This is a genomic window from Rhodopseudomonas palustris, assembly GCF_007005445.1.
In the GTDB taxonomy this organism is placed as follows: Bacteria; Pseudomonadota; Alphaproteobacteria; order Rhizobiales; family Xanthobacteraceae; genus Rhodopseudomonas; species Rhodopseudomonas palustris_G.
In genome coordinates this window covers 1,887,033-2,109,537 of sequence record NZ_CP041387.1, presented here as the reverse complement: position 1 = coordinate 2,109,537, position 222,505 = coordinate 1,887,033, and the positions used below count along the sequence as shown (strand labels likewise).

221 protein-coding genes, 2 tRNA genes, 2 pseudogenes and 1 riboswitch (1 of these 226 running past the window's edge) are annotated in these 222,505 nt (G+C 65.7%); of the genes and pseudogenes, 94 read left to right on the top strand and 131 right to left on the bottom strand.

Going from position 1 to position 222,505, the window contains the following annotated elements; translation table 11 throughout:
* Positions 1-67: the start of a cache domain-containing protein gene (locus FLL57_RS09640; protein WP_142882769.1), read on the bottom strand. It extends 947 nt beyond the left edge of the window; 67 of the gene's 1,014 nt are visible here — the first part of the coding sequence; it begins with the start codon at positions 65-67; the stop codon falls past the left edge of the window.
* A gap of 230 nt (positions 68-297) precedes the next feature.
* A complete protein-coding gene (gene erpA / locus FLL57_RS09635) occupies positions 298-630 on the bottom strand; it encodes an iron-sulfur cluster insertion protein ErpA (protein WP_013502356.1) in 333 nt (110 codons plus the stop codon).
* Between the two features lie 107 nt (positions 631-737).
* On the opposite strand from erpA, the gene FLL57_RS09630 reads away from it, so the two are divergent.
* The 14 genes from FLL57_RS09630 (at position 738) to surE (ending at position 18,035) form a co-directional block, all read left to right on the top strand.
* On the top strand, positions 738-1,952 hold the full coding sequence (locus FLL57_RS09630; protein ID WP_041807288.1) for a deoxyguanosinetriphosphate triphosphohydrolase: 1,215 nt from the start codon (positions 738-740) through the stop codon (positions 1,950-1,952).
* Positions 1,953-2,003: 51 nt separating this feature from the next.
* Positions 2,004-3,797, top strand: coding sequence for an arginine--tRNA ligase (gene argS / locus FLL57_RS09625; RefSeq protein ID WP_142882768.1), 1,794 nt, complete (start codon positions 2,004-2,006; stop codon positions 3,795-3,797).
* A 102-nt stretch (positions 3,798-3,899) separates the two neighbouring features.
* Positions 3,900-5,534 (top strand): SPOR domain-containing protein, encoded by a 1,635-nt coding sequence (locus FLL57_RS09620; RefSeq protein ID WP_142882767.1) that lies wholly within the window; start codon positions 3,900-3,902, stop codon positions 5,532-5,534.
* Positions 5,535-5,581: 47 nt separating this feature from the next.
* The gene (gene nagZ / locus FLL57_RS09615; RefSeq protein WP_142882766.1) at positions 5,582-6,607 is read left to right on the top strand and encodes a beta-N-acetylhexosaminidase; all 1,026 of its coding nucleotides are present in this window, start codon (positions 5,582-5,584) and stop codon (positions 6,605-6,607) included.
* Positions 6,604-7,434 (top strand): segregation and condensation protein A, encoded by an 831-nt coding sequence (locus FLL57_RS09610; protein ID WP_047307834.1) that lies wholly within the window; start codon positions 6,604-6,606, stop codon positions 7,432-7,434. The genes nagZ and FLL57_RS09610 overlap by 4 nt, the downstream gene beginning before the upstream one ends.
* 20 nt (positions 7,435-7,454) lie before the next feature.
* Entirely contained in the window at positions 7,455-8,738 is a 1,284-nt protein-coding gene (scpB, locus tag FLL57_RS09605) for an SMC-Scp complex subunit ScpB (RefSeq protein WP_142882765.1), read from the top strand.
* Positions 8,739-8,888: 150 nt separating this feature from the next.
* Positions 8,889-9,125, top strand: coding sequence for a twin-arginine translocase TatA/TatE family subunit (locus FLL57_RS09600; RefSeq protein ID WP_013502363.1), 237 nt, complete (start codon positions 8,889-8,891; stop codon positions 9,123-9,125).
* Between the two features lie 183 nt (positions 9,126-9,308).
* Positions 9,309-9,905, top strand: a complete 597-nt coding sequence (gene tatB, locus FLL57_RS09595; protein WP_142882764.1) for a Sec-independent protein translocase protein TatB — start codon at positions 9,309-9,311, stop codon at positions 9,903-9,905.
* Positions 9,902-10,711 (top strand): twin-arginine translocase subunit TatC, encoded by an 810-nt coding sequence (tatC, locus tag FLL57_RS09590; RefSeq protein ID WP_142882763.1) that lies wholly within the window; start codon positions 9,902-9,904, stop codon positions 10,709-10,711. The genes tatB and tatC overlap by 4 nt, the downstream gene beginning before the upstream one ends.
* 143 nt (positions 10,712-10,854) lie before the next feature.
* A complete protein-coding gene (locus FLL57_RS09585; RefSeq protein WP_185966204.1) occupies positions 10,855-13,917 on the top strand; it encodes an autotransporter domain-containing protein in 3,063 nt (1,020 codons plus the stop codon).
* A gap of 110 nt (positions 13,918-14,027) precedes the next feature.
* Positions 14,028-15,455 carry a serine--tRNA ligase gene (gene serS / locus FLL57_RS09580; RefSeq protein WP_142882761.1) on the top strand — a complete coding sequence of 476 codons (1,428 nt, stop codon included), beginning with the start codon at positions 14,028-14,030 and terminating at the stop codon, positions 15,453-15,455.
* A gap of 152 nt (positions 15,456-15,607) precedes the next feature.
* Positions 15,608-16,165 carry a CAP domain-containing protein gene (locus FLL57_RS09575; RefSeq protein WP_433962614.1) on the top strand — a complete coding sequence of 186 codons (558 nt, stop codon included), beginning with the start codon at positions 15,608-15,610 and terminating at the stop codon, positions 16,163-16,165.
* 249 nt (positions 16,166-16,414) lie between these two features.
* Positions 16,415-16,981 (top strand): hypothetical protein, encoded by a 567-nt coding sequence (locus FLL57_RS09570; protein WP_142882759.1) that lies wholly within the window; start codon positions 16,415-16,417, stop codon positions 16,979-16,981.
* 286 nt (positions 16,982-17,267) lie between these two features.
* The gene (gene surE, locus FLL57_RS09565; RefSeq protein ID WP_013502370.1) at positions 17,268-18,035 is read left to right on the top strand and encodes a 5'/3'-nucleotidase SurE; all 768 of its coding nucleotides are present in this window, start codon (positions 17,268-17,270) and stop codon (positions 18,033-18,035) included.
* 58 nt (positions 18,036-18,093) lie between these two features.
* On the opposite strand, the gene FLL57_RS09560 is transcribed toward surE, so the two are convergent.
* Positions 18,094-18,468, bottom strand: coding sequence for a response regulator (locus tag FLL57_RS09560; protein WP_013502371.1), 375 nt, complete (start codon positions 18,466-18,468; stop codon positions 18,094-18,096).
* A 226-nt stretch (positions 18,469-18,694) separates the two neighbouring features.
* On the opposite strand from FLL57_RS09560, the gene FLL57_RS09555 reads away from it, so the two are divergent.
* Both FLL57_RS09555 and FLL57_RS09550 read left to right on the top strand, forming a co-directional pair.
* On the top strand, positions 18,695-19,348 hold the full coding sequence (locus tag FLL57_RS09555; RefSeq protein WP_142882758.1) for a protein-L-isoaspartate(D-aspartate) O-methyltransferase: 654 nt from the start codon (positions 18,695-18,697) through the stop codon (positions 19,346-19,348).
* Positions 19,349-19,468: 120 nt separating this feature from the next.
* On the top strand, positions 19,469-20,908 hold the full coding sequence (locus FLL57_RS09550; RefSeq protein ID WP_142882757.1) for a peptidoglycan DD-metalloendopeptidase family protein: 1,440 nt from the start codon (positions 19,469-19,471) through the stop codon (positions 20,906-20,908).
* A 327-nt stretch (positions 20,909-21,235) separates the two neighbouring features.
* Here the strand turns inward: FLL57_RS09550 and FLL57_RS09545 are convergent.
* Positions 21,236-22,916: pseudogene (locus tag FLL57_RS09545) on the bottom strand (outer membrane protein).
* A gap of 184 nt (positions 22,917-23,100) precedes the next feature.
* Entirely contained in the window at positions 23,101-24,090 is a 990-nt protein-coding gene (locus FLL57_RS09540) for an ATP-binding protein (protein WP_142882756.1), read from the bottom strand.
* 190 nt (positions 24,091-24,280) lie between these two features.
* Between FLL57_RS09540 and yajC the strand changes: the two genes are divergently transcribed.
* The 5 genes from yajC to FLL57_RS09515 all read left to right on the top strand — a co-directional run bounded on the left by yajC (position 24,281) and on the right by FLL57_RS09515 (position 28,935).
* A complete protein-coding gene (gene yajC / locus FLL57_RS09535; protein WP_013502376.1) occupies positions 24,281-24,718 on the top strand; it encodes a preprotein translocase subunit YajC in 438 nt (145 codons plus the stop codon).
* Between the two features lie 44 nt (positions 24,719-24,762).
* A complete protein-coding gene (secD, locus tag FLL57_RS09530) occupies positions 24,763-26,364 on the top strand; it encodes a protein translocase subunit SecD (protein WP_013502377.1) in 1,602 nt (533 codons plus the stop codon).
* A 25-nt stretch (positions 26,365-26,389) separates the two neighbouring features.
* Positions 26,390-27,535 carry a protein translocase subunit SecF gene (secF, locus tag FLL57_RS09525; protein ID WP_142882755.1) on the top strand — a complete coding sequence of 382 codons (1,146 nt, stop codon included), beginning with the start codon at positions 26,390-26,392 and terminating at the stop codon, positions 27,533-27,535.
* A gap of 147 nt (positions 27,536-27,682) precedes the next feature.
* Positions 27,683-28,066: an Mth938-like domain-containing protein gene (locus tag FLL57_RS09520; protein ID WP_013502379.1), complete on the top strand. Its 384-nt coding sequence runs from the start codon at positions 27,683-27,685 to the stop codon at positions 28,064-28,066.
* The gene (locus FLL57_RS09515; protein ID WP_142882754.1) at positions 28,063-28,935 is read left to right on the top strand and encodes a phytoene/squalene synthase family protein; all 873 of its coding nucleotides are present in this window, start codon (positions 28,063-28,065) and stop codon (positions 28,933-28,935) included. Before FLL57_RS09520 ends, FLL57_RS09515 begins: the two co-directional genes overlap by 4 nt.
* Before the next feature lie 131 nt (positions 28,936-29,066).
* On the opposite strand, the gene trmFO is transcribed toward FLL57_RS09515, so the two are convergent.
* The 3 genes from trmFO to FLL57_RS09500 all read right to left on the bottom strand — a co-directional run bounded on the left by trmFO (position 29,067) and on the right by FLL57_RS09500 (position 32,209).
* The gene (trmFO, locus tag FLL57_RS09510; protein WP_142882753.1) at positions 29,067-30,503 is read right to left on the bottom strand and encodes a methylenetetrahydrofolate--tRNA-(uracil(54)-C(5))-methyltransferase (FADH(2)-oxidizing) TrmFO; all 1,437 of its coding nucleotides are present in this window, start codon (positions 30,501-30,503) and stop codon (positions 29,067-29,069) included.
* A gap of 157 nt (positions 30,504-30,660) precedes the next feature.
* Positions 30,661-30,813, bottom strand: coding sequence for a DUF1127 domain-containing protein (locus tag FLL57_RS09505; protein WP_012496279.1), 153 nt, complete (start codon positions 30,811-30,813; stop codon positions 30,661-30,663).
* Between the two features lie 499 nt (positions 30,814-31,312).
* On the bottom strand, positions 31,313-32,209 hold the full coding sequence (locus FLL57_RS09500) for a DUF2189 domain-containing protein (RefSeq protein WP_142882752.1): 897 nt from the start codon (positions 32,207-32,209) through the stop codon (positions 31,313-31,315).
* A 363-nt stretch (positions 32,210-32,572) separates the two neighbouring features.
* On the opposite strand from FLL57_RS09500, the gene FLL57_RS09495 reads away from it, so the two are divergent.
* Complete coding sequence (locus tag FLL57_RS09495) at positions 32,573-32,977, top strand: DUF3597 domain-containing protein (protein ID WP_142882751.1); 405 nt, start codon at positions 32,573-32,575, stop codon at positions 32,975-32,977.
* Between the two features lie 70 nt (positions 32,978-33,047).
* Here FLL57_RS09495 and FLL57_RS09490 read toward each other — a convergent pair whose 3' ends face one another.
* The 4 genes from FLL57_RS09490 to FLL57_RS09475 form a co-directional block, all read right to left on the bottom strand.
* Positions 33,048-33,455 carry a PaaI family thioesterase gene (locus FLL57_RS09490; RefSeq protein WP_013502384.1) on the bottom strand — a complete coding sequence of 136 codons (408 nt, stop codon included), beginning with the start codon at positions 33,453-33,455 and terminating at the stop codon, positions 33,048-33,050.
* Positions 33,456-33,586: 131 nt separating this feature from the next.
* Positions 33,587-33,877: a GNAT family N-acetyltransferase gene (locus FLL57_RS09485; protein ID WP_047307821.1), complete on the bottom strand. Its 291-nt coding sequence runs from the start codon at positions 33,875-33,877 to the stop codon at positions 33,587-33,589.
* A 287-nt stretch (positions 33,878-34,164) separates the two neighbouring features.
* Positions 34,165-34,686: a DUF3828 domain-containing protein gene (locus FLL57_RS09480; protein ID WP_142882750.1), complete on the bottom strand. Its 522-nt coding sequence runs from the start codon at positions 34,684-34,686 to the stop codon at positions 34,165-34,167.
* 38 nt (positions 34,687-34,724) lie between these two features.
* A complete protein-coding gene (locus FLL57_RS09475) occupies positions 34,725-35,501 on the bottom strand; it encodes a potassium channel family protein (RefSeq protein ID WP_142882749.1) in 777 nt (258 codons plus the stop codon).
* A gap of 107 nt (positions 35,502-35,608) precedes the next feature.
* Here FLL57_RS09475 and FLL57_RS09470 point away from each other — a divergent pair, with 107 nt between their 5' ends.
* Together FLL57_RS09470 and FLL57_RS09465 are read left to right on the top strand one after the other, a co-directional pair.
* The gene (locus tag FLL57_RS09470; protein WP_234713279.1) at positions 35,609-35,875 is read left to right on the top strand and encodes a DUF433 domain-containing protein; all 267 of its coding nucleotides are present in this window, start codon (positions 35,609-35,611) and stop codon (positions 35,873-35,875) included.
* Positions 35,876-35,877: 2 nt separating this feature from the next.
* Positions 35,878-36,240, top strand: a complete 363-nt coding sequence (locus FLL57_RS09465; protein WP_142882748.1) for a DUF5615 family PIN-like protein — start codon at positions 35,878-35,880, stop codon at positions 36,238-36,240.
* 18 nt (positions 36,241-36,258) lie between these two features.
* Here FLL57_RS09465 and FLL57_RS09460 read toward each other — a convergent pair whose 3' ends face one another.
* Positions 36,259-36,633, bottom strand: a complete 375-nt coding sequence (locus FLL57_RS09460; protein ID WP_142882747.1) for a hypothetical protein — start codon at positions 36,631-36,633, stop codon at positions 36,259-36,261.
* A 196-nt stretch (positions 36,634-36,829) separates the two neighbouring features.
* Between FLL57_RS09460 and FLL57_RS09455 the strand changes: the two genes are divergently transcribed.
* Both FLL57_RS09455 and FLL57_RS09450 read left to right on the top strand, forming a co-directional pair.
* Positions 36,830-37,057, top strand: a complete 228-nt coding sequence (locus FLL57_RS09455) for a DUF433 domain-containing protein (protein ID WP_013502391.1) — start codon at positions 36,830-36,832, stop codon at positions 37,055-37,057.
* Positions 37,058-37,068: 11 nt separating this feature from the next.
* The gene (locus FLL57_RS09450) at positions 37,069-37,398 is read left to right on the top strand and encodes a DUF5615 family PIN-like protein (RefSeq protein ID WP_013502392.1); all 330 of its coding nucleotides are present in this window, start codon (positions 37,069-37,071) and stop codon (positions 37,396-37,398) included.
* On the opposite strand, the gene FLL57_RS09445 is transcribed toward FLL57_RS09450, so the two are convergent.
* The 3 genes from FLL57_RS09445 to FLL57_RS09435 all read right to left on the bottom strand — a co-directional run bounded on the left by FLL57_RS09445 (position 37,399) and on the right by FLL57_RS09435 (position 42,434).
* Entirely contained in the window at positions 37,399-37,617 is a 219-nt protein-coding gene (locus FLL57_RS09445; RefSeq protein WP_235677245.1) for a hypothetical protein, read from the bottom strand.
* A gap of 746 nt (positions 37,618-38,363) precedes the next feature.
* The gene (gene uvrA / locus FLL57_RS09440) at positions 38,364-41,453 is read right to left on the bottom strand and encodes an excinuclease ABC subunit UvrA (protein ID WP_142882746.1); all 3,090 of its coding nucleotides are present in this window, start codon (positions 41,451-41,453) and stop codon (positions 38,364-38,366) included.
* 240 nt (positions 41,454-41,693) lie between these two features.
* Positions 41,694-42,434, bottom strand: a complete 741-nt coding sequence (locus FLL57_RS09435) for an outer membrane protein (RefSeq protein WP_013502396.1) — start codon at positions 42,432-42,434, stop codon at positions 41,694-41,696.
* A gap of 527 nt (positions 42,435-42,961) precedes the next feature.
* Here FLL57_RS09435 and FLL57_RS09430 point away from each other — a divergent pair.
* Entirely contained in the window at positions 42,962-43,465 is a 504-nt protein-coding gene (locus FLL57_RS09430; protein ID WP_013502397.1) for a single-stranded DNA-binding protein, read from the top strand.
* A 132-nt stretch (positions 43,466-43,597) separates the two neighbouring features.
* On the opposite strand, the gene FLL57_RS09425 is transcribed toward FLL57_RS09430, so the two are convergent.
* The 3 genes from FLL57_RS09425 to mazG all read right to left on the bottom strand — a co-directional run bounded on the left by FLL57_RS09425 (position 43,598) and on the right by mazG (position 46,155).
* On the bottom strand, positions 43,598-43,960 hold the full coding sequence (locus FLL57_RS09425; protein ID WP_013502398.1) for a hypothetical protein: 363 nt from the start codon (positions 43,958-43,960) through the stop codon (positions 43,598-43,600).
* The gene (locus tag FLL57_RS09420; protein ID WP_013502399.1) at positions 43,957-45,252 is read right to left on the bottom strand and encodes a hemolysin family protein; all 1,296 of its coding nucleotides are present in this window, start codon (positions 45,250-45,252) and stop codon (positions 43,957-43,959) included. The genes FLL57_RS09425 and FLL57_RS09420 overlap by 4 nt, the downstream gene beginning before the upstream one ends.
* A 78-nt stretch (positions 45,253-45,330) precedes the next feature.
* Positions 45,331-46,155, bottom strand: a complete 825-nt coding sequence (mazG, locus tag FLL57_RS09415) for a nucleoside triphosphate pyrophosphohydrolase (protein WP_013502400.1) — start codon at positions 46,153-46,155, stop codon at positions 45,331-45,333.
* Positions 46,156-46,271: 116 nt separating this feature from the next.
* Between mazG and queC the strand changes: the two genes are divergently transcribed.
* Together queC and FLL57_RS09405 are read left to right on the top strand one after the other, a co-directional pair.
* Positions 46,272-46,985, top strand: a complete 714-nt coding sequence (gene queC, locus FLL57_RS09410) for a 7-cyano-7-deazaguanine synthase QueC (RefSeq protein ID WP_047307817.1) — start codon at positions 46,272-46,274, stop codon at positions 46,983-46,985.
* Positions 46,986-47,079: 94 nt separating this feature from the next.
* Positions 47,080-48,399: a serine hydrolase domain-containing protein gene (locus tag FLL57_RS09405; RefSeq protein WP_142882745.1), complete on the top strand. Its 1,320-nt coding sequence runs from the start codon at positions 47,080-47,082 to the stop codon at positions 48,397-48,399.
* Here FLL57_RS09405 and FLL57_RS09400 read toward each other — a convergent pair.
* The 4 genes from FLL57_RS09400 to nthA all read right to left on the bottom strand — a co-directional run bounded on the left by FLL57_RS09400 (position 48,348) and on the right by nthA (position 51,314).
* Entirely contained in the window at positions 48,348-49,484 is a 1,137-nt protein-coding gene (locus tag FLL57_RS09400) for a GNAT family N-acetyltransferase (RefSeq protein WP_047307816.1), read from the bottom strand. The two genes, FLL57_RS09405 and FLL57_RS09400, sit on opposite strands and share 52 nt — an antisense overlap.
* A gap of 155 nt (positions 49,485-49,639) precedes the next feature.
* Positions 49,640-50,029 carry a nitrile hydratase accessory protein gene (locus FLL57_RS09395; protein ID WP_047307815.1) on the bottom strand — a complete coding sequence of 130 codons (390 nt, stop codon included), beginning with the start codon at positions 50,027-50,029 and terminating at the stop codon, positions 49,640-49,642.
* Positions 50,026-50,685 carry a nitrile hydratase subunit beta gene (nthB, locus tag FLL57_RS09390; protein WP_142882744.1) on the bottom strand — a complete coding sequence of 220 codons (660 nt, stop codon included), beginning with the start codon at positions 50,683-50,685 and terminating at the stop codon, positions 50,026-50,028. The genes FLL57_RS09395 and nthB overlap by 4 nt, the downstream gene beginning before the upstream one ends.
* Positions 50,682-51,314, bottom strand: coding sequence for a nitrile hydratase subunit alpha (nthA, locus tag FLL57_RS09385; protein ID WP_013502406.1), 633 nt, complete (start codon positions 51,312-51,314; stop codon positions 50,682-50,684). The genes nthB and nthA overlap by 4 nt, the downstream gene beginning before the upstream one ends.
* Before the next feature lie 92 nt (positions 51,315-51,406).
* Between nthA and FLL57_RS09380 the strand changes: the two genes are divergently transcribed.
* Together FLL57_RS09380 and FLL57_RS09375 are read left to right on the top strand one after the other, a co-directional pair.
* The gene (locus FLL57_RS09380; RefSeq protein WP_047307813.1) at positions 51,407-52,213 is read left to right on the top strand and encodes an enoyl-CoA hydratase/isomerase family protein; all 807 of its coding nucleotides are present in this window, start codon (positions 51,407-51,409) and stop codon (positions 52,211-52,213) included.
* Between the two features lie 55 nt (positions 52,214-52,268).
* Positions 52,269-52,592 (top strand): YdhR family protein, encoded by a 324-nt coding sequence (locus tag FLL57_RS09375; protein ID WP_047307812.1) that lies wholly within the window; start codon positions 52,269-52,271, stop codon positions 52,590-52,592.
* Between the two features lie 6 nt (positions 52,593-52,598).
* Here the strand turns inward: FLL57_RS09375 and FLL57_RS09370 are convergent, their stop codons facing one another.
* Positions 52,599-54,662 carry an ATP-dependent helicase gene (locus FLL57_RS09370; protein WP_142882743.1) on the bottom strand — a complete coding sequence of 688 codons (2,064 nt, stop codon included), beginning with the start codon at positions 54,660-54,662 and terminating at the stop codon, positions 52,599-52,601.
* Positions 54,663-54,912: 250 nt separating this feature from the next.
* Here FLL57_RS09370 and FLL57_RS23605 point away from each other — a divergent pair, with 250 nt between their 5' ends.
* Both FLL57_RS23605 and FLL57_RS09360 read left to right on the top strand, forming a co-directional pair.
* A complete protein-coding gene (locus tag FLL57_RS23605; protein WP_013502410.1) occupies positions 54,913-55,410 on the top strand; it encodes a collagen-like protein in 498 nt (165 codons plus the stop codon).
* Positions 55,411-55,655: 245 nt separating this feature from the next.
* On the top strand, positions 55,656-56,462 hold the full coding sequence (locus FLL57_RS09360; RefSeq protein ID WP_235677244.1) for a DUF3471 domain-containing protein: 807 nt from the start codon (positions 55,656-55,658) through the stop codon (positions 56,460-56,462).
* Between the two features lie 52 nt (positions 56,463-56,514).
* On the opposite strand, the gene pdxY is transcribed toward FLL57_RS09360, so the two are convergent.
* Together pdxY and FLL57_RS09350 are read right to left on the bottom strand one after the other, a co-directional pair.
* A complete protein-coding gene (gene pdxY / locus FLL57_RS09355; protein WP_142882742.1) occupies positions 56,515-57,381 on the bottom strand; it encodes a pyridoxal kinase in 867 nt (288 codons plus the stop codon).
* The gene (locus FLL57_RS09350; RefSeq protein WP_142882741.1) at positions 57,378-58,610 is read right to left on the bottom strand and encodes a benzoate/H(+) symporter BenE family transporter; all 1,233 of its coding nucleotides are present in this window, start codon (positions 58,608-58,610) and stop codon (positions 57,378-57,380) included. Before FLL57_RS09350 ends, pdxY begins: the two co-directional genes overlap by 4 nt.
* 107 nt (positions 58,611-58,717) lie before the next feature.
* Here FLL57_RS09350 and FLL57_RS09345 point away from each other — a divergent pair, with 107 nt between their 5' ends.
* The 3 genes and pseudogenes from FLL57_RS09345 (at position 58,718) to FLL57_RS09335 (ending at position 62,458) form a co-directional block, all read left to right on the top strand.
* Positions 58,718-60,208, top strand: a complete 1,491-nt coding sequence (locus FLL57_RS09345; RefSeq protein WP_142882740.1) for a PLP-dependent aminotransferase family protein — start codon at positions 58,718-58,720, stop codon at positions 60,206-60,208.
* Between the two features lie 241 nt (positions 60,209-60,449).
* Positions 60,450-61,658, top strand: a pseudogene (locus FLL57_RS09340) (serine hydroxymethyltransferase); the annotation flags it as partial.
* 20 nt (positions 61,659-61,678) lie between these two features.
* On the top strand, positions 61,679-62,458 hold the full coding sequence (locus FLL57_RS09335; protein WP_142882738.1) for a YggS family pyridoxal phosphate-dependent enzyme: 780 nt from the start codon (positions 61,679-61,681) through the stop codon (positions 62,456-62,458).
* Between the two features lie 18 nt (positions 62,459-62,476).
* Here the strand turns inward: FLL57_RS09335 and mnhG are convergent, their stop codons facing one another.
* From mnhG to FLL57_RS09295, 8 genes are all read right to left on the bottom strand, one after another.
* Complete coding sequence (mnhG, locus tag FLL57_RS09330) at positions 62,477-62,854, bottom strand: monovalent cation/H(+) antiporter subunit G (protein WP_142882737.1); 378 nt, start codon at positions 62,852-62,854, stop codon at positions 62,477-62,479.
* Entirely contained in the window at positions 62,851-63,132 is a 282-nt protein-coding gene (locus tag FLL57_RS09325; RefSeq protein WP_047307805.1) for a K+/H+ antiporter subunit F, read from the bottom strand. The genes mnhG and FLL57_RS09325 overlap by 4 nt, the downstream gene beginning before the upstream one ends.
* A complete protein-coding gene (locus FLL57_RS09320) occupies positions 63,129-63,617 on the bottom strand; it encodes a Na+/H+ antiporter subunit E (protein WP_013502419.1) in 489 nt (162 codons plus the stop codon). The genes FLL57_RS09325 and FLL57_RS09320 overlap by 4 nt, the downstream gene beginning before the upstream one ends.
* A complete protein-coding gene (locus FLL57_RS09315) occupies positions 63,614-65,248 on the bottom strand; it encodes a monovalent cation/H+ antiporter subunit D (RefSeq protein WP_142882736.1) in 1,635 nt (544 codons plus the stop codon). The genes FLL57_RS09320 and FLL57_RS09315 overlap by 4 nt, the downstream gene beginning before the upstream one ends.
* Complete coding sequence (locus FLL57_RS09310) at positions 65,245-65,586, bottom strand: Na+/H+ antiporter subunit C (RefSeq protein WP_142882735.1); 342 nt, start codon at positions 65,584-65,586, stop codon at positions 65,245-65,247. Before FLL57_RS09310 ends, FLL57_RS09315 begins: the two co-directional genes overlap by 4 nt.
* Positions 65,577-68,504 carry a monovalent cation/H+ antiporter subunit A gene (locus FLL57_RS09305; protein ID WP_142882734.1) on the bottom strand — a complete coding sequence of 976 codons (2,928 nt, stop codon included), beginning with the start codon at positions 68,502-68,504 and terminating at the stop codon, positions 65,577-65,579. The genes FLL57_RS09310 and FLL57_RS09305 overlap by 10 nt, the downstream gene beginning before the upstream one ends.
* Before the next feature lie 228 nt (positions 68,505-68,732).
* Positions 68,733-72,185, bottom strand: a complete 3,453-nt coding sequence (locus FLL57_RS09300) for a YhaN family protein (RefSeq protein WP_142882733.1) — start codon at positions 72,183-72,185, stop codon at positions 68,733-68,735.
* A complete protein-coding gene (locus tag FLL57_RS09295; RefSeq protein WP_142882732.1) occupies positions 72,182-73,405 on the bottom strand; it encodes a metallophosphoesterase family protein in 1,224 nt (407 codons plus the stop codon). Before FLL57_RS09295 ends, FLL57_RS09300 begins: the two co-directional genes overlap by 4 nt.
* Before the next feature lie 185 nt (positions 73,406-73,590).
* Here FLL57_RS09295 and FLL57_RS09290 point away from each other — a divergent pair, with 185 nt between their 5' ends.
* Positions 73,591-74,454 carry an SAM-dependent methyltransferase gene (locus tag FLL57_RS09290; RefSeq protein ID WP_235677271.1) on the top strand — a complete coding sequence of 288 codons (864 nt, stop codon included), beginning with the start codon at positions 73,591-73,593 and terminating at the stop codon, positions 74,452-74,454.
* Between the two features lie 41 nt (positions 74,455-74,495).
* Here the strand turns inward: FLL57_RS09290 and FLL57_RS09285 are convergent, their stop codons facing one another.
* Positions 74,496-75,092 carry an NAD(P)H-dependent oxidoreductase gene (locus FLL57_RS09285; RefSeq protein WP_142882731.1) on the bottom strand — a complete coding sequence of 199 codons (597 nt, stop codon included), beginning with the start codon at positions 75,090-75,092 and terminating at the stop codon, positions 74,496-74,498.
* A 575-nt stretch (positions 75,093-75,667) separates the two neighbouring features.
* Between FLL57_RS09285 and FLL57_RS09280 the strand changes: the two genes are divergently transcribed.
* Genes FLL57_RS09280 through FLL57_RS09270 form a run of 3 tightly spaced genes read left to right on the top strand, consistent with a single transcriptional unit; the run spans position 75,668 to position 80,287 of the window.
* Positions 75,668-76,687: a TRAP transporter substrate-binding protein gene (locus FLL57_RS09280; protein ID WP_013502426.1), complete on the top strand. Its 1,020-nt coding sequence runs from the start codon at positions 75,668-75,670 to the stop codon at positions 76,685-76,687.
* Positions 76,688-76,699: 12 nt separating this feature from the next.
* Positions 76,700-78,583 (top strand): TRAP transporter large permease, encoded by a 1,884-nt coding sequence (locus FLL57_RS09275; RefSeq protein ID WP_142882730.1) that lies wholly within the window; start codon positions 76,700-76,702, stop codon positions 78,581-78,583.
* 54 nt (positions 78,584-78,637) lie between these two features.
* Positions 78,638-80,287, top strand: coding sequence for an acyl-CoA synthetase (locus tag FLL57_RS09270; RefSeq protein ID WP_142882729.1), 1,650 nt, complete (start codon positions 78,638-78,640; stop codon positions 80,285-80,287).
* Positions 80,288-80,463: 176 nt separating this feature from the next.
* Here the strand turns inward: FLL57_RS09270 and FLL57_RS09265 are convergent, their stop codons facing one another.
* From FLL57_RS09265 to FLL57_RS09240, 6 genes are all read right to left on the bottom strand, one after another.
* Positions 80,464-81,267, bottom strand: a complete 804-nt coding sequence (locus tag FLL57_RS09265) for an MBL fold metallo-hydrolase (RefSeq protein ID WP_142882728.1) — start codon at positions 81,265-81,267, stop codon at positions 80,464-80,466.
* Positions 81,268-81,292: 25 nt separating this feature from the next.
* Positions 81,293-82,081, bottom strand: a complete 789-nt coding sequence (locus tag FLL57_RS09260) for a TatD family hydrolase (RefSeq protein WP_041807855.1) — start codon at positions 82,079-82,081, stop codon at positions 81,293-81,295.
* 5 nt (positions 82,082-82,086) lie between these two features.
* Entirely contained in the window at positions 82,087-83,631 is a 1,545-nt protein-coding gene (gene metG, locus FLL57_RS09255; protein WP_013502431.1) for a methionine--tRNA ligase, read from the bottom strand.
* An 80-nt stretch (positions 83,632-83,711) separates the two neighbouring features.
* Positions 83,712-84,767 carry a DNA polymerase III subunit delta' gene (locus tag FLL57_RS09250; protein ID WP_013502432.1) on the bottom strand — a complete coding sequence of 352 codons (1,056 nt, stop codon included), beginning with the start codon at positions 84,765-84,767 and terminating at the stop codon, positions 83,712-83,714.
* The gene (tmk, locus tag FLL57_RS09245; RefSeq protein WP_013502433.1) at positions 84,764-85,456 is read right to left on the bottom strand and encodes a dTMP kinase; all 693 of its coding nucleotides are present in this window, start codon (positions 85,454-85,456) and stop codon (positions 84,764-84,766) included. The genes FLL57_RS09250 and tmk overlap by 4 nt, the downstream gene beginning before the upstream one ends.
* Before the next feature lie 2 nt (positions 85,457-85,458).
* On the bottom strand, positions 85,459-86,700 hold the full coding sequence (locus FLL57_RS09240) for a D-alanyl-D-alanine carboxypeptidase family protein (RefSeq protein WP_013502434.1): 1,242 nt from the start codon (positions 86,698-86,700) through the stop codon (positions 85,459-85,461).
* 146 nt (positions 86,701-86,846) lie between these two features.
* Between FLL57_RS09240 and FLL57_RS09235 the strand changes: the two genes are divergently transcribed.
* Positions 86,847-87,794, top strand: coding sequence for an alpha/beta fold hydrolase (locus FLL57_RS09235; RefSeq protein ID WP_013502435.1), 948 nt, complete (start codon positions 86,847-86,849; stop codon positions 87,792-87,794).
* 44 nt (positions 87,795-87,838) lie between these two features.
* Here FLL57_RS09235 and FLL57_RS09230 read toward each other — a convergent pair whose 3' ends face one another.
* Complete coding sequence (locus FLL57_RS09230; RefSeq protein ID WP_142882727.1) at positions 87,839-88,786, bottom strand: septal ring lytic transglycosylase RlpA family protein; 948 nt, start codon at positions 88,784-88,786, stop codon at positions 87,839-87,841.
* Between the two features lie 259 nt (positions 88,787-89,045).
* On the opposite strand from FLL57_RS09230, the gene FLL57_RS09225 reads away from it, so the two are divergent.
* A complete protein-coding gene (locus tag FLL57_RS09225; RefSeq protein WP_013502437.1) occupies positions 89,046-90,194 on the top strand; it encodes an AI-2E family transporter in 1,149 nt (382 codons plus the stop codon).
* On the opposite strand, the gene FLL57_RS09220 is transcribed toward FLL57_RS09225, so the two are convergent.
* The 5 genes from FLL57_RS09220 to FLL57_RS09200 all read right to left on the bottom strand — a co-directional run bounded on the left by FLL57_RS09220 (position 90,178) and on the right by FLL57_RS09200 (position 93,575).
* Positions 90,178-90,480: an antibiotic biosynthesis monooxygenase family protein gene (locus FLL57_RS09220; protein WP_013502438.1), complete on the bottom strand. Its 303-nt coding sequence runs from the start codon at positions 90,478-90,480 to the stop codon at positions 90,178-90,180. The two genes, FLL57_RS09225 and FLL57_RS09220, sit on opposite strands and share 17 nt — an antisense overlap.
* Positions 90,481-90,556: 76 nt before the next feature.
* Positions 90,557-91,792: a GGDEF domain-containing protein gene (locus tag FLL57_RS09215; protein ID WP_142882726.1), complete on the bottom strand. Its 1,236-nt coding sequence runs from the start codon at positions 91,790-91,792 to the stop codon at positions 90,557-90,559.
* 250 nt (positions 91,793-92,042) lie between these two features.
* Positions 92,043-92,525, bottom strand: a complete 483-nt coding sequence (gene rpsI, locus FLL57_RS09210) for a 30S ribosomal protein S9 (RefSeq protein WP_107344691.1) — start codon at positions 92,523-92,525, stop codon at positions 92,043-92,045.
* A 1-nt stretch (position 92,526) separates the two neighbouring features.
* Complete coding sequence (rplM, locus tag FLL57_RS09205; RefSeq protein WP_011158318.1) at positions 92,527-92,991, bottom strand: 50S ribosomal protein L13; 465 nt, start codon at positions 92,989-92,991, stop codon at positions 92,527-92,529.
* 155 nt (positions 92,992-93,146) lie between these two features.
* Complete coding sequence (locus tag FLL57_RS09200) at positions 93,147-93,575, bottom strand: PaaI family thioesterase (RefSeq protein ID WP_142882725.1); 429 nt, start codon at positions 93,573-93,575, stop codon at positions 93,147-93,149.
* A 90-nt stretch (positions 93,576-93,665) separates the two neighbouring features.
* Here FLL57_RS09200 and FLL57_RS09195 point away from each other — a divergent pair, with 90 nt between their 5' ends.
* From FLL57_RS09195 to FLL57_RS09180, 4 genes are all read left to right on the top strand, one after another.
* The gene (locus tag FLL57_RS09195) at positions 93,666-94,493 is read left to right on the top strand and encodes an enoyl-CoA hydratase (RefSeq protein ID WP_013502442.1); all 828 of its coding nucleotides are present in this window, start codon (positions 93,666-93,668) and stop codon (positions 94,491-94,493) included.
* Positions 94,494-94,627: 134 nt separating this feature from the next.
* Positions 94,628-95,212 (top strand): CoA-binding protein, encoded by a 585-nt coding sequence (locus FLL57_RS09190; protein ID WP_142882724.1) that lies wholly within the window; start codon positions 94,628-94,630, stop codon positions 95,210-95,212.
* A gap of 93 nt (positions 95,213-95,305) precedes the next feature.
* Positions 95,306-96,586 carry an O-acetylhomoserine aminocarboxypropyltransferase gene (locus tag FLL57_RS09185; protein WP_142882723.1) on the top strand — a complete coding sequence of 427 codons (1,281 nt, stop codon included), beginning with the start codon at positions 95,306-95,308 and terminating at the stop codon, positions 96,584-96,586.
* 39 nt (positions 96,587-96,625) lie between these two features.
* Entirely contained in the window at positions 96,626-97,201 is a 576-nt protein-coding gene (locus FLL57_RS09180) for a TMEM175 family protein (RefSeq protein WP_013502445.1), read from the top strand.
* Positions 97,202-97,534: 333 nt separating this feature from the next.
* Here FLL57_RS09180 and FLL57_RS09175 read toward each other — a convergent pair whose 3' ends face one another.
* Entirely contained in the window at positions 97,535-98,614 is a 1,080-nt protein-coding gene (locus FLL57_RS09175; RefSeq protein ID WP_142882722.1) for a zinc-binding dehydrogenase, read from the bottom strand.
* Entirely contained in the window at positions 98,611-99,408 is a 798-nt protein-coding gene (locus tag FLL57_RS09170) for an SDR family NAD(P)-dependent oxidoreductase (protein ID WP_142882721.1), read from the bottom strand. Before FLL57_RS09170 ends, FLL57_RS09175 begins: the two co-directional genes overlap by 4 nt.
* A gap of 83 nt (positions 99,409-99,491) precedes the next feature.
* Between FLL57_RS09170 and FLL57_RS09165 the strand changes: the two genes are divergently transcribed.
* Together FLL57_RS09165 and FLL57_RS09160 are read left to right on the top strand one after the other, a co-directional pair.
* Entirely contained in the window at positions 99,492-101,231 is a 1,740-nt protein-coding gene (locus tag FLL57_RS09165; protein ID WP_142882720.1) for a thiamine pyrophosphate-binding protein, read from the top strand.
* Between the two features lies 1 nt (position 101,232).
* On the top strand, positions 101,233-101,910 hold the full coding sequence (locus FLL57_RS09160) for a TetR/AcrR family transcriptional regulator (protein WP_142882719.1): 678 nt from the start codon (positions 101,233-101,235) through the stop codon (positions 101,908-101,910).
* Positions 101,911-101,923: 13 nt separating this feature from the next.
* On the opposite strand, the gene FLL57_RS09155 is transcribed toward FLL57_RS09160, so the two are convergent.
* Positions 101,924-103,036, bottom strand: a complete 1,113-nt coding sequence (locus FLL57_RS09155) for a COX15/CtaA family protein (protein WP_142882718.1) — start codon at positions 103,034-103,036, stop codon at positions 101,924-101,926.
* A gap of 96 nt (positions 103,037-103,132) precedes the next feature.
* On the opposite strand from FLL57_RS09155, the gene FLL57_RS09150 reads away from it, so the two are divergent.
* Entirely contained in the window at positions 103,133-103,345 is a 213-nt protein-coding gene (locus FLL57_RS09150) for a DUF2842 domain-containing protein (RefSeq protein WP_047308111.1), read from the top strand.
* A gap of 78 nt (positions 103,346-103,423) precedes the next feature.
* Here FLL57_RS09150 and FLL57_RS09145 read toward each other — a convergent pair whose 3' ends face one another.
* A complete protein-coding gene (locus FLL57_RS09145) occupies positions 103,424-104,311 on the bottom strand; it encodes a hypothetical protein (RefSeq protein WP_142882717.1) in 888 nt (295 codons plus the stop codon).
* Positions 104,312-104,705: 394 nt separating this feature from the next.
* Here FLL57_RS09145 and FLL57_RS09140 point away from each other — a divergent pair, with 394 nt between their 5' ends.
* The 3 genes from FLL57_RS09140 to FLL57_RS09130 all read left to right on the top strand — a co-directional run bounded on the left by FLL57_RS09140 (position 104,706) and on the right by FLL57_RS09130 (position 107,711).
* A complete protein-coding gene (locus FLL57_RS09140) occupies positions 104,706-105,188 on the top strand; it encodes a Dps family protein (RefSeq protein WP_013502453.1) in 483 nt (160 codons plus the stop codon).
* A 290-nt stretch (positions 105,189-105,478) separates the two neighbouring features.
* Positions 105,479-106,480 carry a cytochrome-c peroxidase gene (locus tag FLL57_RS09135; protein WP_142882716.1) on the top strand — a complete coding sequence of 334 codons (1,002 nt, stop codon included), beginning with the start codon at positions 105,479-105,481 and terminating at the stop codon, positions 106,478-106,480.
* An 85-nt stretch (positions 106,481-106,565) separates the two neighbouring features.
* Positions 106,566-107,711 (top strand): NapC/NirT family cytochrome c, encoded by a 1,146-nt coding sequence (locus FLL57_RS09130; RefSeq protein WP_142882715.1) that lies wholly within the window; start codon positions 106,566-106,568, stop codon positions 107,709-107,711.
* A 14-nt stretch (positions 107,712-107,725) separates the two neighbouring features.
* Here the strand turns inward: FLL57_RS09130 and FLL57_RS09125 are convergent, their stop codons facing one another.
* Positions 107,726-108,769 (bottom strand): polysaccharide deacetylase family protein, encoded by a 1,044-nt coding sequence (locus FLL57_RS09125; protein ID WP_142882714.1) that lies wholly within the window; start codon positions 108,767-108,769, stop codon positions 107,726-107,728.
* A gap of 127 nt (positions 108,770-108,896) precedes the next feature.
* On the opposite strand from FLL57_RS09125, the gene FLL57_RS09120 reads away from it, so the two are divergent.
* On the top strand, positions 108,897-110,090 hold the full coding sequence (locus FLL57_RS09120; protein WP_142882713.1) for a GNAT family N-acetyltransferase: 1,194 nt from the start codon (positions 108,897-108,899) through the stop codon (positions 110,088-110,090).
* Between the two features lie 79 nt (positions 110,091-110,169).
* Here FLL57_RS09120 and FLL57_RS09115 read toward each other — a convergent pair whose 3' ends face one another.
* Positions 110,170-112,533: a GumC family protein gene (locus FLL57_RS09115; protein WP_142882712.1), complete on the bottom strand. Its 2,364-nt coding sequence runs from the start codon at positions 112,531-112,533 to the stop codon at positions 110,170-110,172.
* A 268-nt stretch (positions 112,534-112,801) separates the two neighbouring features.
* Between FLL57_RS09115 and FLL57_RS09110 the strand changes: the two genes are divergently transcribed.
* Both FLL57_RS09110 and FLL57_RS09105 read left to right on the top strand, forming a co-directional pair.
* Positions 112,802-113,941: a glycosyltransferase family 4 protein gene (locus FLL57_RS09110; RefSeq protein WP_013502459.1), complete on the top strand. Its 1,140-nt coding sequence runs from the start codon at positions 112,802-112,804 to the stop codon at positions 113,939-113,941.
* A gap of 113 nt (positions 113,942-114,054) precedes the next feature.
* On the top strand, positions 114,055-115,614 hold the full coding sequence (locus FLL57_RS09105; RefSeq protein ID WP_047308119.1) for an undecaprenyl-phosphate glucose phosphotransferase: 1,560 nt from the start codon (positions 114,055-114,057) through the stop codon (positions 115,612-115,614).
* A 159-nt stretch (positions 115,615-115,773) separates the two neighbouring features.
* On the opposite strand, the gene FLL57_RS09100 is transcribed toward FLL57_RS09105, so the two are convergent.
* Positions 115,774-116,556: a DUF169 domain-containing protein gene (locus FLL57_RS09100; RefSeq protein ID WP_142882711.1), complete on the bottom strand. Its 783-nt coding sequence runs from the start codon at positions 116,554-116,556 to the stop codon at positions 115,774-115,776.
* A gap of 219 nt (positions 116,557-116,775) precedes the next feature.
* Between FLL57_RS09100 and FLL57_RS09095 the strand changes: the two genes are divergently transcribed.
* Positions 116,776-117,093, top strand: a complete 318-nt coding sequence (locus tag FLL57_RS09095) for a hypothetical protein (RefSeq protein WP_013502462.1) — start codon at positions 116,776-116,778, stop codon at positions 117,091-117,093.
* Positions 117,094-117,207: 114 nt separating this feature from the next.
* On the opposite strand, the gene FLL57_RS09090 is transcribed toward FLL57_RS09095, so the two are convergent.
* From FLL57_RS09090 to FLL57_RS09055, 8 genes are all read right to left on the bottom strand, one after another.
* Complete coding sequence (locus FLL57_RS09090; protein WP_142882710.1) at positions 117,208-117,645, bottom strand: hypothetical protein; 438 nt, start codon at positions 117,643-117,645, stop codon at positions 117,208-117,210.
* Between the two features lie 200 nt (positions 117,646-117,845).
* Positions 117,846-117,923: transfer RNA gene (locus FLL57_RS09085), tRNA-Pro, on the bottom strand.
* Positions 117,924-118,239: 316 nt separating this feature from the next.
* On the bottom strand, positions 118,240-118,980 hold the full coding sequence (locus tag FLL57_RS09080) for a MerR family transcriptional regulator (RefSeq protein ID WP_142882709.1): 741 nt from the start codon (positions 118,978-118,980) through the stop codon (positions 118,240-118,242).
* 14 nt (positions 118,981-118,994) lie between these two features.
* Positions 118,995-119,351 carry an integration host factor subunit alpha gene (locus tag FLL57_RS09075; protein WP_013502465.1) on the bottom strand — a complete coding sequence of 119 codons (357 nt, stop codon included), beginning with the start codon at positions 119,349-119,351 and terminating at the stop codon, positions 118,995-118,997.
* A 142-nt stretch (positions 119,352-119,493) separates the two neighbouring features.
* Positions 119,494-120,471, bottom strand: coding sequence for a beta-ketoacyl-ACP synthase III (locus FLL57_RS09070; RefSeq protein WP_013502466.1), 978 nt, complete (start codon positions 120,469-120,471; stop codon positions 119,494-119,496).
* Entirely contained in the window at positions 120,468-121,529 is a 1,062-nt protein-coding gene (plsX, locus tag FLL57_RS09065; protein ID WP_013502467.1) for a phosphate acyltransferase PlsX, read from the bottom strand. The genes FLL57_RS09070 and plsX overlap by 4 nt, the downstream gene beginning before the upstream one ends.
* 246 nt (positions 121,530-121,775) lie before the next feature.
* Positions 121,776-122,339, bottom strand: coding sequence for a YceD family protein (locus tag FLL57_RS09060; protein ID WP_142882708.1), 564 nt, complete (start codon positions 122,337-122,339; stop codon positions 121,776-121,778).
* A gap of 18 nt (positions 122,340-122,357) precedes the next feature.
* Positions 122,358-122,894, bottom strand: coding sequence for a ubiquinol-cytochrome C chaperone family protein (locus FLL57_RS09055; RefSeq protein WP_142882707.1), 537 nt, complete (start codon positions 122,892-122,894; stop codon positions 122,358-122,360).
* Between the two features lie 108 nt (positions 122,895-123,002).
* Between FLL57_RS09055 and FLL57_RS09050 the strand changes: the two genes are divergently transcribed.
* Positions 123,003-123,488 carry an outer membrane protein assembly factor BamE gene (locus FLL57_RS09050; protein WP_013502470.1) on the top strand — a complete coding sequence of 162 codons (486 nt, stop codon included), beginning with the start codon at positions 123,003-123,005 and terminating at the stop codon, positions 123,486-123,488.
* Between the two features lie 70 nt (positions 123,489-123,558).
* Here FLL57_RS09050 and FLL57_RS09045 read toward each other — a convergent pair whose 3' ends face one another.
* The 10 genes from FLL57_RS09045 to glyA form a co-directional block, all read right to left on the bottom strand.
* The gene (locus tag FLL57_RS09045; protein WP_047308273.1) at positions 123,559-124,422 is read right to left on the bottom strand and encodes an alpha/beta fold hydrolase; all 864 of its coding nucleotides are present in this window, start codon (positions 124,420-124,422) and stop codon (positions 123,559-123,561) included.
* A gap of 37 nt (positions 124,423-124,459) precedes the next feature.
* Complete coding sequence (locus tag FLL57_RS23310; RefSeq protein ID WP_011158284.1) at positions 124,460-124,618, bottom strand: hypothetical protein; 159 nt, start codon at positions 124,616-124,618, stop codon at positions 124,460-124,462.
* A 160-nt stretch (positions 124,619-124,778) separates the two neighbouring features.
* The gene (locus tag FLL57_RS09040; RefSeq protein WP_047308274.1) at positions 124,779-126,899 is read right to left on the bottom strand and encodes a sodium-translocating pyrophosphatase; all 2,121 of its coding nucleotides are present in this window, start codon (positions 126,897-126,899) and stop codon (positions 124,779-124,781) included.
* A 230-nt stretch (positions 126,900-127,129) separates the two neighbouring features.
* Positions 127,130-128,101: a thiamine-phosphate kinase gene (gene thiL / locus FLL57_RS09035; RefSeq protein ID WP_142882706.1), complete on the bottom strand. Its 972-nt coding sequence runs from the start codon at positions 128,099-128,101 to the stop codon at positions 127,130-127,132.
* Between the two features lie 218 nt (positions 128,102-128,319).
* Positions 128,320-128,841 (bottom strand): transcription antitermination factor NusB, encoded by a 522-nt coding sequence (gene nusB, locus FLL57_RS09030; RefSeq protein ID WP_142882705.1) that lies wholly within the window; start codon positions 128,839-128,841, stop codon positions 128,320-128,322.
* 5 nt (positions 128,842-128,846) lie between these two features.
* Positions 128,847-129,338, bottom strand: coding sequence for a 6,7-dimethyl-8-ribityllumazine synthase (ribH, locus tag FLL57_RS09025; RefSeq protein ID WP_013502476.1), 492 nt, complete (start codon positions 129,336-129,338; stop codon positions 128,847-128,849).
* Between the two features lie 215 nt (positions 129,339-129,553).
* A complete protein-coding gene (locus tag FLL57_RS09020) occupies positions 129,554-130,162 on the bottom strand; it encodes a riboflavin synthase (protein ID WP_142882704.1) in 609 nt (202 codons plus the stop codon).
* Positions 130,163-130,172: 10 nt separating this feature from the next.
* Positions 130,173-131,342, bottom strand: a complete 1,170-nt coding sequence (gene ribD / locus FLL57_RS09015; RefSeq protein WP_142882703.1) for a bifunctional diaminohydroxyphosphoribosylaminopyrimidine deaminase/5-amino-6-(5-phosphoribosylamino)uracil reductase RibD — start codon at positions 131,340-131,342, stop codon at positions 130,173-130,175.
* Positions 131,339-131,821: a transcriptional regulator NrdR gene (gene nrdR, locus FLL57_RS09010; protein ID WP_013502479.1), complete on the bottom strand. Its 483-nt coding sequence runs from the start codon at positions 131,819-131,821 to the stop codon at positions 131,339-131,341. Before nrdR ends, ribD begins: the two co-directional genes overlap by 4 nt.
* A 145-nt stretch (positions 131,822-131,966) precedes the next feature.
* A complete protein-coding gene (gene glyA / locus FLL57_RS09005) occupies positions 131,967-133,265 on the bottom strand; it encodes a serine hydroxymethyltransferase (RefSeq protein ID WP_142882702.1) in 1,299 nt (432 codons plus the stop codon).
* A 249-nt stretch (positions 133,266-133,514) separates the two neighbouring features.
* Between glyA and FLL57_RS09000 the strand changes: the two genes are divergently transcribed.
* The 3 genes from FLL57_RS09000 (at position 133,515) to FLL57_RS08990 (ending at position 134,697) form a co-directional block, all read left to right on the top strand.
* Positions 133,515-133,769 (top strand): type II toxin-antitoxin system VapB family antitoxin, encoded by a 255-nt coding sequence (locus FLL57_RS09000; RefSeq protein WP_013502481.1) that lies wholly within the window; start codon positions 133,515-133,517, stop codon positions 133,767-133,769.
* On the top strand, positions 133,769-134,149 hold the full coding sequence (locus FLL57_RS08995) for a type II toxin-antitoxin system VapC family toxin (protein ID WP_013502482.1): 381 nt from the start codon (positions 133,769-133,771) through the stop codon (positions 134,147-134,149). Before FLL57_RS09000 ends, FLL57_RS08995 begins: the two co-directional genes overlap by 1 nt.
* Positions 134,150-134,331: 182 nt before the next feature.
* Entirely contained in the window at positions 134,332-134,697 is a 366-nt protein-coding gene (locus tag FLL57_RS08990) for a cupin domain-containing protein (protein ID WP_013502483.1), read from the top strand.
* Positions 134,698-134,882: 185 nt separating this feature from the next.
* On the opposite strand, the gene FLL57_RS08985 is transcribed toward FLL57_RS08990, so the two are convergent.
* The gene (locus tag FLL57_RS08985; protein ID WP_013502484.1) at positions 134,883-135,089 is read right to left on the bottom strand and encodes a hypothetical protein; all 207 of its coding nucleotides are present in this window, start codon (positions 135,087-135,089) and stop codon (positions 134,883-134,885) included.
* A 273-nt stretch (positions 135,090-135,362) separates the two neighbouring features.
* Here FLL57_RS08985 and yghU point away from each other — a divergent pair, with 273 nt between their 5' ends.
* A complete protein-coding gene (gene yghU / locus FLL57_RS08980) occupies positions 135,363-136,241 on the top strand; it encodes a glutathione-dependent disulfide-bond oxidoreductase (RefSeq protein ID WP_013502485.1) in 879 nt (292 codons plus the stop codon).
* A gap of 191 nt (positions 136,242-136,432) precedes the next feature.
* Here the strand turns inward: yghU and FLL57_RS08975 are convergent, their stop codons facing one another.
* From FLL57_RS08975 to FLL57_RS08945, 7 genes are all read right to left on the bottom strand, one after another.
* Positions 136,433-136,834, bottom strand: coding sequence for a group III truncated hemoglobin (locus FLL57_RS08975; RefSeq protein ID WP_047307936.1), 402 nt, complete (start codon positions 136,832-136,834; stop codon positions 136,433-136,435).
* Between the two features lie 81 nt (positions 136,835-136,915).
* A complete protein-coding gene (locus tag FLL57_RS08970; RefSeq protein WP_013502487.1) occupies positions 136,916-137,488 on the bottom strand; it encodes a DUF4142 domain-containing protein in 573 nt (190 codons plus the stop codon).
* Positions 137,489-137,503: 15 nt separating this feature from the next.
* Positions 137,504-137,719, bottom strand: coding sequence for a hypothetical protein (locus FLL57_RS08965; protein ID WP_013502488.1), 216 nt, complete (start codon positions 137,717-137,719; stop codon positions 137,504-137,506).
* Positions 137,720-137,735: 16 nt separating this feature from the next.
* Positions 137,736-137,963, bottom strand: coding sequence for a hypothetical protein (locus tag FLL57_RS08960; RefSeq protein WP_013502489.1), 228 nt, complete (start codon positions 137,961-137,963; stop codon positions 137,736-137,738).
* A gap of 215 nt (positions 137,964-138,178) precedes the next feature.
* Complete coding sequence (gene ldtR / locus FLL57_RS08955; RefSeq protein WP_013502490.1) at positions 138,179-138,697, bottom strand: transcriptional regulator LdtR; 519 nt, start codon at positions 138,695-138,697, stop codon at positions 138,179-138,181.
* A gap of 353 nt (positions 138,698-139,050) precedes the next feature.
* Positions 139,051-140,616 (bottom strand): AMP-binding protein, encoded by a 1,566-nt coding sequence (locus FLL57_RS08950; protein ID WP_142882701.1) that lies wholly within the window; start codon positions 140,614-140,616, stop codon positions 139,051-139,053.
* Positions 140,617-140,686: 70 nt separating this feature from the next.
* Positions 140,687-141,151, bottom strand: coding sequence for a DUF6163 family protein (locus FLL57_RS08945; RefSeq protein ID WP_013502492.1), 465 nt, complete (start codon positions 141,149-141,151; stop codon positions 140,687-140,689).
* Positions 141,152-141,336: 185 nt separating this feature from the next.
* Here FLL57_RS08945 and hemB point away from each other — a divergent pair, with 185 nt between their 5' ends.
* From hemB to FLL57_RS08930, 3 genes are all read left to right on the top strand, one after another.
* The gene (gene hemB / locus FLL57_RS08940) at positions 141,337-142,389 is read left to right on the top strand and encodes a porphobilinogen synthase (RefSeq protein ID WP_142882700.1); all 1,053 of its coding nucleotides are present in this window, start codon (positions 141,337-141,339) and stop codon (positions 142,387-142,389) included.
* Positions 142,390-142,553: 164 nt separating this feature from the next.
* Positions 142,554-143,084 (top strand): RDD family protein, encoded by a 531-nt coding sequence (locus FLL57_RS08935; protein ID WP_013502494.1) that lies wholly within the window; start codon positions 142,554-142,556, stop codon positions 143,082-143,084.
* A gap of 68 nt (positions 143,085-143,152) precedes the next feature.
* Positions 143,153-143,929 carry an arginyltransferase gene (locus tag FLL57_RS08930; protein WP_013502495.1) on the top strand — a complete coding sequence of 259 codons (777 nt, stop codon included), beginning with the start codon at positions 143,153-143,155 and terminating at the stop codon, positions 143,927-143,929.
* Between the two features lie 91 nt (positions 143,930-144,020).
* Here FLL57_RS08930 and FLL57_RS08925 read toward each other — a convergent pair whose 3' ends face one another.
* From FLL57_RS08925 to FLL57_RS08915, 3 genes are read right to left on the bottom strand one after another with little or no spacing between them, the layout of a single operon-like run.
* Positions 144,021-144,917, bottom strand: coding sequence for an efflux RND transporter periplasmic adaptor subunit (locus tag FLL57_RS08925; protein ID WP_013502496.1), 897 nt, complete (start codon positions 144,915-144,917; stop codon positions 144,021-144,023).
* Complete coding sequence (locus tag FLL57_RS08920) at positions 144,914-145,129, bottom strand: DUF1656 domain-containing protein (RefSeq protein ID WP_047307310.1); 216 nt, start codon at positions 145,127-145,129, stop codon at positions 144,914-144,916. Before FLL57_RS08920 ends, FLL57_RS08925 begins: the two co-directional genes overlap by 4 nt.
* Positions 145,119-147,239 (bottom strand): FUSC family protein, encoded by a 2,121-nt coding sequence (locus tag FLL57_RS08915; RefSeq protein ID WP_235677243.1) that lies wholly within the window; start codon positions 147,237-147,239, stop codon positions 145,119-145,121. The genes FLL57_RS08920 and FLL57_RS08915 overlap by 11 nt, the downstream gene beginning before the upstream one ends.
* A 77-nt stretch (positions 147,240-147,316) precedes the next feature.
* Here FLL57_RS08915 and FLL57_RS08910 point away from each other — a divergent pair, with 77 nt between their 5' ends.
* Positions 147,317-148,141, top strand: coding sequence for an AraC family transcriptional regulator (locus tag FLL57_RS08910; protein ID WP_142882699.1), 825 nt, complete (start codon positions 147,317-147,319; stop codon positions 148,139-148,141).
* Positions 148,142-148,198: 57 nt separating this feature from the next.
* Here FLL57_RS08910 and FLL57_RS08905 read toward each other — a convergent pair whose 3' ends face one another.
* The 4 genes from FLL57_RS08905 to FLL57_RS08885 form a co-directional block, all read right to left on the bottom strand.
* Positions 148,199-149,572, bottom strand: coding sequence for an Nramp family divalent metal transporter (locus FLL57_RS08905; RefSeq protein ID WP_047307308.1), 1,374 nt, complete (start codon positions 149,570-149,572; stop codon positions 148,199-148,201).
* Between the two features lie 516 nt (positions 149,573-150,088).
* Positions 150,089-151,516, bottom strand: a complete 1,428-nt coding sequence (locus FLL57_RS08895; RefSeq protein ID WP_047307317.1) for a sodium:proton antiporter — start codon at positions 151,514-151,516, stop codon at positions 150,089-150,091.
* 88 nt (positions 151,517-151,604) lie between these two features.
* Positions 151,605-153,866, bottom strand: coding sequence for a DNA topoisomerase IV subunit A (gene parC / locus FLL57_RS08890; RefSeq protein WP_047307307.1), 2,262 nt, complete (start codon positions 153,864-153,866; stop codon positions 151,605-151,607).
* Positions 153,867-153,875: 9 nt separating this feature from the next.
* Positions 153,876-154,388, bottom strand: a complete 513-nt coding sequence (locus FLL57_RS08885; RefSeq protein ID WP_047307306.1) for a winged helix-turn-helix transcriptional regulator — start codon at positions 154,386-154,388, stop codon at positions 153,876-153,878.
* Between the two features lie 83 nt (positions 154,389-154,471).
* Here FLL57_RS08885 and FLL57_RS08880 point away from each other — a divergent pair, with 83 nt between their 5' ends.
* Positions 154,472-155,347 carry an SDR family oxidoreductase gene (locus tag FLL57_RS08880; protein ID WP_047307305.1) on the top strand — a complete coding sequence of 292 codons (876 nt, stop codon included), beginning with the start codon at positions 154,472-154,474 and terminating at the stop codon, positions 155,345-155,347.
* A gap of 32 nt (positions 155,348-155,379) precedes the next feature.
* On the opposite strand, the gene FLL57_RS08875 is transcribed toward FLL57_RS08880, so the two are convergent.
* Complete coding sequence (locus FLL57_RS08875) at positions 155,380-155,928, bottom strand: TetR/AcrR family transcriptional regulator (protein ID WP_234713228.1); 549 nt, start codon at positions 155,926-155,928, stop codon at positions 155,380-155,382.
* Positions 155,929-156,102: 174 nt separating this feature from the next.
* On the opposite strand from FLL57_RS08875, the gene FLL57_RS08870 reads away from it, so the two are divergent.
* Positions 156,103-156,747, top strand: a complete 645-nt coding sequence (locus tag FLL57_RS08870; protein WP_047307303.1) for a glutathione S-transferase family protein — start codon at positions 156,103-156,105, stop codon at positions 156,745-156,747.
* A gap of 14 nt (positions 156,748-156,761) precedes the next feature.
* Here FLL57_RS08870 and recO read toward each other — a convergent pair whose 3' ends face one another.
* From recO to FLL57_RS23305, 10 genes are all read right to left on the bottom strand, one after another.
* Positions 156,762-157,514, bottom strand: a complete 753-nt coding sequence (gene recO, locus FLL57_RS08865) for a DNA repair protein RecO (RefSeq protein ID WP_013502508.1) — start codon at positions 157,512-157,514, stop codon at positions 156,762-156,764.
* A 52-nt stretch (positions 157,515-157,566) separates the two neighbouring features.
* Positions 157,567-157,968, bottom strand: a complete 402-nt coding sequence (locus FLL57_RS08860) for a hypothetical protein (RefSeq protein WP_013502509.1) — start codon at positions 157,966-157,968, stop codon at positions 157,567-157,569.
* Positions 157,965-158,888, bottom strand: a complete 924-nt coding sequence (gene era, locus FLL57_RS08855; protein WP_085977231.1) for a GTPase Era — start codon at positions 158,886-158,888, stop codon at positions 157,965-157,967. The genes FLL57_RS08860 and era overlap by 4 nt, the downstream gene beginning before the upstream one ends.
* On the bottom strand, positions 158,881-159,699 hold the full coding sequence (gene rnc, locus FLL57_RS08850; protein WP_142884190.1) for a ribonuclease III: 819 nt from the start codon (positions 159,697-159,699) through the stop codon (positions 158,881-158,883). Before rnc ends, era begins: the two co-directional genes overlap by 8 nt.
* Positions 159,696-160,454 carry a signal peptidase I gene (gene lepB / locus FLL57_RS08845; RefSeq protein WP_013502512.1) on the bottom strand — a complete coding sequence of 253 codons (759 nt, stop codon included), beginning with the start codon at positions 160,452-160,454 and terminating at the stop codon, positions 159,696-159,698. Before lepB ends, rnc begins: the two co-directional genes overlap by 4 nt.
* A gap of 243 nt (positions 160,455-160,697) precedes the next feature.
* Complete coding sequence (gene acpS, locus FLL57_RS08840; protein WP_142882698.1) at positions 160,698-161,138, bottom strand: holo-ACP synthase; 441 nt, start codon at positions 161,136-161,138, stop codon at positions 160,698-160,700.
* Positions 161,135-161,899, bottom strand: a complete 765-nt coding sequence (locus FLL57_RS08835; protein WP_013502514.1) for a pyridoxine 5'-phosphate synthase — start codon at positions 161,897-161,899, stop codon at positions 161,135-161,137. Before FLL57_RS08835 ends, acpS begins: the two co-directional genes overlap by 4 nt.
* A 147-nt stretch (positions 161,900-162,046) precedes the next feature.
* Positions 162,047-164,329: a RelA/SpoT family protein gene (locus tag FLL57_RS08830; RefSeq protein WP_142882697.1), complete on the bottom strand. Its 2,283-nt coding sequence runs from the start codon at positions 164,327-164,329 to the stop codon at positions 162,047-162,049.
* A gap of 270 nt (positions 164,330-164,599) precedes the next feature.
* Positions 164,600-164,992, bottom strand: coding sequence for a DNA-directed RNA polymerase subunit omega (gene rpoZ / locus FLL57_RS08825; RefSeq protein ID WP_013502516.1), 393 nt, complete (start codon positions 164,990-164,992; stop codon positions 164,600-164,602).
* Between the two features lie 141 nt (positions 164,993-165,133).
* Positions 165,134-165,292, bottom strand: coding sequence for a hypothetical protein (locus tag FLL57_RS23305; protein ID WP_155413257.1), 159 nt, complete (start codon positions 165,290-165,292; stop codon positions 165,134-165,136).
* Positions 165,293-165,337: 45 nt separating this feature from the next.
* On the opposite strand from FLL57_RS23305, the gene FLL57_RS08820 reads away from it, so the two are divergent.
* Positions 165,338-165,979: an NYN domain-containing protein gene (locus tag FLL57_RS08820; RefSeq protein ID WP_013502517.1), complete on the top strand. Its 642-nt coding sequence runs from the start codon at positions 165,338-165,340 to the stop codon at positions 165,977-165,979.
* A 10-nt stretch (positions 165,980-165,989) separates the two neighbouring features.
* Positions 165,990-166,664: a uracil-DNA glycosylase gene (locus tag FLL57_RS08815; RefSeq protein ID WP_142882696.1), complete on the top strand. Its 675-nt coding sequence runs from the start codon at positions 165,990-165,992 to the stop codon at positions 166,662-166,664.
* A gap of 73 nt (positions 166,665-166,737) precedes the next feature.
* Here the strand turns inward: FLL57_RS08815 and FLL57_RS08810 are convergent, their stop codons facing one another.
* From FLL57_RS08810 to FLL57_RS08785, 6 genes are all read right to left on the bottom strand, one after another.
* On the bottom strand, positions 166,738-167,316 hold the full coding sequence (locus tag FLL57_RS08810) for a peroxiredoxin (RefSeq protein ID WP_142882695.1): 579 nt from the start codon (positions 167,314-167,316) through the stop codon (positions 166,738-166,740).
* A 25-nt stretch (positions 167,317-167,341) separates the two neighbouring features.
* Positions 167,342-167,815 (bottom strand): SsrA-binding protein SmpB, encoded by a 474-nt coding sequence (smpB, locus tag FLL57_RS08805; RefSeq protein ID WP_013502520.1) that lies wholly within the window; start codon positions 167,813-167,815, stop codon positions 167,342-167,344.
* Positions 167,816-167,852: 37 nt separating this feature from the next.
* Positions 167,853-168,332 carry a large conductance mechanosensitive channel protein MscL gene (gene mscL, locus FLL57_RS08800; protein WP_013502521.1) on the bottom strand — a complete coding sequence of 160 codons (480 nt, stop codon included), beginning with the start codon at positions 168,330-168,332 and terminating at the stop codon, positions 167,853-167,855.
* 10 nt (positions 168,333-168,342) lie between these two features.
* On the bottom strand, positions 168,343-169,233 hold the full coding sequence (gene dapA, locus FLL57_RS08795) for a 4-hydroxy-tetrahydrodipicolinate synthase (RefSeq protein ID WP_013502522.1): 891 nt from the start codon (positions 169,231-169,233) through the stop codon (positions 168,343-168,345).
* A 131-nt stretch (positions 169,234-169,364) separates the two neighbouring features.
* Entirely contained in the window at positions 169,365-169,772 is a 408-nt protein-coding gene (locus tag FLL57_RS08790) for a (R)-mandelonitrile lyase (protein ID WP_142882694.1), read from the bottom strand.
* 12 nt (positions 169,773-169,784) lie between these two features.
* A complete protein-coding gene (locus tag FLL57_RS08785; RefSeq protein ID WP_142882693.1) occupies positions 169,785-170,498 on the bottom strand; it encodes a ribonuclease activity regulator RraA in 714 nt (237 codons plus the stop codon).
* A 220-nt stretch (positions 170,499-170,718) separates the two neighbouring features.
* Between FLL57_RS08785 and pxpB the strand changes: the two genes are divergently transcribed.
* From pxpB to FLL57_RS08770, 3 genes are read left to right on the top strand one after another with little or no spacing between them, the layout of a single operon-like run.
* Positions 170,719-171,447 carry a 5-oxoprolinase subunit PxpB gene (gene pxpB / locus FLL57_RS08780; protein WP_142882692.1) on the top strand — a complete coding sequence of 243 codons (729 nt, stop codon included), beginning with the start codon at positions 170,719-170,721 and terminating at the stop codon, positions 171,445-171,447.
* The gene (locus FLL57_RS08775; RefSeq protein WP_142882691.1) at positions 171,444-172,454 is read left to right on the top strand and encodes a biotin-dependent carboxyltransferase family protein; all 1,011 of its coding nucleotides are present in this window, start codon (positions 171,444-171,446) and stop codon (positions 172,452-172,454) included. Before pxpB ends, FLL57_RS08775 begins: the two co-directional genes overlap by 4 nt.
* Before the next feature lie 27 nt (positions 172,455-172,481).
* A complete protein-coding gene (locus tag FLL57_RS08770) occupies positions 172,482-173,246 on the top strand; it encodes a LamB/YcsF family protein (protein ID WP_142882690.1) in 765 nt (254 codons plus the stop codon).
* A 15-nt stretch (positions 173,247-173,261) separates the two neighbouring features.
* On the opposite strand, the gene FLL57_RS08765 is transcribed toward FLL57_RS08770, so the two are convergent.
* Genes FLL57_RS08765 through FLL57_RS08750 form a run of 4 tightly spaced genes read right to left on the bottom strand, consistent with a single transcriptional unit; the run spans position 173,262 to position 176,776 of the window.
* Positions 173,262-174,068, bottom strand: a complete 807-nt coding sequence (locus FLL57_RS08765; RefSeq protein ID WP_433962619.1) for an alpha/beta hydrolase — start codon at positions 174,066-174,068, stop codon at positions 173,262-173,264.
* A gap of 45 nt (positions 174,069-174,113) precedes the next feature.
* Positions 174,114-174,932, bottom strand: coding sequence for an ABC transporter ATP-binding protein (locus FLL57_RS08760; protein WP_142882688.1), 819 nt, complete (start codon positions 174,930-174,932; stop codon positions 174,114-174,116).
* Entirely contained in the window at positions 174,925-175,764 is an 840-nt protein-coding gene (locus tag FLL57_RS08755) for an ABC transporter permease (RefSeq protein WP_433962613.1), read from the bottom strand. Before FLL57_RS08755 ends, FLL57_RS08760 begins: the two co-directional genes overlap by 8 nt.
* Before the next feature lie 55 nt (positions 175,765-175,819).
* Positions 175,820-176,776, bottom strand: a complete 957-nt coding sequence (locus FLL57_RS08750; protein WP_142882686.1) for an ABC transporter substrate-binding protein — start codon at positions 176,774-176,776, stop codon at positions 175,820-175,822.
* A gap of 101 nt (positions 176,777-176,877) precedes the next feature.
* Between FLL57_RS08750 and FLL57_RS08745 the strand changes: the two genes are divergently transcribed.
* Positions 176,878-177,792: a LysR substrate-binding domain-containing protein gene (locus FLL57_RS08745; RefSeq protein WP_047307288.1), complete on the top strand. Its 915-nt coding sequence runs from the start codon at positions 176,878-176,880 to the stop codon at positions 177,790-177,792.
* 15 nt (positions 177,793-177,807) lie between these two features.
* Here FLL57_RS08745 and FLL57_RS23300 read toward each other — a convergent pair whose 3' ends face one another.
* Positions 177,808-177,963: a hypothetical protein gene (locus tag FLL57_RS23300; protein WP_185966203.1), complete on the bottom strand. Its 156-nt coding sequence runs from the start codon at positions 177,961-177,963 to the stop codon at positions 177,808-177,810.
* Between the two features lie 228 nt (positions 177,964-178,191).
* On the opposite strand from FLL57_RS23300, the gene rimO reads away from it, so the two are divergent.
* Together rimO and FLL57_RS08735 are read left to right on the top strand one after the other, a co-directional pair.
* Positions 178,192-179,517 (top strand): 30S ribosomal protein S12 methylthiotransferase RimO, encoded by a 1,326-nt coding sequence (gene rimO, locus FLL57_RS08740; protein WP_142882685.1) that lies wholly within the window; start codon positions 178,192-178,194, stop codon positions 179,515-179,517.
* A gap of 132 nt (positions 179,518-179,649) precedes the next feature.
* Positions 179,650-180,819 (top strand): IS481 family transposase, encoded by a 1,170-nt coding sequence (locus FLL57_RS08735; protein ID WP_142884189.1) that lies wholly within the window; start codon positions 179,650-179,652, stop codon positions 180,817-180,819.
* A 119-nt stretch (positions 180,820-180,938) separates the two neighbouring features.
* Here FLL57_RS08735 and FLL57_RS08730 read toward each other — a convergent pair whose 3' ends face one another.
* From FLL57_RS08730 to pcsA, 3 genes are all read right to left on the bottom strand, one after another.
* The gene (locus FLL57_RS08730) at positions 180,939-181,913 is read right to left on the bottom strand and encodes a quinone oxidoreductase family protein (RefSeq protein ID WP_013502534.1); all 975 of its coding nucleotides are present in this window, start codon (positions 181,911-181,913) and stop codon (positions 180,939-180,941) included.
* An 85-nt stretch (positions 181,914-181,998) separates the two neighbouring features.
* Entirely contained in the window at positions 181,999-182,721 is a 723-nt protein-coding gene (locus tag FLL57_RS08725; RefSeq protein ID WP_142882684.1) for a TerC family protein, read from the bottom strand.
* Positions 182,718-183,452, bottom strand: coding sequence for a phosphatidylcholine synthase (gene pcsA, locus FLL57_RS08720; RefSeq protein ID WP_142882683.1), 735 nt, complete (start codon positions 183,450-183,452; stop codon positions 182,718-182,720). Before pcsA ends, FLL57_RS08725 begins: the two co-directional genes overlap by 4 nt.
* Before the next feature lie 133 nt (positions 183,453-183,585).
* On the opposite strand from pcsA, the gene FLL57_RS08715 reads away from it, so the two are divergent.
* Positions 183,586-184,782, top strand: a complete 1,197-nt coding sequence (locus FLL57_RS08715) for a UbiH/UbiF family hydroxylase (RefSeq protein WP_142882682.1) — start codon at positions 183,586-183,588, stop codon at positions 184,780-184,782.
* 5 nt (positions 184,783-184,787) lie between these two features.
* Here the strand turns inward: FLL57_RS08715 and FLL57_RS08710 are convergent, their stop codons facing one another.
* Positions 184,788-185,744 carry an AEC family transporter gene (locus tag FLL57_RS08710; RefSeq protein ID WP_142882681.1) on the bottom strand — a complete coding sequence of 319 codons (957 nt, stop codon included), beginning with the start codon at positions 185,742-185,744 and terminating at the stop codon, positions 184,788-184,790.
* Between the two features lie 120 nt (positions 185,745-185,864).
* Between FLL57_RS08710 and hspQ the strand changes: the two genes are divergently transcribed.
* Positions 185,865-186,197, top strand: coding sequence for a heat shock protein HspQ (gene hspQ, locus FLL57_RS08705; RefSeq protein ID WP_013502539.1), 333 nt, complete (start codon positions 185,865-185,867; stop codon positions 186,195-186,197).
* A 242-nt stretch (positions 186,198-186,439) separates the two neighbouring features.
* On the opposite strand, the gene FLL57_RS08700 is transcribed toward hspQ, so the two are convergent.
* Positions 186,440-187,189, bottom strand: coding sequence for an invasion associated locus B family protein (locus FLL57_RS08700; protein WP_013502540.1), 750 nt, complete (start codon positions 187,187-187,189; stop codon positions 186,440-186,442).
* Between the two features lie 216 nt (positions 187,190-187,405).
* Here FLL57_RS08700 and FLL57_RS08695 point away from each other — a divergent pair, with 216 nt between their 5' ends.
* Genes FLL57_RS08695 through FLL57_RS08685 form a run of 3 tightly spaced genes read left to right on the top strand, consistent with a single transcriptional unit; the run spans position 187,406 to position 192,108 of the window.
* Complete coding sequence (locus FLL57_RS08695; protein WP_142882680.1) at positions 187,406-189,286, top strand: extracellular solute-binding protein; 1,881 nt, start codon at positions 187,406-187,408, stop codon at positions 189,284-189,286.
* Between the two features lie 4 nt (positions 189,287-189,290).
* Positions 189,291-190,826, top strand: coding sequence for a class I adenylate-forming enzyme family protein (locus tag FLL57_RS08690; RefSeq protein WP_013502542.1), 1,536 nt, complete (start codon positions 189,291-189,293; stop codon positions 190,824-190,826).
* A gap of 49 nt (positions 190,827-190,875) precedes the next feature.
* Complete coding sequence (locus tag FLL57_RS08685; RefSeq protein ID WP_142882679.1) at positions 190,876-192,108, top strand: GGDEF domain-containing protein; 1,233 nt, start codon at positions 190,876-190,878, stop codon at positions 192,106-192,108.
* Between the two features lie 352 nt (positions 192,109-192,460).
* Here FLL57_RS08685 and mfd read toward each other — a convergent pair whose 3' ends face one another.
* Positions 192,461-195,979: a transcription-repair coupling factor gene (gene mfd / locus FLL57_RS08680; RefSeq protein ID WP_142882678.1), complete on the bottom strand. Its 3,519-nt coding sequence runs from the start codon at positions 195,977-195,979 to the stop codon at positions 192,461-192,463.
* Positions 195,976-196,266, bottom strand: coding sequence for a succinate dehydrogenase assembly factor 2 (locus tag FLL57_RS08675; protein WP_013502545.1), 291 nt, complete (start codon positions 196,264-196,266; stop codon positions 195,976-195,978). Before FLL57_RS08675 ends, mfd begins: the two co-directional genes overlap by 4 nt.
* A 154-nt stretch (positions 196,267-196,420) precedes the next feature.
* Between FLL57_RS08675 and recG the strand changes: the two genes are divergently transcribed.
* Positions 196,421-198,523, top strand: a complete 2,103-nt coding sequence (recG, locus tag FLL57_RS08670) for an ATP-dependent DNA helicase RecG (protein ID WP_142882677.1) — start codon at positions 196,421-196,423, stop codon at positions 198,521-198,523.
* Between the two features lie 149 nt (positions 198,524-198,672).
* Here recG and FLL57_RS08665 read toward each other — a convergent pair whose 3' ends face one another.
* The 3 genes from FLL57_RS08665 to glmU form a co-directional block, all read right to left on the bottom strand.
* On the bottom strand, positions 198,673-199,476 hold the full coding sequence (locus FLL57_RS08665; protein WP_047309563.1) for a DUF502 domain-containing protein: 804 nt from the start codon (positions 199,474-199,476) through the stop codon (positions 198,673-198,675).
* Positions 199,477-199,686: 210 nt separating this feature from the next.
* Positions 199,687-201,513: a glutamine--fructose-6-phosphate transaminase (isomerizing) gene (glmS, locus tag FLL57_RS08660; RefSeq protein ID WP_013502548.1), complete on the bottom strand. Its 1,827-nt coding sequence runs from the start codon at positions 201,511-201,513 to the stop codon at positions 199,687-199,689.
* Positions 201,514-201,639: 126 nt separating this feature from the next.
* Positions 201,640-202,998, bottom strand: a complete 1,359-nt coding sequence (glmU, locus tag FLL57_RS08655; RefSeq protein WP_047309562.1) for a bifunctional UDP-N-acetylglucosamine diphosphorylase/glucosamine-1-phosphate N-acetyltransferase GlmU — start codon at positions 202,996-202,998, stop codon at positions 201,640-201,642.
* Between the two features lie 167 nt (positions 202,999-203,165).
* Between glmU and FLL57_RS08650 the strand changes: the two genes are divergently transcribed.
* Complete coding sequence (locus FLL57_RS08650) at positions 203,166-204,704, top strand: SPOR domain-containing protein (protein WP_142882676.1); 1,539 nt, start codon at positions 203,166-203,168, stop codon at positions 204,702-204,704.
* Positions 204,705-204,776: 72 nt separating this feature from the next.
* On the top strand, positions 204,777-205,157 hold the full coding sequence (locus FLL57_RS08645) for a hypothetical protein (protein WP_013502551.1): 381 nt from the start codon (positions 204,777-204,779) through the stop codon (positions 205,155-205,157).
* On the opposite strand, the gene FLL57_RS08640 is transcribed toward FLL57_RS08645, so the two are convergent.
* Complete coding sequence (locus FLL57_RS08640; RefSeq protein WP_047309560.1) at positions 205,117-206,727, bottom strand: beta-(1-6) glucans synthase; 1,611 nt, start codon at positions 206,725-206,727, stop codon at positions 205,117-205,119. The two genes, FLL57_RS08645 and FLL57_RS08640, sit on opposite strands and share 41 nt — an antisense overlap.
* Positions 206,728-207,013: 286 nt before the next feature.
* Here FLL57_RS08640 and FLL57_RS08635 point away from each other — a divergent pair, with 286 nt between their 5' ends.
* The 5 genes from FLL57_RS08635 to FLL57_RS08615 all read left to right on the top strand — a co-directional run bounded on the left by FLL57_RS08635 (position 207,014) and on the right by FLL57_RS08615 (position 211,566).
* Positions 207,014-207,601, top strand: a complete 588-nt coding sequence (locus FLL57_RS08635) for a hypothetical protein (RefSeq protein WP_047309565.1) — start codon at positions 207,014-207,016, stop codon at positions 207,599-207,601.
* 187 nt (positions 207,602-207,788) lie between these two features.
* Positions 207,789-210,626, top strand: coding sequence for a glycosyltransferase (locus tag FLL57_RS08630; protein ID WP_142882675.1), 2,838 nt, complete (start codon positions 207,789-207,791; stop codon positions 210,624-210,626).
* 155 nt (positions 210,627-210,781) lie between these two features.
* Positions 210,782-210,857, top strand: a tRNA-Lys gene (locus FLL57_RS08625).
* A gap of 360 nt (positions 210,858-211,217) precedes the next feature.
* Positions 211,218-211,361: a light-harvesting antenna LH1, beta subunit gene (gene pufB, locus FLL57_RS08620; protein WP_013502555.1), complete on the top strand. Its 144-nt coding sequence runs from the start codon at positions 211,218-211,220 to the stop codon at positions 211,359-211,361.
* A gap of 25 nt (positions 211,362-211,386) precedes the next feature.
* Entirely contained in the window at positions 211,387-211,566 is a 180-nt protein-coding gene (locus FLL57_RS08615) for a light-harvesting protein (protein WP_013502556.1), read from the top strand.
* 108 nt (positions 211,567-211,674) lie between these two features.
* Here the strand turns inward: FLL57_RS08615 and FLL57_RS08610 are convergent, their stop codons facing one another.
* Together FLL57_RS08610 and FLL57_RS08605 are read right to left on the bottom strand one after the other, a co-directional pair.
* Positions 211,675-211,878: a hypothetical protein gene (locus tag FLL57_RS08610; protein WP_047308570.1), complete on the bottom strand. Its 204-nt coding sequence runs from the start codon at positions 211,876-211,878 to the stop codon at positions 211,675-211,677.
* A 90-nt stretch (positions 211,879-211,968) separates the two neighbouring features.
* Positions 211,969-212,370, bottom strand: a complete 402-nt coding sequence (locus FLL57_RS08605) for a RidA family protein (RefSeq protein WP_142882674.1) — start codon at positions 212,368-212,370, stop codon at positions 211,969-211,971.
* Positions 212,371-212,558: 188 nt separating this feature from the next.
* On the opposite strand from FLL57_RS08605, the gene FLL57_RS08600 reads away from it, so the two are divergent.
* Entirely contained in the window at positions 212,559-213,449 is an 891-nt protein-coding gene (locus FLL57_RS08600; RefSeq protein ID WP_013502559.1) for a DMT family transporter, read from the top strand.
* Here FLL57_RS08600 and FLL57_RS08595 read toward each other — a convergent pair.
* A complete protein-coding gene (locus FLL57_RS08595) occupies positions 213,446-213,688 on the bottom strand; it encodes a BrnA antitoxin family protein (RefSeq protein ID WP_013502560.1) in 243 nt (80 codons plus the stop codon). The two genes, FLL57_RS08600 and FLL57_RS08595, sit on opposite strands and share 4 nt — an antisense overlap.
* 524 nt (positions 213,689-214,212) lie before the next feature.
* Between FLL57_RS08595 and FLL57_RS08590 the strand changes: the two genes are divergently transcribed.
* Positions 214,213-214,428, top strand: a complete 216-nt coding sequence (locus tag FLL57_RS08590) for a hypothetical protein (protein WP_013502561.1) — start codon at positions 214,213-214,215, stop codon at positions 214,426-214,428.
* Positions 214,429-214,593: 165 nt separating this feature from the next.
* On the opposite strand, the gene FLL57_RS08585 is transcribed toward FLL57_RS08590, so the two are convergent.
* Both FLL57_RS08585 and FLL57_RS08580 read right to left on the bottom strand, forming a co-directional pair.
* Positions 214,594-214,842 (bottom strand): hypothetical protein, encoded by a 249-nt coding sequence (locus tag FLL57_RS08585; protein WP_142882673.1) that lies wholly within the window; start codon positions 214,840-214,842, stop codon positions 214,594-214,596.
* Entirely contained in the window at positions 214,823-215,197 is a 375-nt protein-coding gene (locus tag FLL57_RS08580; protein WP_013502562.1) for a hypothetical protein, read from the bottom strand. Before FLL57_RS08580 ends, FLL57_RS08585 begins: the two co-directional genes overlap by 20 nt.
* Before the next feature lie 493 nt (positions 215,198-215,690).
* Positions 215,691-215,752, bottom strand: a riboswitch (Fluoride riboswitch).
* Positions 215,753-215,878: 126 nt separating this feature from the next.
* On the opposite strand from FLL57_RS08580, the gene FLL57_RS08575 reads away from it, so the two are divergent.
* The 4 genes from FLL57_RS08575 (at position 215,879) to FLL57_RS08560 (ending at position 218,019) form a co-directional block, all read left to right on the top strand.
* Complete coding sequence (locus FLL57_RS08575; protein WP_142882672.1) at positions 215,879-216,181, top strand: hypothetical protein; 303 nt, start codon at positions 215,879-215,881, stop codon at positions 216,179-216,181.
* A gap of 36 nt (positions 216,182-216,217) precedes the next feature.
* Complete coding sequence (gene crcB / locus FLL57_RS08570; RefSeq protein ID WP_142882671.1) at positions 216,218-216,613, top strand: fluoride efflux transporter CrcB; 396 nt, start codon at positions 216,218-216,220, stop codon at positions 216,611-216,613.
* Between the two features lie 36 nt (positions 216,614-216,649).
* Positions 216,650-217,468, top strand: coding sequence for a DUF190 domain-containing protein (locus FLL57_RS23665; protein WP_013502564.1), 819 nt, complete (start codon positions 216,650-216,652; stop codon positions 217,466-217,468).
* Positions 217,469-217,674: 206 nt separating this feature from the next.
* Entirely contained in the window at positions 217,675-218,019 is a 345-nt protein-coding gene (locus tag FLL57_RS08560; protein WP_013502565.1) for a DUF190 domain-containing protein, read from the top strand.
* A 106-nt stretch (positions 218,020-218,125) separates the two neighbouring features.
* Here FLL57_RS08560 and tgt read toward each other — a convergent pair whose 3' ends face one another.
* The 6 genes from tgt to coaD all read right to left on the bottom strand — a co-directional run bounded on the left by tgt (position 218,126) and on the right by coaD (position 222,493).
* Positions 218,126-219,259, bottom strand: a complete 1,134-nt coding sequence (gene tgt / locus FLL57_RS08555) for a tRNA guanosine(34) transglycosylase Tgt (RefSeq protein ID WP_142882670.1) — start codon at positions 219,257-219,259, stop codon at positions 218,126-218,128.
* Positions 219,256-220,338 (bottom strand): tRNA preQ1(34) S-adenosylmethionine ribosyltransferase-isomerase QueA, encoded by a 1,083-nt coding sequence (gene queA / locus FLL57_RS08550; protein ID WP_013502567.1) that lies wholly within the window; start codon positions 220,336-220,338, stop codon positions 219,256-219,258. The genes tgt and queA overlap by 4 nt, the downstream gene beginning before the upstream one ends.
* Before the next feature lie 169 nt (positions 220,339-220,507).
* A complete protein-coding gene (locus tag FLL57_RS08545) occupies positions 220,508-220,975 on the bottom strand; it encodes a peptidylprolyl isomerase (RefSeq protein WP_142882669.1) in 468 nt (155 codons plus the stop codon).
* Positions 220,951-221,394 (bottom strand): TonB C-terminal domain-containing protein, encoded by a 444-nt coding sequence (locus FLL57_RS08540; protein WP_142882668.1) that lies wholly within the window; start codon positions 221,392-221,394, stop codon positions 220,951-220,953. The genes FLL57_RS08545 and FLL57_RS08540 overlap by 25 nt, the downstream gene beginning before the upstream one ends.
* A 9-nt stretch (positions 221,395-221,403) precedes the next feature.
* Positions 221,404-221,967 carry a peptidylprolyl isomerase gene (locus FLL57_RS08535; RefSeq protein ID WP_142882667.1) on the bottom strand — a complete coding sequence of 188 codons (564 nt, stop codon included), beginning with the start codon at positions 221,965-221,967 and terminating at the stop codon, positions 221,404-221,406.
* A gap of 16 nt (positions 221,968-221,983) precedes the next feature.
* Entirely contained in the window at positions 221,984-222,493 is a 510-nt protein-coding gene (coaD, locus tag FLL57_RS08530) for a pantetheine-phosphate adenylyltransferase (RefSeq protein WP_142882666.1), read from the bottom strand.
* Between the last annotated feature and the right edge of the window lie 12 nt (positions 222,494-222,505).

The window sequence follows — 222,505 nt, the reverse complement described above, 5'->3', positions numbered from 1 at the left end:
TGATCAGGCCGGCTTGGACGCTGGAGACGCGCAGAGGCACACGGGGAACGCTGGGAGGCAACGACATCGAGGTTTCCGGGGGCTGTTGACCCATCCTCGACATGGCCGCGCAGCGCGCGGGGCATCGCGCACTGCCAAAAGGTCGTTCGGAGGGTTCTTTGGCCGCGCCTTAGCGGAATTGGGAACCGGAACCAAGAGCAGAAGGTACGGCAGGGTACGTTTGTCTTGACCGAGCGTCTCAAAGTCAACGGCTGCGGGTGGCACCCAGCCGCCGCAACCGTCCTGTCGGCAAGATCGTCAGATCGAAAAGCTGGTGCCGCAGCCGCAGGACGCGGAGGCGTTCGGGTTGTTGACCCGGAATGAGGCGCCGATCAGATCGTCGATGAAGTCGACCTCCGAGCCGGCCAGGAACGGCACCGAGGCCGAATCCACCAATACGACTGCGCCGTCCCGGGCGATCACCAGATCGTCGTCGGTCTTGGTGCGGTCGACGTCGAATTTGTACTGGAAACCCGAGCAGCCGCCGCCCTCGACGCTGATCCGCAGCATCGCTCCCTGGCCTTCGCCCTTGAGGATTTCGCCGATCCGGCGCGCCGCGCGTTCGCTGATGGTGACGCCTGATTCCGTCATCTCGCCGCTCCGTGTCGTTCGGGCAGGAGCCCGTCATTGGATTTCTTTGCCAACAATAGTTAAGTGCGCCGCACCGCAGAATCAAACGGTCAGGACGAGTCGCGCGCGTGTCGGTCGGTATGGCAGCTCCCCGTGCAGCCTTTGGCTGCGATCCGGACCACAGCCGCGGCCGGCAATTCCATGAGCCGCCGAGCCGGACCCGCAGCGCGTTTCGCCGCGATTGCGACCGCGTCATCCACTCCAACGCGTTTCGCCGGCTGAAGCACAAGACCCAGGTCTTCGTGTTTCACGAGGGCGACCACTATCGCACCCGGCTGACGCATAGCCTGGAAGTGGCGCAGATCGCCCGCGCGCTGGCGCGCCAGCTCGGGCTCGACGAAGACCTTACCGAAACGCTGGCGCTCGCCCACGACCTCGGCCATCCGCCGTTCGGCCATGCCGGCGAGCGCGCGCTCGACCTCTGCCTGAAGGACGCCGGCGGCTTCGACCACAACGCCCAGACGCTGCGGGTGCTGACCGCACTCGAACATCGCTACCCCGAGTTCGACGGCCTCAACCTGACCTGGGAGACGCTGGAAGGCGTGGTCAAGCACAACGGGCCGCTGACGGATCGCGCCGGCGTGCCGCTGCCGCGCTATGCCGAGCACGGCGTACCGCGCGGTATCGCCGAGTTCGACCAGCGTTTCGACCTGCAGCTCTGGAGCTTCGCCTCGCTCGAAGCCCAGGTAGCGGCGATCGCCGACGACATTGCCTACGACGCCCACGATATCGACGACGGCCTGCGCGCCGGGCTGTTCCGGATCGAAGATCTGGCCGAAGTACCGCTGATGGCGCGGATCATCGCCGCGATCGACCGGCGCTTTCCGGGGCTCGACGACAGCCGCCGCGGTGCCGAGCTGGTGCGCGAGCTGATCTCATATTTCATCGGCGCGGTCGCCGCCGAGGCCGAGCGTCGGATCGGCGAGGCGAGGCCGGGCTCGGCCGATGAGGTCCGCCGCGCCGAGCGGGCGCTGGTGGCGTTCCCGGCCGAAGCGGCGAAATCCGAGGCCGAGGTCAAGGCTTTCCTCTGGACCCGGATGTACCGCGCCGAGCGGGTGATGAAGGTCATGCGCGACGCCGAGGCGATCGTCGCTGACCTGTTCCGGCGGTATTGCGATCATCCGGAGGATCTGCCGCCGGATTGGCTGCCGGCGAACGGCCCGGTGGCCGAATGCGAGGCCGACCGGCTGCTGCGGATTCGCAATTTCATCGCCGGCATGACCGATCGCTACGCGCTGGCCGAGCATCAGCGGCTTTTTGACTCGACCCCGGATTTGCGTTAGGCGGCGCCTCGACCGGCCCGAAACGGCCGCGTCCATTTTCCCTTTTCAGATATGGCCGAGCTCCCGATGTCCACGCATCTTTTCGCCCGTCTCCTGTCGCGCGTGCACGCGGTGTGCGCGGGGCTGATCGAAGAGGGCGCGCTGCCCGCCGGGATCGACCTGTCGCGTATCGTGGTCGAGCCGCCGAAGGACGCCTCCCACGGCGACATGGCGACCAACGCCGCGATGGTGCTGGCCAAGGACGCCAAGGCCAAGCCGCGCGACCTCGCCGACAAGATCGCCGACAAGCTCCGCGCCGAGGAGCTGATCGACCAGGTCGCGATCGCCGGACCGGGCTTCATCAACCTGACCCTGAAGCCGGCGGTGTGGGCGGAGGCGCTGCGCGCCGTGCTCGATGCCGGCACAGGTTACGGCCGCAGCGCTGTCGGCGGCGGCGAGAAGGTCAACGTCGAATACGTCTCGGCCAATCCGACCGGCCCGATGCATGTCGGCCACTGTCGCGGCGCCGTGTTCGGTGATGCGCTGGCCAATCTGCTCGACACCGCCGGCTTTGCCGTCACCCGCGAGTACTACATCAACGACGCTGGCGCCCAGGTCGACGTGCTGGCGCGTTCCGCGTTCCTGCGCTACCGCGAGGCGCTGGGCGAGGCGATCGGCGAGATTCCGGAAGGGCTGTATCCGGGCGATTACTTGAAGCCTGTCGGCGTGGCGCTGAAGGCCGAGCATGGCGCTGCGCTGAAGGAACTACCGGAAGCGCAGTGGCTGCCGACCGTCCGCGCCAAGGCGATCGCGATGATGATGGAAGCGATCAAGGGCGACCTTGCCGCGCTGAACATCACCCACGAGGTGTTCTTCTCGGAGCGCTCGCTGATCGAGGGCGGCCGCAACCGCGTCGCCGAGACCATCGAGTTTCTGCGTGCCAAGGGCGACGTGTATCAGGGCCGGCTGCCGCCGCCGAAGGGCGCGCCGGTGGAGGACTATGAGGATCGCGAACAGACCTTGTTCCGCGCCACCGCCTATGGCGACGATGTCGACCGGCCGCTGCTGAAATCGGACGGCTCCTACACCTATTTCGCGTCCGACATCGCCTATCACAAGGTCAAGTTCGACGCCGGCTTCGCCAACATGGTCGACGTCTGGGGCGCCGATCACGGCGGCTACATCAAGCGGATGCAGGCGGCGATCCAGGCGGTGACGGCCGGCAAGGGCGCGCTCGATGTCAAGATCGTTCAGCTCGTGCGGCTGCTGCGCAACGGCGAACCGGTGAAGATGTCGAAGCGGGCAGGTGACTTCGTCACGTTGCGTGAAGTGGTGGACGAGGTTGGTTCCGACGCCGTCCGCTTCATGATGCTGTTCCGCAAGAACGATGCGGTGCTCGACTTCGACCTCGCCAAGGTGATCGAGCAGTCGAAGGACAATCCGGTGTTCTACGTCCAGTACGGTCACGCCCGCGGTCATTCGATCTTCCGCAATGCGCGGGAGGTGGTACCGGATCTGCCGGAGGATTCGAAGGCGCGGGCGGCGATGCTGCGGCAGGCGCCGCTGGAGCGGCTGAACGATCCGGCCGAGCTCGAACTAATGAAACGCCTCGCGCTCTATCCGCGTATCGTCGAAGCCGCCGCCCAGGCCCACGAGCCGCACAGAATTGCGTTTTATCTCAATGAGCTCGCGAGCGAATTTCATGCGCTTTGGACGCATGGACGGGATCTGCCTCATTTACGCTTCATTATCAATAATGATGCAGAGATAACCAGGGCGCGCTTGGCGATGGTCCAAGGCGTCGTCTCGGTTTTGGCCTCGGGGCTCGCCATTCTCGGCGTCACTGCGCCGGACGAGATGCGATAGGGGATCGGCCGTCAGATGGGGATCTGGAGCGGCTTGTGAGAGCGGCCGTGACGTCTGCGAAGGCGCCTTTGGCCGCTTTCCCGAATGGGACGCGACATCACGATGACGGATCGATATCAGGACCGACCTTTCCCGGCTTATGAAGACGAGAGCGTGACTTCGCGCTATCCGCAAAAGCCGGAAAACGATCCGCTCGCGGAGCTCGCTCGCTTGATCGGTCAGGCCGATCCGTTCGGCAAGGCCGGGCGCGTCGAGCAAGCGCCTCCAATCGCACCGCAGAGCCGGTCGACCGATTTCAGCGCCAGCCGTGGACCGTCCTCGGTCGCGGCCGAGGATGATCTGTCGGCGCGGCCGATGCCGTCCTGGATGCAGCATCGTCAGCGTGCGCCCGAGCCCGCCCGAGCGCCCGAACCGCCCGAACCGATCCTGCCGGCGGAGCCGGATTTCAGACAGCCGCCGTCCTTCGTCAGCGCTGCGACGCCGCGCCGTGCCGCGGCGACCGGCTACGCACAAGCGCCTCAGGCGCCACAGGCGTCGATCGAGTCGATGCCGATCGAGCCGATGGCGCTCGACACCCGGTTGCCCGATCCGCGATTCGATCCGGCGCCGATCGAGCAGCATCGTCTCGATCTGGTGCAGCCGGATCGGGTCCACTACGAACCGCAATTCGATCCGCTGCCGGCCAGCACCGCTCCGTTGGAGCCGGGCCGCTACGATGACGCGTTGTACGGCCAGCTCCCGGCCGACCCCGCGCCGATCGGAGGCTATCAGGATCCCTCTTACGGTTACGGCGACGGCTACGACGATATGTCCGACGGACAGGCGGTGAAGCCGCGTCGGAACAACATGATGACGGTGGTGGCAATTCTGGCGCTGGCGGTGGTCGGCACTGGCGGGGCCCTGGCGTATCGCACGTTCTCCGGCGCGCCGCGCAGCGGCGAGCCGCCGGTGATCAAGGCCGACACCAGCCCGACCAAGATTCCGGGGCCGTCGAACGATAATGCCGGCAAGCCTATCCAGGACCGGCTCGCCTCCGGAACCGGCGTCGAGGCGCTGGTGTCGCGCGAGGAGCAGCCGGCCGCCGACCCGTCGCGGATGCCTGGCTCCGGTCCGCGGGTGGTGCTGCCGCAGCTCAATCAGAATCCGAATCCGCCGACCGTTGCCAGCGTCACGCCCGGCGGCAAACCGAATCTGACGCCGCCGCCGAACAACGGCACCCTGGCCGGCGACGAGCCGCGCAAGATCAAGACCTACAGCATCCGCCCGGATCAGGCCGACCATGCCGGCCAGCCGGCCGGAGCGGCGCAGCAGGCGTCGCGAACTCCGACGCCCGCCGCCGCGGCGCGGGCGCCCGCGCGCAATGTCGCCGATGCCAACGCGTCAGCCGGGAATGCACCGCTGTCGCTGTCGCCCAATACCACAGCCGACACCCCGGCGCCTCGGCCGCAGCGTGTGGCTTCTCTGCCTGCTGAGCCGGCTGCGACGGCCGGTGGCTATGTGGTGCAGGTATCGTCTCAGCGCAGCGAGGCAGACGCCAAGGCGTCCTATCGCACCCTGCAGAGCAAGTTCCCGTCGCTGCTGGGATCACAGCCCCACATCATCAAGAAGGTCGATCTCGGCAACAAGGGCGTCTACTACCGTGCCATGGTCGGCCCGTTCGCCTCGGCCGAACAGGCGCAGCAGGTCTGCGGCAGCCTGAAAAGTGCCGGCGGACAGTGCTTCGTCCAGAGGAATTAACGGCGGTTTCCTTGACCCTGGAGGCGCGCGCGGGCTAAGCGGCCTGTATGCCACCGCGCGCTTTCATTACCGGCATTGCCGGCCTCAATCTCAGCGACGACGAGCGCGGATTTCTCCGCGATTCCCGTCCGTGGGGCTTCATTCTGTTCAAGCGCAATGTCGACAATCCGGCGCAAGTCAAGGCGCTGGTTGACGATTTGCGCGGAACCATCGGTTCCCCCGACGCGCCGGTCCTGATCGATCAGGAAGGCGGGCGGGTTCAGCGGCTCGCACCGCCGCATTGGCCGGCCTATCCCCCGGGCGCGGTGTTCTCCACGCTTTATGACATCGACCCGGACGCCGGGTTGACCGCGGCGCGTCTGAGCGCCCGGCTGATTGCCGACGATCTTGCAGCGCTCGGCATCACCGTCGACTGCCTGCCGCTCGCCGACGTGCCGGTCGCCGGCGCCGATGCGGTGATCGGCGATCGTGCCTATGGCACCACGCCCAACAAGGTCGCAACGATCGCCCGCGCGGTCAGCGACGGCCTGGCGCAGGGCGGCGTGCTGCCGGTGCTGAAGCACATCCCCGGTCACGGCCGCGCCACCGCCGACAGTCATCATCGGCTGCCGACCGTCGACACCTCGCGCGAAGAGCTGGATCGCACCGATTTCGCCGCGTTCCGGCCGCTCGCCGACCTGCCGATGGCGATGACTGCACATGTTGTGTTTAGCGCGCTCGATCCCGCCCAACCGGCGACCACTTCTGCGACAATCATCGATCGGGTGATTCGTGAGTCGATCGGGTTCCAAGGATTGCTGATGAGCGACGACGTTTCGATGAACGCGCTGGCCGGCAGCATCGCCGAGCGCACCCGCGCGATCGTCGCGGCCGGCTGCGATGTCGTCCTGCACTGCAACGGTAAGCTCGACGAAATGCGCCAGGTCGTTGCCGAAACACCGGAACTGGCGGGCAGGGCGCTGGCCCGTGCCGAGGCGGCGCTGGCGGCGCGCCGCCCCCCGCAGCCGTTCGACCGGGCCGCGGCGCGGGCCGAGCTCGACACCTTGATCGGCCGCTCGAGGGTGAGCGTATGACCGCTGAGATTCTGCAGTTCGAGACTGGCCGGCCTGTCGAGCAGGTCGACCAGGACGAGGCACTCGTCGTCGACGTCGAGGGTTACGAAGGTCCGCTCGACCTGTTGCTGGCGCTGGCGCGGCAGCAGAAGGTCGACCTGCACAAGATCTCGATCCTGGCGCTCGCCGATCAGTACCTGCTGTTCATCGAGGAGGCGCGGAAGATCCGGCTCGAACTCGCCGCCGACTATCTGGTGATGGCGGCGTGGCTCGCCTTCCTCAAATCGCGCCTGCTGCTGCCCGAGCCGCCCGCCCAGGAAGGTCCGAGCGCCGAAGAGATGGCGAACGCTCTGGCCAACAGGCTGCGCCGGCTGGAGGCGATCCGCGAGGCTGCGAACTCGCTGATGACGCGCGCCCAGCTCGGCCGCGACATCTTTCCGCGCGGTCTGGCCGAAGACATCGCGGAGATCAAGCATCCGAAGTTCACCGCGACGCTGTACGACCTGCTCAGCGCCTACGCGTCGCAGCGGCAGTCGCGGGTGCTGACCACGGTGCATTTGGCCAAGCGCACGGTGTGGTCGCTGAGCGAAGCGCGTGCGTCGCTGGAGCGGCTGGTCGGGCTCGCCGAGGACTGGAGCCGGCTCGACGAATATCTGCTGCGCTACATGCCCGACCCGGCGCAGCGCGCCACCGTGCTGGCGTCGAGCTTTGCGGCCGCGCTGGAACTGGTGCGTGAGGGCGAGGTCGAACTGCATCAGTCGGCCCCCTTGGCGCCTTTGTATTTTCGTAAGCGTCCGCCGTCTCCAGCGATGGAAGCGGCAGCCTTGCCGGATACTCCGGTCGGGTAGTGGAAGAAGGAGACCGAGCCATGGCAAGTCTGGCGGAGAAGCGCATCGTGGAGTTCGAACAGCCGGTCGAACATCTGTCCGATGACAGCGCCGAGCAGCAGCCGCAGACCCGGCCCGAGGAGCTGCGCCTGCTCGAAGCCCTGCTGTTCGCGTCGCCCGAGCCGCTCGACCAGGCGGCGCTCGCCAAGCGGATGCCGGAAGGCGTCGACGTCAAGGCGGCGCTGAAGCAGTTGCAGGACGACTATGCCCATCGCGGCGTCAATCTGGTGCGGATTGCCAGCAAATGGACCTTCCGCACCGCCGGCGATCTCGCCTGGCTGATGACCCGCGAGTCCACTGAGACCCGCAAGCTGTCGCGCGCCGCGATCGAGATGCTGGCGATCATCGCCTATCACCAGCCGATCACCCGCGCCGAGATCGAAGAGATTCGCGGCGTGGTGACCTCGAAGGGCACGCTCGACGTGCTGCTCGAGACCGGCTGGATCAAGCCCCGTGGCCGTCGCAAGACGCCAGGCCGTCCGCTGACTTTCGGCACCACCGAGGCGTTCCTGTCGCAGTTCAGCCTGGAATCGCTGACCGACCTGCCGGGGCTCGAAGAACTCAAGGGCACCGGCTTGCTCGACACCCGTCTGCCGACCGGTTTCAGCGTGCCGACGCCGTCGGACGATCCGGCGCTGCGCGAGGACGAGGATCCGCTGGAGCCCGGCGATCTCGATCTGACGCTGGCCCCGCAGCCCGAACTGGAGCTGTCCGGCGAGGCTGCCGAGACCGCCGGCTCGGCCGAAGCGGTCGCGACCGAGACCGGTTTGGCCGAAACGTCCGATACCGTCTCGGAGCCCACCGAAACCGGCTTTGCGGGCGGTGCCGAAGCGGAGTCCGAGTCCGCCGCAACCGGCTTTGCCGATGCCGATCAAACCGGCGCGATCGAGACCGAGCAGGCCGAACAGATCGACGCTGCCGAGGTTGTTGCCGAAGCGTTCGATGCCGGCGGGATCGAGACCGAAGATTTCGAGACGGACGAGTTCGAAGCTGAGGACGTGGCGACCGACGATGCCATCGGGACCGAGGAAGTCGCGGCTGACGAGCCCGAGGCGGACAGCCTCGTGACGGTGGACGAACTCAGCGTCGAGATCGAAGCCGTCGAGGTGGAGGTGATCGAGCCGGAGCAGGCCGTGGGCCAGATCGATGCTGCGTCCGACAGCGAGATCGACGGTTCGACCGCCGCGGAATTGGATACCGCTGAATCGGACGATGCCGACGCGCAGGACGACGACGAGGCGTCCGACCGGCGCGACGAGCCCTGAGCGGTTCGATGATGCTGCCGGCCCGGAACCAGAATGCGGCCGATCAACTCACCGTTGTGTCGGCATAAATCCTTGTTTCGGGCGGTTCTTTCACCTAGCTTCGCGAGTGAATAGGGCTGGCGCGCCGGTCGAGTTTCGGGAGAAGGCAGGATGGGTTCACTCAGTATCTGGCACTGGATCGTCGTTATCGCGGTCGTCCTGCTGCTGTTCGGTCGTGGCAAGATTTCCGACCTGATGGGCGACGTCGCCCAGGGCATCAAGTCCTTCAAGAAGGGCCTGCAGGACGATGACAAGACGGCCGAAAAGTCCGAGCCGGTGAAGTCGATCGACCACGCCTCCACGCCCGGTGCGACCAACCGCACCGACGTCGGCAGCAAGGCGGTCTGAAGCGCGGTCGCACGCGCCTGATCCGTCTTTGAGCCCCGTGTGGCATCGCCGCCGGGCCGCTTGATCCGGCGACGGCACGCGCCGCCGGATCATCAGAGGGTGAGCGCATCGCGGGGGACAGCGGGCGCGCCCGAAAGCGCCCCAGCGGATTCGCGGGCGCATTGAGGCATAGTCGGCCGTTTCATGTTCGACATCGGGTGGAGTGAACTGATGGTGGTCGGGGTGGTCGCGTTGATCGCGATTGGCCCCAAGGAGCTGCCGGGTGTGTTGCGCACGGTGGGCCAATGGGTCGGCAAGGCGCGGCGGCTCGCCACCGAGTTCCAGGGGCAGTTCCAGGAAGCGATGCGCGAGGCCGAGATGGCCGACCTGAAGAAGTCGTTCGACGAGGTCAAGGAAGCCACCACCGGGCTGTCGACCAACAACATGCTCACCAAGCTGTCGAGCGAGGTCACCGACGCGATCGCGCTCGACAAGCCCGCCGCCACCGACACCCCGACAGCAGCCACCTCGACCGCAGACACCCCGCCGACCGAGCCCACCACTCCGGTGCAACCGACAGCCGAGACGCTGATCGAGCCGACCCGGCACGACGCCGCGATCTCGGAGCCGCTGGCGATCGTCCGTGAGACGCTGGCTGCCGAGCCGGCGCATTTGCCGGTCGCGGCCGAGAGCCACGCGCTCGCCACCCCGGACGCGTCGCCGCCGGATCTCGCCCATCCCGACCGCGCCGGTTCCGAACTTGCCGGTTCCGAACTCGCCAAGGACGCCAAAGCGTCATGAGTGCCGAAGACATCGAGGCCTCCAAGGCGCCGCTGATGGACCACCTGATCGAGCTGCGCTCGCGCCTGATCAAGGCGCTGCTCGGCTTCGGCATTGCGTTCATCTTCTGCTTCTTCTTCGCCAAGCAGATCTACAACGTGCTGGTATGGCCGTTCGTCTGGGTCGCGGGGGTGGAGAATTCGAAATTCATCTATACCGCGCTGCTCGAATACTTCCTCACCCAGCTCAAGCTGGCGATGTTCGGCGCCGGCTTCATCTCGTTCCCGATCATCGCCACCCAGATCTACAAGTTCGTCGCGCCCGGCCTGTACAAGCACGAGAAGAACGCCTTCCTGCCGTATCTGATCGCCACCCCGGGCTTCTTCGTGCTCGGCTCGCTGGTGGTATACTTCGTGGTGCTGCCGATGCTGGTGCGGTTCTCGCTCGGCATGCAGCAGGTCGGCGGCGACGAGACCGCGCAGATCCAGCTCCTGCCCAAGGTCGGCGAATATCTGTCGCTGATGATGTCGCTGATTTTCGCGTTCGGGCTGGCGTTCCAGTTGCCGGTGATCCTCACCCTGCTGGGCCGGATCGGCGTGCTCACCTCCAAGCAGCTCAAGGAGAAGCGGCGTTACTTCATCGTCGGCGCGTTCGTCATCGCCGCGGTCCTGACGCCGCCCGACGTGATCAGCCAGGCCTCGCTCGCGCTGCCGCTGATGCTGCTCTACGAAGGCTCTATCGTCGCGGTGTCGATCGTCGAGAAGAAGCGCGCTGCCGCGGACGCCTCGACGTCGACCGACTCGTCGCCGCCGGCCGGGGCGGCCTGACCGCTCTTCATTTGGCCTGCTGTCTGCAACGGCCGAGCGTGCCGCGCTGGTAATCGAGTCAGCATTGTGCGGATCTCCGAATCGACCGCATGTTGGCGGCCGCAGCGAGGTCGCCGTCGGGTGGCCCGTTTGCCCGGGCTCCTATGCGCGTATATCAAGACACGATCCTGCTGACTCTGCCATTGGTCGCATCGATCGTGGCGGCGCCTGCCGCGCGGGCCCAGCAGCAGCCGAGCTGCACGGGAATCTGTGCTCTGCAGGCCGCCGATCAGGAAGCGCTGCTGGCCCCGTTCAACAACCTGCCGGCGACCGCGCAGGGGCGGGCAGTGCTCGATGCCAATCTCAATAAGCAGGTCGAGATCTATCTGAACTCGACTCAGGCCGAGAAGATCGCCGCCGGCACCGTGCTGATCCTGCCCGCAGTGCCGGCCAACGTGCTGCTGCGCGCCTTCCCGGGCAATCCGGCCTACGGCTACAACGCGCAAGGCATTCCGACCGCACCGACGCTGCCGCCCTCCATCTTGAAGATGGAAGCCGCGATCATCAGCAGCAATCAGATCGTGGCGATGAAGCCATACTTCGGCACCACCGACGTCTACGGCAACGCCTACGGCTATCTGCCCGGCCAGACCGACAGCTATGGCAACCCGCCGCCGTATCAGGTCTCCGCGGCGATCCTGAATAACCCGTTCACGCCGCAGAACTCGTCCTATCTGGCGTGGCAGAACCAGCAGACGCCGGGCGCGTACAAGATCAATTGGGTACTCGGCGACTCCACCGTCGGCGACTTCCCCAGCGCCCACACGATGCTGGCGACCTCCAACGCGGTGCCGTTCGCGATCCTGGCGCCGGGCTATTATCAGCAGTTCGTCATGGCGGCGGCGCAGTTCTCCTACGACCTCAACGTCTATGCGGCGCACTATCCGCTTGACGTAATCGGAGGCCGGGTGATGGCGACCTACGTCACCGCCAACATGCTGGCCGGTAATCCGCTGTATGCCTCGGCCGATTTCAACACCACGCTTTTGCCGTCGCTGAGCACCGAGATGCAGACGTACCTGGGCGGCGGCGCGGGCTCGCCCTATGCGTCGGCGTGCGCCAATCTGATCGCCTGCCTGAGCAGCGGGGTGATCCCGACCGCCGCCAGCTATCAGCAGCAGGCGCAGGCCTATCGGCGGTTTCTTACCTACGATTTTCCGTCGGTCGGCCCGACCGATCTTGCGCCCGTAGTGCCCGCGGAAGCGCATTACCTGATCGCGACGCGCTATCCGTATCTGACGACCGCGCAGCTCGATGAGATCCTCGCCACCACCGAGCTTGCGTCGGGCGGGCCGCTCGACAACGGCAGCGGCTGGGCGCGGATCAACCTCTATGCGGCAGCCGGCGGCTACGGCGCGTTCCGCAGCAACGTCACCGTGACGATGGATGCGTCGCAAGGCGGCCTCAACGCGTTCGATGTCTGGAGCAATGATATCTCCGGTCCGGGCGGACTGACGCTGGCAGGCACCGGCACGCTGGTGCTGGCTGGCGCCAACACCTACACCGGCGGCACCCGGGTTCAGAGCGGCAGCACGCTCGGTCTCAGCGGCAGCCTGCTCGGGCCGCTGTGGGTCGCCTCCGGGGCTAGCTTCGTGGTCGGCCGCAGCGGCACGTTCACAGGCGCGCTGAGTAACGACGGCACCGTTTACAACGCCGGCGTGGTCGACGGCAGCTTCAGCGGCGGCGGCTCCTTCACCAACGCCGGCTGGCTCGGCGGCACCGGCACGTTCGGCTCGCTCGATCTGCGCGGCGGCTCGATCGTGTCGCCCGGTCATTCGGTCGGCACCATTCAAGTCTCCGGCAATCTCAGCGTGTCGGCGGGCGCCGCTTACTTCGCCCAGGTCGAGGGAAGCACCGCGGATCTGATCCAGGTCGGCGGCACCGCGAACCTGTCGGGCGGCACCGTTATCGCCGGGCTCATCGGGCACAGCCCGGTCCTCGGCCAAGCCTATCCGATCCTCACCGCGGCCGGCGGCATCACCGGCAGCTTCGCAAGCGCGGTGACCGACGATCTGCCGTTTCTCGCCGCGTCGCTGAACACCTCGGCCAACGCGGTGACGCTGACGCTGACCCGCAACGCCGTTCCGTTCGCCAGCCTGGCGACCAGTGCTAATCAGGCCGCCGTCGCCAATGCGCTCGACGCCGGTCCAGCGGCGAGCGGGCTCGGCCTGCTGATCGCCACGCAGTCGGCTGCCGGGGCGCCGCGCGCGTTCGATGCGCTGTCCGGCGAGGTTCATGCCAGCGCCCAATCCGCGCTGCTCGACGACAGCCTGATGCTGCGCGAGGCGGTGCTCGGGCGGATGTGGCAGAGCGGGGTCACCGACACGGTGCTCGCCACCGGCCCCAGCGTCTGGGCGCAGGGCATCGGCACCTGGGGCCGCAGCGGCAGCGACGGCAACGCCGCGGAGGCGACGAGCTCGGTCGCCGGCTTCGTCAGCGGTGTCGATTACCGGTTTGGCTCCGGCTGGCAGGTCGGCCTCGCCGGCGGCACCACCAACTCCACAATGACGGTCCGCGACCGCGCCAGCTCTGCCGGCATCGATACCGCGCATCTCGCCGGCTACGCGTCCGGCGAGGCCGGCCCGTGGCGGCTGCGCGCGGCGGCCTCAGCCAGCTTCAGCAAGCTTTCGACCAGCCGCTCGGTGAGCTTCCCGGGCGTCACCGACATCGCCGGCGCCCGCTACGATGCCACCACCGCGCAGGCGTTCGGCGAGATCGGCTACCGCGTGGCGGTCGGGCAGGCCGTCGCCGAGCCGTTCGGCGGGCTGGCGCTGGTGCATCTGCATCGCGATGCGTTCACCGAAGGCGGCGGCATCACCGCCTTGGCCGGGACGGGCCACAACGACGATATCGGCTATTCGACGCTGGGCGGCCGGCTGACGACCAGCTTCGCGCTGTCGCCCGGTCTGGTGGCGATGCCGCGGCTGGCGGCGTCGTGGCAGCATGCGTTCGGAACGACGGCACCGATGTCGGATCTGGCGTTCCGCAGCACCGGCGAGCCGTTCGCGGTGGCCGGCGTGCCACTCGACCGCGACACCGCGCTGGTCGAATGCGGCTTCGATCTACAGCTCGGGCCGCAGGCGCGGGCGGGACTAGCGTACGCCGCCCAGCGCGGCGAGCGTGCCCGGCGCGACCAGGTCCGCGGCCTGTTGAGCTGGCAGTTCTGACCGGTCTCGGTTGTCCTGCCCGGCCTTGTGCCGGGCATTGCCGTCTTTTACAGACGGTGCTCCGCAACACGCGGACGGCCGGGACGGGCCCGGCCTGACGAGGCGATTCCATGCACGACATCAAAGCGATCCGCGACAATCCGCAGGCCTTCGACGCAGCGTTCATGAGGCGCGGTCTGGCGCCGATCGCAGGCAGCCTGATCAAGCTCGACGAAGCCCGCCGCGCCGCGGTGCAGGCCGCCGAGCAGGCGCAGGCGCGGCGCAATGCGGCGTCGAAGGAGATCGGCGACGCCAAGAAGGCCAAGGACAACGCCCGCGCCGAGGCGCTGATGGCCGAAGTCGCGGAATTGAAGACCACGATGCCGGCGCTCGACGCCGCCGTGAAGGAGGCCGACGAGGCGCTGAAGAAAGCGCTGTCGGAGATCCCGAACCTGCCGCTGCCTGAGGTGCCGGAAGGCGCCGACGAGCACGGCAATGTCGAACATCATCGCTTCGGCGAGAAGCCAAGCTACACCTTCACGCCGAAGCCGCATTACGATCTCGGCGAAGCGCTCGGCATGATGGATTTCGAAGCCGCGGCCAAACTCTCCGGTGCACGCTTCACGGTGCTGAAGAAGGGGCTTGCCCGGCTTGAGCGCGCGATCGGCCAGTTCTTCCTCGACGTCCACACCGGCGACCATGGCTACACCGAAGTCAACCCGCCGCTGCTGGTGAAGGACGATGCGATGTTCGGTACCGCGCAGTTGCCGAAGTTTGAGGACGATCAGTTCAAGGCACATCGCACGTTGACAGAGGCTGAGCTGAAGTTGGCGGAGGATCATGCGCTATTCGATGATGTCGTGCGATCTGGAGCTGAGTTTGATGGCGAACGGCTCGCGAAGCTCACTCAAGAGCATCTGGCGCGAATTGAACGGGAGCGTACGGCCCTCTGGCTCATCCCCACCGCTGAAGTCTCACTGACCAATCTGGTGCGCGAGTCCATCCTCGACGAGAAAGAGCTGCCGATGCGGCTCACCGCGCTGACGCCGTGCTTCCGCGCCGAGGCGGGTGCCGCTGGCCGCGATACGCGCGGGATGATCCGGCAGCATCAGTTCACCAAGGTCGAGCTGGTGTCGATCACCACGCCCGAGCAGTCCAGGGATGAACACGAGCGGATGCTGGCCTGCGCCGAGGAAGTGCTGCGGCGGCTCGGGCTGCACTACCGCGTGATGACGCTGTGCACCGGCGACATGGGCTTCGCGTCGCAGAAGACCTACGACATCGAGGTCTGGATGCCGGGGCAGGGCGAGGGCGGGGCTTACCGCGAAATCTCGTCGTGCTCGGTGTGCGGCGATTTCCAGGCCCGCCGCATGGACGCGCGCTCGCGCGGTCCGGACGGCAAGCCGCGCTTCGTCCACACGCTGAACGGCTCCGGCACCGCGGTCGGCCGTGCGCTGATCGCGGTGATCGAGAACTATCAGCAGGAAGACGGCTCGATCGCCGTCCCCGAGGTGCTGCAGCCCTACATGGGCGGGCTGAAGGCGATCGCGAAGGCGTAAGGCTGATGACCGTCTCCGTCATTGCGAGCCCAACGGGTCGGTGCTCCGCACCGCCCGATGACAGGCTCCGGCGAAGCAATCCAGAAGCGCCGCGCTCGGCGCTGGATTGCTTCGTCGCTGCGCTCCTTGCAATGACGGTGATACTCGCGGCGATGAGTACACCAGCTCTCGCCGCCGGGCCTGCCGAAATGATCTCCGATTTCCGCGCCCGGAACGGCGAGGGCAGGGTGGTGATGGACGCGACGCTGAATGCGATCGCGCAGCGGCAGGCCACCGCGATGGCGTCGAAGGACCTCCTCAGCCACGAGGCCGGCGGCTCGTTCACCTCGCGCGTGGCGCCGGCGAAGACGTCGCGCGCCGCCGAGAACATCGCTTACGGCTATCCGGATTTTCCGAACACGCTGAAGCAGTGGATCAACTCGCCGGGTCACCGTCGCAACCTGTTGCTGAAGGGCGCTTCGAAGGTCGGCGTCGCCAGCGTCAGGTCGAGCGCGAGCGGGCGGACCTATTGGGCGATGGTGATCGCCGGCGGCGACGAGAAGCCGAAGCCGAAAGCGAAGCCGCCGGCCAAATCCGCGAGCAAGCCCGCGGCGAAATCGGCCTCCAGCTCCAAGGCGGCCGCCGAGCCGGCGGCCACCTGGGGCAAGCTGCTGCCGAAACCTTCCGCCGCGCGGGATTGCACGGTGCGGATGCTCGGCCTGTGCATCTGACATCTGAGAGGATGAGTACGAATCGGTGGACTAAACCAAGAACATCTTGCGCCGTCTGATTCTGGTGGCAGTCTAGAAACACGTCATGATTCGGAGAAAAAACAATGCAGCAGGAATACGACACTCGCCATGTCGGGATTGCTCCGGCGCCTCGACCGTCTAACGGTAACCCCGGTACTCACGTTCCTGTCCGGCCAGCCCCGTCTCCGCCTCCAGCGTCCCCGCCGCCCAAAAAGGAATGATGTGTTGATGGATCATGCACAATTTATTACTGCGGCAAAATTTGATGCGCTTCGAAATGCAATATATCACGTCGCGCGGCGGCAGTATTACGACGGACTGAATCGTTTACTGAATTTTCTCGTCATTATTCTCGGTGCGGGTGTTGCCGGCAAAGCCGCCAGCCTTATCGAAGTTAGAGATCTTTGGCTTGAAATTGGTGTGCTTGTAGCGGCGACGGCACAATTGGCGTTTGATTTCGGTTACCGGGCTAGAACACATGAAATCTTACAGAAGAAGTACTACGAAATGATCGCAGAAATGGAGGTGGATGACGCTTCGGATTTAAAGAAATGGAACGCGAAGCTATACACCATTGCAAGCGATGAACCCATGCCGATGCGGGCACTAGACGCCTTAGCCTACAATGCAGCGCTTGATGCAACGATGAGCGATCCAGTGCTAAAGGCGGAACATCGCATCTATGTTCCTTTTATCCATCGATTGTTCAAGCATCTCATCGCCTTTAATGGGCACGAGTATGTACTTGAATCTGAGCGTTCCTCTCTATGGCGTCGTCGAGCCAAAGAGAACTAACAGTGAAAAAGTCAGTTTCGATCACGAGAGTCAAAAAGGGCTCTTCCAAAAAGAAGGGCAAGGCGGCCGTAAAGAAAGCGGTTGCGAAGCACCCGGGTGTACGACCACCTCCCAAGAAAAAGAAATAAGCCAAGTCGGGCATGTTCGAATCGCGCGGTTTCAGCGCGGGCAGCGCTAATTCGTCTGCTACGGGTTGTAAGATTTCGCAGCCCGAGATTTGCCTCGTGGGTGGTTGCCGGATAAGACCAAAGCGATCATGAACGACCTGAAAAGGCGACCAAACGACATGCGGATTCTGTGCACCAACGACGACGGCATTCACGCGCCCGGCCTCAAGACGGTCGAACAGATCGCCCGCGCGCTTTCCGACGACGTCTGGGTGGTGGCGCCCGAGCTCGACCAGTCCGGGGTGTCGCATTCGTTGTCGCTGAACGATCCGTTGCGCCTGCGCGAAGTCGGCCCGCGGCACTTCGCGGTGCGCGGCACGCCGACCGACTGCGTGATCATGGGCTCGCGCTTCATCCTCAAGGACAAGGCGCCGGATCTGGTGCTGTCCGGTGTCAACCGCGGCCGCAACGTCGCCGAGGACGTGGTCTATTCGGGCACCATCGCCGGTGCGCTCGAAGGCACCATTCTGGGGCTGCCGTCGTTCGCGCTGTCGCAGGAATTCACCATCGAGACCCGCAACGCGCCGCTGTGGGAGACTGCAAGGACGCACGCGCCAGACATCATCCGCAAGGTGATGGCGGCGGGCGTGCCGAAGAACACCGTGGTCAACATCAACTTCCCGGCCTGCACGCCGGACGAGGTCAAGGGCGTGGTGGTGACGCGGCAGGGCAAGCGCAATCCCGGCTTCCTGCGGATCGACGAACGTCACGACGGCCGCGGCAACCCGTATTACTGGATCGGCTTCGAGAAGATCAAAGTCGCCGACATGCCGGCCGAAGGCACTGATCTGGCCGCGCTCGCCGCCAACTTCGTCTCGGTGACGCCGCTGCGCCTCGACCGCACCGACGAGGCATTTTCGGCGGCGCTGACCAAGACGCTGGGATAAGCTCGAAACGAGCGCGTAGCATGGGTTGGGCGCAGCGACCGCAGATGATCCGACGGAACTACGCGGCGCCGCGCAGCGTGGCGTCGAGCGCCTGCTTCAGCGATTCGATCTGGAACGGCTTCTGCAGCGCGGGGCGATCGCGATAGTTTTCCGGCACGCCCTGGGTGCCGTAGCCGGTGGCGAAGATGAACGGCCGGTTGCGCGCCTTGAGCAGGTCGGCGACCGGCGAGATCACCTTGCCGTTGACGTTGACGTCGAGGATCGCGATGTCGAAGTCGGTGGCTTCGGCGAGTTGCAGCGCTTCGTTGATCTCACCGGTCTCGGCGGCGACCGAGAAGCCCAGCTCTTCGAGCATGTCGGCCACCATCATGCGGATCATCGCTTCGTCCTCGACCAGAAAAACGGAGCCGCCGGTCGGGCCAGGTGTCGTCATCGGATGATGTCCTCGAAATGTGCTGTCGCGGGCGCCGATCTGCAGCAAAGGCGCTTCTCCGAACACCGTCGCAAATAAGCGGCGGGATGGCAAATGCAAGCGCGACCTACGTCGTTGCGTGGCGCTCCGCACTTGCCAGGTTTCGTTCCGCACGCCAACACTCTGCCGAGAATCGCGCCATCCGGAACCCGAGTGGGCGGCGCACCGACCGATCGCGAGACCCGAGATGCCGAGCCCCGCGGCGCCGCCGCCCGAAAAGATGATGTTCCAGCTCAGCCTGCGGCGGCGCGGCATCAGCGATCAGGCGGTGCTGCGTACCATGGAGGCGGTGCCGCGCGACCAGTTCGTCGATCCCGGCTATCGCGACGGCGCTTGGCGCGACACCGCGCTGCCGATCGCCTGCGGCCAGACCATCAGTCAGCCGTTCGTGGTCGCCTACATGACCGAGCAGCTTCAGTTGCGTCCGCGCGACCGCGTACTCGAGATCGGCGCCGGTTCCGGCTATCACGCCGCGGTGCTGTCGCGGCTGGCGGGGGACGTGCTGAGCTATGAACGCTTCAAGACGCTGGCCGACCGCGCCCGCAAGCGACTCGCCGAGCTCGGCTGTCACAATGTCGAAGTGGTATTCGGCGACGGGTTCGACCTGCCGGAGACCGCCGGCACCTTCGATCGTATCCTGGTCACCGCCGCGGTGCCAGAGCTGCCGCAGCGTTTGCTCGATCTGCTCGATCCGGGCGGCATTCTAATCGCCCCGGTCGGGCCAGCGAACGGGCGGCAGACGCTGCTGCGGGTGCGCCGCTCCCGGGACGGCGACGAGCACAAGGCACTCGGCGAGGTCCGCTTCGTACCCGCGCTGCGCGGCACCGCGCGCGAGCTCTGAGCGCACTCGGCTTTTCGATTTCTCAGCGTCAACAAGCGGTTTCCGCGCAAGGTTAAACGGTTGTTTACTGGCGCGGTGTTTACTCAATTTACCTGTCGTATTGCGTATGAGTGAGTAACCATGTCCCGCGTTGCCGCGTTGCTTTGCTCGCGCCGCACCCCGCAAGTTGCGGTGCTGGCGTTGATGTCGGTCGGTTTCAGTGCGTGCAGCGCCGACATGCAGACACGCTTCCAGCAGGCCCCGTTCGGGCCGGTCGAATCCACCGGGTCGGTGGCACGTCAGCCGCAGCGGCAGGAGCTGCCGCAATATGCGCGGCCTCAGTATCAGCAGCCGCAATATCAGCAGCCGTACCAGCCGCAATATCAATCGCCGCAGTACCAGTCGCAGGCTCTGCCGCCGATCTCGGCGCCGCCGTCCTATCCGGTCGCGGGGCAGGGTGCCGGCGTCTCCGGCGGCGGTCGCGGTGTCGCGTCCTACGAGCCGCCGCCGCGCGCCCCGATCGAGTCGACCGGGACGGTGCAGGCGCCGCGCTCGGTCGCTGCGGCGCGGCCGATGCAGGCTGCTCCCGCACCGGCCCCGGCTGCAGGCACCACGATCATCGTCGGCACCAGCGATACCCTCGAGATCCTGGCGCAGCGCTATCGCGTCTCGACCGCCGAAATCCTGCGCGCCAACGGCTACAAGGGGCCGCGGCGATTGCAGCCTGGCCAGCAATTGGTGATTCCGAGCCGCGCCACGACCGCCCAGGCGGCTGCGCCGGTTGCCGCACCGGCCGCCGTTCCGCCGGCGCCGCGTCCGGTCGCCACCGCGGCGCCGGCCCCGACAGCGTCCCGGGTCCACTACGTCAATAACGGCGACACGCTGATCAACATCGCGCGGCGCAACAACCTATCGCTCGGCGAGCTGGCGCGGTACAACAATCTCACCACCACGACCAAGCTGAAGCCGGGCATGAAGATCAACGTGCCGACCGCGCAGGTCGCGGCGGCTGCGCCGGCCCAGCCGCAGGCGCCAGCCCCGGCTGCGGCTCCTGCCGCTGCGCCGGTGCGGATGGCCAGTGTCGCTCCGACGCCGGCCGAGCCCGCCCAGAAGGCCCGGATGGTGGCTCCGACCGAGACACCGGAATCCGCGGCCCCGGCCGATGCCTCCCCGGTGAAGGCCGCCGAGGCGACCGGCGCGCTGCCGAGCTTCCGCTGGCCGGCCCGCGGCCGCGTCATCGCCGCCTACGGCGCCAAGACCAACGGCAAGTCGAACGACGGCATCAACCTGTCGGTGCCGGAAGGCACCCCGGTGAAGGCTGCCGAAGACGGCGTCGTCGCCTACGCCGGCAGCGAGCTGAAGGGCTACGGCAATCTGGTGCTGATCCGGCATTCCAACGGCTACGTCTCGGCCTACGCCCATGCCAGCGAACTGATGGTCAAGCGCGGCGAGTCCATCAAGCGCGGCCAAGTGATCGCCAAATCCGGCCAGAGCGGCGACGTGTCGTCCCCGCAACTGCACTTCGAGATCCGCAAGGGATCGACCCCGGTCGATCCGCTCAAGTTCCTCAACGGCGCCTGAGCAACGCTGGTTGAGCGATACCTGGAAGACGAAATGCCCGGCCCGAAAAGCCGGGCATTTTCAGTTCCGCCGGCGGTCGGCGATGGCGATACGGTCGAGCTAACAACGCCTCATTGATCGCAGCGGACTTGCCCCTTTCCGAGCGCATGAAGCCCTCATCTGACGGTCCGACAAACCAGGGCGTCTCGCAGGATGAGGAACCGCATCGCCTGCGGCGCAGAGGTCGAGACGGCGCGTTGCGCCTCCTCACCGGTGAGGTCGTGCCGGTTGCGAAGTCTGCGAAGCGCAACTCTGTTTCGATCAGAAACTGAACTACTCTGGTTGCGGTCAGTGGACGCCGAACTTGTACGACGCCTGCACGAAGCTGCCGTAGCGCTCGACGCGGATCGGCAGCAACTGGGTCGGCACCGGGCTGCCGAAGCCTGCGGTCTCGACATCGGTCGCCCACATCGCCCAATAGCGGCCGCCGACACCGATGTTGAGCGTCGGCGTCACGTCGTAACTCAGGATCGCCTCCAACTGAACACCGCGTCCGGTGCCCCAGGCCGGTGAGTTCTTGTCGGCGACGTCGGTTCTGTTGTGATGGATGTCGAGCGCCGAAATATGAGTGTAGGGCAGGTAGGCGGCGTCGACCTGCAGCCTGGTGTTCGGTGCGACGGTCATGGTGCCGTTGGCGCCGATCCGCAGCGAGTGCCAGTCTTCGTATTGGCTGATCGAGATGCCTTGCGCCGATCCGCAGAATGCCCCGGGATCCTGCAGCGCGATCTGGCGGCAATCGAACGCGTCCTTGCGGTCGCGATAGAAATTGTAGCCGGCGAACACGCCGAGCTTGCCGGACGCGTTGCCGAACAGATCGATACCGGCGTCCAGCGTCGCATAGGCGATGGTGCCTGTGACCTTGCCGTGGTCCGTGTTCGAATACGCCGTGGCGTTTTGCTGGTCGGTGGGGAACCAATCTTCGTCGTTCATCTTCCCCGCCACCAGCGCGCCACCGCCGGCGAAGCCCTTCAGGAACAGCTTCTGCGGGCTGTCGATCCGCCAAAACACTTCGCCGGAGTGTCCTTCGCTCGCGTAGGTGAGGCGCGACACCAGATGCTCCTGGAGGGCGTTGACGGTGTTGAGCGTCAGATCGTTCTGATAGCGGCCGTGGCTGTACCAGTAACGCGCGCCGACATCGAACTGCCAGGACGACCAGGGATTGACGGCGGCTGCCTTCACCGGCAGCAGCGACGCCTGATCGAATGCGCCGTCGCCACGGCCGAACTGATAGTTCAGCCCGAGCTTGATCAGATGCATGTCCTGACGCACCTGCGTCGGCGCGCCGGGCGTGTCGATCAGGGTGTTGGGGTTGAACGGCGTCTGCAGAAATCCGCCGCCGGGTGTGTCCATCCCGCGGCGGCCGAAATTCGCGTAGTCGTATTCGGCCCGTACCGACCAGCGCGGCGTCAGCGCGTGCTCGATGCCGGCGCCGACGGTCCAGCCCCAGCGCGTTGCGTTCAGCTCGGCGCCGGGCTGAGCCAGATAGTCCGATGCGTTGGTCGTCATGGTCAGATTGCCGATCAGGAACGCGCCGCCGCCTTTGACGTACAGCAGCGAACGGCCCTGCGCGCCGAAGGCGTGGCCGAGCCGCCCGGTCAGGGTGCCCAGAACGTGTTCGCGAATCCGACAGTTCGCCGAAACGAACTGGCCGGAATAGGCCAGACAGGTGTCGGTGCCATCGGCGTCGAACGCCGAGCACCCAGGCCGAGCCGGGGGCTTGCCAGGTGTAGCCGGCCTGCAATCCCGCCAGCGCTTTCGGCGTCCGCACGGTGTCGCCGTAGATCGACGCCCCAAAAGGATTGTCGACCTTGGCGGTGCCGAAGCCGGCGCCCAAATGAGCGCCGAGATAGAAGCCGGTCCAGTTCCAGACGGCGACGGCCTTGGCGGCCGGGGGCCGCGGCAGATCCGCAGCGTGCGCGCCGCATGATGCGGCCAGCACGGCGGACACACAGATGATCGAGTTGCTGATCGAGTTGCGCACGGACTTCGCCCCAAAGTCGCCATCGACGCCCTCGCGGACACAGGCCGTCCGCGTGACTGTGCCTGTCCACGAATCGCTGTCGGCACTGTAGGGGCAGGCACCGCCGGTTGCGAACTCGGAAACCTCCGAGTCGCCCCGACTTTCCTTGGCGGCGACGGAAACCGCAGTCCGGTTACCCGGTTCCGAGTCGCACCGCGAGCCGGCCGGCGAGGTCTTGCACGAACTGCCAGGCGACGCGGCCGGAGCGCGACCCCCGGGTGGTCGACCATTCCAGTGCTTCGCGTTCGAGCTGGTCGTCGTCGATCGCGATGTCGTAGTGCGCGCAGTAGCCGCGCACCATCGCCAGGAATTCATCCTGGCTGCATTTGTGGAAGCCGAGCCACAGACCGAATCGATCGGACAGCGACACCTTCTCCTCCACCGCTTCGCCGGGATTGATCGCGGTCGATCGCTCGTTCTCCATCATGTCGCGCGCCAGCAGATGCCGGCGATTCGAGGTTGCGTACAGGATGACGTTGTCGGGCCGGCCTTCGATACCGCCTTCGAGCACCGCCTTGAGCGATTTGTAGGTGGCGTCGTTGCCGTCGAACGACAGATCGTCGCAGAACACGATGAAGCGATAGTCCGAGGCGCGCAGCAGCGCCATCAGCGCCGGCAGGCTTTCGATGTCCTCGCGGTGAATCTCGATCAGCTTCAGCCGGCCGGCGACGTCGGGCCGCGCGTTGACATGCGCGTGAGCGGCTTTGACCAGCGACGATTTGCCCATGCCCCGCGCCCCCCACAGCAGCGCGTTGTTGGCGGGCAGGCCGGTTGCAAACCGTTCGGTGTTTTCGATCAGCGTGTCGCGCATCCGGTCGACGCCCTGCAGCAGCGACAGCTCGACCCGGCTGACCCTGGGAACCGGCGCCAGCCGCCCCTCCGGTTGCCAGACGAACGCCTCGGCCGAACTCAGCGCGGCATCGGCCGGGACCGCGGAAGTGCCCGCCAGGTGGGCGGAAATGCCCTCCAGCGCACGGGCGATCCGCTCCAGCAGGGCGCCCTCAAGGGGCGTGCCGGGGGGAGCGCCCGAAGGGGCGCGCTTGGCCGCGGGCGGGCGGGCTTGCTTGCGGGCGGCTGATTTCGGGGCGGCTTTGGAGCGGCGGGTTTTCGTTGCTTTGGCCATTCTTGAACTTCCTGACGCGGCAGCCATATCGGGCCATGGCACCTCCGGCAACCCACGGAAACGGGAGCGCTCAGAGCGGGGTGGCGGCGTTGCAATTGGGACCGCGGCGGTTATAGTCCGCGCGAATTTGCGCCCCCGGCCGTCGCTTTCCGCGCCGGGTCGGCTCGCTCGTTTTCACGGGGAAATCCGAATGTTCGTTACGCCCGCCTACGCCCAGGCCGCTGCTGCCGGTGGCGACGCCAACAGCATGCTGATGTCGCTGCTGCCGTTCGCGCTGATCTTCGTCATCATGTACTTCCTGATCCTGCGGCCGCAGCAGAGGAAGGTCAAAGAGCACGCCGAGATGGTGAAGAACATTCGCCGCGGCGACACCATCATCACCTCCGGCGGCCTGGTCGGCAAGGTCACCAAAGTGATCGACGACGATACCGTCGAGTTCGAAGTCGCCGACGGCATCCGCGCGCGCCAGATGCGCCAGATGATCACCGGCGTCCGCAGCAAAGGCGAGCCGGTCAAGGATGCTCCCGAAGCCAACGGCAAGGCCAAGGGCAAGAAGGACAAGGACGCTCCGGCCAAGACCGACGGAGACAAGACCGAGCCGACCAAGGACGACACCGCGTCGAGCTGATGCTCCGACGCAGTGGCTGTTTCGGTTTCTGACGGGACAACTCGATGCTGTATATCTCACGGTGGAAGGCGCTGGCGATCATCCTGACGGCGCTGATCGTATGCCTTTGCGCCGTTCCCAATTTCTTCCCCGAGAGCACCGTCAAGAACTGGCCGAAATGGGCGCAGCGCCACCTCGTGCTTGGCCTCGATTTGCAGGGTGGTTCGCACATCCTGCTCGAGGTCGACGCGAATTCGGTCAAGAAAGACAAGCTCGAATCTGTGCGCGACGACGCCCGCCGGGTGCTGCGCGAAGCACGGATTGCCTATACCGGGCTGTCCACCAAGGGAGACTCCGTCGAGGTCCGGATCACCAAGGATACCGATGTCCCGACGGCGCTCACGAAACTGCGTGAGCTGTCGCAGCCGCTCGGGGGCCTGCTCGGATCCAACGGCCAGCGCAACCTGGAAGTCTCCGACGCCGGCGGAGGACTGATCCGGCTAACGGTGCCGCAGGCGGCGATCTCCGACCGCGTCCGGCAGTCGGTCGACCAGTCGATTCAGATCGTCGAACGCCGCGTCAACGAACTCGGTACGGTCGAGCCGCTGATCCAGCGCCAGGGCGCCGACAGAATCCTGGTTCAGGTGCCGGGCCTTCAGGATCCGACCCGCTTGAAGGAACTGCTCGGCAAGACCGCCAAGCTCGACTTCCGCATGGTCGACGCTTCGGTGTCCGGCGATCAGGCAATGGCGGGCAACGTTCCGTCCGACTCTGAGTTGCTGATGAGCGCGTCGTCGCCGAAGCAGCCCTATGTGATCAAGAAGCAGGTGCTGGTTTCGGGCGCCGATCTGACCGACGCGCAGCCCGGCTTCGATCAGCGCAGCGGCGAGCCGATCGTCTCGTTTCGCTTCAACACCAACGGCGCCCGCAAATTCGCGCGTGCGACCACCGAGAACGTCGGGCTGCCATTCGCCATCGTACTCGACAACGAGGTGATCTCGGCCCCGGTTATCCGCGAACCGATCACCGGCGGCTCCGGCCAGATTTCCGGCAGCTTCACCGTGCAGGGCGCCAACGATCTCGCGATCCTGCTCCGGGCCGGCGCGCTGCCGGCGCCTCTGACCATTATCGAAGAGCGCACCGTCGGCCCTGGTCTCGGCCAGGATTCGATCGAAAAGGGTGAGCGCGCCGCCTATGTCGGCTCGATCTTGGTGATCGTGTTCATGCTGCTGACCTACCGGCTGTTCGGCGTGTTCGCCAACATCGCGGTCGCCGTCAACGTCGCGATGATCTTCGGCATCCTGTCGATGCTCAACGCTACGCTGACGCTGCCCGGTATCGCCGGCATCGTGCTTACCGTCGGCATCGCAGTCGACAGCAACGTGCTGATCTACGAACGTATCCGCGAGGAGCTGCGCTCCGGCCGCAATGCGATTTCTGCGATCGACGCAGGCTTCAAGCGCGCGCTATCGACGATTCTCGACAGCAACATCACCACCTTCATCGCCGCCGCGGTGCTGTTCTATATCGGCACCGGACCGGTGCGCGGTTTCGCGGTGACGCTCGGCATCGGGATCATCACCACCGTGTTCACCGCCTTCACCGTGACGCGGCTGATCGTCGCCGCCTGGGTGCGGTGGAAGCGGCCGCAAGTCGTGCCGATCTGACGCACCTTATCCGAGAGAGCTGCAAGTGACATCGACACAGTGGATTTTGATCGGGCTGGGCGGAGTCGTCGTGGTGCTGACGTTCGTCAGCATCATGAACTGGTTGCCGTCGCTGCGGATCGTGCCCGACGAGACGCATTTCGACTTCACCCAATTCCGCCGCATCAGTTTTCCGATCTCGGCGGTGCTGTCGATCCTGGCGATCACGCTGTTCTTCACCCACGGGCTGAACTTCGGTATCGACTTCAAGGGTGGAACGCTGCTCGAAGTTCGCGACAAGTCGGGGACCGCCGATATCGCCGGGATGCGCGCGACGCTCGGCAAGCTGGGGCTCGGCGACGTTCAGTTGCAGCAGTTCGGCGGCCCCTCGGAGGTACTGATCCGGTTGGCGGAGCAGCCGGGCGGTGACCAGGCGCAGCAGGACGCCGTGCAGAAGGTGCGCGCGGCGCTCGGAGAATCCGTCGAGTATCGTCGCGTCGAAGTGGTTGGACCACGGGTTTCGAGCGAACTGCTCGCCTTCGGTATGCTCGGGCTGATCCTCGCCATCCTCGGCATCCTGATCTATCTCTGGTTCCGATTTGAATGGCAGTTCGCGCTCGGCGCGATGATCGCCAACGTCCACGACATCGTGCTGACGATCGGCTTCATGTCGATCAGTCAGGTCGACTTCGACCTGACCTCGATCGCGGCACTGTTGACGATTCTCGGCTACTCGCTGAACGACACCGTGGTGATCTACGATCGTATCCGCGAGATGCTGCGGCGCTACAAGAAGATGCCGATGCCGCAACTCCTCAACGAGTCGATCAACTCGACGCTGTCGCGATCGATCATCACCCATGTGACGGTGACTCTGGCGCTTCTGGCGCTTCTGGTGTTCGGGGGCAACGCGATCCACTCCTTTACCGCGGTGATGATGTTCGGCGTTGTGTTGGTCGGTACCTACACGTCGATCTTCATCGCGGCGCCGATCCTGATCTATCTCGGCGTCGGCAGCCATCGGCTCGACGATCCGGACGAAAAGCCGGCGAAGCCGGAGCCTGCCCCGGTGGCGGCTGCGGCGCCCGCGGCCGACGAGATCCCTGCGCGGTTCGTCGATACCGATGCCAAGGCCGCAGCGCCGGTTGCGACGGCGAAGCCGGCGAAATCGGGTAAGCCGAAGAAGCGATAGGCGCCGAGCCGGCAAGGCTGACTGCCGAAGCCGGAATTTGAACCGTGACCGTGCCACCGGATTGACGCGCTGGCACGGTCCGCTCCGGTGTGCCGCGAACCAAGGTGCCGCCGCATGACGCAACCGCTCGACCCAGGACGCTAGCCCGTGGGACAACGCGCCGAGATTCCGCACTTTCCCCGCAGTGCTGCGGTCGACGCCTATGGCAAGGGCGGGTTCTATTTCGCCGACATGTCGCACCAGGGATCGCTGCTGTTCCTGCCCGACGCGGTGTGGGGCTGGGACGTCACCAGGCCGGAGCAGATCGACCGCTACAGCCTGCAGCGGGTGTTCGACAACGCCAATGCGATCGACACGCTGATCGTCGGCACCGGCGCCGACGTCTGGATCGCGCCGCGGCAGTTGCGGGAGGCGCTGCGCAACGTCAACGTCGTGCTCGACACCATGCAGACCGGCCCGGCGATCCGCACCTACAACATCATGATCGGCGAGCGCCGGCGCGTCGCGGCCGCGCTGATCGCGGTGCCATGAGCGAGCCCGCCGACACCGGCACCGCAGCGTTCTGCGCCGGGCTGGTGCGCGAGGCCGACTTCGACCGTTATGCGGCCACGCTGTTCGTCGCGACCGAGAAACGCCGGCCGCTGCTGGCGCTCGCCGCGTTCAATGCCGAGATCGTCCGCGTCCGCGGCCAGGTCAGCCAGCCGCTCCCCGGCGAAATCCGGTTGCAGTGGTGGACCGATCTGCTGTCCGACGCTGCGCATGGCGGCGCCGAAGGCAACCCGGTCGCGGTCGAACTGACGCGCACCATCGCCGATCACGCACTGCCCGCCGAACCGCTGACGCGGCTGATCGAAGCTCACATCTTCGATCTCTACAACGACCCGATGCCGGACTGGGCCGTACTCGAACCGCATCTGGCCGAGACCGAAGGCGCGCTGCTGGCGCTCGGCGCCCGGGTGCTCGGGCAGGGCGCCGAGCAGGCTCCGGATGCGATCGAGCACGTCGCGCGCCACGCCGGCATCGCGATCGGGATCGGGCGGATCGTGGCGCGGCTGCCTTACGATTCCGCCCGCCGCCAACTCTATCTGCCGAACGACGTGCTGCTGCGACACGGCTGCGACCTGGAGCAAGTCTTCGGCGGCCAATCGACCCCGGCGCTGCGCGCCGCGCTCGCAGAAGTGATCGCCGAGGCGCGCAAGCATCTCGATCAGGCACTGCTCGAGCTGGCCGATCTGCCGACCGCGCTGCGCCCGGCCTTCCTGCCGCTGGCGCTTGCCCGCCGTGATCTCGACCTTCTGGCGTCTCCCGAGCGCGATCCGTTCACGCCGTTCGAGCGATCGCGGCTGGCCACGCTGTGGACGCTGTGGCGGGCAAGCCGGAGCAAAGCGTTTCGTATGTAACTGACCTCTCCGCATCATGAGGAGCGGCCCGACCAAGCAGTCCACGAGCGCAGGTGCGCAGCTTCCGGGTTGCTTCGCTTCGTTCGCGATGACGGGGCGACGCTTCTGCGCCCTTAGACAGCGACGGACGACTACGCCGCCTTCGGCAGCTTCAGATTTGCGGCGATCCAGCCGTCCATGTCGGCAAGGGCGCGGGCGCTGAGCGCCTGCTTCCTGGCGACGGACTTTTCCGGCCCACGCAGCCGCTTGCCATCCGGGCCTTTGGTCGGGGGACTAGCGAGCGGCGGGAACAGGCCGAAATTGATGTTCATCGGCTGGAACGAGCGCGGCCCGGCATCGATGGTTTCGATGTGGCCGCCGGTGATGTGTCCGAGCAGGGAGCCGAGGGCCGTGGTCGGCGGCGGCGGGGCCAGCGATCGGCCGAGAGCATCGGCGGCGGCGCTCAGCCCTGCGAACAGACCGACGCTGGCGGATTCAACGTAGCCCTCGCAGCCGGTCATCTGCCCTGCGAACCGCAGCCGTGGCGATGCGCGCAGCCGAAGGCTTTCGTCGAGCAGCTTCGGCGAGTTGAGAAACGTGTTGCGGTGAAGGCCGCCGAGCCTTGCAAATTCAGCGTTTTCCAGCCCGGGAATGGTCCGGAAAACGCGCTGTTGCGCGCCGTGCTTCAACTTGGTTTGGAAGCCGACCATGTTGTACAGCGTGCCCAGCTTGTTGTCCTGCCGGAGCTGGACGATGGCGTAGGGCTTCACCGTCGGGTTGTGCAGATTGGTCAGGCCGACCGGCTTCATCGGGCCGTGGCGCAACGTCTCGCGGCCGCGCTCGGCCATCACTTCGATCGGCAGGCAGCCGTCGAAATACGGGGTGTCCTTTTCCCAATCCTTGAAGTCGACCTTATCGCCCGCGATCAGTGCATCGACGAAGGCGTCGTACTGTTCGCGGGTCATCGGGCAGTTGAGATAATCCGCGCCGGTACCGCCGGGGCCGACTTTGTCGTAGCGCGATTGAAACCACGCCACCGACATGTCGATCGAGTCGCGGTGTACGATCGGGGCGATGGCGTCGAAGAACGCCAGCGCACTCTCGTCAGTCAGGCCGCGGATCGCCTCGGCGAGCGGAGCAGAGGTGAGCGGGCCGGTCGCAACGATGACGTTGGCCCAATCCTGCGGCGGCAGACCATCAATCTCCTCGCGCCGGATCTCGACCAGCGGATGCTCGGCCAGCGCTTTGCTCACTGCGGCCGAAAAGCCGTCGCGATCGACCGCCAATGCACCGCCGGCTGGCACCTGGTTGGCATCGGCCGCCCGCATGATCAGCGAGCCGAGCTTGCGCATCTCGGCATGCAGCAGCCCGACCGCGTTGTTGGCGGCATCGTCGGAGCGGAACGAATTCGAGCACACCAGCTCGGCAAGACCGTCTGTCTTGTGCGCCTCGGTCGTCCGGGTGGGGCGCATCTCGTGCAGCACGACCGGGACGCCCAGGCGGGCGATCTGCCAGGCGGCTTCCGAGCCGGCGAGGCCGGCGCCGATGACATGAACGACGGGCGAAGAAGAGTGGGGGCTGCTGGTCATCGGCTACAGCTAGCCTGTTTCAGCCGCGGATCAAATCCGATTCAGTCGCTGCGACACGCCGCAGTCCATCGCCACAGCAGCGCAACACCGTCTCGAAACGACAACGCCCGCCAGAAGGCGGGCGTTGGCCGTAGAGGGCAGAAAACAGCAGGTTGGGTCAGCCGTTGTAGTGACCCGAAGCGACGCGCGGGATGTCCGAACGGTCAAGTCCGATGTCGGCCAGTTCGCGATCGCTGAGCTGAGACAACTCAGCGACATTGCGCTGATAGTCCCGGAACGCGCGGATTGCGCGGATGAGCGAAAGCAGCATGGGATGGTCTCCTTGTCCACGATTCAGTTCTTCGGAAGAACCGAAGCGTCGAAAGGAATATAGGCGACGAGTCGGAAAACCAGCAGCGAAAATGTTGCACCGCAGCTAGACCGTGAATGCATACCGACAGGAAGGAATGATTAACCCTTTCGGCCCTGCCGGCTCGCTCGGGGGGCTGTTTGGCCCTTCAGTCGAGAGCCCGTTCAAGCCTCCCTAGAAGCCCTACGAGCTGAATTATAGTGCATTTTCAGTAACGTGTTACGTTGGGCGGCGCCTGCTTGCGTTCCAGAGTTGCATTCTAGTGCCGGAGCTGTCCCTCGTTCGGGTTAAGACCTTCGAACAATTCGATCTCGTCCCATGCAGTATACGCATAAATACGGAGGACGTGAATATCCATTCAGGGGCGAATCGCCGATTTGATCTGTCGCAATGCACAAAACGGCCGCCGACCTCTGAGAACGATCGGCGGCCGAGGTGGGGAGCTTGCCGACGAGTCGGCTCAGGTCCCGTTGCGCTTCCATTGCAGCAGGTTCGCCGGGAAATCGGCAGCCGACCGCCGGGGCGAGCGAATCGGCGGCAGCAGCGGCGGCTTCGGATTGGGTTCGACCGCCTTGCGGTACAGATGCCATGTGGCGTGGCCGAGCAGTGGAATCACGACCGCCAGACCGAGGAATGCCGGCACCGAGCCGACGAGGAGCAGAACTGCCACGATCACGCCCCAGGCGGCGATCGGCAACGGATTGATCGCCACCACCCGCAGCGACGTCGCCATTGCGTCGCCGATGCCGGCGTTGCGGTCCAGCATCATCGGGAATGCGACCACGCTCAGGCACAGTGCCGCCAGCGCGAACAGGAAGCCGACGCCGCAGCCGATCAGGATCAGGCTCCAGCCCTCCGGCGTGGTCAGCACCCGGCGTGCAAAGTCCGGGATTGCAGCGGCCGGAGCGTAGCCGAACAGCGCGACGTAGATCGCCTGCGCGGCGGCGAGCCACACGAGAAACAGCGCCAGCAGGATAGCGCCGAACCCGAGCATCGCGGCGAGCGACGGCGACCGCAGCACCGCCACGGCGTTCGAGGCGGTCGCCGGCTCGCCGCGTTCGCGGCGGCGGCTCAGCTCATACAGCCCGAGCGCGGCGAACGGGCCAAGCAGCGCAAAGCCGGCGGCGAGCGGAAACAGCAACGGCAGCACTGCGTAGCCTTGCACCATCCGCGCCAGCACCAGGCCCAGCACCGGATAGATCAGCACCAGCATCACCGCGTGGCTCGGCACCGCTTTGAAATCCTCCCAGCCTTGCCGAAGCGCGGCGCCGAGATCGGCAAAGCCGATGCGATGGACGGCGGGGACAGCGTCGTCCGCAGCGATTGCGGCACGATCGGAAGAATAGGTCGTGGCCATGCGTAGCGTCCTCCCGTGTTCGACGTTGATCATCACCGGCCGTGCGCCGAAACGGCGGGCCGGGCGCTTGTTGTGCGGACACGAACGATCAGTAAGGAGCCAGACGCGAGAGCAACGAACGAACTGGTCCTGTGACCCGAACTTGCCGCGACCTGTGAAGGTATCCTAACGCCGCTTAGTAGCGGTCGTTGCTCAAGCTTTGGTGATTTTCGATGCTGCGGTGCGAGGCCGACTCGGGTGGACGGGTGAACTGATCTCGCGAGGCACCGCTCCGCGCGCGCAACGATCCGCCGGTGGAACCCAACGGGGCCGGCAATTGTTGGAGTGCACGATGCACGGCATCGCAAACAGGGGGAGGCCAGCATGAGCATTTTCGGCAAGATCATGAGCGCGATTTTCGGCGACAGCGCCGCTGCGGCATCAGGCAGCGCCGAGGCGTCGGCGCCAACCACCACCGCTGCGGCGGGTACGGCACCGGCGCCGACCGCGCCACAGCCCACCGCCGCGCCGTCGGTCGATGTCGCGCCGATCCTCGACAAGGCGGTGAAGGCCAAGGGTGAAAAGCTGGAATGGCGCACTTCGATCGTCGATTTGATGAAGGCGCTCGATATCGATTCCAGCCTGTCGGCCCGCAAGGAGCTCGCCAAGGAGCTCGGCTACAGCGGCGACATGAACGACTCGGCATCGATGAACATCTGGCTACACAAGCAGGTGATGGCCAAATTGGTCGCCAATGGCGGCAAGCTGCCGGCCGACATCAAGCACTGATCTGACACGTCATCCTGGATGGTCCGCCGTGCCGGTCGCTTGCGGCATGGCGTGGCCGCGTGACGATGCGTCAGGACTCGAATATTCTGAACACGGCGCTGGTGGTGACCAGCAGCTTGTCGCCAGCGAGCGCTTCGGCGTCGATGAAGGCGAGGCTGCGCGACAGCTTCTTCATCGTGGTGCGGCCGGTGATCCAGCCGCCCGGCTCGATGGTGGCGAGGAAGCGGCTGTCGAGCGAGACCGTGGCGCAACGCCGCTGTCCCGCCAGCACCACCGAAAATCCCAAGATGGTATCGAGAAAGCCGAGCAGCGCGCCGCCATGCAGCACGCCGTTGGGATTGCCGTGACGCTCGTCGCTGAGGAAGCCAAACTCCGGCTGGCCGTCTGCGCTCTGCCGCCAGTAGTAAGGTCCGTTGGTGCCGATGTAGCCGTCCTGAACGGCGAACGGCTGAAAGCCCGGCGGCGGCGACACGGTCATCTTCACGGCTCCTGCGGAGCGCGACCGCAGGAGACCACAGAACCTGCCGGCGTGCCGCGCGCTGTGGAACCGATGCCACAGCCCGCAGCGGCGGGCAATCACTGGACCGCGCACGCGGTCCGGACGAGACCTCAGGCGGTGAGGTCGGCGTATTCCGGATGGGCGTCGAGATAATCGGCAACGAAGCCGCAGCCGGCGCCGACCTTGGCGCCTTCGGCGCGGATCAGATCGAGCGCGCCGCGCACCAGGCTGGAGGCGATGCCGCGGCCGCGCAGCGGCGGCGGGGTCTCGGTGTGGGTGATGACGACGCGGCCGCCGGTGCGTCGATAGCTCGCAAACGCGATCTCGCCATGGGCGTCGAGTTCGAAGCGGTTCAGCGCCTTGTTGTCGCGCACGTTGGCTGCGGCCGTGGTCCCGCTCATGACGTCTCCTCAAAGTTCAATGTCCGGCCGCGACGGCAATTGCCGGCGTGCCGTTGGCAGTCAGGTGATGCCGGCCCCGGTGAAGTCAAGGGGACGGCGAGGTGGCAAGCGCGGCGTCGTTGCGACGCAGGCCACTGTGGATGCGTACGGAGGGTAAGGCCACACCGCGCTGCGCCGCGCAACCCGGACAATCCCGGAGGCGGGCGGTGCAGAAGCGGTACGTCACCGCACCACCATCGTGGCGCCACGATCGTGATGGCGCGGAGCGGCAACGCCGGGGGCTTCGATTAGTTCTTCAGCGATGCTTCCAGCATCTGCCGCACCGACCACGGCTGACCCTCGACGCTGCCGCGGATGTCGTCGATCCGCCACCGCGCACCGTCGCGCACCAGCTCGTAGCGGATCACGCTGTCGGCGGCGACCTTGCGCGGCTGGCTGCCGATCAGCGCCACCGCCAGCGTGGCGCGGGCATCGTCCTGGGTTTGGGCCTTGATCGCGAACGACTTGATGTCCGGATCCTGCGAATTGCTCACCGGATCGAAATCGATCGGCCCGATCTCGCCGTCCGGCACTTTCGCCTCGGCCCTGGTCCACAGCAAGGCAAGGGATTTCGACAGGTACTTCGCCCGCTCCTTGGCGTTGTTGACGAAGGCGCCGCCGGCATTGTCCTTGGCGGCTGCGGCGTAGAGCCGGGTGAGCAGTGCGGCGGGATCGGTCGCGTTCGTCTTGGCCGGTGCCTGTGCGAGCGCGGCTGCGGGCAGGGCGGAAGCGGCGGCGAGGAGGGCGAGCGCAAAGCGGCGGATGAGCATGGCGGATCCTGTCGGCAGCGAGCGGCGCGGCAACAGGCTCAGTTCCGCCCCTCGTCCGGAATATTCAGCACGGTGCCGCACGCCTTGCAATGCACCGCATCGGCATCGTGGCGCTGCAGTCCGCAGGTCGGGCAGGGGAAGCGCACCTTGTTCGGACTGATCAGCGCCCGCGCCAGATTGAAGAACAGCGTGACGCCGAAGATCATGATCACCACGCTGATCATCCGTCCCAGCGTGCCGGCGAGGGTGATGTCGCCGAACCCGGTGGTGGTCAGCGCGGTGACGGTGAAATACAGCGCGTCGGCGTAGTTGCCGATCTGCGGATTGCGGAAATGCTGGGTTTCGTAAACGATCGCCGTCATCACGAAGATGAACACCGCGAGCCTCGCCACCGCGACCACCACCTCCTCGTGGCGGCGGAAGAAGCTACTGTCGCTGCGCAGCCGGGTCAGCATCTGGTAATCCTGGAACGCACGCAGCGTGCGCAGGATGCGCAGGAAGCCGGCCCCCTCGCCGGGCAGCGGCGCCAGGAACGACGCGATCGCGACCAGATCGGTCCAGGTCGCGAGCCGGCCGAACTCCCGCATCGGCCGCCGGCTGGCATACAGACGCGCCACGAAGTCGATCATGATCAGGACGCCGAACCCGGTATCGAGCATCTCGACGACCGGACTCTGCGGCAGGAACGAGGTGCCGACGATGAACAGGATGGTGACGATATCGAACGCCAACAGGCCATAGCGAAACGCCACCCCGCGCGGAGTGGCGCCGTCATAGAGCCGGCGAACGGCGAGTCGGAAGTCGTGCAGCGTCATGCCAAATTATTGGCCCGGGAGGGGCGGGGGAAGCAATGGGGGCGGTGACGGAGCGGCTTGGGGTCGCTCGGGCCGCAGGCGGGCAACCCCGCACCCTGGCAAGCGCGGTGAACTATGCTATCGTGAACCCTGAGCAAGCTGCGGTCGGTGCCATGCGACATGAGCGGATCGAGATCAATCCCGAGGTGATGGGCGGCAAGCCGGTCGTGCGCGGCACGCGCATCCCGGTGGAAATGATCCTGCGCAAGCTCGGTGCGGGCCTCTCCACGGCCGAGATCATCGCCGATCATCCGCGGCTGACCGCCGATGACATTCTCGCCGTGCAGACCTTCGCCGCAGACTATCTGGCAGACCAAGACGTCATCTTCGGCTGACCATGCGATGGCTGGCCGACGAGTGCGTGCCCGCCTCGTTGGTCGCTGCGTTGCGGGCCGATGGCCATGATGTGCTGTACGTCGCCGAGATGGCTGCGGGACTGAGCGATGCAGAGGTCGTTACTATGGCGGCCAGCGATGGCCGGCTGTTGCTGACGGAAGACAAGGATTTCGGCGAACTGACCGTTCGATTTGGCCTCGCCGTCCCTGGCCTGGTCCTGCTCCGGATCGATCCGGCCAATGCGAAGCTGCAGGCGGCTCGCTTGAAAGAGGCCATCACGCGTCACGGCGCCGAGCTGTTCGGGCGTTATGTCGTGGTCGACGAAACCCGCATGCGCGTGCGGCCGCTGCGGCCCGCGAGCTGAACAAGAGCGCCAACCGGGCTACTTCCCGCAATTCCAGACCGGCCCGATGGGCGTCTGGGTCCAGCACGGCCCGAAGCTGCCGCCGTTGTAACGGCCGCGATAGAAGCCGGCGCGGCCCGGATAGCGCCACTCGCCGCTCCAGGGGCTGTTCCAGCGATAATAGTCCGGCGTCGGATCGATGTACCACGGCCGCTTCGGCCGCAGCATCGCGAGCTGCTCGCGCGTGAGTTTCTGCTTGAACAACGGTACGGCGTTGTTCGGCGGCTGCACATAGCCGGGCAGGAAGCCGTAGCCGTGGGAGCGCTTGGCATGCTTCTTGGTCGAAGCGGCCGAGGCGGCGGCGGGGAGGAGGGCGAGGGTGACGGCGAGGGTGAGGGCGGTGAGGCGGGACATGCGTCGAGTTTAGACGGGCGGGGGCGGGAGGGCGAGACACATTCGGGTGGGGGGGAGCGATGCGCCGTAGCCCGCATGAAGCGAAGCGGAATGCGGAGCTCTATGATCCGCCCGCCCCGGCTTGCGCCTCGCGCAACCGGGCTCCGCTGGCTGACAATGGGCACCGTGAATGCTAGGATTTACGAGGAGATCACCGATGTCAGACCTGCTCGCACGCATCACGATTGATCCGAATGTGCTCCACGGCCGCCCCTGCATTCGCGGCATGCGGATCAGCGTCTCCGACGTATTGGCGCAGCTCTCGTCGGGAGCGTCGCGCGACGATGTCCTGCACGACTATCCGTATCTGGAAGACGCGGATATCGACGCGGTGCTGGCCTTTGCAGCAAAGCAGGCGGATCACCCCATCATCGCGGCGGAATGAGCCCGCGCTTCATGATCGATGCCCAACTTCCGCCGGCGTTGGCGGAGGCGTTCAGGCGTGCCGGTTTCGACGCCGTTCACGTGGCAGATATCGGCTTACTTTCCGCGACCGATCATCAGATTTGGCGAGCGGCAATTGCCAAGTCGGCGGCCCTGGTGACCAAAGACCGGGACTTTCTGATGCTACGTGCTGCTACCGACAGTGGGCCCACGGTGGTCTGGATTAGATCGGGGAATGCAAGCAATCGCGAGCTGCTTGACTTGATTACTGGCGCGCTGCCGGCGATCCTCGCCGCGATCGCACGGGAAGAAGCGGTGATCGAGGTGTCGGCTCGTCGCTGATCAGGTCGAGATCGGCTTGAGTTCGAAAATGCGGCCATACTTTGCCGCCTCGGCGAGGTCGCCGCGTCGCAGTGCCAACCGCACCGCCTCGAGCTTGCGCACGTCGTCCGGCGAAAGGTAAGGCGCCCACGCGCCTTCCTCGCCGCGCGCGACAGCGACTTCGGCTGCATAACGGCCTTCATGGATGAGTTCGAGCCTTATTCGGGTCATCACGATCATCCTCGTGAAGAGCTACTTCAATTTGAGCGCGACCTGTAGCTCGCAGGAACGAAGCGATATGGAGGAGAGGGGTAGCCCGCGTGTCGCTCCGCTCACCCGGGCGACGCTTGCTGCGTACTAGTTTCGTTGGACGTATCCTTGCACTTAAGGATCAGATCGATTTCGTTTTTGCAGTCTCTGCGCATAAAACATGAGACTGGATCGTCTCGCCCAACGGGAAAATAGTTCAATTCCGCGGTAGCCGCATCGATCGCTTCTGTACGGAAATACACAGGCTGAAGAGAGTCTGGCTCACAGTCCATGATCAAAGTGCCGAGGTGCTCTACCGTGGGAACATCTAGGATATGGCCATGAATGATTGTGCCAACCCCAAGCTTCTCAATGTGTCTAACAAAAAATGGAAGCCATCGATCCGTCTCGAAGCGTCCTGGCTTCACTCGAAGTCTTGGTCTGCCCGATCTCGAATATACCGAGTACTTTTTCGATTTATCGGTGCATGCATGCTTGGGCCAAGGAGGGCCAAGTTTATCAAAGAAGGGGCCGCCCCCATGTCGTCCGCGTATAAAATAGACCGGCGCGTGGCATTCCGGGCATTGTGAGGTCGGTCCCTTTAAGGCTCTGCGTGCGATCCTTGGGACCCAGCCATGCCAATCGGGCGGGCGAGAGCGCCGTTGTCCGCCTCTGAAGTCGCATTGACAATTTGTGGGATGGTTAAACCCGTTGCAGGCCATAAGCCCCTCGTCAAATCACTCCGCCGCCTCGTCCGTCTTCCGCTTCACCGCCTTCGTCGGCCCCTTCTTCTCCAGCACCGGCTTCAAGAACTTCCCGGTGTAGCTCCTCGGCGCTTTGACGATGTCCTCCGGCGGGCCCCAGGCGACGATTTCGCCGCCGCCGTCGCCGCCTTCGGGGCCGAGGTCGATGACCCAGTCGGCGGTCTTGATGACTTCGAGATTGTGCTCGATCACCACCACGGTGTTGCCCTGCGCCACCAGCTCGTGCAGCACTTCGAGCAGTTTGGCGACGTCGTGGAAGTGCAGGCCCGTCGTTGGCTCGTCGAGAATATACAGCGTGCGGCCGGTGGCGCGTTTGCTCAGTTCCTTGGCGAGCTTGACGCGCTGGGCTTCGCCGCCGGACAGCGTGGTGGCCTGCTGGCCGACATGGATGTAGTCGAGGCCGACGCGCTGCAGCGTCTTGAAGGTCTCGCGGACGCGCGGCACCGCCTTGAAGAATTCGGCGGCTTCCTCGACCGTCATGTCGAGCACGTCGGCGATCGACTTGCCCTTGAACAGCACGTCGAGCGTTTCGCGGTTGTAGCGTTTGCCCTTGCAGACGTCGCAGGTGACGTAGACGTCGGGCAGGAAGTGCATCTCGATCTTGATGACGCCGTCGCCCTGGCAGGCCTCGCAGCGGCCGCCCTTGACGTTGAACGAGAACCGGCCCGGCTCGTAGCCGCGCGCCTTGGATTCCGGCAGGCCGGCGAACCACTCGCGGATCGGCGTGAACGCGCCGGTGTAGGTCGCGGGGTTACTGCGCGGGGTGCGACCGATCGGCGACTGGTCGATGTCGATGATCTTGTCGATGTGCTCGAGGCCCTCGATCCGGTCATGCGGCGCCGGCGGTTCGCTGGCGTTGTTCAGCTTGCGCGCGATCGCCTTGTAGAAGGTGTCGATCAACAGCGTCGACTTGCCGCCGCCGGAGACACCCGTGACGCAGGTGAACAGGCCGAGCGGAATCTCGGCGGTGACGTTCTTCAGATTGTTGCCGCGGGCGCCCACCAGCTTGAGGGTGCGGCGATGGTTCGGCGGCCGGCGCTCGGGCACCGGCACCGACAATTCGCCGGTCAGATACTTGCCGGTCAGCGACTTCGGATTGCGCATGATCTCGGCGGGCGAGCCTTGGGCGATGATGTGGCCGCCATGGACGCCGGCGCCGGGGCCGATGTCGAGCACATGGTCGGCGAGCAGAATGGCGTCCTCGTCGTGCTCGACCACGATCACGGTGTTGCCGAGATCGCGCAGCCGCTTCAGGGTGTCGAGCAGCCGGGCGTTGTCGCGCTGGTGCAGGCCGATCGACGGCTCGTCGAGCACGTAGAGCACGCCGGTGAGGCCGCTGCCGATCTGCGAGGCGAGGCGGATGCGCTGACTTTCGCCGCCGCTCAATGTGCCGGATGAGCGCGACAGCGTCAGATAGTTGAGGCCGACGTCGAGCAGGAAGCTGAGCCGGTCGCGGATCTCCTTCAGGATACGGACGGCGATCTCGTTCTGTTGGGTGTTGAGCAGCTTCGGCACGGAGGCGAACCAGTCGCCGGCGGCCTTGACCGACAATTCAGAGACTTCGCCGATATGCTTGCCGCCGATCTTGACGCACAGCGCCTCCGGCTTGAGGCGATGGCCGTGGCAGGCGTCGCACGGTACGTCGGAGAAGTACTTGCCGAGCTCCTCGCGCGCCCACTCGCTCTCGGTCTCGCGGAAGCGGCGCTCGATATTGGTGACGACGCCCTCGAACGGCTTCTTGGTGTCGTAGGAGCGCACGCCGTCTTCGTAGGAGAACTTGATCTCGTCGTCGCCGGAGCCGTGCAGCAGGACGTTCTGCACCTTCTTCGGCAAGTCCTTCCACTTGGTGTCGAGCGTGAACTTGTAGTGCTTGGCCAGTGCGGTCAGCGTCTGCAGGTAGTACGGCGACGACGACTTCGCCCACGGCGCGATCGCGCCCTTGCGCAAGCTCAGTTCCTTGTCGGGCACCACGAGATCGGCGTCGATGTGCTGCTCGATGCCGAGGCCGCCGCATTCCGGGCAGGCGCCGTAGGGATTGTTGAACGAGAACAGCCGGGGCTCGATCTCCGGAATGGTGAAGCCGGAGACCGGGCAGGCGAACTTCTCCGAGAACAGGAGGCGCTCGGGGCCGGACTTGTCGTGGATTTTGGCGACTTTCTTGCCCGCGGCTTCACCCTTCGAGACGGCGCTTTGCGCCTCCTCAGGGTGAGGAGCTCCCTTCTTGGGCTTGCCGCGTTTGCCGTCCTCATCCTGAGGAGCGCCCGCAGGGCGCGTCTCGAAGGATGGCGGCGGGGGCGGCGCATCCGCGAACTCGATCACCGCCAGCCCCTCGGCCAGCTTCAGCGCGGTCTCGAAGCTCTCGGCGAGGCGCTGTCCGATGTCGGGACGCACCACGATCCGGTCGACCACGACGTCGATGTCGTGCGGGAACTTCTTGTCGAGCGTCGGTGCTTCGGCGAGCTCGTGGAACGCGCCGTCGATCTTGACGCGCTGGAAGCCCTTCTTCAGCCAGTCGGCGAGTTCTTTCCGGTACTCGCCCTTGCGGCCGCGCACCACCGGCGCCAGCAGATACAGGCGGGTGCCTTCGGGTAGCGCCAGCACCCGGTCGACCATCTGCGACACGGTCTGGCTCTCGATCGGCAGGCCGGTCGCCGGCGAGTAGGGCACGCCGACGCGCGCCCACAGCAGGCGCATGTAGTCGTAGATCTCGGTGACGGTGCCGACGGTCGAGCGCGGGTTCTTCGAGGTGGTCTTCTGTTCGATCGAGATCGCCGGCGACAGGCCGTCGATCTGGTCGACGTCCGGCTTCTGCATCATCTCGAGGAATTGCCGGGCATAGGCCGACAGCGACTCGACATAGCGGCGCTGGCCCTCGGCGTAGATGGTATCGAACGCCAGCGACGACTTGCCGGAGCCGGACAGGCCGGTGAACACCACCAGCTTGTCGCGTGGGATGGTGACGTCGACGTTCTTGAGATTGTGCTCGCGGGCGCCGCGAATGGTGATGGCGGTCCGGCTCGAGGCCGCGGGGGTCTGACGCTTGGCCTTGATCACTTCGTCCATACGGGTGTCCAGACGCGCGGCAGCGCGCCGGTTGGGGCGCGCGCCGGATCGACCGGGGCTGACGCCGGATGAGGCTGAGCTTGGAACATAGGAAGAACGACAGGCGATTGCCAGAGGCTCCGCGCGCCATCAACCGGATTGTTACGGCGGGGCCGGCTGCGGTCGTCGATCGGGCCCAAAACGCAGAAGGCCGGCACGAGGCCGGCCTTCGCAGCGTGGCTGAATTCAGCCGGCGCAGACTCAGTAGCGCGCCACGATCGGGCCGCCCCAGCGATAGTTGATCCGCGCGGTGACCACGTCGACGTCCTGCTTGATGTGGTCGACATTGGTGGTCGGAGCGAAGGTGAGGTCGCGACCGCCCATGAACAGGTGGTCGTATTCGACGGCGAACGACCAGTTCGGCGTGAAGCCGTATTCCAGGCCACCGCCGACCGCGGCGCCCCAGCGGGTTTCGCTGGCATCGTCGATGATCGTTCCAGCCAAGGTCCGGTAGGTGGTGTACTTGTCGCTGGTGACCGCCGCGCCGCCTTTCACGTAAAGCAGCGCGTTGTTCCAGGCATACCCGACGCGGGCGGTGAACAGACCGAACGCATCGACCTTGCTTTCGTTGGTCGTGTCCGTGAACCGCAGGCTTGCGTTCGAGCCCTTGAAATCGGCCCAGTTGCCCTGGGCTTCGACGCCGAACACCCAGGTTCCAACCTGCCAATTGTAGCCGATCTGACCGCCGACGGTCCCGCCGGACGCATCGTGGCAGCCCTCGCCGAACGCGGCGAACGGGGCAGCCGTGGTGCCAAGATAGTCCCAGCAATTGCGGCTGCTGCCCCAGCCGCCGTTCGCGCCGATGTAGAAGCCCGACCAGTCATACATCGCCGGAATGATCGGCGGCGCCTTGGTGTAGGGGCGGGCCGCGAGATCCGCCGCCATCGCCGGCGCGACACCCAACGCAATCAAACCGACAGTCCCCAGCAGAAATTTCTTCATCGCAATTCTCCGGTTGTCTGTGCTTCACCGGTTCTCGGTCGGCAGTGTCCCTCTGCTGAGCGAGAAGCGCGAGCGCCCTTTAATTCCACGCCCTGGACCATAACCCCGCTGCGAGCAAAGCGCCGTCTCCAAAATGCAACAGTCGCGAGTGAAATTCAGTTCCTAAAACCAGGGATAGATTGTCGGAAATTGCAACTTGTTCACAACGGGTTACCGTCGCGGCCTGGTGTTACTTCGGGCGGTGCGGACGCGGAAAAATGGGAGCCAGGCCGGCATGTCGACTTTGCGCTTCACTTCGGAACAAAAATAGAACAGACTGCGTGAATTCGCGCCGGTGGATAAATCCCATGAGGCGGGCGTTTTCGCTCGCGGACGTATGGGCGAGGCGCCGCCCACAGCGTATTCGCTTGGACCGGAACGGGCGTCGCGCCGAGTTTCGGCGTGAGCAGCGGCAGAGCGGGAGGCTGGCGATGGCCGGCCGGGTCGCGGGCGCCGCGCGGTCAGTATGATTTGAAGAGGAGACGTCGATGGCGGGTAGCGTGAACAAGGTGATCCTGGTCGGGAATCTCGGTGCCGATCCGGAGATCAAGCGGACCCAGGACGGGCGTCCGATCGCCAACTTGCGGATTGCGACCTCCGAGACCTGGCGCGACCGCGCGACCGGCGAGCGCAAGGAGAAGACCGAGTGGCATCGCGTGGTGATCTTCAACGAAGGGTTGTGCAAGGTCGCCGAGCAGTATCTGAAAAAGGGCGCGAAGGTTTACATTGAAGGCCAGTTGCAGACGCGCAAATGGACCGATCAGAGCGGCGCCGAGCGCTACAGCACCGAAGTCGTGCTGCAGAATTTCAACTCGACGCTGACCATGCTCGACGGCCGCAGTGGCGGCGGTGGTGGCGGCGGCTATGGCGATGACAATTCCGGCGGCGATTTCGGCTCCAGCGGTCCCTCGGGTGGTGGCGGCGGACGGCGGCCGATGCCGGCCAGCAGCGGCGGCGGCCGCAGCGACATGGACGACGATATTCCGTTCTGACGGCGCTCAGTTCGCACGCTGGTGCAGGCACGTCGCCGCGCCGCGTGATAAGAGAAACCGACGGCCGCCGCGCCCCCGATCGCGGTGGCTGTCGCCGATTCAGGGGACGGCGCTCCGGTCCAGGCGAAGCGATCAGGGGGCCAGCAGTGCCCAGCCGAGCTGGAGTTGGGTGAGGGCGAACAGCGCTCCGAACAGTCGCTGGTTATGGCGCGCAAGCCAACGCGGCAGGCAGATATCGAAATTGTCGGCGCGGTCGTCGGTGTAGCGCGCCGCCAGCGTCGTCAGCGGACAGCGCATCCGGTTCAACAGCAGCACGAACACTTCACCCCAAACGAAGACGCTCAGCCACAGCGCGGCGACGAGCTGCCCGAGCCAGATCGTCACCGGAATCGCCAGGATCGAGGAGGCGAAAAACGCCCAGATCGCGGTGTGAAGCAGCCGCACGGCGGCGAGGGCGCGCGCGTCGCCCCGGCCATGTGCCGCCGGCGGCGTCATGGCGAGGCTTCGTCGTCGGGAAGTCGGCTCGCCAGGATCTTGTCGATCCGCCGGTGGTCGAGGTCGAGAATTTCGAACCGCCAGCCATGGACGTCGAACCTGTCGCCGACATTCGGTAGCGCGCCGAGATGTGACAGCACCAGGCCCGCGACGGTGTGATAGTCACGCGGCGCCGGCACCGGGATTCCGAGCAGATCGCAGAATTCGTCGACCGGCATCCAGCCCGCAACCAGATACGAGCCGTCGTCGCGGCGTACCACCGCCGGTTCGGGCGGCCCCTGTTCCGAGCTGAAGGCGCCGACGATCGATTCCAGAATATCGGCGGTGGTGACCACGCCCTCAAAGCCGCCGAACTCGTCGTACACCAGCCCCATGTGCACCGACGAATTGCGCAGCAGGAACAGCGCGTCGCGGGCATCGGCCGAGGCGGGGATCACCGGCGCGTCACGCACCAGCTTGCGGAAATCCGGAGTTTCACCGCGCAGATACGCCTCCAGAACGTCCTTGGCCTGGATGATGCCGATCGGATCGTCGCTGTCGCCGTCGGTGACGGGCAGCCGTGAGTGCCGGCTTTCGGCGAAGGTCGTGCGGATCGTTTCTTGCGGATCGGTGAGATCGATGATGTCGACCTCGGGACGCGGCGTCATCACCGCGCCGACCGGGCGGTCGCCGAGCCGCATCACGCCGGCGATCATCTGGCGCTCGCCGGGTTCGAGCACGCCGGCGGTCTCCGCCTCCAGCACCAGGCTGTGGATCTCCTCCTCGGAGACCTTGTCAGCCGGCTCGCCGCTCTGGCCGAGCAGTGCCAGCATCGCTTTGCCGGAAACGTCGAGCACGACCACCACCGGCAGCGAGATCTTGGCGAGCAGCGCCATCGCCGGAGCGACCTTCACCGCCACCGCTTCGGGATCGCGCAGCGCGAGCTGTTTCGGCACCAGTTCGCCGACGATCAGCGTCGCGTAAGTGATCAGCGTGACCACCAGGCCGACGCCGACGATGTCGGCGAACGGCACCCCGCCTGCCGACAACCATTCGCTCAGACGCTGCCCCAGGGTCGTGCCCGAAAACGCTCCGGACAGCACGCCGACCAGCGTGATGCCGATCTGCACGGTGGAGAGGAACCGGCCCGGATCTTCGCTCAACTTCTGCGCCTGACGGGCGCCCCGAACGCCGCGCTGCGCCAGGATCGACAGCCGTGCCGGACGCGACGAGACGATCGCTAATTCAGACATTGCCAGCAGGCCGTTGACGACGATCAGGACGACAACGATTGCCAATTCGATCGAAAGCATGATGTTTGGACGCCCCTCCAGCCGTCAATGTGGGAGGTCAGATAGGAAGTCCCGGGCGGTTTCGGAACCGCGCCGCACCTATTTACCAGGCTCCGACTGCTTGGCCTCGTTCCATAGCGCGTCCATCTCGGCGAGTGAGGCTTCGTCGGGCGTCCTGCCCCGGGCCGCCAGCGCCTGTTCGATGTAGGCAAAGCGGCGCTCGAACTTGGCGTTGGCGCCGCGCAGAGCGATCTCCGGATCGGCGCTCGTATGGCGGGCGAGGTTGACCAGCGCGAACAGCAGATCGCCGGTCTCTTCCGTAATGTGCGCCTGATCACCGCGATCGAGTGCGGCTTCGATCTCGTCGGTCTCCTCGCGGATCTTCGCAAGCACGGCGCGCGGGTCGTTCCAGTCGAACCCGACCTTGGCGGCCTTGCGCTGCAAGTCCATCGCCCGCGACAGCGCCGGCTGGCCGGATTTGACGCCGGCCAGCACCGAACTGGACGGCTGTTCGGTGATGCCGCGGCGGGCGGCGCGCTCGGCTTTTTCCTCGGCCTTGATGCGGTCCCAAACGCCTTCGACGTGCGACGGAGTGAGATTGCCCTCGGCATCGGCAAACACGTGCGGATGGCGGCGGATCATCTTGCGTGTGATCGCCTCGACCACGTCGCCGAACGCGAACGCGCCACGCTCTTCGGCGATCCGTGCATGGAACACCACCTGCAGCAGCAGATCGCCGAGCTCTTCGCGGAGATCGTCGAGATCGTGTCGGGCGATCGCCTCGGCCACCTCGAATGCTTCCTCGATGGTGTAGGGCGCGATACTGGCGAAATCCTGCTCGAGATCCCACGGACAGCCGGTCACCGGCGTGCGGAGCGCGGCCATGATTTCGATCAGGCGGGCGATGTCGCGGGAAGGGGTCATAGCACGGGTCCGGGGCAGGAGGAGGTCCGGCTTCCTATGCCGCAACCGGCGCCGCCATCCCAGCGAAAACAGCTACGGATTTGGCGCGGCCGGCCCGCAGTGCTAAAGCCAGCGCCATGACCGAGCATTCTTCCGACAAGACCGCGCTGGTGCTGTTCTCCGGCGGGCAGGACTCCGCGACCTGTCTGGCCTGGGCGCTGGATCGCTTTGCCAGGGTGGAGACCATCGGCTTCGACTACGGCCAGCGGCACCTGATCGAGCTGGCGTGCCGGTCGCGGTTGCTCGACGGCGTTCGCGGCATCAATGCCGACTGGGCGGCAAAGCTCGGCGACAGCCACACCCTGACGATCCCGACACTGGCGGAAATTTCCGACACCGCGCTGACCCGCGACGTCGCGATCGCGATGGGCGCCGATGGTCTGCCGAATACCTTTGTGCCTGGCCGCAATCTGATCTTTCTCACCTTCGCGGCGGCGCTGGCGTATCGCCGCGGCATCACCGACATCGTCGGCGGGATGTGCGAAACCGATTACTCCGGCTATCCGGACTGCCGCAACGACACCATCCAGGCGTTGCAGAGCGCGCTGTCCCTCGGCATGGCGCGCGACCTCACGCTGCACACACCGCTGATGTGGCGCGACAAGGCCGCGACCTGGCAGCTCGCGAAGGATCTCGGCGGCGACGCGCTGGTCGATCTGATCCGCGAAGACTCGCACACCTGCTATCTCGGCGAACGCGGCGCGCGCCACGCGTGGGGCTATGGTTGCGGCGGATGCCCCGCGTGCCGGCTCCGCGCCAAGGGATGGACCGAATACGCCGCGAGAGCCTGACCGATCGCACGCCTTCGGATCAGCGAGTCGGCAACGGCCGTGTGCTAAGGCTGGCGTTCCAGAGACCGTTGAGGACCGTCAAGGATCGCACGCCATGCCGTCTGACCTCGTTTCAATCAGCCGCCGCTGCGTCCTGCAAGGCATCGGCGCAGCGCTGGCGACCTGTCCGCTGATCGGACGGGCGACAGCCGCGCCTTCGGCCCTTGTGCCGGTACCGAGGCCGGACAAGCTCGCACACCTCACCGCGTTCTTCGACCACGAGGTGGCGGCCGGTAAGCTGCCGGGCGCGGTGGTGCTGATCCAGCAGCACGGCAAGCCGGTGTACCAGCGGTGTTTCGGCTGGCGCACCGCCGCGCGCCGGCATCCGATGACGCCGGACACCATTTTTGCGCTGCATTCGATGACCAAGCCGATCACCAGCGTCGCGGCGATGATGCTGGTCGACGAAGGGCGGCTGGCGCTGCATGATCCGCTCGCGAAGTACATCCCGGCGTTCGCGCGCGTGAAGGTGGGGATCGAGACGACCAGACACGGCAAACCGGCATTGAAGCTGGTGACGACACATCGCCCGGTGACGATCGAAGACCTGCTGCGGCACACATCGGGGATTACTTACGAGTATATCGGCGGCGAACTGATCATGGCTGCGTATGAACAGGCGCATCTGTTCGCCGGCCGGTTCGACAACGCCATCTTTGCCGATCGGATCGCCCGCCTGCCGCTGGCGCGCCAGCCCGGTACGCTGTGGCGCTACGGCCATTCCACCGACGTGCTCGGCCGCGTCATCGAGATCGTGTCGGGCGAGCCGCTGTACGACTTTTTGAAACAGCGGCTGCTCGATCCGCTCGGTATGACCAGTACCGGCTTCGTGCTGCGCACCGAGGCCGAGCGGATGCGGTTGGCGGAGCCGTTCCCGGCCGACAAGGTATTGGTCGACTCCGAGCGCCAGCGCCGCGCCCATCCGGAATGGCAATCGGGCGGCGGCGGATTGCTGTCGACGGCCACCGACTACGCGCGGTTCGCGCAAATGCTGCTCGAAGGCGGTGCGCTCGACGGACGGCGCTATCTCAGTCCGGCCGCCTACAGGGCGATGACCACCGACCAGATCGGCCCGGCTTCCGGTGTGGAGCGTGATTATTTCTATTTTCCCGGCGATGGCTTCGGCTACGGCTACGGTCTGGCGGTGCGGGTGGAGCCCGGCGAGGCGAGCCCGCCGGCGCCGGGCTCGATCGGGGAATTGAAGTGGGACAGCGGCAGCGGCACCTACTTCGGCGTCGATCCGTCGCTCGACATGATCTACATCCTGATGCAGCAGACAGAGACCGAACGCGGCCGGGTGGTGCCGGCGTTCAAGACGCTGGTCTACGACGCCTTCGCCGCCAGCGACCGAACCAGCGAGCGGCCGCCCGAATAGGTCGACCACGCCGACAGGGCCATCCGCCCCTTCAGAGTCAGTGCCTTTTCCAGCACCAGCAGCGGCTGCGGCTCGCAGCCGAGTTGCCTTTTGTAGTCATAGCCACCTGCACCGAGGTCGAACTGCTCGACGCGATTGTCGATCAACCAGCGGATGATCTCGCTCGCCAGCACGATCCCGGGCGAACCGCGACTCCACTCCGCTCCGGCGTGGGCGAGGCGAACCGTGGTGCAACTCTGCCTGTGCAGCAGGCTGTAGGCGACCGCGACGACGGAGTCGCCGGATTCCATCACCGACAGCATCGCCTGGCCGCGCGAAAACACCTCGCGGTAGAACTTCGCATAGGCCGGGCGATCGAGTACGTAGCGCATGCCCAGTCCGGCGATCCGGGCTCGCTGAAACTGATCGAGCTTGCCGAACAGCAGCGCGGTGCGATCGTCGGGAGCGGTGATCATCCGAATCCGCACGCCGCCGAGCGCGTCGAGGGCGCGATGATGCTGACGCAGCGCCTTACGGAATTTGCGCGGACGTGACGCCAGATAGTCGTCCCAGGATTGCGGCAGCGCGGTAACATTGCGCACCGTACTGGAGGGTGCCGATGCCAATAGCCCGAGTGGATTGATGCGACCACCCGCCGTCAGCGGCAGGTTGCACAGTCGGATGACGTCGACCTCCGGCATCGCCTCGAGGGCCGCCTCAAACGCTGCTGCGGCGGCCTCGGGCGTCGATGGTGCGGCTGGGCCGAGCAGCGGGACGTTGTAGTCCGACACTGAAAGATCGGCGAACTCGACCAGCGTCACGCCACACACCCGCCGCACCACCAGCGGCAGCAGCATCGCGATCTCGCCGCGAAAGGTATCGCGCACGGTGATCAGAAGCGGCTCGACGGCCGCCGAGGGACCGACAAGCGCCAGCCAGGCGCCGAGCCAGTTCGCGGTTTGAAACGGCGTAATGGCGGCGGACGGGCCGAGCGCTGCGGCACGCTGCAAGAACTGATCGACGTCGGTGTCTGCTTCGGCGACATAGCGGCCGGCGACATTAGCCGTTCGCCGCATCGGCCGTTCAACCAAGTCGATCTGCGCCATTCCCCAACTCGCTGCCGTCGCACGCCGCCATCAGATCGATGGGACGACATCTGGCACCATAGCGCCGATCGTCGCAGTTCCGGTTGATTGGATGCAGTCGTCGGACAAACTTGTCACGACAACGTTAACGCGGCAGCCCGCGACGTCGGCCCGCTTCACGGCGGCGAAAAATCCGTCGGTTGGAGCGCGATCGGCCGGCCGTGCGGCGTGCGATCTGCGGCGCGATCCCATGCATCGCGGTAGCGGTGCTGGGTCTCACGGCTGGCGATGCCCTTCGTGGCGATCAGGCGCTCCAGCGTCGCGAGCCAGTGGCGATAGTAGGTGTCGCCGCAATCGGGATCGCCGGCGGCCTGGGCACAGCGGATTTCGTCGGCCAGCGTGGCCGCCCATTCCTGCCAAGTGAAAAGCCCGCGGCCATGCAGCGTCACCGCCAATGCGAACGCTTGCGCTTCCCACGGCTCGCGGAATACTGGGCCGTCGTCGTCATGCGGCAGGCCGGGAACGCTGCGCGCCGCGATCGCCGTGGCGTCGGACTCGCCGCTCATTGTGCCGGCTCCAGATAGGAATCCCACGCATCGACCGAGACCTTCAAGGTCGGATCGGCATCGTCGCCCCACAAATCGCGTGCTTCGAACGCCACGGTGTAAAGCCACTGCGGCTGTTCGGCGCCGCCGTGCGCGTGACTGTCAGGAAACACGTGGGCGCCGTGCGCCAGTTCGACGGTGCCGACCCGGCCGCGGACGTAGCGCGGCAGCCGGATATGGGTCCGCGGATGCAACTCCCTGGCGCGCACCCGGTCGCCGATCCCGAATCTGGCAGGAACCGATGGCGTGCGCTCCGTTGATGTCCCGCGCGCCAGCATCGGCGCAACATCCGCAGCCGCGAGCACGGGTACATCCTTACGCGGATGCAGAGGCCGCCCCGCGGCGATCTCGTCGGCGGTGACGAGGCCGCGCTCGGCCATCAGGGTCTCGAGGCCGGCAAGCCAGAGTTGATAGTAGCTCATCGACAGATAGTCGATCGGGGCGCGGTTCTCGCGGGCGAACCGCGACATGTCGATGTTCCAGCCGCCGGGCCGCCCCATGGCCAGCGTCAGCGCGAAGGCGCGGCGCTCCCACGCAGCATGAAACAGCGCCTCATTGGGCTCCGGCACCACCGGTCCGAAGCCGTCCATGCCGCCCATGTCGTGAGCACCGTTCATGCCGCGACCTCCGAAGGCTGGCGGGCGAGGCCGGTGCCGATCATGCTGTCGCGGGTGACGAGATCGGCGAGCCGATCTTCGCTAAGGCCGTCGCTGCCATCGGGGCGCATCGGGATCACCAGATAGCGGATCTCGGCGGTAGAATCCCACACCCGGATCGTGATGTCCTGCGGCAGCGTCACGCCGAATTCGGCCAGTACCGCGCGCGGCTCCTTGACCACGCGCGAGCGGTACGGCGCCGATTTGTACCAGACCGGCGGCAGGCCCAGCACGGGCCACGGGTAGCAGGAGCACAGCGTGCACACTACCATGTTGTGGGTCGCGGGCGTGTTCTCGACCGCAACGATATGCTCGCCCTGGCGGCCGGTGTAACCGAGCTCGGCGATCGCCGCGGTGGCGTCGTGCAGCAGCCGCTGCCGATAGGCGGGATCGCTCCACGCTTTGGCGACCACCCGAGCGCCGTTGCGCGGGCCGACCTTGGTCTCGTAGGTCTCGATCAGCGCATCGAGCGCGGCGGGATCGACATACCCCTTTTCGGTCAGAATGGTTTCGAGCGCGCGCACCCGCAGCTCGGTTTCGGACAATTCGGAATGGTCGTGATCGTGGTGGTGGCGATGCTCATTGCTCATGCGTCGCAGGATAGATTGGATTTTGCCGCGCTGTCGAGCCGCGAGGCTGCTAGGCTCGCCGCAACCAAAAGCAACGACCAGGGAGGAACAAGATGAGCGGGTGCGTCAGCATCGAACGAGGGCGGGGGCCGGAAGGACGGGTGGCGATCGTCAGGTTCGATCGTGGTGACGGCCTCAACGCGCTGTCGCCCGACGCGATGCGGCAACTGACCGACGCTGCGCGCAGTTTCGAGGACGATGCGGATACCTCGGTGGTGGTTCTTACCGGCAGTGCGACCGCATTCAGCGCGGGCTTCGACCTGAAGGATCCGGAGGGCCGCAGCCGAGCCGGGATGGACCTTGGCGCGCTGCGCCGACATCTCAAGATCGGGCCGCGGCTGACGCGAGCGTGGCACGAGGTGGAGCAGGTCACGATCGCAGCGATCGAGGGCTTCTGTGTCGGCGGCGGCGTGGCGCTGACGGTCGCGCTGGATTTCCGGGGGATGGCAAACGACGCTCATCTGCGGGTGCCCGAGATCGGCCTCGGCATGAACATGAGCTGGCAGAGCGTGCCGCGGATGCTGCATCTGATCGGGCCGGCGCGCACCAAGCAGGCGGTAATCCTGGCCGATGACCGCATCAGCGCCACCGAGGCGCATGGCTGGGGGCTGGTCGAGGAGATCGCCGAACCGGGGCAGGCACTCACACGGGCACTCGCGCTCGCCGACAAGATTGCGGCGCAACCGCCGATGTCGGTGGCGATGACCAAACTGACGGTCAACCGGCTCACCCATGCGCTCGACGATCTCGCCAGCCACATGGATCTCGACCAGTTCGCGCTCGCCGGCTTCAGCGACGATCACCGCGAAGGCGTCGAGGCCTTTCTGCAGCGCCGCAAACCGCAGTTCCGCGGCCGGTGAGGCGACGCCGGGCCGCGGATGCGCTACATTTGCCAAAACACCGAGGAGGCTTTCGATGATTACCACCGTCGTGCAGTTTCACATGGCGACGCCGATCAGCCTGGACGAGGCGAAGAAGCGGTTCGAGAGCAGCGCGCCGAAATACCAGAAGCTGCCGGGCCTGATCCGCAAATACTACATCCGCTCCGAAGACGGTACCACCGCGGGCGGCATCTATCTGTGGGAGAGCCGAGAGGCCGCCGAAGCTGTCTATGCCGGCGAATGGCGCGCCCGCGTTGCCGCACTGTATGGCGCCGAGCCGGTGATGAGCTGGTTCGACAGCCCGGTGATCGTCGACAATGCCGACGGCGGTACGATTACCACCAGCGCGGCGGCCTGATCGCGCTCAGGTCCACATCCGCCGCATCCGCGAGTTGATATCGATGCGCGGGACGCGATGGGCTGCGGCGGCAGTTTCGGGCGTGACTCGAGGCCAGCTCGTGCGCTCGAACAGCGGCAGCAGCCGGTCGGGGATGAAGCGGGTGCGCGCCGCATAGACGTGACGGTCGCCTTGGGCGTTCTGGCCGTGGGTGAAGAATCGCTGCGGCACCACCAGATGCAGATCGTCCTTCGCCCGGGTCATCGCGACGTAGAGCAGGCGGCGCTCTTCCTCGATCTCGGCCGAGGTGCCGGTGCCGAGGTCGGACGGCATGCAGCCGTCGACGACATTGAGCACGAACACCTGTTTCCATTCCTGGCCCTTGGCGGAATGAATCGTCGACAGGATCAGATAGTCGTCGTCGAGCGTCGGCACGCCGGCCTGATCGGAGGTCGCGTCCGGCGGATCCAGCGTCAATTCGGTGAGGAAGCGCTCGCGCGACGGATAGCCGGAGGCGATCTGCGCGAGCTGCACCAGATCGGCGCGCCGGGTTTCGGCATCCTCATGAATGCGATCGAGATGCGGCGCGTACCAGATCAGCGCGCGCTCGATCTCGGCCGGCCAGCCGGCATCGCCGCTGCGCAGCTCTCCGATCGCCTCGACGAAGCCACGCCAGTCGCTGCCGGCGCGAGGCGGGGCGGACAGCGTCGCGAGTGTGCCGAGCGGATCGGCCGCGGCGGTGATCGCATCGAGCGCTTTCTGCGCCGACGCCGGGCCGACGCCCTGCATCAGCAGCATCACCCGGAATCCGGCGACGCGGTCTCGCGGGTTCTGCACGAAGCGCAGCAGCGCCAGCATGTCCTTGACGTGCGCGGCGTCGAGAAATTTCAGCCCGCCGAATTTGACGAACGGAATATTGCGCCGGGTCAGCTCAAGCTCCAGCGGCGCGGAATGCGACGAGGTGCGGAACAGCACCGCCTGCTGCTTCAGCGTCGCGCCGCCTTCGCGGGCGTCGAGCACCCGCTCGACGATGTAGCGGGCCTGGTCGGCTTCGTCGCGGACTGAGGCCAGCAGCGGCCGCGCCCCTTCGGCGCGGTCGGTCCACAAATTCTTGGTGAAACGCTCTCGCGCCAGATCGATCACGGCGTTGGCGGCCGACAGGATCGCCTGGGTCGAACGATAGTTGCGATCCAGCGTCACGACGCGAGCCGGCGGATTGAACGCCTTCGGGAAGTCGAGAATATTGCGCACCGTGGCGGCGCGAAACGAATAGATCGCCTGGGCGTCGTCGCCGACCACGGTGAGCCCGGCGCCGTCGGGCTTCAGCGCCAGCAACACCCGCGCCTGCAGCGCATTGGTGTCTTGATATTCATCGACCAGCACGTGATCGAACCGGCCGCCGATCTCTTGCGCGAAGGCCGGCTCCTCCATCACCTGCGCCCAGTACAGCAACAGGTCGTCGTAATCGAGCACGTTGTGGCGCTGCTTGGCGTCGACATAGGCGGCGAACAGTTGCTTCAGCTCGGCGGTCCAGCCGGCGCACCATGGGTAGTTGGCGCCGAGTACGACATCGAGCGGCTGGCCGGCATTGACGCAGCGCGAGTAGATCGACAGGCACGTGGCCTTGGCCGGAAACCGCGCTTCGGTCTTGGAGAAACCAAGGTCGTGGCGGACCAGGTTCATCAGGTCGGCGGAGTCTTCGCGGTCGTGGATGGTGAAGCCGGGATCGAGCCCGATCCGCTCGGCATAGTCGCGCAGCAGCCGGGCGCCGATGCCGTGGAAGGTGCCGGCCCAGTGCAGCCCGCCGCTCAGCACCGAGGCGCGGTCGCCCAGCACCTTGCGGGCGATCCGTTCGACCCTGCGGGTCATCTCGGCCGCCGCGCGGCGCGAGAATGTCATCAGCAGGATGCGATAGGGATCGGCGCCGCCCACCACCAGATGCGCGACCCGGTGCGCCAGCGTGTTTGTCTTGCCGCTGCCGGCGCCGGCGATCACCAGGAGCGGCAGACAGCTCGCAGTGGCCGCGCCGTGCTCGACGGCGCAGCGCTGTTCGGGATTGAGTCCGTCGAGAATCGGGGCGGGCAAGGACACGAATCAGCGCCTGTCGGGTGAACGTTGGACGCTTCCAGATTCCTGCTTTGTTCGCAATGGCATTCCGCAGGTTCCGCGCTCTCTGTCCCGGCGTCGCGCGACCATCATCGCACGCGCTGCGGAAAAAATGTCACGGCCAGCCGGCTATCCTGCCGCCGATGTTAGGTTATGATTCACGCGGGCGCGGATGGTCCGCGGCCGTGGTGCCAAGGCGAGCAGGCGACGCCTGTGAGGACAGAGGGGAAGCTGGATGGTGCGAGGATCCATACTTGCGGGGGCGGCGATCGTGGTGATGACGTCGGCGAATGCGCTGGCTCTCGATCTCGATACCGTAGCGATCGAGGGCGGCAAGCTGGTGATCACCGGCAAGACCGCGAAGGCCGGGCAGGAGGTCGAAGTCGTCGCCACCGGTGACAAGGTCAAGAGTTCGTCGTCGCGCCGCTTCAAGATGTCGCTCAGCTACCTGCCCGAGAGCTGCAAGCTCGACCTGAAGGCCGGTGACCAGACCGCAAAGGATCTGATCGTCGCCAATTGCGGCCCCCGCGGGCCGAAGGGCGAGGCGGGCCCCGCCGGTCCAGCCGGACCTGCCGGCCCGAAGGGTGATGCCGGTGTGGCCGGTCCCGCTGGCCCCGCCGGTCCAAAGGGCGACCCCGGTCCTAAGGGTGATGCAGGACCAGCCGGTCCGGCGGGCGCCACTGGCCCGGCCGGTCCCAAGGGTGACGCCGGCGAAGCCGCGCCGAAGAACTGACCGAATGCCCATGCGATCGCGGCCCGTGGCATCCCGCCACGCGGCCGCGATTGTCCGAGGCCGCGCCGGCGTTGACATCGAATCCAACGCGCGCCAGAGTCCCAGCGGGTGGATACGACCCGCCGCTTGCGCCCCGCCAGGGGAATGGTGAACGTATCACAGCGATTCGTGCCCCTTTGCCGAGGCGAACGGTGTCGGTAACGCAAGCATCTGACCTGATCAGTTCGCCCTGCAGAGGGTTCAGGATGCGCGATTTCCGCGATGCAAAAGCCATGGCGCAGACGCTGCGCGAGGCCATCAAACCGAAAGCCGAACTCACTCGAAGTGAGAGTCTTGAGCTGATCGCCAGAGTTCTCGGATGCAAGAACTGGAATGTGCTGTCGGCCGCCGTCCAAGCTGCGGGCGGCACGGCGCAAAACTCCGAGCCGCAGGAGGTTCTGCTCGATGCGGCGGTTCTGGATAGCTACGTCGGCTTCTACGAACTCGCCGAGCACGGCGTCATGACGATCCGCCGCGCGGATGGGCGGCTGGTGTCCCGGCTGACGGGCCAACCCGACGTGCCGCTGTTCGCCGAGAGCAGCAAGCGGTTCTTCGCCAAGATCGTCGACGCTCAGATCAGCTTCGTGACGGACGTTTCAGGCGTGGCGCAGTCGCTGGTGCTGCACCAGAACGGCCTCGATATCCCGATGCCGCGCATCGATGCGGACAGAGCTCGGCGCATCGAACAGCAGCTCACTCAGAAGCTGTCGAGTAATCGGCCGAGCCCCGGCACGGAGGCCGCGCTGCGCCGACTGATCGACGGGCTCCGCACCGGTGAGCCCGGCTACGACGCGATGACCGAGATGGTGGCCAACGCCACCAGACAGCGACTCCCCGCGCTGCACAAAGAGATCAGCGAGGCCGGCGGCGTTCGTTCGATCGAGTTCGTCGGCGTCGGCAATGGCGGTGTCGATGTCTACCTGGTGCAGCACGAGCGGCGGCCGCTGTATTGGCGGATCAGCCTCGATGGCCGCGGCGCGATTTCGACCGCGTGGGTGGCGCCAGGGCTTTAGCTCATCGAGCGCCGACACCTCCGAACACGACCCTATGCCTGATCTTCCGGCGTCATCGAGGAGGCTCGGCCCCGGCGGGGCTCAGTGCATTGATGACGCCGGCAAGCTGCATCTCGCGTTCGCCGGCGGCCATGGTGCGTTTCAGCACCTCGAGCACAATGGCGGCGGCGCGGCGGGCCGCATCGACGAGACTGAGATTGCGGGCGAGGCCGGCGGCCAGAAGGCCGGTGTAGAGATCGCCCGTTCCGGCCGCTGCCAGCTCGAGCCGTAGCGAGGGCAGCCGCGTTGAGGCTGCGTCCTCGAACACGATGTTCTCGAGCGAATCGTTCGGCGTATCCGCCAGCCTGCAGCTTGTGACGACCACCCGGGCATTCCGCCAAGTTTGGATCTTTTGGACCGCCGCCTCGAGCTCTGACCATGTCGTTGGCGGGCTGCCTGCGATCAGTCCGACTTCGAACTGGTTGGGCGTGAGCAGATCAGCGAGCGCGATCAGCTCGTCGCAGATGCACGCGACAATCTGATCGGGCACGAACACGCCGACATGGGCGTCTCCCATCACCGGATCGCAGATGTAGGTGATGGCGGGATTGAGCTGTCTCGCTCTCTTGATGAAGGCCGCCACCATTTCGCCGTTGGCGCGCGAGCCGAGATAGCCGGACACGATATAGCGGCTTGTCTCGATCAGCCCTCGTTCTTCGACCCCGCGCAGCAGATCGCCGACCAACTCGGCGTCGAGCACCCGTCCGCGTGTGGTCTCGAAGCCTGGATGATTGGAGAGCAGTGTGGTCGGCACTGCCGCCACGTTCAGCCCGTGCGCCTGCATCGGCAGCACGGCGGCGCTGTTGCCGACGTGCCCGTGCACCACCTGACTCTGGATCGAGATGATGGAAGTCGTCATCGGCGTCGTCTCGCGGTTCATTTCGCTGCCGCCTCGGTGGCGGGGCGATCGGCGGCCGCGCGATAGGGCACGCGGCCATTGAGGACAAGATAGGCGAGTCCGCCGATCAGCAGGCCCCAGAATGCGCCGCCGATGCCGAGCAGCTTGATGTTCGCGGCGGATGCCAGGAAGGTGATCAATGCCGCCTCGCGCGAGGTCGGATCCGCCATCGCCCCGGCAAGGCTGCCGCCGATCGTGCCGAGCAGAGCGAGACCGGCGAGGGTGGTGATGAAGGTGGCTGGAAACGCCATGAACACGGCGGCGAGCGTGACCCCGAACACGCCCACCAGCACATAGAAACAGCCCGCCGCGATGCCGGCAATCCATCTCTTGGAAGGGTCTTCGTGAGCCTCCCGGCCTGTGGCGATCGCGGCCGTGATCGCCGCGATGTTGAAGGCATGCGAGCCGAACGGCGCCATGATGAGCGACCCAAGACCGGTAATGGTCACGATCGGATTGGCGCTGGTCTTGAACCCGTCGTTCCGCAACACCAGCATCCCCGGCATGTATTGACCGGTGAGCGTGATCAGGAACAGCGGCAACGCGACCGACAACAGTGCGTTCAGCGAAAACTCCGGCATGCTGAATACCGGGGCCGCGAAGACCAGCTCGAGACCCGACAGATCGACCCGGCCTTGCGTCAGCAGGAACGCTAGTCCGAGCAGCAGAATGCCGACCACGGCATAGCGCGCGGAAAAGCGCTTCAACGCGACGTAGCCGGCGATCAGCAAGCCGACAAGCCACGGATCGACGCTGGCGCCGCCGAATGCGCCGATGCCGAACTGCAGCAGAATGCCGGCGAGCAGGCCCGAGGCGATCCCGGGCGGGATCAGACCGATCACCTTCTCGAAATAGCCGGACATGCCGAGCACGACGAACGCTGCCGCCGAGATCATGTAGGCGCCGACCGCCTCCGGGTAGGGAGTCGTCGCCAGAGCGGTGACCAGGAAAGCCGCCGCCGGGGTCGACCACGCCGTGATGATCGGCTCGCGATAACGCAGGCTCAGGAACACGCCGGTCAATCCGACGCCGATCGAGATCGACCACACCCAGGATGCCGTGAGTTCAGGGCTGAGCCCCGCGATCTTGGCGGCCTGAAACACCAGAATGAACGTGCCGCCGTAGTTGACGATCACCGAGATCAGGCCGGCGACGACCGGATCGGTGAGGTCGCCGAGGCGGACCGGGGAAGGCGGAGGGTGGGGCGACATCAGGCTGACAGTCTTTTCTCGGGAGCGCGAGGCGCTCGGGCCAATTGACATTTAGCCATTCGATGGCCTGATTAGCCCGGCCATTATTCGCCATAGGGGCAGACCATTTGTTCAAGCACTCGCAGCTCGAATCCGTCAAAGCCTGGGTCGCCCACCCCGCCCACGCGGCGATGCCGTTGCACGCGCGGGTTCAGCGGGCCATCCGCCAACTGATCGTCGACGGTGCGCTGGGGGCAGGCAAACCGTTGCCCGCCTCGCGTGCGCTGGCTCAGTCACTAGGCGTGTCGCGCGATACGGTCGAAGTGGCCTACGGCCAGCTTCACGCCGAAGGCTTCATCGAGCGGCGGGTGGGCAGCGGCAGCTTCGTCGCGAAGATGACGGAGTTCACGCTCGGCCGCCGTCTGCCGCAGCGGGACCGGCACCTTCGCAACCAGACGCCGAACCTCAGCAAGCGCGGAGCCGCGATGTTCGGCAGCGGCGGCATTCGCGAGCAGCTCTTGCCGACGCCGTTCGTCCATGGCGTTCCGGAAACGCGGACGTTTCCGCTTCAACTCTGGGAGCGACTGGAGCGCCAGGTCCGGAAAGAGCTGGGTGCGCAGACGCTGCTGCATTGCGAACCGCAGGGCAGCGAGCCGCTCCGCCGCGCCATTGCCGATTACGTCAACCTTGAACGCGGCGCACGCGCCTCGGCGGATCGGGTTGTCGTACTCACCAGTTCGCAGCAGGCAATGTCGCTGTGCGCGAATTCGCTGCTCGATCCTGGCGACCGGATCTTCATCGAAGATCCGGTCTATTACGGCGCGCGGAAGGCGTTCGATGCCGCAGGTCTGGAGTGCGTTCCGATTCCGGTCGATCGTCAGGGGCTGGTCGTCGACCAGATTACAGCCCAGCCGCGCCGGGCCAAGGCGGTGTTCCTCACGCCGTCACATCAATTTCCAACCGGCGCGACGCTGGCACTCGATCGCCGCCTCGCGCTGATCGAATGGGCGGCGCGGCATCAGACGTGGATCATCGAAGACGACTACGACAGCGAATTCCACTACGCCGGCAAGCCGACCGCTTGCGTGCAAGGTCTCGATCGGCACGACCGGACTGTCTATATCGGCACCTTCACCAAATCTTTGTTTCCGGGCCTCCGGATCGGCTACGTGGTGCTGCCGCCTCGGCTCGTGAAACCGATGACGGTTGCACGCACGCTGCTCGACGGTCACAGCGCCTCGATGGCGCAATTGACGCTGGCCCGGTTCATGGAGGGCGGACATTTCGGCGCGCATGTTCGCACGATGCGCGGTGTCTATGCCGAACGCCTCGACGTGCTGGCTCGCCTCGTCGGAAAGTATCTGTCCGACTTCGTCGAACCGCGCGTTCCGATCGGCGGCCTGCAACTCCCCTGCGTGCTGACGGGCGATCTTCAGGAACGCATCGCGGTCGACGCCGCCCGCCGTGCCGGGATCGAATTGCTGGGACTGTCGGCGCTGCATCACGCCCGCGCTGGCGAGGCGGGCTTCCTGATGGGCTTTGCGGCGTACACCCCGTTCGAGATCGAAGGCGCCGTGAAGAAGCTGGCGAAAGCGCTTCGGGCGGCGACGAAATCCTGAGCCGGCGTTGCCATCTCAATTGGTCTGGTCTCTATTCAGAAAGTGGCGGGGATAGTCAGACCATCACCATGCTATGCGCTGTTCACCGACGCCGCACGCGCCCTCTGATGCTCGCGACAAGTCGTCGGCATCAAGGAGATCAGCCATGGGTTCATCCGTCGCGCCGCACCTCGTCCAGACCATCGCAAACCCGGGCGTGAGCGCCGCCGGCCTGACCGCGGCCGATCACGCTGTTGCGGCCGCGATCGCCGAGGAGGAAACCCGCCAGCGCGACTCGATCGAGCTGATCGCCTCGGAGAACTTCGTCAGCCGGGCAGTTCTCGACGCGCAAGGATCGGTGCTGACCAACAAATACGCCGAAGGCTATCCGCATCGTCGCTACTACGGCGGTTGCGCGAATGTGGACGCGGTCGAGGATCTGGCGATTGCGCGGGTCAATGAGCTGTTCGGCAGCGCCTACGCCAACGTCCAGCCGCATTCGGGCAGCCAGGCCAATCAGGCGGTGTTTCTCGCGCTGCTGTCACCCGGCGATACCATCCTCGGCCTGGACTTGAAGGCCGGCGGCCATCTGACCCATGGGGCGACGGTCAACATGTCGGGCCGCTGGTTCAGGGCCGTCAGCTATGGCGTCGATCCGGAGTCGCACCGGATCGACATGGATCGGGTCGCCGAGCTAGCTCGCCAGCACCGGCCACGGCTGCTGATCGCCGGCGGGTCGGCGTATCCGCGGATCATGGATTTCGGCCACTTCCGTCAGATCGCCGATGAGGTCGGGGCGATGCTGATGGTCGATATGGCCCACTTCGCCGGGCTCGTGGCCGGCGGCGTCTATCCGTCGCCCGTTCCGTTCGCCGATGTCGTCACCTCGACGACGCACAAGACACTCCGTGGGCCGCGCGGCGGATTCGTTCTGACCAATGATCCGGACATCGCCAAGAAGATCAATTCAGCGACGTTCCCCGGGCTTCAGGGCGGTCCGCTGATGCATGTGATCGCCGGCAAGGCGGTCGCATTCGGCGAGGCGCTGCAACCGGAGTTCAGACTGTATGCGCAGGCCGTAGTCGAGAATTGCCGCGTGTTGGCGCAGGCGCTGGCGGATGGCGGGCTGACGATCACGTCGGGCGGCACCGATTGCCATCTCGCCGTTGTCGATCTGCGGCCCCTCGGCGTGACCGGCAATATCGCCGAGCAGGCCTTGGAGTCGGTGGGGATCACGGTCAATAAGAACGCAATCCCGAACGATCCGGAGAAGCCGATGGTGACGTCGGGGGTCCGCGTAGGGACGGCGGCCGGCACCTCCCGCGGCTTCGGCGCGGATCAGTATCGCCAGATCGCCGGCCTGCTGCTCGACACGCTCCACGCGGTCCGCGCCGGGACGCTGGATGCTGACCGGCAAGCGATCAACATGCGCGTTCGGCAACTCGTCGCACGCTTTCCGCTACCTTACTGACCAGGAGTGCTCGCGTCACAATGCCTGCCAGCCGAGAGCTCTCACCGGACGACATCACGCGTTTCGGCGCCGATCCCGCCACCGCGTTTGCGGTGAACCTGAAGTCGGTTCGGGAGCGCATCGCGGCCGCTTGCCAACGCTGCGGGCGGAGCGACGATGTGCGTCTTCTGCCCGTCACCAAGACGGTGCCGGCCAACGTTCTTCGTCTGGCCTATGCGGCCGGCATTTCCGAGTTCGGCGAAAACAAGCTGCAGGAGGCTCGCGACAAGCGGGCCATGCTCGTGGATCTGCCGATCCGCTGGTCGATCATCGGCCACCTCCAGACCAACAAGGTGAAGTATCTTGTCCGTTTCGCTTCGGAATTCCATGCGCTCGATAGTCTGCGGCTCGCCGAGGAATTGAATCGTCGGCTGGATGCGGAGGGGCATGACCTTGACGTGTTCGTTCAGGTCAACACCTCGGGCGAGGCGAGCAAGTACGGCCTTGCCCCTGACGATCTCGTTCCGTTTGCCCGGCGTCTGTCCGAATATCCACGGCTCAAGCCGCGCGGTCTGATGACGCTGGCGATTTTCAGCGCCGACACGGAACGTGTTCGGCAGTGCTTCCGTCTGCTGCGCGATCTGCGCGACCGCGCCACCAGCGTTCACCCCGATCTGACGCAACTGTCGATGGGGATGTCGGGTGATTTCGAGGCCGCGATCGAACAGGGCGCGACCGTGGTGCGGGTCGGACAGGCGATCTTTGGCGCGAGGCCGACCAGCGATCGGTTCTATTGGCCGCACGCAAGTTTCGACCGGTAGACCTGAATGACCAGTCGGTCAGCGTTCCTCGTCGTCCCCAGGCTTGCGCCTTGCGCGTCGGACGATGTCGTCGATATGCCCTTCCGCGGTGTCGCGAAACAGTGCGGCACGCACCAGCAGCATCAGCGTCACCGGGGTGGTGATGGTGACGAAGCCGAGGATCAGCACCTCGTGCAGCAGCGGTCGCGACTCCAGCAGCGAGAAGCACAGCATCGACGCGCCGACGATGAAGGCGGTGCCAAGCGTGGTGCCGAGGGTCGGGGCGTGCGCTCGCTGGTAAAAGCCGTCGAGCCGCAGCAGCCCGAGCGAGCCGATCAGCGTGATGCCGGCTCCGAGCAGCAGCAACAGTGCCACGCACCACGCCGCCCAGGCCGGAAGCTCCGCCGCATGGGTCATTCGATCACCTCGCCGCGCATCAAGAATTTGGACAGCGCCACGGTACCGACGAAACCGAGCAGGGCGATGATCAGCGCCGCCTCGAAATACACGTCGCTGCCGGTTCGGATTCCGACCGTCAGCATCAGCAGCATGGCGTTGACGTACAGCGTATCGAGTCCCAGCACGCGGTCCTGGGCGCGCGGGCCCACCAGCATCCGATAGGTCGCGCAAGCCATGGCGAGGGCGAGCATCACCTGCGCAATCACGACCGACCAGGTCAGCACCACACTGCTCATTCGAAGATCTCCAACAGTAGGCGTTCGTAGCGGCCCTTGATGCGTTCGACCCACTCGCTCTCGTCGACCAGATCGAGCACGTGAAGTTGCAGAACGCCGGTCTCCCGACTGAAATTCACCCACAGCGTTCCGGGCGTGGAGGTGATGATACAGGCCAGCACCGCGAGCCCTTGCGGGCTGCGCAGATCGAGCGGGATATTGACGAAGCCGGAGGTGATGTTGTTGCGCTGGCCGCCGAGGATGATGCTGCCGACCGCGATGTTGGAGCGCACGACGTCGATCAGCACCAGCCCGGCCAGCCGGATGATGGCCGCCGGGTTTCGTACCCGGTCGGCGTCGGACTGCAACAACCGCAACAGCCAGCCGCCGATCAGCGCAAACAGGCTGCCGAGCAGGATCGGGCCGAGCGCGATGCTCTGGCTGAGCCACAGCCACATCGCCAGCAGACACAGCGAGATCAGCGGAAACGGCAGCAGCCTGCTCATGAGCCGCCTCCTGTTCGCACCCGGGTCTGCACCGGCGCCAGCACGCTGTCGGTATAGGTCGCCGGCGCGTGCAGCGAGCCGGCGGCGCCCTGCATGTAGCTCATTGCGGTCTGTGGCTGCACCGTCATCGCCACGCAGCCGAGCAGCAGCAGCGCGATCGGTACGATCTCCGCCAGACGAACCCGCGGATCGGCACGCTCGGTCGGGGACCACAGCGTGCGGATGCCGGCACGGGTCATTGCGATCAGCATGGTCAGGCCGGACAGCATCAACAGCGCCAGCAGCGTCCAGCTCAGCGGCGAGATACCCGTCGCGGCGTCGCCGCCGAGCAGGGCGCTGAGCATCGCGAATTTGGCAATGAAGCCGGACGCCGGTGGCAACCCGGCGATCACCGCGGCGCAGCCGACGAAGCACCAGCCGAGGATCGCCATCGAGGCCGGGATCACCATCCCGACTTCTTCGGCATCCGGATCGTCGGGAGCGTCCTCGCCATAGGCTTCGCGGGTCACAGCCAGCATGTCGGCGCCCGGATCACGGCCGCGTTCGAGCAGTTCGATCAGCATGAAGAACGCGGCGATCGCCAGCGTCGAACTGACCAGATAGAACAGCGCCGCTGCGGTCACTGCCGGCTGTCCTGCGGCGGCCGCGACCGCCAGCACGGTGCCGGACGATACCAGCACGGCGTAGCCGGCAAGCCGCGAGATCTCCTGCGAGGCGAGCGCGCCGATCAGACCGAACAGGATTGTCGCGATGCCGGCCGCGACCAGCCAGTCGCTGCCGAACAGCGCCGAGGCACCGCTGCCGGCACCGAAGAACAACAGCGACAGCCGGAGCAGGATGTAGATGCCGACCTTGCTCATGATCGCGAAGATCGCAGCGACCGGCGCGGCGGCAGCCGCATAGGTCGTCGGCAGCCAGAAGCACAGCGGCCACATCCCGGCCTTGACCAGGAAGGCGACGCCGAGCACCGCGGCGCCTGCCTCCAGCAGCGCGCGGTCCTGCGCCGGCACCTGCGGAATCCGGACTGCTAGATCCGCCATGTTGAGGGTGCCGGTGACCGCGTAGATCAGGCTCACGCCGATCAAGAACAGCACCGACGCGGTGAGGTTGACGGCGATGTAGTGCAGGCCGGCGCGCACGCGGGCCTGGCCGGAGCCGTGCAGCACGAGGCCATAGGAGGCCGCCAGCAGCAGCTCGAAAAAGACGAACAGGTTGAACAGGTCGCCGGTCAGGAAGGCACCGTTCAGGCCCATCAGCAGGAACTGGAACAGCGAGTGGAAGTGCGCGCCGACCCGCTGCCAGCGCGCCGTTGCGAAGACCGCGGATGCGAATGCCAGGATGCTGGTGAGCACCAGCATCAGCACCGACAGCCGGTCGGCGACCAGCACGATCGCGAACGGAGCCGGCCAGTCGCCGAGCCGGTACACGGCGATCGGCGCGGAGCCGGTCGCGGTCGACGGGTCCACCGCGCGCATCAGCAGCAGCGCAATGCCCCCCATCACCACGATCGAGCCGAGATTGGCGAACGCCTTGATCTGCTGATGGCGCTCGTCGACCAGCAGCAACGCCGCGCCGACGAACAGCGGCAGCAGGATCGGCAGAATGATCAGATGGTCAGCCCAGTTCGTCATTCGGGCTCCCGGCCATCGACGTGGTCGTTCCCGGTGAGGCCGCGCGATGCGAGCAGCACCACCAGAAACAGCGCGGTGGTGGCAAAGCTGATGACAATGGCGGTGAGCACCAGTGCCTGCGGCAGCGGGTCGGCGAAGGCCTGCGGATCGCCGATCTGGCCTTTCTCCAGCACCGCGGCAGCCCCGACCCGCAGCCGGCCCATGCTGAAGATGAACAGGTTGACGGCGTAGGACAGCAGCGCCAGACCGATAATCACCTGGAACGTCCGCGGCCGCAGCAGCAGCCACACTCCGCAGCCGGTCAGCGCAGCGATGGCGATTGCGACGATCAGTTCCATCGGCTGGCCTCGGGCTTTGCGGCTCGGCCGCCGGGCGGGCGGCGATGGCCGCGGATCGATTGATGTGCGAGCGCGATCAGCATCAGTGCGGTGGCGCCGACCACCAGCGAGAACACGCCCAGGTCGAACAGCGCAGCGCTGGCCAGCGGCACATCGCCGATCCACGGGATCTTGGCATAGGCGAAGGCGGAGGTGAGGAACGGGCGCGCCAACGGCAGCGCCGCGGCTCCGGTCAACAATGCCAGCATCAACCCGACGCCGATCCAGCGCAGGGGATGGATGCGCAGCCGCGCCTCGATCCAGCGGGCGCCGCCCGCCATGTATTGCAGGATCAGAGCCGCCGCCATCGCGATGCCGGCAACGAACCCTCCGCCCGGCTGATCATGGCCGCGCAGCAGCAGATACATCGCGGCGATGAAGATGAACGGAAACAACAGTTGCATGATCATCGCCGGCACCGCGAGATAATCGGCAACGGTGTCGCCCTTGCGGCGATCAGCGTCGGCATCGTCGTGCTCGTCCTGCAGTCGTTGCTGCTCCGGGATGTCGATGCTGTCGGCGGCGGGACGAAATCGGCGCAGCAGGGCGAACACCGTCAGTGCCACGACGGCCAGCACCGTGATCTCGCCGAGCGTGTCGAAGCCGCGGAAGTCCACGAGAATGACGTTGACCACATTGGTACCGCCGCCGTCCTGATAGGCGTGCCGCAGGAAGAATTGCGAAATGCTGTCGGGGGCCGTGCGTGTCATCACCGCATAGGCCAATAGCCCCACTCCGGCGCCGGCTGCGGTCGCGACCGCGAGGTCACGGAGCTGCCTGGCGCGTTTGCCGACGCTGCGGGTTGCGGAGATTTGGTCGGTGTCGAGCTGCTTGGGCAGCCAGCGCAGCCCGAGCAGCAACAGGACCGTGGTGACGATCTCGACGCCGATCTGGGTCAGCGCCAAATCCGGGGCCGAGAACCAGACGAAAGTGAGACAGGTCGTCAGCCCCGATCCGCCGATCAGAATCAGTGCCGCCAGGCGATGGAATTTGGCGACTGCCGCGCCGCCGAGCGCGCAGGCGATGCCGACCGTCCATACCAGCGCCAGAGCCGGGTCGATTTCGTCGAACGCGACCGCCGCGACGCTGACACCGCGCGTGAGGGCAGGGACCGCAGCCGCCACCAGCGCCACACAGACCAGCAGCAGCAATTGCGGTTGCAGCCGGCGAGTGCCGAACACCCGTTCGATGCTGCGTGCCCAGCGCCAAGATACCGTCACCAGCACCAGATCGAACAGCCGCTGGGTCTTGAACCGTCCGGCGAACAGCGAGCTTTGCAGCCCATGCTGCAGTGGTTCGCGCAGCAAAAGGTATAGGGCCACCCCGCCGGCCAGCGCGATCACGCTCATCAGCAGCGGCAAGTTGAATCCGTGCCAGACCGCGAGGCTGTAATACGGCGTCTCGGTGCCGAGCACCGCGTGCACGGCAAGCTGGAGAAACGGGCCGATCGTCAGCGACGGCACGATGCCGACCACCAGGCAGGTCAGCACCAGCAGTTCGACCGGAAACCGCATCCAGCGCGGCGGCTCGTGCGGCGTGCGCGGCAGGTCGACCGGCGGCGGGCCGAAGAACACCTCGCGGATGAAGCGAAGCGAATACGCCACGGTGAACATGCTGGCGAGGGTGACGATATAGGGCAGGGCATCGTCGAGCAGCGAGCCGTCATGGGTCTCGATGGTTTCGGCGAAGAACATTTCCTTGGACAGGAAGCCGTTCAGCAGCGGCACGCCGGCCATCGCCGAAGCGGCGACGATCGCCAGCGCGCCGGTCTTCGGCATGAACTTCCACAGCCCGCTGAGACGACGAAGATCGCGCGTACCGGTCTCGTGGTCGATGATGCCCGCCGCCATGAACAGCGACGCCTTGAAGGTCGCGTGATTGAAAACGTGGAAGATCGCGGCGACGAGAGCCAGCGGGCGGTCGAGGCCGATCAGCAACGTGATCAGGCCGAGATGGCTGATGGTGGAGTAGGCCAAAAGACCCTTCAGGTCGCGCTGAAATACCGCCAGGTAGGCGCCGACCACGAAGGTCGCGAGCCCGGTCGTACCGACGATCCACAGCCATTCATTGGTGCCACCCAGCACCGGCCACAGCCGCACCAGCAGGAACACGCCGGCCTTCACCATGGTGGCGGAGTGCAGATACGCCGAGACCGGCGTCGGCGCCGTCATCGCCCGCGGCAGCCAGAAGTGGAACGGAAACTGCGCGCTCTTGGTCAGCGCGCCGAGCACGATCAGGATCAGGGTCGGTACGTACAGCGCGTGGCCGCGGACCTCGGCGCCGGCCGACAGCACGGCATCGAGGTCGTAGCTTCCGACGATGTGGCCGAGCACCACCACGCCGGCAAACAGGCACAGTCCGCCGGTACCGGTGATCGTCAGCGCCACGCGGGCGCCCTCACGGGCCGCGGCGTTGTGGTGCCAGTAGCCGATCAGCAGGAATGAAAACAGACTGGTGAGCTCCCAGAAGAACACCAGTTGAATGAGGTTTCCGGACAGAACGATGCCGAGCATCGCGCCCATGAAGCCCAGCAGGAACGAAAAGAACCTCGGCACCGGGTCGGACGGCGACATGTAGTAGCGCGCGTAAAGAACGACGAGGGCGCCGATCGCGGTGATCAGGCAGGCGAATGCCCAGGCGAATCCGTCCAGCCGCAATGTGAAGCTCAGGCCGGCCTGCGGCAGCCAGTCGAGTTGATAGCGGATCGGCGCCGCACCGGCGCCGGGATAGAGGAAAGCCAGCAGTCCCAGGCAGCCGAGCGCGACGGCGGCGGCCAGCCAGGCCTCGGTGTTACGCGCATTGGCCGGCAACAGCGCCGCAATCAGGCTGCCGGCGAACGGAAGAAGGATGACCGCGAGAAGATAGTCGTTCTGCGGCATTCTTGCTCCTTCCAATCCGGGTCGTCTTTCCGCAGCCCTTTCGGCAACGTTTTCAACTAGGATTCATTTTATGGGGTCTGTAGACGTCGGGAGCAAGACCCATGACGCGCACCGGATCGCACGGCACCGAACCGGCAGCAGCCCAATGCGACGTTTTGGCTCAATCGCGTCAGCACGCCGTGCCAGCAATCGACGCCGCCGGACGCCTGCGCGCATGGCGTCGGCTTACTAGAGCTCGACGAGATCGACCTGATGATCGGGCAGGGACTGCGCGAGCTCAGCGACGTGGCGGTGATGGGTGAACAGGATCATCTGGCGCTGCTGGCCGGCGGCGGCGAGCAGGCGGAGCGTCGCCAGCGTCCGCCGGTCGTCGAAGCTGGCCAGGAGGTCGTCGCCAATGAACGGCAGCGGCTCGGAGACACGGCGTTCGAGCAGCGCCAGCCGCAGCGCCAGAAACAACTGATCGCGGGTGCCCTCGCTCAGTCCGGACAGCGGTACCCGCTCGCCCGAGGCGCGGCGCGCCACCAGGGTCGGCTCGTCCTGGTCGCCGTAGTCGATGCCGAGCCCGGCAAAGGCATCCGCTGTCGCCAGCGCAAACAACTCGCCGGCGCGCGCCACCATCGGGTCCTGCACCTTGGCGCGATACAGCTCAACGGCCCGGCGCGCCAGCAGCGCCGCTGCCGAACGCTGCAGCCAGTCTTCGGAAATCGCCAGGAGTTCGGCGGCAGCCTCGCGGCGGCGGGCGGCGGCGCCGGCGGCGTCGCGGCCTTTGGTGAGCGAGTCCAGTTCGCGCTGCCGCTGATACAGCGTCGCCGATGCGTCCGAGATATCCTTGAGCAATCGGTCCTGCTGCTCGGTCGCGCTGGCGATGTCGGCCTGCAGCCGGTCGAAATCGATCCCCTCGCGCTCCTGACGAAGCGCGGTCTCGTCGTGACCATCGGCGATCTCGAACAGGTGCCGCCGCAGTTCGGCCTGCTCGGTCTGCAATTGCAGGCGGAAGGCGAGCCGCGACAGCAACTCCGGCACTGCGGCGCTATCAGCCCCCAAGGTTTCGCCGGCGCGCTGCAGCGTCTCGGTGCTCGCCGTGAGCTTGGCCAGCAGCGCACCGCGGCTGAGCGCCCGTCTGGCTGCGTTGTCGTGCAGGCGACGGCAGGCTTCGTTGGCGCGGCGGGCCTCGACGAGCCGTTCGGCGACGCGCGAAACGGCGTCCTGGTCCGCAAGGCTGCCGAGATCCGGTGCGACGCGACCGATGAGGTCGGCGACGTCGCGTTCGAACTCCTGCAGATCCGACGTGATGGTATCGACGCTGCGGCCTTCACGTTCGAAATTGGCGCGCGGCACGCCGACCGAGCCCCACACCGACAGCGCGGCATCGCCTTGAGCCGGCGAGGCATCGGCGTCGAGCCCGATCGCGCGCATGGTCTGCGGCCAGTGCTGCCGCAACTCGGCGAGGCGGCGCTCGCACGTTGCGCGCGCGGCATCGGCTTCGGCAAGCTCCCGGGCGATCCGGTCGCGGGTCGCGGCGCGCGCCTTGGCGTCGCTCCAGGCCGCAACCAACTGATCGTACCGCCCCTTGGCTTCACGATACAGCACGCCCGCCGGCGCATTGCGATCGGGCTGGCGGCCGACGTGAGCGAGAAAGCCGATGATCGCGACCTTGCCGTCGCCGAGCGCCATCTCCTGCGCATCGATCTCGGTGCGCTGCAGGTCGCATTTCGCCAGCTTCGCGATGAGTTCGTCGAGCCGGTCGCGCCAGCGCAGCATCTCGGCCGCGCCCGACGGCTGCAGCCCGGACGCCGCCCAGGCCCGTCTCCACCCCTCGTTGATATCAGCCAGTCCCCGCTGCAGGCCGGCGCGCTTTTCGGCTTCGCGCTCGCGCTTACTGCGAGTGTCCGCCAGCCGCCGCTGCGCGTTCTCGTGCAGGGCCGCGCGTTCGGTGTCGATCAGCAACGAGTCAGTGATGCCGTCGATGGTGCGCGACGCTTCGGCGACGCGATCGAAGCGAAGCCGGCGTTCGTCGCGGTCGCCATCGAGGCCGTCGTAGAGCGCGCCGAGGCGGTCGTCGCGAGACCGCCGTGCTGCGATCAGATCAGTCTTGGTCGGTACTGCGCCGGCGTTCGACAGCTTCGCCAGCTCCGCCTCGGCGGCGGCAATCGCCTCGTCGAGCTTGGCGATCTCGTTGTCGAGCCGCTTCAATTCGGTTTCGCTGAGTTCGAAGGCGCTGGCGAACTTGGTGATGGTGGAGCGATCAGGCACCGGCAGGGCGCGCACCCGGTCGAGCGGGCCGGGTGCCGGATCGAGCGCCGCCAGCGCGCTAGTGATCGCCTCGCTTTCGACCGCGAGCGCGGCACGATCTCGGCGCAGACGATCCTCCAGCGCCGGCACGTCGCCGAGCGCCTCGAAGCGCTGACGCAAAGGTTCCAGATCGACCAGGTGAGGGTCGTCGCCGGTCGCAGCGGCGCTGTCGAGTTCGCGCTTCGCCCGTGCGTGCTTGGCTTCGAGTTCGACCAGCTCCTGCGTGGCGCGTCGCATCTTTTCGAGGCGATCGCGCGCTTCTGCGAGCGCCGGCTCGGTCGGCAGCGAAGCCAGTAGTTCGACGTGCGAAGCGAGCCCGAGCCGCCGCGCGCAATCGTCCAGCGCAGCCTCGGCGACGGCGCGGTCGTGGCGGCGTCGCGGCAGATCGGCCGCTGCCTTGCGCACCGCGCCGAGCCGCTCGCGCAGGGCGTCGATCGTGCCGGCTTCGGCCAGCAGCGCTTCGTCGACATCGATCGTCGCAAGCTCGGCGGCATCCGTCGCGGCCGCCGCATCGAGCGCGGCGATCTCGGCTTCGAACGAGATCTTGCGATCGAGCGCGGTGCGCCATTCGGCGAGGGTCGGTTCCGCCACAACCGGCAGGTCGGCCAGCGTGGTCAACTCGGTCTCGATGCAGTCGAGCCTCGCCAGTTGCGAGCGCACCCGTAGCGTTCGCTGCCAGCGCGACAGCTTGCCGCCGCAGGCGGCGTGCTCGGTCTTCAGCCGCTCCAACTCTGCTTCAGCGTCCTGCACGACGGCCTGGAGCTGCCGTAGCGCCTCGCGGGTGACGATGGCGTCGCGCAGTTCCTTGTCGGCGGCGTCGCGGCGGTCGGCCGCGAGATAGAACGGCTTGCTGGCGGATTTCCGCGGGGTGAACAGCTCGTCGGCCTGCTGCTGCAGGCGATCCTTGATCCGCGACAGCTCGGCCATGCCGGCCGAACTCGCGGCCAATGTTTCGGCGAGATCGCCGCCGACGCTGAGCAGCTTGCTGCCGCCTTCGCGCAGCGCCTGCGCGGTCATGCCGAATTCGCGGTCGAAGGTGGCTCGCGAAGCGTCGCCGAGCAGGGCTGCGAAGTGATCGTCAGGCAGGGCGCGATCCTCGCCGTCGAGCAGCGTATTCTTGTTGCCCTTGCGCCGGCGTGCCGCGATCAGGCGGCCATCGGAACGACGAAAGCTGCCGCCTATCCGCAGCAGCTTGCTGTCGTGCTTGAAATCGTAGTCGGTGCGGGGGCCGAAGCCGAACAACAGATCGCCGATCGCCGTCAGCGCAGAAGTCTTGCCGGCCTCGTTTGCGCCAAGCACGACGTGCAGCGACGCCTGCGGCGCGAACGACAGGACGCGGTCGGTGAAGACGCCGTAGCGCTCCAGCGCCAGTTGTTCGATCCTCACGACAGCTCTCCGCTCAGCAGCGCGCGCGCGTCGTCGGTCAGGCTGCGGACGACGTCCGACGCATCGAACTCCTCGTGCAGATCGCGCGGCAACTTCGCCTTGATGGTCTCGGTCAGTTCAGCCAGCGCCGCGGCGAAGCCGGGATCCTGCGCGCCTTCGGCGAGCAGGGCGGCGACGTCGATGTCGTCGCCATTCGACTGGATGATCGCGGCGCGCGCCGGCAGCGAGGTCTTGATTTTGAGCTGCTCGATCCAGCAGTCGGCGGCGAGCTGCAATGCGCCGGCGCGCAGATCGTCCTGCAGCGTCTCGCGGTGCGCCAGCAGTTTGTCGTGCAACGATGTCGCCCCGGTCAGCGTCACCCGGACCGCCAGCGCGCGGCCGTCGCTCTGCGCATGCAGCTCGGTGAGGCGCTCGCTCACCAGCGCGGGAATTTCCGCATCGTCGGTGCAGCCGGACAGGTCGACCGTCAGATGCGCCCAGCGGGCGCCGTCGAGCGCCAGCGGCGTCACCTCGATGATGCGGCCGTCTTCGACGGTGACGCGCATCGCGCCCTTGGGTCCGGTTTCGCGGACGCTGCGGCCCTGCAGATTGCCCGGAAATACCACCCACGGATCGCGGCTGACGATTTCGGCGGCATGGACGTGGCCGAGCGCCCAGTAATCATAGCCGAATCGCTTGAGGTCATCGAGACTGCACGGCGCGTAGCCTTCGTGGCCGCGGGTGCCGTCGAGCGAGGTGTGCAGCACGCCGATATTGAGCCAGCCTTCGCGGCGCGCCGGATAGCCGGCGACGAAATCGGCGTTGACGCGATCGGCGAAGCTGCGGCCGTGCAGCGCCACGCGATAGCGTTCGAGTTCGACCGTCGCCGCCTTGGTCGGAAACACCGTGACGCTGTCCGGGTAGGGCAGGCCTCGCGACATCAGGCTTTCGGCGTCGTGATTGCCCTTGACGATGAACACGGGAATCCCGGCGCGATGCAGCGCGCCGACGGCGCCGACGAAGAACAGCCCGGTGGTGACGTCCTTCCAGTCGCCGTCGAAGATGTCGCCGGCGATAATCAGGAACGCGGCGCCACTGGCGATGGTCTCGTCGACCAGCGCCTGGATCGCCTTGCGTCCGGCCGCGGCGAACCGCTGCGCGACGTCCTCGTTCTTGGTCCGAAGCCCGGCCAGCGGGCTGTCGATGTGAAGGTCGGCGGCGTGAATGAAGGTGAAGCGCATGATGAGATGGTCTGGGAGTCCGATCGTAAGGGCGGGCCGCGCGAGACGATCAAGTCTTAGATGCAATCTGCACTTGCGATCAAGTGCGCCATCGCGTTTCGCTGGCGGCGGCGCAACCATGCTTTGCTGACGGCGCAGAACCCGGGATTGGATACTGCGATCGATCGCATCGAAAGCTGTTGTCGGTGACGCTGCGCAATGACGCACACACGCGATCGCTGCATCTTGGCATTCAGTGTCGTGATGTCGATCGCGGCGAGGGCGCCAGCACCGACCACAGGATGAACGAAGGAGCTTTTCGAGTGGACATTCCGCGTATCTTCACCGTCAGCGAAAGCGCGCATCGCATCCACAATCCATTCTCTGCCGAAAAGCTCGCGACACTCGGCGCAGCGCTGCGGATGGCGCCCGGCACGCGCGTGCTGGATCTCGGCAGCGGGTCGGGCGAGATGCTGTGCACCTGGGCGCGGGACCACGGGATCAGTGGCACCGGGATCGACATGAGTCCCTTGTTCACGGAGCAAGCACAGCTTCGCGCGCGCGAACTCGGCGTCGCCGATCAGGTCACGTTCGTTCACGGCGACGCAGCCGGCTATGTCGCCGACGAGAAGGTCGGCGTGGCGGCCTGCGTGGGGGCCACCTGGATCGGCGGCGGCGTCCGCGGCACGATCGAGCTGCTGACGAGGAGCCTCCAAGACGGAGGCTGCATTCTGATCGGCGAGCCATACTGGCTGCAATTGCCACCGAGCGAGGAGGTCGCCCAAGGGTGTCGCGCCCATGCGATCTCGGATTTCCTGCTGCTTCCGGACCTGGTCGCGTCGTTCGGCGCCTTGAATTACGATGTCGTGGAAATGGTCCTGGCAAGCCAGGACAGTTGGGATCGGTACGAGGCCGCCAAATGGCTCACGATCCGCCAGTGGCTCGACGCCAATCCCGACGACGACTTCGCGGCTGAAGTTCGCGCCGAGCTGACCTCGTCGCCGGAACGTTACGCGCGGTACGGTCGTGACTATCTCGGCTGGGGCGTGTTCGCACTGATGGCGCGGTAATGACTGTCGAGATCGTCTCGGCCCTCGGGCCGTGCTGAGTTTCAGATCGCCGCCAGCGCGCTGGCCACTCGCGTCTGGATCCGCGTCACGGCGGCCGCATCGAGCTGCTCGCAGCCATAGAACGACAGAAAGGTCAGCTTGGCCTGCGGCGCGCAGGTACCGAGGATCGCGGTCTTGAGGATACGCTTGACCGGCTGGCGCAGCACCAGCCGGTCGATCCACCACGGCGATCCCAGCGTGGTGATCGCGACGACACGCCGAAGCGAGCGGAGGCGGGGACGGATCCGTCCCAGATCGGACGCGTGGTCGTAGGCGACGCCAGGCGCCCACACCCTGTCGAACCAACCTTTCATCAGCGCCGGCATGCCGAACCACCAGGTGGGAAACACCAGCACCAGCGTTTCGGCCCACGACAGATCGTCGATTTCGGCTGCCAGTTCCGACTGGTCAAAAGCCGCGTAATAGCTCGACCGCTCGGCCGCGGTCAGCGCCGGCGCAAAGCCGGCAGCGTGAAGATCGAGCAGCCGAACCTCGTGGCCGGCGCGCTTGAGCACTGCCTGGGCATCGCGGCCGAGCTGTCCGCACAGACTGTCTGAGAGCGGATGCGCGACGACGACAAGGCATCTGGTGGGTGTCATGTGGCGCAGACCATAGCGCGAGTCGACAAGCTTCGTCGTGACGTCGATCTGGGATCAAATGCGACCTTAGGGGGGCGGCGCCATCGACATCGATGTTGCTCCATCATGCTGCTTCACCGCATCCACAATTCGCATAAGGTATATTATGGAATATTTATATAGACGCGATTCACCAGAGGCTTGTCTGGCATACGCAAAGTTCTGCCTGCACAGTGCGTCGTGGTTCGGCGTTCTGCTTGGTCGCTGCTTCGAAGCTGCGAGCCTTTCAGATGTGGTCTCCGAATGATGGCCGCCGTCGCGACACCGCGGCCGTCTTGGAAGCGCGCAGTCATGCGCGCGGCCCGGCCAATGCCGCCTTGCGGCAGGTTCAGCCGAGCCTCTGGCGGCTTCCGCGATGTGGTCCAAGCCGTCCGCCGACCAGCCGTCGGCCGGCCGTGACCTTGGCCATGCCGATCGCCCGGCCATCCACCGCGCCTCAAAATCGCTTGACCGGACCGGCCGAAATGATGACCAAGGGCGCGTCGACATTTCGGGTGCGTTCTCACAAAAAGACCACGCGGGCAGGAGGAAGCGAGATGAGTTTTTCACGCAGGAGTTTGTTGAAGGCATCGGCAGCGGCGGCCGCGATCGGCGGCATCGGTGCGCCTTGGGTGGCGCGCGCCGCCGAAGCCGAGTTCAAGTACAAATACGCCAACAACCTGCCCGACACCCATCCGCTCAACGTTCGCGCCCGCGAGATGTCGGCGGCGATCAAGGCCGAGACCGATGGTCGGGTCCAGATCGACGTTTTCCCGAACAACCAGCTCGGCTCCGACACCGACATGCTGAGCCAGATCCGGGCCGGCGGCGTCGAGTTCTTCACGCTGTCGGGCCTGATCCTGTCGACCCTGGTGCCGGCGGCTTCGATCAACGGCATCGGCTTCGCGTTCCCGGACTACGACACGGTCTGGAAGGCCATGGATGGCGAACTCGGCGGCTATGTCCGCGGCGAGATCCAGAAGGCCGGCCTGATGGTCATGGACAAGATCTGGGACAACGGCTTCCGCCAGACCACCTCCTCGACCCGGCCGATCAACGGCCCCGAAGATTTCAAGGGCTTCAAGATCCGCGTTCCGGTGTCGCCGCTGTGGACCTCGATGTTCAAGGCGTTCGATGCGGCGCCCGCCTCGATCAATTTCAGCGAAGTTTATTCGGCGCTGCAGACCAAGGTGGTCGAAGGCCAGGAAAATCCGCTGGTGCTGATCTCCACCGCCAAGCTGTACGAAGTGCAGAAGTACTGCTCGCTGACCAATCACATGTGGGACGGCTTCTGGTTCCTGGCCAACCGCCGCGCCTGGGAGAAGCTGCCGCCGGACGTGCGCACGATCGTCGCCAAGAACATCAATGCGGCCGCGGTGAAGGAACGCGAAGACACCGCCAAGCTCAACGCTACCGTCAAGGAAGAGCTGATCGCCAAGGGCCTGATCTTCAACCAGCCGTCGGTGATGCCGTTCCGCGACAAGCTGCGCAACGCCGGCTTCTATGCCGAGTGGAAAGGCAAATACGGCGATCAGGCGTGGTCGCTGCTCGAGAAGTCCGTCGGCAAGCTGGCGTAACGGCTGGCCCCGATGTCGAGCGCCGACGCTTCGCAGCTCACCGCCGGTGAACGGCTCCACGCGCCGCAGCGCAAGTCGCTGATCGGCGCGCTGGAGGCCGGGCTCGGCCTGATGGTCGAGATCCCGGCCGCCGTCCTGGTGGTGGTCGAAATCGTCGTGCTGTTCGCCGGGGTGGTATCACGTTACGTATTGCACAGCCCGCTGATCTGGTCCGACGAACTGGCCTCGATCTTGTTCCTGTGGCTGGCGATGCTCGGCGCCGCGGTGGCGTTCCGCCGCGGCGAGCACATGCGGATGACCGCGATGGTGGCGGGGGCCTCCCCGCGCCTGCGCGCCTGGCTCGATCTGGTCGGGATCTGCGCGGCGCTGGCGTTCCTGCTGCTGATCGCCGCACCAGCGTTCGAATACGCCTACGAGGAAAGCTACATCACCACCCCGGCGCTGTCGCTGGCCAATAGCTGGCGCGCCGCGGCGCTGCCGGTCGGCATCGCGCTGATGGCGATGTTCGCATTGCTGCGGCTGATCCGGTTCGGCGATCTCAAGCTGGTCGCCGGCGCGGCGCTGACGGTGCTGCTGCTGATCGGGGCGTTCTGGCTGGCGCAGCCGCTGTTCAAGCCGCTCGGCAACCTCAATCTGGTGATCTTCTTCGTCGGCGTGGTGGCAACTTGCGTGTTCGCCGGTGTGCCGATCGCGTTCGGGTTTGGGCTGGCGATCTACGGCTATCTGGCGCTGACCACAACGACGCCGCTGCTGATTCTGGTCGGCCGGATGGACGAGGGCATGAGCCACCTCATCCTGCTATCGGTGCCGCTGTTCGTGTTCCTCGGCCTGCTGATCGAGATGACCGGGATGGCGCGGGCGATGGTGGCGTTTCTCGCCAGCCTGCTCGGCCACGTCCGCGGCGGCCTGCATTACGTACTGGTCGGCGCGATGTATCTGGTGTCCGGCATTTCCGGCTCGAAGGCGGCCGACATGGCGGCGGTCGCGCCGGTGCTGTTTCCGGAGATGAAGGAGCGCGGCGCCAAGCCGGGCGATCTGGTCGCCCTGCTCTCGGCCACCGGTGCTCAGACCGAAACCATTCCGCCTAGCCTGGTGCTGATCACCATCGGCTCGGTCACCGGCGTGTCGATCTCCGCGCTGTTCACCGGCGGCCTGCTGCCCGGCGTGGTGCTGGCGATCATGCTGTGCTTGCTGGTGTGGTGGCGCTACCGCGGCGAGGATCTCAGTCACGTCAAACGCGCGCGCGGCAGCGAGATCGGCAAGGCCTTCATCGTCGCCCTGCCCGCGCTGGCGCTGCCTTTCGTGATCCGCGCCGCCGTGGTCGAAGGCGTCGCCACCGCCACCGAGGTCTCGACCATCGGCATCGTCTATGCCGTGGTGGTCGGTATTTTGGTGTACCGCAAATTCGACTGGCGGCGGCTGCGGCCGATGCTGGTCGAGACCGCGGCGCTGTCGGGTGCGATCCTGCTGATCATCGGCACCGCCACCGGCATGGCCTGGGGCCTGACGCAGTCCGGCTTCTCGCGCTCGCTGGCCGCGGCGATGACCGGCCTGCCCGGCGGGTCGGCCACGTTCCTCGCCGTGTCGATCGTCGCCTTCATCATCCTCGGCAGCGTGCTGGAGGGCATTCCGGCGATCGTGCTGTTCGGGCCGCTGTTGTTTCCGATCGCCCGCGCCGTCGGCATCCACGAGGTGCACTACGCCATGGTGGTGATCCTGGCGATGGGCATCGGATTGTTCGCGCCGCCGTTCGGCGTCGGCTATTATGCGGCCTGCGCGATCGGCCGGGTCGATCCCGCCGAGGGCATGCGCCCGATCTGGGGATATATGCTGGCGCTGCTGATCGGCTTGATCGTGGTCGCGGCGATCCCGTGGATCTCGATCGGTTTCCTGTAGAGGCGCTGCGGGCAGATCACGCCGGCGCCGTCGTGAAGTGAGAGGCAGGTCGTCATGAGCACCCCGCAAGGTCATTACAGCATCGGTCTGGACAAGACCCCGGCCAACTTCGTGCCGCTGTCGCCGCTGAGCTTCCTGGAACGCACCGCCAACGTTTATCCGGAGATGACCTCCGTGGTGTACGAGGGCCGGCACTACACCTGGAAAGAGACCCGCGCCCGCTGCCGCCGTTTCGCGTCCTGGCTGGCGCGCAGCGGCATCGGCCGCGGCGACACCGTGGCGGTGATGCTGCCCAATGTGCCGGCGATGGTCGAAGTGCACTTTGCGGTGCCGATGGCCGGCGCCGTGCTGAACGCGCTCAACATCAGGCTCGATGCGCCAGCGATCGCCTTCCAGCTCGATCATGGCGGCGCCAAGATCATTCTGGTCGATCCGGAGTTCTCGGGTGTTGTCGCCGAGGCGCTGAAGCTGATGACCAAGCCGAAACCGCTGGTGATCGACGTCGACGATAAGATGTATCCCGGCAGCCACCGCATCGGCGAGCTCGAATACGAATACGCGGTGGCGTCGGGCGATCCGACCTTTGTCGGCCATCGCCCCGAGGACGAGTGGGACGCGATCTCGCTCGGCTACACCTCCGGCACCACCGGCAATCCGAAGGGCGTCGTCACGCATCATCGCGGCGCCTATCTCAACGCCGTCAGCAACATCCTCGCCGGCAATCTCGGCCAGCATCCGGTGTATCTGTGGACACTGCCGATGTTCCACTGCAACGGCTGGTGCTTCCCGTGGACGCTCGCGGCCGCGGCCGGCATCAACGTGTGCCTGCGTAAAGTGGATCCGGCCAAGATCTTCGAGCTGATCCCGAAGCACGGCGTGACCCACATGTGCGGCGCGCCGATCGTCTACAACGCACTGATCAACGCCCCGGAAGCACCGAAGGGCGCTGCGGCGAGGTTGGTCATCGGCCTGATTGCGGGCGCGGCGCCGCCGATGGCGGTGCTGGCCGGCGCCGAGACCATCGGCATCAAGCTGACCCACGTGTACGGCCTGACCGAAGTCTACGGCCCCGCCTCGGTCTGCGCCGAGCAGCCCGGCTGGGACGATCTGCCGGTCGCCGAGCGCGCCAAGCTGAAGCGCCGCCAGGGCGTGCCCTACCCGATGCAGGAAGCCGTCACCGTGCTCGATCCGGAGACGATGCAGGAAGTGCCGCGCGACGGCGAGACCATCGGCGAGGTGATGTTCCGCGGCAATATCGTGATGAAGGGCTACCTGAAGAACGAGAAAGCCACCAAGGAAGCGCTCGCCGGCGGCTGGTTCCACACCGGCGATCTCGGCGTGCTCGACGCCGACGGCTACGTCATCATCAAGGACCGCTCCAAGGACATCATCATCTCGGGCGGCGAGAACGTCTCCTCGGTCGAGGTCGAGGACGTACTCTACAAGCACCCGGCGATCCTGTTCGCCGCGGTGGTCGCCAAGCCCGACCCGAAATGGGGCGAAGTGCCCTGCGCCTTCGTCGAGCTGAAAGACGGCGCCAGCGCCACTGAAGCCGAGATCATCGCCTATTGCCGCGAACACCTCCCCGGCTTTAAGACGCCGAAGAGCATCGTGTTCTCGTCGATCCCCAAGACCTCGACCGGCAAGATCCAGAAGTTCATGCTGCGCGATCAGGTGAAATCGGCGAAGGCGATCTTGGAGTAGTTACTTCGCCCCGGTGTCATTGCGGGGGCTACCGCCAAGGACGACCAACTGTCGTTTGTCATTCCGGGGCGCGCAAAGCGCGAACCCGGAATCCCGAGGTGTTGAGCAAGGCCCTGCATGTTCAGATTCCGGGTTCGCTCGCTGTCGCGAGCGCCCCGGAATGACCAGTTGAGCGATCAGCCCGCGATCTCCAGCCGCATCCCGTCGAACCCCGGCACCACGCCCTCCGGCAATTCCTTCCGCAGCGTCTCGTAATCGATGTCGGCGTGCATGTTGGTGATCACGGCGCGCTTCGGCTTGAAGCGCTCGATCCACTTCAGCGCGGTCTCGATGTTGAAGTGGCTGGCGTGGTGCTTGTAGCGCAGCCCATCGATAATCCAGAGGTCGAGGCCTTCGAGGGCGCCGAAGCTCGCTTCCGGAATATCATGGACGTCGGGCGTATAGGCCGCGCCGGCGATGCGATAGCCGAGCGCAGGGATGTCGCCGTGCTGCACCAGGAACGCGGTCAGCGTGAGGTCGCCGCCGGCGCCGGCGATGGTCTTGCTGTCGCCGGCTTCGATCTCGCGCGACTCCAGGATCGCCGGATACGAGCTGCCAGGTGCCTGTTCGAAACAGTAGGCGAAGCGGTACAGCACGTGTTCGCCGGTCGACCGGTTGAGATACACCGGGATGCGCCGCTTCATCGCCATCACCACCGAGCGCAGATCGTCGATGCCGTGGGTTTGGTCGGCGTGCTCGTGGGTCAGGAACACAGCGTCGAGATGATCGACGTCGGCGCTGATCAGTTGCTCGCGCAGGTCCGGCGAAGTGTCGATCAGCACGCGGGTGATGCCGCCCTCCGGTGTGATGCGCTCGGCCAGCAGCGAGCAGCGCAGCCGCCGGTTCTTCGGATTGGACGGATCGGCGGCGCCCCAGCCGAGCGCCGGGCGCGGCACGCCGGCGGAGGAGCCCGAGCCGAGGATGGTGAGCGTCAGCGTCATGCGGCGACCCCAATTGTCAAAGGCGTCATGCGGCGGCGGGCGCCGGCACCTTGCCGAACAGGCGGAAGAAGTTCTCGGTCGTCTGGCGCGCGATCTCGTCGAGCGACACGCCCCGGACCTCGGCCATCACCTTGGCGGTCTCGACCACGTAGGACGGCTCGTTGCGCTTGCCGCGATATTTGCCGGGCGCCAGATACGGCGAGTCGGTCTCGACCATGATCCGGTCGGCCGGCAATTCGGCAGCGAGATCGCGCAGCGCCTGTGACTTCTTGAAGGTGATAATACCGGTGAAGGAGATCGTCAGTCCGAGGTCGATGGCCTGCATCGCGAGGTCGCGACCGCCGGTGTAGCAATGCAACACCGCGCGAAAAGCTCCCTTCCCCATCTCGTCTTCGAGGATCTTGCCGCAATTCTCGTCCGCTTCGCGGGTGTGGATGACGAGCGGCAGCCCGGTTTCGCGCGCCGCTGCGATGTGGGCGCGGAAGCCGCGCGCCTGCGCCTCGCGCGAACCCATCTCGTAGAAGTAGTCGAGCCCGGCCTCGCCGAACGCCACCACCTTCGGGTGCTGCGCCAGCTCCACCAGCTCATCGGTGGTGATGCCGTCTTCCTCGTCGGCGTGATGCGGATGGGTCCCGACCGAGCAGTACACGTTCGGGAACCGCTCGGCGATCGCCAGCAGGTCCGGCAGCTTCCGCACCCGGGTCGAGATCGTCACCATTCGCCCCACCCCGCTCGCCTCGGCGCGGGCGACAATGCCGGCGAGGTCGTCGGCAAAGTCGGGGAAGTCGAGATGGCAGTGGCTGTCGACCAGCATCGGCATCAGGCGGTCGCCGGTTCGACGTATCGCGGGAAAATCGGCGCAGGGGCCGGCAGCGGGGTGCCCGGCACGATCCGGGTTGGCAGCGCCGCGAAATCGCGCGCATCCGCAGCAATGCCGAGGATGTCGAGCAGCTTGGCCGCCGCGGTCGGGATCGCCGGCTGCGCCAGGATCGCGATCTGCCGCAGCACTTCGGCGGTGACGTACAGCACCGTCTTCTGCCGTGCCGGATCGGTCTTGGCCAGCGCCCACGGTGCCTCGCCGGCGAAGTAGCGATTGGCCTCCGCCACCACCGCCCACACCGCGTTGAGCGCCTGATGGATCTGCTGTGTCGCCATCGCGGTCCGCGCCTGCGCGATCATGCCGTCGGCCATCGCCAGGATCGCGCTGTCATTCTCGCTGAACGCGCCGTGCTCGGGCACTTTGCCGTCGCACTGCTTGGCGATCATGGTGAGCGAGCGCTGCGCCAGATTGCCGAGATCGTTGGCGAGATCGGCGTTGATGCGGTTGACGATCGCCTCGTGATTGTAGCTGCCGTCGGAGCCGAACGGCACCTCGCGCAGGAAAAAGTAGCGCACCTGATCGACGCCGTACTGGTCCGCCAGATTGAACGGGTCGACGATGTTGCCGACCGACTTCGACATCTTCTCGCCCTTGTTGAACAGGAAGCCGTGGGCGTAAACGCGCTTCTGGATCGGGATGCCCGCCGACATCAGGAACGCCGGCCAGTACACCGCATGGAAACGGATGATGTCCTTGCCGATGACGTGGACGTCGGCCGGCCAGTAGTGCCAGTTCTTGTCGGATTCATCCGGGAAGCCGACGCCGGTGATGTAGTTAGTCAGCGCGTCGACCCAGACATACATCACGTGCTCGGGATCGCTCGGCACCTTGACGCCCCAGTCGAAGGTGGTGCGCGACACCGACAGATCCTTCAGCCCGCCCTTGACGAAGCTGATCACCTCGTTGCGGCGCGCGTCGGGGCCGATGAAGTCCGGCTGCTCCTCATAGAGCTTCAGCAGTCGGTCCTGATAGGCCGACAGCTTGAAGAAATAGCTCTTCTCTTCGACCCATTCGACCGGCGTGCCCTGCGGACCGCGGCGCACGCCATCCTCGCCGACGACGGTCTCGTCTTCGGCGTAATAGGCTTCGTCGCGAACCGAGTACCAGCCGGAATAACTGTCGAGATAGATGTCGCCGCTCGCCTGCATCCGCTTCCAGACCTCCTGGACGGACGCGTGATGCTGCTCCTCGGAGGTGCGGATGAATCGGTCGTAGGAGATGCCGAAGCGGTCGTCCATGTCGCGGAAGCGGCCGGCGTTGCGGGCGGCGAGCTCGGCGGGCGTCATGCCCTCGCGCTGCGCGGTCTGGATCATCTTCAGGCCGTGCTCGTCGGTGCCGGTCAGGAAGAACACGTCGCGGCCGTCGAGCCGCTGGAAACGCGCCAGCGCGTCGGTCGCGATCGCCTCGTAGGCGTGGCCGATATGCGGCGCGCCGTTCGGATAGGAGATCGCCGTGGTGATGTAGAATGAATTTCGCTGCGCCATCTGCGCGGACGCCTTTCAAATCTGGATCGGTTGAGCGCGGCGGCGCTGACCATGCCGGGCGATCGATCGCCGGATCGGCGTCAGCGCACCGCCTCCGCGAGAAGCCCGAACACCGAAAATACCAGCGGCTTGCGCTCAAGATTGTAGGCTTCGGTGTCGCGTGCGGCGCGGCCGATCTTTTCCCATACCTCCGCCAGCCGTGCAAGGCGCGGCAGTTCCGCGTTCGGATCGGGCGTGCGCAGCTTGCCGGCGACCCAGCGGTCGACGCCGTCGACGAACGCCTGCAGCGTGGCGCGGTCGGTGCCGCCGATCGCATCGCCGAGCGCATGCAGCGCGCGCGGGTCGACGTTGGGCAGGCTGTCGAGCAGCGCCGTCGTGGTCTGCTGCAGCGTCAATGCGCCGCCGCCCATCAACATCAGCGCGCGGGCGACGCTTCCTTCCGACGCTGCGGCGGCCTCGCCGAGCTGCGGATCATCGCGGTCGAGACCGGCCGCATCCGCTGCGGCCGCGATCACGTCGGCGGTGGCAAGCGGCCGCAGCATCAGCTTGCGGCAGCGCGACTGGATGGTCGGCAGCGTGCGCGCCGGCGCGTTCGACAGCAGCAGAAACAGCGAACGCTGCGGCGGCTCCTCGATCACCTTCAGCAGCGCGTTGGCCGAATTGGCGTTGAGGTCATCGACGGTGTCGACGATGCACACCCGCCAGCCGTCGATCGCCGCGGTCGCGCCGAAGAACGAGATCGTCTCGCGGGATTCATCGACGGTGATGACGTTGCGCAGCACGCCCTTGTCGTTGACGGAGCGCTCCAGCGTCAGCAGGCCGCCATGCGCCTCAGCGGCGATGTGGCGCGCCACCGGATGGTCGGGGTCGATCGCCAGCGAGGCGGCGCCCTGCACCGCGTCCGATTGCGGGTCGCGATGCGTCAGCACGAACCGCGCCATCCGGTAGGCGAGCGTCGCCTTGCCGATTCCCTGCGCACCGCCGATCAGCCAGGCATGGGCAATCCGGCCGCCCCGATAGGCACCGAGCAATGCCTGCTCGGCGGCGTGATGGCCATACAGCTCTGTGGTTTCGCGCGGGTGCCGGACTGTGCTTTCCGGCGCCGGCGCTTTGCCGGCGGCCTTGCGTGCGCTCATGCCGTTTTCGCCCCGCGCCGCGCCGGCTCCAGCAGCCGCAGCCGCACCGCCTGCCACACCCGGTCGGCGACCTCCTCCGGTTCGGCGTTGGCGTCGATCAGCACGCAGCGCTCCGGTTCCTGCGCAGCGATCTGGCGGAACACCTCGCGCAGGCCGCGGTGAAAGTCGATCGCCTCGGATTCGAACCGGTCCGGCGTCTCGCTGCCTCGGCGCACTGCCGCGCGCGCCAGTCCGATCTCGACCGGAATATCGAGGATCACGGTGAGATCGGGCTTCATATCACCGATCGTCACCTGCTGAAGCGCTTCGAGCAGCTCAAGCCTGACCGCGCCGAGCTTGCCCTGATAGGCGCGGGTGGAATCGTAGAACCGGTCGCACAGTACCCATTCGCCGCGCGCCAGGGCCGGCTCGATCAGCGTGCGGACATGGTCGTCACGAGCGGCGGCGAACAGCAGCGCTTCGGCGTCGGCGCCGCCGATCAGTTTGCCGATGCCGGCGAGCAGCGCGCTGCGGATCGCCTCGGCACCGGGCGAGCCGCCCGGTTCGCGGGTGACCAGCGTGCGCAGCCGGGCCTTCTCCAGCCGTTTCGCCAGCAACCTGATCTGGGTCGATTTGCCGGCTCCCTCACCACCTTCGAAGGTGATGAAGCGCCCGCGCAACGAAGGGCTTATCGGTTTCTTTTGAACCATGGTCAGAGCTTCGCCATGCTGGCCCGGAGAACTCCGATCATCAGCTCGCTGGCGCCGTCGAGCGCCCGCCGCATGGTCGAGCCGACCGGATTGGCCTCGGCCGCCTTCAGCGGAACCTCGACCGCAACGTTGGGGCCGCGCCATACCCGCACCAAGCCGATGCGCTGGCCGCCTTCCACCGGTGCCGGCACAGGCCCCTGATACACGATCCGCGCCAGCAACTTGTCGCTGCCGTTCCGACGAACCATCACCCTCACCGGTTCGGCCGGGGTCAGCGGGACGTAGCGCTTGTCGCCGCCGAACACCCGCGCGTAGCCGACCGTCGCATCGCTGGCGAACAGCGACCGCGATTCGAAATTGCGGAACCCCCATTCCAGCAGCTTCTTCGCCTCGCTGGCGCGGTCATCGGCGCTTTCGAGGCCGTTCACCACCACGATCAGCCGCATCCCATTCTGCACCGCGGAGCCCACCAGACCGTAGCCGCCCTCCTTGGTGAAGCCGGTCTTGAATCCGTCGGCGCCCGGCAGCGCGTTCAACAACGGGTTTCGGTTGGTCTGGCGGATCTTGTTCCAAGTGAACTCTTTCTCGCCGAACAGCGCATACATGTCGGGATAGGTCAGGATGATGTGCCGGGCGAGCCTGGCGAGTTCGCGCACGCTCATCTTGTTGTCCGGGTTTGGCAGCCCGGTGGAGTTGCCGAAGGTCGATTGCGTCAGGCCGAGCTCGCGGGCGCGCTTGGTCATACGTTCAACGAACGCAGCCTCGCTGCCGGCAATCCCCTCGGCCAGCACCATGCAGGAATCGTTGCCGCTCTGGATGATGGCACCGCGCAGCAGATTGTCGACAGAGATGCTGCTGTGGATCTCGGCGAACATCGTCGAGCCGCCGGCCGGAGCCCCGCCGTAGCGCCAGGAATTCTCGCTGACGCGGTACTCCTGGGCGAGCTGCAGTGCGCCGGTCTTGAGCAGATGGAACACCACCTCGACCGTCATCAGTTTCATCATGCTGGACGGGGCGCGCAACTCGTCGGCGTTCTTCTCGAACAGCACGCTGCCGCTTTCAGCGTCGAGCAGAATCGCGGTCGGGGCCTGCGCCTCGAAGCCGCCCTCCTCCTTCTTGGCGCCCTGCACGCTCTGGTTCGCGGCCGTTGCCGGCCCGGCACCGAGTGCAACGGCGATCAGGCCCGCCAGCAGGCCGCGCATCATGAAGCGGCGCGCATCGAGCAGCGAAGTCAGAACGGCCATCGATGGAATTCCGAAACAGCGTTGCAATCGCCACAGCCAAGCAACTCGCGCGGCCGTTTTCGATTGTGGTGACGAACGATCAATCCTACCGTGAGCGCGCCTTCGCTTCCACATAAACTCCAAGAACAATCAGGGCGGACACAACGATGGCATCGACCCGGACCATTGCAGTCAACGGCATCGACCTCTTCGTGCGCGAGCAGGGCGATGGTCCGCTGGTGATCCTGTGCCACGGCTGGCCGGAACTGTCATATTCGTGGCGGCACCAGATCTGCGCATTGGCCGAGGCCGGCTATCGGGTGGCGGCGCCGGACATGCGTGGCTTCGGCCGCTCCTCGGCGCCGCAGCCGGTCGAAGCCTACAGCATCTTCGATCTGGTCGGCGATATGGTGGCGCTGGTCGCCGAGCTTGGCGAAAGTCGCGCGGCGATCATCGGCCACGATTGGGGGGCGCCGGTCGCATGGCACGCCGCCCAGTTTCGGCCCGACCTGTTCGCCGTGGTGGCTGGGCTGAGCGTACCGCCGCCGTGGCGCGGCAAGGGCCGGCCGCTCGATCTGCTGCGCGCCGCCGGGGTCACCAATTTCTATTGGCAGTATTTCCAGACGCCCGGCGTCGCCGAAGCCGAGCTCGAGCGCGACATCGCCGCGACGATGCGCGGTATCTTGTGCGGCGGCTTCTCCGATCCGGCGCGGTCGCTATTCGTTCCGGAAGGCCGCGGCTTCATCGGCCGATCGGCCCCGACATTGCCGCTGCCGAGCTGGCTGAGCGAGGCCGAACTCGCCTATTTTATCGAGCAGTACAAGAAGAGCGGCTTCCGCGGCGGGCTCAACTGGTACCGGAACATCGACCGCAATTGGGATCTGACCGCGCCCTGGCAGGGCGCGCAGATTCACCAGCCGTCGGCATTCATCGCCGGCAGCAACGACCCGGTGATCTCAGACAAGATGAGCGGCAAGCACCTCGCCGCGATCGAGCGGGTGCTGCCGAACCTGAAGCGAAAGCTGATCATCGACGGCGCCGGCCACTGGATTCAGCAGGAGAAGCCCGCCGAAGTGAATGCGGCCCTGGTCGCGTTTCTGAAAGATAACTACTGAGCTGCAGCGGGGCGCGCAGCACCGTAGTCGACATCAGTGCAGGATCAGTACAGGCCGCGGGCCGAAAACAACTGGCCGATCTGGTCGCCGCCGCGCGACGATGCCGTGCTCGCGGGCCGGTATTCGTCCCGCGCCTCTTCGGAGCCGACATTGTAAGAGACCGCGCGCGGATTCGGCGCCAACGCGTGCCGGTCCGAGCGGCTGCTGCGCGAAGCCGAGATCTCCGAAGTCGCACCGACCGATGCGACATCCGCTGCAGTATTGCCGAGCGAATACGGTCGCCCTTCCGGCAGCGGAACGTCGCCGCGGATCCGGCCGGCACTGCTGCTCGCCCCGAAGTCCGGCACGAACGGCTTGGCCGAAGCGATCCGGATTCCGGTCGGCGCCGGCGCGGGCTCGCCCTGGCGCAGCGTTGCCATCAACTGGCGGTCATCAGACCCTTCCAGCGGCGCCCTGCCGACGTATTCGACACGGACGCGAGCGGTGCCTTTGTGCCTGAATTCAAGAAGTTCTGCGGCTTTGTTGGAAACATCGATCAACCGATTGCCATGATACGGGCCGCGATCGTTGATACGGACGATCAGCGAACGGCCGTTGGCCAGATTGGTGACACGGGCGTAACTCGGGATCGGCAGGGTCGGATGCGCCGCCGACAGCGACGCCATGTCGAACACTTCGCCATTGGCGGTGAGCCGGCCGTGGAAGTCGTTGCCGTACCACGACGCCTGCCCTTCGGCCCGGTAGTTCGGATTGTCCTCGGGAACATAGGTTCGTCCGGCTACCACATATGGTTTGCCGACGCGGAAAGTGCCGCCGCCCTTCGGAACGGGTTCACCGAAAGCAACCACCCGGGGACTCGACGAGACGCCGTATTTCGGATCAACCCGGCTGAACGTGCCGTTCTGGGCGCAATTGGCGAGGGCGAGGCAGGCGCTTGCGGCGACAGCCACCCGCGTGGCGCGGCTCAACGAATCTCGCTGGCGAATCCCCATGTGTCCCCAAATACCATTCCCGCGACAGCAGCCCAAGATGGGCCCTTCCCCAGCCGCGTTTTCGATGCGCGCCCACATCGACATTTAAACTTGACCATATCGCAGAGCGAACAAGGCGAAAATGGGACAGGTGGAGCATGGTGAATGTATGGTTACCAGCGCGTGCCGCTGACCAGCCCCGGCGTGCGATGCTTCACCACCCGCTTGCTCGCCGACCGCGATTCACGGAACACTGGCCGCGACCTCGAAAGGACCGCATGTGACCGTCCCGCTTTCCGACCGTGCCCCGTCCCGCGCCGATCTCGCCTGGGCGATCGCCCTCGGGGGCATCGCCACCGTGACCTTCGCCGCCCTGCTCTATGCCTCCTGGCATTTCGCCGGCACGTTGTTTCTGATCTTCGCCGGCATCTTGTTCGGCGTGTTTCTCAATGCGCTGACCGAACTCGCCGGCAGGGTGGTCGGCGGACCGCACGGCTTGCGGCTGGCGCTGGTGTGCCTAGTGCTGAGCGGCCTGTTTGTCGGCGTCGCGTTTCTCGGCGGCAACACCATCAGCCAGCAGGCCAAGGCACTGTCCGGCACCATCAAGATGCAGATCGTCAACGTGAAGGGTTTCCTCGAGCGCAACGGCGTCGATACCAGCTTTCTCGATCTCGGCAATGTCGGCAGCGCGGCACATCCGGAAACGGCGCCGTCACCCCCGCGCAATCTGCCGACCCCGGGCGAGCTCGCGTCGGGTGGCGGCGCGATCGTCAGTCAGACGCTGAAACTGATCCTCGGCACCATCGGTGCGGTCGGTAATTTCTTCATCGTGATGTTTCTCGGGCTCGCATTCGCGGCCCAGCCCGAGGTGTATCGCAACGGTCTGGTCAGACTGGCGCCGCGGCGCCACCGGGCTCAAGCGGAAATCGTCGTCGGCAAGACCGGCGACATGCTGAAGCGCTGGCTGTTGGCACAGCTCATTACCATGATCGCGGTGTTCGCGGTGACGGCGATCGGGCTGTCGCTGATCGGAATTCCAGGCGCGTTCATCCTCGGCATCCAGGCCGGACTACTCGCCTTCATTCCGACCGTCGGGGCGATCCTCGGCGGACTGGTCATCGTCCTGGCCGCGATCGCGTCGGGCTGGATCGCGGTGCTGAGCGCCTTCCTGCTGTTCCTCGGTGTCCACGCGCTGGAAAGCTATATCCTGACGCCACTGATCCAGCGTCAGGCGATCGACATTCCGCCGGCGACGCTGTTCGCGACGCAGATTTTGCTCGGCATCGTGTTCGGTCTGTGGGGGCTGGCGCTGGCGCTTCCGCTGATGGCGATCGGCCGGGTCGTGCTCGATCACCTGCGCGGCGAGGAGCCCGACGATGGGGACGCTCCGGCCGGCATCGCCCCGCTGGCCGCTATGCCCGAGAGGTGAGCACCGTCTCGGTGTGTTCGACCTCGGGCGGCGTTGCGAAGAAACCGCCGACCAGACCGCGCCATTCGGTGAAATTCTCCGAGCCGCGGAAGTCGACGGTGTGATTTTCCAGCGTCTGCCATTTGACCATCAGGCGGTAACGCTGCGGCTTCTCGATCGATCGATGCAGTTCGAAACCGCAGAACCCGCGAGAGCGCCCAAACACCTCGCGCGCCTTGGCGACGGCAGCCTCGAACTCCACCTCGCTACCGGGTTTGACGTCGATCTGTGCGATTTCGGTGATCATGCGAGCGCCTCGTCCGTTGTGGGACGAGCGTCTTAGCGCACCGGCCGGCGCAATTGAAGCGGACGATAGCGGCCGCTCAAGCCACCGCCTGCCCGACCTCGCCGCCCCTTACAACGACATGCTGCTCGCGCGATTGCGCAGCCTTGCGTCGGCTCTCCTCGAGCGAGACCGGCTGCTCGACCGTCGCCACCACCCGGTTGCGGCCGCCGCGCTTGGCCTGGTACAGCGCCGTGTCGGCCGCAGCGAGCAGCACGTCGAGAACGACACCGGCCGGACCGCCGGCGACGCCGATCGAGACGGTCGTCGCCACAGGCGCATCGTCGACCTCGATGCCGCAATTCTGGAACGCTTCGCGCACCCGCTCCGCCGCGGTGACCGCCTCGTCGATCGGGCATGGCAACAGCGCGGCGAACTCCTCGCCGCCGATGCGGCCGCACAGGTCGGAGATTCGCAGCGAGTTCGAGACGATCGCGGCGAACAATTTGAGCACCTCGTCGCCTGCCGGATGGCCGAAGCGATCGTTGACGGACTTGAAGTGGTCGATGTCGAAGATCAACGCCGACACCGGCCGGCCGGCTTCGGCTTCGCGCTCGATCATCCGCGCGCACGCTTCGGAAAAGCCTCGGCGATTGAGAATCCCGGTCAGTGGGTCGAGGGAAGCCGCAGCCTTGTGCATGCTGACAGCGCGCTCGGATACCAGCATGAAGATCACGAAAACGGTCCCGATTGCATAGAGCACCAGTTCGACCGCAAACAGCATCACCCAGACGTTGCCGGCCGAGCCCGAATTTGGCGTCGGCCAAAGGTCGGCGAGCACCATCGGCAGCATCAATACCGCGCCGTGCAGCAACGGAACCAGCGCCGTCGGCCATCGCCGCTGCAGCGACTTGCGCCGCTCCGCCGAAAGCTGAGCGGCGGTCAGACCGGCATAGGCTGCCACGATCGCTGCGCCGATCGTCATCCGCAGCGCTCCATGCTCGGGCGGCAGACTGACGACGGTGGCGAGCCAGACGAAGGCACCGATGAACAGCCCGGGCCAATTGGGCTTCAGCCCGTGAAACACCCGCGCCGCGTTCCACATCATGCCGCAGGCAATGAAGCCGGCGCTGGTAAGCGCCAGGATGACGGTCTCGCCGAACACCGGGCCGAGAACCGTCCACAGCGCCACGGTGATGGCACCGAGCAGATAGGCATTGCCCCACCAGTTCAGGGCCGGGATTTTCTCCTGGCGACCGAAATGATGCAGCATGACGCCGAGCAACGCGCATATCAGCGTTCCGACGAGAAACAGCGTCGAGATATCCAGCGACATGATGGGGCTACTCAGTGGATTTCCATATGGCCGTTCAACACCACGGGCGCGGTGCTGATCCCCTTGATGCCCGATTTGACTCCTCCCGGATTGAGATCACGTTTGTTCAACGCCTCCGATTTGTTCGATAAGTGAAGGCAAATTGCGCGCAATTTGCCTTCATCGCGGACCGCGCCGGGATCCGCGCATGCCAAACAAAAAGGGCGCCCCGCAGGACGCCCTTTGTCGGTGCCGGTGAAACCGGGAAAGATCAGCGCTTCGAGAACTGGAAGGAGCGGCGGGCCTTGGCCTTGCCGTACTTCTTACGCTCGACGACGCGGCTGTCGCGGGTCAGGAAGCCACCCTTCTTCAGCACGCTGCGCAGCTCCGGCTCGAAATTGGTGAGCGCCTTGGAGATGCCGTGACGAACCGCACCGGCCTGGCCGGACAGACCGCCGCCCGCGACGGTGCAGATCACGTCGTACTGGCCGGCACGGGCCGCGGCGACCAGCGGCTGCTGGATCATCATGCGCAGCACCGGACGGGCGAAATAGGTTTCGACCTCACGGCTGTTGACCGTGATCTTGCCGGCGCCCGGCTTGATCCAGACGCGGGCGACCGCGTCCTTACGCTTGCCGGTCGCGTAGGCGCGACCGAACTTGTCGACCTTCTTGGTGTAGGTCGGAGCGTCCGCGGCAGCGACGGTGGTCTTCAGCGCGGCGAGCTGGTCGAGAGACTGCATGGTCTCGGACATCTTATGCGGCCCTCATGTTCTTGCGGTTCATCGCACCGATGTCGAGCTTCTCGGGCTGCTGAGCTTCGTGCGGGTGTTCGGCGCCGGGATAGACGCGCAGGTTGCCCATCTGCACACGACCGAGCGGACCGCGCGGGATCATGCGCTCGATCGCCTTCTCGACCACGCGCTCCGGGAACCGACCTTCGAGGATCGCCTTCGCAGAGCGCTCCTTGATGCCGCCGATGAAGCCGGTGTGATGGTAGTAAACCTTGTTGTCGCGCTTGCGACCGGTCAGCACCACCTTCGAGGCGTTGATGATGATGACATTGTCGCCGCAGTCGACGTGCGGGGTATAGGTCGGGAGGTGCTTGCCGCGCAGCCGCATCGCGACCAGCGTGGCGAGCCGGCCGACCACGAGACCGGTGGCGTCAATAATGACCCACTTCTTCGTGACTTCGGCGGGCTTGGCCGAAAACGTCTTCATGAGAATGATCCATGACAGGGGGAATTCGGTGCATGAAGCACCGGACTGCGGGCGCTTGTAGAGAAGCGCCGGTTTCGCGTCAATCCCTTGCTGACCGATTTTCTCCCGCAGTTACAGCGAGTTATAAATATGGTGCAATATTACCTTTAAAAACATCATGCTATTGGAATGGAATAGGTGGACGTCACATGGGCGATCGGGTCCGGCGAGGTGCCGGACAGCAGCGTCACCTCCCCGACTGCCAGTCGGCGCCCCAGCTTCAAAAGCCTGGCGACTGCGACAACGTCCTGACCGGGCTGTCCTTTGCGCAGAAAGTTGATGTTGAGGTTGGTGGTGACGGCGAGAGCCACCGGGCCGATCGCCGACAGCAGAACGACGTACATGGCAAAGTCCGCCAGCGCCATCAGGGTGGGGCCGGACACGGTTCCGCCGGGCCGCAGCATCCGGTCGCTGTAGCGCTGCCGTAACAGAGATGTGCGACCATCCGCGGTCTCGATCGAAATGTCACCGTGGCTAAAAGCCTGCGGGAACTCGCGCTGCAGAAAGGTCTCGAGTTCGGCTACGCTCATTCTCGCATGTGTCATGTCGTTCCCGCCCCTGCTCTCGCTTCGCGGGGCTTGTTACAATAAGGTGACGCTCGTTCCCAGCGCTTCATTTTGTTCCCGGACGTCGCCATGACCGTGTTGCCCGCCTTCGCTGCGACCCAGCCTTCACCGATTCTGCTCCGTGAAACCGTCGATGGCGGTGTGGCGGTGCTGACGCTGAACCGACCGGCCGCGCGCAACAGTCTGTCGCTGGAAATGATCGACGATCTGCACGCCGCGCTCGATCTGATCGCGCGCGACGACGGCGTGCGGGTCGTGGTGATCGCCGCCAACGGCCCGGCGTTCTGCGCCGGCCACGACCTCAAGGAGCTGACCGCGCATCGAAACGACGCCGACCGCGGCCGCGCCAGCTTCACCCGGATCATGACGTCCTGCAGCGCGATGATGCAGGCGATCGTCAGGCTGCCGAAGCCGGTGATCGCCGCGGTGCAGGGCATCGCCACTGCGGCCGGCTGCCAACTGGTCGCGAGCTGCGATCTCGCTGTCGCCTCCGAGCAGGCGACATTTGCGACGCCGGGCGTCGACATCGGGCTGTTCTGCTCGACCCCGATGGTGGCGCTGAGCCGCAACGTGCCGCGCAAGCACGCGATGCACATGCTGCTGACCGGCGAGCCGCTGGGCGCCGACGAGGCGCGGCAGATCGGCCTGATCAACCGCGTGGTTGCGCACGGCACCGAACGCGCCGCGGCGGTGACGCTGGCCGAGCAGATCGCCGGCAAGTCGTCGCACACCATCAAGGTCGGCAAGGAGGCGTTCTACCGCCAGGCCGAACTCAACCTCGCCGACGCCTATCACTACGCCTCGCAGGTGATGGCCGAGAACATGATGTCGGCCGACGCCGAAGAGGGCATCGGCGCATTCCTGGAAAAGCGTCAGCCGGAATGGAAAGATAAGTAAGCCACATGCACCGCCTCCTCATCCTGAGGAGCGGCCGCAGGCCGCGTCTCGAAGGATGAGTCTCACGCACTCATGATTCGAGACGGCGCCTATCGGCGCCTCCTCACCATGAGGATCTCGGAAGCAATGAGCAGATGAATCACGACAGCTACTCCGACGACTACATCCGCGCGATCCTGAACGGCGTGAAGACGGTCGCGATGGTCGGGGCTTCGCCGCTCAACGTGCGGCCGAGCTACTTCGTGTTCAAATATCTCACCGAGCGCGGCTACGACGTCATTCCGATCAATCCCGGCCAGGTCGGCAACAACCTGCTCGGCAAGCCATTCGTGGCGTCGCTGAAGGACATCGACCGGTCGATCGACATGGTCGACGTGTTTCGCGGCTCGGCGCATGTGATGCCGGTGGTCGACGAGGTGCTGTCACTGTCGCCGCTGCCGAAAGTGATCTGGATGCAGATCGGAGTGCGCAACGACGAAGCCGCCGCGAAGTCCGAGGCCGCCGGACTCAAGGTGGTGATGGATCGCTGCCCGAAGATCGAATACGGCCGGCTGTCGTCCGAGATTTCCTGGATGGGGGTGAATTCGCGTACCCTGAGCGCCAAGCGCGCGCCGATCCCGGTCAAGGGGATGCGGCTGTCGCTCGATCGTCAGAGCGTCGCCGGCGCCGGTACCGCGGCATCCGACCGTGCCGTCAAGAACCGCAACGAAGCGGGCTGAACGCCGCAGCGCGGCGGCCCGCTCGCGCTTGACCTGATCCGGGGTTCCGATCAGATAGCCAGAACCATCAGCCAGAGCACGGAGGGATCGACCATGACCGAACGCAACCCGGGATTCGCGACGCTCGCGGTCCATGCCGGCGCCCAGCCCGATCCCACCACCGGCGCGCGCGCGACGCCGATCTATCAGACCACGTCTTACGTCTTCAACGACGCCGACCATGCCGCCTCGCTGTTCGGCCTGCAGGCGTTCGGCAACATCTACACCCGCATCACCAACCCGACGACGTCGGTGCTCGAGGAGCGCGTCGCGGCGCTGGAAGGCGGCACCGCCGCGCTCGCCACCGCGTCGGGCCACGCCGCACAGCTCGTCGCGCTGCAGCAGTTGATGCAACCCGGCGACGAATTCATCGCCGCGCGCAAGCTCTATGGCGGCTCGATCAATCAGTTCACCCACGCCTTCAAGAGCTTCGGCTGGAACGTGGTGTGGGCCGACACCGACGACCTCGCCAGCTTCCAGCGCGCAGTGTCGCCGAAGACCAAGGCGATCTTCATCGAGTCGATCGCCAATCCGGGCGGCAGCATCACCGATATCGAGGCGGTCGCCGAAGTCGCGCGCAATGCCGGCGTGCCGCTGATCGTCGACAATACGCTGGCGACGCCCTATTTGATCCGGCCGATCGACCACGGCGCCGACATCGTGGTGCATTCGCTCACCAAGTTCCTCGGCGGTCACGGCAACTCGCTCGGCGGCATCATCGTCGATGCCGGCACCTTCGACTGGTCGAAGGACGGCAAGTATCCGATGCTCAGCGAGCCGCGTCCCGAATATCACGGCCTGAAAATCCAGGAGACGTTCGGCAACTTCTCGTTCGCGATCGCCTGCCGTGTGCTCGGCCTGCGCGATCTCGGCCCGGCGCTGTCGCCGTTCAACGCCTTCATGCTGCTGACCGGCATCGAGACGCTGCCGCTCCGCATGCAAAAGCACTGCGAGAACGCCAAGGCGATCGCCGAATTCCTCTCCACCCACAAGGCGGTGGACGAGGTCAATTATTCCGGCCTCGCCTCCAGCAAATACGCCGCCCTCGCCCGCAAATACGCGCCGAAGGGTGCAGGTGCGGTGTTCACCTTCAGCCTCAAGGGCGGCTATCAGGCCGGCGTCGACCTCGTCGCCAATCTGAAGCTGTTCTCGCATCTGGCCAATGTCGGCGACACCCGTTCGCTGATCATTCACCCGGCCTCGACCACCCACAGCCAGCTCGACGACGCCCAGAAGACCGCCGCCGGCGCCGCGCCCAACATGGTGCGGGTGTCGATCGGTATCGAGGACAAGGACGACCTGATCGCCGACCTCGATCAGGCGCTGGGCGGTTAACCGGGAAAGAACTCAGGCAGCGTCGTCGAGGGGGCGGCGATGAGCAGCGGTCATTTCGAACTGCGGCGGCTGGAAGCGCTCAGCAACACCGTGTTCGGCGTCGCGATGACGCTGCTGGCCTATCAGGCGCCGCGCGAGAAATTCGCCGGCGCCGACCCGCAATGGCGCGAGCTCTGGCACGTGTACGGCGCCTTCGTCTCGACGCTGTTGCTCAGCTTCATCGTCGCCGGGATGTTCTGGTACAGCCACCAGCAGAGGCTGGCCTACGCCACCCACGCCGGACGCAGCGAGGTGATCGGCAATCTGTTCTTCCTGTTGTCGATCATTCTGCTGCCGGTGACCTGCGGCCTGTACGGCAACAACTACGACTCGCCGAACGTCACTACGCTGTACGGCTTCAATCTGTGGCTGATCGCGCTGTTCAACACCGCGCTGTGGGCCTTTGCCGTCGCGCCGCGCGGCGACTGGCTGAAGCTGGCGACGCCGGCATTCTCCTTGGCGCTGTTTACGCTCGCCGTGTTGGTCTGTCTGGTCGAACCGCGCTGGCCGAAATTCATCTGGCCGCTGGCGTTCCTGTCGCCCGCAATCAGCGCGTGGAGCGAGAAGTGGCGATAGCGGCTCTGCATGACGGCATTCGTTGCCGCGATCGAAGTCGCCGGAGCCGCCGGAACTTGGCGGCCCCGAGGATCGTGACGCAGATCCATTTGAAGAACGGACTGACCAAGGATCTTCAGAGCCTGACTTGAAATGCGGGCAATGAAATCAAGCACTTTCGTTTCAACCCGTCATGCCCGGCCTTGTGCTGGGCATCCACGTCTTGCAGCGAAAACAACAAGCAAGGCGTGGATGGCCGGGACGAGCCCGGCCATGACGAAACTAATCGTCAATTGAACGGCTTAGGAAAGCTGTTCAATTTGCTGCCCGCATTTCCGGTCAGGCTCTCAGGGACTAAGCCCGGCCGGGATCGACCAGGAGCTTGATGCAGGCGTCGGCCTTCGACAGTGTCGAGAAGGCGGCAGCCACGCCGCCGCGCCCGACCGTCCCGGAGATCAGCGGGGAGACGTCGCACTGTCCTTCCGCGATCGCGTGCAGCGTGGCGGCGAATTCAGCGGGGCTGTAGCCGAACACAAACCGCAACGAGAGCTGTTTGTTGATCGCCAGCGATGGCTCGATCGTATCGCTTTCCATGCAGACGCCGACCACAATGATGGTGGCCGTTGGCGGCGATTTTTCGATCAGTTGCTGCAGCATGCCCGGCACGCCGACGCACTCGAACACGACCGCATCGCGAATTGAGCGCCCCTGCAGGGTCGCGGCGCTGAAGCTCGCCAAAGTGGCGGGAACATCGAGAGCCTCCCAGCGATCGTGCGGCGAATGCTCGCCGGGATCGATCACCACGTCGGCGCCGAGTGCCACCGCAGCGGCGCGGCGGTGCGGTGAGAAATCGCTGGCGATGACCGGACCGATCCCCCGCGCCTTGAGCGCCGCGATGACCGACAGACCGACCGGTCCGCAGCCGATCACCAACGCCACGCTGCGCGGTGTCAACGGTGCATTGGCAACCGCATGCGCGCCGACCGCCATCGGCTCGGTGAGCGCAGCGCGCGCGTCGTCAAGTCCATTGGGCACCTCGACCAGCAGCGCCTCCTGCAGCACCATTCGTTCGGCAAAGCCGCCGGGAAAGCGGTTCGAGTAGCCGACGAGTTCGTTACCGGCCGGGCCGAATGCGGCCGGCACTGAAACCACCTTGGTGCCCGGAGGCAGCATCTTGTTGCAGCCAGGACCGTGGTCGATCACTTCGGCGCAGAACTCGTGGCCGAACACGACGTCCTGGGACGGGTCGAGGCTGGGGCGTCCGCCGGCGCGGCGCGTGAGTGCAATCATGTGATCGAGATGATGAAGCGCGTGAAGGTCCGATCCGCAAATTCCGCAAACCAGCGTCTTCACCAGCACCTGGCCCTCGCCCGGTGCGACTTCGGCGATGTCCGTGTCGACCAGTTGGCCATCACGCCTGACTACGGCCTTCATTGAACGGCTCCCATCGCCTTGGGCAGATTGGGTTGTCCGGTGTGCGCGGTCAGTCCGCCATCGACCGGCATGGCAATGCCGGTGACATAGGACGCGGCATCGGAGGCGAGGAAGGCGATGACTTGCGCAATCTCCGCTGGCCTGGCGAACCTGCCGATCGGCACCCGATCTTCCCAGTCGGCCCGCAGACCCGGGATGCCCTGAATTCCGGCGAGGATCGGGGTGTCGACAGGACCGGGGCACACCGCATTGACCCGCACGCCATCGCGCGCATGATCGATTGCTGCGGTGCGGGTGAAATTGATGACACCGGCCTTTGCGGCGTTGTACGCCGCAAATCCGAAATCAGCAGCGAGGCCCGAGGCCGAGGCTGTGTTGACGATCGCCCCTGCCTGCTGCGCCACCATCACCGGCAGCGCCGCCTTGCAGCCGAAAAACACGCCGTCGAGATTGATGGCGAGGACCTTCTTCCAGTCTTCGACCGGCAGTGCAGCAATCGACGACAGGCTGCCAATCCCGGCGTTGTTGATCAGCACATCGAGCCGCCCGAAGGCGGCTACCGCGCCGTCGATCAGCGCTTTCACCGATCCGAAATCGGACACGTCGGTGATGATGAACCGTGCGTGTTCGGCCCCAAGTTCAGCCACCAGGGCATTGCCGGCCGCTACGTCGAGATCGCCGATCACCAAGCTCGCGCCTTCCGCGTGAAGGAGCCGCGCGGTCGCAGCGCCAATGCCGGATGCTCCGCCTGTAATCACCGCGACTTTTCCACCAAAGCGCGTGCGCTCATTCATCCTCTTGTCCTCCCGGGTCGATGTTTATAATTATAGCGCACTATAATAACACCGCGGCAAACGCCGCAACAGGGAGGAATGAGATGGCAGAACAAGATCGCCTGGTCGGCGGACAATTGCTGGCGAAGACGCTGAAAGCCGCTGGTGTCAGCCAAGCGTTTGCGCTGCACGGTGGCCATCTTGAAGCGCTGCTCAAGGGGTGCATCGAGGAAGACATCGCCCTGATCGATTTCCGCCACGAGTCGTCGGCCGGCCACGCTGCCGATGCGTATGCGCGTGCGACCGGCAAGCTCGGGGTCTGCATCGTCACAGCCGGGCCCGGCTTCACCAACGCACTCTCGGCGATGACCAACGCGCAGCTCGATGGTTCACCGGTGCTGTTCATCGTCGGAGCGCCGCCGCTGCGCGAGATCGAAACCAATCCGCTCCAGGGCGGGATCGATCAGGTTGCGATCGCGCGGCCGGCGGTGAAATGGGCGTTCTCGATCCCCAGCACGGAGCGGATCGCCGATCTCACCGCGATGGCGATCCGCAAGGCGATGACGTTGCCGCGGGGCGCCGTGCTGCTCGAAGTGCCGATCGACGTGCTGCATATGAGCGTCTCCGCTTCGCGCGCCACTCCTCCGGCCGGCGTCGGTGTCAATCCGCGCCCCGCGCCCGCCCCGGCTGAGGTTACGCGATTAGTCGAGCTGCTGCGGGCGGCCAAGCGCCCCGTGCTGATCGCCGGCAATGGCGCAGCCAATCACGAAACCGCGGAGGCGTTGCGAGCACTGTGTGCCAGAGTGCCGCTGCCGGTGTTCACCAAGTCGCTGGCGGCCGGCATCCTGCCGCCGGGCCACCTATGCAATGGCGGTGCGGCCGGCAACCTCGCCCTGTTGCCGATGCTGGGGATCGATCGGCCGGATCTGGTCATCCTGCTGGGCGGCAAACTCGGCCTGCTGCTCGGCGGACGTTCCGGCGCACTTGTGCCGCACGGCGCAACGCTGGTGCAGATCCACGGCGATGCGGCCGAGATGGGCCGGATCCGCGACGTCGATCTGCCCATCCTGGCGGACTGCACCGAGGCGACGCGCGCGCTCGACGCTGCTCTGAAAGACGACCAGTTCAACGAGTTGGAAGGGTGGCGGGCGAAGGCGGTCTCGGCAACCGGGCTGTTTGCCACGATGTTTCCCGATCGTGAGACCACGCAAGGCATCCATCCCTACCACGCGGCTCGTGCGGTCGCCGAAACCGCTGGGCCGGGGGCGATGTATGTGTTCGATGGCGGGGAATCCGCATCATGGGGCGCTGCGGCAGCGGTGGTCGATCGGCCGGGGGCGGTTATCAGTCACGGCTATCTCGGCTGCCTGGGGATCGGACCCGGGTTCGCGATCGGCGCCCAGATCGCAGCTCCGGACCGCCGGGTGATTCACCTGACCGGCGATGGCGCGTTTGGATTCCACCTGCAGGAACTCGACACCATGGTCCGGCACCGCTTGCCGATCATCACCGTGATTCTCAACAATGAAGTGTGGGGAATGTCGATCCACGGCCAGCAAATCATGTTCGGCAGCAACTATCATGTGATCTCGAAGCTGGGTGGAACACACTTTGCCAACATCGCCCAGGCCTTCGGTTGTCATGCCGAGCGTGTGACCCGGTTTGCCGACCTCGCGCCGGCGCTGGAGCGCGCCTTCGCCAGCAGCGGACCGGCCTTTATTGAGGTGATGACGGATGCCGACGTGGTCCATCCTGTGACAGTGGCGATGCTCGGTCAGGTTCAGGAGGGCAGCAACGACGTGTTGATTCCCTATTACGAGAACATCCCAGCAGACACGGCATGAGATGACACTATCGACGACCACTCTGGAATCGCGGCGGCGCGGGCTGGTCACAGCCGCGCACGCCCTGATCCGCGAATCCGGCGGGGCCGGGTTTTCAATGATCCAGCTCGCCAAGCGCGCGGGCGTGAGCCCGGCGACGCCCTACAATCTGGTCGGGACAAAGGCCGACTTGTTGCGGCTGGTCGTTCGGGACGAGTTCGCCGCGTTCGAAACCCGCCTCGCGACCCGGTCCCCGGGATCGCCGCTCGCCCAACTCGAGGCGGCCATCGATCTGGTGGTGAAGCACTATTGCGCAGAGCCTGCGTTCTATCGCGGTCTCTACGCCGCGATGCAGGGTGAGCACGCCGCCGAGCTCCGGGGAATGATGCTTGCCGAAGGGCAGCAATTGTGGTGCGCGATAGTGCGCGCCGCAGTCGACGCCGGTGAAATCGAGCGCGTCGTCGATGACGAGGCCTTCACCGAGGTACTGCTGCGTGCGATGGCCTCGACCACGGAGGCCTGGCTCGCCGTGAACTGGAACAGGAAGCGCTTCGCCCAGGAGATGCATCTGGCAACGCGCCTGCTGCTGCTGGGCGTCGTCACCAAAACCGCTCGCAGCCGGATTGCTGCTGAACTCTTATCGTCGCGTCGAACCGGTGCGCGAAAGCCCGCGCGAACGAGCAGGACCGCGAAGCCGTAGCCGGCCGCAGCGACTATGCCGACGGGAATGGCTTGGACGGGACCGCCAGTTGCGTGGCACGGCCGCGATCGAGCGCGGTGCGATCCACTCTCGTCGCCGTCAGCCGTTCCGCCTGCAGCACCGTCAGCGTCAGCACCACCAGTGCCATTGCCTGATGCGCCAGGGCGAGGTCGATCGGCGCGGCGTACAGCACGGTGAGGATGCCGAGCACGGCCTGCGCGGTGAGCGCCAGGAACAGCAGGACCGCGCCGCGTGCCGCGGCCCCTGCCCGCGTCCGCAGCGCGTCGATCATGTGCAGCGCCGCCAGCGTCCACAGCGCGTAGGCCAGCATGCGGTGATCGAACTGTACGGTGAGATGATTGTCGAACAGATTCCTCCACCACGGGGTTTCGAACCACAGCCGTGCCGCGTCCGGGATCAGCGCGCCGTCGATCTCGGGCCAGGTGTTGTAAAGCCGTCCGGCGCGCAGGCCGGCGACCAGCGCGCCGGCAAAGAGCTGCACGAACGTCAGCCCGAGCAGAACCAGAGCCGTCGCCTTCAGCCGGAGCGGTGCCGCGACGCGAACCCGGTCCGTCATCCGGCACACCGTCCACACGATCGCCGCGTAGATGATCAGTGCCAGCGTCAAATGGATGGCGAGCCGGACCTGCGACACTTCGGTCCGCTGCGACAGTCCCGAGGCCACCATCCACCAGCCGACCGCGCCCTGCAGCGCGCCGAGGCCGAAAACGATCCACAGCGCCCGCGTCCATCGCGGACCGATCGCGCCGCGCCACAGGAACCAGAGGAACGGCAGCAGATAAACGATGCCGATGACCCGGCCGAGCAGCCGGTGGCTCCATTCCCACCAGAAGATGGTTTTGAACTGATCGAGCGTCATGCCGGCGTTCAGTTCGCGATATTGCGGGATCTGCTTGTAGCCGTCGAACGCAGCTCGCCACTGCGCCTCGCTGAGCGGCGGCAGCGTGCCGGTGACCGGCTTCCATTCGACGATCGACAGCCCGGATTCGGTCAACCGCGTCGCGCCGCCGACCAGCACCATCACTCCGATCAATCCCGCCACCAGCAACAGCCAGACTCGCACCGCGCGGGCTCGTGAGGGTGGCGGCGCCGCGGCGATGGTCATAAAGCATCCCTTGAACGGATTTTTCCGCACTCTATAGTCCGGCCGTTCTTACGCGCAAGGCGTTGCGAGAACGCATCAACGGCGTGTGAGCGAGAGATGAATATTCGAACCCGCAAATTGATCGGAACCGTCGGCCTGCTGCTGCTGGCGATCGTGTGGTCGCTGACCGCGATGGCGTTCGCGCAAGTCCCGGTGATCGCCGAGTCCAAATGGTTGCAGGCGATCTACTACATGGTGGCGGGCCTCGGCTGGGTCCTGCCCGCGATGCCGCTGGTGACCTGGATGTCGCGTCCCGACCCCGCCGAATAGGCAATGATCTCATGAATGAACAACGCCGCCACCGGGCTCACCGATGGCGGCGTTGTCGTTTGTCGTGAGGCGGGCGGCTCAGAACAGATAGTTGAACCGCAGCATCGCCTGGTGCCGCTCGAAATTGTCGAGGTCGAGGTGCCGCGGATCGTCGCAGGCCTTGCCCGCCACCTGGGTGCTCCAGGTCCCCGACAGGCCGATCCTGTCGGTGAGATGTGCCGAGAAGGTCGGGCCGACATAAACCGCGTCGCCGGAGAAGCGGTCGAGCCCGAGCCCGCCATAGGCCCGCACGTAGCGCGCCTCGGCGCCGACGATCAGCATCGAATTGACCTTGTACGACAAGGCGCCCTGCACGGCGAATTCCGAGTCGTGCGACCAGGTATTGGTGAGATCGCGCGAGGCTCCGCCCGAGTACCAGAGGTTGAACGCGGCGAACAACGTGCCGCGGATCAGTTCCTTGTCTATCAGTGCAGCGAATTCGGTGCCGTAGATCTGAGCGTCGAAGCCGGTCAGCTCGTCGACCCGGTTCCAGCCGGGCGCGGCGTGCAGAGTCAGGCCGAACGGCATCACGTCGCGGTCGAGCAGCTTGTAACGGAACTCCATCGACGCACCGGCGACCGCGGTGCGACGGTTGTCGATCATGCCCGGCACGCCGCTGATCTGGGTCGAGGCGAAGCTGACGCCCGGCGCGACGCGGAAGTTGTCAGTCAGGGTGAACTTGACCTGCGACAGCACGCCGACGCCGGTGTAGGAGCCCGACCTCCGCCCGAACCGCCCGACATTCTCAATCTCGAGTTCGATCTCGCCCTTCTTGCCGATGTCCGAGCCCATGCTGAAGCCGAAGATGTGCTCGGTGTCGACACCGTCGTGCGCCGCCTCGGCCGGTGCCGCCAGCGCGGTTGCGGTCTGTGACGGCCCCTGCGCATACGCCAGCCAGCCTGGCAACTCCTCGGCCGACGCTGCCATCGCAGTTACTGCCAGTCCCCCGACCGCTGCCACAAGCGAAGCCTTCAGCCTCCGACCCCGACCGCCGCGGCGATGCGACGCGGTATTACACCCAATCATTAGTAGCCCCCGATGAATTCCATCGGTCGACTAACTGCAATTGCTAACGCGTCGCGGTCAAAGCATTTTGTTTACAGGCCCTGTAAATGCGAGGCGTATGAAAATTGATTGATGACAATGATTAGTAATTGCGTACCGCATCACGTTGCCAATGATCGCGGCGGACAACATTTCAGGCTGATTTCGGTGGTTTTCGGGGTATTTTCCCCTTGCCCCACGTCGGGCGCGTTACCGTCAGACGGTATATATCTACGGCGGCCGGCTCACGCCGGCTCGCTATCAACAAGGACCGCACATGACCAAGCCTGCGAAGATCAATATCGGTATTCCTGAAGACAAGCGCGAGAAGATCGCCGGCGGCCTGTCCCGGCTGCTTGCCGATTCCTACACGCTGTACCTGATGACGCACAATTTTCACTGGAACGTCACCGGACCGATGTTCAACACGCTGCACGCGATGTTCATGACGCAGTACACCGAGCAGTGGACCGCGCTCGATCAGATCGCCGAGCGGATCCGCGCACTCGGCTTCCCGGCACCGGGCACCTACAAGGAGTTCGTCAAGCTGGCGTCGATCGCCGAGGTCGAAGGTCAGCCGAAGGCGTTGGAGATGGTCCGGCATCTGGTGTCGGCGCAGGAAGCCACCGCCCGCACCGCACGCGAGTTGTTTCCGCTGGTCGAGGACGCCAACGACCAGCCGACCGCCGACCTGCTGACTCAGCGGCTCGACGTCCACGAGAAAACCGCCTGGATGCTGCGCAGCCTGCTCGAAGACTGACCCGAGCCTTGGTGACAAAGCGGCGGTCCGGAGTGTCCGGACTGCCGCTTTTGCAAATGCGAATACGTCTTTGACTTTCGGCTAAGGCAACCCTCAGGGATGCCCGAGCGACAAAAAACCGCAGCCATTCCCGGTAGTTGGACGAGGCGGAAGCGGTGTTGTGCGGCGCCGCGTTTGACCCCGATCAAAGCAACGCATTGCGAATAAGAATTACTCTAGCGGCACTTCCGCATCGTCGCGGAGCGACCGTCGGTCCCCCCTTCGATGCCAATCCTGCCGTGGGGGTTCTCATGAAAATCGCACATACGCTGCTGCTGGCGACGGCTTTGTCCGTCACCTTGTCGGTCCCTGCCCGCGCAGCGAGCGACGAGCCAATCTCGCCGATCAAGCCGGCGGTGGTGAAGGATCAGAAACTGGTCGAACTCGGCAAGAAGCTGTTCTTCGATCCGCGACTGTCGAAGTCCGGCTTCATCTCCTGCAACTCGTGTCACAACCTGTCGATGGGCGGGTCGGACAATCTGAAGACCTCGATCGGCCACAACTGGCAGAGGGGGCCGATCAATTCGCCGACGGTGCTCAACGCCAGCCTCAACGTTGCGCAGTTCTGGGATGGCCGGGCGCTGACCTTGAAGGATCAGGCCGGCGGACCAATCGCCAATCCGGGCGAAATGGCGTTCACCCACGAATTGGCGGTCGACCTGCTGAAGTCGATCCCCGGCTACGTCACCGAGTTCAAAACCGTGTTCGGCCAGAACAGCACGGTCGATATCGACGAAGTGACTCGCGCGATTGCGGCATTCGAAGAAACGCTGGTGACACCGAACTCGCGGTTCGACAAATGGCTGAAAGGCGACAAGAAAGCACTGACGCCGACCGAGCGCGCCGGCTACGAGCTGTTCAAGGATTCCGGCTGCACCGGCTGTCATAACGGTGCAGCCGTCGGCGGCAACACGTTCCAGAAAATGGGCGTGGTCGAGCCTTACAAGACCGACAACCCGGCCGAAGGCCGCTTCGCCGTCACCAAGGAGGAAGCCGACCGCTTCAACTTCAAGGTGCCGACGCTGCGCAACGTCGAGCTGACCTATCCCTACTTCCACGACGGCGCGGCGCAGACGCTGTCCAACGCGGTCGATACCATGGGGCGGATTCAGCTCGGTAAGAAATTCACGCCGGACGAGAACGCCAAGATCGTCGCCTTCCTCAAGACGCTGACCGGCGACCAGCCCGACTTCAAGCTGCCGATCCTGCCGCCGTCGAGCGACAAGACTGTGCCGCCGAAGCCGTTCGACTGAGCGCGGCCGGAAAGATGTGGCGCGGACGGCGGAGCTCAAACGCCGTCCGCTCGCCGCGCCCAAGTCGTTACGACGGAACCTTGTCATGACGTCGATCTGGAGCCGACTGGCGCGGCCCGGCCCGCTGGCGCTCGTCGTGCTGCTGGCCGCTGCCGGCGGCGTGGTCGCCTGGGGCGGCTTCAATACCGCGATGCACGCGACCAACAGTCTGGCGTTCTGCACCTCGTGTCACGCGATGCGCGACAACGTTTATCAGGAATACAATACCACCGCGCACTACACCAACCGTTCCGGCGTCCGCGCAGTCTGCGCCGATTGCCACGTGCCGCGCGATTGGGGCCCGATGCTGATCCGCAAAGTGACCGCTACCAAGGAGCTGTATCACTGGGCGATCGGCAGCATCGACACGCGCGAGAAATTCGAGGCCAAGCGTCATGAACTCGCCCGCCACGAATGGGACCGGATGCGTGCCAACGGCAGCCGTGAATGTCGCAACTGTCACGCCTTCGACGCGATGGACTTCCACAAGCAGACCCCGAAGGCAGCGAGCGCGATGCAGGATGCGATGAAGGCCGGCAAAACCTGCATCGACTGCCACAAGGGCATCGCCCACAAGATGCCTGACGTCACCGCCGGACACCGCAAGGCGTTCGCCGCGCTGCAAGCCGATGCCGGCAAGCTCGTCGTGGCGCCGGGCACGACGCTGTACGCGATCGGTTCAGTGCCGCTTCGGCTCGGCGATACCGAGCAGAGCGCCGGCGAACTCGCCGCAAGCACCGCGGTGACGGTGCGCGCGGTCGGTCCCGACCGGCTGACGCTGGAATTGACCGGCTGGCAGCGCGAGGGATCGCCCGAGCTGCTCTATCAACGCTTCGGCAAACGCATCCTCGCCGCAACCCTGACCGAGGCTGCACGGACGCAAATCGAGACGCTGGACAGCGTCACCGACGAGGACACCGACGATCACTGGACGCGGGTGCGGCTCGTGGTCGGCGCCGCGCCGGGGCGGTTCGTGACTTCCCGTGACTCGCTATGGACGCTGGCGGCGCGGATCGAGGACGACAATTGCACGCTGTGCCATGCGCTGAAACCGCCGCGCAGCGCCAAGGCCGACGCCTGGATCGGCCACGTCAACGCAATGAAGCGGCTGACCGCCCTCGACGGCGAGGAAGTCGCACTGCTCCGCGCGTATCTGCAGAACCACGCCAAGGATGTCGCGCCGGCGCCATGAGCCGGTGCCGCGCCCTACCCGCTCCGGCCGATGCCGCGCGCTGCTCCCGGCATCAGACCCGACAGAATCACCCGCAGGCCGCGCAGCGAGTGCTTCCGGCCGTCCCAGGCAATCCGCGGCAGCGCCAGCGGATCGAGCGCGCCGCGACCGATCACACCGGGAAGCGTGGTCACCGCGCTGGCGAACCGCTGCTCTTTCGCCGAGGCGACGTGCTGCGGTCCGAAGCTGCCGCGGTCTCCGAACGGATATGCGAGATGCGGCGCATCGCGGCCGAGCGCCGCCTGAAGCACCGCGCGGCCCATCGCGATCTCTTTGCGCGCTACCACGTCGGACAGATTGGCGAGCACCGGATAGTTCACCGTGGCGCTGCCGATGGTGACGCCAGGGTCTGCAGCAAGCCGGCCGATGTCGTCCCAATCCATCACCGCCTCGCGCGTCACCGCGGCGAGATTCACCGAATAGCGCTTGCACAGATCCTGGATCGCCGCGGTCAGCGCTGCGGGTGCCATCGTGCGCAGCCAGCTTGCGAGAAAGTGAAACACCTGCACCTTGTCGCAATGGCGCGCAGTGTCGAACCGACGCTCGCTATGATCGATCAGTAGTGCGAGCCGATCGCTACGCGCGATCACTTGCTCGAGCGCCAACCACCAGGCTTCGCCGACCCCGTCGGGAAACGCGGTCGGCAGATACACCGTGAACGGCACGCCGTGCCGCGCCAGGATTGGATAGGCGTAGGTGGCAATGTCGCGCGAGCCACCGTCGAACGTTAGGCAGACGAAACGCCCCGGCGATCCGCCGCGCGCGCTCCGGGCGGACGCCTCGTCGATCGAGATCACCGGGCAATTCCACCGCGTCAGCGCGCGCAGCAACCCGTCGAGAAACTGCGGCGTGACCTCGCGGGCGCGCAGCGGCTGAAACCGGTCGCGCCGCGCCGGTCGGACCCGGTCGAACCGCAGGATCACCCCGGCGCCACGGCCGTTCCATTCCGAGGCCAGCGCCAGACCGCTGAAATACGTGAATTGCAGCCGTGACGCCGTCCACCAGCCGTTGTTCGACAAGGCTATTCCCTCGCGGCCTGGCGATCGCCGCCAGTTTGGTGAAGAGTCATTACGCTTTGTTGAGATTTGTTTGTAAAGGTCCGCACGTGCTCGTATCGCACTCTGTTTGCTCTCATTGGACTGCCGGATGACGATGATGGCCGTGCTGACTGAAGCCCGGACCGCCGATCGCGCGGCTGTCTTGCGGAGCCGGATCGCCCGCGTCGAGGTCGTTCGCGACCTCGCGGCCGCCGAGCCGGTCTGGCGCATGCTCGAGCAGACTGGCCAATACTCATCGCCATACCAGCGGTTCGATTTCCTGAGCGCCTGGCTGCGCCATGTCGGAAGCGCCGAGCGCATCGAGCCGTTTGTCGTGATCGCGCGGGATGCGGAGGATCAGCCGCTGCTGCTGATGCCGCTCGGTGTCGAACACAACTTTGGTGTCCGCATGGCGAGTTTTCTCGGCGGCAAGCACGCGACCTTCAACATGCCGTTATGGCGACGTGATTTCGCGCTCAGCGCCGACGTGTCCGATCTGGAGGCGCTGCTCGATGGCCTGCGGAGGGCTGGCGGCGCCGACGTGCTGGCTCTGCAGCAGCAGCCGCTGCGCTGGAACGATCTGCCCAATCCGCTGGCGCAACTGTCGCACCAGGCTTCGGTCAACGATTGCCCGGTGCTGCTGCTGCCGGTCGGGGCCGCGCCGAACGACCTGATCAGCAACTCGTTCCGCCGCAGGCTCAAGGGCAAGGAGCGCAAGCTGCAGGATCTGCCCGGCTATCGCTACGGCCAGGCCCGCACCCAGGCCGACATCGACCGGCTGCTCGAGGCGTTCTTCCGGATCAAGCCGGTTCGGATGGCGGCGCAGAATCTGCCGAACGTTTTCGCCGAACCGGGTGTCGCCGATTTCATCCGACAGGCCTGCGCCGCTGAGCTCGCCGGCGGCGGCCGGGCGATCGAGATTCATGCGCTCGAATCCGACGCCGAGATGATCGCGATGTATGCGGGTGTCGCCGACGGCAGTCGCTACTCGATGATGTTCAACACCTACACGCTGTCTGAAGCGGCACGCTACAGCCCCGGCCTGATCCTGATGCGTCACATCGTCGATCACTATGCGGCGCTTGGCTATCGCCGGATCGATCTCGGCATCGGCTCGGACGACTACAAGAAGCTGTTCTGCAAGGATCTCGATCCGATCTTCGACAGCTTCGTCGCCTTGACCGGACGCGGCCGGATCGCCGCGCCAGCTCTGGCGGCGTTGGGGCGCGGCAAGCACGCGGTCAAGCACAGCCCTGCCCTGATGCGCATGGTGCAGCGCCTGCGCGCGACGCTGCCGCGCTGAAGCGCGACGTCACCGAACGATCGCAGGCGCCAAGGTCCGGGACGCTCCCCGGGCGTTGCTCTCGGACCCGATCTCCGAGTTATGCGGCAGCGGACCGCTGCCCCGGCTCCACCGGGTCGGTCGGCTCGACCGCGCGCAGCATCGTCACTTCCGAGAAACCGACCGCGACGAGCTGCTCGGCCATCCTGGCGCGGGCCTCGCCGGACATGGTCGGCGCCGGCACCACGACCGCCTGGGCGAGCGACGTCAACAGCTCGGCCGGCAGATCCGACGCGGTGCCGGCGTCCAGCAGCACGTGGTCGTACACCCGCATCAGCGCGTCGATCGCGAGCGACAAACGCGGCAGATGGAGCAGCCGGCGATCGAATCCCGGCTTGCCGGCGCTGACCAGTTGCAGCGAGGACGACCGATCGCGGGTGATGATCTGACCGAAAGCCGCTTCGCCGAGCATCAGCTCGGCGAGCCCCGGCGCCGACGGATCACTCGATGCGGCTTTCAGCATTGCGGAGGATTCGGACAGGTCGATCAGCACCACTTTGGCGTCACGCGCCAGCCGGCGCGCCAGCACCAGCGCGGTGGTGGTGACGGAATCGGTCGCGCCGGTGCCGAGCACGGTGAGCTTGCGGCCGCCCTCCCCGACGCTCTGCAACCGCGCGACCAGCGCCTCGATTTCGTCGGACGGCGCAGGTGCCGGAATTGCGGCCTGGGGCACTGCGACCGGCGCGAGCTCGATGGGAGGCGCCGCCGCGACTGTCTCAGTCTGCGAGAGGGGTGCAGTCGGAGCAGCCTTCGGAGCCGCAACGGCAGCAGGTTGCGGTGCCGGCCTGGGTTCGTCCAGCACAGGGGCAGCAGCGTTGCGCGGCCGCGGCTGGGTCATCCGCAGCAGTTCGCCGGTCGCGATGCCGCCTGAGGTCAGCAGCAGCGTCGCCAGCGTCGCGATCAGCACGATCGGAAACTTCTTCGGATAGTCCGGCGTGTTGGAGACGATCGCGCGCGAAATGATGCGGCTGTCGGACGGCGTCCGGTCGAGACTCTCGCGCGTCGTCGCCTCGCGATACTTCGCCAGATAGGATTCAAGCAGATCGCGCTGCGCCTTGGCCTCACGCTCCAGTGCGCGGAGCTGCACGTCCTGGCCGTTGCTCGCCGACGCCAGCTTCTTCAACTGGTCGAGACTCGCCGACAGGTTCTCCACCCGGCTGCTGGCGATCCGCGCGTCGTTCTCGAACGAGCGCGACAGCTTCACCGCCTCGTCGCGCAATTGCTGGTCGAGATCGGAAAGCTGCGCCTTCAGCTCCTTGATCCGCGGATGGCCTCCGAGCAGCGTCGAGCTCTGTTCGGCGAGCTGGGCCCGCAGCGTGACGCGTTGCTCCGACAGCCGGCGGATCAATTCGGAGTTCAGCACTTCCGACGCCTCGATCGGACCGCCGTTCTTCAACATTTCCTTGATCAGCCGCGCCTTGGCCTCCGCGTCGGATTTCAAGGCCCGGGCATTGGCGAGCTGGGCGTTGATGTCACCGAGCTGCTGATTGGACAGCGAGGTATTGTTGGTGCCGATGAACAGACTCGACTTGGAGCGGAACTCCTCGACCTTGTCCTCGGCCTCCGACACCTTTCGGCGCAGCGATTCGATTTCGCCGGACAACCATTGCCCCGCCGCCCTGGCCTGGGCCTGGCGCGCGTTCTGCTGCAGCACCAGATAGCCGTCGGCGATCGAATTGGCGACGCGCGCCGCAAGTTCCGGGTCTTGCGACTGGAATTCCACCACCATCACCCGCGACTTATCGACCGCGTAGGCGGTCAGCCGCTCGTAATACGCGTTCAGGACACGTTCTTCCGGAGTCATCGCGAACGGATCGCGGCCGATGCCGATCAGCGCCAGCAACGACTTCAGCGGGTTGATGCCCTTCAGCACCGGATCGAATTCGGGGCGCTCGGCGAGCTTGTTCTTCTTGATGATGTCGAGCGCCAGCTCGCGTGACAGCAGAAGCTGGACCTGGCTGGCCACCGCTTCCGGATCCGGCCCGCTGCGCTGATCGTCACGCTCGCCGGTCGGACGCAGGAAGCTGTTCTCGCGACCGTCGATCAGGATGCGGGCCTCGGATTTGTAGCGCGGGGTGATCAGGTTGACGATCGCCAGAGACACCACCAGCGCCAGCAGGGTCGGCGCGATGATCAGGTGCTTCTTGCGGGCGAGCGCCTGCCCGATCAGCCGGACGTCGATATCGCCGTCCGGCGGCAGCGGCGCCGGCTTGTCGAGCGCCGGATTGCGGGTCGGAGACCGTTTGAAGATCGCCTGCCGGATCGCGGGCTTGGGCACCGCGGGCATATCGGGCGCAGCGTCGGGTCGCGATGCCGGGGCGACGGCTGCGGCCGATGCTTCGCGAGTCGCGACCGAAGCCTTCGCCTTGTCGTCGTTGTTCCGGCGCCAAAACGCGATCCGCATTGCATACTCCTACGTGACGCGACCGACCGTCAGTGCGGAACCGACTACAAACCATTAAGGTTGCCGTGCGGTTAATCTCGACGGATGCACGCTCCTCATCCATGTTGACCGAATGCACACGGACACGCTTCGTTAACTACGAAGGCCGTTAATCGCGTCGGCCTTTCCGGATCCTCCTCATGTCTCGCGCCCCCGCTTTGATCGCCTCGCTTCCCGCCGCGCGCCGTCGCGACTGTCGCTGCGGCGTGCCGCGCGCGGCGGAGGCCCGATGAGCGCGGCTGCTCCTGACCTCCCGTTGCGAATCGTCCATGCGGTGCGCGCCCCGGTGGGAGGCATCTTCCGCCACATCCTCGACCTTGCCAACGGCCAGGCGGAGCGCGGCCATCAGGTCGCGTTGATCACCGACAACCTGACCGGCGGTGACCGCGCAGTGGCTGCGCTCGCGGAGATCGCGCCACGAATGAAGCTCGGCGTGTATCGAATGCCGATCCGGCGCGAACCGAGCATCACCGATTTGATGGTGTGGGTGCGTTTCAGTCGTCTGATCGCCGCGTTGAAACCCGACGTGCTGCATGGCCACGGTGCCAAGGCCGGAGTGTTCATGCGCGTGGTGCCGAGGCCGTCCGGCTCGATCCGGGTCTACACCCCGCACGGCGGCTCGCTGCACTACCCGACCTCGACGCTCGAGGGCCAGCTCTACAGCCGACTCGAGCGGCTCTCGATGAACCGCACCGAGCTTTTCCTGTTCGAAAGCGAATTCGCACGCGCCACCTACGAGCGGATGATCGGCAAGCCCGAAGCCATGGTGCGATGTGTGTTCAACGGTGTCACCGCCGGCGAATTCGATCCGATCACGCTCGCCGCCGACGCCACCGACGTCTGCTACGTCGGCGAGTTCCGCCACATCAAAGGCGCCGATCTGTTGATCGACGCTATCGCGCGATTGCGCGCCGAGGGCCGCGCGGTGACGCTGACGCTCGGTGGTGACGGCGAAGAAACCGAAGCTCTGAAGGCGCAGGTGGCGCGGCTCGGCCTCGGCACAGCGGTGCGCTTCATCGGCCACGTCAAGGCGCGCCACGGCTTCGGCCAAGGCCGGCTGCTGGTGGTGCCGTCGCGCGGCGATTCGATGCCCTATGTGGTGATCGAGGCGGCCGCCGCAGGCGTACCGATGATCGCCGCCGACGTCGGCGGCATTCCCGAAATCTTCGGCCCGGAACATCGTGATGCGCTGTTCGCCCCAAGCGATCCGGCGGCGATGGCCGCCACGATCGCCGCGGCGCTCGACGATCAGCCCGCCGCCCGCGAGCGGGCGCGCCGGCTGCGCGAACGGATCTTCCTGCATTTCTCGCAGAAGGCGATGGTCGAAGGCGTGCTCGCGGGCTACCGCGCGGCGCTGGCGAAGCGCTGAGCTTGGGTGATCGCGCTAACCGTTTCTTGCGACTTTTCCGTTAAGGCCGGGACTCGGGGGAGTTCGTCGGACGACCGATCGGTGGTGCCGGCGCAAGTGACGGAAATGAACCAATGGAGCCGATCAGCGCCCGTTCGATGATCAGCGCTGCTGCGACGGGATCCGCGGTCGCCGCCTCCGGCGACGGCGCGCCGCGGGTGGAACGCCGCAAGCGGTTGTCGCCGGCCGCCCTCGCGGTGGCCAATCAAAAGGTGCGCCCGGCCTATTCGCCGATCGTGATCGCCGGCTCGGTGCGGCTCGCCGATTTCCTGGTGATCGCGCTGGTCGGCATCGCTCTGTATTTCGCCATCCTCGTGCGCCGAGAAGGCTTCGTCTGGGAATACATCGGCGCCATTCTCGGCACCACGATGACCTCGATCATCGTGTTCCAGGCCGCCGACCTTTACGCGGTGCAGCTTTTTCGGGGCACCCTGCAACAGATGACGCGGCTGCTCTCGGCCTGGTCGTTCGTCTTCTTGCTCTTCATCGGCGCATCGTTCTTCGCCAAACTCGGCGGCGAAGTGTCGCGGCTGTGGCTCGCCTCGTTCTATTTCGCCGGTCTCGCAGCGCTGATCGCCGAGCGGCTTGCGGTGCGCGGGCTGGTCCGTCGCTGGGCGCGCGAAGGCAGACTCGACCGCCGCACCGTGATCGTCGGTGCCGACGCCAACGGCAGCAAGCTGATCGAGGCACTGAGGGCCGACCAGGCGGACGCTTCCGACATTCGCATCCTCGGCGTGTTCGACGACCGCAACGACTCCCGTTCGCTTCCCACTTGCGCCGGCGTGCCGAAACTCGGCAAGGTCGACGACATCCCCGAATTCGCCCGCCGCACTCGCGTCGATCTGGTGCTGTTCGCGTTGCCGATCTCGGCAGAGACCCGCATCCTCGACATGCTGAAGAAGCTGTGGGTGCTGCCGGTCGACATCCGCTTGTCCGCGCACACCAACAAGCTCAGGTTCCGTCCGCGCGCCTATTCCTATCTCGGCAAGGTGCCGACGCTCGATGTCTTCGAAGCGCCGATCACCGATTGGGATCAGGTGATAAAGCAGGTATTCGACCGGGTCGTCGGCGGTCTGATCCTGATCGCCGCCGCGCCCGTGATGGCGCTGGTGGCGCTGGCGATCAAGCTCGACAGCCCCGGTCCGGTGCTGTTCCGGCAGAAGCGGTTCGGCTTCAACAACGAGCGCATCGACGTACTCAAGTTTCGGTCGATGTATCACCACCAGGCCGACCCGACCGCCTCCAAGGTCGTCACCCGCAACGATCCGCGCGTCACCCGCGTCGGCCGCTTCATCCGCCGCACCAGTCTCGACGAGCTGCCGCAACTGATCAATGTGGTGTTCAAGGGCAATCTGTCGCTGGTCGGCCCGCGCCCACATGCGGTGCAGGGCAAGCTGCAAAGCCGCCTGTTCGACGAAGCCGTCGACGGCTACTTCGCACGCCACCGCGTCAAGCCCGGCATCACCGGCTGGGCCCAGATCAACGGCTGGCGCGGCGAGATCGACAACGAAGAAAAAATTCAGAAGCGCGTCGAGTTCGACCTGTACTACATCGAGAATTGGTCGGTGCTGTTCGACCTCTACATTCTGCTGAAAACGCCGTGGGCCCTGCTCAAGGGCGAGAACGCGTACTGAGGCGCTCGTTTCAGCGCGCTCCCCACACCGTCATTCCGGGGCGCCGCGCAGCGGCGAACCCGGAATCCCGAAGATTTTTGAAACGTCCTGCCTCACCACATCGAGATTCCGGACTCGCGAGCTTCCGCTCGCGCCCCGGAATGACGAGTTGAGTGGTTGTTACTTATTCCCATACGAGACGCCCATCCCGGCCCGGACATCGGCCTGGATCCCGTAGGGCGCGATCGGGTAGCGCAGGCCGTTCCTGGCGAGCTGCTTCATGCCCTCGATGGCCTTGGAAAGATACGACGGGCTGAGTGCCATCAGCATCTCCTCGTCCGGCACGCCGCCGTATCGGCGCTCCGCGAAGCACGGCAGCGACAGGCTCGGCTCGCCGGTCTTCAGCGCCCTGCCCCAGGAATCCGCGCAGGCGGTCTCGCCGACCACGCTCCATTCGAACTTCTTGTAGCCGGCATATTGCAGGCCGTTGATCAGGATGATCATCTGACCGGGCGTCGCATAGACGAGGCAGATGTCCGGCGGATCGAGCCGGCCGCTCGCCAGCGGCGAGACCGCCATCGCCTGGTGATGGCCGAACGGCACCACGTCGAGCGCGTGCTGGCGCGCGCTGGCGTCTTCCTGTGTCGCATGCCACACGCCGACATAGGAGCGCCCGGCGAGCCATTGGTCGTCCTGCGGTGCGAGGCCGATCACCGCGCGGCATTGTTCTCCGACCAGATCGGCAGCGGTGATCCCGACGGTCCAGCCGAGCCGCGAAGCCATGCTGACGATCTGGTCGGTGGTGTGGATCGCGTTCGGCCGCCGGATCTTCGGCACCGCCTCCATCTCGGCGACGGTTCTGAACAGCTTCATCCCGATCACTGTGGTCTTCAGCCGCAGCAGCGCGTTGAGATCGTCGACCAGCGCGGCAAGGTCGAAACGGACCGGCGCAACGGCGTCCATGGGCGAACTCCCTATCGATCTATCGGTGCCGCGCTTGCTGCACGGCTTGGCGGCCAGCTTAGCCGCGCGGACCCGCCGGCGCGAGTCCGCGGCGTCAACGGCGCAGCGGTGAGGCCGGCATTCGTCGTCAGGCGCGTTCCGGACAAGCGGCGCGCTTTTGCGATTCGGCGAATTGCCCTAGTCTTGCAGCCAGATTCAGTCGATCCGAGGAGACCCTTGATGCTGGCAGCCACACTTCAGACCGCGGCCTTTCTGTTCCTGTTGCTGGCTGCGCTTCTGGTGTTTTCGGTGTTCGTCGCCTTCATCGCGCCGCCGCTGACCAAAGCACCCAAGCCCGGCTTCACCACGGTGCTGATGTATTTCGCCGCTGAACTCGCCGCGCTGATCGTCGCGATCTGGATCGTGGTCGAGGTGTCGTCGTTCGAATTCCTGCCGGTGCTGATCGCGCTGGCGATCGCGGCAGTCGTGTTCGCACCGCAGCTCGTCGCCAAGATTCCGCTGCCGCAGTCGGTCGCCGGCGTGCTGGGGCGCAAGTAATCCCGCTGCGGAGCCTGCCCGCGCGCGCCGGGCCAGGCCAAGCAGAACTCGCCACGATACTGGAAAGCCGCCCTCCGGGGCGGCTTTCGTTTTGGTTCACCCGGTCCGGATGGATCAATGGCTGTGGCGCCGCTGCAGCCGGGCGATCGCGCCGGCGAAGATCTGCATGGTGACGCCGCCAAGCCAGCCGGCCAGGATCAGCCAGCTCAGGCTGGAATGCAGATTGAGCCGCAGCACCACGGCGGTCACCGATACGAACGCCGCCAGCGTCGCCAGAAAGGTACCGAACGCGCTGAGAAATTCGGCGGTGTCGATCTTGCCGCGTCCGCGCGGCTGCTCGTCCGGTTCGTGGAACGACAGCGGCGGAATGTCGATGCCGAGATAGAAGCCCACCGCGCCGAGCGCGATCATCGCCAGCAGGAATCCGATGGTGGTCAGCGCCGCGAAGCTGGTGCCGACATGGGCGCCAACAAAGGTGCCGCACGCCGCGCCGGCCAGCGCCAGCCCGGACCTTTCGAGAAAATGGGCCGCCTTTCGCACACGCAGTCGCATTGTCGAATCCTCGCTTGTCGCGATGCAACGAGGTTATGACATTTCAATGAAGCACGGAAGGATGCGGAAGAATGCTAACAGCGTCGGCGGCGGTGACGACGCCGCCACTCGTCGCGAACCGAGATAGCCGGTCAGATCTGTCAAACACTGCTCTAAAGGGGCGATCGAACCACTGATCAACGCGCAGCAATCGCTGCGAATGGTCGGAGCGAAAGGATTTGAACCTTCGACCCCTAGTCTCCCAGACTAGTGCGCTAACCGGGCTGCGCCACGCTCCGATGCCGTTTCGGCCCTGATGCTGTAGCGGCGATCGCGCGTTCGCGCAAGCTGCGGAGGATCAATTCGAAGCGTGTTTGGCTTAGAATGCGGGGCTGGGCCCGTTGATCCGTTCGCGTCCGCGCCCCAGCCACCGCCGACCGTGTTGGCCGCCAGCAGTTGCACAGCCAGATGCCATGGCATGTCTCGGGCATCCGTGTCTTGGCTGACAACGAAAAGGCTCCGTGTTCGCCGAGAAGCCCGATCGTGGATGGCCGGGACTTGCCCGGCCACGACGAAAACACTGGCTTTGTCTACGCTTAAAGGCGCTTCTTGAGACTATTGCTCAAGACTATCCGCCTGCCCTCGGCCATCCTTGATCGCGGCGTCGAGCAGCTCGCGGCAGGCGATCAGGTCGCTGAGTACGGTGCGGAGCGGAGCCAGATCGACCGGAGGCGGCGCCGGCGGCAGCTTGGCGGCGGGAAACTCAAGCGGCGGCAGATCGAACCGTGGCGCGCGGCCGGGAGCAGCCATGACGGAAGCCGGCTCGACGGCGAAATCGTCGTCCTCGTGATCATCGAACCGCGGCGCGTGGCGCGGCTCCGCCTCAACGTGGCGGCGCGGCGCGGGTGATGGCGCGGCGCGACGGTCCGGCTCGGCCATTGCGGCGTGCAGATCGAGCCCCTCGTCCTCGCCGTCGTAGTCGTCGTCATCGGCGTCGATGCCGCCGGGGACCGGCTCGAACTCTTCGTCTTCCGCGACGGACCTGGTGATCGCCGCCTCGACCGCGCCGAAGCTGGCGTGAACCTCGGCGTCAGCCAGCCGTTGCACCGACTTGATGCCGTGCTCTTTGAGGATCCGCTGCACCCCGCGGATGGTGTACCCCTCGCCGTACAGCAGCCGGCGGATGCCCTTGAGCAGATCGACGTCGTCGGGCCGGTAGTAGCGCCGGCCGCCCGACCGCTTCATCGGCTTGATCTGGCTGAACCGTGTCTCCCAGAACCGCAGCACGTGCTGCGGAATGTCGAGATCGGCTGCGACCTCGCTGATGGTGCGGAATGCGTCGGGCGCCTTGTCCAAGGGCCAGCTCCCCGTCAGCCGCCGGAGGCGGTTTGCGCGGTATTTTCGTCAGATTCTGTAGTCGACGCAGGCACAGCGCCATTGGCGTTGATGCGCTGCTTGAGGATCGCCGACGGCTTGAACACCATCACCCGCCGCGGCGAGATCGGCACCTCGGTGCCGGTCTTCGGGTTGCGCCCGACACGCTCCCCCTTCTGCCGCACCAGGAACGATCCGAACGACGACAGCTTCACCGTCTCGCCCCGCTCCAGGCAGTCGGTGATTTCCTTCAACACCAGTTCGACGAATGCCGACGACTCGGTGCGCGACAGTCCGACCTTCTGGTAGACCGCCTCGCATAGATCGACACGTGTGACTGTTCGTCCGGCCATCGCCTGCCCCACCTCACGGCGAAAGAAAATCTGCGCTGAAATTAAGAGGTTAACAATCGGCGGTCAACAGCGCCGCGTCTTGAAGCGTCTCAAAGTTAGCACCGAACGTCATGGAAATGCTGCTAAAATCTTACGCGTCCGACTACCAGCGGAGCAGCGCAGCGCCCCAGGTGAAGCCGCCGCCCATCGCTTCGAGCAAAACCAGGTGGCCCTTCTGGATACGGCCGTCCTGGACTGCAGTGCACAATGCCAGCGGGATCGATGCCGCCGAGGTGTTGCCGTGACGGTCGACCGTCATCACCACCTTCTCGGGCGCGATATGCAGCTTCTGGGCCGAGGCGTCGATGATGCGCTTGTTGGCCTGATGCGGCACGAACCAGTCGACATTGTCGGCACTGGTGCCGGAAGCGTTGAACGCGTCGACGATCACCCCGGTGATCATGCCGACCGCGTGCTTGAACACCTCGCGTCCTTCCATCCGCAGATGGCCGACGGTCTGGGTGCTCGACGGGCCGCCGTCGACATACAACTTGTGTTTGTGACGGCCGTCCGAGCGCAGATGCGTGGTTAGCACGCCGCGGTCGGCGGAAGTGCCCCAGCCTTCCTGCGCTTCGAGCACGATCGCGCCGGCGCCGTCGCCGAACAGCACGCAAGTGCCACGATCATTCCAATCGAGGATGCGGGAGAAGGTCTCGGCGCCGATCACCAGCGCTCGCTTGGCCGAGCCGGCCCGCAGGTAATTGTCCGCAGTGGCGACCGCGAACACGAAGCCGGAGCACACCGCCTGCAGGTCGAAGGCGACGCCGTGGGTCATGCCGAGCGCGGCCTGCACCTGCACCGCGGTCGCCGGGAAGGTGTGGTCAGGGGTCGAGGTCGCCAGCACGATCAGGTCGATCTGATCGGCGGTCAGGCCGGCATTGTCGAGCGCCGCCTGGGCGGCCTTGGTGGCCAGATGCGAGGTGAATTCGCCGTCGGCGGCGATATGGCGCTCGCGAATTCCGGTGCGCTGGACGATCCATTCGTCCGAGGTGTCGACGGTCCGGGCCAGCTCTTCGTTGGTGAGAACCCGCTCCGGCAAGTAAGCGCCGCAGCCCAGTACGACCGAACGAATCACCGTCACGAGACAGCCTCCTGGACACCCGGCGTCGCGACCAACGCGCCGGCATCACGATTGAGCGTTTGATTGATCTTGGTCAGGAGATCGTAGCGGACCATGTCATAGCCAACATCGACCGCATAGGCAAAGCCCTCGGCATTGGTTCCGCCGTGGCTCTTGACCACGATTCCGTTGAGGCCGAGGAAGACGCCGCCGTTGGACTTGTTGGGGTCCATCTTGTCCTTGAGCGCCTTGAAGGCGTCGCGCGCGAATAGATAGCCGATCTTCGACCGCCAGGTCCGGGACATCGCGGCGCGAAGATATTCGGCGAGCTGGCGGGCGGTGCCCTCCGCCGCTTTCAGCGCAATATTGCCGGCGAAGCCTTCCGACACGATCACGTCGGCGGCGCCCTTGCCGATACCGTCGCCCTCGACGAAGCCGATGAATTCGAACCGTTGCGAATCCATCGCGCGCAACAGCTCGGCGGCTTCGCGGATCTCTTCGCCGCCCTTGATTTCCTCGACCCCGATGTTGAGCAGGCCGACCGTCGGTCGTTCGAGATCGAACAGCACGCTGGCCATCGCCGCGCCCATCACCGCCAGCGCCTTGAGGTGGTGTGCGTCGCCGCCGATCGAGGCGCCGAGATCGAGCACCACCGAATCGCCGCGCATCGTCGGCCAGGTGGCGGCGATCGCCGGACGATCGATCCCGGGCAGCGTTCGTAGACAGAATCGCGCCATCGCCATCAGTGCGCCGGTGTTGCCGGCCGACACCGTGACGTCGGCCTCGGCCTTCTTCACCGCATCGATCGCCTGCCACATCGACGATTTGTAGCGGCCGCGGCGCAGCGCCACGCTCGGCTTGTCGTGCATCGCCACCGCGACGTCGGTGTGAATCACCCGCGACGCCTTGCGCAGCGCCGGATGCGCGGCAAGCTCCTTCTCGATCAGCTTGGCATCGCCATAGAGCAGGAATTCGACGTCCGGATGCCGGCCGAGGGAGATCGCCGCGCCGGGGATCACGACGGAGGGGCCGAAATCGCCCCCCATTGCGTCGAGCGCGATTCGAACTTTCTGAGGCATGGGCGTTCCGGAAGCCTGATCGCCTGCGACCTTGAAGCGCTTGGCCGCGGACTCAAAAAAAGCCCCATCGGGGGGCGGTGATAAAGCGTGCAGCGCTGCACACCGATGCGGCCGGACAATAGCCGTTCTCCGCCCCGATACAACATCTTGATCGGGCAGATTTAAGTCGCATTTCGTAGCGTGTCGGCGGGCGTCTTTCGGCAGCGCTCCGGCACGGCCGTGGCGCGCCTGGCAGCCGCCGCGGGGTCAGCGTTTCGGCTTGCGCGGGGCCGCGGTGCCGGTCGGCAGTTGCAGCGCTTTCAGCGCCGCGAACGGGTTCATATCGGGATCGTCGCGGTCGACGACCGGCTCGAACACCGCGTCTGGCTTGCGCGGATAGGGGTCGAGCCCGAGAAACAGCGCGTCGGTCGCGACACGGCCGATATCGATCATGCCGCGCTCGATCGCCTCCGGCGGATCGCCCGGATCGGGCTCGCCGTCGTCATCGACCGAATCGGCCATTTCGCGAATTTGCTCCGGCGGCAGGAAGGTGAGATCGACCGCCTCGTCGACGAGGTTGTCGACCGGATCGAGCGTCACCACGCAGGTCTGGGTGACCTTGGCGCGCACCCGGCCGGTGACCTGAACGCGGCCGTCGGCGAACGGCTTCAGATCAAAAGACGCAGACGCCTCGGCGACGCCGCGCAGGCCGCCGAGCGCGCTGATCGCCTCGCACTGAGGCGCGGTCGCCGCGATGTCGCGATGCAGCCCGGTCTCCGGAATCTGCAGCACCACGACCGGCACGCTCCACGGATTGTCTTCGCTCGCCATCGTCAAGCGTCCTTTGTCTTACGCAGTCGGCTGCGGAAACGGCAATTCGCCGCTGCGCAGCTTGGCCGGCGGCACGGCGTCGAGCGCCGCGATCACCTGCCCGACATAGACCGCCAGCTTCCGTGCATTTTCAATGTCGGCGCCGTCGAGAACGTTCCGGTTCAGCGCCAGCTCGAGGTCTTCGCGGCCTTCGGTGAGCGCCAGATCATACGCCGCCGAGCGGCCGTAGAACGCCTCGCCGAACGCCTGCATCCGCTTCGGCACCGACAGATCGCCGACCCCAAGCTCGCGCAGGTTGGCGTCGAGGTCGCTGCAGAAATAGTCGAACAGCGCCTGGGCGAACGGCGAGGCATCCTGGATGCTGCGAATCCGCCGCAGCACCAGCCACAGATGCACCACCAGCATCTCGAATCGGCCGTTGACCGTGTCGGCGACGCCGAATTCCTGATAAAAGGCCGGCAGGCGCGATTGCGTCACGATCGTGCCATAGATCGCTTCAATGGTGCCGCGCGGCGGCGTCCGGGGCGGACGGAGCAGATTGAACGGCCAGATCATCGCGGGTTCCAGGTCCGGGCCCGTGCGGGCCTTTCGGGATTGCTTTCCGAGTTCCTGCCCGGTACGTCAACGCCCTGCGCGATGCAAGGGGATGAGGCCAACTCCCGGATGAGTATTTCGATCGACCGAAGCGGGCGCGCCGACGCGCCGCGAAGCCTTTTCTCGCTGCCGCGCAGCCTCGGCCTGGCCGTGGCGCTGACTTTGGTCGGCGCCGGCATGGGGGCCTGCACGTCGGAGCAATTCCAGAAAGGCTACATTCTGCCCAACGGTGCGCTGGAGCAGATCCCGATCGGCGCCAGCCAGGATCAGGTGCTGCTGGTGATGGGCACGCCGTCGACCGTCGCGACACTGGACGGCGAGGTGTTCTACTACATCTCCCAACGCACCGAGCGTGCGGTCGCGTTCATGCCGCAGAAGGTGATCGACCAGCGCGTGATCGCGATCTATTTCGACAAGAACCGCCAAGTCCGCCGTATCGCCAATTACGGCCTGCAGGACGGCAAGATCTTCGACTTCATCAGCCGCACCACGCCGACCTCCGGCCAGGAGATGAGCTATCTGGCGCCGCTGTTCCGGCTGATCAGCTTCCGCTGAGGCGGAGGCTTCCAGGTCATGGCCTGATGGGTTGAGCGCAGCGAACCCATCTCAGCAGCGCAGTCCCCGGCTACGCCAGCCCCTTGCCCCGTGCCCACTCGGCGATCGTCGCATTGACCTCGTCGGGTGCGTCCTGCTGCACCCAATGCGACGCCCGCGGCAGCTTGCGCAGGGTGAAATCTTCGACGAACATCTCGTTGCCCTCCGTCAGCTTGATGTCGAGCGCGAGGTCGTTGTTGCCCCAGATCATCAGCGTCGGCACGGTGATCACCGGATTGCTGCCGGCGCCGCCGGCAAGGCCGGAGAAGTTGGCGCGATAGTAGTTCAGCATCGCAGTGGCCGCGCCCGGCTGTAGGATGTTGCGGCGATAAATCTCGAGCTGTTCGGCCGGGATCTTGTGGCTGTGGCTCCTGAACATCTTCACCAGCGGTGCGCCGCCCTTTCGCGTCAGCAGCCATTCCGGCAGCCACGGCAATTGGAAGAAGGCGACGTACCAGGAGCGGCGGCGCTGGGTCCAGCCGCGGCGCAGCTCGCGGGCGAACGCGTCGGGATGCGGCGCGTTGAGAATGACCAGCCCGTCGAGATGCACCTTGCTGTGCAGCGCGACCTGCCAGGCGATCACCCCGCCCCAATCGTGGCCGATCAGGATACGGCGCTTGCCGCCGAGCGCAGCGAACAGTGCCGCGATGTCGTCGGTCAGATGCTCGATCGTGTAAGCGGCCTTGCCGCTCGGCCGAGCCGAGCCGCCATAGCCGCGCAAGTCCGGCGCCGCCACTCGCCAGCCGAGTTCCGCCAGGAAAGGGATCTGCCGGTGCCACGACTGCCGCGCTTCCGGGAAGCCGTGCAGCAGCAGCGCGACGGTGTCGCCCTGCCCCGCGATGTCGACCGCAAAGCGCAGGCCGTTGGCTTCCAGCGTCGCCGTGTCGATCGCCATGCCCCAAGCTCCCAGCCGGACCCGGCCGATCCTACGCCTATGATTTGTCCTTGTTGATCTTCTTGATCTTGGCGTCGGTCGCCTCGATCGAACTCGCCAGCTCGAGAATCGCCTTCGACAGCAATTCGGCGGCCTCCTTCTGGTCCTGCGACTTGGCGGCGCGCAGCGCGTAGTTCTTGGCGGATGACAGCGACATGGCGGCTCCTGTTGTTGTGTCGGCCGCTGCTTGATGTAGCAGACACGCGGCGTTTGTAGATGGGTCGAGCGCAGCGAAATCCATCCTACGACGTTCCCGCAAGCAAAAGCCCCGCGGCTCGCGCCGCGGGGCCTGATGTCGGTCCAACCTCTCCTGCCGCTTAGTGCGCCAGGACCGCCAGCAGCAGCAGGGCGACGATGTTGGTGATCTTGATCATCGGGTTCACGGCCGGACCCGCGGTGTCCTTGTAGGGATCGCCGACGGTGTCGCCGGTCACCGCGGCCTTATGGGCATCGGAGCCCTTGCCGCCGTGGTGGCCGTCCTCGATGTACTTCTTGGCGTTGTCCCAGGCGCCGCCGCCCGAGGTCATCGAGATCGCGACGAACAGGCCGGTGACGATCACGCCGAGCAGCATCGCGCCGACCGCCGAGAATGCCGCCGACTTGCCGGCCACGCCGCCGCCCGCGATCGCGTAGATCGCGAAGTAGACGAAGATCGGCGACAGCACCGGCAGCAGCGACGGGATGATCATTTCCTTGATCGCCGCCTTGGTCAGAAGGTCGACCGCCTTGCCGTAGTCCGGCTTGTCGGTGCCCTTCATGATGCCGGGCTTCTCGCGGAACTGGCGACGCACTTCCTCGACGATCGCACCGGCGGCGCGGCCGACCGCGGTCATGCCCATCGCGCCGAACAGGTACGGCAGCAGACCGCCGAACAGCAGGCCGACCACGACGTACGGGTTGTTCAGCGAGAAGTCCGGAGCGACGCCGACGAAGTACGGCGACTTCTGCGCAATGAAGAACTTGAGGTCTTCATTGTAGGCTGCGAACAGCACCAGCGCGCCGAGACCGGCGGAGCCGATCGCGTAGCCCTTGGTGACCGCCTTGGTGGTGTTGCCGACCGCGTCGAGCGCGTCGGTCGACTTGCGCACTTCCTTCGGCAGGCCGGCCATTTCGGCGATGCCGCCGGCGTTGTCGGTGACCGGGCCGAAGGCGTCGAGCGCGACGATCATGCCGGCCAGCGCCAGCATGGTGGTGGTGGCGATCGCGATGCCGAACAGACCGGCAAGGCTGTAGGTGATCAGGATGCCGGCGATGATCACGATCGCGGGCAGCGCGGTCGCTTCCATCGAGATGGCGAGACCCTGGATCACGTTGGTACCGTGGCCGGTGACCGAGGCCTGGGCGATCGACTTCACCGGGCGGAAGTCGGTGCCGGTGTAGTATTCGGTGATCCAGATGATCAGGCCGGTGACCGCGAGGCCGACGACGCCGCACAGGAACAGCGACATGCCGGTGAAGCTGACGCCCGGCAGCGGGCCGAAGCCGACCAGCCACCAGATTGCGGCGCCGACGCCGACCAGCGACAGCACGCCGGTGGCGATCAGGCCCTTGTACAGGGCACCCATGATCGACTGGGAAGCGCCGAGCTTGACGAAGAAGGTGCCGGCGATCGAGGTCAGGATGCAGATGCCACCGATGGCGAGCGGCAGCGTCATCACGTTCTGGAGCTGCTCCGGCGGAGCGGCGCCGAAGAAGATCGCGGCCAGCACCATGGTGGCGACCGCGGTCACCGCATAGGTCTCGAACAGGTCGGCGGCCATGCCGGCGCAGTCGCCGACGTTGTCGCCGACGTTGTCGGCGATCGTCGCCGGGTTGCGCGGGTCGTCCTCCGGAATACCGGCTTCGACCTTGCCGACGAGGTCGCCGCCGACGTCCGCACCCTTGGTGAAGATGCCGCCGCCGAGACGGGCGAAGATCGAAATCAGCGAGGCGCCGAAGCCGAGCGCGACCAGCGCGTCGATCACGGTGCGGTCACGCGGACCGAGGCCGGCGAACTGGATCAGGTAGATGAAATACAGGGTGACGCCGAGCAGCGCGAGGCCGGCAACCAGAAGGCCGGTGATCGCGCCCGCCTTGAAGGCGAGCTCGAGGCCGCCGGCAAGCGAGGTGGTGGCCGCCTGCGCGGTGCGGACGTTGGCGCGCACCGACACGTTCATGCCGATGAAGCCGGCGGCGCCCGACAGGATCGCACCGACCGCGAAGCCGATCGCCACGAGCACGCCTAGGAAGTAAGCGAGAGCTGCGAAGATCACCACGCCGACGATGGCGATGGTCATGTACTGCCGCTTCAGATAGGCCTGCGCGCCTTCACGCACCGCGCCCGCGATTTCCTGCATCCGCGCGTTGCCCTGGTCGGCAGCGAGCACCGACGAGGTCGCCCAGATGGCGTATACGATCGATAGCGCTCCGCAGAGCACGATCACCCATAGAGCTGTCATACCTGATTGCCTCAGTCCCGAGTTTCACCCCCGTGCCTGCGCTGCGGGAGCGGCGCGGGCGCGCAACAAGATGGCGTGCCCTCTTTTGCGGGGCAGCCTCAAATCGCGGCGGACCTTGCCAAAATCACAGGTGCTCCGCAATCGCTGCGAAGGGACTAAGCTGGGCTTTTCCGCTCACCTTCGGGCAATTCCATCGGCCTTCCTGGCGCCGGAATACCTGGAACTAAGTGTCAGAAGTGACTGAAAGAGAGCGTCTTCAGCGGGATTTCGCGGGCGTTTGCGCCGAGCCAGCGCGGCGGCGCGGTTCCGGCTTCGGCGACGCCGATCACGCTCACCCGGACACCGTCCCGCTGCGCTGCAGCAAGAAACTGATCAAGCTTGGATTGTGCAATGCCGCAAAGCAGTTCGTAATCATCGCCGCCGCTGAGTAATCGCGCCAGCTTCGACTCATCGGTTCCGATGATCGCACGCGCAGCATCCGACAACGGCACTGCGGTGGCGTCGAGAGTCGCGGTGACGCCAGAGGCGGCGCACATCTTGGCGAGATCGCCGGCGAGTCCGTCGGAGACGTCCATCGCCGCCCCGGCATGATCGCGCACGGCCGGCGCCAGCGCCGAGCGCGGCTGCGGTACCCGGTAGCGATCGATCAGGAAGGCACGGCCGGCATCGCCGGCCGCCGTCGCCCGGCCCTGCAGCAGATCGAGCCCGAGCGCGGCGTCGCCGATCGTGCCGGTGACCACAATGGCGTCGCCGGGCCGCAGCGCGTCGCGCAGCACCATCCGGCCCGGGGGCACCCGGCCGAACGCGGTCACGGAAATCATCATCGGCCCCGGGGTCGACACCGTGTCGCCGCCGAGCAGCGGGCAGCGGAACGTCGCGGCATCCTCGCCGAGCGCGGCGGCGAACAGGGCGAGGAAACGCTCATCGGCCTGGCGCAGCGCCAGTGTCAGCAGGAAGCCGGCCGGCTCTGCGCCCTTGGCGGCCAGGTCGGAGAGATTGACCCGCAGCGCCTTGCGGGCGATCGCGGCGGGCGGATCGTCGGGAAGATAGTGGACGCCCTCGACGATCGCGTCGGTGGTCAGCACCAGATCTGCTGCGCTCGCCGCGAGCACGGCGGCGTCGTCGACCAGCCCCCGCGCGCCGGGATCGGTCGCCAGCGGCTTGAAGTAGCGTGCGATCAGATTGTCTTCACCGGAGGGCATCGAAGCAAGAACCTCGCCGTCATTGCACCTACGTTACCCAAGGCACGGCGCGCTCCCTCTCCCGCTTGCGGGAGAGGGCTGGGGTGAGGGTGCCCCGAGCATTGACTCTCGGCCTCGCGGAGGCGCCCCCTCACCCGGATCGCATCTCGCGATGCGATCCGACCTCTCCCCGCACGCGGGGCGAGGTTAGTCCGCCCTCTTATTGCGGCGTCCCGCACTCAGCGCGTAAACTCGTCTTCGCGGAACTGGCGGGCGATCTGGTCGAGCACGGCATTGACCATGCCGGTCTCGTCCTTCTCGACGAAGGCGTGGGCGACGTCGACATATTCGGACACAACCACGCGCGCCGGGATGTCCTTGCGGTGTTCGAGCTCATAGGCCCCTGCCCGCATCACCGCGCGCAGGATCGCGTCGATCCGCGCCAGCGGCCAGCCGCGGGCGAGCAGATCGTCGATCAGCGGATCGATCTGCTTTTGCTCGCGCACCACCCCCGAGACGATGTCGCGGAAGAACGCGGCTTCGGCCGGCAGATACTGCTCGCCCTCGACCTCGTTGCCGATCCAGAAGCTCTCGAACTCGGCGAAGGTCTCGTTGATGCCGGCGCCGCCGATGTCCATCTGGTAAAGTGCCTGCACCGCGGCGAGCCGCGCCGCGCCGCGGCGGTTGGCCTTACGCTCGCCCTTCGGCGTCATCTTTTTAAGATCGGGCTTCTTGAACGCGGGTTTGTTGATCTCGGCCATCGGCATCAAGCCTTCGCCAACCGGCGTTTGATCCGCAGCATCGCCAGCGCGGCGCGCGCGGCGTCGCCGCCCTTGTTGAGGTCGCCCGGCTTCGCCCGCGCCCAGGCCTGCTCGTCGGTGTTGACGGTGATGATGCCGTTGCCGAGCGGAAACTTTCGCGCGACGCTGAGGTCCATCAGCGCACGGGCCGACTCCATCGACACGATCTCGAAATGGATGGTCTCGCCGCGCACCACGCAACCGAGCGCGATCGCCGCGTCGTAGGGCTTGCCGGCGGCCTCGGCGGCATCGATCGCGATCGCGACCGCAGCGGGGATTTCCAGCGCGCCGGGCACGGTGAGCACGTCGTGGGTGGCGCCGGCAGCGTTCAGCTCGGCGACTGCGCCTTCCAGCAGCGCGTCCTGGATGTCGTCATAGAACCGCGCCTCGACGATCAGGACGCGCGCGCCCGAAACGTCGGTCTGGTCTTTCAGGGGTGCGCGCCGCGCGTCTGCCATGTGTCGCTTCTTCTTCGGTCGGTTGTCTGCATCTCGGCCAGTACGGGCCTCATCCTGAGGAGCGGCCCATTGGCCGCGTCTCGAAGGATGAGCGCCGCGAAGCTCATGGTTCGAGACGGCGCTTCGCGCCTCCTCACCATGAGGGCCTGCGGGTTGTAGGCGGAGGCCGGCGCAAAGCCAAGCCCGCGTATGACGTCCTCGTCCGTGTCTGCCGCCTATTTCATCTCGCTGAGCCGCGCCGCATAGCGCGCCATCAGGTCGACCTCGATATTGACCTCGCTGTCGACCTGCCACCCGCCCAAGATGGTCGCCGACAGCGTGTGCGGGATGATCAGCACCGTGAATTTGGTGTCCTCGACCGTGTTCACCGTCAGCGAGGTGCCGTCGAGCGTCACCGAGCCCTTCGGCGCAATGAACCGCGCCAGTTCGCGGCTAGCCTCCAGGGTGAAGCGCGCCATGTCGGGCAGCTCCTCGCGCGCCACCACCTTGGCGATGCCGTCGACATGGCCGGTGACGATGTGGCCGCCGAGCTCGTCGCCGATTCTGAGCGCGCGCTCCAGGTTGAGCCGGGTGCCGGCGGACCAGGCTTTCGCCGTGGTCTTGGCCAGCGTCTCGGCGCCGGCGTCGACTTCGTACCAGGTCCTGCCGCCTTCGGTGCCTGAGCCGACCACTGTCATGCAGATGCCGTTGCTGGCGATCGAGGCGCCGTCGACGATGGTCGACTGGTCATAGGCGCAGCGAATCCGCAGCCGGTGCAACTGCCCCTGCGCGACCGGCCTGACGGTCTCGATCTCGCCGATGTCGGTGACGATGCCGGTAAACATGGAAGACCTTCTAGTTGGGATCATAAATGGTGAGTGTGTCGGAGCCGACGCGCTCGCTGCTGCGAACGCGCCAATGCGGTGAATCGGTGATCGCGGCGAGCGGCAGCCCCGCCAGCGCGTCGACCCCGTCGGGCCCGATCATCGTCTCGCTGCGCCACAGCCGGATTTCGTCGGCGCGCCGCTGCGTGACGAACGCCGCGGCGACGCGGGCGCCGCCTTCGACCAGCAGCCGGGTGACGCCCTTGTCCGACAGCGCGTGCAGCACCGCCGGCAGATCAAGCCCCGGCGCCGAGGCGCAATCGGCCACATGGACCACCTCGGCGCCGGCCGCGCCGAGCCGAGCGGCGGTCGCGGCTTCCGCGATCTCCGAGGCCATCAGCCACAGCGGCGTGGTCCGCGCTGAATGCACCAGCTTGCTGGCCGACGGAATCCGCAAGGATCGGTCGAGCACGACACGGATCGGCGACTGCGCCGCCATCCCGGGCAGCCGGCAGGTCAGCTCCGAATCGTCGGCCAGCACCGTGCCGATGCCGACCAGCACCGCATCCGACCGGGCGCGCAGGAGATGCGTCCGGGCGTTCGCCGCCTCGCCGGTGATCGCGACCTGCTTGTGGCCGGCAGCGGCGATCTTGCCGTCGGCCGAAACCGCCAGCTTCAGCGTCACATGCGGACGGCGGGCGCTGATCCGGCAAAGGTGGCCGGCATGGTCGTGGGTCGCCTCATCGGCGCAGACGCCGATCTCGACCGTGATTCCGGCGGCGCGCAGCTTCGCGTGGCCCTGGCCCGCGACCAGCGGATTGGGGTCTTCGATCGCCGACACCACCCGAGCAATGCCGGCGGCAACGATCGCATCGGCGCAGGGCGGCGAGCGGCCGTGATGCGAGCAGGGTTCCAGCGTGACATAAAGCGTCGCACCGCGCGCCGCCTCGCCGGCGCGGCGCAGAGCCTCAACCTCGGCATGGGGGCGGCCGCCGTCCTGGGTCCAGCCGCGGCCGAAAATGACGCCGTCCTTGACCAGCACCGCGCCGACGGCCGGATTGGTCGCGGTGCGCCCCTGCCCGCGCCGACCCAGCGCCAGCGCCAATTGCATGAAACGCTGGTCGGCGGAACCTGCGGCTTTGGCCGCCTTCTCGGCGGCGAGCTTGTGGCCGATCTGCTCCTCCAGGATGCGGAAGATCATTTGCGGACCAGCGCCGCCCTCGCCTCGTCTTCGTGGGAGAGTTCACCGAGCACGGCCTCGAAATCCTTGGCCTCGCGGAAATTGCGGTACACCGAGGCGAACCGGACATAGGCGACGTCGTCGAGCTTGCGCAGATGCTCCATCACGCTTTCGCCGATGATCTCCGACGAGATCTCGGCCTCGCCGCCGCTCTCCAGCTCGCGCACGATCGCCGATACCATCTGCTCCACCCGCTCCGGATCCACCGGCCGCTTGCGCAAACTGATCTGCACCGAGCGCACCAGCTTGTCGCGGTCGAACGGCACCCGGCGGCCGTTGCGCTTGATCACGATCAGCTCGCGAAGCTGCACCCGCTCGAAGGTGGTGAATCGGAAGTTGCAGGCGATGCACACCCGCCGCCGTCGGATCACCGAGGAATCCTCGGTCGGGCGGCTATCCTTCACCTGGGTATCGAGGCTGTTGCAGTTCGGGCAGCGCATCGCGACGCGTCCTCAGTGACCTCGAGGGGATGGGTCCCTCACCTTTCGTCATGGCCGGGCTCGTCCCGGCCATCCACGTCTTCGTACCGGTGCCACGCCGTCAAGACGTGGATGGCCGGCACAAGGCCGGCCATCACGGGGCTGTTTACTGATAAATCGGAAACCGATCCGTCAATTCCTTCACCCGCTGCTTCACCGAGGCTTCCACCAGCGGCGCGGCGCCATCGGACGACTGCGCAATCGCGTTCAGCACCTCGGCGATCAAGTGACCAACCTGCTGGAACTCGGCGACGCCGAATCCGCGAGTGGTCGCCGCCGGGGTGCCGAGGCGCAGACCGGAGGTCACGAACGGCTTCTCGGGGTCGAACGGGATGCCGTTCTTGTTGCAGGTGATGGCGGCGCGGACCAGCGCCTTCTCCGAGACGTTGCCCTTCAGCCCCTTCGGCCGCAGGTCGACCAGCATCAGATGGTTATCGGTGCCGCCGGAGACCAGATCGAAGCCGGCCCCACGCAGCGTTTCCGCAAGCGCCTTGGCGTTTTCGACCACGTTCTTCGCGTAGACCTTGAAGTCGGGCTGCAGCGCTTCCTTGAACGCCACCGCCTTGGCGGCGATCACGTGCATCAGCGGGCCGCCCTGCAGGCCGGGGAAGATCGCCGAGTTGAACTTCTTGGCCAGCGCCTCGTCATTGGTGAGGATCAGGCCGCCGCGCGGGCCGCGCAGCGACTTGTGGGTGGTGGTGGTGACGACATGGGCGTGCGGCACCGGCGAGGCATGGACGCCGCCTGCCACGAGGCCGGCGAAGTGCGCCATGTCGACCATGAAGTACGCCCCGACACTGTCGGCGATCTCGCGGAAGCGCTTGAAGTCCCAGGCGCGCGGATAGGCCGAGCCGCCGGCGATGATCAGCTTCGGCTTGGCTTCCTCGGCGAGCTTGGCGACCGCATCCATGTCGATCATCTGGTCTTCACGGCGCACCGTGTAGTGCACCGGCTTGAACCACTTGCCGCTCATGTTGACCGGGGCGCCGTGGGTGAGATGGCCGCCAGCGGCGAGATCGAGGCCCATGAAGGTATCGCCGGGCTGCAGCAGCGCCAGGAACACCGCCTGGTTCATCTGGCTGCCGGAGTTCGGCTGGACGTTGGCGAAATTGGCGCCGAACAGCTTCTTGGCGCGATCGATCGCGAGGTTTTCGGCGACGTCGACGAATTCGCAGCCGCCGTAGTAGCGGTTGCCCGGATAGCCTTCGGCGTATTTGTTGGTCATCACCGAGCCCTGCGCTTCCAGCACCGCGCGGCTGACGATGTTCTCGGAGGCGATCAGCTCGACCTCGTGGCGCTGGCGGCCGAGTTCGCCGCGGATCGCAGCGGCGATCTCGGGATCGGCCTGCTCGAGCGAGGCGGAAAAGAAGCTGTCGGGCGCGGAGGCGGGGTTGGCTGTGCTCATGGGAAAGTCTCCACCGTCGCAGCCGGTTCATCGGATGCGAGCGGTTACGGGATAGCGGTTCGGAAGCGGCGGCTGGGCCATAGCACATCCGCCCCCGCCGGCCAAGGACGCCGCCACATTTGCGGCCATGCGCCTCAGTCAGACCCAGATATGGTGGATGCGACGGAGTTGCAGGAGAAAACGAAGACACTTCCCCTTTGGGATGTGTGAAGGTAGAAAATGCCCAGCTAGGTACCAAGGGAACCAACCATGGCGTTGAGCATCAAGGACCCTGAGACCGAGCGGCTGGCGCGCCATCTCGCGCAAGCGACCGGCGAAACCATCACCCAGGCGACCAGGCGCGCGCTGGAAGAGCGGCTACGCCGGGTCGGCGGACAATCCCGCCGCGCCGAGCTGCTGGAGGACATGGCGGCGATCCGCCAGCGCTGGCGCGCGATGCCGGTCCGCGACGACCGGACCGCGGACGAGATCGTCGGCTACGACGAGCACGGCTTGCCGCGCTGATGGTGATCGACACCTCCGTTATCGTGGCGATCGCGCTCGACGAGCCCGATGCCGCGGCGCTCGAGGCGCGGATCGCCGACGATCCGGTCCGCCTGATCTCCGCCGCCACCGTGCTCGAAGCGACGATCGTACTGGAGACGAAACTCGGCGATGCCGGCGGACGCGAGTTCGACCTCTGGCTGCTCAAGATCGGCGCCGAGATCGTCCCGGTCGACGCCGAGCAGATGGAGGCCGCGCGCCGCGCCTGGCGCCGCACCGGCAAAGGCCGCCACGCCGCCGACCTGAACTACGGCGACTGCTTCGCCCACGCCCTCGCGATCACGCGCGGCGAGCCGCTGCTTTACAAGGGCGAGGATTTTGCGAAGATGGAGATCGGTTAGCTCGCCTCGGACGGATACGCACCGCGAGGCGCAGCGATTGTCAGCACCAAGCAAGGCACAAGCGCTCCCCCTCCCCCTTGCGGGGAGCCTGCTTTGTTATGTTGCAGCAAGCCGACGCGCTGATCGCAGCCTGCGAGATGCTGCTACCCGCCATCAATGCCTCAGTAACAAGGAGTCGCCGAATGATTCAGCAAGGCACGATCGCCAAGAAATTCTCGGCATTCACGGAACATTGGCGCCCGAAGATCATCGCCAGCCTCAACGGCCAGGAGCTGAAAATCGTCAAGGTCCATGGCATATTTCCATGGCACCTGCACGAGGATTGCGAGGAGATGTTCCTGGTTTGGAAGGGCCGCTTCCGCGTCGAGTTTCGCGACCACGTCGTCGAGATGGGCTCCGGCGACTACATCGTCGTCCCGCGCGGCATCGAGCACCGCACCGCCGCCGATGAAGAAGCTGAAGTGATGATCTTCGAACCCGCCGAAGTCCGCAACACCGGCAACGTCCTCGACGACACTTTCACGGCGCCGCAGGGGGTAAGAGTTTGAGGTGATAATCAAGTGTTGGTGACGAGAAGCGTTCTGATACATCAGCGCGTCTGAATTGCCGAGACCCTGCACTCTTGCAAGTCGATTTGGACAAATGCATCATGAGTGAGCCTTGCGAGTTCGTTGGCTGGGCGCCGATTGCCTCGTCGCACTTCGCTGCCCTCCATCCGGCTACCGAGCTGCGCTCAAAGCGTCTCCTGTTTCGCCCCGCATTCCTTGCAGGTATAGGCCACGCGGCTAACGCCCTTCGGCGCCTTGACCTTGTTGGGGGCGCCGCATTTTCCGCAGGTGGTGTTGATCACGGTGTCGCCCTGCTTGACCGTGACGTTGCGGGTTGCCATCGCCTCGCGCATCAGCCGTTCGGCCTCTTCGCGCATCGCCTTCTTGTCCATGTCGTCCATCGTCCGTTGTGTCGTCGCCCCGCGTTGTAGCGCAGCGCGATGACGGCGGCCGCATCAAATCCGCCGCGCCGTGCGAAAATCGGTGGGCAGTGGGTCTCTGACCTCGCCCTGGCCTCAGCGCTCGTCCGCCGCCGCCCTGCGAGCATCGCAGCCGCTTGCCGGGCATGACCAAGCTGCGGCGATGCCCCTTGCAATGCGCGCGCGGCTCGCCAATCTCTGCTGTCCCGCTCAATCACAATCCGAACCTCAATCCGGAGCGCATTAATGACCGACGCCCCCTACACGCCGCCCCCCGTCTGGACCTGGGACAAGGAGAACGGCGGCAAATTCGCGTCGATCAACCGTCCGATCGCCGGTCCGACCCATGACAAGGAGCTGCCGGTCGGCAAACACCCGCTGCAGCTCTATTCGCTGGCGACGCCGAACGGCCAGAAGGTCACGATCCTGCTCGAGGAGCTGCTGGCGCGCGGCCACAGCGGCGCCGAATACGACGCCTGGCTGATCAAGATCGGCGACGGCGACCAGTTCTCGTCCGGCTTCGTCGCGGTCAATCCGAATTCGAAGATCCCGGCGCTGCTCGACCGCTCGGTGAACCCGCCGCAGCGCGTGTTCGAATCCGGCTCGATCCTGCTGTACCTCGCCGAAAAGTTCGGCGAGTTCATCCCCAAGGACCCGGCCGGCCGCACCGAATGCCTGAACTGGCTGTTCTGGCAGATGGGCTCGGCGCCGTATCTCGGCGGCGGCTTCGGGCACTTCTATGCGTACGCGCCGGAGAAGTGGGAATACCCGATCAACCGCTTCGCGATGGAGGTGAAGCGGCAGATGGACGTGCTCGATCGCCGGCTGGCCGAGACCGAGTATCTGGCCGGCACCGAGTACTCGATCGCCGACATCGCGGTGTGGCCGTGGTACGGCGGACTCGCCAACGGCGTGCTGTACGGCGACAGCGCCACCTTCCTGGATGTCGCCAGCTACAAGAACGTGCAGCGCTGGACCAAACAGATCGGCGCTCGCCCGGCGGTGAAGCGCGGCCGAATCGTCAACCGCATCAGCGGCGACCTATCCACCCAGCTCCACGAACGCCACGACGCCGGCGATTTCGAGACGAAGACGCAGGACAAGCTCGAGGCCGCGAAGTCGTAAGGGAGATCACAAAACGGACCGCGTGAGCGCCCTCTCCCTCCCATCATTCCGGGGCGCGCGTAGCGCGAACCCGGAATCCCGAGATTGGTCAGGCGAGCGTTTCCACAAGCTCCAGATTCCGGGTTCGCGAACTGCGTTCGCGCCCCGGAATGACGGGAGGTAGATCTCGCTCTCGAATGACCGGTCTCCAACTACACGCTGTGCCGCGGGTGCGCGACCCTGCCCTGGGTGGTGGCGATGCCCATTTCGAAACTGTCGGCGATGCGGCGGGCGCGGATGATGAACTCGGCTGCCACCTCCGGAGTGAACAGCTCGGTCGCGGTCGCTTCGAACAGTTTCAGCCAGCGGTCGAAATGTTCGGGCGCGAGATTGAGCATCAGATGCGGCCGCATCGGCCGGCCGCCGTACCGCCCGGTCTTCAGCAGCATCGACGACCAGAAATCGGCGATCTGGGCGATGTGGTGATCCCAATCCTGCACCGCGGAGGCGAAGATCGGCCCGATCACCTCGTCCTGCCGGGCGCGGCCGTAGAACGTGCGCACCAGATGCGCGATCTGCTCGTCGGTGAGGATGTCGGAATTGGCGATGCTCATCGGCCCGATGTAAGGCTCCACGCGGCGGCACTCAAGGCATGGATCGAACCACAGGCTCCGACATCGGCTGTCCACGTGGGCTCAACCCGCGGTCCGCGCTCGCCCCTCGAGCATGTCCAGATCGCGTTCCAGCACCGGCAACTGCTCGATCGCGAAGCGGCGGATCTGGTCGTTATCGGGATGCAGCAGAAAGCGCCGAAGCAGCGCCACGACACGGCGGAACTCCTGCACCTGCTTGCCGTGGAACTCGGTCATGAACCGGCTCCCCACCGCGCCGCGCAAGCCGGCGATCTGATTGGCCAACACGGCGTTCGGCCGGGTCGGGAAATCGATCGACAGCAGCGCGAAGGTGTTGAGACGGAACACGTCCTGGTCGCGCTCGCGTGCCAGCCGCGCCTGCCCGAAAGCGAACTGCCGCAGCGCGTCGTCGCCCCGCGAATCCGCCAGCCCGGCCGCTTCCACTTGAAACATGTTGAACTGGTGAAGATAGCGCAGGACGTCGGCGGCGTTCGGCGGCCAGCCGAGCACCGCCTTGACGCCGACGGCTTCGAGCAGGGAATGCTTGCGCGGACTCTCCGCCCCGGCGATCGCCCCGGCGAAAATCACGATGGCCGGCAAGACTGCGACCAGCCCTGCCAACAGCCGCATCAGCATTCGATCTCCGGCGCGCTACATTCCCGTGTAGCCAGCTTTCAACGGATCGTTGCTGCCGTCAAGCTCGCGCAGATAGACCAGACCGCACACGGTCAGCCGGTTGTCGTCGGTCTCGCCGGCCTCGACCAGCGTGCGGATGTAAGTCTCGACCTTGGCCTTCGAATTTTCGGCCGCTTCCTTGCTGGTCAACAGGCCGTATGTCTGAATCACGCGATCGATGGCGCGTTGCATGTCGTCTCCCTGGTTCTCAAGCGGCGATCTTGGCGGATTCGAAATTCGAGATCGCCTTGTTGGCGAGCCGGATCGGATGGGTCTCGCCGCGCTGGAACAGCCGAACGATCAGCTCGAGCAGCGGATCATGAGTCGAGGTACCGTCCGGAATCGCGCCGGTGCGCCGCAGGTAGTTCGCCGCGATGTCGTAGGATTTTCCGATCGTATCCACATTCATCACCCGGAGCCCTCGTTCGATCAGCATCGCCCTCTCCAACGGACTGCGCAGTGACAAGTCTTTCCGGCCATGATGGTTCCCGCAGGTTCCGGAGAAATTCGGCGGCGCACAAAACAAATCGGCCTCCCGTTGCGGGGAGGCCGAGGACGACAGGTCTGGAGACTGACAGCGCGCGGGCCTGCTCGTTTGCGAGCAGCGGCTCGGCGGATCGCCGGCCGGCGTTGGCGCGTATTGGAGGAGCCTTACAGCCGATACAGGATCTGGTCGGTCCAGAACCGCTCGAGGCGGTGCAGCGACTTGTTCAGCGTGGCGAACTCCTCGCTGGAGATGCCGCCGACCTGCTCCACCGTCTTGACGTGCTTCTGATACAGCGCCTCGACGATGTGGCGGACTTCCTGGCCCTGCGGGGTCAGGCGGATCCGCACCGAGCGGCGATCGACGCGCGACCGCTGATGATCGAGGAACCCGAGCTCGACCAGCTTCTTCAGATTGTAGGAGACATTGGAGCCGAGGTAGTAACCGCGCGTGCGCAGTTCGCCCGCGGTCAGCTCCTTGTCGCCGATGTTGTAGAGCAGCAGCGCCTGAACCGAATTGATATCAGCGCGACCGCGACGATCGAACTCGTCCTTGATGACGTCGAGCAACCGGCGGTGCAGCCGCTCCACCAAGGTGAGCGCCTCGAGATAGAGCGGCTGGACCGGCGTGTTGGCTGCTACTGCGGGTGCGGAGGTCTCCGCCGCCGTGGCGACTGCTTTGATCATGACACTTCCCCTGTCGTCTTTTTTGATCGACTTATTCGACGAAACTTCTGTCTCGTCTGATAGGTCCACCTTAAGGGGCCGCTTTGAACATCAGCTTAAATAAGACGATAAAGAGATCATGAATTTAAGACAGTGAACCGTGCATTAAGCCTGCAAATCAAGGGCTTTTTGCAACGTTTGATTCACGGATCGACGCCGATTCAAGGGTTTTCCGGATGCCCTTGTCGCATTTGAAGACAGCTTCGTTCGAATTTGAAAGATCTGCGTAACGGATCGGCCGCGCGGTGCGCGATCCGGTTAAGGTCTTCACAACCCTATCCGGACCGCGTTTCGATAAAATGCCGGGAGCTCGTTTACGCGACGCCGCGGTTGCGGCCTTCCCAATATGGGGCACGCAGCACCTTGCGATCGATCTTGCCGAGGCCGGTGACGGGAATCGCGTCGACGAAGTCGATCGTCTTCGGCGACCACGGCGCGCCGCGCTTCTCCTTCACATGCGCCTGCAGTTCGGCCGCGTCGTTGTTGGCACCGGGCTTCAGAACCACGAACGCTTTCACCGCCTCGCCCCATTTGTCGTCGGGCACGCCGATCACCGCAGCAGACGCGACCGCATGGTGCGCCATCAACGCATCCTCGACCTCGCGCGGATAGATGTTGAAGCCGCCGGAGATGATCATGTCCTTGGTGCGGTCGACGATATAGAGATAGCCGTCGGCGTCCTTCACGGCGACGTCGCCGGTGTGCAGCCAGCCGCCGCGGAACGCTTCCGCCGTCGCTTCGGGCCGCTTCCAATAGCCGTCCATCACCAGCGTGCCGCGCACGCAGATTTCGCCGGGCTCGCCGGGGCCGACTTCGCGCATCTCGGAATCGAACAGCTTGACGTCGAGTAGCGGGCTCGGCCGTCCGCAACTGCCGAGCCGGCCGGGCTTGGAATCGTCGTGGTCGATCTTGCGCATCGTGGTGATGCATTGCGGCGCTTCGGTCTGGCCGTAAAGCTGCACGAACACGTTGCCGAAGATCTCGATGCCTTCGCGCAGACGATCCGGCGACATCGGGGCGGCGCCGTACACGATCATGTCGAGCGACGACAGATCGTGACGCGCCCTCACCTGCGGCGCGTCGATCAGCGCGTAGATCAGCGTCGGCACCAGAAACACCGCGGTGATCTTGTCCTCGGCGATGACGCGGCAATAGGATTCGACCTCGAAGCCCTGCACCAGCCGGGTGAAGCCGCCGCGCATCATCACCGGATACACGGTGACGCCGGCGGCGTGGCTGATCGGGGTGGCGGCGAGATAGCGGATCTCGGCCGGCCAGTCCCAATCCGAATACAGGATCACCGCCATCGTGGTCAGCGCGCGATGCGGGATCATCACGCCCTTGGAGCGGCCGGTGGTGCCGCCGGTGTAGGCCAGCCAGGCGATGTCGGAGGTCGCACTGTCGTCGACCAGCGGCGCAGGCTGAACCGCCGCGAAACCATCGAGCAGATCGCGGGCGCCGTTGACGGCGCCGAACGACAACAGATGCTTGAGGCCCGGCACGCGAGCGCGGATCGCCTCGCCGCGCGCGGCGAACTTGCCGCCTTCGACGATCAGCGCGTCGATCTCGGCGTCGTCGATGATGAAGGCGTGGTCGTCTTCGGCCGCCATCGGATGCAGCGGCGTGTAGCGCATCCCCATCACGGTCGCGGCGCAGATCGCAGCCCAGGATTCGGCGCGATTCGAGGACAGAATCGACAGCGCACTGCCTTTGGCGAGGCCGCAGTCGCGAAACAGCGTGATGAAGCGGCCGATCGCCTCGCCGAGTTCGCGGTAGCTCCAGCGAATGCTGCCGTCGGCGATCGCCGGACGGTCGCCGTGGCGCGCGATCGCATTGACGATCAGGCCACCGCCGGTGCCGCCGGAATGAAGCTGGTCCATGGTTTTCCCCCTTGTGATGGTTGTTGTTGTCGCGCCCGCCTGCGTGCTGCGGCGGCGCTAGCGGACCGCGCTATGGCGGCCGTTCGCGGGCCGCCATCCAGGCAAGCGCCAGATAGGCGGCGAGCAGCACTGCTTCCCCGAGCACGACCAGCAGACTGCCGCCGTAGATCGCCGGGAACATCAATTCGATCACCGCCATCGACACCACGGTGGTGAGCCACACCACGGCGCCCCAGGGGGTCGCCAGCCACAGCCCGACGGCGGCGACCAGCTCGATCACGGCGAAATAGACCGTGGCGGTCTGCCAGGCCATGGTCTGGACCTCGAAGGCGTCGTCCTCGCCGCCGACGAAGCCGGTGATCTGCGCCCAGTGGTAAAGTCCCTTGACGACCGACAGCACCGCCATCACCCGCAGGAACAGCACCAGCCGCCGCGTCCAGTCGTTGTCGTGGTTGTCGGGCCGCTCCGGCGAAATCGCCGCGACCGAGATCGCCTGGTCGCGCGGCAGCGGTTCGCGGGGTTGGATGTCGGACATCAAGGCTCGGCTGTTGCTCGGCGGATCGGGTTCGACGGAGTCTTGGCCCGCCGGGGCAGCAAAATCAATCGGCTGTGATGGCGGTGGAACCTTCTGATTGCGCCAAATCAACAGCGCCGTGACGCGGCAGTGCCAAAATGCTACTTTCCATGAACACAGCAGAGCCTGCAGGGAGAGTTGGCACCATGGCGATCAAATTCGGCCGTCCCATCGAGATTCGCGACCCCTCGACCCGGCCCGCCGCTCCGCCGCTCGATCTCACCATCCGTCCGCGCCGCAACCGCAAGACCGAGTGGGCCCGCCGCCTGGTGCGTGAGAACGTCCTGACCACCGACGACCTGATCTGGCCGATGTTCGTGATCGACGGAAGCAACCAGCGGGTTCAGGTCGCCTCGATGCCGGGGGTCGAACGGCTCAGCGTCGATCAGATCGTCCGCGACGCCGAACGCGCCGCCAAGCTCGATATCCCGTGCATCGCGCTGTTCCCGTTCACCGAGCCGTCGCTGCGCGACGAGCACGGCACCGAAGCGTCCAATCCGGAAAACCTGATCTGCAAGACCGTCCGCGCGATCAAGAAGGAATTTCCTCAGATCGGCGTGCTGTGCGACGTCGCGCTCGACCCCTACACCAGCCACGGTCATGACGGCCTGATCGAGGACGGCCGCATCCTCAACGACGAGACCGTCGCGGTGCTGGTGCAGCAATCGCTGGTGCAGGCCGAGGCGGGCTGCGACGTGATCGCGCCGTCGGACATGATGGACGGCCGCATCGGCGCGATCCGCGAGGCGCTCGATGTCGCCGGCTATCTCGACGTCCAGATCATGGCTTATGCGGCCAAGTATGCGTCCGCCTTCTACGGCCCGTTCCGCGACGCGATCGGGTCGGCCAAGGCGCTGACCGGCGACAAGCGCACCTATCAGATGGACCCGGCCAACACCGACGAAGCGATCCGCGAGGTCGAACTCGATCTCGCCGAAGGCGCCGACATGGTGATGGTCAAGCCGGGCATGCCGTATCTCGACATCGTCCGCCGCGTGAAGGAAACCTTCGGCGTGCCGACCTTCGCCTATCAGGTGTCGGGCGAGTACGCGATGATCGCCGCGGCCGCCAACAACGGCTGGCTGGACGGCGACCGGGCGATGATGGAGAGCCTGCTCGCCTTCAAGCGCGCCGGCGCCAACGGCGTGCTCACCTACTTCGCCCCGGCGGCCGCCGAGAAGTTGAGGCAGTTGGGCTGAGTCCCGGCCCCCTCCGCCGCGCAGCTTCCCTCGCCGATTCGCCGGCCTCCGGCGGATCGATGGATGGTTTGTAATGTCGCGGCAGCCTTGCAACGCGTCGTTGCCGTCGCCATGTCGAACCGGGCGACCGCTCCTGTCCGGGCGGCCCAACGCGGAGCAGGCTGATGGCTGACTATGGTGGGAGTGGCGGCTGGCGCGGCGGCGAGGTGCGGCCCGCGGCGTTCGACCCCTGGCTCAATCCGGAACTGTTTCAGGGCGTGCTGACCAAGCGGGTGTTCGCCTTCCTGATCGACCTGGTGGTGCTCGCCGTGCCGGTCATCGTGGTGACGGTGTTCATCGCGATGTTCGGCCTGGTCACGCTCGGGATCGGCTGGACCCTGTTCTGGCTGGTGTCGCCGCTGTCGGTGATCTGGGCGCTGGTGTATTACGGCGCCTCGCTCGGCGGCCCGCATTCGGCGACGATCGGGATGCGGACAATGGGGCTGGAACTGACCACCTGGACCGGCGAACCCGGCTACTTCGTGCTCGGCGCGGCACACGCCTTCCTGTTCTGGCTGTCGCTGTCGATGCTGACCCCTCTGATCCTACTGATCGGGCTGTTCAACAGCCGGCGCCGGCTGTTGCACGATATCCTGCTCGGGACCGTGATTATCAACAGCACCGTACCCGCCTCGCAGCCGGCGCGCTCCTACTAAGGGCGAAAGCGATTGACCGGCGGCGGACGCAAGGCGATGCTGGGCGCGTTGGAGGCCGACGACCCGACGTGACCCAGCACTCGCGCGATACCCCGCAATTCTATCTGACCGCCCCCTCGCCGTGCCCGTATCTGCCGGGCCGGCACGAGCGCAAGGTGTTCACCCATCTGGTGGGCAACAAGGCCGGCGAGCTCAACGACCTGCTGACCCATGGTGGCTTCCGGCGCAGCCAGTCGATCGCCTACCGCCCGGCCTGCGATCATTGCCGCGCCTGCGTGTCGGTCCGGGTGATCGCCAACGAGTTCAAGCCATCGCGCAACCAGCGCAAGCTGCTGGCCCGCAACGCCGACATTGTCGGCGAGCAGCGCAACCCGGTGCCGACCTCCGAGCAATATTCGGTGTTCCGCGCCTATCTCGACCAGCGCCATCGCCACGGCGGAATGGCCGACATGACGGTGCTCGACTATGCGATGATGGTCGAGGACAGCCACGTCCAGACCCGGATGATCGAGTACCGCAAGCGCACCCCCGACACCGGCGTCACCGGCCGCGGCGGCGACCTGATCGCCGCAGCGCTGACCGATGTGCTCGGAGACGGGCTGTCGATGGTGTATTCGTTCTACGAGCCGACCGAGCAGAACCGATCGCTCGGCACCTTCATGATCCTCGATCATATCGCCCGCGCGCGGCGGCTCGGCCTGCCCTACGTCTATCTCGGCTACTGGATCGAAGGCTCCAGGAAGATGGACTACAAAGGCCGCTACCTGCCCCAGCAGCGGCTGGCGCCGAGCGGCTGGCTGCGCATCGACGCTTCCGGCGAGATGCAACCCGAGCCGCAGGATTAGCTCGGCCCTTCCGACACAGGCGTCCAGTCTCGCCGGTCGTCCCGCTACACCACGGCGAGACAATGGGACAACGAAAGCGTGCGCGTGCAGTTCATGGTCGCTGCCCCGTGTTCGGCTCGACATCAGCGGGAGCGATCTCGATGGTGGCCGTCATCCCAGCCGCCAGTTCTATGCCGGACGGTACTTGATCGATATGGATACGCACCGGGATGCGCTGGGCGAGACGCACCCAGGAAAACGTCGCCGCGACATTGGGCAGGCCGAAGCGCCCCGGCGCTTCACTGCTGTTCTCGATGCCGCGACCGATACTTTCGACATGGCCCGCCACTGGCTGGTCAAAGCCCATCAGCTTGACCCGCGCCGGGGCCCCGACACGGATCTGCTGAATTTTCGTCTCTTCGAAATAGCCGGTGATCCAGAAACTGGCGGCATCGAGGATCGCGACATTCGTCGCCCCAGCGGTCGCGTAGTCGCCGGGCCGAAGCTTCAGATTCGTCACATACCCATCGACAGGTGAACGAACGACGGAACGAGCAAGATCGAGCTTGGCCAAATCGAATGTCGCCACCGCGGCCTGATAGGCGGCGCTGGCTATTGCCGCAGCGCCGCCCGATTGCTGGACGGCTTCCTGTGAGACAACATCCTTGAGCTGCCGTTTCCGCTGCGCCGTGGCTTGACGAACGATCATATCCTGGCGCTTCGCTTCGACGTCAGCCTCGGCCAGCGCCAGTGCCAAACGAAGCCGTTCGGGGTCGATCTCGTAAAGTACATCACCGCGTTTGACGTACTGATTGTCGACCACTGCCACCGAGCGGATCGCACCTGAAACCTCAGGCGCGATCTGGACGACATTCACGCTCACTCGACCGTCGCGCGTCCAGGGTGTTCGCTGGTAGTGGCCCCAGGCCTGCAGGCCGACAACACCCGAAAGAGCGACTAAGCCGACGGTCAGGGCATAGCGGCTGAGCACGGACAGAAACGATTTCACGAGATTGATCCGATCAAGGGAAGATACAGCATGAGAAGACCGTAGATCATGAGGAAGGTGGCGATTTCGACGAGTGGCCGATACTCGAACAGCCGGGAGATCCCGGTGGCGTTGCAGAAACGCATGATTGCCACGGTGGCGAACAGCGCGACGAGCGCGAGGACCACCAGGCCGGGAATGAAGACACCCCCCATATTCAAATCAACGATCATGAGCCGGATCGTCCTCCTGCACCATTCCACCGAAACCGAGCGCAAAACGGAGGTCGATCAGCAGATCGATTATCCGCAGGCGACTCTTGAGTGAACTGGCCGCCATCATTGCCATCAACGTCGCGATGCGCTGATCGAGGTCTGCAAGTTCGGCAGGCGTCGTCGGTCGCCTCACGCTGAAACACGTGGCAATCGCGGACAGAAGACCGCCGATTGCGACGCCGGCCTCGCCCTGGACCTGCGGGACCAGCTTGCGAAGCCGGCCGGCGACGTGACCGATGCGAAGAAGGCACAGCGTATCGTCAAGGACGTTTGCAGGGGCTCTGCCGGCCGCTCGCAGCCTCGGCAGCAGCAGCGCCGTTCGGTCGATCATCAGGCTTGTCCAGCGCGCTTCGTTCGGCGCGCCGCCCAGAGCGCGGCGACCGACATCCTGCCGACTGTGGAGAAGCAGCCGGTTGATCGCGACGTCCAGCGGTACAGTCTGGAAGATGGACATGCTGACCGCCCCGAAACCAACTGCTGCGAACAGTGCGATCACGGTGTCGAGAAAAGTGGCGAAGTCACCGGTGTAGTTGCTGCCGAGGCCCGACAGGATCGGAATTGTGAGAGTGATTCCCAGCGCCATGAACGTCGTCGGCGCTCGCGCCTGGAGCGAGCCAGCAAACAGAAATGCTGGCGCAAGGACCGCGACCAGAACTGCGAAGTTCGTGACTTGGGGCAAGATGGCGAAGCTGTAGACGAGGCTTATCAGAACTCCCCAGATCGAGCCCACGATGTATTTGACGACGAATGGCACAGGCGCGTCGAAATTGCCGAACAAGGTGCAGCATACGCCGAGAATTGAGACTGCGGTGCCGCCCTCCGGCCAGGCCGACCATATCCAGAAGGCACAGCCGCTGAGGATAGCGACGACGGCACCGAGCGCTGCACGAGCCGCCATCCATGGATCACGGTGATAGACGTACCCCTTTGCAGGCGCCGGCCCGTAAAGCCACTCCGCCTGTGGTGAGTTCGAGCCGGTGATCATGTTCTGATCGAGCTGGTCGCAGTCGTGAATCAGGCCGATCATTTCAGCCAGATGACCTGCAAGGTTGGCGCCCACCCGGTCGGCGGGCGTCGCTGCATCTGTGCCCAGATGAGCCTGGAGCGACCGCGCGCGCGCGATCAGCCGAGCCGCCCTCTCCCCATCGCCCGTCCCAGCGGCAGCGATCCAGGCCCCGACATCATCGATCAATGCGGTCAGCCCATCAGCCGTATCGCCGTGCCCAATGCGGAGAAAACGGACCCGGTCTTCGATTTCAGTCGTGAGTGGAAGAAGCCGAGCGAGCCTGGCGTGAATGAGTTGCAACGTCTCGCGCCGCGGCGTCACCGATCCGGGATCATACGGCAGATGCGTCGCAAGCCCCCGGAGCATCAGGAGATCGGCAGCAAGTTGATGGCGATCGTTGCGGTTCGCTTTCGCCGTTCCCGTCAGCGCGAGGCCCGCAATCCCGCGGGCGTCCAGAAGCGTCGCCGACAGCTTGCCGGTGAACTGGCCACTCATCGGCTTCGGCAGGACGTAACGGTGGATCAGAACCGCGCAGATAATTCCGATGGAGATTTCCTGGACGCGCAGCGATGCCGTTTCGAACACTGCACCAGGATCAAGCACGCTCGGAAAGCCGATCAGGCTTGTCGTGTAGCCAGCCAGTACGAAAGCGTAGGCTCGCGGCGTCCGATCCAGCAGCGAGAGAAACAGACACCGACCGATCCAGCCCGCGAGGATGACGCAGCATACGATCGGGTCGTTGACGAAATTCGGAACGATAGCGATCGTCGCAATCGCACCCACCAAGGTGCCGACGAAGCGATACACGCCACGACTGAACGACGCTCCCGCGGATGTCTGAGAGACGATGTAGACAGTAACGATCGCCCAGAACGGCTTGGGCAAATCGAGTTGCAGCGAAATGTAATAGGCCAGCATCGCCGCGGCGAAACTCTTGGCCGAAAAGAGGACCGCATCCGCATCCTCCTTGATGGCCGCCGTGCGAGCGAAGTCCGCTGCCACCTGCAGTATTGCTGTGCAGGGCTCGATCAAGCGAGGAGATACCGTCGGCATTATCTTCATGCCGCCAGTTGTGTCCGATTTGCAGAAGCGAATAAATTCGGTATTACGACATAAAATCCCTGAAAACGGCCATCCTGATGCCCGCGCCGCAATCTGCCGTTTCCGTTTTCGATCCCGACCTGACGCATCTGCCTGCGGTCTGCCACAAGCTCGATTTCTCCGACCATGCGGCGGAAGTGCCTTTGCATGTCCATCGCAAGGGGCAGTTAATCTTGGCCCTGCACGGCGCCGTCACTTGCACGGCCGGCGACGAGATCTGGATCGTGCCTCCGAATTGCGGGGTGTGGATTCCTGGCGGAGTGCCTCACAGCGCGCGCGCGACCGCAAATGCGCGGCTCAACTATCTGTTCGTGGAACCGGAAGCGGCGAAACTGCCCGAATCCAGTTGCACGCTGTCGATCTCTCCGTTGATCCGGGAAATGGTCGAGCGTCTGGCAGAGGAGCGTGCGGACTATCACACAGACAGCCACGCAGCCCGAATGGCGCGCGTTCTGCTGGACGAACTCGCGGAGATGCCGCGCGAGCGGTTCAACCTGCCGATTTCCAGCCATCCGAAGATCCGGGCCATCGCCGACGCTCTGACAGCGGAGCCATCCGACCGCAGGACCTTGAGCGATTGGGCGAAGCAGATCGCGATGAGTGAAAGGTCGCTGGCGCGGCTGCTGATCCGCGAGACAGGACTGACGTTCGGACGCTGGCGACAGCAGCTCCACCTCGTCGTCGCCCTTCGGGAACTCGCGAGCGGCGAAGCGGTGCAGAACGTTGCGGCCGGACTTGGCTACGAGTCGGTCAACGCCTTCATCACCATGTTCAAGAAGGCGCTTGGAAGCACTCCCGCTCAATACTTCGCGCAACGTCACGCCCCCACGAAAGCGGGATCGAATGAGCAGAACCGTGTTTGACCAAACGCCGGTTCTACTCGGCCAGCACAGCCGCGGCTCTGGGATTTCGTCTGCGGACTACCCGCCGGTCGCGTAGTCGAACACCAGCTTGATATTCAGCGCGATGATGATCGCGGCGATCAGTGCGGCGGCAATCGACAGCCAGCGCGGCGCGACGAACTCGCCCATCTTGGCTCGGCTGGCGGTGAACATCACCAGCGGCACCACCGCGAACGGCAGTTGCAGGCTGAGTACCACCTGACTGAGGATCAGGAGCTGCCCGGTGCCCTTTTCGCCGGCGATGATGGTGACCACTACCGCCGGCACAATCGCGATCAGCCGCGTCACCATCCGGCGCAGCCACGGCTTGATCCGGAATTGGATGAAGCCTTCCATCACGATCTGGCCGGCCAGCGTGGCGGTGACGGTCGAATTCAGGCCGCAGGCGAGCAGCGCGATGCCGAACAGCGTCGGCGCCAGCGTCGAGCCGAGCAGCGGCGCCAGGAAGGCATGGGCTTGGTCGAGTTCGGCGACATCGGTCTGGCCGGCGTGGTGAAAGGTCGCCGCTGCCAGGATCAGGATCGAGGCGTTGATGGTCAGCGCGAAGGTCAGCGCGATCGTCGAGTCGATCGTGGCGAGCTTGATCGCCTCGTGCTTCTCGGCCGGGCTGTGGCCGAAACCGCGGGTCTGTACCAGGCCGGAGTGCAGATAGAGGTTGTGCGGCATCACCGTAGCGCCGAGGATGCCGAGCGCCAGATACAGCATACCGGGCTCGGTCAGCACCCGCGTGGTTGGCGCGAAGCCGCGGATTACCGCTCCCCAATCCGGATCGGCCATCGCGATCTGGATCGCGAAGCAGGCCGCGATCACGCCGAGCAGCGCCACCACGAAGGCTTCGATCCAGCGGAAGCCGAACGCCTGCAGCGCCAGCACCAGGAACACGTCGGCAGCGGTGATCAGCACGCCGAGTTCGAGCGGGATACCGAACAGCAGATTGAGTCCGATCGCAGTTCCGATCACCTCGGCGAGGTCGGTCGCGGTGATGGCGATCTCCGCCGACAGCCACAGCGGCCACGACACCCAGCGCGGATAGGCGTCGCGACAGGCCTGCGCGAGATCCCTGCCCGCACCGACGCCGAGCCGCGTGCACAATGACTGCAGCAACACCGCCATGATGTTGGAGACCAGCGCCACGGTCAGCAGCGCGTAGCCGTATTTGGAACCGCCGGCGAGCGAAGTCGCCCAGTTGCCGGGGTCCATGTAGCCGACTGCGACCAGGTAGCCGGGGCCGAGGAATGCAATCAGCTTGCGCCAGAACGGGCCTTTGGCCCGAGTCGGGATCGTCCCGAACATTCCGGCGAGCGATGGCTCGCCCGGCGAAAGACGCCACCCTTTGGTTCGTTTCGGTGCCGGCGCGGGTTCTGATGTCATCTGCGACGTTTTTGCATCCATCGCATCACAATGCAGGCCGCCACGCGTTCTCGCAAATCATTCACAGTTGCATGTAGCTGACCAAGCACTGATATCGGTCGAATCTGCTTCCAAAACCGCCTTCACGACGCGAGTCGCAGAGCCTTCTTCATATCTGCCACAAAAGACGCCACTGGTCATTGATCGAGCTTCGGCCGGGGGCTTGGCCGGCGGCGATTGGCATCACATTTTCCGGCTTCCGATTCGACCGGAAATGGAGCACAAGGCCGCCATGTCGAGCCAAGTACCAGAGCGAATGTCATTCGGCGGGTTTCTGCGTTGGGCCACGACCCCGCCGCAAGCCTACGCCATGTATTTCGTATGCGTGGTGCTGGTCGGCGGCGTGTCGTTCTACATCGGCACCCTGAAGCCCAGGCACACACCGGGGTTGCCGCCCGCTCCCGCCGCCGTTGCGCCGCCCGGCAACTGACGCGGTTTCGCGCCGATCGGGCGGCAGGCTTGCGCGAAGACAACGCGTCAGGCCCTGCCGCCGCAGTTTCAATGGAGCTGCAGCTTCGGAACGATCGGCAGCACCGTCAGCAACAGGAACAGCGGGATCAGTACGGCGCCAACCCGCAACGCATAGCCAAAGAACCCCGGCATTCTGATCCCGCGTTCGGTGGCGATGGCATACACCATGAAATTCGGTGCATTGCCGACATAGGTCAGCGCGCCCATGAAAACCGCCCCCATCGAGATCGCCGCCAGCGTTCCGGCGAGCGGCCCCATCAACTCGGCCGGCTGACCGCCCGCCAGTTCGAAGAACACCAGATAGGTCGGTGCGTTGTCGAGCACCGCCGACAACAGACCGGTGAACCAGAAATACGGCACCTCGCGCGGCGTGCCGTCGCTTCCCGACACCGCGTCGAGCACCGGCGCAAACAGGCCGGCCTTGCCGGCCTGCAGCATCGCAAGGACCGGGATGATCGCGACGAAGATCCCGGCAAACAGCTTGGCGACTTCGCGGATCGGCTCCCAGGTGAAGCCGTTGGCGGAGCGATGTTCGTCCGCGGTCCACCACAGCGACAGCAGCGCCAGCACGATCAGGCCGCCGTCACGGACCAGGTTCTCGAGTGCGACCCGCGTGCCGTAGACGTTGAACGCGATCCCCGACCGCCACTGCGAGCAGGCCAGAATCGTGCCTATGATGCCGGCGATCAGAACGAAATTGATGCTGCCGCGAAAACCAACCGGCTGTTCGGCGGTTTCGGCTGGCGGATCGTGCCGGGCGTACCACAGGTCGAGCAGATAGAAGATCGTCAGCAGGATGCCGGCGACAATCAGCGTCTGCTGCCAAAGATGCTGCACCGGCCAGAAGAAATCGATTCCGCGCAGGAAGCCGACGAACAGCGGCGGATCGCCGAGCGGCGACAGCGCGCCACCGATATTAGCGACCAGGATGATGAAGAACACCATGACGTGGACGTTGTGCCGCCGCCCGGCATTGGCGCGGATCAGCGGCCGAACCAGGATCATCGCCGCGCCGGTGGTGCCGATCAGGCTGGCGCATGCGGTGCCGACCGCCAGCAGGCCAGTGTTGAGCAGCGGCGTCGCCCGGATCGTCCCGGTGACCAGAATGCCGCCAGACACCGTGAACAGCGCGAACAACAGCACGATGAAGCTGAGATACTCGGCAAGGAGCGCGTGCACCAGCGACGCCAGCGCGCTCTGCCAGCCGTATACGATCGCGATCGGCGCCAGCGCGAGCATGGCCCATCCAGCAGCGATCTTGCCGTAATGCGCGTGCCAGATTTTCGGGGCCAGCAGCGGGCCGAGTGCGATCGACAGCAGGATGCCGGCAAACGGGACACCCCATACCCCGCCGAGCGCGGCACCGTCGAGCTCCGCCGCCTGCGCCGGGCAAGGCGACAGCAACAGCAACAGCGGCAGCAGGAGACCACATCGGCCGGGGCGGCGTTCGAACATCGCGATCAGTGAGTGCAAATCGGGAGCGAGGCGAAGATCAGAATGCGGCCCCGCGTGCGACTGGCGCGCGGGGCAGTTCGACGCGACATCACCCGATGCCACGTCCGAATTTGTTGGACTTCGGGAAGCCCTTCGGCGGCAGCCGGCCGGCATCGGCGCGATTGCCGCGCCATTCGGCAAGCTCCTTCATGGTCGCACTGAACTCGCGGCCGGCAGAATCGCGCCAACCGAGGCCCTGCTTCGACGAGAAGGTGGCGACGTCGGACAGCCCGCCGTCCTTGTATTTCTGCAGCCGCACGCCGCGGCCGCGGGTCATCTCGGGCACCTGATCCAGCGGGAAGATCACCATCTTGCGGTTGTCGCCGATCACCGCGACGCTGTCGTCGCCCTCGCTGACCACGGTGAGCGCCCGCGCTTCGTTGGGAATATCGACGTTGAGGATCTGCTTGCCCTTGCGGGTCGAGCCGACGCACTCGTCCTCGTTCACGACGAAGCCCTGCCCGTCATGGCTGGCGATCAGGAATTTGCGGCCGCCGGTGTGGACGAACACGGTGACGATCGCCGCATCCTGCTCCATGTCGATGAACATCCGGATCGGCTCGCCGTGACCGCGGCCCCCGGGCAGTTTGGCGACGTCGAGCGCGTAGAACCGGCCGTTGGTGGCGAGCAGCAGCAGCTTCGAGGTGGTCTCGGCGAAGAACGACTGGCCGAGTTTGTCGTCCTGCTTGAAGTTCAGCCCCGACAGATCCTCGACATGGCCCTTCAGCGTGCGCACCCAGCCCTTGTCTGAGATCACCACGGTGACCGGCTCGCGCTCGACGAAGGCTTCCTCGATCGCCGCGAGATCGTGCTCCGGCGCGTCGGCAAATTGGGTGCGGCGCTTGCCGAGCGGCGTCTTCGGCCCGAACATCTCGCGGACTTTGCGGACCTGCTCGCCGACCTTGGCCCACTGTTCGGTCTCGGACTTCAGGACCGCGTTGATGCCCTTCAGCTCCGCGCGGAGGTTCTTGTCCTCGGTGCGGATCTCCATTTCCTCGAGCTTGCGCAAGGAGCGCAGCCGCATGTTGAGGATGGCTTCGGCCTGGATCTCGGTCAGGTTGAAGGTCTTCATCAACACCGGCTTGGGTTCGTCCTCGGTGCGGATGATCCTGATCACCTCGTCGATGTTCAGGTACGCGATCAGATAGCCGCCGAGCACTTCGAGCCGGTGCTCGATCTGCGTCTTGCGATGGTTGGAGCGGCGCAGCAGCACGTCGCGCAGATGATCAAGCCACTCACGCAAGGCTTCGGCGAGGCCGAGCACCTTCGGAATCCGGCCGCCCACCAGCACATTGAGATTCAGTGGAATCCGGCTCTCCAGCTCGGTCAGCCGGAACAGCGATTCCATCATCAGCGCCGGATCGACGCTGCGCGACTTCGGCTCGATGACGATGCGGACGTCCTCGGCCGACTCGTCGCGGATGTCGCCGACCAGCGGCAGCTTCTTCTCGTTGAGCAGCTCGGCGATCTTCTCGATCAGCCGCGACTTCTGCACCAGCCACGGGATCTGCGTGACCACCACGCTCCAGGTGCCGCGCGCGCCCTCTTCCTGCTCCCACTTGGCGCGGGTGCGGAACGCTCCGCGGCCGGTGGTGTAGGCTTCGGCGATGCTTTCCTTAGAGTCGATGATGATGCCGCCGGTCGGGAAGTCCGGTCCCTTGACGAAGCGCAGCAGCGCCCTCGACTTGGCGTCGGGTTTCTCGATCAGATGCAACGCGGCGTCGCACAGTTCCGCGGCGTTGTGCGGCGGGATCGCGGTGGCCATGCCGACGGCGATGCCCTGGGCACCGTTGGCGAGCAGGTTCGGGAAGCCGCCCGGCAGCACCACCGGCTCCTTGGCCTGACCGTCGTAGTTCGGCCGAAACGCGACGCCGTCCTCGTCGATGCCGTCGAGCAGCAGGCGCGCGACATCGGTCATCCGCGCTTCGGTGTAGCGGTAGGCCGCCGGGTTATCGCCGTCGATGTTGCCGAAATTGCCCTGGCCGTCGACCAGCGGATAGCGCGACGAGAAGTCCTGCGCGAGCCGCACCAAGGCGTCGTAGATCGACTGGTCGCCGTGCGGATGGAACGAACCCATCACGTCGCCGACAATCTTGGCGGACTTCTTGAACGGCGTACCGGGGTCGAGCCGCAGCAACCGCATCCCGTACAGAATGCGGCGATGCACCGGCTTCAGCCCGTCTCGGGCGTCCGGCAGCGCCCGGTGCATGATGGTCGACAGCGCGTAGGCGAGATAGCGCTCTTCCAGCGCCTCGCGAAGCTGGACCTCGTGAATCTCGGCCGGCTCAGGCGGAATCAATCGTTTTCCCATGGCGTGGGGTTATCCCCTGACCGGGGACGGAGCAAGCGCCTGCGGGCTTTCCGGCCTTGCGGTTTCACCGGGAATCGCGGCGGCACCCGCGCCGGCGACCGCATCGAACCTGGCCCGGGCGCGTTCGATCTCGGGAAAGTGCTGTTCGGCCCAACCGACCAGAGCGGTGAGCGGACCGAGCACCGACTCGCCGGTCGCCGACAGCCGGTATTCGACGCTGGGCGGCTTGGTCGGAAACACCTGACGGGAGACCAGCCCGTCGCGCTCGAGATCGCGCAGCGTCTGGGTCAGCATCCGCCTCGAAATATCTGGAACATCCCGTAGCAGCGCGTTGAATCGCATCGGCTTTTCGGCCAGCGCGATCAACAATAGAGTGCTCCATTTGCTGCCCAGATGGTCGAGCACGTTGCGCACCGGGCAGCGCGCGGCATCGAACCCTTGCTCGCGCCAGGCGGCGTAGCGGTCGGTCAGCGTCGCGCGATGCGTCGCGACGGGCAGGTTCTCTCCAGGTGACCTTGGCACGGAAAACTGCCTCCTTACGGGCCAGGCGGATGGTCTCCATTATAGACCTACTCTCAAATCACGACCACCCAGGAGTTTCTCCGATGCCCGCCTCGCGTTTTCTCATCACCGGTGCCAGCGGCCAGCTCGGCCGCCTCGTCGTTGACGGCCTGCTGAAGTCGGTGCCGCCCGCCCAGATCGGCGTCCTGGTCCGCACCGACAAGGCTGCGGCCGAGTTCGCCACGCGCGGCCTGCACGTCCACCGGGGCGATTACAGCCGCCCCGAGACGCTGACGGCGGCGTTCGCCGACGTCGACCGGGCGCTGTTGATCTCCTCCAGCGAGGTGGGCCAGCGCAGCGCGCAGCACCGCAACGCGATCGAAGCCGCCCGCGCCGCCGGGGTGTCGCTGCTCGCCTATACCAGCCTGCTCCACGCCGACCGCTCGCCGCTCGGCCTCGCCGAGGAGCACCGGCAGACCGAGGCGGCGCTGCTGGAGCTCGGCGTGCCGCATGTCGTGCTGCGCAACGGCTGGTACAGCGAGAACTATGCCGCCTCGATCCCGGCAGCGCTGGCGCACGGCGCCCTGCTCGGCAGCGCCGGCGACGGCCGGATCGCCTCGGCGACGCGCGCCGATTACGCCGAGGCCGCCGTCAGCGTGCTGACTGCCGGGCAGCCGCAGGCTGGCCGGATCTATGAGCTAGCCGGCGACACCGCCTATACGCTCGCAGAATTCGCCGCCGAGCTGTCCCGGCAATCCGGCAAAGCGGTCGCCTATCGCAACCTGCCGCAGGCCGAGTACCAGGCGGCCCTCGTCGCTGCCGGCCTGCCCGAACCGTTCGCCGCGCTGCTGGCCGACTCCGACGCCGGCGCAGCCAAGGGCGCGTTGTTCGACGACAGCCGCACGCTGAGCAGCCTGATCGGACGCCCGACCACGCCGCTCGCCGCGACGATCGCCGCCGCGCTGAGCGTGCTGCGCTGACCAAGCGCGCGGGGGCGATCGCCCGACTTGCTTCAGCGCTTGCCGGTCAAACCTCGAACCAGTTCGGACAAGGCGGCTCGCATCTCAGGCTTGAACTTCCGGCGCGGAGTTGCAAGCTGCCCGAGCACAGTTCCGACCAGCACGGAGACGAAAATTTCGGCGTGAAGCCGCGGCGTGCGCGATCCCGCCGCGGCGAGCGCCAGCTCAGCGCTGCGCTGCCAGGTCTGCTGCCACTCGGCGACGATCGGACGGTAGCGGTCGTCCCGCGCCGCGGCCAGGAACGCCTCATAACAGGCGATGTGAATTTCCGCCTCGGCATCGAGTTCTTTAGCGTACCAGCCGACCAGAGCGTCGATCCAGGACTCGAGATCGAGCGCATCGCTTTGCAGCTTCAGCGCCAGCGCGCGCAGCCGCGCGACCTCGCGCATCAAGGCGAAATTCAGCGCGGCGTCGACCAGTAGATCGCGCGTACCGAAACGATGGGTGATCGCACCCAGCGACATCCCGACCTCGGCCGCCACAGCGCGATGGGTGACGGCTTTGAGCCCGCTGCGCCCAATCAGGCGCAGCGTCGCCTCCATCACTTCGCGTTCGCGCTCGCTGGTGTTCGGCCCCATCATATCCATCGGTTGACAGCCGCCCGCTTCTCAACAATCATCCAACAGAACAAATGTTCTATTTTACATTACATGCGTTCTATCGTGGACGACACACCATCCATTCGACGCCACGACACGCAGTTTCCAGGAGACCGAATGCCGACCTATCGCCTGCACTATTTTCCCGAATCCGGAAACAGCTACAAGCTGGCCCTGATGCTGACACTGTGCGGCCAGAGCTTCGAGCCGGTCTGGACCGATTTCGGCAGCGGCATCACCCGGACGCCGGAATGGCGTGCCCGCGTCAATGCGATGGGCGAGATCCCGGTGCTCGAAGAGGATGGCGCGAGGCTGACGCAGACGGCGCCGATCCTGCTGCAGCTCGCCGATCGTTACGGCCGGTTCGGCGGCGGCACTGCGGACGAAAAATTCGAGGTGCTGCGCTGGCTGTTCTGGGACAACCACAAGCTCAGCAGCTATTGCGCGACCTATCGGTTCGCCCGCACCTTCATGCCGTCGGCCAACAGCGACGTGCTGGCGTATTTCCGCAAGCGGATCGATGACTACCTGACGATCCTCGGCACGCATCTGCGCGACCACGCTTTCGCGGTCGGCGACAGCCCGACGATCGCCGACATCTCGATGATGGCCTATCTGTCGTTCCCGGACGACGAGACCGGCTTCGACCTTCCTGCCCGCCACCCGGAGGTGCAGGCCTGGCTCGGCCGGATCGCGGCGCTGCCGGGCTGGCGCTCGCCCTACGACCTGCTGCCCGGCCAGCGGCTGCGGCGCCACGTCTGAGCGGCGCCGCGTGCTCACGGGATCGCGACCTGCGCCAGCGCCCGCGTCACCGCATTGATGAACCCCGCACGGGCGTCGGAATGGCCCTGCCCGCGCGGCTCCAGCACGTTGCGCAGCAGGAACCGGCCGGTCAGCGCGAAGCCGTCGAACAGATCCTGACCGGACCAGCCGCTCTCGCTCGCCGCCTCGTCGTCGCGCAGGAACGGCGGCAGTCGCAGCAGCCGGTCGCGCCACGGCTCGCCCGCGATGCGCGACACCGCGCTGCCGGATTTCGGCGACACGTAGATCAGTTCGGTGGTGGCGCCGGTCGCGGCGCAGGCGGACAGGTCGAGCCCGAATCCAAGCTCGGCCAGAATGGCAAGCTCGAACCGGATCAGGTGGGCGGCGGCGATACCGAGATCGTCGAAATCATCCAGAGTGAGGATCAGCCGGTGATAGATCTCCTCGTGCGGATCGCGCTCCGGCAGCAGCCGCGCCAGCGACGCCAGATGAGTGACGCCGTACACTGCATGGGAGGATGCCAGTAGCGTCGCGGCGCGCATCTTGGTGGCTTCGAGCTGATAGTAGCCGAGATGTTCGTCGAGCCGCGCCCGCCACGACGCCAGGACACTGTTGCCGGGCTGCAGCAGCGGCCGCATCCGCGCCGACGCGGCGCCGCGGACCATGCCGAGATGGCGGCCGTGGCTGCGGGTCAGCAGTTCGACGATGGCGCCGGCCTCACCGTGCCGGCGCACTCCGAGAATGATGCCCTCGTCGCTCCAATCCATCAGCGGATCGTACAGGATTCAGCGCCGGCGCGCAGCCGCCCGGGCCATCGGGTCAGCCGTTGAACCAGCCGCGGGCGTCGCCGGTGAAGGACAGATACACGCCGGCCGCAGTCAGGCCGCAAGATACGATATCGATCCACAGTCCCGCCTCGAGGCCGCTGTCGCCGACGATCTGCGCCAGCGACACCACCGAGAACACAAGTGAAGCGGTCAGCACCGCCCGCGCCCAGTTCTTGCGGCCGTGGGCGGCGAGCCAGACCAGATAGGCCAGCAGCAAGATCAGGCCGGCCGCGATGGTGTTGGCAGCCGCGACCATTCCGGCCGACAGGCTCGACTCGAGCAGGCTGCGATCCTGGAACGCCACCGAGATGCAGTCGAGCATCAACGATGTCAGCAGCAGCACCTCGAACCAGTAGACGTTCCGCGGCAGGCCTGAGGTCGTACCGTTGGTCATTCCTTGGGAAACTCCAGGCCCATTTCGCGGTAGCGGTCCGGGTCGTTACCCCAGTCCTCACGAACCTTGACGAACAGGAACAAGTGCACCGGCTGCTCCAGGATCGCGCCGATCTCCTTGCGCGCCTCGGCACCGATCGCCTTGATGGTGGCGCCGCCCTTGCCAAGCACGATTTTGCGCTGGCTCTCGCGCTCGACGAAGATCGTCTGCTCGATCTTCACCGAGCCGTCCTTGCGCTCGGTCCAGGTGTCGGTCTCGACCGTCGACTGATACGGTAATTCCTGATGCAGTTGCCGGAAGATCTTCTCACGGGTGATCTCGGCCGCCAGATGACGCAGCGGCGCATCCGACATCTGGTCTTCGGGATAGTGGAACGGCCCTTCGGGCACCTGCGCGGCGAGTGCCTTGCGCAGATCGTCGACACCATCTCCGGTCAGCGCCGACACCATGAAGGTCTGGTCGAATGCCAGCCGCTGATTGGCGGCCTGTGCCAGCGCCAGCAATTTCTCGCGAGCGATCAGATCGATCTTGTTGAGCACCAGCAGCTTCGGTCGATCGACATTGGCGAGATTGGCCAGAATATCCTCGGCCTGCTCATTGATGCCGGCACGGGCGTCGAGCAGCACGCAAACGAGGTCGGCGTCGTGCGCGCCGCTCCATGCGGTCTTGACCATCGCGCGGTCGAGCCGCCGCTTCGGCGCGAAGATGCCGGGCGTGTCGACAAGGATGATCTGCGAGGCGTCTTCGATCACGATGCCGCGGATCAGCGCGCGCGTGGTTTGCACCTTGCGCGACACGATGGTGACTTTCGAGCCGACCAGCGCGTTGACCAGGGTGGATTTGCCGACGTTCGGCGCGCCGATCAGCGCGACGAAGCCGCAGCGGGTCGCGGCTGGCGCCGCGTCTTCATGTTCAGCCATCATTGCCGCCTGCGCCGACGCCTTCGCGCGCCAGCATCGCCGAAGCCGCGACCTTTTCGGCCGCGCGTTTGCTGCCGCCGACGCCCTCGGCCGGCTCCAGACCCGGCAGAACAACGGCGACACGGAATTGGGGATCGTGATGCGGCCCGGTGCGCTCGACCTCGCGGTACACCGGGGTCGGCAGGCCACGGGCCTGCGCCCATTCCTGCAGCACGGTCTTGGGATCGCGCAGCGACCGCACCGGCTTGTGCATCCGCTCGGTCCAGTTGCTTCGAACGAAGTTCGACGCCGCCTCGTAGCCGCCGTCGAGATAGACCGCGCCGATCACCGCCTCGCAGATATCGCCAAGCACCGACTTGCGCAGCTTGGCGCCGGCGCCGGCGCCGACGGTGCCGATCTTGATGCCCTCGGACAGATCGAGATGGCGGGCGACATCGGCGCAGGACTCTTTGCGCACCAGATCGGCGAGCCGTTTCGACAATTCGCCCTCGTCGGCGTCGGGAAACGCGCGATACAGCATGTCGGAAACGATCAGGCCGAGCACGTGGTCCCCGAGGAATTCCAGCCGCTGATAGCTGTCGGTGCGGCGCGCCGATTTCAGCGCCGAGACATGGGTCAGCGCGGTGGTCAACAACGACGGGTCGGCGAAGCTGTGGCCGATCCGCTGCTCGATCGCCGCGGCGGTCGCCTTGGCTTTGGCCTTGCCGGTGCGGCGCTTCTTCGCGGCCGAGGACTCGGCCGCCGGAAGCTCAGGCGGCTGCGGCTCGCCGGCCGGCTGCGGTCGGTCCACGCTGGTCGCGTCGTCGATCATCGAACGATGGTGAAGATGCGGCTCCAGCGCACCGCGGTCGGCCAGCGCCAGATCTGCCACGCGTGCTCGCCTTCGGCGATCGAGAAGAAGATCATCTGCGCGCGGCCGATGATGTTCTGGTACGGCACGTAGCCGACCGCCGACAGCACACGGCTGTCGGTGGAGTTGTCGCGATTGTCGCCCATCATGAAGAAGTTACCGGGCGGCACGGTGTAGACGTTGGTGTTGTCGTAGAATCCGTTGTCGACGCAATCCAGCGTCTCGTAGGAGACGCCGTTCGGCAGCGTCTCCTTCCAGCGCTTGACCCGCGCCGTGGCCTCCGAGCCGCACGGATCCTCGCCGACATAGTCCGCCAGCCGCTCGCGCTCGACCGGCTTGTCGTTGATGTAGAGCAGCCCTTCGCGCATCTGGATGCGGTCGCCCGGCAGGCCGATGACGCGCTTGATGTAGTCGGTGGAGTCGTCCTTCGGCAGGCGGAACACCACCACGTCGCCGCGGTTCGGATCCGAGCCGAAGATGCGCCCGGAGAACAACGGCGGCGACAACGGGATCGAATACCGGCTGTAGCCGTAGGAGTATTTGGACACGAACAAATAGTCGCCGACCAGCAGCGTCGCCTTCATCGATCCGGACGGAATATTGAAGGGCTGAAACAGGAAGGTGCGGATCACCAGCGCAATGATGAGGGCGTGAATGACGACGCGGATGGTCTCGCCGACGCCGCTCTCAGATTTGGTTCCGGATGTCACGCTCATCGCTTTCCCGATTCCCGTCGCGGGGAGCCGCACGGTGGACGACTGGTCTGGTGTGTGGAACGGGTCCAGCTTGCGGGCGAGAGCCGGACATGGCGACGGAGAGCGCCACGACCGGCGCTCATTCGCCGAGGACTCGCCCCCATTGGGGATTGTGCGCGGTTTTAGACTGTTGTCGCGACAGGCGCAATCAAACGTCGCGGCGAATCCCGCTAATGCTATGACGAATCAGCCGCTTTTTCTGCGTCACGGGGCCGCCGGGCCGCCCTCGCGCAGTCCCGCCGGGACCGCCGAGATCACCACGAAGGCCTGAGCCAGCGGCCATTCGTCGGTGATCGACAGGTCGATCCGCGACGTCATGCCCGCCGGCGTCAGTGCGTCGAGCCGGACCTTGGCACCCCCGGTCAGCACCATGGTCGGCCGTCCGCCGGGCAGATTGACCACCCCCATGTCGCGCCACCACACGCCCTGGCGTATCCCGGTACCAAGCGCCTTGGAGCAGGCTTCCTTGGCGGCGAACCGTTTGGCGTAGGTGGCTGCAACCAGTTCGGTCTTCTTGCTGCGGCGCCCCGCCCTCGCCCGCTCGGCCTCGGTGAACACCCGATCGAGAAAGCGGTCACCGTGCCGCTCCATGACCTTGGCGATCCTGGTGATGTCGATCAGGTCGGAGCCGATGCCGATGATCATGCGGCGATCGCCTTGGCGCGGCCGCGATCCATCGCCGCCCGCATCGCTCGGACGGTCTCGCCGAGACCGACGAACAGTGCCTCGCCAACCATATAGAAACCGATGTTCAATTCGGCGATCTGCGGCAGTTCCGAGATCGTCTCGGCGGTGGCGTAGTCGAGGCCGTGGCCGGCATGGACTTCGAGCCCGGCCGAACGCGCCAGCGCCGCCCCGGCGACGATCCGCTGCCATTCGGCATTCGCCGTTGCGGCGTCGCCGTCGTTGATCGCGTCGCACCAGGCGCCGGTGTGGATCTCGATCGCCGGCGCTTTCAGTTTCGCCGCCGTCTCGATCTGCGCCGGATCGGCGGCGATGAACAGCGAGGTGCGGATGCCGGCATCGGTGAAGCGCGCGATCGCCGGTGCCAGCGAAGTCTGCTGACCGATCACGTCGAGCCCGCCCTCGGTGGTCAGTTCCTCGCGCCGCTCCGGCACCAGGCACACCGCATGCGGCTGCACCTGAAGCGCAATCCGGATCATGTCGTCGGTCGCCGCCATCTCGAAATTCAGCGGCTTCGAGATTTCCGCCTTCAGACGCTGCATGTCGGCGTCGCGGATGTGGCGGCGATCCTCCCGCAGATGCGCGGTGATGCCGTCCGCACCCGCCTCGATCGCAGCAAGCGCAGCGCGAAGCGGATCTGGATGGCGGCCGCCGCGCGCGTTCCGCAGCGTGGCGATGTGATCGATGTTGACCCCGAGGCGCAGCGGAAGAGCTTTGGACATCTTGAGACTCGCAGCTTTCAATTCAATCGTCATTGCGAGGAGCGAAGCGACGAAGCGATCCAGCTTCGGATACTTGGCCCTTGATTGCTTCGCTTCCCACGCAATGACGGGGATAGCATCTCGGCTCCACCTGGACCACGTCGAGCCTCAGCCGTTGACCCGCTCGACGTGAGCGACGACGTCCTTGGCGCGCAACTGAGCGATGATAGCGCTGAGATGCTTGAGGTCATAGACTTCGAGATCGATGGTGAGCTCGGTGAAATCCGGCGAGCGCCGGCTCATGTTGATGTTGTCGATGTTGCCGTCGTGTTCGGCGATCACGCCGGCGATCTGCGCGAGACTGCCGGGTTCGTTGACGTTCTGCACGAACAACCGGGCCGGAAACCGCTGCGGCGTGGTCTCGTCGATGTCCCACTTCACGTCCAGCCAGCGCTCCGGCTCTTCCTCGAATTCCTTCAAGGCCGGCGACTGGATCGGGTAGATGGTGATGCCCTCGCCCGGCGTCACGATGCCGACGATCCGATCGCCCGGCACCGCGCCGCCGTTCGGCGCGAACTTCACCGGCAGTCCGGAATGCAGCCCGCCGATCGGAATCACCGAGCCGACCTTGCCGGTCTCTGGCGACTTGGCGACCACCTTGTCGGACGCGTCCTTCTTGCCGCCGAAGCGCGCGATGCGCTCTTCCTTGTAGTCCGGATACATCGCGCGGGCGACGTCGGACGCCTTCATCTCGCCGCGACCGACCGAGGCCATCACGTCCTCGACCGAAGCCCGCGCCAGCCGAGGCAGCGCCCCCTTCAGCTTGTCGTCGGCGTAGTCGATCTTGGCGCGTGCGAACAGACGCTCGACGATCCGGCGGCCGAGGCCGGCATACTGATCGCGCATCGCCACGCGGGTCGCACGGCGGATTGCCGCCCGCGCCTTGCCGGTCACGGCCAGCGATTCCCACGCGGCCGGCGGCGCCGACTGCACCGGCGATGTCAGCACCTCGACCTCGTCGCCGTTCTGCAGCTCCGACGACAGCGGCGCGAATTTACCGTTGATCTTGCAGCCCACCGCGCTGTTGCCGACGTCGGTGTGTACCGCGTAGGCGAAGTCGACGACGTTGGCCTTGCGCGGCAGCGCGATCAGCTTGCCCTTCGGGGTGAAGCAGAACACCTGATCATGGAACAATTCGAGCTTGGTATGCTCGAGGAATTCCTCCGGGTTCGAGCTCTCCGACAGCATCTCGATGGTGTGGCGGAGCCAGGCGAACGCGTTGGACTCGCGATTGAGCAGCTCGGTCGGCGAGCCGACGCCGTCCTTGTAGAACGCGTGTGCGGCGATGCCGTATTCGGCGATCTGGTTCATCTCGCGGGTGCGGAACTGCAGCTCGACGCGCTGCTGACCGGGACCGATCACCGTGGTGTGCAGCGAGCGGTAGTCGTTCTGCTTCGGCGTCGAGATGTAGTCCTTGAAACGGCCGGGCACCATCGGCCAGGTGGTGTGCACGACCCCGAGCGCGCGATAGCACGCCTCGACCTCGTCGAGCACGACGCGAAAGCCGTAGATGTCCGAGAGCTGTTCGAAGCCGACCGACTTGCGCTCCATCTTGGTCCAGATCGAAAACGGCCGCTTCCGACGGCCCGTGACCTCGGCGGCGATGCCGTGGCGAGCGAGGTTGGCGGAGAGTTGGGTTTCGATCTCGCCGATCAGATTGCGGTTGCGTTCCGCCAGCGCGTCGAGCCGCTGCATCACAACGGTGAAGGCTTCGGGATCGAGAGTACGGAACGACAGATCCTCGAGCTCTTCGCGCATCTCCTGCATGCCCATGCGGCCTGCAAGCGGCGCGTAGATGTCGAGGGTCTCCTCGGCGATGCGCTGACGCGACGCCGGCGGCACGAAATCCAGCGTGCGCATGTTGTGCAGCCGGTCGGCCAGCTTGATCAGCAACACCCGGACGTCGTCGGCGATCGCCAGCAGCAGCTTGCGCAGGTTTTCCGCCTGCTTGGCCTCGCGCGATACCAGTTCGAGCCGCTTCAGCTTGGTCAGGCCCTCGACCAGCGCGCCGATTTCCGGACCGAACATGGTGTCGATCTCGGTCCGGGTCGCCTCGGTGTCCTCGATCGTATCGTGCAACAACGCCGCCACGATGGTGGCATCGTCCAGCTTGAGGTTGGTCAGGATCGCGGCGACTTCGAGCGGGTGCGAGAAATACGGGTCGCCCGAGGCACGGGTCTGCTCGCCATGCGCCATCATCGCATAGACATAGGCCCGGTTGAGCAGATCCTCGTCGGTATTCGGATTGTAAGATCGTACCCGTTCCACCAGATCGTATTGCCGCATCATGCGGGCTCGGGATCTGGGTTTGGCGGCGGCAGCCGGCTCGGCGATCGCGGCAGCTCCGCCCGCCTGCTCCATCTGCTTCGGAGTCTGGCGTCCTGACGCCATTTCAACAACCTCTATTGCACCGCAACAAGAGCAATTCCTGTTGCGTCCGGCCCCTCGTCCATGCGTGGCGGGTCACACGAGTTGTGCCACGAAAGGAACCTGAACGGCCAGAAAAAACGCGATTTCGGCAGAGTTTAGGTCAAGGCAGCAATGCCGCACCGCATTCCTTTGAGCCGACCGCGAGTGTAGCGAAATGCAAAAAAACGACCCGGATCAGATCCGGGTCGTTTTGCAAAGCATCACGGAAATGTGCGAGATCGCAACCGATCGTTATTCGTCTTCCTCGGGCTGCTCTTCGGGCGGCGCCAAGCCTTCCAGACCCTTCAGCAGCTCCTCTTCGGTCATCCGCTCCATGGCGACCTCGGTGTCGTCGGCGTCGACACTGGCACCGGCGGAACCGATCAGCGGAACGGTATCCTGCTCCGGCTCGTCGACCTCGACGAACTTCTGCAGCGAGTGCACCAGCTCTTCCTTGAGATCTTCGGGGGAAATCGTCTGGTCGGCGATTTCGCGAAGCGAAACAACGGGATTCTTGTCGTTGTCGCGATCGATCGTCAGCGGCGAGCCGGACGAGATCATACGCGCGCGATGAGCCGCCAACAGCACGAGGTCGAACCGGTTGTCGACCTTGTCAATGCAATCTTCCACGGTGACGCGCGCCATGGCCAGTCGCTCCGTTCAATAGGACCAAAATCGGGGTTAGACCGCTACCTATAGGGCATAGACCGCTTTCGCAAGCAGCAATTTGTCATTTGGCCGATCACCGCCACTCTGATAATGCACCCATTGTTCGGGGACGGCCAATCATCGGCCGGCTCGGGCGAACACGAGCCCGACAACAAAAGGCTTCTTTTCAGAAAGAAAAGTATAGAGTACCGGCTGATGCTTCGTGCGGTTGAAGATGCGCCGGTTGCCAAGCGCGACGGCTATTCGTGCAAAAATTGACTTGAGCTGCGCAGCCATTTCCGTTGCGCCAAGAAGCTGACAACAGACACGTGAGAGATCTTGATGTCCACTTCCGCCAGTAACAAGATTGCGCTGTTTATCGACGGTGCCAACCTTTACGCAACCGCAAAGACCCTCGGCTTCGACATCGACTACAAGCGGCTGCTGAAGGAGTTTCAAGGCCGCGGCAATTTGGTCCGCGCATTTTACTACACCGCGATCATCGAAGATCAGGAATACTCGTCGATCCGCCCGCTGATCGACTGGCTGGACTACAACGGCTACACCGTCGTCACCAAGGCGACCAAGGAGTTCATCGACGCTTCCGGCCGCCGCAAGGTCAAGGGCAACATGGACATCGAGCTTGCGGTCGATGCCATGGAACTGGCCGAGCACATCGACCAGATGGTGCTGTTCTCGGGCGACGGCGACTTCCGCTCGCTGGTCGAGGCCGTTCAGCGCCGCGGCGTTCGCGTCACCGTGATCTCGACGATCTCCAGCCAGCCGCCGATGATCGCCGACGAACTCCGCCGCCAGGCCGACATCTTCACCGATCTGGTGGAGCTGCAATCCAAGATCGGCCGCGACCCGGCTGACCGTCCGCCGCCGCGCGAACCCCGCGAGCCGCGTCACCACGCGCCGCAATTCCTGCAGCGGTCCACTGCTCTGGCGTCGCGTGCCGGCGCCGACGACTTCGAAGACTGAGACTGAGACCATGACGACGTTGGCGCGGGGCTCCGGGCCCCGCGTCCCGACCTCCCTCACCGACCCCGATCGCGATTGTCCGTTCTGCCCGCGCCTGGCTGAATTCCGCAGCGAGGCGCGCGCGCGCAAGCCGGGCTGGTTCAACGCGCCCGTACTCTCGTTCGGCGACACTGACGCGTCGCTGCTGATTGTCGGACTTGCGCCCGGGCTGCAAGGCGCCAACCGCACCGGCCGGCCGTTCACCGGCGACTACGCCGGCGACCTGCTCTACGCCACGCTGATCGAATACGGCTTCGCCAGCGGCCAGTATCAGGCGCGGCCGGACGACGGCCTGCGGCTGGTCGGTTGCCGGATCAGCAACGCGGTGCGCTGCGTCCCGCCGCAGAACAAGCCGCTGCCAGTCGAGATCAACACCTGCCGCCGTTTTCTGATCGCGACGATCGACGCCATGCCGAAGCTGCGCGCGATCGTCCTGCTCGGTCGGATCGCGCACGATTCAACGCTGAAGGCGCTCGGCCTGCGCGCCGCCCAGGCGCCGTTCGGCCACGGCGCCGTGCACGAGGCCGGCAGGCTGCGCCTTTACGACAGCTACCACTGCTCGCGCTACAACACCAACACCGGCGTGCTGACGCCGAAGATGTTTCGCGACGTGTTCGCGCGGGTCCGGGCTGATCTCGACGCGTAGTCGGATCAGAAAGAATTGTCATTGCGAGGAGCGAAGCGAAGCAATGACGGGGATGGCGATCCGCGACTGCTAACTAGCGCCGATTGGCCTTCAGCCATTCCAGCACGTCGGCGGCGTTCCGATCCGGCGGAAACACCGGATAGAACACATGGCTGATCCGGCCGTCGTCGATGATCAGCGCCATCCGCTTGATCAGCGTCATGCCTGCGACCTGCATGGTCGGCAGATTCAGGGCGCGCGTCAGTTCCAGAGCCTCGTCGGAGAGCACGGCGAAAGGCAGATGCAGCCGGCTCGCCATCTCTGCCTGATACGTGGTGGACTGCGTCGACAAGCCGAACACCTGGTCGGCTCCAGCCGCCTTGAGTTCGGCGAACAGGTCGCGAAACGCGCAAGTCTGCGGTGTGCAGCCGCGCGCGCCGGGGATCATGTCCCAGTCGTCGACCGGGGCGATCTTGCCGGGCTCGCCGGTCCGGGGATAGGCGAACACCACGGTGCGTCCCGTCAAAGCCGCCAGCGTCACGCTGCCACCGTCGGTAGCTCGCAAAGCCATCGGCGGAACCGCTGTGCCGGGCAGATGCGCGGCGTCGCCGTCGTCGACCGGCGCCGGAATTGCCTTCCAATCGACGTCCATGATGTTGGGCTGGTTGGCCATCCGTTTCTCCGGTTCGACCGCCCGCTCAGCCACGTGCGCGCAGCAGACGGCCCTTCTCCCGATTCCAGTCGCGCTTCTTTTCGGTCTCGCGCTTGTCGTGCAGCTTCTTGCCCTTGGCGAGCGCGAGCTGCAATTTGGCACGGCCGCGCTCGTTGAAATACAGCTTGAGCGGGATCAGCGTCATGCCCTCACGCTCGACCGCCCCGATCAGCTTGTTGATCTGCTTGCGATGCAGCAGCAGTTTGCGCGGCCGCTTCGGCTCGTGATTGAAGCGGTTGGCCTGCAGATACTCGGGAATGTTGGCGTTGATCAGCCAGATCTCGCTGCCGCGGGCGTCCGCATAGGACTCCGCGATCGTGGTCTTGCCGTTGCGGATCGACTTGACCTCGGTGCCGGTGAGCGCGATCCCGGCCTCGATGGTGTCGTCGATGGCGTAGTTGAACCGCGCCTTGCGGTTCTCCGCGACCACTTTGATCGCGCGTTCGTTCTTCTCGGCCATTGGTGGCGATTCCTGTCGGCGCGATCCCCATCGCCGCCTATGGCGACGGGCCGGCGCCCTTTTTCAACAGATCCCTGATCTCGGTCAGCAGCTCTTCCTGCCGGGTCGGGGTCGGTGGCGGCGCCTTGGTCTCCTCGGCCCGCTGTTTCAACTTGTTCAGCGACCGGATCACTGCGAACAGCACCGCCGCGATGATCAGGAAGTTCAGCGTCACCGTGAGGAAATTGCCCCAGGCGAGCACGGCGCCCTGCTTCCTGGCCTCGACCAACGTATTGGCGGTGACCGTCTGCGACAGCGGCGTGAAGTAGTTGGAGAAATCCAGTCCGCCGGTGACCGCGCCGATGATCGGCATGATCACGTCGCCGACCAGCGAGGTGACGATCCCGCCGAACGCCGCACCGATGATGACGCCGACCGCGAGGTCGACGACGTTACCCTTCATCGCGAAATCGCGAAACTCCTTGAGAAGCCGCGAGCCCTTCTGCTCGAGGTCGCGAACGGAGTCGGTGCTGGTCATGCGCTCCCTGTCAGTTGATCACTCCTGCGTGCACCATCGCCGCACGGATCGCCTTGCCGGTCGGTTCGGTCACCGTCATCAGCGGCAGCCGGACTTCTTCCTGAATGCGGCCGAGCAGCGTCAGGCCGTGCTTGGCGCCGGCGACGCCCGGCTCCTTGAACACGGCGTCGTGCAGCGGCACCAGGCGGTCCTGGATCTTCAGCGCGCCTGGATAGTCGCCGGCGAACACCGCACCCATCAAATCCGAACACAGCTTCGGGGCGATGTTCGACACCACCGAGATGCAGCCGTGACCGCCGGCCGCCATATAGGCCAGCGCCGTCATATCCTCACCCGAGAGCTGAATGAAATCGGGGCCCATCGCGTGGCGCTGCTGCGACACCCGGCCGAGATTGGCGGTCGCATCCTTGACGCCGACGATGTTGTCGAGCTCGTACAGCCGGCTCATGGTGTCGACCGACATGTCGACGACCGAGCGCGGCGGAATGTTGTAGATGATGATCGGAATTCCGATCGCGTCGTTCACCGCCTTGAAGTGCTGATACATGCCTTCCTGGGTCGGCTTGTTGTAGTACGGCGTCACCACCAGCACCGCATCGGCGCCGGCCTTCTCGGCGTGGCGGGCCAGTTCGACGGCTTCGCGGGTCGAATTGGACCCGGCGCCGGCAATCACCGGCACCCGGCCCTTGGCCTCCTCGATGCACCACTCGACCACCTTGTGGTGTTCCTCGTGGCTCAGCGTCGGGCTCTCGCCGGTGGTTCCGACCGGCACCAGGCCGTGGGTGCCCTGCTCGATCTGCCAGTTCACCAAGCTGCGAAACGCCTGCTCGTCGAGCGCGCCATTTTTGAACGGCGTGACCAAGGCGGTAAACGACCCCCGAAATTTCGTCTTGGCTGCCATCATGTTCTCCTCAACGCCCGCGACCTTGCAACGAAGCGCCCTTCATACCGAGTCCCCACCCGCCGGGAAAGGGTCCCATCGGCGGAGAAACCGGCGGTTTTGAGGATTCTGATCGGCGGCGGCCGCGGATCTCAGGCGGACGGCGCGACGGCGTAGTCGTCGTCGGAGACCTGCTCCATCCAGGTGGCGAAACTGCCGTCCAGCGCCTCCTGCATCGCGACGTGGGTCATGCCGTTGGTCGGCGAGGCGCCGTGCCAGTGTTTTTCGCCGGGCGGAATCCACACCACGTCGCCGGCGCGGATCTCGCGCACCGGACCGCCTTCGGTCTGAATCCGGCCGACGCCGGTCACGACGTACAGCGTCTGGCCGAGCGGATGGGTGTGCCAAGCAGTGCGGGCGCCGGGTTCGAACGCCACCCGGGTCGCGGCCAGCCTTGCCGGCGCCGGTGCGGCGACGATCGGGTCCTGCCACACCGTGCCGGTGAAATACTCCTTGGGCGCCCGCTGGGTCGGGCGCCAGCCGGCCGCGAAGATGTCCATCGCCAACGCTCCTCAGGTCTTGTCGGCCTTCTCCTTGAACGCCGCATAGCGCGCCTTGGTTTCCGCGTTCATCGGATACAGGCCGGGCAGCACCGCACCGTTGTTGACCTCCTCGACGATCCAGCCTTCCATCCGCTCCTGCTCCGGCCCTTCGGCGAGCACGTGGTCGAGCAGCGCCTGAGGGATCAGCACCGCGCCGTCCTGATCGGCGACGATGACGTCCTTCGGAAACACCGCGACGCCGCCGCAGCCGATCGGTTGGTCCCAGCCGACGAAGGTCAGGCCGGCGACTGACGGCGGCGCCGCAGTACCGTCGCACCAAACCGGCAGTCCGGTGCCGAGCACGCCTTCGAGATCGCGCACCACGCCGTCGGTGATCAGCGCCTTGATGCCGCGCTTGACCATGCGGGCGCACAGGATGTCGCCGAAGATGCCGGCGTCCTTGATGCCCATGGCGTCGACCACGGCGATACAGCCTTCCGGCATCGCCTCGATCGCGGCACGGGTCGAGATCGGCGAAGCCCAGGACTCCGGCGTCGCCAGATCCTCGCGCGCCGGCACGAAGCGAAGTGTGAACGCCTCGCCGACCAGCCGCGTCGCGCCCGGCCGCAGCGGCCGCGCGCCGCGCAGCCAGACGTTGCGGAGCCCCTTCTTCAGCAGCACCGTGGTGATGGTCGCGGTCGAAACGCGCGACAGGATGTCGACGGCTTCCGGGGTCAGAGACATGAAGGGAGAGCTCCAGTGATTGTCGGCGCATCTTGCGGGCCGCGACTGCCGCGTCAAGACGCAACCCTGCGATCGACAGCCCAGTGCGGCGCATGGCGATCATCGCATTTTATCACCTCTGCCGGGATCGACTTATCGGCAGCGCGATCGTCGCGAAGTGATTTTCACCGCGCCGGAAAACGCGCTATCGGAGCCGGTAGCTTTGTGAGATCGTTACCGGATGACCACCCCGCCTCCACGACTGCTGCCGAACGGTGATACCGCAATCACCGTCGAGTTCGGCCGCGACATCAGCGACGAATCCAACCGCCGCGTGCTCGCGCTCGATCGCAGGCTGAAGCAGAGTCCGGTCGCTGGTATCGTCGAAACCGTGCCGACCTATCGATCGCTGCTGGTGCATTACGATCCTGAGACGGTCGGCTTCGGCGCGCTGTCCGATCAACTCGTCTCGCTGGCGCAAGCGCCCGACGACGACGCGACGATCGCCGGACGGCGCTGGCGGATTCCGGTGTGCTATGGCGGCGAACACGGTATCGATCTGGAGGATGCCGCCCGTGCGCTCAACATCACGCCCGACGCGCTGGCAGCGCGTCACGCCGCCGGCGATTATCGGGTCGCGATGATCGGCTTCACGCCGGGCTGGTCGTATCTGTCGGGCCTCGATCCGGCGCTGGCGATGCCTCGGCGGCAGGCGCCGCGGCTGCACACCCCGGCCGGCACGATCTCGGTCGGCGGCATCCAGGCCGGAATCCAGTGCCTTGCCGGACCGAGCGGATGGCACCTGCTCGGCCGCACGCCGGTGCGAACCTATCAGTTGCATCGCGAGCCGATCTTTCTGCTCGAGCCCGGCGATGCGATCAGCTTCGCGCAGATCGACGCCGAGGAATTCGCCGACCGCGAAGATGCGGCCTCTCACGGCGAAATCGTCGCGGACCTGCTGAGCGCATGACGAGCCTTGTGATCGACAGCGTCGGCCCGGCCACCTCGGTGCAGGACGGCGGACGCCACGGCGCGCAGCGTTACGGCCTGCCACCCAGTGGCGCGATGGACCGGCTGTCGCTTGCCGCGGCCAACGTGCTCGTCGGCAACAACGCGTTCGCGGCGGCGATCGAACTCGGCCCGCTCGGCGCGAAACTGAGTGTCCGGGACGGCGCGGTGCGGCTGGCGCTGACCGGCGCCGAGCGCCCCGCCGCGATCGATGGGGCGCCGCTGGCGTTCAACGAATCCTTCACGCTCACCGACGGCCAGATCCTCACCGTAGGAGTCGCCCGCGGCGGCGTATTCAGCTATCTGGGAATTGAAGGCGGCGTCCGCGGCGAGCCGATGTTCGGCAGTCTCGCCGTCAACGCGCGCGCCGGTCTCGGCAGCCCCTACCCGCGGCCGTTCCAGGCCGGCGATACCATCGCCGTCAAGTGTGCGGCGCGAGCGGTCGAGCGCCGCCTCGATCTGCCGGGGCAACAGGATACGCCGATCCGGGTCGTGCTCGGTCCGCAGGACGATGAGTTCGGCGATGCGGTGGAGACGTTGCTCTCCGGCGCATGGACGGTCTCGGCGACCAGCGACCGGATGGGCTATCGGCTCGATGGTCCGCAGATCTCGCATCTGCACGGCCACAACATCGTCTCGGACGGCACGGTCGACGGCAGCATTCAGGTGCCCGGCTCCGGCCAGCCGATCGTGCTGATGCCCGATCGCGGCACCAGCGGCGGCTATCCGAAAATCGCCACGGTGATCTCGGCCGATCTCGGCCGGCTGGCGCAGCGCCAGCCCGGGCGGCCGTTCCGCTTTGGGGCGGTCAGCGTCGAAGACGCGCAGGGCGCCTACCGCGCCATGGCCAGGCTGATCCGCTCGCTGCCCGACCGGCTGCGCGACGCACAGCATGCCACCATCGACCTCGACGCGCTGCTCACCGCCAACGTCGCCGGCACCGCGATCGACGCGCTGACGGCGGAGTAATCGAATCCGACGACGGGACCAATCGGGATGAAGATCGATCTGAACTGCGACCTCGGCGAAGGCTTTGGCGTCTGGCAGATGGGTGACGACGCGGCGATGATGCAGATCGCCACCAGCGTCAACATCGCCTGCGGCTTCCACGCCGGCGATCCGGACATCATGCACGCGACCGTGAAGCTGGCGAAGCAGAACGGCGTCGCGATCGGCGCGCATCCGGGCTTCCGCGACCTGCACGGTTTCGGCCGCCGCCCGGTGCCGGGGATCACCGCGGCCGAGATCGAAAACCTCGTCGCCTATCAGATCGGCGCGCTGCAGGCGGTCGCCACCCTTGCCGGCCACAAGGTCACCCACGTCAAGGCACACGGCGCGCTGTCCAACGTCGCCTGCGAAGACGACATGACCGCGCGCGCGATCGCATCGGCAATCAAGGCCGTCGATCGGTCGCTGGTGTTCGTCGTGCTGGCGAACTCCAAACTCATGCTGGCGGGCGAAGCCGCCGGCCTGCCGCTGGCGCACGAGGTGTTTGCCGATCGGGCCTATGAGGACGACGGCAATCTGGTGTCGCGCAAGAAGCCCGGCGCGGTGCTGCACGACCCCGATGAAATTGCCGAACGCGTGCTGCGGATGGCGCAGGACGGCGCCGTCGTCTCGGTGACCGGCAAGGTGATCAAGATGCGCACCGACACCGTCTGCATCCACGGCGATACCAAAGGCGCGGTCGAGATCGCCCGCGGGGTCCGCCGGAAGCTCGAAGCGAGCGGCATCACCGTCGCGCCGTTCGCCGGAGCCTGACGCTCGCGATCCGCGCTACGTCCCGATCAGCGTCAGCAGCTCGGCGGTCAGCGTGCCATCGGCGCTCCATTCGTTTAAAATGGAGAAGTGGTGATGCCGCGGCAGAATGCGCAGAGCGACCGGCAATCCTGCCCGCGCGGCGACGTTGGCATAGTCCAGCGATTGCCGCTGCAATTCGGGCAGTTCGTCGCCGCCGACCAGCAGCGATTGCGGCGCCATGCCGAGACGTGTGCGCCGGATCGGACTGAGGATCTCGATTTCCTGCCGATCCAGCCGCAATGCCTCATCGAGATAGCACAGCGCAATCGGCTCGAGATCGAAGATGCCGCTGATACACACCGCGCCACGGACCGCGGCGTGCGCGCTCGCCACCGAGGCGAGATGTCCGCCGGCGGACCAGCCGCTCACCACCAGCTTGCGCCGGTCGAAGCTAAATCGCTCGGTGTCGGCAGCCAGTACATCGAGCGCCAGATCGACCTCGGCGACGATGTCCGACAACCGCGCCGCCGGCGCCAGCGTGTAGCCGACCACGGCGACGTCGATGCCGTGGGCGTTCGGTCCATCGGCCACGAAGGAGAACATCTCCTTGGAATTGCGCTGCCAATAGCCCCCATGCAGAAACACCAGGAGCGGCGCGCCCGTTTCGCCGGAGCCAAAATAGTCCAGCGAGGTCCGCTCGCGATCCGCATAGGCGATATCGAGCCGCGCTCCCGCCCCCGCGCGGCGCGTGTCGCTGCGGTCGCGCCAGCGATCCAGCCATTGCGGGCTGTCGACCACCGCTGCGCTGTTGTTGTAGGCGGCGTCGAGCGCGGTGCGATCCATCCCGCGATAGACCGATCGCGAAGCGTGGGAGGCTGAAACGGTCACTCAGGAATCCGCCGTCGCTGCAACCTTGCGGCCGGCGCCGACATGGCTGGTGAGTTGCTGCGTGATGCTGCGCCGAAGCGCATTGAACTCCACCGAGGCGACATCGCGCGGGCGAGCCAGCTCGATCGCAACATCTCGATCGATCCGGCCCGGCGACGAGCTCATCACCACGACACGGTCGGCGAGCAGCACCGCCTCCTCGACCGAATGGGTGACGAAGATCACGGTCAGCTTGGTGGTCCGCCAGATCTCGATCAGCTCCTCCTGCAGCGCCGCGCGGGTCAGCGCGTCGAGCGCACCGAACGGCTCGTCCATCAACAGAATGTCGGCGTCGTTGGCGAGCACGCGGGCGATCGCCACACGCTGTTTCATGCCGCCGGAGAGCTGGTGCGGATAGCGGTCGGCGAATGCCGTCAGCCCGACCATCGCCATGAACCGCTCGGTGAGCTTGTCGACCTCCTTCGGCGCGACCCGGCGATGGCTGGGCCCGAACCCGATGTTCTGCCGCACCGTCAACCACGGGAACAGCGCGTAGTCCTGAAACACCATGCCGCGGTCCGGGCCGGGACCGCGCACCTCGCAACCGTACACGCCGACCGAGCCCTGCGTCGCCGTCTCGAAGCCGGCGATGATCCGCAGCAGGGTCGACTTGCCGCAGCCCGAAGCGCCGAGCAGACAGACGAACTCGCCCTTGCGCACCGTCAGATCGACACTGCGCAGCGCCTCCACCGGCCCGTTGGACGCGTGATAGATCTTGTTCAGCCCGCTCACCTCCAGGATCACCGGCGGCGCGTCACGATTGGTGGTTTGATCAAGCATGGTGCTGCGGACTCCAGCGCAGGAAGTAGTTGCTGAGCATCACCAGGATGCGATCCGACAGGAATCCGGTGATGCCGATGATGATCATGCCGGTGATGACGAGATCGGTGCGCGACAGCGTGCGGCCGTCCATGATCACGGCGCCGAGACCTTCCGGCACGCCGGTCATCTCGCCGACCACAATCAGGATCCAGGCGAACGACGCGCCGAGCCGCAGACCGTTGAAGATGCTCGGCAGCGCCGCCGGCAGAACGACGGATCTGAACAGTTGCGGCCCGTTGCAGCCGAGCATCCCGGCGGCCTCGAACAGCCGGACATCGACCGACTTCACCCCGAACACGGTATTGAGCAGGATCGGATAGAACGCGCCGAGGAAGACCAGGAACACGGCCGACTTCGGCCCAAGGCCGAAGAAGATCATCGACAGCGGCAGCCAGGCGGTGACCGGGATCGGCCGCAGCAGTGCGAGCGTCGGATCGAGCAACGCGCGCAAAAGCGGAATCCGTCCGATCATCAACCCAAGCGGAATTCCGATCAGCGCAGCCAGAAAGAAGCCGCCATACACCCGCTGTACCGATTTCCAGAAGTGGATCGGCAGGCTGGCGCTGTAGGCGTCGTCGTAGATTCCTCCGAAGGCGAAATCCCACATCATCGTCGCGACGCCGGATGGCGGCGGAACCAACCGCGTCCCGGTCCAGCGCACCATCAAGTCCCACGCCAGCAGCAGGCCGAGCGGCACGATCAGCGCGAGGGCTGTGGCGCGTAGCCTGGCTGCGAGCTTGCCGGGGGGACGACATCCGCCGCGCGCAGGTGCGGCGGAAGTCCTGGTCATCGAGGGAGGGCCCATGGCGGACGAGGAGACCGTGCTTTGCAGGCTCATCGGTTGCTCACGACGCCGAGATCGCCTTGATGAAGCTTGCGTCGATGAAGGTCTTGTAGTCGGGCAACTGCCGGATCTGCTTCTTGTCGAGCATCTGGGCGCCGTAATACTGCGCCTGCTTCAGGAACTGATCGTCGATGTTCCAGGTCAGCTCGACGTTCGGTGCCGCCTGCTCGATCGAGGCTTTCTGCTGGCCGAGCTTCTGCATCGCCATCTCGACGAACGCGTCGCGGTTGCTCATCGCGTATTCGCTGGCCTTGCGGTGCACCTTCAGCAGCGTGCGGATCAGTTCGGGATCTTTCTCGATCAGTTCGCGCCGGGTGCTGAGCACCATGTTCAGCGAACCGGTCGGCGTCGAGTACGGATACTCGACGATCTTGCCGACGCCGCTGGCGAGGCTGATACCTGCTGCCGGCTCGGCGCCGACATAGGCGTCGATGTCGCCGCGCGCCAGCGCCGGCGCCATGTCGCTGAACGAGACGCGGACCGATTGGATGTCCTTGATCGTCATGCCTTCGGCGGCCAGCCGGTCGAGGATCACCACCTCCTGGGTCGAGCCCGGCCAGATCGCGACCTTCTTACCCTTCAGATCCTTGATGCTGGCGATGCCGGAATCCTTGCCGGCGACGATCGCCATGCCACGGTTGCAGGCGGCGCCGACCACCACCACCGGCTCGCCATTGGCACCGCCGAGCGTCGCCGCCGCGAGGCCGAAGATGCCGAAATCGACCGACCCGGTGGCCACGGCGTTCTTGCCGTCGGTCGGACTCTCGAACGGCACCACCACGACCTTGACGCCCGCCGGCACGAACTTCTCGTAGAAATACGGCGTGATGCCGTGAATGAGCTTCAACGTTCCGACCTTGATGACGCGATCCTCCGCAAGCGCCGTCAGGCTGGTGGCGGCAAGTGCGGTCGCGGTCACCGCGAGGCGGATGAAGTGGCGTCTGGTGGTGTTGTGCATGGCTTCCTCGCTGCTGATCCCGGCAAGCCACTGTAGGTGCGACGCAACAACATCAGAAATTTATTGTTTATATCGGTTTTATAAGCTGGCTTAATAGAACGATGCTCGCACCGCTCGACCTCCGCCTGCTGCAGACCTTCATCGTGCTGGTTCAGACCGGCAGTTTTTCCGAAACGTCGCGGCGATTGGGCCGGACCCAGCCGGCTGTCAGCCTGCAGCTCAACCGGCTCGAGGAAGCAACCGGGGCTCCGCTGTTCACCAAGGTCGGGCGCAGGCTGGTGCTGACAAATCACGGTGAGCTGGTGCTCGGCTATGCGCGCACCATCATGGGCCTGCAGGACGAACTACGCGCCCGCCTCGCTGCGCCAAAGCTCGACGGCGCGGTCGTTCTCGGAATGCCCGATCTGTATGCCGCCTATCTGCTACCCGGCATCCTGTCGGATTTTCGCAGCGCCTATCCCAACGTCGATGTCGAGCTGAAATGCGCGCTGTCCAGCAAGCTGATGGCTTCGGTCGAGAAAGCCGAAATCGATCTTGCGATCGTCACCGGGATGCCCGCGTTCAAGGTCGGAGAGCTGGTCGCGCAGGAGGATCTGGTCTGGGTGACGTCGGAGCGTGGCTCGGTCCACCTCGAAAATCCGGTGCCGCTGGCGATGCTGCCGCCAGGCAACATCTTTCGCGACTTCGGGCTCGCCGCGCTGGAAAGCATCGGCCGGATCTGGCGGCTGAGCTGTATCAGCGAGAGCATCAGCGGCATTCAGGCCGCCGTGTTCGCCGGCATCGCCGTCAGCGTCGTCGGCAAGAGTTCGGTGCTTCCGGGGATGCGGGTGCTCGGCCGCGGCGACACCTTCCCGGCCTTGCCCAAGGTCGATCTGGTGCTGTACCGCTCGGCGCGGAGTGCCAATCCTGCGGCAGAGGCGCTCGCCAGCGTGATCGTCCGGCATTTCGCGAATTCAGCGCTCGCTCCCGCGGCGCGTTTCGTGCGAACCCAGGCCGGCAGCGGCTCGCACGACTAACTATCCGGACGCCGTTCAGGACAGCCGCAGATGCGGCGCCGCGATCACGATCGCACCGATCAACCCGAGGGCCGCGCCGAGCATCAGGACGTGAATATCGATCGCGAACGACGACCACGACCAAAGCCGTTGTGGTGTCGTCGCCGAGTGCGGATGAGGCTGGTTTCGCACGGTCCGTTCTCCTGGTTCCGAGGAACAAGAAAGGCCTGACCGCCTCCGCCGCAAGACGGCCGCCGAAATAACAAAGGCGGCGCTGTCCGGGTCCGGGAACCGGCAAAATTCGTCTCTTCCGGAACCCCGCCGAAGGGCAATCTTCTCGCCGGTTCGGTTCCGAGCCGCCTTGTCAGCGCCGCCGATCCGGTTTAGCTCCTCTCGCACCCCAATCCAGGCAGTTCGACCATGCAGCAGGCCGCCGCGCCCAAGATCAGCTTTGTTTCGCTCGGATGCCCCAAGGCCCTGGTCGATTCCGAGCGCATCATCACCCGATTGCGCGCCGAGGGTTACGAGCTGGCGCGCAAGCACGACGGCGCTGACCTCGTGATCGTCAACACCTGCGGCTTCCTCGACAGCGCCAAGCAGGAATCGCTGGCGGCGATCGGCGAAGCGATGGCGGCGAACGGCAAGGTGATCGTCACCGGCTGCATGGGCGCCGAGCCGGAGCAGATCGAAGCCGCCTATCCCGGCGTGCTGTCGATCACCGGTCCGCAGCAATATGAAAGCGTGCTGGACGCCGTGCATCGCGCCCGGCCGGCGCTGCACAACCCGCACCTCGATCTGGTGCCGCCGCAGGGCGTGCGTCTGACGCCGCGGCACTACGCTTACTTGAAGATCTCCGAGGGCTGCAACAATCGCTGCAGCTTCTGCATCATCCCGAAGCTGCGTGGCGATCTGGTATCACGCCCGGCCGGCGACGTGCTGCGCGAAGCCGAGAAGCTGGTCGCCGCCGGCGTCAAGGAATTGCTGGTGATCTCGCAGGACACTTCGGCTTACGGCGTCGATGTGAAGTACGCCGAGAGCCCGTGGAAGGATCGTGCCGTCCGCGCCAAATTCCTCGATCTGGCCAACGAGCTCGGCGAACTCGGTGCCTGGGTGCGGCTGCACTACGTCTATCCGTATCCGCATGTCGACGAGGTGATCGGCCTGATGGCGGACGGCAAGGTGTTGCCCTATCTCGACATCCCGTTCCAGCACGCCAGCCCCGAAGTGCTCAGGCAGATGAAGCGCCCGGCCGCACAGGACAAGACGCTCGACCGCATCAAGCGCTGGCGCGAGATCTGCCCCGAACTGGCGCTGCGCTCGACCTTCATCGTCGGTTTTCCCGGTGAGACCGAGCGCGACTTCGAATTCCTGCTCGACTGGCTCGATGAAGCCGAAATCGATCGCGTCGGCGCGTTCAAATACGAGCCGGTCGCCGGTGCGCCGTCGAACACGCTGCCCGATCAGATTTCAGACGAGGTCAAGCAGGAGCGTTGGAACCGGCTGATGGCGCGGCAGCAGGCGATCTCAGCGCGGCGGCTGAAGCGCAAGGTCGGCACCCGTCAGCAGGTGATCATCGACGAGATCGGCCCGACCGTCGCCAAGGGCCGCTCCAAGGCCGACGCGCCGGAGATCGACGGCGCCGTCTATCTGTCGAGCCGTCGCCCCTTGCGCATCGGCGAAATCGTCGCCGCCAAGATCGACCGCGCCGACGCGTATGATCTGCACGGCACGGTGGCGGGGTTCTGAGCAGCAACAGCGACTACACACACGCAGGTCATCGCCCGGCTTGTTGTTCAGCCCGGAGACATGACCTACGGGTGTTCGGAGACATAGTCGACGCATCATAGTGGCTGGATTTGGCGATTGGAGGCCAAGTCCATGCCCTGGCGTGAGGTGTCGGCAGTGGATCAGAGACGCGAGTTCGTACGGCTTGCGATGCAGGAGGGGGCGAACCGGCGCGAGCTGTGCCGGCGGTTCGGCATTCATTGGACGACCGGCTACAAATGGTTGGAGCGATGGGCGGCCGGAGGTGATCTCGCCGACCTGTCGCGGCGGCCGCAGGACAGCCCGCGGCAGACCTCGGCGGCGTGTGAGGCCCAGGTGCTGGCGGTTCGTGATGCGCATCCGGCATGGGGCGCGCGCAAGATCGCCAGCTCGATGGACCGGTCCGGACAGCACGCTCCGGCGGTGTCGACGATCCACGAGATCCTGCGCCGGCACGGCCGGATCAAGCCTGCCGCCGGCGGTCCACCGGCGACGCTGCGGTTCGAGATGCCGGCGCCGAACATGCTTTGGCAGATGGACTTCAAAGGCTGGGTTCGGCTCGGCAACGACGTCCGCTGCCATCCGCTGACCGTGGTGGACGATCACTCACGCTACGATCTGTGCCTCCAGGCTTGCGCCGATCAGCGCGGCGAAACCGTGCAGGACAGGCTGCAAACGACGTTCCGGCACTACGGCTTGCCCGACACGATCTTCGTCGACAACGGCTCGCCGTGGTCGGACAGTTCCGGCGAGCGCTGGACATGGCTCTCTGTGTGGCTGCTCAAGCTCGGCATCAGGGTGATCCGTAGTCGTCCCTATCACCCGCAGAGCCGCGGCAAGAACGAGCGTTTTCATCGCACGCTGGACGACGAGGTGTTTGCGCTGCGGCCCTTGCGCGACCTCGCCGAGGCGCAACGTGCCTTCGATTCCTGGCGCGAGGTGTACAACTTCGAGCGCCCTCACGAGTCGCTAGGCCAGCTGGTGCCTGCTGATCGCTACCAGCCGAGCCGGCGTTCTCTACCGGACCGCCTGCCGACTCCAGAATACGATGAGCGCGACATCGTCCGATCCGTCTCGAAAACCAAGGCCTATGTCAGCTTCAAAGGTCGTTTGTGGAAGGTGCCGCAAGCCTTCGCCGGAGAGCGCTTGGCCATCAGGCCGCTCTCCACCGACGGCAAATACGGCGTGTTCTTCGCCGCCCACCAAGTCGCCACCATCGACTTGACGGGCGTGGAAAGTGTCGGTCATGTCTCCGAACACGTGTCGACTATGTCTCCGGGCTGAACACTTGTCCGGGCGACCCAGTATTCCAGAGAGCTGATTGCTTTACACCAGCGTTCCGGAACACTGGGCCCTCCGCTTTCGCGGAGGGTGGCGGCTCGTATGGGTGACGTTGTGCGACCTTACGGCTTCAGAATCGAAGCACCGGTCGTCATACGCCCTTCCAGATCGATATGCGCCTTCGCGGCGTCCTTCAGCGCGTAGGCGTGGTTGATCGGGACGTGCAGCTTGCCCTCGATCACCGCTGAAAACAGCGTGTCGGCGCCTTCGATCAGTTCCTTGCGGGTGCCGATATAGTCGTTCAGCTTCGGCCGCGTCGCAAACAGCGAACCGTGATTGTTGAGTTCTGCGAGCGGGAACGACGGCACCGGCCCGGAGGCGTTGCCGAACGACACGAACAGGCCGCGTGGCTTGATGCATTTCAGCGAGCCCGGGAACGTCGCCTTGCCGACGCCGTCATAGACCACGTCGCACAGTTCGTTGCGGCTGATCTGCTTGACCCGCGCCACCCAATCCTCCTCGTTGTAGAGGATGACGTGATCGCAGCCGTTGGCGAGTGCGAGGTCGGCCTTGGCCTTGGAGCCGACGGTGCCGATGACGTGTGCGCCGAGCGCCCGCGCCCATTGGCAGGCGAGCAGACCGATGCCGCCGGCGGCGGCGTGGATCAAGACGCGATGACCAGGCTCGATCTTGAAGGTCTTGTGCAGCAGGTACCACACCGTCAGGCCCTTGAGCATCAGCACGGCGCCCTGCTCGTAGGTGATGTGGTCGGGCAGCTTCACCAGCTTGGCGGCTTCGATGTTGCGCTGCGTGGCGTAGCCGCCGAGATTCGCGTAGTACGCGACCCGGTCGCCGGGATGGAAATTGGTGACGTGCGGGCCGACCGCGACCACCTCGCCGGCCGCTTCGTTGCCGATCACGAACGGCAGCGACGGCGCTTTGTAGAGGCCGGTGCGGAAATACACGTCGATGAAGTTCAGGCCGACGGCGTGCTGGCGAATCCGGACCTCGCCTTCGCCCGGCGGCGGCAGCTCGACGTCCTCGTAGACCAGGACCTCCGGTCCGCCCACCTGATGTACACGCACCGCCTTCGTCATCGTCGTCCCCTCGGATCTCATGTGAGCTTCACCGAAAGCCATCACCCGGGTGTTGTCAACCTGCCGGCAGCGACGGCTTCCGCGGTCAGCGCTGAGGCGCACGCTTGCGCTTGGCGAGCACGTTGAAGAACTCCACCGACGCCGAGAACAGGATGGCGAAGTAGATGTAGCCGCGCGGGATGTGGAACGCGAAACCGTCCGCCACCAGCGCCACGCCGATCAGCACCAGAAACGCCAGCGCCAGCATCTTGGTGGTCGGATGCTCCGCGACGAACCGCGCCACCGGCCCCGACGAGATGTACATCACCACCATCGCGATCACCACGGCGGCGACCATGATCTCGATGTCCTGGGCCATCCCGATCGCCGTGATGATCGAATCGATCGAAAATACCAGGTCGACGATGACGACCTGCACGATCACCCAGAAGAACGCCCGGTCGGCGAGACCGGGTTCAGGCGCGTGGTCCCTCGCCTCGACCTCGCTGTGGATCTCGTGGGTGGCCTTGGCGATCAGGAACAATCCGCCGGCGATCAGGATGATGTCCCGCCAGGAGAACGGCTTGTCGGCGATGCTGAACACCGGCGTGGTGAGACCGATCAGCCAGACCAGCAATGTCAGCAGGATGAGGCGGAAGATCAGGGCCAGGGCGAGGCCGATCTGCCGCGCTCGCGTCGCGCGCGGCTCGGGGATGCGCGACACCAGGACCGACAGGAAGATCACATTGTCGATCCCGAGCACGATTTCGAGTGCCGTCAGGGTCAGCAGCGCGGCCCAGGCTTCTGGACTGGAGAGCAGTTCGATCATCGAGGGTCTCGTCGGAGCAAGCGGAAGACGGTGTCGGCGCAGCCGACATACAGCGCGATCGCGCACAGAGCGATCGTCACCGGGGCAACAACTTCAAAGTCACGCAGAAGCGTGTAGCCGGCAAGCAGCGCCCACAGCGCGGTCAGCGTCAGGGTCAGCGGGCGCAGCCGTGCCACCCGCACAGGATGCACGACGCGAAACGGCACGAAGGTGAGGACGATCAAGACGGCGATTCCGAGACTGCCGACGATCGCCGGCGGGTGCAGCAGAAACAGATAGAACGCCGCGGCGTTCCACAATGCCGGAAAGCCGCGGAAGTGGTTGTCCTCGGTCTTCATCCGGCGATCGGCGAAGTACATCGCCGAACTGACGACGATGCCGACGCCGAGCACCGGCGCCGCGATCGGCAACAGCAGACCGCTCGCGGTGATGGCATAGGCCGGCACGAACACGTAGGTGAGGAAGTCGACCACCAGATCGAGCACCTCGCCCGACCATTGCGGTTGCAGCCGGGCGATGTCGAGCCGCCGCGCCAGCGGGCCGTCGATCGCGTCGATCAGCAGCGCCAGCCCGAGCCAGGCGAACATCGCCGCCCAATGCTGGCGCACCCCTTCCAGCAGCGCCAGAAGCGCGATCGCCGCCCCGGCAGCCGTCAACACGTGCACGCCCAGAGCAGCAGCGCGACGTGAGCGCGATCCGGGCGGTGGTGGCGGAGCGTCCTGCGGTGTCATCGAACGTCGTGCATATCAGTTTGGCGGCCAATCTGCACAATTTCGTTGCGGCGTTCGGTCGCGCAAACGGTCAGAAACGTTAATGTTTCGCGGCGGACTTGAAATCGGCGCAGGCCGGGGCAATTGTCCCGGCATGACCCAGAGCCTGCTCGAACCCAACAGCTATGATGCCATCGTGGTCGGCGGCGGCCCCGCCGGCCTCACCGCCGCCATCGCGCTCGCCGACAGCGGCGCGATCACCGCTCTGGTGGCTCGGCGAGCGCCCTACGGTGACAACCGCACCACGGCCCTGCTCGGCGATTCGATCGACATCCTGGACCGGCTCGACGTGTGGCGGCGCTGCTCGGGAAAGGCCGCGGCGCTGCGGGCGATGCGGCTGGTCGACGATACCGGGCGGCTGATCCGGGCGCCTGAGGTCAAGTTCGCGTCCCAAGAGATCGGTATGGACGCCTTCGGTTACAACATCGAGAATCGCACCCTTCTGATCGCACTCGAAGAGCGCGCCGCCGAATTGTCCAACCTCGAGCGCTTCGACGACGAAGCGGACAGCGTCGTCCCGGGCGACGACGAGGCGGTGGTGCGGCTGCGCGGCGGCATGACGCTGTCGGCGACGCTGGTGGTGGGAGCCGACGGGCGGCAGTCGCAGTGCCGCGAAGCCGCCGGCATCAAAGTGAGCAGCCGGGCGCTGCACCAGTCGGCGCTGACCTTCAACGTCAAGACCACACGCTCGCACGACAATGTCTCGACCGAGTTTCACACCGAGGAAGGCCCGTGCGTGTTCGTGCCGCTGCCCGGCAAGCGCATGAGCATCGTCTGGGTCGCGGCGCCGAAGGAGGCGCAGCGGCTGATGGCGCTGTCCGACGACGAGCTGTCGGCAGCCGCCGAAAAGCAGTCGCAGTCGATCTACGGCAAGATGACCGTCGAGCCCGGCCGCAATCTGTTTCCGCTGGCGATCGAGAAGCCGGCCGCTTACGCGCAGCATCGCATCGCCCTGGTCGGCGAGGCCGCTCACGTGGTGCCGCCGATCGGGGCGCAGGGGCTGAACATGGGATTGCGCGACGCCGGCGACCTCGCCGACATCGTCCGTGAAGCGATCGAGAGCGGCGCCGATATCGGCTCGGATGCGGTGCTGGCACGCTACGGCCGCAGCCGCGGCCCGGACATCGCCAGCCGCACCGCCGCGATCGACATCGCCAACCGCACCCTGCTCAGCGGCCTGCTGCCGGTGCAGATGCTGCGGGCGGCGGGGATGCACGTGCTCGGCTCGGTCGGCCCGCTGCGCCGGTTCGCAATGCGCGAGGGGCTGTCGCCGTTCTGGCGCTCGATCTGACGCCCCTACCCCGGAAACGGGATCTGCCCGGTCCGGATCAGCCACATCACGGTGGTGAGCGTCACCACCGAGACGAACGTCCCGATCAGAACGGCGACCGACGCCGGCTCGACCCAGGTATTATATTGCCGGGCGATCACGAACACGTTCAGCGCCGGCGGCAGTGACGCCATCAGCACTGCGGTCGCGGCCCATTCCGGCGAAAACGGCCCGAACGCCAGAATCAAGCCGAACACGATCACCGGGTGCAGTAGCAGCTTCACCGCCACCAGGCTCGGAATTTCCCACGGAACCCGGCCGAACGGCCGCAACGCCACCGTCACGCCGAGGGTGAACAGCGCCACCGGCGCCGCGGCGTTCTGGAGGAACGCCAGCATCCTGTCGAGCGCCACCGGCGGCTCGACATGGAAAGCCGCCGCCGCGGCTCCGCAATAGGCGGCGACGATCAGCGGGTGCAGCAAAATCTCCCGCAGCACCGCCAGGATGGTCGGTAGCATCGGCCGCTTGTCGGCCGCCGTCAGCGCCATGCCGAGCGGTACGATCGAGAACAGAAAGATCGTGTCGAAGCAGAAGATCAGCGCGGTCGGCGCCGCCGCCTGGGTGCCCAGCACCGACAGCGCCAGGCCCGGCCCCATGTAGCCGATGTTGCCGTAGCCGCCCGACAGCGCCGCCATCGTCGCCTCGCGCATCGACAACTTGCCGATCATCCGCCCGAGCAGGCCGGACAGGAAGAACGCGATCGCCGTGGCCAGCGTCGTCGCCAATATGAACGGCAGGTTGTTGAGCTCCTCGAACGGCGTCTTCGACATGATCCGGAAGAACAGCGCCGGCAGCGAGACGTAGACCAGGAAGAAGTTCATCCAGACCAGGCCCTGCTCCGGCAGCTTCTTGAGACGGCCGCAGGCGAAGCCGACGAAGATCAGGCCGAAATACGGCAGGGCGAGATTGAGAATGTCGATCATGCGCAATGCGGCCGGAGTTGGGAACCGAACGGTATCAGGGAAACCCCGGGCTGGCCGCCGCGGAGCAGACTCGCCGGTTTACCACTAGCGTCCGCCGCCAAGCTGGTCTATCCGACTCCCATGATCAAAACGCGAACCGCCAAGTTTCAGATCGGTCAGATCGTCCGCCACCGGATCTTCTCGTTCCGCGGCGTGGTATTCGACATCGATCCGGAATTCGCCAACACCGAAGAATGGTGGCTGGCGATCCCCGAAGATGTGCGGCCGAGCAAGGACCAGCCGTTCTATCACCTGCTCGCGGAAAACGCGGAGTCGGAATACGTCGCCTATGTGTCGGAGCAGAACCTGCTTCCTGACGATTCCGGCGAGCCGATCCGGCATTCCCAGGTCGCCGAGATCTTCATCAAGGATAAGTCCGGCGGCTACCGGCCGCGCAACCCGTCGCTGAACTAATCGGGCGCGGGTGCCGTCTCGGGCGTCTCGACGATCGCTGGGTTGAAAATACCCGACCAGCACGGATCTCCCGCACGGCGCCTCACGCGAAAGCCTAGCGGCGACCCAGTCGTCCGCGATGGCGATCATCACCGGCTGATATGACAGCCCGGCGGGCGCAGGCGAGTCCTCAGAAAACAGAAAGGGCGCCACCGGGGGCGCCCTTTGCGTTTCGCGATCGTGGTCGCGTGTTACTTGGTGGCTTACTTGGCGGCCGGGTTGGCACCGGCCGGAGCCTGAGCTTCCAGCTTCTTGCGCTGCTCTTCGGCGCGCTTCTGCAGCTCTTCCTGCAGCTTCTTCTGGGTCTCTTCGAACTGCTTCGGATCGGTCGGCGGACCGTCATAGGCCTTGGCGAATTCCGCCAGCGGCAGCGGCAGCGTCAGCGGCGCGCCGTTGGAGTTGATCGCCTGCACGACCAGATTCTGGCCCTTCTTGAGCTGGTTGACCAGTTCCGGCGTCGCTTCGTAGTCCGACATGCAGCCGTTGGCGAAGCAGATCACATAAGGGCTCTGCTGCGGCGCATTGCCGTCGACGATGATGCGGGTACCGTGAACGAGCTGCATACCGAGCGGCAGTGTCACGCGCAGGATCTTCTTCGGCTCGCCTTCCGGCTCGATGATCACCGCCGCGATCACCGGCTGACCGGATTCGATGCGGCCGTCCTTGCCGGTGAAGCACACCTGCTTGGCGTTGGCGTCCTGCCCCTTCAGGCAGAACTTCGTCCAGGGCGCGTAGATCAACTGAACCTGCTGCTGCTCGGCCTGCGCGGGGGCCTGCTGCGCAGGTGCCGGCGCGTTCTTCGGCGCCGCTTTCGGCGCTGCCTTCGGAGCAGCCGGCTGCTGCTGGGCCTGCGCAGCGGGGGCGACGGTCAGCGTGGCGAATGCGGTAGCCGCCAGCAGGGCGAAGACTCGCCCGCGCAGCCCGGCCGACGCGACCAAGTTGCAAGAATTCATTCGGAAAACCCTTTCTGAAACGGTCGCGCACCCCAACCGCGACGCGGGAGCGACATCCGGCCGTCGGCCGCTGTCTCTGTGCCAATTGAGGCGGTTACGTGACGAGCCGGTGGGCATCATCGACTGCCCGCCTTCAATACATTGGCGAACGAAAATATCAATGGCAACAATCCTCCGCGGCCGGTTTCCCTGCGCCGATGTGGTAAAAATTCAGACGTGAGACGCGCCGAATCAGAGCACCACATCGTCCCCGGGATCAAGGCCCTCGCCTGCGCGCTGGCGGTCGGCATCGGGTGCCTCGGCGGCGCAACAATCGCTGGTGCCGAGCCGGCCGGCGCTTCCGCCGCCGGGACCGTCAGCCATGCCATCGCGATGCACGGCGAGCCCGCCCAGCCGGCCGACTTTACGGCGATGCCCTACGTCAATCCGGATGCTCCCAAGGGCGGCCGGATGATCGCCAGCGTGGTCGGAGCGTTCGACAGCCTCAATCCCTTGATCGTCAAAGGCATAGCGGTGCAACAGATGCGCGGCTATGTGATCGAGAGTCTGCTGGCGCGCGGCCATGACGAGCCGTTCACCCTGTACGGCCTGCTCGCACGGTCGGTCGAGACCGACGACATCCGCAGCTATGTGACCTTCCGCATCGATTCCCGTGCCCGGTTCGCGGACGGCAAGCCCGTGACCGCCGAGGACGTCCTGTTCTCGTGGCGGCTGTTGCGCGACAAGGGCCGCCCGAACCTGCGCCTGTACTACGGCAAGGTGGCCCGCGCGGAAGTGCTGGATCCCCTCACCGTCCGGTTCGATTTCGGCGGCGCGCCGGACCGAGAACTACCGCTGATCCTCGGCCTGATGCCGGTGCTGCCGCGCCACGCCGTGGATCCCGACCGATTTGAGGAAACCTCGCTGACGCCACCGCTCGGCTCCGGCCCCTACCGGGTCACCCGGGTCCAGGCGGGCACCAGCGTCACCCTCACCCGCGATCCGAACTACTGGGGCCGGGATCTGCCGATCAACCGGGGTTCGTGGAATTTCGACGAAGTCCGGATCGACTACTTCCGCGAGGCCAATGCACAATTCGAGGCGTTCAAACGCGGCCTGTACGACTTCCGCGTCGAGACCGACCCGCTGCGCTGGCACGAAGGCTACGACTTCCCCGCGGCCCGCCGCGGCGAGGTGAGCCGCCTCGCGATCAAGCCCGGCACCCCGGAGCCGACAGACTGCCTGGTGTTCAACACCCGCCGGCCGGTGTTCGCCGACATCCGGGTTCGCGAGGCGCTGTTGAACCTGTTCGATTTCGAATGGATCAGCCGCAACTACTTCTTCGGCCTGTACTCCCGCGCCGGCGGATTCTTCGGCGGATCGGATCTGTCGGCCTACGGCCGCGCGGCCGAAGACGGCGAGCGCACGCTGCTGCAGCCGTATCTGGCGCGCCTGCGCCCCGATATCGTCGACGGCAGTTACAGGCTGCCGGAGAGCGACGGCTCGGGGCGCGATCGCACCGGGCTGCGCCGTGCGCTCGACCTGCTCGGGCAGGCCGGATACCAACTCGACGGCACCATCCTGCGCAAGCGCGACACCGGCCAGCCGTTGTCGTTCGAGATGCTGGTGACGACGCGCGAACAGGAGCGGATCGCGCTCGCCTTCGCCCGCGACGTCAAGCGCGCCGGCATCACCGTGTCGGTCCGAACGGTCGACGCGGTCCAGTTCGACCAGCGCCGATTGAGCTACGATTTCGATATGATCCCGAACCGCTGGGATCAGTCGCTGTCTCCGGGCAACGAGCAGGCGTTCTACTGGGGCAGCGACGCAGCCGACACGCCCGGCACCCGCAACTATATGGGCGCCAGGGACCAGGCGATCGACGCGATGATCGCGGCGCTGCTGCGCGCGCGCGGCCGCACCGATTTCGTCGATGCGGTGCGGGCACTCGACCGGATGCTGATCTCGGGGTTCTACGTAGTCCCTGTGTACAGCATCCGGGAGCAATGGATCGCGCGGTGGAATCGGATAGAGATGCCGAACACCACGGCTTTGACCGGCTATCTTCCGGAGACGTGGTGGTCTCGGCCATCGCCGCAGCAACCGCAGCAGAGGTGATCCTGTGAGCCAGCCCAACACCTCGCCGACGCTCGACGGACTGTTTCGCCGCACCCTGGCACGGCAGCCGGATGCGGTCGCGCTGATCGATCCGCCCGACAAACAGCGTATCACCGGGCAGCAGCCGATGCGCCTGACCTACGCCGAGGCCGACCGCGCGATCTCCGCGCTGGCGGCGCATTTCGTCACCGCCGGGCTGCCGAGCAATTCGGTGATCGCGGTGCAGTTGCCGAACACCGTCGAATTCGTGCTGACAGTGCTGGCGGCGCATCGCGCCGGTCTCGTCGTCGCACTGCTGCCGCAGCTCTGGCGCCATGCCGATCTCACCGCCGCGCTGAACCGTACCGGCGCGCGGGCGATCGTCTCGACGCGCTGGATCGACGGCGTCAGCCACGCCGATCTCGCCATGAACGCCGCTGCCGAGGCGTTCTCGATCCGCCACGTCTGCGGCTTCGGCGACGACCTGCCCGAAGGCATGGCGTCGCTCGACGCCGCGATGGCCGACGACAGCGCGCTGCCGCCGCCGCCCGGGCTGCAGGAGGCCCGCCGCGCCGCGGTGATCTCGTTCGACACAACCAGCGACGGCGTCCGCGCCATCCCGCGCAGCCATCTGCACCTGATCGCCGGCGGACTCGTGGTGTTCCTCGAAAGCGCGATCCCGCAAGGCGCGGTGATGCTGTCGGCGCAGACGCCCGCATCGTTCGCCGGCCTCGCCTCGTCGATGGTGACCTGGCTGCTCAGCGGCGGCACGCTGGCGCTGCACCATCCATTCGACGACGCGGTGCTGGAGCGGCAGATCGTCGAACTGGGGTGTCAGGCGCTGGTGACGCCGGCGCCCCTGGCGCTCCGGCTCGGCGAGGCCGGCCTTGCGGCGCAGGCGCCGTCGCTGCGCAGCGTGGTCGGGCTGTGGCGGTCGCCCGAACAGGTCGGCGCCAGCCCGTCCTGGATCGGCGCGCCGGCGAACTTCACCGACATCTATCTGTTCGGCGAAGCCGGCCTGTTCGGCGCCCAGCGTGCCGCGGACGGCACACCGGCGGCGATCATGCCGGGACCGCACACCGCGCCGCGCGGTCATGCCGGCGGCTCGACCGCGGGCGAGGTCTTGATCACGCCGAAGGGCACGCTCGGGCTGCGCGGCCCGATGGTGACGCTCGCGGCCTATGCGCCGCTGCCGCCGCTCAACAGTTCGATCCCGATGGCGCCGCCGCCGGACTTTGTCGATACCGGCTACGCGGCGCGGCTCGACCGCGCCACCGGGGCGGTGTGCATCACCGCACCGCCCGCCGGGGTGATGGCGGTCGGCGGCTATCGCTTCCTGGCGCTCGACCTGCAGGAATGGGCGAAGCGGCTCGGCCAGGGCGCGCTGCTGACGGCGCTGCCGGACCGGCTCAGCGGCTACCGGCTCGCGGGCCGCGCGCAGGACAATTCCAGAGCTCGCGAAGCACTTTCAGAACTCGGCCTAAACCCTTTGATGGTCGAAGCCTTCCGCGACGCACCGAAGCTCGATGAAAACCGCGCATCGACGTTGACGCCGCATTAACAGCGACCGCTTACGGTTTTCCGCCTCGACTGCGGGAGCCGTTCTTGGAATGTCGTACCACGCGCCTATCCTCGTCGTGACCGGCGACGACAGTTCGCTGACCCTTGCTGCGCTGACGGACGCCAAACTGTTTCCGGTGCTCACCGCGTCGTGCTCCGATGCGGCTGACGCGATCGGCCGGCTGCGACCGTCGGCCGTGGTCGTCGATGGTGGCGCGCCCGCCGGCGCGCTCGCGACCCTCGCCCGCCAGGTCGGGCTGCTGCAACCCTATGTACCGTTGATCGCGATCGGGGCGGATGGTCCTCTGCCCGACAATGCGATGCCGTTCAGCGCCGATCCGCGCGAATTGATCCATCTTGCGCCGCGGCTGCGCGCGGCACTGCGAGTACGGACGCTGCACGCCACCGCGATGCGGCGCCTGACCGATCCGGGCGGCCTCACCGAGCTGTCCGACAACGACCCGTTGCAGGACGCCACCGTGCTGCTGATCGGTCGCGGCGCGGCCTATCCGGCGCTGTCGGTCGCGCTCGGCGAACGCGTCGGGGTGGTCGGCGCATTGTCGATCGAGGCCGCCGCCAAGCATCTCAACGCCCGCGACCTCGACGGCATTGTGCTGGCCGAAGGTTTCAGCCCGCGCGTGGTCGATGCGTTTCTCACCGTATTGTCGGAGGATACCCGGTTTCGGCACCTGCCGATCGTAGTCGGCGTCGCGGCCCCGCAGCCGGAAGTCGAGCTGCCATACCTTGAATTCGTCGACGGCACCCCGGCGCAGATCGTCGGTGCCGCGCTGCCGCTGGTGCGCCAGCACGCCTTCGAAGCCCGCCTCACCCGCACCCTCGCCTCGCTCGACGCGGGCGGGCTGCTCGATCCCCGCACTGGCTTGCTGACCGAGACTGCATTCGAGCGCGATTTTGCGACCGCCGTGTATCAGGCCCAGACTCGCGGCGAAGGCCTGTCGGTCGCGCGCTTCGTCCTGCACCGCGCCGATCGCCGCGCGGTCCACGACGCCGCCCGGATTGTCAGCCGGCTGATGCGCAAGATGGATTTCGGCACGCTGCAGACCGACGGCACCCTGCTGGTGGTGTTCGCCGCGACCGACCTGCGCAACGCCCAGGCGATCGCACGCCGGCTCAGCAGCGTGATCAAGCAGACCGCGCACAGCGCCCGGCGCGAGGCACGGATCGATCCCGACGTCAGCGTCGCCACCCTGATGCCGGACGAATCCGCCCGCGCCATCCTGACCCGCGTCGTCCAGCAGGACCGCCGCCGCGCGGCGTCGTGAGAGCCGCAGGCTAGAGGTGGTCCGTTCTCAGTTGAATCTGGAGCGCACTTCGGCGTAGTCCCAACAAGCACAATCCTCATGGTGAGGAGGCGCGAAGCGCCGTCTCGAACCATGCGCCACAAGCCATGCGGCTTCTCATCCTTCGAGACGTCCGGCTTTGCCGGGCACCGCAGGATGAGGTCTCCCTGCCCTTGGGGAGGGCAAGCCTGGCATCAATCAATCGATGAAGCGCACTAATCAGATAACGCGCTCCCCGTCATTGCGAGCCGAAGGCGAAGCAATCCAGAGGCCCCATACACAGTTGGATCGCTTCGTCGGTTTCGCCGCCTCGCAATGACGTGGCGGCGAAAGATCACGCCGCCTTGCGGTTCTCGGCGAGGTCGGCGAGCTGCTTGAGGATATCGGTCGTGCCCATCAGCCGCTCTTCCGGCGTCTTCCAGACCTGGAAGAACACCACCTTCATGTCGGGCCGCACCTTGGCGGCTTCGCCGTGGCGCTTGATGAAGAACACCAGCTTGTCCGGCTGCGCGAAGGCGTTGTCGCGGAAGCTGATGACGACGCCCTTCGGACCGGCGTCGACCTTCTCGACATTGGCACGGCGGCAATACGCCTTGATCGCCGCCACCTTGAACAAATAGCGCACCTCGTCCGGCAGCGGACCGAAACGGTCGCGCAGCTCGGCTGCGAAGTTCTCGATCTCCTCGTCGGTGTCGAGATCGGCGAGCCGGCGATACAGCGACAGCCTCACCGCAAGATCGGCAACGAAGTCCTCCGGGATCAGCACCGGCATGCCGATGGTGATCTGCGGCGACCAGCGATCGGCGACCGGTTCGTCGACGATGCCGGCCTTGAGGTTGGTGATCGCCTCCTCCAGCATCTGCTGATACAGCTCGAAGCCGACTTCCTTGATGTGGCCGGACTGTTCTTCGCCGAGCAGATTGCCGGCGCCGCGGATGTCGAGGTCGTGCGATGCTAGCTGGAATCCGGCCCCGAGCGTCTCCAGCGATTGCAGCACTTTGAGCCGGCGCTCCGCCTGCGCGGTGATGTTGTGCTGCGGCAGCGTGAACAGCGCATAGGCGCGCAGCTTCGACCGGCCGACGCGGCCGCGGAGCTGATACAATTGCGCCAGGCCGAACATGTCGGCGCGATGCACGATCAGCGTATTGGCGTTCGGAATATCGAGACCGGATTCGACAATCGTGGTCGACAAGAGGATGTCGAACTTGCCGTCGTAGAACGCCGACATGATGTCCTCGATCACCGCCGGCGGCATCTGGCCGTGGGCGACTGCGACCTTCATCTCAGGCACGTGCTTGTCGAGGAAGTCCTTCACCTCAGCGAGATCGTCGATCCGCGGCACGACGTAGAACGCCTGGCCGCCGCGATAGCGCTCGCGCAGCAGCGCCTCGCGGATCATCAAGGGATCGTGCGGCGCCACGAAGGTACGCACCGCGAGCCGGTCGACCGGCGGCGACGCGATGATCGACAGATCGCGCACCCCGGTCATGGCGAGCTGCAGCGTGCGCGGGATCGGCGTCGCGCTCAGCGTCAGCACGTGCACCTCGGCGCGGAGCTGCTTCAGCTTCTCCTTGTGGGTGACGCCGAAATGCTGCTCCTCGTCGACGATGACGAGGCCGAGATCCTTGAACTTGATCGACTTGCCGAGCAGCGCGTGGGTGCCGACCACGATGTCGAGCGTGCCGTCGGCGATGCCCTTCTTGACCTGGGTCAGCTCCTTGGCGCTGACCAGCCGCGACGCCTGCCCGACATTGACCGGGAACCCGCGGAAGCGTTCGGTGAAGGTCTTGGCGTGCTGCCGCGCCAGCAGCGTGGTCGGGACCACGACCGCCACCTGCTTGCCGTCGAGCGCCACCGCGAAGGCGGCGCGCAGCGCCACTTCGGTCTTGCCGAAGCCGACGTCGCCGCAGACCAGGCGGTCCATCGGCGTGCCCTTCTCCAGATCGCCGAGCGCCGCGTTGATGGCGGCGAGCTGATCCTCGGTTTCATCGTAGGGGAAGCGCGCACAGAATTCGTCGTAGAGCTGCGGCTGGATCGGCAGCTTCGGCGCCTCGCGCAAATGCCGTTCGGCCGCGACCTTGATCAGTTCGCCGGCGATCTGACGGATGCGGTTCTTCAGCTTGGCCTTGCGCGCCTGCCAGCCCGAACCGCCGAGCTTGTCGAGTTCGACCGTGGTGCCGTCGGAGCCGTAGCGCGACAGCAGTTCAATGTTCTCGACCGGCAGAAACAGCTTGGTTTCGTTCGCATAGTGCAGCTCGACGCAGTCGTGCGGCGCGCCGCCGACCTGGAGCGTCTGCAGGCCGACGAAGCGGCCGATGCCGTGCTCGACATGCACGACGATATCGCCGGTCGACAGGCTGGTGACTTCGGAGATGAAGTTGTCGAGCTTCTTGCTGGCCTTGCGCTGGCGCACCAAACGGTCGCCGAGCACGTCCTGCTCGGTGATCACTGCAAAGGCGTCGGTCTCGAAGCCGGACTCCAGCCCGACCACCGCCAGCATGGTTTCGTTGCGCGGCGTCGCCTGCACGGTACGCCAGGAATTGACGCTGGTAAGCGCGACTAGCTTGTGGTCCTTCAGCATGCTCGCCATGCGGTCGCGCGAGCCTTCGCTCCACAGTGCGATCACGACCTTCTTGCGCACCGCCTGCAGCGCATAGACGTGCGCCACAAGCTGCTCGAACACGTTGACGTTGGCGTCCGCGCGCTCCGGCGCAAAGTTGCGGCCGGCCCGGGCGCCTGCGTCGATGACGTTGCTGGTGTCTTCCGGCAGCGCGAACGGCGTCAGCCGTGCCAGCGGCACGCCTTCCAGCCGCGCGGTCCATTCGCTGTCGGTGAGATAGAGTTGATCCGGCGGCAGCGGCTTGTAGATCGCGCCGGAGCCGGGCTGGTCCATCGCTTCGCGGCGGGCGTCGTAATAGTCGGCGATCTGCTTGAAGCGCTCGCGCGCGGCATCCTCGCTCTGCGGCTCGATCGCGACCGGCGTTGCCTTCAGGTAATCGAACAGCGTGTCCATCCGCTCCTGGAACAGCGGCAGCCAGTGCTCCATGCCGGGATGGCGGCGACCTTCGCTGACCGCGGCGTAGAGCTGATCGTCCGGGTGCGGCGCGCCGAAGGTGGCGACATAGCCCATCCGGAACCGGCGGATGGTTTCGGTGACGAGCTGGAATTCCGACACCGGCACCAGATCCAGGCCGCGCATGGTGTGCAGCGTGCGCTGGGTCTCGGCGTCGAAGGTGCGGATCGATTCGAGCTGGTCGCCGAAGAAGTCGAACCGCACCGGCTGGTCGAGGCCGGCAGGAAACAGGTCGAGGATGCCGCCGCGCACCGCATATTCGCCGGCTTCGCGCACCGTGGAGGCGCGGCTGTAGCCGTTGTGTTCGAGCCACGCGACGATCGAATCCATCGGCACGACGTTACCGGGGGCCACCGACAGCGCCTGCGCGGCGACAATCTCGCGCACCGGCACCCGCTGCACGGCGGCGTTGACCGTCGTCAGCACGATCAGCGGCTTGTCGCTGCCGGTCAGGCGCGACAGCTTCGCCAGGGTGGTGACACGCTGCGCCAGGATGCCGGCGTGCGGCGAAACGCGGTCATAAGGCTGGCAGTCCCAGGCCGGAAACTGCAGCACCTCGAGATCAGGCGCGAAGAACTCGAGGCTGCGCGCGAGTTGCTGCATCCGCGGGCCGTCGCGGCAGATCACCGTCAGGCTGACGGCGGGCGCCTTCGGCTTGGCCGCGACCGCGCGGGCCAGATCGGCGATGATCAGCCCTTCGGCGCCTTCGGCGACGTTGGCGAAGGTCAGCGCCTTGCCGGGCGTAAGCTGTTCCGCCGGCGACCTGCTCGGAGTCTTCATACGGCGCCGTCCTGATGGCCGTAGGTCTTGATCCGTTCGAACAGACCGCCCTTGAACTCGGCCGGCAGCGTGTCGCCGCCGGCGACCGCGGCGTAGAGATCGTGGTCGTTGACCTCGATCAGCCGCTCCAGCTCGTCGAGCTCCGCCTCCGACAGCGTGCCGATCTCGGCGTCGGCGAACTGGCCGAGAATCAGATCCATCTCGCGTGTGCCGCGATGCCAGCAGCGGAACAGCAGCCGCTTGCGGCGGTCGTCGAGCCCGCCGCTCGACCGTGTGGTGCCCGTCATGTCGAAATCCACCTCAACGCCAAAAGCCCGGACGTGCCGGGCGAGGCTGGTATAGCCGTCACAATCGCCGCTGTCAGCCCGCACGGACGCATTGCAATCGGCGGCAAATGCAGCCAACCCTGCGGACACCGCCCATCCCACCCGCCTTGGTTCGATGCGCCCTGCTCTGCTCAATCCGCTGTTCGCCCCGGTCACCAGCCTTTCCGGCGTCGGGCCGAAACAGGACAAGCTGTTCCGCTATCTGCTGGACCGCGACGACACCCCGCGGCTGGCCGATCTGCTGCTGCATCTGCCGACCAGCGTGATCGACCGGCGCGCCAGGCCGAAGATTCGCGACGCCGTGCCGGGCACGGTGGTGACGCTGGAGGTGACGGTCGATCGCCACCGCGCACCGCCGCCGGGCCGCTCCCGCGCGCCGTATCTGGTCTATGCCAGCGACGACACCGGCGACGTGGTGCTGACGTTCTTCCGCGCCAAGCCGGACTATGTGCAGAAGCTGCTGCCGGTCGGCGCCAAGCGCTACGTCTCCGGCACCGGCCAGCTCTACGACGGCACGCTGCAGATCGTGCATCCGGACCGCGTCGTCGACGAGGAAGCCTTCGCCAAGCTGCCGCAGATCGATCCGGTGTATCCGCTGACCGAGGGACTGGCGATCGGCTCGCTGCGCCGCGCGGTGGCGCAGGCGCTGACCAAGCTGCCGGCGCTGCCGGAATGGATCAGCCCCGAGGTGCTGCGGCGCTGCCGGTTTCCCTCGTTCGCCGAAGCGCTGAAGCACGTCCACATCCCGGACCAGCCGACCGACATTCTGCCGGACGGGCCGTATTGGTCGCGCCTGGCCTATGACGAACTGCTCGCCGGGCAACTCGCGCTGGCTTTGGTGCGGGCGCAGCTCCGCCGCCCGGCCGGCAGCCGCAACGCCGGCGACGGTCGGCTGCGTCACAAGATCATCGACGCGTTGCCTTATGCACTCACCGCCTCGCAGCAGCAGGCCGCGGCGGCGATCGCCGAGGATCTGCGCCAACCGGTGCGGATGCTGCGGCTGCTGCAGGGCGACGTCGGAAGCGGAAAGACCGTGGTGGCGCTGCTGGCCGCAGCGGCGGTCGCCGAGGCCGGCAAGCAGGCGGCACTGATGGCGCCGACCGAAATCCTCGCCCGTCAGCACATCAAAACCATCGCGCCGCTCGCCGAACGCGCCGGGATGCAGGTCGCGATCCTGACCGGCCGCGAGAAAGGCAAGGAACGCCGCGAGATCCTGGAGCGCCTCGCCGCCGGCGAGATCGATTTTCTGGTCGGCACCCACGCGCTGATCCAGGACGACGTGATCTACAAATCGCTGGCGCTAGCGGTGGTCGACGAGCAGCACCGTTTCGGCGTGCGCGAGCGTCTGGCGCTGACCAGCAAGGGCGCCGATGTCGACGTGCTGGTGCTCAGCGCAACGCCGATCCCGCGCACGCTGGTGCTGACTTACTTCGGCGACATGGACGTTTCGGAACTCCGCGAGAAGCCCGCCGGCCGCCAGCCGATCGACACCCGCACGCTGTCCGACACCCGGCTGCCCGAAGTCATCGACGGCATCGGCCGCGCCATCGCCGTCGGCAAACGCGTGTACTGGATCTGCCCGCTGGTGGAAGAATCCGAGACCGTCAAACTCACCGACGCCGAACAGCGTTTCGAGTCGTTGCGACAGCGCTTCGGCGACCACCAGGTCGGGCTGGTGCACGGCCGGATGCGCGGCAGCGACAAGGACCAGGTGATGGGCCAGTTCGCGCGCGGCGAGATCAGCGTCTTGGTCGCCACCACGGTGGTCGAGGTCGGTGTCGACGTGCCCGAAGCCACCATCATGGTGATCGAAAACGCCGAACGGTTCGGTCTGGCACAACTGCATCAGCTTCGCGGCCGGGTCGGCCGCGGCAGTGAGGCGTCGACGTGCTTGCTGCTGTATCGCGAGCCGCTCGGCGAACTCTCGGCGGCGCGCTTACGCGTGATCCGCGATACCACCGACGGTTTCCGGATCGCCGAGGAAGACCTCAAGCTGCGCGGCGAAGGCGACGTGCTCGGCACCCGCCAGAGCGGCCTGCCCGGCTACCGGATCGCACGCTCCGAAGTTCACGCCCAGCTCATCACCCAGGCGCGCGACGAAGCGCTGCGGATCCTGAAGGAGAATCCCAAGCTCGAAGGCCCGTCCGGCGAAGCGCTGCGCTGCCTGCTGTATCTGTACGAACGCGACGAGGCAATCCCGCTGCTGGGAGCTGGTTAGTTACCGAGCGTCATTCCGGGGCGCGAGCGCAGCTCGCGAGCCCGGAATCCCGAAGTTGGTGGAACGTAGTCGCACGCAGAACATCTCTAGATTCCGGGTTCGCTCACTGCGTGAGCGCCCCGGAATGACTAATGTGGAGATGAGTCTGACTAATCGACCTTGTCGGACGCCTTCTCGGGCGGCTTGAGCCGCCGACGCGAGAACGCCGATTCCGGCTCGTCCGGATCGCGGGCCTTCTTGGCGGCGAGTGCGGTCGCGGCCAGCGCCGCGATCTTCTTCTGCGGATCGGAGCCCGGCTGCACCACACCGGCAGACATGATCAGCGTCGCCGCCTCTTCCGCGCTCATGTCGACCGGGATCACCTTGCTCTTCGGCACGTAGAAGAAGAAGCCGGTGGTCGGGTTCGGCGCGCACGGCAGGAACACCGAAATGTGCTCGTCCTTGTTCGGGATCTTGCCGGCGACCTCCTGGTTGGGCGGCAGCGAGATCAGCACGATCGACCACATCCCGGGCGACGGGAATTCGACCAGTCCGACCTTGCGCAGGCTGTTGCCGCTGCCGGAGAACAGCGTCTCGAACACCTGCTTCAAGCCGCGATAGATCGCGCGCACTACCGGCATCTGGCCAAGCAGCCGCTCGCCGAGGTCGACCAAGGTGCGGCCGATCAGATTGGCGGTCAGGAAGCCGAGCAGCGTCAGCGCGACGAAGGCGATCACCAGACCCGATCCGGGCAGCGCAAACGGCAGATAGGTTTCGGGGCGATAGTCCGGCGGAATCAGCGGCCGAACGAAGCCGTCGACCCAGTTCACGAACCACCAGGTCAGATAGAAGGTGATCAGCACCGGCCCGGCCACGATCAGGCCGGTCAGGAAATAGTTCCGGACCCGGGCCATCACGCCGCGCGGCGGGTCCTGCGGGGTCTCACCGGGCGGGGGCGACAGCTTGTCGTTCATCAGGAGTCCAGGTCGGTGCTACGGGCGTCGCGGCCAGCGGCCCGACGCAACTTTCAATGTAACAGAGCTCCGATGGAGTGTGCGATCGAAACGACCCGGCCAGTGTCGATCGCGGCACGTCGGCGCCCTGCCTCGGAGCCAGATATAGGGGGTCGGCGGCCGGGCAACAACCGGCCGGTGTGGACAGACAGCCTCAACACAGCGAATTGCCTATTCGACCGTCACCGATTTTGCCAGATTGCGCGGCTGGTCGACGTCGGTCCCCATCACCACGGCGGTATGGTAGGCGAGCAGTTGCACCGGAATGGCATAGACCATCGGGGTGAAGGCTGCGGCCATGTCGGGCATCACGATCGTCACCACCGATTCGACGGTGGCCTCTTCGGCACCCTTGGCGTCGGTCATCAGGATGATCCGGCCGCCGCGCGCGGCGACCTCCTGCATGTTCGAGACGGTCTTTTCGAATACCCGGTCGTAAGGCGCGATCACGACCACCGGCATTTTCTCGTCGATCAGCGCGATCGGACCGTGCTTGAGTTCGCCGGCGGCGTAACCTTCGGCATGAATGTAGGAGATTTCCTTCAGCTTCAGCGCCCCCTCGAGCGCGAGCGGATAGGACGTGCCGCGGCCGAGATAAAGCACGTCCTGCGCCTTGGCGATGTCGCGGGCCAGCCGCTCGATCTGCGGCTCGTGCGTCAGCGCGGCCGCCATCAGTCGGGGAAGCTCGATCAGACCATGCACCAACTTGGCCTCGTCGGCATCGCTCAAGGTGCCGCGGGCACGGCCCGCCGCAATCGCGAGAGCCGCCAGCGCCGTGAGCTGGCAAGTGAACGCCTTGGTCGAGGCGACGCCGATCTCAGGGCCGGCCAGGGTCGGCATCACCACCTCGCTTTCGCGCGCGATGGTCGAGGTCGGGACGTTGACGACCGACAGCGTGTGCAGCCCCTGCTCCTTGGCGTAGCGCAGCGCCGCCAGCGTATCGGCGGTTTCGCCCGACTGCGAGATGAAGATCGCCAGATCGCCGCCATGCAAAGGCGCCTCGCGGTAGCGGAATTCGGAGGCGATATCGATCTCGACCGGCAAGCGCGCAAAGCGTTCGAACCAATATTTCGCGACGTAGCCGGCGTAGTTCGCGGTGCCGCAGGCGGTGATCGACAGATGCCGGATGTCTTTGAAATCAAACGGCAGCTTCATCGGCAACGCGATCCGCTCGCTCGCCATATCGAGGTAGCGCGCCAGCGTATGGCCGACGACCTCCGGCTGCTCGTGGATCTCCTTGGCCATGAAATGACGATAATTGGCCTTGTCGACGACGAAGGAAGAAGCGCCCGACTTCATCACCTCGCGCTGGACGACATCGCCCTTGGCATTGCGGACTTCGGCGCCTTTGCGGGTCAGCACCACCCAGTCACCGTCGTCGAGGTAGCTGATGTCGTCGGTCAGCGGCGCCAGCGCGATCGCGTCCGAGCCGAGATACATCTCGCCGTCGCCATAGCCGATCGCCAACGGAGAGCCCTTGCGGGCGCCGATCATCAGATCGTCGTGCCCCTTGAACACGAATGCCAGCGCGAACGCGCCGCGCAGCCGCGGCAGCGCCGCCTTCACAGCATCCGCTGGCGACAGCCCCTCCGATATGAAGGAATTGACCAGATGCGCCACCACCTCGGTGTCGGTCTCGCTGGCGAACACCGCGCCGCCGCGCTCGAGCTCGTCACGCAGTTCGCGGAAATTCTCGATGATGCCGTTGTGCACGACCGCAACTCCGGCGGCCGCATGCGGATGGGCGTTGATCTCGTTCGGCTTGCCGTGGGTCGCCCAGCGGGTGTGGCCGATACCGACGTGGCCGGCGAGCGGATGCTTCTTCAACACCGCTTCGAGATTCTTCAACTTGCCTTCGGCACGGCGCCGGACCAGCTCGCCGCCTTCCAGCGTCGCAACACCGGCGGAATCATAGCCGCGATATTCGAGCCGCTTCAGCGAATCGACCAGTTGCTCGGCGACCGGTCCACGTCCCAGAATTCCAATGATGCCGCACATGCGGTTGAATGATCCCCAGTTCGCCGGACGACCTGCCGACGCTCCCGACTTCTAGCGGCTTCTGTGAAAGCCTTGGTAGTCAACAATTATTGCGATTTGACACAAGGTTAAGCCAAACCGCTGGCATCAATGCGCCTTCGGCTTGCGATGGCGAGACTTGGCATCCCGGAAACGCTTGGCCCAGCCGTCCTTGAGCCGCTGATCGTTGCGCTCGACCGCCAGCGCGTCATCCGGCACGTCCTTGGTGATCACCGAGCCGGAGCCGACATAGGCGCCGGCGCCGATCTTGACCGGCGCCACCAGCGACGAATTCGAGCCGATGAAAGCGCCCGCCCCGATCTCGGTCTTGTGTTTGTCGAAGCCGTCGTAATTGCAGGTGATGGTGCCGGCGCCGATGTTGGCGGACGCGCCGATGTGGGCGTCACCGATATAGGTCAGATGATTGACCTTGGCGCCGGCGTCGATCTGCGCGGCCTTGGTCTCGACGAAATTGCCGATCTTGGCGCCGTCGCCGAGCGACGTACCCGGACGCAGCCGCGCATAGGGCCCGACCTGCGCCTTGGCGCCGATCCTGGCGTCGGCGAGGTGTGAGAAGGAATGGATCACGGCGCCGTCGCCGATCGACACGCCGGGGCCGATCACCACGAACGGTTCGATCACCACGTCCTTCCCGAACATCGTGTCGGTGGCGAGATAGACGGTCTCGGGCGCAATCAGAGTGACGCCGGCTGCCATCACCGCCTGGCGCAGCCGGGTCTGCATCACGGTCTCGGCTTCTGCGAGCTGCGCTTTGGTGTTGATGCCGCGAACCTCGTCTTCGCCGGTCTCGATCACGCTGGCGGTCAGGCCGAGGTCGCGAACGATGCCGACCGCATCGGTCAGATAGTATTCGCCCTTGGCGTTGGCATTGCCGATCTTGCCGAGCACGTCGAGCGCGATCTTGCCGTCGATCGCCATCACGCCGGCGTTGCACAGCGTGATGTTCAGCTCGTCCGCACTGGCGTCGGCCTGCTCGCGGATCGCCACCAGCTCGCCGTTTTGAACCACCAGCCGGCCATAGCCGGTCGGATCGGCGGCGCGAAAGCCAAGCACCACCAGCGACGAGCCGCCGCGCAGCGGCTCACGCAGCCGGGCGAACGTCTCGGCCGAGATCAGCGGCGTGTCGCCGAACGCGACCAGCACGTCGTCGGCGCCTTCGGCGAGCGCCTCTCTGGCGGCCAGCACCGCATGCGCGGTGCCCAGCCGCTGCGCCTGAATGAAGGTCGTCGCGTCGGCGCGGACCCGCTTGGCCTCGTCGCCGACCGCCTGATGATCCGGGCCGATCACCACCGCCAGCCGGTCGCGCTCGCCGTGCGGAGCCGCGCTCAGCACATGGGCGAGCAACGAGCGGCCGGCGACCGGATTCAGCACTTTCGGCAGCGACGAGCGCATCCGCGTCCCCTCGCCGGCAGCAAGCACGATCGTCAGGCTGGTTCTGGCAGTCATATCAAAATCCGTATTGTGACGACGCGGCCGTCATAGAGGGTTTTGCGGCGAAGTGGAAACCGCTTTCCCAGCAGCGCAGCCGGCGCCGGGCACCTGAAGAAGGCAATTCCCTGATACTCTCGGCGAACTGATTCGCGTTGCGCGCCCCAAGGCTTTGAGACCATCCGATGGCCAGAAAGACCGACGATCTGGCAGACAGCTTCGCCACCGAGGAACCGGGCGGCTGGCTGACGCGGCTGCTGGCCGACGAGGAAGAGCTGGACACCCGCGACAAGTGGCGGCTCGGCTCGTGGGCGGCCGCCTCGCTCGGCGCGCTGGTGCTCGCCGTGATGGCGGTCCAGAACGTGACGGACCGGCGCCGCGAGCAGTCCGCGGCGGCCGAGGTCGTCCAGCAATCACAATCCATCCAGCGCCTCGCCAAGGAAACCCAGACCGCGAGCACCCGGCTGGCGGCCGCGATAGAGGTGCTGAACAGCGACCGCGACCGGCTGTTCGCCCGGGTCGGCAGTCTCGAGCAGAATCTGGATTCGATCACCGGGTCGATCGCGCGGGTGCGGACCGGCGACGCCAAACCGCACGCGGGCGCAGACAAGCGGGGCAGCGCCGACAAGCCCGCCGACAAGGCGGCAGCGAACCCGCTGCCCGAGATCCCGGCCACGGAGCCGGCTCCGGCCCCCGCGGTCGCGTCGTTCGACACCAAGCCCTTGGACACCAAGCCCTTGGACACCAAGCCCTTGGACACCAAGCCCTTGGACACCAAGCCCGTCGACACCAAGTCGGTCGAGCCGAAGTCGGTCGACACCAGGCCGAGCGCCTCTGCGGCGCCGGTCAAGAAGCCGGGTGCGATCGAGCCGCTCCCGGCGGCGGTGGCGCCGGCTGCCGGGACTCCGCCTGCTGGGGCTCCGGCGCCTGGGACTCTTGCGGCGGCAACCGTCCAGGCCGCGGCCGTCCCACTGCCGCTCCCCAAGCCGGAGGACGCCGCTGCGCCGAGCGCCCCTGCGACCTCATCGGAGATCCGAAAACAGCCTGACGACAAGCCGTTAGCCGAAAAATCTCAGGAACGGCCTCACCTCGAGAAGCGTCGGCTCGAGCCGGCCCCGACGGAAAAGCCGGCGGTGCAGAATGTCGCCGCTGCGATGATCTCGACCACGCCGCTGATGCCGTCGCGTTCGCTTCTGGCGCCGCCCGATCCGGGGGCGGCCAGATTGGTGGGGCCGAAGGCCGCAACCTCCGAGGATACCGCCGACGAGCCCGAGGCAGCGGAGGAGGTTCCGGCTCCTCGCACCGAATTCGGCATCGATCTCGGCGCCGCCAACACCGTCGAGGGGCTGCGCGGGTTGTGGCGGAAGCTGGCCAAGCAGAAGGCGCTGAAAGGTCTGCAGCCGATCATCATGATCAAGGAGAGCGGCAACGCTGCGCAGTTGCGGCTGGTCGCCGGTCCGTTCGCCGATGCGGCGGCGGCCGCCAAGGCCTGCGCCGCGCTCGGCAGCGCCGATCGCGGCTGCGAGGCGTCGGTGTATGACGGCCAGCGGCTGCCGATGATTGCACCTGCCGCGACGCCGCAGCCGGTGCCGCAACGCCCGGTCCGCCGGAATCGCGAGCGGGTCACATTGCAGACAGAGCCACCACCTCCGCCTCCTCCGCCACCCCAGGAGGCGCCACCGCCACGGCCGTCCGCCCTGTCGTCGATCCTCGGCATCCGCTAAAAGCCCCGGCGGGCATCGTCATCACCGCCGCCTCAGCTTGTTCGCCCTCCCGAAGCGCAGCATAATCACGCCATGAAGAAAAAGCCGTTCCGCCTCACCCCGTACCAGGTGCAGTTTCTGTTGATCGTCGGTTTCGCGACGGTCGGCTACGCGCTGTACCTGCGTTATCTCGCCATCGAACTCTCGACCGTGGCGCTGGCCTGCGACGCCGGGCTGCGCTCGATGCTGTGCAAGTCCCGAATGCTGATGACCTATCTGTTTCAGAATTCGGTGTTCGGCATCGCCGCGCTGGTGATCGCCACCCTGCATTTCATCAGGCCGTCGATCGTGCTTCTCACCGGCGGGCTGATCTGCGCCGGTTTCGGCATCGTGCTCTACAATGTGGCGCTGTCCGGGACCGCAATCGGCCTGCTCATGCTGGGGTTTTCGCGACCCGCGCCCGCCACAGCGTGAGCGCCAGCAGCGCATAGACCGCACAGGTCCACAGCGACTGCCAGTTCTTCGGCCCCTCGTTGAAAACAATATAGAGCGCGCAGGCCGCGAACAGGCCGGCAAACGAGGCCTCGGCGATCGGCCGCGGCCCCTGCTGCGGGCGGTTCAGCGCCATCAGCAAGAACAGCGGCACCACCGCCATCGTCAGCGACGCGAACGGGAAATCGCGGTAGCGCGGATCGAAGGTGAAGCCGAGCGCGGTCTGGGCGCCGATCAGCACGGTCACCGTCACCGCCAGGCCGAGAGCCCAGGTCGCCACCGAGTGCGAGCGGTCTTCCCGCGGCCCGAACAGATCGAGGAAGGTCGGGACCGGGCGCCCCGACATCAGCGCATGCGCTGCGAGGATCGGGGTCGACACCCCGCAGGCGAGCAGCAGTCCCCACTGCAGCCAACGGCCGACGCCGTAGCTCTCGACCAGCAGCTTGTCGATCCCCACCCCGAGCAGAATCCCGGCCACCGTCGCCGAGGTGCCGACCGCCAGCCACGCCACCAGACGCGGCGACCATGGCCGCCGGCGCAGCGTCAACATCGCGGTCCCGAACACCGCAAGGCTCAACCCCATCCCGGCAGCGGCCATCAGCTTCCATTGCGGGAAATTGCTGACCGGCTCGCCGGCCGGGTACTTCACCACCCGGTTGTCGGCGTCGATCAGCCCCCAATAGCCGCCGACGGTACCTTCGAGATTGCGCTTCCACGGCTGATCGTAGGCTTCGATCAGGTTGACGCGGAAATTCTCCCGCTTGGCCAGCGACAGGATCTCGGACACCACCCGGGCCTGGTTGGTGCGCGACGGCAGCGCCCCTTCGCGCATCCGCCCCGCGCTCGGCCACCCGGTCTCTCCAATAAGGATCTCCTTGGCGGGAAACGCGACCGCAACTTGCTTGCGGATGGCGTCGACGTGGTTGGCGGCATAGCGCGCACGGACCGGCATGTCCTCCCAATACGGCAGGATATGGATCGTGACGAAATCCACCGCTTCGTAGATCTCGCGGTTGCGCAGCCAGTATTCCCATACGTCCGCATAAGTGACCGGAACCTTGGCCTGCGCCTTCACAAGGCGGATGGTGGCGGCGAGATCGGCCGCGGTCATCTCGCCGCGCAGCAGCACCTCGTTGCCGACCACCAACGAGGTGATGACGTCCGGATACGCCTTGGTCAGTCCGACTGCGGTAGCGATCTGCGCCAGATTCTTCGAACGGTCGTTGGACAGCCAGATTCCCTGCAGCACCTTCAGCCCAGCTTTGGCGGCGAGCGGCGGTAATTGGTCGAGTCCGTTGTCGATCGAATAGGTCCGGACGCAGTTCGAGATCTTGGCGAGTTGCTCCATGTCCTGCGCGATCTGCTCGGCGTCGATATGCGTCGTCGGATCGAGCGGCGTCTGCAAGCCGCGGAACGGCGCATAGGACACGCATTCCAGCTTCGAACTGGTTTCGATCGGCGCGCGTTCGAGGGTGATCGGGGTGGCGATCCACCACCACACACCGAAGATCATGGCCAACGAGATCGGGATCAACAGCAGCGGCGTGCGCAAGGATTTCGTTTCCGTCCGTTGCAAAAAGGGTCTCGTCGATTAGCCGCTCGCGACCGATCTGCCAAGGCCGCGTTGTGCACCGCCCTCTCCTGGCTCTTCCATGAGATCGTCATGCGCCATCAATTGGTCGCCATGCACCGAAGGACCAACTGCCGTTGCTGGACAAAATCGAAAATGTCCGTCATGGGATTCTGCCGAGGGTCACGCCCTATCGGCGACGAATTCGAGCGGCATCAGGTGGATGGGACCGGTGCCGCGATGGCCCGGCAACGAGATCGGGGACACGATGCGACGAGTTTTCCTTGAGTTCCAGAACGCGATGCTGCGTTGCCTGGCAGTGAGCGGTCTTGCCCTGTCGATCGGCGTCGGCGGCGCGATCGCCCAGAGCGGCGACCTGCGCGCCCAGGATCAGACTCAGAAGCCGCCGGCGACCACTAACAATCAGGCGACTCAGTCGACGGCGGACGCGCTCAAGGAAAGCCAGCGGAAGACCGACGAGTTCGCCGAGGCTGCGCAGGCGATCAACGGTCCTGCCGGCAACCCCGAATGCGTCTGGCTCGGCCGTCGCGTCGTGGTGCTGATGTGGCGTGACGACCTCGACACCGCGTTCCGCCATCTCGACATGTACGACCGCTTCGGCTGCCCGACCGGCCACATTCAGGCGGCGTTCAGGTGCGTCGTGCGATCCGGTCCTATCGACCCGAAATCTCCCGACAGCCTCAGCGGACGCGTGCACGCATGCTGGATCAATCCGACCGCCCAGCAACAGCCGGCGGCAGCGACTGCGACGCCGCCTGGTCCGGCCGGCAAGCCGGCACCGGCCCCTGCGCAGCCGCAGCCGGCGCCGCCGCCCATTCAGGCGCCGGCGAAATAACGCCTCGCCGCGAGGGAACGTTCGGTTTTTTCTCTGGTTTGGTGACCCGGTGCCCTCAATTCGCCATTCGGTCGGCGGAGTTGCTTGGGCACCGCAGCCATTCATGCTGTGATGCGCCGACGCTGTGGACGGACCTCGGGGACGGGTTGGTTCACCTGCAAACCAGGCCCCTGATGGTTTAGTCGCGATGCGTGCTGTCGTCGCTGTTTTGCTTTTCGTCGCTGTTGCTCACGCCGGGCTCTGGGGCCTCCTTCGGGAGAAACAACAAGCCGCCGACTTCACCGGGATGCTGCCGAGCGTGTCTTACGCGCCGTTCGACGGCAGCGGCCATCCCGACGTCGACAATTTCCCGACCGCCGAGCGGATCCGCGCCGACCTCAAAAAGCTGGCGCCCCAGACCCGCGCCGTCCGCCTGTACTCGTCGACCGGCGGTCCCGAGATGGTACCGCCGATCGCCAACGAGTTCGGCCTCAAGGTCAATGTCGGCGCCTGGATCGACAAGGACCCCACCCGCAACGAGCGTGAAATTCAGGCGGCGATCGAGCTCGCCAAGCACAATCCGAATGTCAGCGGCATCGTGGTCGGCAACGAGACGGTGTATCGCGGCGATCAGATCCCGCTGGAAAATCTCGGGCTCAGCGAGGAAGAGCGCTACCGCCTGGTCGCGGAAGAAAACCAGCGGGTGCGCGATGCCGAAGCCCAACCGGCCGACAAGCGCGACGAGGCGGTCCGCTGGGCCACGGCGGAGAACAACGTCCGCCGGCTGACCCGGCTGATCCAGCGGGTCAAATCCCAGGTCAAGGCGCCGGTGACGTCGGGCGAGATTTGGAACATCTGGATCGAGCATCCCGAACTCGCCTCGTCGGTCGACTTCATCGCTGCGCACATCCTGCCCTACTGGGAAGGCTTCTCCGCCAAGCAGGCGGTCGACCAGGCGATGATCATCTACCAGAAGCTGCGCGACGCCTTTCCCGGCAAGCGCATCGTGATCGCCGAATTCGGCTGGCCGAGCGCCGGCTACAATCGCAAGGCGGCCGTCCCGGGACAGTTCGAGCAGGCGGTGACGCTACGCAATTTCGTGAGCCGCGCCGACGCCATCGGCATGGAATACAACATCGTCGAAGCGATCGATCAGCCGTGGAAATTCTTCGAAGGCGGTGTCGGTCCGTATTGGGGCTTCCTGGATGCCTCGCGCCAACCGAAATTCGCCTGGACCGGCCCGGTGGTCGATCCCAACTACTGGAAGCTCGCCGGCATTGCGGTCCTGGTCGGCATCCTGCTGTCGCTGCCGATCCTGCAGCTCGCCGCCCCGACCGCGATGCAGACCTTCTTACTGGCGGCCGCCGCGAACGGCGCCGGCGCCTGGGCCGCGACGGTGTTCGCTTACTGGAACGGCCACTATTTCCTGTTCGGCTCGGCGTTCGCATTGACCCTCGGCATGATCCTGCTGGTGCCCTTGGTCGCTATCGCGCTGGCGCGGGTCGAGGAGATCGCGGCAGTGGCGTTCGGCCGCAAGCCGCGCCGGCTCATCACCCGCGAGATGACCGACGCGCAGGAAGCCAAGCGTGCGGCCGCGCTGGCCAGCGGCGAACCGGTCAAGGCCCCGAAGGTGTCGATCCACGTCCCGGCCTATTTCGAACCGCCGGAGATGCTGAAGCAGACGCTGGATGCACTGGCGCGGCTCGACTATCCGAACTTCGAAGTCGTGGTGATCATCAACAACACCCCCGACGCCGCCTTCACCGACCCGATCCGGGAACACTGCCGCGAACTCGGCGAACGCTTCAAGTTCATCAACGCCCAGAAGGTCAAAGGCTTCAAGGCCGGCGCCCTGCGGATCGCGATGGAGCGCACCGCGGCGGACGCCGAGATCATCGGCATCATCGACGCCGACTATGTGGTGACGCCGGACTGGCTGAAGGACCTCGTCCCGGCGTTCGACGATCCACGCGTCGGCCTGGTGCAGGCGCCGCAGGAGCATCGCGACGGCGACCGCTCGCTGATGCACTACATCATGAACGGCGAATATGCCGGGTTCTTCGACATCGGCATGGTCCAGCGCAACGAATACAACGGCATCATCGTGCACGGCACGATGTGCCTGATCCGCCGTGCCGCAATGGACATGGCCGGCGGCTGGTCGAGCGACACCATCTGCGAGGACAGCGACCTCGGCCTCGAGATCATGGAGCACGGCTGGCTCACCCACTACACCAACACCCGCTACGGCTATGGCCTGCTGCCGGACACCTACGAGGCGTTCAAGAAGCAGCGGCATCGCTGGGCCTATGGCGGCTTCCAGATCATCAAGAAGCACTGGCGCCGCTTTATGCCCGGCAACAGCCGCCTGTCCCGCGACCAGCGCCGCGAGTTCGGTCTCGGCTGGCTGAACTGGCTCGGCGCCGAAAGCCTCGGCGTGGTGGTGGCGATCCTCAATCTGATCTGGGTGCCGATCGTCGCCTTCGCCGACATCGCGATTCCGGACAAGATCCTGACCCTGCCGATCATCGCCTCCTTCATCGTGACGCTGGCGCACTTCCTGGTGCTGTACCGGCTGCGGGTGAAGATCGGCGTGCCGCAGATGCTGGGCGCGATGATCGCGGCGATGTCGGTGCAATGGACGGTGTCCCGCGCCGTCGCCCAGGGCCTGATCACCGAACACCTCGCCTTCGCCCGCACCTCCAAGGGCGGCCTGACGATGATGTCGGTCGAATTCCAGGCGTTCTGGGAGGCCGTGATCGGTGTGCTGCTGCTGATCGGCGCGGCAATTCTGGTGGTATCCAACAGCAACATCCAGATCACCGAGATCTACATCTTCGCCGGCGTGCTGGTGTTGCAGAGCCTGCCGTTCCTGGCGGCGGTGGCGATCGCGATTCTGGAGAACTCGCGAATCAACCAGTTCGGCTGGTGGACCGCGACCGCGGTGCGGACCGCCGAGCTGATCGGCCTGCGCCCGGTGGCGCTGCCGACTCCGATCCCGGCTCCGCAGAAAATCGTCGCCTCCGAGCTGCAGCGCGACGCCTGAACGGCGACTTTGACCGCTGGCAGAAGCTGACTGGTTGCACGAGGAAGGCAGGATAAATAGCTGTGGGCTTGAGCCAATCTGTCTTGGGTGGGGGCAACTGCGGTCACCGCGGGTATTGACCCCGCCCGCCCCGCCCCCTACACAGCGCCTCACGTGAGCGCGTAGCTCAGCCGGTAGAGCACGTGACTTTTAATCATGGGGTCGAGGGTTCGAGTCCCTCCGCGCTCACCATGAGATTCATTTTCCCACCCGATATGGGCGACAGCGCCCGGCAGCTTAGCGCTTCCGCCTTCACCGGACGAGATCTCGGCGCCTGAAGCTGCTTGCAAGCCACCCGCGCGGCGTCCGTTCGAATCGAGCGGCCGGCTAAGCCGATCGCCCCTCCCAAGCCGCGCGGTTGCATCATCCCCGCAAGACAAAATGCAACCAAATCCGGACCCAACTACCGTTTTACGACCAACGGATCACGCGGCACTCACGAAAATTTGTTCCTGCTCAATGTTCGGGTCGGACAGCCGGGTCAATATGCGCGCCATCGAGGGCCGCACCGCGGCTCGGCGATGCGCAGAAAACCCATTATGAGGTCTCAAAATGGCTGACAAGACGCTGACCGGCCTGACGGTCGAGGAGTCGGAAGAGCTCCACAAGCACGTGATCGACGGCACCCGCATCTTCGGTGCGATCGCGATCGTCGCGCACTTCCTCGCCTACGTTTACACCCCCTGGCTGCACTAATTAGCTGCCTTAAGGAGCATCAATTATGAATCAAGCTCGTATCTGGACTGTTGTGAAGCCGTCCGTCGGCCTTCCGCTCCTGCTCGGCAGCGTGACCGTGATCGCGATCCTGGTGCACTTCGCCCTGATCACGAACACCACCTGGTTCCCGAAGTACTGGAACGGCAAGACCGCGTCGATCGAATCGTCGGTCAACGTCGGCTAATACGCTCTCACGAGCCGTATTTGCAGAACCGGACTCCGCAAGGGGTCCGGTTTTCGCGTTTTGGGGCGGCCCCGATCGGACCGCCCTCGCTTCTCGCCGCGCCGCAGCTCACGCGCGCGGCTTCGGTGCCGCCAGAGCGGTCGCAGTGCGCTTCATCGTCTTCGCCACCAGAAGGGCCTGCTCCTTGGTCAGCGCGAAGTCCTGCACGCCTTTCTGCGTGGTCAGCGAGAGAATCATCACGTCGGGCTGATTCTCCGGCCAGCCGGTGGCGAAGGCGGTGACGAAATCGGCCGAAGTCGAGCGCTGGGTCATCGAACGAAACTCCTTGCAAAAGCTCGCGGCTGATTGGCCGAAACCGGCCGCGCTGGCAAGCATCCGCAAGGCTAAGTCGTCCAGGCAGATTCACCGCGCCGGCACGAACGCCGTCACCTCCAGCTCGACCTTGGCGCGAGGATCGACCAGCCCGTCGATATAGAGCAGCGTCGAAGGCGGAAAATGCCGCCCCAGCGTCTCCTTCCAGGCCGCGCCGATTCCGGCCCCAGCGGCCTCATATTCGGCCCGGCTGGTGAGATACCAGGTCAGCCGCACGATGTGCTCCGGCCCGGCGCCGGCGTCGGCCAGGAGACGCATGACACGCCGCAGCGCTGCGCCGACCTGGGCCGCCAGGTCGTCCGATTCGTATTCGCCCTGATCGTTGGTCCCCGTCTGGCCCGCCAGCACCAGCCACTGACCGGGCCCACTGAAGGCAACGCCGTGTGAGAAGCCTCGCGGCCTCGCCCATCCGTCCGGTTGCAGCACCCGCATCCTCGATCCTCCCTTGGCATCCGGCTTGTTCGCCGCTTTGAACGCGATTGCGCGCACAAGCGGCGGCGGAAATCAACCGCAACGGGCGCAGGCGGACCTCTTCGGTGCGGCGGTTGCCAAGCCTGCCGTTGTCGAAGATAGAGCGCTGCAAGGAAACGCCGACGCCATCAACGAGCCAAACCGCCGCGATGACCCGTCCCCCCTCGATTCTGAAGGCCGCGCTGTGGATGGCCGGCTGGCTGGCGCTGATGGTGATCGTAGCCGTCGCCGGCCGCGAGACGCTGCGCGAACTGAGCGTGTTTCAGGTCATGGAACTGCGCTCGGTGATCGGCTTCGCGATGCTGTATCCGATGATCCACAGGACCGGCGGGCTGCCGGCGATGGCGACGGCGCGGCCATTCTCGCATCTGACCCGCAACCTCGTGCACTACGCCGCGCAGCTCGGCTGGTTCTACGCGCTGATGCTGATCCCGATCGGCCAGGTGGTCTCGATCGAGTTCACCATGCCGATCTGGATCGCGATCCTGGCTGCCACTTTCCTCGGCGAGCACATGAACGTCTGGAAGATCACCGCGGTCGCGCTCGGCCTGATCGGCGTCGTGGTCATCGTCCGCCCGGCCACGTCCTCGATCGATCCCGGGCAGTTGATCGCGCTCGGCGCCGCGGTCGGCTTCGGCATCTCGGTGACGCTGATGAAGTCGCTGACGCGCACCGAAAGCACGCTGACGATCATCTTCTGGATGCTGATCATCCAGAGCGCGGCCGGTCTCGTGCCGGCGCTGTGGACGTGGCAATGGCCATCGGCCTATGTCTGGATCTGGATCGTGATCCTGGCGTTCTGCGGCACCTTCTCGCACTATTGCATGGCGCGGGCGCTGTCGCACGCCGATGCCACCATCGTGGTGCCGATGGACTTTTTGCGAGTACCGCTGTCGGCCGCGGCAGGCTGGCTGATCTACGGCGAGCGGCTCGACGCCTACACCGTGGCCGGCGCCGCGCTGATCCTGGCTGGCAATCTGCTCAACCTGCGGGGCGCGCCGCGGCCGCCGATGCCGGCCCGGATCCACAATTCGCGCTAGTCGAGCCCCGCGGCCTTCCGCAATGCGGCGTTGATGCGGTCCTGCCATCCTGGACCGCCTTCCTGGAAATGCTCCAGCACCGCCTGGTCGATCCGCAACGACACCATCTCCTTGACGCCGGGCAGCGCCTGCCGCTTCGGCGGCACCTCAACCGGCTTAGTGGTGGCCTTCTTGAAGGCGGCCTCCGCCTCGGTACGGGCATCGTTGAGCGTGCGGGGACGGCGGGGCGGCTGAGACATGGCAGTTTTCTCGGCAGGTTGAGCAGAGTTGAGGCGTTGAAAGCGTCCCCATCGGAATGGTCCATCGCGCCAGCGGTCCACGCTGGAAGCGGCGCCTCGCGGCGCACAAGACTCACTCGGACAGGGGCGCCAGACCGGTTGATCACGCCCGCTTACCGATCGCAATAGTAATTGAATCGCTAACACGCGCACCAACAATCGAGCTGATCCCGGATCTGGCCGGAGGCGGCGTGCAGTGCAGAATCGATTTTCTCAAAACGAACGCATTTGTGTTGCGACATCGTCAGAGTTCCGAGTGTATAGTTCGTGCAACTGAGGTGGTGATCACTTCGGTCGATCATGTGTCCGACCGCTGCGTTCAATCGAACCAACAGGCCCATTTGGAAGCTCTGATCCACTTGGAAATTCTGATCCACTCGGACACTCTGATCCACTCAGACGCTCCGATCCACTCAGACACTCCGGACAATCCGGTCCGCTTTGAACAATCAGGTCCAATGCTCTTGGAAGATGAGGAGGTCACGATGCCGGCAATTGCTGAAGTCCTGTCGACCAACGTTCCTCGTCCCGCGCCGCGCGGCAGCGATCTTCCCACCTGCCCGGTCTGCGCCGACTCGATGGTCGCTGCCGAGGCTTCCGCATATCTCACCGAAAGCGTGGTGAGCTATCTGTGGACCTGCGACACCTGCGGCTATGGTTTTGTCACCAAGCATTCGGTGAAGCGCTTTTCCTGCAACTAACGTCTTCGTCGCTCTTGCTGTCCTCCCATGCTGAAAAGCAGCCATGGACAAGCCGCACGAGCTGACAACGAAGACAAACAGTCGGGCCCGGAACGCCGACAAACAGCAATGGTCGCCGCAACTCTCGAATCCGGACGAGCGACAGTTTCCGCTCGCCGGTAACGATCAGCAGCTTGCCGCCAGCTCGACATCGCCAGGCCCCGCGAAGTCGATTCTGCATTTCCGGGCAGCCGAGAGTCCGTCGCGATCGAAGCGTCCGTCGGCTTTCGAAAGATCGGTCGTCTTCGAAGCACGGTCGTCTTCGACGTGTCCGTAGCCTTCGTCATGCACATGGACGCACTCGCACCATCCGTCCTCGCCCACGACCCGGCGATTGAGATGTTTCATCCCGCCGTCATCGACCGACGGATTCACGTGACGTTACTCGCTGCAACTTGGCATTCCGTTGATGTCTCATCCAGGCGAGAATATCCGGCGCCTTTCCGGAGATCACCTTGAGGTGCTGCGTCTTGTGTGGCTCCGCCTTGGCTTCGTAGAACTTCCACAATTCGCTGATGATCACGACGTGCCAGCGGGGCGCGCCGGGCGCATCGGCCCGCAGTTGCAGAATCTCGAGCGAAAACGAATAGCTCCTTCCGTTATAGCGGTGGCGCTCGCGGGAGCATTCGACTCCGTCGACCGTCCACACCGACTGGTCGCTGCCGGGGCTCGGCGCGTCGATGACGAACTCGATATCGGCAATGGTTCGGGCGTTACCGATCCGCGCCATGCTTCTCTCCATCACGCACTCTCGACCTTGCCCGATCGATCATGCGGCTCACGCGTTTCTTCCTATTGCGGACCATCAGACCTCGCTCTGCTTCGCCGTTCGTCATCACCCCGCCCGGCTCCGCGCACGCCGTTCATGGGCGCCGTACCCCCCCCGGCAAGGACATGCGTATCCCTGCGACTGAGTACGTCTCCACGATGGTCACACGTCCCGACTAGTTCTGCCTCGTCCGGATCGCTGTTTCGGCAAGTGCCGTCAAAGCGCCAAGCGAGCAGCAGCATGACCGTCCGCTTCGGCGCCAAAGCCAAACCCCGGCCCAGCGGCCGCTGTGACGGCCGACAGCACTGATAGCGCAACAGTTCTGCTCGCGAGCATTCCCCGGAGGGGTTGCAGCAAGACAATCACAGACTTCATGCGGGACCCTTCCAGGTCTCCGGCTGACGGCTCGGGACGATCGGGGAGAGTCTTCGACACAATCCTACCGACGCGAAAGCGCCCGGTAGGAGTCATCAGCCTCACGGCGGTTGTCGGGGGGACTCCATCCCCATCGGTGAAATTCATACAAAGCTGCGATGCCGTCGTCAATCTGCTCGCGGCTCCGCTACAACGCTATGGGTTACGTCTTTCTACGGTAGCGAGATCCATGACCGGCCTGTTAGGAATTGAAGACAGTGACGGCGCATGCCTGCAGATCACGAACGTTTGCAAATTCTGACGCTGCACAAGTCATCGGCCGATCGCTACACCGTTCTCTGGCAGATCATCTCGTTCTTGCTCGTTGGAGCGGTTGCTGTGGTGCCTTCCTATATCGACGTCCCACCGCACGAGCGGAATGGCACTCTCGGTCTATCGCCCACGATGTCGATTGTTGCCGCGGTCCGGCAGTCGACGGACTTGGGAATTACACGCATCCACATGCTCCTCGAAGGATTCTATCTGTATCATGCTGACGGCAGGCTTTGGGTCAGCCGGCAATCGTGGTGATCGCGACACGAACTGTCGTAACGAGCAGTGAAAGACATGGATATCGTCTACGGAACGATCTGGGTCGCCTTCGGCAGCATGTTCGGCGGGATTGCTCGGTTCGGGATTTCGGGGCTGGTCGCACGTAGCATTGGCGAGACCTTTCCTTGGGGTACCCTGACAGTCAATACCAGTGGGGCTCTGGCAATCGGCGTATTCGGCGGCCTCGCCAGCAGCGGCCAAGGCGTGTTCGCCGAGCACACCTCCTGGCTGCTCGTCGTGACCGGTTTCCTCGGCTGCTACACCACCGTGTCCTCCTTCAGCTTGCAGACCTTGAGCCTGGCGCGCGACGGCGACCTCCGGCGGGCGGCAGGCAACGTCCTGATGTCGCTGATCCTCTGCCCTGGCCTGGCGGCCACGGGATTTATCCTCACAACTCGGATCGTCCAGTGAGAGCTGCAGCATTGTCCGCAACACCTCGGCACCGACATGCTGCGTAAGCTTCCCGCATGGGCTAGCCGCGCATTGGACGGCCTCGCCGTCTACGGCTTGGTCGGTCTCGGGAGCGTGCTCGGCGGAGTCGCGAGGTACCTGGTCGGTGTCGCGCAGATCGCCCTGCTCGGCCCGGCCTTCCCGTGGACCACATTGATCGTCAACGTCACCGGTTCTTTTCTGATCGGCTTCTATGCCACGGTCACAGGGCCCGACGGCCGGATCTTCGCGGGGAGCCGCCAGCGTCAGTTTGTGATGGCCGGCATCTGCGGAGGCTACACGACCTTTTCGATGTTCAGCTTCGAAACCTTCGCGCTGATCCGGAACGGCGACCTGCTCGTCGCGGGGCTCAATTTCGGTCTCTCGCCCGTCGCCTGGCTGATCGCCGTTTGGGGCGGCTACGCGTTCGCGACCCGACTCAATCGGGTGCGAACCTCCATCGTCACCGGAGACGAGCCCGAGAACTTGCAGATACCACGGCAGGCCACGCTGCTCCGGATCTTCGTCGACGAGTCCGACAAGCACGGCGACGCGCCACTCTACGAGGCCATCGTGTTGCGCGCGCGAAAGATGCAGCTCGCCGGAGCGACCGTCTTCCGCGGGCCGACCGGCTATGGAGAGTCGAGCCAGATGCACCGGGCCGACGCCCTTCGCGTTCGCAGCGAACTGCCGCTGATCATCGAGATCATCGACAGTGAAGACGCGGTCGCGCGTTTCCTTCCTGTGCTCGACGAGATGATGCCCGGCGGCATGGCGACGATGGAACGTGTCGAAGTCATCCAGTACGGACAACCCGGCGGCACTGGAGCGACTTGAAATGGCCGCGCCGTACCACGTACCGGTAACGAAGTCGGGACTATGCTGCGCGGTCGGTCGGGTTGAATGTCCCGATCGATCGTCCCGCCGGCGGCCGATCCCGCCTCGAAGTGATCGTCGCAGCGATCAGATGGCAAAGATGATCACACGACCGCGGAGAGCTTCGACGAGTTTCGCGACGCCCCGAACGAACCAAGGACAGACCGATGCAACTGCCTCGTGACGCCGTACTCCTCCGGATCTTCATCGGTGAAGACGATCGCTTTGACAATCGGCCGCTCCATGAGGCGATTGTTCTGAAGGCTCGCGAAATGCATCTGGGGGGCGCCACCGTCTTGCGCGGGGCGATCGGCTTCGGGCATTCCAGCCGTCTGCACACCAGCAAAATCCTCCGGCTTTCGGAAGATCTGCCGATCATCATCGAGATCGTCGATGCGCCGGAAACGATCGAGGCGTTTCTGCCGGTACTGGACAGCATGATGGGTGGCGGTCTGATTACGAAGCAGAACGTTCAGATTCTGCAGTATGGGCCCGGACCGATTGCGAAGTAGCACGAGCGATCCCAATCCCGGATCTCGACAGCCAGCGGGCGGAGCATCGGCGCGTCAGCGAATTGCCGGGTCACGGCCGAACGGCGTCGGCAGCCGAAGCGGCGGATCAGCGCGGCGGCAGATCGCCGCGATCCCACGCCTCGCGCGTGCGGAGCCTGAACTCTTCGAACCGGCCGGCGGCGATCGCGCCGCGGATGTCGCGCATCAGCCGCTGATAGTACGCGGTATTGATCTCCGACAGCAGCATCGCGCCGAGCGTCTCGCTCGACTTCACCAGATGGTGTAGATAGGCCCGCGAGTAGTTGCGGGTCGACGGCCAGTCGCTCTCTTCGTCGAGCGGCCGCGGATCGTCGGCGTGCTTGGCGTTGCGCAGGTTGATCGGGCCGTATTGAGTGAAAGCGAGGCCATGGCGGCCGTTACGGGTCGGCATCACGCAGTCGAACATGTCGATACCGCGTGCCACCGCTTCCAGCATGTCCTCCGGCGTGCCGACGCCCATCAGATAGCGCGGCCGCTCCGCGGGCAGGATCGGCGCCGCCTCCTCGATCATCGCCAGCATTACGTCCTGCGGCTCGCCGACCGCGAGGCCGCCGATCGCATAGCCGTGGAAGCCGATGTCGATCAGCCCGCGCGCCGAAGCATGGCGCAGCTCGGGCACGTCGCCGCCCTGCACGATGCCGAACAGCATGTAGCCGTCCGGCGCTGTTTCAAACGCGCGCTTGCAGCGCTCCGCCCAGCGCAGCGACAATTGCATCGCCCGCTCGATATCGGCGCGATCGGCCGGCAGCCGGACGCATTCGTCGAGCTGCATCGCGATATCGGAGCCGAGCAGACGCTGCACCTCGATGGCGCGCTCCGGCGACAGCTCGATCGCGGCGCCGTCGATGTGCGAGCGGAACGTCACCGCCTGCTCGTTGACCTTGCGGAGCTGCGCCAGCGACATCACCTGGAAGCCGCCGGAGTCGGTCAGCATCGGGCCGTTCCAGGTGGTGAAACGCTGCAGGCCGCCGAGCGCAGCGATCCGCTCGGCGCCGGGCCGCAGCATCAGGTGATAGGTGTTTCCGAGCACGATATCGGCGCCGGCGTCGCGCACCTCGCGCCAATGCAGCCCCTTCATCGCGCCTGCGGTGCCGACCGGCATGAAGGCCGGGGTGCGAACGACGCCATGCGGGGTGGTGAGTCGGCCGGTGCGCGCGGCGCCGTCGGTCCCGAGCAGTTCGAAGTGATTGGATACGGTCATGGGGTGATGTCGTTCCGGAACAGCAGGCTGGCGTCGCCGTACGAGTAGAACCGGTAGCCGGTTCGAATGGCGTGGGCGTAGGCCGCCTGCATGGTGTCGAGACCGCAGAACGCCGACACCAGCATGAACAGCGTCGATCGCGGCAGGTGAAAATTGGTCATCAGTACGTCGACCGCGCGGAAGCGATAGCCCGGCGTGATGAAGATCGACGTCTCGTCGGCGAACGCCGCGATGCGGCCGTCGTCGCGCGCGGCGCTCTCGAGCAGACGCAGCGAGGTGGTGCCGACCGCGACGATGCGGCCGCCCGCCGCCCGCGCCGCGTTCAGCGCCTCCGCGGTCGCGCGGCTGATCGTGCCCCATTCGGCGTGCATCTTGTGCTCAGCGGTGTCCTCGGCCTTCACCGGCAGGAACGTCCCCGCCCCGACATGCAGCGTGATCCGGTGCAGCCCGACGCCCCGCGCAGCCAGCGCGGCTTCAAGGTCGGCGGTGAAATGCAGCCCGGCTGTCGGCGCCGCGACGGCGCCTTCATTGGCCGCGAACATGGTCTGATAGTCAGCGACATCCTGCACGTCGGGCGGGCGCTTGGAGGCGATATAGGGCGGCAGCGGCGTCGCGCCGATCTCCGCGATCGCCTGGTCGAGCACCGGGCCGTGGAACGAGAACGCCAGCGTGATCTCGCCGGCTTCGCCTTTGGCTTCGACGGTCGCGTCGAGATGGCCGAGCAGGCAGACCCGGCCGTCATGACCGAAGCGCACCACGTCGCCCGGCACCAGTTTCTTCGCGGGTTTGACCAGCGCCTGCCAGCGGGCGCCATCGAGCCGCTTGATCAGCGTCGCGTCGATTTTCGGCTCGGGGCCCCGGCCGATCCGGTGGCCGGCGAGCTGCGCGGCGATCACCCTTGTGTCGTTGACCACCAGTTGATCGCCGGGCGCCAGCAGCGCCGGCAGATCGCGCACGATCCGATCCTCGAGCGGCGCACCGGGGCGCACGACCAGCATCCGCGCGGCATCGCGCGGGCTCACCGGCCGCAGCGCGATGTTCCCGGCAGGCAGATCGAAGTCGAACAGATCGGTGCGCATCAGGTTTCTGCACGGAGCGCTCCCTCTCCCCGCCTGCGGGGAGAGGGCTGGGGTGAGGGGCAGCCGCGAGGTCGAGACCCGGTGAGACGCCCCCTCACCCGGCCGGCCTCGCTACGCGACGCCGGCCGACCTCTCCCCGCGCGCGGGGAGAGGTGAAGAGGCGACCTGATCAAGCCGCAGCGTCGGCCGCGATGGTCGCCTTGACGATCTTGTCCGGATCCTTGACCGGCTCGCCGCGCTTGATCTTGTCGACGTTCTCCATGCCTTCGGTCACCTTGCCCCAGACGGTGTACTGCTTGTCGAGGAAGCGGGCGTCGTCGAAGCAGATGAAGAACTGGCTGTCGCCGGAGTCCGGATTGGCGGCGCGGGCCATCGACGCGGTGCCGCGGACGTGCGGCTCGGCGTTGAACTCGGCCTTCAGCTTCTGGCCGGAGCCGCCCATGCCGGTGCCCTGCGGGCAGCCGGTCTGCGCCATGAAGCCCTCGATCACGCGGTGGAACACGATGCCGTCGTAGAAGCCTTCGCGCACCAGCTCCTTGATGCGGGCGACGTGGTTCGGCGCCAGATCCGGGCGCATCTCGATCTTAACGGTGCCCTGGGTGGTTTCCAGGATCAGGATGTTGTCGTTGTCAGCCATGCTCTCTTCTCTGTTGGTTTGGGAATCTGTCTGCGATCGTCGAACCGCAGCGTGAACGGACGTCCGGCGACGGCGCCCCCCATCGAGGGCGTGAACGGCAGCGGCGTGCATCGCTGCAACGCCTCCATCACCGCGACACGATAGGCCAGGCTGTCGTCCCGGCCGGCCTCCGGGCTTTCAAAGGTGATCCGCGGCTTGCCGAGGATCTCGCCGTTGCGCTTGAAGCTGACCAGCACCGTGATCTGCATGCCGGGATGTCCGGGCGGCAGACGCGGCGGATGCCAGCATTGCTTCATTGCGGAAAACAATGCGTCGAGATTGTCGATCGGCGCGTTCTGCGCCGACGCGGGGCGAACGGTCAGACCGATCGCCCCGGCGATCACGACTGCCGCGACTGTGCTCAGTCGGCGCGGCAGCATCGTGGCCGCTTATTTGACGTCGGAAGCGACCTGGACCTTCACCATCTTGTCCGGATCGGTCACGGCACCGCCGGGCGAGGTCGGCGAAGCCTTCTTCAGCTTGTCGACCACGTCCATGCCCGACACCACGTTGCCGATCACGGTGTACTGGCCGTTCAGGCTCGGGCCGTCGGCGAACATGATGAAGAACTGCGAGTTTGCGCTGTCGACGCTGTCGCCGCGCCGCGCCATGCCGACCACCCCGCGGGTGAACGGCACGTTGGAGAATTCCTGCTTCAGGTTCGGGTATTTCGACCCGCCGGTGCCGTTGAAGTTCTGGCCGTCGCCGGTCTGCGCCATGAAGCCACCCATCACGCGGTGAAACGGGACGTTGTCGTAGAACCCTTCGCGGGCGAGCTGCTTCAGCCGCTCGGCGTGCTTGGGCGCGATGTCGGCGCGCAGCGCGATGACGATGCGGCCCTTGCTGGTGTCGATGACGAGCGCGTTCTGCTTGTCGAGATTGGCGGGCAGCGGCTGCGCCAGCGCCGGCAGCGCGAACAGCAGCGCGGCGAAGATGCCGATCAGACGGATCATGGAAACTCCGGGTCGGTTAAGCCGGCGAGCCGGCGGCGAACTTGGATTGCAGGGCGGAGGCGACCTCGGCCGGAACGAAAGCCGAGACGTCGCCGCCCATCGCTGCGATCTGCCGCACCAGTGTGGCGGTGATCGGGCGCACGCCGACCGAGGCCGGCAGGAAGACGGTATGGATTGCCGGCGCCATGGTTTCGTTCATGCCGGCGATCTGCATCTCGTAGTCGAGATCGGTGCCGTCGCGCAGGCCGCGGATCATGATGGTCGCCCCCACCTGCTCGGCCGCGGTCACGGTGAGATTGTCGTAGGTGGTGCAGCCGAAATCGCAGCCGGCCGCCTTGGCGACCGGGCCGAACACCCGTTCGACCATCGCGAGGCGCTCCTCGGTGGTGAACAGCGGCTTCTTGCCGGGATGAATGCCGATCGCCACCACGAGCTTGTCGCACAGCGCCACGGCGTGGCGGACGACGTCGAGATGGCCGTTGGTGACGGGATCGAAAGAGCCCGGATAAAGCGCGATGCGTACCATCCGGCCCGTCTA

Bases quoted from the DNA above. Each gene is read 5' to 3' on its own strand.
- FLL57_RS09500 (WP_142882752.1), bottom strand. From the start codon at position 32,209: ATGGCCACGACCTATTCTTCCGATCGTGCCGCAATCGCTGCGGACGAC.
- FLL57_RS08785 (WP_142882693.1), bottom strand. From the start codon at position 170,498: ATGTCTCTGACCCCGGAAGCCGTCGACATCCTGTCGCGCGTTTCGACC.
- FLL57_RS08730 (WP_013502534.1), bottom strand. From the start codon at position 181,913: ATGACGAAGGCGGTGCGTGTACATCAGGTGGGCGGACCGGAGGTCCTG.
- FLL57_RS09160 (WP_142882719.1), top strand. From the start codon at position 101,233: ATGACACTATCGACGACCACTCTGGAATCGCGGCGGCGCGGGCTGGTC.
- FLL57_RS08875 (WP_234713228.1), bottom strand. From the start codon at position 155,928: ATGGAGGCGACGCTGCGCCTGATTGGGCGCAGCGGGCTCAAAGCCGTC.
- FLL57_RS08995 (WP_013502482.1), top strand. From the start codon at position 133,769: ATGGTGATCGACACCTCCGTTATCGTGGCGATCGCGCTCGACGAGCCC.
- FLL57_RS09450 (WP_013502392.1), top strand. From the start codon at position 37,069: ATGATCGATGCCCAACTTCCGCCGGCGTTGGCGGAGGCGTTCAGGCGT.
- FLL57_RS09485 (WP_047307821.1), bottom strand. From the start codon at position 33,877: ATGAGCGGGACCACGGCCGCAGCCAACGTGCGCGACAACAAGGCGCTG.
- FLL57_RS08605 (WP_142882674.1), bottom strand. From the start codon at position 212,370: ATGCGGGTGCTGCAACCGGACGGATGGGCGAGGCCGCGAGGCTTCTCA.
- crcB (WP_142882671.1), top strand. From the start codon at position 216,218: ATGGATATCGTCTACGGAACGATCTGGGTCGCCTTCGGCAGCATGTTC.
- nthA (WP_013502406.1), bottom strand. From the start codon at position 51,314: ATGAGCAATGAGCATCGCCACCACCACGATCACGACCATTCCGAATTG.
- FLL57_RS08790 (WP_142882694.1), bottom strand. From the start codon at position 169,772: ATGGACATCTTCGCGGCCGGCTGGCGCCCGACCCAGCGGGCGCCCAAG.
- ribD (WP_142882703.1), bottom strand. From the start codon at position 131,342: ATGATCTTCCGCATCCTGGAGGAGCAGATCGGCCACAAGCTCGCCGCC.
- FLL57_RS08870 (WP_047307303.1), top strand. From the start codon at position 156,103: ATGCCGACCTATCGCCTGCACTATTTTCCCGAATCCGGAAACAGCTAC.
- FLL57_RS09445 (WP_235677245.1), bottom strand. From the start codon at position 37,617: ATGATCGTGATGACCCGAATAAGGCTCGAACTCATCCATGAAGGCCGT.
- glyA (WP_142882702.1), bottom strand. From the start codon at position 133,265: ATGAGCACAGCCAACCCCGCCTCCGCGCCCGACAGCTTCTTTTCCGCC.
- FLL57_RS08725 (WP_142882684.1), bottom strand. From the start codon at position 182,721: ATGATCGAACTGCTCTCCAGTCCAGAAGCCTGGGCCGCGCTGCTGACC.
- FLL57_RS09320 (WP_013502419.1), bottom strand. From the start codon at position 63,617: ATGAGCAGGCTGCTGCCGTTTCCGCTGATCTCGCTGTGTCTGCTGGCG.
- FLL57_RS09045 (WP_047308273.1), bottom strand. From the start codon at position 124,422: ATGGCGATCGACACGGCGACGCTGGAAGCCAACGGCCTGCGCTTTGCG.
- ribH (WP_013502476.1), bottom strand. From the start codon at position 129,338: ATGGCAGACGCGCGGCGCGCACCCCTGAAAGACCAGACCGACGTTTCG.
- FLL57_RS08895 (WP_047307317.1), bottom strand. From the start codon at position 151,516: ATGTTCGAACGCCGCCCCGGCCGATGTGGTCTCCTGCTGCCGCTGTTG.
- mnhG (WP_142882737.1), bottom strand. From the start codon at position 62,854: ATGACCCATGCGGCGGAGCTTCCGGCCTGGGCGGCGTGGTGCGTGGCA.
- FLL57_RS09570 (WP_142882759.1), top strand. From the start codon at position 16,415: ATGGATCATGCACAATTTATTACTGCGGCAAAATTTGATGCGCTTCGA.
- rpsI (WP_107344691.1), bottom strand. From the start codon at position 92,525: ATGTCCGAGACCATGCAGTCTCTCGACCAGCTCGCCGCGCTGAAGACC.
- FLL57_RS09315 (WP_142882736.1), bottom strand. From the start codon at position 65,248: ATGACGAACTGGGCTGACCATCTGATCATTCTGCCGATCCTGCTGCCG.
- yghU (WP_013502485.1), top strand. From the start codon at position 135,363: ATGACCGACGCCCCCTACACGCCGCCCCCCGTCTGGACCTGGGACAAG.
- FLL57_RS08750 (WP_142882686.1), bottom strand. From the start codon at position 176,776: ATGCACAACACCACCAGACGCCACTTCATCCGCCTCGCGGTGACCGCG.
- FLL57_RS08580 (WP_013502562.1), bottom strand. From the start codon at position 215,197: ATGGCGCGGATCGGTAACGCCCGAACCATTGCCGATATCGAGTTCGTC.
- dapA (WP_013502522.1), bottom strand. From the start codon at position 169,233: ATGGCAGCCAAGACGAAATTTCGGGGGTCGTTTACCGCCTTGGTCACG.
- nthB (WP_142882744.1), bottom strand. From the start codon at position 50,685: ATGAACGGTGCTCACGACATGGGCGGCATGGACGGCTTCGGACCGGTG.
- FLL57_RS09235 (WP_013502435.1), top strand. From the start codon at position 86,847: ATGGCATCGACCCGGACCATTGCAGTCAACGGCATCGACCTCTTCGTG.
- FLL57_RS09550 (WP_142882757.1), top strand. From the start codon at position 19,469: ATGTCCCGCGTTGCCGCGTTGCTTTGCTCGCGCCGCACCCCGCAAGTT.
- FLL57_RS08700 (WP_013502540.1), bottom strand. From the start codon at position 187,189: ATGAATTCTTGCAACTTGGTCGCGTCGGCCGGGCTGCGCGGGCGAGTC.
- FLL57_RS08830 (WP_142882697.1), bottom strand. From the start codon at position 164,329: ATGGCGTCAGGACGCCAGACTCCGAAGCAGATGGAGCAGGCGGGCGGA.
- era (WP_085977231.1), bottom strand. From the start codon at position 158,888: ATGGCTGAACATGAAGACGCGGCGCCAGCCGCGACCCGCTGCGGCTTC.
- FLL57_RS08635 (WP_047309565.1), top strand. From the start codon at position 207,014: ATGCGACGAGTTTTCCTTGAGTTCCAGAACGCGATGCTGCGTTGCCTG.
- FLL57_RS08710 (WP_142882681.1), bottom strand. From the start codon at position 185,744: ATGATCGACATTCTCAATCTCGCCCTGCCGTATTTCGGCCTGATCTTC.
- thiL (WP_142882706.1), bottom strand. From the start codon at position 128,101: ATGCCCTCCGGTGAAGACAATCTGATCGCACGCTACTTCAAGCCGCTG.
- FLL57_RS08600 (WP_013502559.1), top strand. From the start codon at position 212,559: ATGACCCGTCCCCCCTCGATTCTGAAGGCCGCGCTGTGGATGGCCGGC.
- FLL57_RS09360 (WP_235677244.1), top strand. From the start codon at position 55,656: ATGCGCGATTTCCGCGATGCAAAAGCCATGGCGCAGACGCTGCGCGAG.
- recO (WP_013502508.1), bottom strand. From the start codon at position 157,514: ATGGATTGGAGCGACGAGGGCATCATTCTCGGAGTGCGCCGGCACGGT.
- FLL57_RS09375 (WP_047307812.1), top strand. From the start codon at position 52,269: ATGATTACCACCGTCGTGCAGTTTCACATGGCGACGCCGATCAGCCTG.
- FLL57_RS08770 (WP_142882690.1), top strand. From the start codon at position 172,482: ATGAAGATCGATCTGAACTGCGACCTCGGCGAAGGCTTTGGCGTCTGG.
- tmk (WP_013502433.1), bottom strand. From the start codon at position 85,456: ATGGTTCAAAAGAAACCGATAAGCCCTTCGTTGCGCGGGCGCTTCATC.
- queC (WP_047307817.1), top strand. From the start codon at position 46,272: ATGACCGAGCATTCTTCCGACAAGACCGCGCTGGTGCTGTTCTCCGGC.
- ldtR (WP_013502490.1), bottom strand. From the start codon at position 138,697: ATGATCAAAGCAGTCGCCACGGCGGCGGAGACCTCCGCACCCGCAGTA.
- FLL57_RS09195 (WP_013502442.1), top strand. From the start codon at position 93,666: ATGACCGTGTTGCCCGCCTTCGCTGCGACCCAGCCTTCACCGATTCTG.
- FLL57_RS08985 (WP_013502484.1), bottom strand. From the start codon at position 135,089: ATGGACAAGAAGGCGATGCGCGAAGAGGCCGAACGGCTGATGCGCGAG.
- pdxY (WP_142882742.1), bottom strand. From the start codon at position 57,381: ATGAACCGCGAGACGACGCCGATGACGACTTCCATCATCTCGATCCAG.
- FLL57_RS08810 (WP_142882695.1), bottom strand. From the start codon at position 167,316: ATGGCCAACCAGCCCAACATCATGGACGTCGATTGGAAGGCAATTCCG.
- FLL57_RS09200 (WP_142882725.1), bottom strand. From the start codon at position 93,575: ATGACACATGCGAGAATGAGCGTAGCCGAACTCGAGACCTTTCTGCAG.
- FLL57_RS09135 (WP_142882716.1), top strand. From the start codon at position 105,479: ATGAAAATCGCACATACGCTGCTGCTGGCGACGGCTTTGTCCGTCACC.
- FLL57_RS09420 (WP_013502399.1), bottom strand. From the start codon at position 45,252: ATGCTTTCGATCGAATTGGCAATCGTTGTCGTCCTGATCGTCGTCAAC.
- FLL57_RS08920 (WP_047307310.1), bottom strand. From the start codon at position 145,129: ATGATCGTTGATTTGAATATGGGGGGTGTCTTCATTCCCGGCCTGGTG.
- FLL57_RS08665 (WP_047309563.1), bottom strand. From the start codon at position 199,476: ATGAACGACAAGCTGTCGCCCCCGCCCGGTGAGACCCCGCAGGACCCG.
- FLL57_RS09335 (WP_142882738.1), top strand. From the start codon at position 61,679: ATGCCTGCCAGCCGAGAGCTCTCACCGGACGACATCACGCGTTTCGGC.
- FLL57_RS09305 (WP_142882734.1), bottom strand. From the start codon at position 68,504: ATGCCGCAGAACGACTATCTTCTCGCGGTCATCCTTCTTCCGTTCGCC.
- FLL57_RS09600 (WP_013502363.1), top strand. From the start codon at position 8,889: ATGGGTTCACTCAGTATCTGGCACTGGATCGTCGTTATCGCGGTCGTC.
- FLL57_RS08915 (WP_235677243.1), bottom strand. From the start codon at position 147,239: ATGAAGATAATGCCGACGGTATCTCCTCGCTTGATCGAGCCCTGCACA.
- FLL57_RS09490 (WP_013502384.1), bottom strand. From the start codon at position 33,455: ATGACCGTGTCGCCGCCGCCGGGCTTTCAGCCGTTCGCCGTTCAGGAC.
- FLL57_RS09150 (WP_047308111.1), top strand. From the start codon at position 103,133: ATGAATATTCGAACCCGCAAATTGATCGGAACCGTCGGCCTGCTGCTG.
- surE (WP_013502370.1), top strand. From the start codon at position 17,268: ATGCGGATTCTGTGCACCAACGACGACGGCATTCACGCGCCCGGCCTC.
- rpoZ (WP_013502516.1), bottom strand. From the start codon at position 164,992: ATGGCGCGCGTCACCGTGGAAGATTGCATTGACAAGGTCGACAACCGG.
- FLL57_RS08945 (WP_013502492.1), bottom strand. From the start codon at position 141,151: ATGTCCGACATCCAACCCCGCGAACCGCTGCCGCGCGACCAGGCGATC.
- FLL57_RS08880 (WP_047307305.1), top strand. From the start codon at position 154,472: ATGCCCGCCTCGCGTTTTCTCATCACCGGTGCCAGCGGCCAGCTCGGC.
- FLL57_RS09110 (WP_013502459.1), top strand. From the start codon at position 112,802: ATGAGCGCGGCTGCTCCTGACCTCCCGTTGCGAATCGTCCATGCGGTG.
- FLL57_RS23305 (WP_155413257.1), bottom strand. From the start codon at position 165,292: ATGGCTGCGCAGCTCAAGTCAATTTTTGCACGAATAGCCGTCGCGCTT.
- FLL57_RS09095 (WP_013502462.1), top strand. From the start codon at position 116,776: ATGCTGGCAGCCACACTTCAGACCGCGGCCTTTCTGTTCCTGTTGCTG.
- FLL57_RS08560 (WP_013502565.1), top strand. From the start codon at position 217,675: ATGCAACTGCCTCGTGACGCCGTACTCCTCCGGATCTTCATCGGTGAA.
- FLL57_RS08675 (WP_013502545.1), bottom strand. From the start codon at position 196,266: ATGACGGGCACCACACGGTCGAGCGGCGGGCTCGACGACCGCCGCAAG.
- argS (WP_142882768.1), top strand. From the start codon at position 2,004: ATGGCCGAGCTCCCGATGTCCACGCATCTTTTCGCCCGTCTCCTGTCG.
- mscL (WP_013502521.1), bottom strand. From the start codon at position 168,332: ATGACCAGCACCGACTCCGTTCGCGACCTCGAGCAGAAGGGCTCGCGG.
- FLL57_RS08595 (WP_013502560.1), bottom strand. From the start codon at position 213,688: ATGTCTCAGCCGCCCCGCCGTCCCCGCACGCTCAACGATGCCCGTACC.
- FLL57_RS23665 (WP_013502564.1), top strand. From the start codon at position 216,650: ATGCTGCGTAAGCTTCCCGCATGGGCTAGCCGCGCATTGGACGGCCTC.
- nusB (WP_142882705.1), bottom strand. From the start codon at position 128,841: ATGGCCGAGATCAACAAACCCGCGTTCAAGAAGCCCGATCTTAAAAAG.
- FLL57_RS09060 (WP_142882708.1), bottom strand. From the start codon at position 122,339: ATGGCGAGCGAAGACAATCCGTGGAGCGTGCCGGTCGTGGTGCTGCAG.
- FLL57_RS09560 (WP_013502371.1), bottom strand. From the start codon at position 18,468: ATGACGACACCTGGCCCGACCGGCGGCTCCGTTTTTCTGGTCGAGGAC.
- FLL57_RS08990 (WP_013502483.1), top strand. From the start codon at position 134,332: ATGATTCAGCAAGGCACGATCGCCAAGAAATTCTCGGCATTCACGGAA.
- hspQ (WP_013502539.1), top strand. From the start codon at position 185,865: ATGATCAAAACGCGAACCGCCAAGTTTCAGATCGGTCAGATCGTCCGC.
- rimO (WP_142882685.1), top strand. From the start codon at position 178,192: ATGCAGCAGGCCGCCGCGCCCAAGATCAGCTTTGTTTCGCTCGGATGC.
- FLL57_RS09115 (WP_142882712.1), bottom strand. From the start codon at position 112,533: ATGCGGATCGCGTTTTGGCGCCGGAACAACGACGACAAGGCGAAGGCT.
- tatB (WP_142882764.1), top strand. From the start codon at position 9,309: ATGTTCGACATCGGGTGGAGTGAACTGATGGTGGTCGGGGTGGTCGCG.
- serS (WP_142882761.1), top strand. From the start codon at position 14,028: ATGCACGACATCAAAGCGATCCGCGACAATCCGCAGGCCTTCGACGCA.
- FLL57_RS08970 (WP_013502487.1), bottom strand. From the start codon at position 137,488: ATGCTGATGCGGCTGTTGGCAGGGCTGGTCGCAGTCTTGCCGGCCATC.
- hemB (WP_142882700.1), top strand. From the start codon at position 141,337: ATGGCGATCAAATTCGGCCGTCCCATCGAGATTCGCGACCCCTCGACC.
- acpS (WP_142882698.1), bottom strand. From the start codon at position 161,138: ATGATCATCGGCATCGGCTCCGACCTGATCGACATCACCAGGATCGCC.
- FLL57_RS09265 (WP_142882728.1), bottom strand. From the start codon at position 81,267: ATGACGCTGACGCTCACCATCCTCGGCTCGGGCTCCTCCGCCGGCGTG.
- FLL57_RS09040 (WP_047308274.1), bottom strand. From the start codon at position 126,899: ATGACAGCTCTATGGGTGATCGTGCTCTGCGGAGCGCTATCGATCGTA.
- FLL57_RS09435 (WP_013502396.1), bottom strand. From the start codon at position 42,434: ATGAAGAAATTTCTGCTGGGGACTGTCGGTTTGATTGCGTTGGGTGTC.
- FLL57_RS09610 (WP_047307834.1), top strand. From the start codon at position 6,604: ATGACCGCTGAGATTCTGCAGTTCGAGACTGGCCGGCCTGTCGAGCAG.
- FLL57_RS09425 (WP_013502398.1), bottom strand. From the start codon at position 43,960: ATGACGCCGCCGGCGGCACATGGCCGGGGCGACGCGCGCGCCCTCGCC.
- FLL57_RS09380 (WP_047307813.1), top strand. From the start codon at position 51,407: ATGAGCGGGTGCGTCAGCATCGAACGAGGGCGGGGGCCGGAAGGACGG.
- FLL57_RS09130 (WP_142882715.1), top strand. From the start codon at position 106,566: ATGACGTCGATCTGGAGCCGACTGGCGCGGCCCGGCCCGCTGGCGCTC.
- FLL57_RS09280 (WP_013502426.1), top strand. From the start codon at position 75,668: ATGAGTTTTTCACGCAGGAGTTTGTTGAAGGCATCGGCAGCGGCGGCC.
- glmS (WP_013502548.1), bottom strand. From the start codon at position 201,513: ATGTGCGGCATCATTGGAATTCTGGGACGTGGACCGGTCGCCGAGCAA.
- FLL57_RS09020 (WP_142882704.1), bottom strand. From the start codon at position 130,162: ATGTTTACCGGCATCGTCACCGACATCGGCGAGATCGAGACCGTCAGG.
- FLL57_RS23605 (WP_013502410.1), top strand. From the start codon at position 54,913: ATGGTGCGAGGATCCATACTTGCGGGGGCGGCGATCGTGGTGATGACG.
- tatC (WP_142882763.1), top strand. From the start codon at position 9,902: ATGAGTGCCGAAGACATCGAGGCCTCCAAGGCGCCGCTGATGGACCAC.
- trmFO (WP_142882753.1), bottom strand. From the start codon at position 30,503: ATGACCAGCAGCCCCCACTCTTCTTCGCCCGTCGTTCATGTCATCGGC.
- FLL57_RS09105 (WP_047308119.1), top strand. From the start codon at position 114,055: ATGGAGCCGATCAGCGCCCGTTCGATGATCAGCGCTGCTGCGACGGGA.
- FLL57_RS09400 (WP_047307816.1), bottom strand. From the start codon at position 49,484: ATGGCGCAGATCGACTTGGTTGAACGGCCGATGCGGCGAACGGCTAAT.
- FLL57_RS09480 (WP_142882750.1), bottom strand. From the start codon at position 34,686: ATGCTCATCCGCCGCTTTGCGCTCGCCCTCCTCGCCGCCGCTTCCGCC.
- FLL57_RS08965 (WP_013502488.1), bottom strand. From the start codon at position 137,719: ATGCAACGCGCCATCGATCGCGTGATTCAGACATACGGCCTGTTGACC.
- FLL57_RS08615 (WP_013502556.1), top strand. From the start codon at position 211,387: ATGAATCAAGCTCGTATCTGGACTGTTGTGAAGCCGTCCGTCGGCCTT.
- pufB (WP_013502555.1), top strand. From the start codon at position 211,218: ATGGCTGACAAGACGCTGACCGGCCTGACGGTCGAGGAGTCGGAAGAG.
- FLL57_RS09155 (WP_142882718.1), bottom strand. From the start codon at position 103,036: ATGACCATCGCCGCGGCGCCGCCACCCTCACGAGCCCGCGCGGTGCGA.
- FLL57_RS08630 (WP_142882675.1), top strand. From the start codon at position 207,789: ATGCGTGCTGTCGTCGCTGTTTTGCTTTTCGTCGCTGTTGCTCACGCC.
- mazG (WP_013502400.1), bottom strand. From the start codon at position 46,155: ATGACCCCTTCCCGCGACATCGCCCGCCTGATCGAAATCATGGCCGCG.
- FLL57_RS09555 (WP_142882758.1), top strand. From the start codon at position 18,695: ATGCCGAGCCCCGCGGCGCCGCCGCCCGAAAAGATGATGTTCCAGCTC.
- FLL57_RS09240 (WP_013502434.1), bottom strand. From the start codon at position 86,700: ATGGCCGTTCTGACTTCGCTGCTCGATGCGCGCCGCTTCATGATGCGC.
- FLL57_RS09220 (WP_013502438.1), bottom strand. From the start codon at position 90,480: ATGATCACCGAAATCGCACAGATCGACGTCAAACCCGGTAGCGAGGTG.
- queA (WP_013502567.1), bottom strand. From the start codon at position 220,338: ATGCGCACCGATCTGTTCGACTTCGATCTGCCTGCCGGGAACATCGCG.
- FLL57_RS09460 (WP_142882747.1), bottom strand. From the start codon at position 36,633: ATGTCCCGCCTCACCGCCCTCACCCTCGCCGTCACCCTCGCCCTCCTC.
- FLL57_RS09515 (WP_142882754.1), top strand. From the start codon at position 28,063: ATGAGCGAGCCCGCCGACACCGGCACCGCAGCGTTCTGCGCCGGGCTG.
- FLL57_RS08540 (WP_142882668.1), bottom strand. From the start codon at position 221,394: ATGCTGCCGCGCCGACTGAGCACAGTCGCGGCAGTCGTGATCGCCGGG.
- mfd (WP_142882678.1), bottom strand. From the start codon at position 195,979: ATGAAGACTCCGAGCAGGTCGCCGGCGGAACAGCTTACGCCCGGCAAG.
- scpB (WP_142882765.1), top strand. From the start codon at position 7,455: ATGGCAAGTCTGGCGGAGAAGCGCATCGTGGAGTTCGAACAGCCGGTC.
- FLL57_RS09170 (WP_142882721.1), bottom strand. From the start codon at position 99,408: ATGAATGAGCGCACGCGCTTTGGTGGAAAAGTCGCGGTGATTACAGGC.
- pxpB (WP_142882692.1), top strand. From the start codon at position 170,719: ATGACCACCCCGCCTCCACGACTGCTGCCGAACGGTGATACCGCAATC.
- FLL57_RS08610 (WP_047308570.1), bottom strand. From the start codon at position 211,878: ATGACCCAGCGCTCGACTTCGGCCGATTTCGTCACCGCCTTCGCCACC.
- FLL57_RS09505 (WP_012496279.1), bottom strand. From the start codon at position 30,813: ATGCTGCTTTCGCTCATCCGCGCAATCCGCGCGTTCCGGGACTATCAG.
- pcsA (WP_142882683.1), bottom strand. From the start codon at position 183,452: ATGACACCGCAGGACGCTCCGCCACCACCGCCCGGATCGCGCTCACGT.
- FLL57_RS09180 (WP_013502445.1), top strand. From the start codon at position 96,626: ATGAGCAGCGGTCATTTCGAACTGCGGCGGCTGGAAGCGCTCAGCAAC.
- FLL57_RS08765 (WP_433962619.1), bottom strand. From the start codon at position 174,068: ATGGATCGCACCGCGCTCGACGCCGCCTACAACAACAGCGCAGCGGTG.
- FLL57_RS09405 (WP_142882745.1), top strand. From the start codon at position 47,080: ATGCCGTCTGACCTCGTTTCAATCAGCCGCCGCTGCGTCCTGCAAGGC.
- FLL57_RS09585 (WP_185966204.1), top strand. From the start codon at position 10,855: ATGCGCGTATATCAAGACACGATCCTGCTGACTCTGCCATTGGTCGCA.
- smpB (WP_013502520.1), bottom strand. From the start codon at position 167,815: ATGGCCGAGAAGAACGAACGCGCGATCAAAGTGGTCGCGGAGAACCGC.
- FLL57_RS08535 (WP_142882667.1), bottom strand. From the start codon at position 221,967: ATGATCCGTCTGATCGGCATCTTCGCCGCGCTGCTGTTCGCGCTGCCG.
- glmU (WP_047309562.1), bottom strand. From the start codon at position 202,998: ATGACTGCCAGAACCAGCCTGACGATCGTGCTTGCTGCCGGCGAGGGG.
- FLL57_RS09275 (WP_142882730.1), top strand. From the start codon at position 76,700: ATGTCGAGCGCCGACGCTTCGCAGCTCACCGCCGGTGAACGGCTCCAC.
- FLL57_RS08950 (WP_142882701.1), bottom strand. From the start codon at position 140,616: ATGGACCAGCTTCATTCCGGCGGCACCGGCGGTGGCCTGATCGTCAAT.
- FLL57_RS08975 (WP_047307936.1), bottom strand. From the start codon at position 136,834: ATGAGCATCGCCAATTCCGACATCCTCACCGACGAGCAGATCGCGCAT.
- FLL57_RS08645 (WP_013502551.1), top strand. From the start codon at position 204,777: ATGAAGAAAAAGCCGTTCCGCCTCACCCCGTACCAGGTGCAGTTTCTG.
- FLL57_RS09215 (WP_142882726.1), bottom strand. From the start codon at position 91,792: ATGTCGCTGGATATCTCGACGCTGTTTCTCGTCGGAACGCTGATATGC.
- FLL57_RS09100 (WP_142882711.1), bottom strand. From the start codon at position 116,556: ATGGACGCCGTTGCGCCGGTCCGTTTCGACCTTGCCGCGCTGGTCGAC.
- FLL57_RS08935 (WP_013502494.1), top strand. From the start codon at position 142,554: ATGGCTGACTATGGTGGGAGTGGCGGCTGGCGCGGCGGCGAGGTGCGG.
- FLL57_RS09395 (WP_047307815.1), bottom strand. From the start codon at position 50,029: ATGAGCGGCGAGTCCGACGCCACGGCGATCGCGGCGCGCAGCGTTCCC.
- FLL57_RS09185 (WP_142882723.1), top strand. From the start codon at position 95,306: ATGACCGAACGCAACCCGGGATTCGCGACGCTCGCGGTCCATGCCGGC.
- coaD (WP_142882666.1), bottom strand. From the start codon at position 222,493: ATGGTACGCATCGCGCTTTATCCGGGCTCTTTCGATCCCGTCACCAAC.
- FLL57_RS08590 (WP_013502561.1), top strand. From the start codon at position 214,213: ATGCCGGCAATTGCTGAAGTCCTGTCGACCAACGTTCCTCGTCCCGCG.
- FLL57_RS09540 (WP_142882756.1), bottom strand. From the start codon at position 24,090: ATGGCCAAAGCAACGAAAACCCGCCGCTCCAAAGCCGCCCCGAAATCA.
- FLL57_RS09325 (WP_047307805.1), bottom strand. From the start codon at position 63,132: ATGAGCAGTGTGGTGCTGACCTGGTCGGTCGTGATTGCGCAGGTGATG.
- FLL57_RS08745 (WP_047307288.1), top strand. From the start codon at position 176,878: ATGCTCGCACCGCTCGACCTCCGCCTGCTGCAGACCTTCATCGTGCTG.
- metG (WP_013502431.1), bottom strand. From the start codon at position 83,631: ATGGCGCAGCGAAATTCATTCTACATCACCACGGCGATCTCCTATCCG.
- FLL57_RS08760 (WP_142882688.1), bottom strand. From the start codon at position 174,932: ATGCTTGATCAAACCACCAATCGTGACGCGCCGCCGGTGATCCTGGAG.
- FLL57_RS09250 (WP_013502432.1), bottom strand. From the start codon at position 84,767: ATGAGCGCACGCAAGGCCGCCGGCAAAGCGCCGGCGCCGGAAAGCACA.
- FLL57_RS09145 (WP_142882717.1), bottom strand. From the start codon at position 104,311: ATGGCAGCGTCGGCCGAGGAGTTGCCAGGCTGGCTGGCGTATGCGCAG.
- FLL57_RS08575 (WP_142882672.1), top strand. From the start codon at position 215,879: ATGCCTGCAGATCACGAACGTTTGCAAATTCTGACGCTGCACAAGTCA.
- tgt (WP_142882670.1), bottom strand. From the start codon at position 219,259: ATGACCGTATCCAATCACTTCGAACTGCTCGGGACCGACGGCGCCGCG.
- FLL57_RS08910 (WP_142882699.1), top strand. From the start codon at position 147,317: ATGCCCGCGCCGCAATCTGCCGTTTCCGTTTTCGATCCCGACCTGACG.
- recG (WP_142882677.1), top strand. From the start codon at position 196,421: ATGCGCCCTGCTCTGCTCAATCCGCTGTTCGCCCCGGTCACCAGCCTT.
- FLL57_RS08650 (WP_142882676.1), top strand. From the start codon at position 203,166: ATGGCCAGAAAGACCGACGATCTGGCAGACAGCTTCGCCACCGAGGAA.
- FLL57_RS08775 (WP_142882691.1), top strand. From the start codon at position 171,444: ATGACGAGCCTTGTGATCGACAGCGTCGGCCCGGCCACCTCGGTGCAG.
- FLL57_RS09270 (WP_142882729.1), top strand. From the start codon at position 78,638: ATGAGCACCCCGCAAGGTCATTACAGCATCGGTCTGGACAAGACCCCG.
- FLL57_RS08735 (WP_142884189.1), top strand. From the start codon at position 179,650: ATGCCCTGGCGTGAGGTGTCGGCAGTGGATCAGAGACGCGAGTTCGTA.
- rplM (WP_011158318.1), bottom strand. From the start codon at position 92,991: ATGAAGACGTTTTCGGCCAAGCCCGCCGAAGTCACGAAGAAGTGGGTC.
- FLL57_RS09475 (WP_142882749.1), bottom strand. From the start codon at position 35,501: ATGACGCTGCACGACTTCCGACTCGCCGTTCGCCGGCTCTATGACGGC.
- plsX (WP_013502467.1), bottom strand. From the start codon at position 121,529: ATGCCTCAGAAAGTTCGAATCGCGCTCGACGCAATGGGGGGCGATTTC.
- FLL57_RS09495 (WP_142882751.1), top strand. From the start codon at position 32,573: ATGAGCATTTTCGGCAAGATCATGAGCGCGATTTTCGGCGACAGCGCC.
- lepB (WP_013502512.1), bottom strand. From the start codon at position 160,454: ATGAGCGTGACATCCGGAACCAAATCTGAGAGCGGCGTCGGCGAGACC.
- secD (WP_013502377.1), top strand. From the start codon at position 24,763: ATGCTGTATATCTCACGGTGGAAGGCGCTGGCGATCATCCTGACGGCG.
- FLL57_RS23310 (WP_011158284.1), bottom strand. From the start codon at position 124,618: ATGTCGCTGTCATCCGCCAAGAACTACGCGCTGCGCGCCGCCAAGTCG.
- FLL57_RS09465 (WP_142882748.1), top strand. From the start codon at position 35,878: ATGCGATGGCTGGCCGACGAGTGCGTGCCCGCCTCGTTGGTCGCTGCG.
- FLL57_RS08815 (WP_142882696.1), top strand. From the start codon at position 165,990: ATGACGACGTTGGCGCGGGGCTCCGGGCCCCGCGTCCCGACCTCCCTC.
- FLL57_RS08835 (WP_013502514.1), bottom strand. From the start codon at position 161,899: ATGTCCAAAGCTCTTCCGCTGCGCCTCGGGGTCAACATCGATCACATC.
- FLL57_RS08545 (WP_142882669.1), bottom strand. From the start codon at position 220,975: ATGGCTGACAACGACAACATCCTGATCCTGGAAACCACCCAGGGCACC.
- FLL57_RS09575 (WP_433962614.1), top strand. From the start codon at position 15,608: ATGAGTACACCAGCTCTCGCCGCCGGGCCTGCCGAAATGATCTCCGAT.
- FLL57_RS09295 (WP_142882732.1), bottom strand. From the start codon at position 73,405: ATGCGCTTCACCTTCATTCACGCCGCCGACCTTCACATCGACAGCCCG.
- FLL57_RS09190 (WP_142882724.1), top strand. From the start codon at position 94,628: ATGAATCACGACAGCTACTCCGACGACTACATCCGCGCGATCCTGAAC.
- FLL57_RS09055 (WP_142882707.1), bottom strand. From the start codon at position 122,894: ATGATCTGGCCGTTCAATCTGCTCCGTCCGCCCCGGACGCCGCCGCGC.
- FLL57_RS09140 (WP_013502453.1), top strand. From the start codon at position 104,706: ATGACCAAGCCTGCGAAGATCAATATCGGTATTCCTGAAGACAAGCGC.
- FLL57_RS08715 (WP_142882682.1), top strand. From the start codon at position 183,586: ATGACCCAGAGCCTGCTCGAACCCAACAGCTATGATGCCATCGTGGTC.
- FLL57_RS09455 (WP_013502391.1), top strand. From the start codon at position 36,830: ATGTCAGACCTGCTCGCACGCATCACGATTGATCCGAATGTGCTCCAC.
- FLL57_RS08755 (WP_433962613.1), bottom strand. From the start codon at position 175,764: ATGACCAGGACTTCCGCCGCACCTGCGCGCGGCGGATGTCGTCCCCCC.
- nrdR (WP_013502479.1), bottom strand. From the start codon at position 131,821: ATGCGCTGCCCGAACTGCAACAGCCTCGATACCCAGGTGAAGGATAGC.
- erpA (WP_013502356.1), bottom strand. From the start codon at position 630: ATGACGGAATCAGGCGTCACCATCAGCGAACGCGCGGCGCGCCGGATC.
- nagZ (WP_142882766.1), top strand. From the start codon at position 5,582: ATGCCACCGCGCGCTTTCATTACCGGCATTGCCGGCCTCAATCTCAGC.
- FLL57_RS09090 (WP_142882710.1), bottom strand. From the start codon at position 117,645: ATGCGACTGCGTGTGCGAAAGGCGGCCCATTTTCTCGAAAGGTCCGGG.
- yajC (WP_013502376.1), top strand. From the start codon at position 24,281: ATGTTCGTTACGCCCGCCTACGCCCAGGCCGCTGCTGCCGGTGGCGAC.
- FLL57_RS09120 (WP_142882713.1), top strand. From the start codon at position 108,897: ATGACGATGATGGCCGTGCTGACTGAAGCCCGGACCGCCGATCGCGCG.
- uvrA (WP_142882746.1), bottom strand. From the start codon at position 41,453: ATGGACGAAGTGATCAAGGCCAAGCGTCAGACCCCCGCGGCCTCGAGC.
- FLL57_RS09310 (WP_142882735.1), bottom strand. From the start codon at position 65,586: ATGGAACTGATCGTCGCAATCGCCATCGCTGCGCTGACCGGCTGCGGA.
- FLL57_RS09050 (WP_013502470.1), top strand. From the start codon at position 123,003: ATGAGTATTTCGATCGACCGAAGCGGGCGCGCCGACGCGCCGCGAAGC.
- FLL57_RS09000 (WP_013502481.1), top strand. From the start codon at position 133,515: ATGGCGTTGAGCATCAAGGACCCTGAGACCGAGCGGCTGGCGCGCCAT.
- FLL57_RS08860 (WP_013502509.1), bottom strand. From the start codon at position 157,968: ATGACCAACGGTACGACCTCAGGCCTGCCGCGGAACGTCTACTGGTTC.
- FLL57_RS09620 (WP_142882767.1), top strand. From the start codon at position 3,900: ATGACGGATCGATATCAGGACCGACCTTTCCCGGCTTATGAAGACGAG.
- FLL57_RS09260 (WP_041807855.1), bottom strand. From the start codon at position 82,081: ATGCTGGTCGACAGCCACTGCCATCTCGACTTCCCCGACTTTGCCGAC.
- FLL57_RS09350 (WP_142882741.1), bottom strand. From the start codon at position 58,610: ATGTCGCCCCACCCTCCGCCTTCCCCGGTCCGCCTCGGCGACCTCACC.
- FLL57_RS09430 (WP_013502397.1), top strand. From the start codon at position 42,962: ATGGCGGGTAGCGTGAACAAGGTGATCCTGGTCGGGAATCTCGGTGCC.
- FLL57_RS09075 (WP_013502465.1), bottom strand. From the start codon at position 119,351: ATGGCCGGACGAACAGTCACACGTGTCGATCTATGCGAGGCGGTCTAC.
- FLL57_RS08685 (WP_142882679.1), top strand. From the start codon at position 190,876: ATGTCGTACCACGCGCCTATCCTCGTCGTGACCGGCGACGACAGTTCG.
- FLL57_RS08905 (WP_047307308.1), bottom strand. From the start codon at position 149,572: ATGGATGCAAAAACGTCGCAGATGACATCAGAACCCGCGCCGGCACCG.
- FLL57_RS08820 (WP_013502517.1), top strand. From the start codon at position 165,338: ATGTCCACTTCCGCCAGTAACAAGATTGCGCTGTTTATCGACGGTGCC.
- FLL57_RS09285 (WP_142882731.1), bottom strand. From the start codon at position 75,092: ATGACACCCACCAGATGCCTTGTCGTCGTCGCGCATCCGCTCTCAGAC.
- FLL57_RS09230 (WP_142882727.1), bottom strand. From the start codon at position 88,786: ATGGGGATTCGCCAGCGAGATTCGTTGAGCCGCGCCACGCGGGTGGCT.
- FLL57_RS09175 (WP_142882722.1), bottom strand. From the start codon at position 98,614: ATGAAGGCCGTAGTCAGGCGTGATGGCCAACTGGTCGACACGGACATC.
- FLL57_RS08960 (WP_013502489.1), bottom strand. From the start codon at position 137,963: ATGCTGATCGAACGAGGGCTCCGGGTGATGAATGTGGATACGATCGGA.
- rnc (WP_142884190.1), bottom strand. From the start codon at position 159,699: ATGATCGACGACGCGACCAGCGTGGACCGACCGCAGCCGGCCGGCGAG.
- FLL57_RS09165 (WP_142882720.1), top strand. From the start codon at position 99,492: ATGGCAGAACAAGATCGCCTGGTCGGCGGACAATTGCTGGCGAAGACG.
- parC (WP_047307307.1), bottom strand. From the start codon at position 153,866: ATGGGAAAACGATTGATTCCGCCTGAGCCGGCCGAGATTCACGAGGTC.